This is a genomic window from Candidatus Pantoea persica (assembly GCF_013753875.1).
Classification (GTDB): domain Bacteria; phylum Pseudomonadota; class Gammaproteobacteria; order Enterobacterales; family Enterobacteriaceae; genus Pantoea; species Pantoea persica.
Genome location: NZ_SMDS01000019.1, coordinates 115,344 through 322,869, shown reverse-complemented (window position 1 = coordinate 322,869; position 207,526 = coordinate 115,344). Strand labels below are relative to the sequence as shown.

General features: G+C 58.9%; 138 protein-coding genes, 4 tRNA genes and 95 pseudogenes (1 of these 237 running past the window's edge). 99 read left to right on the top strand and 138 right to left on the bottom strand.

Annotated elements, in window-relative coordinates:
- Window positions 1-254: 254 nt before the first annotated feature.
- Window positions 255-1,370, bottom strand: a complete 1,116-nt coding sequence (locus EIO60_RS12390; RefSeq protein ID WP_258576952.1) for an ABC transporter substrate-binding protein — start codon at window positions 1,368-1,370, stop codon at window positions 255-257.
- Window positions 1,371-1,496: 126 nt separating this feature from the next.
- Here EIO60_RS12390 and EIO60_RS12385 point away from each other — a divergent pair.
- Window positions 1,497-1,827: pseudogene (locus tag EIO60_RS12385) on the top strand (DNA replication terminus site-binding protein); the annotation flags it as partial.
- Between the two features lie 46 nt (window positions 1,828-1,873).
- On the opposite strand, the gene fumC reads toward EIO60_RS12385, so the two are convergent.
- Entirely contained in the window at window positions 1,874-3,271 is a 1,398-nt protein-coding gene (gene fumC, locus EIO60_RS12380) for a class II fumarate hydratase (protein WP_258576951.1), read from the bottom strand.
- 199 nt (window positions 3,272-3,470) lie between these two features.
- On the opposite strand from fumC, the pseudogene EIO60_RS12375 reads away from it, so the two are divergent.
- Both EIO60_RS12375 and EIO60_RS12370 read left to right on the top strand, forming a co-directional pair.
- Window positions 3,471-3,734, top strand: a pseudogene (locus EIO60_RS12375) (mannose-6-phosphate isomerase); the annotation flags it as partial.
- Between the two features lie 138 nt (window positions 3,735-3,872).
- A complete protein-coding gene (locus EIO60_RS12370) occupies window positions 3,873-5,354 on the top strand; it encodes a YdgA family protein (RefSeq protein WP_258576950.1) in 1,482 nt (493 codons plus the stop codon).
- Between the two features lie 14 nt (window positions 5,355-5,368).
- On the opposite strand, the gene EIO60_RS12365 is transcribed toward EIO60_RS12370, so the two are convergent.
- Together EIO60_RS12365 and EIO60_RS12360 are read right to left on the bottom strand one after the other, a co-directional pair.
- Window positions 5,369-5,503, bottom strand: coding sequence for a hypothetical protein (locus EIO60_RS12365; RefSeq protein ID WP_258576949.1), 135 nt, complete (start codon window positions 5,501-5,503; stop codon window positions 5,369-5,371).
- 60 nt (window positions 5,504-5,563) lie between these two features.
- A pseudogene (locus EIO60_RS12360) lies at window positions 5,564-6,106 on the bottom strand (LacI family DNA-binding transcriptional regulator).
- Between EIO60_RS12360 and EIO60_RS12355 the strand changes: the two are divergent.
- Entirely contained in the window at window positions 6,039-6,203 is a 165-nt protein-coding gene (locus EIO60_RS12355) for a hypothetical protein (protein WP_258576973.1), read from the top strand. The pseudogene EIO60_RS12360 and the gene EIO60_RS12355 sit on opposite strands and share 68 nt — an antisense overlap.
- On the opposite strand, the gene EIO60_RS12350 is transcribed toward EIO60_RS12355, so the two are convergent.
- From EIO60_RS12350 to EIO60_RS12330, 5 genes and pseudogenes are all read right to left on the bottom strand, one after another.
- Entirely contained in the window at window positions 6,182-7,222 is a 1,041-nt protein-coding gene (locus EIO60_RS12350) for an oxidoreductase (protein ID WP_258576948.1), read from the bottom strand. The genes EIO60_RS12355 and EIO60_RS12350 overlap by 22 nt on opposite strands.
- Window positions 7,223-7,366: 144 nt before the next feature.
- Window positions 7,367-8,172: pseudogene (gene araC, locus EIO60_RS12345) on the bottom strand (arabinose operon transcriptional regulator AraC); the annotation flags it as partial.
- Between the two features lie 14 nt (window positions 8,173-8,186).
- Window positions 8,187-8,380, bottom strand: a pseudogene (gene araG, locus EIO60_RS12340) (L-arabinose ABC transporter ATP-binding protein AraG); the annotation flags it as partial.
- A 50-nt stretch (window positions 8,381-8,430) separates the two neighbouring features.
- Window positions 8,431-8,839, bottom strand: a pseudogene (locus EIO60_RS12335) (ABC transporter permease); the annotation flags it as partial.
- A 2-nt stretch (window positions 8,840-8,841) separates the two neighbouring features.
- Window positions 8,842-9,095: pseudogene (locus EIO60_RS12330) on the bottom strand (sugar ABC transporter substrate-binding protein); the annotation flags it as partial.
- Between EIO60_RS12330 and EIO60_RS12325 the strand changes: the two are divergent.
- The 9 genes and pseudogenes from EIO60_RS12325 to nth all read left to right on the top strand — a co-directional run bounded on the left by EIO60_RS12325 (window position 9,095) and on the right by nth (window position 16,010).
- Window positions 9,095-9,239 (top strand): annotated as a pseudogene (locus EIO60_RS12325) (HHA domain-containing protein). The pseudogenes EIO60_RS12330 and EIO60_RS12325 overlap by 1 nt on opposite strands.
- 113 nt (window positions 9,240-9,352) lie before the next feature.
- Window positions 9,353-9,783 (top strand): annotated as a pseudogene (locus EIO60_RS12320) (DUF2569 domain-containing protein).
- Between the two features lie 111 nt (window positions 9,784-9,894).
- Window positions 9,895-10,476, top strand: a complete 582-nt coding sequence (gene rsxA, locus EIO60_RS12315) for an electron transport complex subunit RsxA (protein WP_258576947.1) — start codon at window positions 9,895-9,897, stop codon at window positions 10,474-10,476.
- A complete protein-coding gene (rsxB, locus tag EIO60_RS12310) occupies window positions 10,476-11,054 on the top strand; it encodes an electron transport complex subunit RsxB (protein WP_258576946.1) in 579 nt (192 codons plus the stop codon). The genes rsxA and rsxB overlap by 1 nt, the downstream gene beginning before the upstream one ends.
- Window positions 11,047-12,993 carry an electron transport complex subunit RsxC gene (gene rsxC, locus EIO60_RS12305; RefSeq protein WP_374058187.1) on the top strand — a complete coding sequence of 649 codons (1,947 nt, stop codon included), beginning with the start codon at window positions 11,047-11,049 and terminating at the stop codon, window positions 12,991-12,993. The genes rsxB and rsxC overlap by 8 nt, the downstream gene beginning before the upstream one ends.
- A complete protein-coding gene (gene rsxD, locus EIO60_RS12300) occupies window positions 12,994-14,052 on the top strand; it encodes an electron transport complex subunit RsxD (RefSeq protein ID WP_258576945.1) in 1,059 nt (352 codons plus the stop codon). It abuts the gene before it with no gap.
- Window positions 14,053-14,055: 3 nt separating this feature from the next.
- Entirely contained in the window at window positions 14,056-14,688 is a 633-nt protein-coding gene (gene rsxG / locus EIO60_RS12295; RefSeq protein WP_258576944.1) for an electron transport complex subunit RsxG, read from the top strand.
- Window positions 14,681-15,322: pseudogene (locus EIO60_RS12290) on the top strand (electron transport complex subunit E); the annotation flags it as partial. The gene rsxG and the pseudogene EIO60_RS12290, both read left to right, overlap by 8 nt.
- Window positions 15,323-15,374: 52 nt before the next feature.
- Window positions 15,375-16,010 carry an endonuclease III gene (gene nth, locus EIO60_RS12285; protein ID WP_258576943.1) on the top strand — a complete coding sequence of 212 codons (636 nt, stop codon included), beginning with the start codon at window positions 15,375-15,377 and terminating at the stop codon, window positions 16,008-16,010.
- A 48-nt stretch (window positions 16,011-16,058) separates the two neighbouring features.
- Here the strand turns inward: nth and EIO60_RS12280 are convergent.
- Window positions 16,059-16,711: pseudogene (locus tag EIO60_RS12280) on the bottom strand (glutamine amidotransferase-related protein).
- A 679-nt stretch (window positions 16,712-17,390) separates the two neighbouring features.
- Between EIO60_RS12280 and dtpA the strand changes: the two are divergent.
- Both dtpA and EIO60_RS12270 read left to right on the top strand, forming a co-directional pair.
- Complete coding sequence (gene dtpA / locus EIO60_RS12275; RefSeq protein WP_258576942.1) at window positions 17,391-18,887, top strand: dipeptide/tripeptide permease DtpA; 1,497 nt, start codon at window positions 17,391-17,393, stop codon at window positions 18,885-18,887.
- Window positions 18,888-19,030: 143 nt separating this feature from the next.
- Window positions 19,031-19,493 (top strand): annotated as a pseudogene (locus EIO60_RS12270) (glutathione binding-like protein).
- A gap of 27 nt (window positions 19,494-19,520) precedes the next feature.
- Here EIO60_RS12270 and pdxY read toward each other — a convergent pair.
- From pdxY to EIO60_RS12245, 5 genes and pseudogenes are all read right to left on the bottom strand, one after another.
- Window positions 19,521-20,085: pseudogene (gene pdxY / locus EIO60_RS12265) on the bottom strand (pyridoxal kinase).
- Window positions 20,086-20,277: 192 nt separating this feature from the next.
- Window positions 20,278-21,561, bottom strand: a complete 1,284-nt coding sequence (tyrS, locus tag EIO60_RS12260) for a tyrosine--tRNA ligase (RefSeq protein ID WP_258576969.1) — start codon at window positions 21,559-21,561, stop codon at window positions 20,278-20,280.
- A gap of 140 nt (window positions 21,562-21,701) precedes the next feature.
- Window positions 21,702-22,358 carry a pyridoxamine 5'-phosphate oxidase gene (pdxH, locus tag EIO60_RS12255; protein ID WP_258576941.1) on the bottom strand — a complete coding sequence of 219 codons (657 nt, stop codon included), beginning with the start codon at window positions 22,356-22,358 and terminating at the stop codon, window positions 21,702-21,704.
- 5 nt (window positions 22,359-22,363) lie between these two features.
- Window positions 22,364-22,696: an MliC family protein gene (locus tag EIO60_RS12250; RefSeq protein ID WP_258576940.1), complete on the bottom strand. Its 333-nt coding sequence runs from the start codon at window positions 22,694-22,696 to the stop codon at window positions 22,364-22,366.
- A gap of 17 nt (window positions 22,697-22,713) precedes the next feature.
- Window positions 22,714-23,787, bottom strand: a pseudogene (locus tag EIO60_RS12245) (anhydro-N-acetylmuramic acid kinase).
- A gap of 282 nt (window positions 23,788-24,069) precedes the next feature.
- Between EIO60_RS12245 and EIO60_RS12240 the strand changes: the two are divergent.
- The gene (locus EIO60_RS12240; protein WP_258576939.1) at window positions 24,070-24,537 is read left to right on the top strand and encodes an outer membrane lipoprotein; all 468 of its coding nucleotides are present in this window, start codon (window positions 24,070-24,072) and stop codon (window positions 24,535-24,537) included.
- A 42-nt stretch (window positions 24,538-24,579) separates the two neighbouring features.
- Here the strand turns inward: EIO60_RS12240 and slyA are convergent, their stop codons facing one another.
- Window positions 24,580-25,017 (bottom strand): transcriptional regulator SlyA, encoded by a 438-nt coding sequence (gene slyA, locus EIO60_RS12235; RefSeq protein ID WP_258576938.1) that lies wholly within the window; start codon window positions 25,015-25,017, stop codon window positions 24,580-24,582.
- A 146-nt stretch (window positions 25,018-25,163) separates the two neighbouring features.
- On the opposite strand from slyA, the gene EIO60_RS12230 reads away from it, so the two are divergent.
- From EIO60_RS12230 to rnt, 4 genes and pseudogenes are all read left to right on the top strand, one after another.
- Window positions 25,164-25,409, top strand: a complete 246-nt coding sequence (locus EIO60_RS12230; RefSeq protein ID WP_258576937.1) for a DUF1656 domain-containing protein — start codon at window positions 25,164-25,166, stop codon at window positions 25,407-25,409.
- Window positions 25,406-26,269, top strand: a pseudogene (locus EIO60_RS12225) (efflux RND transporter periplasmic adaptor subunit). The gene EIO60_RS12230 and the pseudogene EIO60_RS12225 overlap by 4 nt, the downstream one beginning before the upstream one ends.
- Window positions 26,266-27,705: pseudogene (locus EIO60_RS12220) on the top strand (FUSC family protein); the annotation flags it as partial. The pseudogenes EIO60_RS12225 and EIO60_RS12220, both read left to right, overlap by 4 nt.
- A 157-nt stretch (window positions 27,706-27,862) precedes the next feature.
- Complete coding sequence (gene rnt / locus EIO60_RS12215) at window positions 27,863-28,531, top strand: ribonuclease T (RefSeq protein WP_258576936.1); 669 nt, start codon at window positions 27,863-27,865, stop codon at window positions 28,529-28,531.
- Window positions 28,532-28,586: 55 nt separating this feature from the next.
- Here the strand turns inward: rnt and EIO60_RS12210 are convergent, their stop codons facing one another.
- Window positions 28,587-28,922: a Grx4 family monothiol glutaredoxin gene (locus EIO60_RS12210; RefSeq protein ID WP_258576968.1), complete on the bottom strand. Its 336-nt coding sequence runs from the start codon at window positions 28,920-28,922 to the stop codon at window positions 28,587-28,589.
- A 699-nt stretch (window positions 28,923-29,621) separates the two neighbouring features.
- On the opposite strand from EIO60_RS12210, the pseudogene EIO60_RS12205 reads away from it, so the two are divergent.
- Window positions 29,622-29,771 (top strand): annotated as a pseudogene (locus EIO60_RS12205) (C40 family peptidase); the annotation flags it as partial.
- A 91-nt stretch (window positions 29,772-29,862) separates the two neighbouring features.
- Here EIO60_RS12205 and cydH read toward each other — a convergent pair.
- Window positions 29,863-29,952 carry a cytochrome bd-I oxidase subunit CydH gene (gene cydH / locus EIO60_RS12200; protein ID WP_258576935.1) on the bottom strand — a complete coding sequence of 30 codons (90 nt, stop codon included), beginning with the start codon at window positions 29,950-29,952 and terminating at the stop codon, window positions 29,863-29,865.
- A 222-nt stretch (window positions 29,953-30,174) separates the two neighbouring features.
- On the opposite strand from cydH, the pseudogene EIO60_RS12195 reads away from it, so the two are divergent.
- Window positions 30,175-30,640, top strand: a pseudogene (locus EIO60_RS12195) (substrate-binding domain-containing protein); the annotation flags it as partial.
- Here the strand turns inward: EIO60_RS12195 and punR are convergent.
- A pseudogene (gene punR, locus EIO60_RS12190) lies at window positions 30,637-31,531 on the bottom strand (DNA-binding transcriptional activator PunR). The pseudogenes EIO60_RS12195 and punR overlap by 4 nt on opposite strands.
- Window positions 31,532-31,680: 149 nt before the next feature.
- Between punR and EIO60_RS12185 the strand changes: the two are divergent.
- Window positions 31,681-32,511: pseudogene (locus tag EIO60_RS12185) on the top strand (hypothetical protein).
- A gap of 291 nt (window positions 32,512-32,802) precedes the next feature.
- Window positions 32,803-33,951 carry a cyclopropane fatty acyl phospholipid synthase gene (gene cfa / locus EIO60_RS12180; protein WP_258576934.1) on the top strand — a complete coding sequence of 383 codons (1,149 nt, stop codon included), beginning with the start codon at window positions 32,803-32,805 and terminating at the stop codon, window positions 33,949-33,951.
- A gap of 47 nt (window positions 33,952-33,998) precedes the next feature.
- Here the strand turns inward: cfa and EIO60_RS12175 are convergent, their stop codons facing one another.
- Window positions 33,999-34,649, bottom strand: a complete 651-nt coding sequence (locus EIO60_RS12175) for a riboflavin synthase subunit alpha (RefSeq protein ID WP_258576933.1) — start codon at window positions 34,647-34,649, stop codon at window positions 33,999-34,001.
- 192 nt (window positions 34,650-34,841) lie between these two features.
- On the opposite strand from EIO60_RS12175, the gene EIO60_RS12170 reads away from it, so the two are divergent.
- From EIO60_RS12170 to EIO60_RS12145, 6 genes and pseudogenes are all read left to right on the top strand, one after another.
- Window positions 34,842-36,215 (top strand): MATE family efflux transporter, encoded by a 1,374-nt coding sequence (locus EIO60_RS12170; RefSeq protein ID WP_258576932.1) that lies wholly within the window; start codon window positions 34,842-34,844, stop codon window positions 36,213-36,215.
- Window positions 36,216-36,367: 152 nt separating this feature from the next.
- Window positions 36,368-36,441, top strand: a tRNA-Val gene (locus tag EIO60_RS12165).
- Between the two features lie 3 nt (window positions 36,442-36,444).
- Window positions 36,445-36,521 (top strand) — tRNA-Val (locus tag EIO60_RS12160).
- A gap of 9 nt (window positions 36,522-36,530) precedes the next feature.
- Window positions 36,531-36,605, top strand: a tRNA-Val gene (locus tag EIO60_RS12155).
- A gap of 383 nt (window positions 36,606-36,988) precedes the next feature.
- Window positions 36,989-37,839 (top strand): annotated as a pseudogene (locus EIO60_RS12150) (pyruvate kinase).
- 301 nt (window positions 37,840-38,140) lie between these two features.
- Window positions 38,141-38,377, top strand: a complete 237-nt coding sequence (locus tag EIO60_RS12145) for a major outer membrane lipoprotein (protein ID WP_258576931.1) — start codon at window positions 38,141-38,143, stop codon at window positions 38,375-38,377.
- A gap of 72 nt (window positions 38,378-38,449) precedes the next feature.
- On the opposite strand, the pseudogene EIO60_RS12140 reads toward EIO60_RS12145, so the two are convergent.
- The 7 genes and pseudogenes from EIO60_RS12140 to sufA form a co-directional block, all read right to left on the bottom strand.
- Window positions 38,450-38,611: pseudogene (locus EIO60_RS12140) on the bottom strand (L,D-transpeptidase family protein); the annotation flags it as partial.
- A 57-nt stretch (window positions 38,612-38,668) separates the two neighbouring features.
- Window positions 38,669-39,085, bottom strand: coding sequence for a cysteine desulfuration protein SufE (gene sufE, locus EIO60_RS12135; protein WP_258576930.1), 417 nt, complete (start codon window positions 39,083-39,085; stop codon window positions 38,669-38,671).
- Between the two features lie 20 nt (window positions 39,086-39,105).
- On the bottom strand, window positions 39,106-40,329 hold the full coding sequence (gene sufS / locus EIO60_RS12130; protein ID WP_258576967.1) for a cysteine desulfurase SufS: 1,224 nt from the start codon (window positions 40,327-40,329) through the stop codon (window positions 39,106-39,108).
- Complete coding sequence (sufD, locus tag EIO60_RS12125; RefSeq protein WP_258576929.1) at window positions 40,329-41,606, bottom strand: Fe-S cluster assembly protein SufD; 1,278 nt, start codon at window positions 41,604-41,606, stop codon at window positions 40,329-40,331. Before sufD ends, sufS begins: the two co-directional genes overlap by 1 nt.
- Window positions 41,581-42,327: a Fe-S cluster assembly ATPase SufC gene (sufC, locus tag EIO60_RS12120; RefSeq protein WP_258576928.1), complete on the bottom strand. Its 747-nt coding sequence runs from the start codon at window positions 42,325-42,327 to the stop codon at window positions 41,581-41,583. Before sufC ends, sufD begins: the two co-directional genes overlap by 26 nt.
- Window positions 42,328-42,369: 42 nt before the next feature.
- On the bottom strand, window positions 42,370-43,863 hold the full coding sequence (gene sufB, locus EIO60_RS12115; protein ID WP_258576927.1) for a Fe-S cluster assembly protein SufB: 1,494 nt from the start codon (window positions 43,861-43,863) through the stop codon (window positions 42,370-42,372).
- 7 nt (window positions 43,864-43,870) lie between these two features.
- Window positions 43,871-44,245, bottom strand: coding sequence for a Fe-S cluster assembly scaffold SufA (gene sufA, locus EIO60_RS12110; RefSeq protein ID WP_258576926.1), 375 nt, complete (start codon window positions 44,243-44,245; stop codon window positions 43,871-43,873).
- 392 nt (window positions 44,246-44,637) lie between these two features.
- On the opposite strand from sufA, the pseudogene EIO60_RS12105 reads away from it, so the two are divergent.
- Window positions 44,638-45,008: pseudogene (locus EIO60_RS12105) on the top strand (hypothetical protein).
- Window positions 45,009-45,040: 32 nt separating this feature from the next.
- On the opposite strand, the gene ydiJ reads toward EIO60_RS12105, so the two are convergent.
- Window positions 45,041-48,094, bottom strand: coding sequence for a D-2-hydroxyglutarate dehydrogenase YdiJ (gene ydiJ / locus EIO60_RS12100; RefSeq protein ID WP_258576925.1), 3,054 nt, complete (start codon window positions 48,092-48,094; stop codon window positions 45,041-45,043).
- A 205-nt stretch (window positions 48,095-48,299) separates the two neighbouring features.
- Here ydiJ and ydiK point away from each other — a divergent pair, with 205 nt between their 5' ends.
- Entirely contained in the window at window positions 48,300-49,412 is a 1,113-nt protein-coding gene (gene ydiK, locus EIO60_RS12095; protein ID WP_258576966.1) for an AI-2E family transporter YdiK, read from the top strand.
- A gap of 230 nt (window positions 49,413-49,642) precedes the next feature.
- Here ydiK and EIO60_RS12090 read toward each other — a convergent pair whose 3' ends face one another.
- From EIO60_RS12090 to EIO60_RS12015, 16 genes and pseudogenes are all read right to left on the bottom strand, one after another.
- On the bottom strand, window positions 49,643-50,359 hold the full coding sequence (locus EIO60_RS12090; RefSeq protein ID WP_258576924.1) for an EAL domain-containing protein: 717 nt from the start codon (window positions 50,357-50,359) through the stop codon (window positions 49,643-49,645).
- Window positions 50,360-50,654: 295 nt separating this feature from the next.
- A pseudogene (locus EIO60_RS12085) lies at window positions 50,655-51,109 on the bottom strand (C40 family peptidase).
- 86 nt (window positions 51,110-51,195) lie between these two features.
- Window positions 51,196-51,372, bottom strand: coding sequence for a hypothetical protein (locus tag EIO60_RS12080; RefSeq protein ID WP_258576923.1), 177 nt, complete (start codon window positions 51,370-51,372; stop codon window positions 51,196-51,198).
- Window positions 51,373-51,380: 8 nt separating this feature from the next.
- Window positions 51,381-51,818, bottom strand: coding sequence for an ATP-binding cassette domain-containing protein (locus tag EIO60_RS12075; protein WP_258576922.1), 438 nt, complete (start codon window positions 51,816-51,818; stop codon window positions 51,381-51,383).
- A 35-nt stretch (window positions 51,819-51,853) separates the two neighbouring features.
- Window positions 51,854-52,373 (bottom strand): annotated as a pseudogene (locus EIO60_RS12070) (thioredoxin domain-containing protein).
- 106 nt (window positions 52,374-52,479) lie between these two features.
- Window positions 52,480-52,842, bottom strand: a pseudogene (locus EIO60_RS12065) (iron chelate uptake ABC transporter family permease subunit); the annotation flags it as partial.
- Window positions 52,843-52,954: 112 nt separating this feature from the next.
- On the bottom strand, window positions 52,955-53,098 hold the full coding sequence (locus tag EIO60_RS12060; RefSeq protein WP_258576965.1) for a hypothetical protein: 144 nt from the start codon (window positions 53,096-53,098) through the stop codon (window positions 52,955-52,957).
- A 24-nt stretch (window positions 53,099-53,122) separates the two neighbouring features.
- Window positions 53,123-53,254: a hypothetical protein gene (locus EIO60_RS12055; RefSeq protein ID WP_258576921.1), complete on the bottom strand. Its 132-nt coding sequence runs from the start codon at window positions 53,252-53,254 to the stop codon at window positions 53,123-53,125.
- Between the two features lie 206 nt (window positions 53,255-53,460).
- Window positions 53,461-53,763 carry an integration host factor subunit alpha gene (gene ihfA / locus EIO60_RS12050; RefSeq protein WP_033747517.1) on the bottom strand — a complete coding sequence of 101 codons (303 nt, stop codon included), beginning with the start codon at window positions 53,761-53,763 and terminating at the stop codon, window positions 53,461-53,463.
- Between the two features lie 4 nt (window positions 53,764-53,767).
- The gene (pheT, locus tag EIO60_RS12045) at window positions 53,768-56,155 is read right to left on the bottom strand and encodes a phenylalanine--tRNA ligase subunit beta (protein WP_258576920.1); all 2,388 of its coding nucleotides are present in this window, start codon (window positions 56,153-56,155) and stop codon (window positions 53,768-53,770) included.
- A 14-nt stretch (window positions 56,156-56,169) separates the two neighbouring features.
- Window positions 56,170-57,153, bottom strand: a complete 984-nt coding sequence (pheS, locus tag EIO60_RS12040) for a phenylalanine--tRNA ligase subunit alpha (protein WP_258576919.1) — start codon at window positions 57,151-57,153, stop codon at window positions 56,170-56,172.
- 309 nt (window positions 57,154-57,462) lie between these two features.
- Window positions 57,463-57,819 carry a 50S ribosomal protein L20 gene (gene rplT / locus EIO60_RS12035; protein ID WP_258576918.1) on the bottom strand — a complete coding sequence of 119 codons (357 nt, stop codon included), beginning with the start codon at window positions 57,817-57,819 and terminating at the stop codon, window positions 57,463-57,465.
- Between the two features lie 105 nt (window positions 57,820-57,924).
- Window positions 57,925-58,122, bottom strand: a complete 198-nt coding sequence (gene rpmI / locus EIO60_RS12030; RefSeq protein WP_258576964.1) for a 50S ribosomal protein L35 — start codon at window positions 58,120-58,122, stop codon at window positions 57,925-57,927.
- Window positions 58,123-58,219: 97 nt separating this feature from the next.
- Window positions 58,220-58,759 carry a translation initiation factor IF-3 gene (gene infC, locus EIO60_RS12025; protein WP_258576963.1) on the bottom strand — a complete coding sequence of 180 codons (540 nt, stop codon included), beginning with the start codon at window positions 58,757-58,759 and terminating at the stop codon, window positions 58,220-58,222.
- Between the two features lie 4 nt (window positions 58,760-58,763).
- Window positions 58,764-60,692: a threonine--tRNA ligase gene (gene thrS / locus EIO60_RS12020; protein ID WP_258576917.1), complete on the bottom strand. Its 1,929-nt coding sequence runs from the start codon at window positions 60,690-60,692 to the stop codon at window positions 58,764-58,766.
- A 265-nt stretch (window positions 60,693-60,957) separates the two neighbouring features.
- Window positions 60,958-61,720: pseudogene (locus EIO60_RS12015) on the bottom strand (DUF481 domain-containing protein).
- Between the two features lie 365 nt (window positions 61,721-62,085).
- Here EIO60_RS12015 and ghoS point away from each other — a divergent pair.
- The 10 genes and pseudogenes from ghoS (at window position 62,086) to EIO60_RS11965 (ending at window position 69,821) form a co-directional block, all read left to right on the top strand.
- Entirely contained in the window at window positions 62,086-62,388 is a 303-nt protein-coding gene (ghoS, locus tag EIO60_RS12010; protein ID WP_258576916.1) for a type V toxin-antitoxin system endoribonuclease antitoxin GhoS, read from the top strand.
- 131 nt (window positions 62,389-62,519) lie between these two features.
- A pseudogene (locus EIO60_RS12005) lies at window positions 62,520-63,377 on the top strand (fructosamine kinase family protein); the annotation flags it as partial.
- Window positions 63,378-63,381: 4 nt separating this feature from the next.
- Window positions 63,382-63,780, top strand: a pseudogene (gene hxpB, locus EIO60_RS12000) (hexitol phosphatase HxpB); the annotation flags it as partial.
- 125 nt (window positions 63,781-63,905) lie between these two features.
- A pseudogene (gene kduI / locus EIO60_RS11995) lies at window positions 63,906-64,765 on the top strand (5-dehydro-4-deoxy-D-glucuronate isomerase).
- 16 nt (window positions 64,766-64,781) lie between these two features.
- Window positions 64,782-65,551: pseudogene (gene kduD, locus EIO60_RS11990) on the top strand (2-dehydro-3-deoxy-D-gluconate 5-dehydrogenase KduD).
- A 98-nt stretch (window positions 65,552-65,649) separates the two neighbouring features.
- A pseudogene (locus EIO60_RS11985) lies at window positions 65,650-66,233 on the top strand (metal-dependent hydrolase).
- A 151-nt stretch (window positions 66,234-66,384) separates the two neighbouring features.
- Window positions 66,385-67,565 (top strand): annotated as a pseudogene (locus EIO60_RS11980) (cation:dicarboxylate symporter family transporter); the annotation flags it as partial.
- 6 nt (window positions 67,566-67,571) lie between these two features.
- A pseudogene (locus EIO60_RS11975) lies at window positions 67,572-67,964 on the top strand (MFS transporter); the annotation flags it as partial.
- Window positions 67,965-68,081: 117 nt separating this feature from the next.
- Window positions 68,082-68,906 (top strand): NAD(+) synthase, encoded by an 825-nt coding sequence (gene nadE / locus EIO60_RS11970; RefSeq protein ID WP_258576915.1) that lies wholly within the window; start codon window positions 68,082-68,084, stop codon window positions 68,904-68,906.
- A gap of 171 nt (window positions 68,907-69,077) precedes the next feature.
- A pseudogene (locus tag EIO60_RS11965) lies at window positions 69,078-69,821 on the top strand (endonuclease).
- A gap of 77 nt (window positions 69,822-69,898) precedes the next feature.
- Here EIO60_RS11965 and spy read toward each other — a convergent pair.
- The 8 genes and pseudogenes from spy to nirB all read right to left on the bottom strand — a co-directional run.
- Window positions 69,899-70,358: pseudogene (gene spy / locus EIO60_RS11960) on the bottom strand (ATP-independent periplasmic protein-refolding chaperone Spy).
- Between the two features lie 295 nt (window positions 70,359-70,653).
- Complete coding sequence (gene astE, locus EIO60_RS11955) at window positions 70,654-71,628, bottom strand: succinylglutamate desuccinylase (protein ID WP_258576914.1); 975 nt, start codon at window positions 71,626-71,628, stop codon at window positions 70,654-70,656.
- Between the two features lie 29 nt (window positions 71,629-71,657).
- A complete protein-coding gene (astB, locus tag EIO60_RS11950; RefSeq protein ID WP_258576913.1) occupies window positions 71,658-72,983 on the bottom strand; it encodes an N-succinylarginine dihydrolase in 1,326 nt (441 codons plus the stop codon).
- Window positions 72,980-74,449, bottom strand: coding sequence for a succinylglutamate-semialdehyde dehydrogenase (gene astD / locus EIO60_RS11945; protein ID WP_258576912.1), 1,470 nt, complete (start codon window positions 74,447-74,449; stop codon window positions 72,980-72,982). Before astD ends, astB begins: the two co-directional genes overlap by 4 nt.
- Window positions 74,446-75,477 (bottom strand): arginine N-succinyltransferase, encoded by a 1,032-nt coding sequence (gene astA, locus EIO60_RS11940; protein WP_258576911.1) that lies wholly within the window; start codon window positions 75,475-75,477, stop codon window positions 74,446-74,448. Before astA ends, astD begins: the two co-directional genes overlap by 4 nt.
- Entirely contained in the window at window positions 75,474-76,694 is a 1,221-nt protein-coding gene (locus EIO60_RS11935; protein WP_258576910.1) for an aspartate aminotransferase family protein, read from the bottom strand. The genes astA and EIO60_RS11935 overlap by 4 nt, the downstream gene beginning before the upstream one ends.
- A 567-nt stretch (window positions 76,695-77,261) precedes the next feature.
- A pseudogene (locus EIO60_RS11930) lies at window positions 77,262-78,062 on the bottom strand (bestrophin family protein).
- A 55-nt stretch (window positions 78,063-78,117) separates the two neighbouring features.
- Window positions 78,118-80,336: pseudogene (nirB, locus tag EIO60_RS11925) on the bottom strand (nitrite reductase large subunit NirB); the annotation flags it as partial.
- Window positions 80,337-80,716: 380 nt separating this feature from the next.
- On the opposite strand from nirB, the pseudogene EIO60_RS11920 reads away from it, so the two are divergent.
- The 4 genes and pseudogenes from EIO60_RS11920 to EIO60_RS11905 all read left to right on the top strand — a co-directional run.
- A pseudogene (locus EIO60_RS11920) lies at window positions 80,717-81,504 on the top strand (sodium-potassium/proton antiporter ChaA); the annotation flags it as partial.
- 480 nt (window positions 81,505-81,984) lie between these two features.
- Window positions 81,985-83,919 (top strand): PrkA family serine protein kinase, encoded by a 1,935-nt coding sequence (locus EIO60_RS11915; protein ID WP_258576909.1) that lies wholly within the window; start codon window positions 81,985-81,987, stop codon window positions 83,917-83,919.
- A gap of 89 nt (window positions 83,920-84,008) precedes the next feature.
- On the top strand, window positions 84,009-85,265 hold the full coding sequence (locus EIO60_RS11910) for a YeaH/YhbH family protein (protein ID WP_258576908.1): 1,257 nt from the start codon (window positions 84,009-84,011) through the stop codon (window positions 85,263-85,265).
- Between the two features lie 251 nt (window positions 85,266-85,516).
- Window positions 85,517-87,244 carry a potassium/proton antiporter gene (locus tag EIO60_RS11905; protein WP_258576907.1) on the top strand — a complete coding sequence of 576 codons (1,728 nt, stop codon included), beginning with the start codon at window positions 85,517-85,519 and terminating at the stop codon, window positions 87,242-87,244.
- Here EIO60_RS11905 and EIO60_RS17310 read toward each other — a convergent pair.
- Window positions 87,185-87,328, bottom strand: a pseudogene (locus EIO60_RS17310) (hypothetical protein); the annotation flags it as partial. The gene EIO60_RS11905 and the pseudogene EIO60_RS17310 sit on opposite strands and share 60 nt — an antisense overlap.
- Between EIO60_RS17310 and EIO60_RS11900 the strand changes: the two are divergent.
- From EIO60_RS11900 to EIO60_RS11890, 3 genes and pseudogenes are all read left to right on the top strand, one after another.
- Window positions 87,320-87,553, top strand: a complete 234-nt coding sequence (locus EIO60_RS11900) for a DUF1480 family protein (RefSeq protein WP_258576906.1) — start codon at window positions 87,320-87,322, stop codon at window positions 87,551-87,553. The pseudogene EIO60_RS17310 and the gene EIO60_RS11900 sit on opposite strands and share 9 nt — an antisense overlap.
- Before the next feature lie 438 nt (window positions 87,554-87,991).
- Window positions 87,992-89,305, top strand: a pseudogene (gene wbaP / locus EIO60_RS11895) (undecaprenyl-phosphate galactose phosphotransferase WbaP).
- Between the two features lie 115 nt (window positions 89,306-89,420).
- Window positions 89,421-90,357 (top strand): annotated as a pseudogene (locus EIO60_RS11890) (MFS transporter).
- Here EIO60_RS11890 and dadX read toward each other — a convergent pair.
- Both dadX and EIO60_RS11880 read right to left on the bottom strand, forming a co-directional pair.
- Window positions 90,350-91,420: a catabolic alanine racemase DadX gene (dadX, locus tag EIO60_RS11885; protein WP_258576905.1), complete on the bottom strand. Its 1,071-nt coding sequence runs from the start codon at window positions 91,418-91,420 to the stop codon at window positions 90,350-90,352. The pseudogene EIO60_RS11890 and the gene dadX overlap by 8 nt on opposite strands.
- Window positions 91,421-91,436: 16 nt before the next feature.
- On the bottom strand, window positions 91,437-92,738 hold the full coding sequence (locus EIO60_RS11880; RefSeq protein ID WP_258576904.1) for a D-amino acid dehydrogenase: 1,302 nt from the start codon (window positions 92,736-92,738) through the stop codon (window positions 91,437-91,439).
- 511 nt (window positions 92,739-93,249) lie between these two features.
- On the opposite strand from EIO60_RS11880, the gene EIO60_RS11875 reads away from it, so the two are divergent.
- A complete protein-coding gene (locus EIO60_RS11875) occupies window positions 93,250-94,785 on the top strand; it encodes a SpoVR family protein (protein WP_258576903.1) in 1,536 nt (511 codons plus the stop codon).
- 47 nt (window positions 94,786-94,832) lie between these two features.
- On the opposite strand, the gene fadR is transcribed toward EIO60_RS11875, so the two are convergent.
- Window positions 94,833-95,552: a fatty acid metabolism transcriptional regulator FadR gene (fadR, locus tag EIO60_RS11870; protein ID WP_258576902.1), complete on the bottom strand. Its 720-nt coding sequence runs from the start codon at window positions 95,550-95,552 to the stop codon at window positions 94,833-94,835.
- Window positions 95,553-95,758: 206 nt separating this feature from the next.
- Here fadR and nhaB point away from each other — a divergent pair, with 206 nt between their 5' ends.
- Window positions 95,759-97,288 (top strand): sodium/proton antiporter NhaB, encoded by a 1,530-nt coding sequence (gene nhaB / locus EIO60_RS11865; RefSeq protein ID WP_258576901.1) that lies wholly within the window; start codon window positions 95,759-95,761, stop codon window positions 97,286-97,288.
- Between the two features lie 117 nt (window positions 97,289-97,405).
- Window positions 97,406-97,936, top strand: a complete 531-nt coding sequence (gene dsbB / locus EIO60_RS11860) for a disulfide bond formation protein DsbB (RefSeq protein WP_258576900.1) — start codon at window positions 97,406-97,408, stop codon at window positions 97,934-97,936.
- Window positions 97,937-97,975: 39 nt separating this feature from the next.
- Here the strand turns inward: dsbB and ycgN are convergent, their stop codons facing one another.
- The 3 genes and pseudogenes from ycgN to EIO60_RS11845 all read right to left on the bottom strand — a co-directional run bounded on the left by ycgN (window position 97,976) and on the right by EIO60_RS11845 (window position 99,691).
- Window positions 97,976-98,422: a cysteine cluster protein YcgN gene (gene ycgN / locus EIO60_RS11855; RefSeq protein WP_258576899.1), complete on the bottom strand. Its 447-nt coding sequence runs from the start codon at window positions 98,420-98,422 to the stop codon at window positions 97,976-97,978.
- A gap of 65 nt (window positions 98,423-98,487) precedes the next feature.
- A pseudogene (locus EIO60_RS11850) lies at window positions 98,488-99,096 on the bottom strand (fumarylacetoacetate hydrolase family protein).
- Window positions 99,097-99,416: 320 nt separating this feature from the next.
- Window positions 99,417-99,691: pseudogene (locus EIO60_RS11845) on the bottom strand (YcgL domain-containing protein).
- A gap of 154 nt (window positions 99,692-99,845) precedes the next feature.
- Between EIO60_RS11845 and minC the strand changes: the two are divergent.
- Genes minC through minE form a run of 3 tightly spaced genes read left to right on the top strand, consistent with a single transcriptional unit; the run spans window position 99,846 to window position 101,657 of the window.
- Window positions 99,846-100,538, top strand: a complete 693-nt coding sequence (minC, locus tag EIO60_RS11840; RefSeq protein ID WP_258576898.1) for a septum site-determining protein MinC — start codon at window positions 99,846-99,848, stop codon at window positions 100,536-100,538.
- 33 nt (window positions 100,539-100,571) lie between these two features.
- The gene (gene minD, locus EIO60_RS11835; RefSeq protein WP_258576897.1) at window positions 100,572-101,384 is read left to right on the top strand and encodes a septum site-determining protein MinD; all 813 of its coding nucleotides are present in this window, start codon (window positions 100,572-100,574) and stop codon (window positions 101,382-101,384) included.
- Between the two features lie 3 nt (window positions 101,385-101,387).
- On the top strand, window positions 101,388-101,657 hold the full coding sequence (minE, locus tag EIO60_RS11830) for a cell division topological specificity factor MinE (protein WP_258576896.1): 270 nt from the start codon (window positions 101,388-101,390) through the stop codon (window positions 101,655-101,657).
- Window positions 101,658-101,709: 52 nt separating this feature from the next.
- On the opposite strand, the pseudogene rnd reads toward minE, so the two are convergent.
- The 5 genes and pseudogenes from rnd to EIO60_RS11805 form a co-directional block, all read right to left on the bottom strand.
- Window positions 101,710-102,677 (bottom strand): annotated as a pseudogene (gene rnd, locus EIO60_RS11825) (ribonuclease D).
- Window positions 102,678-102,796: 119 nt separating this feature from the next.
- Window positions 102,797-104,434 (bottom strand): annotated as a pseudogene (fadD, locus tag EIO60_RS11820) (long-chain-fatty-acid--CoA ligase FadD).
- 205 nt (window positions 104,435-104,639) lie between these two features.
- On the bottom strand, window positions 104,640-105,230 hold the full coding sequence (locus tag EIO60_RS11815) for a Slp family lipoprotein (RefSeq protein WP_258576895.1): 591 nt from the start codon (window positions 105,228-105,230) through the stop codon (window positions 104,640-104,642).
- 59 nt (window positions 105,231-105,289) lie between these two features.
- Window positions 105,290-105,988, bottom strand: a complete 699-nt coding sequence (gene tsaB / locus EIO60_RS11810; protein WP_258576894.1) for a tRNA (adenosine(37)-N6)-threonylcarbamoyltransferase complex dimerization subunit type 1 TsaB — start codon at window positions 105,986-105,988, stop codon at window positions 105,290-105,292.
- Between the two features lie 54 nt (window positions 105,989-106,042).
- A pseudogene (locus tag EIO60_RS11805) lies at window positions 106,043-107,111 on the bottom strand (ATP-dependent DNA helicase).
- 165 nt (window positions 107,112-107,276) lie between these two features.
- On the opposite strand from EIO60_RS11805, the gene EIO60_RS11800 reads away from it, so the two are divergent.
- On the top strand, window positions 107,277-107,615 hold the full coding sequence (locus EIO60_RS11800) for a Rid family hydrolase (RefSeq protein WP_309484711.1): 339 nt from the start codon (window positions 107,277-107,279) through the stop codon (window positions 107,613-107,615).
- Here EIO60_RS11800 and EIO60_RS11795 read toward each other — a convergent pair.
- Window positions 107,564-107,749 carry a YoaH family protein gene (locus EIO60_RS11795; protein WP_258576893.1) on the bottom strand — a complete coding sequence of 62 codons (186 nt, stop codon included), beginning with the start codon at window positions 107,747-107,749 and terminating at the stop codon, window positions 107,564-107,566. The genes EIO60_RS11800 and EIO60_RS11795 overlap by 52 nt on opposite strands.
- A 111-nt stretch (window positions 107,750-107,860) precedes the next feature.
- On the opposite strand from EIO60_RS11795, the gene pabB reads away from it, so the two are divergent.
- The 9 genes and pseudogenes from pabB to EIO60_RS16820 all read left to right on the top strand — a co-directional run bounded on the left by pabB (window position 107,861) and on the right by EIO60_RS16820 (window position 112,431).
- Complete coding sequence (gene pabB, locus EIO60_RS11790) at window positions 107,861-109,222, top strand: aminodeoxychorismate synthase component 1 (RefSeq protein ID WP_258576962.1); 1,362 nt, start codon at window positions 107,861-107,863, stop codon at window positions 109,220-109,222.
- Window positions 109,219-109,785, top strand: coding sequence for a CoA pyrophosphatase (locus EIO60_RS11785; RefSeq protein ID WP_258576892.1), 567 nt, complete (start codon window positions 109,219-109,221; stop codon window positions 109,783-109,785). The genes pabB and EIO60_RS11785 overlap by 4 nt, the downstream gene beginning before the upstream one ends.
- A 178-nt stretch (window positions 109,786-109,963) precedes the next feature.
- Window positions 109,964-110,847 (top strand): annotated as a pseudogene (locus tag EIO60_RS11780) (serine dehydratase beta chain); the annotation flags it as partial.
- 141 nt (window positions 110,848-110,988) lie between these two features.
- Window positions 110,989-111,153: a hypothetical protein gene (locus EIO60_RS16845; protein ID WP_374058185.1), complete on the top strand. Its 165-nt coding sequence runs from the start codon at window positions 110,989-110,991 to the stop codon at window positions 111,151-111,153.
- A gap of 63 nt (window positions 111,154-111,216) precedes the next feature.
- Window positions 111,217-111,390: a CSS-motif domain-containing protein gene (locus EIO60_RS16840; RefSeq protein ID WP_374058184.1), complete on the top strand. Its 174-nt coding sequence runs from the start codon at window positions 111,217-111,219 to the stop codon at window positions 111,388-111,390.
- Complete coding sequence (locus EIO60_RS16835) at window positions 111,390-111,545, top strand: hypothetical protein (protein WP_374058183.1); 156 nt, start codon at window positions 111,390-111,392, stop codon at window positions 111,543-111,545. The genes EIO60_RS16840 and EIO60_RS16835 overlap by 1 nt, the downstream gene beginning before the upstream one ends.
- 245 nt (window positions 111,546-111,790) lie before the next feature.
- On the top strand, window positions 111,791-112,123 hold the full coding sequence (locus EIO60_RS16830; protein WP_374058182.1) for an EAL domain-containing protein: 333 nt from the start codon (window positions 111,791-111,793) through the stop codon (window positions 112,121-112,123).
- A gap of 22 nt (window positions 112,124-112,145) precedes the next feature.
- Window positions 112,146-112,310 carry an EAL domain-containing protein gene (locus EIO60_RS16825; protein ID WP_374058181.1) on the top strand — a complete coding sequence of 55 codons (165 nt, stop codon included), beginning with the start codon at window positions 112,146-112,148 and terminating at the stop codon, window positions 112,308-112,310.
- Window positions 112,297-112,431, top strand: a complete 135-nt coding sequence (locus EIO60_RS16820; protein ID WP_374058180.1) for a hypothetical protein — start codon at window positions 112,297-112,299, stop codon at window positions 112,429-112,431. The genes EIO60_RS16825 and EIO60_RS16820 overlap by 14 nt, the downstream gene beginning before the upstream one ends.
- 202 nt (window positions 112,432-112,633) lie before the next feature.
- Here EIO60_RS16820 and EIO60_RS11770 read toward each other — a convergent pair whose 3' ends face one another.
- Window positions 112,634-114,202, bottom strand: a complete 1,569-nt coding sequence (locus EIO60_RS11770; RefSeq protein WP_258576961.1) for a TerC family protein — start codon at window positions 114,200-114,202, stop codon at window positions 112,634-112,636.
- Window positions 114,203-114,710: 508 nt separating this feature from the next.
- On the opposite strand from EIO60_RS11770, the pseudogene EIO60_RS16815 reads away from it, so the two are divergent.
- From EIO60_RS16815 to EIO60_RS11740, 7 genes and pseudogenes are all read left to right on the top strand, one after another.
- Window positions 114,711-115,031 (top strand): annotated as a pseudogene (locus EIO60_RS16815) (mannose/fructose/sorbose PTS transporter subunit IIA); the annotation flags it as partial.
- Between the two features lie 88 nt (window positions 115,032-115,119).
- Window positions 115,120-115,251, top strand: coding sequence for a PTS sugar transporter subunit IIB (locus EIO60_RS16810; RefSeq protein WP_374058179.1), 132 nt, complete (start codon window positions 115,120-115,122; stop codon window positions 115,249-115,251).
- The gene (locus EIO60_RS11760) at window positions 115,199-115,420 is read left to right on the top strand and encodes a PTS sugar transporter subunit IIB (protein WP_258576891.1); all 222 of its coding nucleotides are present in this window, start codon (window positions 115,199-115,201) and stop codon (window positions 115,418-115,420) included. The genes EIO60_RS16810 and EIO60_RS11760 overlap by 53 nt, the downstream gene beginning before the upstream one ends.
- A gap of 19 nt (window positions 115,421-115,439) precedes the next feature.
- Window positions 115,440-115,610 carry a PTS sugar transporter subunit IIB gene (locus EIO60_RS11755; protein ID WP_258576890.1) on the top strand — a complete coding sequence of 57 codons (171 nt, stop codon included), beginning with the start codon at window positions 115,440-115,442 and terminating at the stop codon, window positions 115,608-115,610.
- A gap of 71 nt (window positions 115,611-115,681) precedes the next feature.
- Window positions 115,682-116,452 carry a PTS mannose/fructose/sorbose transporter subunit IIC gene (locus EIO60_RS11750; protein WP_258576959.1) on the top strand — a complete coding sequence of 257 codons (771 nt, stop codon included), beginning with the start codon at window positions 115,682-115,684 and terminating at the stop codon, window positions 116,450-116,452.
- A gap of 24 nt (window positions 116,453-116,476) precedes the next feature.
- A pseudogene (locus EIO60_RS11745) lies at window positions 116,477-117,312 on the top strand (PTS mannose transporter subunit IID).
- A gap of 30 nt (window positions 117,313-117,342) precedes the next feature.
- A pseudogene (locus EIO60_RS11740) lies at window positions 117,343-117,742 on the top strand (DUF986 family protein).
- Here EIO60_RS11740 and EIO60_RS11735 read toward each other — a convergent pair.
- The 6 genes and pseudogenes from EIO60_RS11735 to EIO60_RS16805 all read right to left on the bottom strand — a co-directional run bounded on the left by EIO60_RS11735 (window position 117,739) and on the right by EIO60_RS16805 (window position 120,298).
- On the bottom strand, window positions 117,739-117,867 hold the full coding sequence (locus EIO60_RS11735; protein ID WP_258576972.1) for a hypothetical protein: 129 nt from the start codon (window positions 117,865-117,867) through the stop codon (window positions 117,739-117,741). The pseudogene EIO60_RS11740 and the gene EIO60_RS11735 sit on opposite strands and share 4 nt — an antisense overlap.
- Window positions 117,830-118,194, bottom strand: a pseudogene (locus tag EIO60_RS11730) (putative RNA methyltransferase); the annotation flags it as partial. The pseudogene EIO60_RS11730 and the gene EIO60_RS11735, both read right to left, overlap by 38 nt.
- Window positions 118,195-118,331: 137 nt before the next feature.
- Window positions 118,332-118,541: a transcription antiterminator/RNA stability regulator CspE gene (cspE, locus tag EIO60_RS11725; protein WP_003852684.1), complete on the bottom strand. Its 210-nt coding sequence runs from the start codon at window positions 118,539-118,541 to the stop codon at window positions 118,332-118,334.
- Between the two features lie 80 nt (window positions 118,542-118,621).
- Complete coding sequence (locus tag EIO60_RS11720) at window positions 118,622-118,696, bottom strand: DUF2627 domain-containing protein (protein WP_374058192.1); 75 nt, start codon at window positions 118,694-118,696, stop codon at window positions 118,622-118,624.
- A 523-nt stretch (window positions 118,697-119,219) separates the two neighbouring features.
- Window positions 119,220-120,166: pseudogene (locus tag EIO60_RS11715) on the bottom strand (MBL fold metallo-hydrolase); the annotation flags it as partial.
- 54 nt (window positions 120,167-120,220) lie between these two features.
- Window positions 120,221-120,298: a hypothetical protein gene (locus EIO60_RS16805; RefSeq protein ID WP_374058191.1), complete on the bottom strand. Its 78-nt coding sequence runs from the start codon at window positions 120,296-120,298 to the stop codon at window positions 120,221-120,223.
- A 220-nt stretch (window positions 120,299-120,518) separates the two neighbouring features.
- Here EIO60_RS16805 and EIO60_RS11705 point away from each other — a divergent pair.
- Window positions 120,519-120,654 (top strand): annotated as a pseudogene (locus EIO60_RS11705) (YobH family protein); the annotation flags it as partial.
- Here EIO60_RS11705 and kdgR read toward each other — a convergent pair.
- A pseudogene (gene kdgR, locus EIO60_RS11700) lies at window positions 120,641-121,339 on the bottom strand (DNA-binding transcriptional regulator KdgR). The pseudogenes EIO60_RS11705 and kdgR overlap by 14 nt on opposite strands.
- Before the next feature lie 204 nt (window positions 121,340-121,543).
- Between kdgR and EIO60_RS11695 the strand changes: the two are divergent.
- Window positions 121,544-122,596: pseudogene (locus tag EIO60_RS11695) on the top strand (MFS transporter); the annotation flags it as partial.
- 57 nt (window positions 122,597-122,653) lie between these two features.
- On the opposite strand, the gene htpX reads toward EIO60_RS11695, so the two are convergent.
- From htpX to msrC, 4 genes and pseudogenes are all read right to left on the bottom strand, one after another.
- Window positions 122,654-123,535 carry a protease HtpX gene (htpX, locus tag EIO60_RS11690; protein ID WP_258576889.1) on the bottom strand — a complete coding sequence of 294 codons (882 nt, stop codon included), beginning with the start codon at window positions 123,533-123,535 and terminating at the stop codon, window positions 122,654-122,656.
- A gap of 219 nt (window positions 123,536-123,754) precedes the next feature.
- Entirely contained in the window at window positions 123,755-125,791 is a 2,037-nt protein-coding gene (gene prc, locus EIO60_RS11685; RefSeq protein ID WP_258576888.1) for a carboxy terminal-processing peptidase, read from the bottom strand.
- 19 nt (window positions 125,792-125,810) lie between these two features.
- Window positions 125,811-126,470, bottom strand: coding sequence for an RNA chaperone ProQ (gene proQ, locus EIO60_RS11680; protein ID WP_258576887.1), 660 nt, complete (start codon window positions 126,468-126,470; stop codon window positions 125,811-125,813).
- Between the two features lie 96 nt (window positions 126,471-126,566).
- Window positions 126,567-127,074, bottom strand: a pseudogene (msrC, locus tag EIO60_RS11675) (free L-methionine (R)-S-oxide reductase MsrC).
- A gap of 245 nt (window positions 127,075-127,319) precedes the next feature.
- Between msrC and yebS the strand changes: the two are divergent.
- Window positions 127,320-128,596: pseudogene (gene yebS, locus EIO60_RS11670) on the top strand (membrane integrity lipid transport subunit YebS).
- A pseudogene (locus EIO60_RS11665) lies at window positions 128,500-129,422 on the top strand (MlaD family protein); the annotation flags it as partial. The pseudogenes yebS and EIO60_RS11665, both read left to right, overlap by 97 nt.
- Window positions 129,423-129,980: 558 nt before the next feature.
- Here EIO60_RS11665 and EIO60_RS11660 read toward each other — a convergent pair.
- The 4 genes and pseudogenes from EIO60_RS11660 to EIO60_RS11645 all read right to left on the bottom strand — a co-directional run bounded on the left by EIO60_RS11660 (window position 129,981) and on the right by EIO60_RS11645 (window position 132,898).
- Window positions 129,981-130,508 (bottom strand): glycosyltransferase family 17 protein, encoded by a 528-nt coding sequence (locus EIO60_RS11660; RefSeq protein ID WP_258576886.1) that lies wholly within the window; start codon window positions 130,506-130,508, stop codon window positions 129,981-129,983.
- Window positions 130,509-131,551: 1,043 nt separating this feature from the next.
- A complete protein-coding gene (locus tag EIO60_RS11655; RefSeq protein ID WP_374058190.1) occupies window positions 131,552-131,872 on the bottom strand; it encodes a YebY family protein in 321 nt (106 codons plus the stop codon).
- Between the two features lie 65 nt (window positions 131,873-131,937).
- Window positions 131,938-132,671, bottom strand: a pseudogene (locus EIO60_RS11650) (CopD family protein).
- Between the two features lie 8 nt (window positions 132,672-132,679).
- Entirely contained in the window at window positions 132,680-132,898 is a 219-nt protein-coding gene (locus tag EIO60_RS11645; protein WP_258576957.1) for a copper resistance protein CopC, read from the bottom strand.
- Window positions 132,899-133,176: 278 nt separating this feature from the next.
- Here EIO60_RS11645 and EIO60_RS11640 point away from each other — a divergent pair, with 278 nt between their 5' ends.
- Both EIO60_RS11640 and exoX read left to right on the top strand, forming a co-directional pair.
- The gene (locus EIO60_RS11640) at window positions 133,177-133,407 is read left to right on the top strand and encodes a DNA polymerase III subunit theta (RefSeq protein ID WP_258576885.1); all 231 of its coding nucleotides are present in this window, start codon (window positions 133,177-133,179) and stop codon (window positions 133,405-133,407) included.
- 3 nt (window positions 133,408-133,410) lie between these two features.
- Window positions 133,411-134,085 carry an exodeoxyribonuclease X gene (exoX, locus tag EIO60_RS11635; RefSeq protein ID WP_258576884.1) on the top strand — a complete coding sequence of 225 codons (675 nt, stop codon included), beginning with the start codon at window positions 133,411-133,413 and terminating at the stop codon, window positions 134,083-134,085.
- On the opposite strand, the pseudogene EIO60_RS11630 reads toward exoX, so the two are convergent.
- Together EIO60_RS11630 and EIO60_RS11625 are read right to left on the bottom strand one after the other, a co-directional pair.
- Window positions 134,079-136,154 (bottom strand): annotated as a pseudogene (locus EIO60_RS11630) (prolyl oligopeptidase family serine peptidase). The gene exoX and the pseudogene EIO60_RS11630 sit on opposite strands and share 7 nt — an antisense overlap.
- 99 nt (window positions 136,155-136,253) lie before the next feature.
- Window positions 136,254-136,537, bottom strand: a pseudogene (locus EIO60_RS11625) (DUF533 domain-containing protein); the annotation flags it as partial.
- A gap of 97 nt (window positions 136,538-136,634) precedes the next feature.
- Between EIO60_RS11625 and EIO60_RS11620 the strand changes: the two are divergent.
- Window positions 136,635-137,093: pseudogene (locus tag EIO60_RS11620) on the top strand (ATP-grasp domain-containing protein); the annotation flags it as partial.
- A 47-nt stretch (window positions 137,094-137,140) separates the two neighbouring features.
- Here EIO60_RS11620 and EIO60_RS11615 read toward each other — a convergent pair.
- Together EIO60_RS11615 and zwf are read right to left on the bottom strand one after the other, a co-directional pair.
- Window positions 137,141-137,720 (bottom strand): annotated as a pseudogene (locus tag EIO60_RS11615) (bifunctional 4-hydroxy-2-oxoglutarate aldolase/2-dehydro-3-deoxy-phosphogluconate aldolase).
- A 174-nt stretch (window positions 137,721-137,894) separates the two neighbouring features.
- On the bottom strand, window positions 137,895-139,370 hold the full coding sequence (zwf, locus tag EIO60_RS11610; RefSeq protein ID WP_258576883.1) for a glucose-6-phosphate dehydrogenase: 1,476 nt from the start codon (window positions 139,368-139,370) through the stop codon (window positions 137,895-137,897).
- Window positions 139,371-139,733: 363 nt separating this feature from the next.
- Between zwf and hexR the strand changes: the two are divergent.
- From hexR to EIO60_RS11595, 3 genes and pseudogenes are all read left to right on the top strand, one after another.
- Window positions 139,734-140,580 (top strand): annotated as a pseudogene (hexR, locus tag EIO60_RS11605) (transcriptional regulator HexR).
- A gap of 105 nt (window positions 140,581-140,685) precedes the next feature.
- Window positions 140,686-142,128: a pyruvate kinase gene (gene pyk / locus EIO60_RS11600; protein ID WP_258576882.1), complete on the top strand. Its 1,443-nt coding sequence runs from the start codon at window positions 140,686-140,688 to the stop codon at window positions 142,126-142,128.
- 79 nt (window positions 142,129-142,207) lie between these two features.
- Window positions 142,208-143,273 (top strand): annotated as a pseudogene (locus EIO60_RS11595) (MFS transporter); the annotation flags it as partial.
- Window positions 143,274-143,573: 300 nt separating this feature from the next.
- On the opposite strand, the gene lpxM reads toward EIO60_RS11595, so the two are convergent.
- From lpxM to znuA, 3 genes are all read right to left on the bottom strand, one after another.
- Window positions 143,574-144,545, bottom strand: coding sequence for a lauroyl-Kdo(2)-lipid IV(A) myristoyltransferase (gene lpxM, locus EIO60_RS11590; RefSeq protein ID WP_258576881.1), 972 nt, complete (start codon window positions 144,543-144,545; stop codon window positions 143,574-143,576).
- A gap of 123 nt (window positions 144,546-144,668) precedes the next feature.
- Window positions 144,669-145,964 carry a murein DD-endopeptidase MepM gene (mepM, locus tag EIO60_RS11585; protein ID WP_258576880.1) on the bottom strand — a complete coding sequence of 432 codons (1,296 nt, stop codon included), beginning with the start codon at window positions 145,962-145,964 and terminating at the stop codon, window positions 144,669-144,671.
- Between the two features lie 13 nt (window positions 145,965-145,977).
- Entirely contained in the window at window positions 145,978-146,937 is a 960-nt protein-coding gene (gene znuA, locus EIO60_RS11580; RefSeq protein WP_258576879.1) for a zinc ABC transporter substrate-binding protein ZnuA, read from the bottom strand.
- Window positions 146,938-147,014: 77 nt separating this feature from the next.
- Between znuA and znuC the strand changes: the two genes are divergently transcribed.
- Window positions 147,015-147,770 (top strand): zinc ABC transporter ATP-binding protein ZnuC, encoded by a 756-nt coding sequence (gene znuC, locus EIO60_RS11575; RefSeq protein ID WP_258576878.1) that lies wholly within the window; start codon window positions 147,015-147,017, stop codon window positions 147,768-147,770.
- The gene (gene znuB / locus EIO60_RS11570) at window positions 147,767-148,552 is read left to right on the top strand and encodes a zinc ABC transporter permease subunit ZnuB (protein ID WP_258576877.1); all 786 of its coding nucleotides are present in this window, start codon (window positions 147,767-147,769) and stop codon (window positions 148,550-148,552) included. Before znuC ends, znuB begins: the two co-directional genes overlap by 4 nt.
- Before the next feature lies 1 nt (window position 148,553).
- Here the strand turns inward: znuB and ruvB are convergent, their stop codons facing one another.
- From ruvB to aspS, 6 genes and pseudogenes are all read right to left on the bottom strand, one after another.
- Window positions 148,554-149,558, bottom strand: coding sequence for a Holliday junction branch migration DNA helicase RuvB (ruvB, locus tag EIO60_RS11565; protein ID WP_258576876.1), 1,005 nt, complete (start codon window positions 149,556-149,558; stop codon window positions 148,554-148,556).
- 8 nt (window positions 149,559-149,566) lie between these two features.
- Window positions 149,567-150,181: a Holliday junction branch migration protein RuvA gene (ruvA, locus tag EIO60_RS11560; protein WP_258576875.1), complete on the bottom strand. Its 615-nt coding sequence runs from the start codon at window positions 150,179-150,181 to the stop codon at window positions 149,567-149,569.
- Window positions 150,182-150,364: 183 nt separating this feature from the next.
- The gene (gene ruvC / locus EIO60_RS11555; RefSeq protein ID WP_258576874.1) at window positions 150,365-150,892 is read right to left on the bottom strand and encodes a crossover junction endodeoxyribonuclease RuvC; all 528 of its coding nucleotides are present in this window, start codon (window positions 150,890-150,892) and stop codon (window positions 150,365-150,367) included.
- A gap of 37 nt (window positions 150,893-150,929) precedes the next feature.
- Window positions 150,930-151,673 carry a YebC/PmpR family DNA-binding transcriptional regulator gene (locus EIO60_RS11550; protein ID WP_258576873.1) on the bottom strand — a complete coding sequence of 248 codons (744 nt, stop codon included), beginning with the start codon at window positions 151,671-151,673 and terminating at the stop codon, window positions 150,930-150,932.
- Between the two features lie 279 nt (window positions 151,674-151,952).
- Window positions 151,953-152,383: pseudogene (gene nudB, locus EIO60_RS11545) on the bottom strand (dihydroneopterin triphosphate diphosphatase).
- Window positions 152,383-154,164, bottom strand: a complete 1,782-nt coding sequence (gene aspS / locus EIO60_RS11540) for an aspartate--tRNA ligase (protein ID WP_258576872.1) — start codon at window positions 154,162-154,164, stop codon at window positions 152,383-152,385. The pseudogene nudB and the gene aspS overlap by 1 nt, the downstream one beginning before the upstream one ends.
- Before the next feature lie 246 nt (window positions 154,165-154,410).
- Here aspS and EIO60_RS11535 point away from each other — a divergent pair, with 246 nt between their 5' ends.
- The 3 genes and pseudogenes from EIO60_RS11535 to EIO60_RS11525 all read left to right on the top strand — a co-directional run.
- Window positions 154,411-155,226, top strand: coding sequence for a DUF72 domain-containing protein (locus EIO60_RS11535; RefSeq protein ID WP_258576871.1), 816 nt, complete (start codon window positions 154,411-154,413; stop codon window positions 155,224-155,226).
- 85 nt (window positions 155,227-155,311) lie between these two features.
- Window positions 155,312-156,029 (top strand): annotated as a pseudogene (cmoA, locus tag EIO60_RS11530) (carboxy-S-adenosyl-L-methionine synthase CmoA).
- A gap of 69 nt (window positions 156,030-156,098) precedes the next feature.
- Window positions 156,099-156,468 (top strand): annotated as a pseudogene (locus EIO60_RS11525) (DUF1698 domain-containing protein); the annotation flags it as partial.
- An 11-nt stretch (window positions 156,469-156,479) separates the two neighbouring features.
- Here EIO60_RS11525 and EIO60_RS11520 read toward each other — a convergent pair.
- The 3 genes and pseudogenes from EIO60_RS11520 to cutC form a co-directional block, all read right to left on the bottom strand.
- Window positions 156,480-156,960: pseudogene (locus tag EIO60_RS11520) on the bottom strand (LysE family translocator); the annotation flags it as partial.
- Window positions 156,961-156,964: 4 nt separating this feature from the next.
- Window positions 156,965-157,697, bottom strand: a pseudogene (locus tag EIO60_RS11515) (hypothetical protein); the annotation flags it as partial.
- A gap of 164 nt (window positions 157,698-157,861) precedes the next feature.
- Window positions 157,862-158,614 (bottom strand): copper homeostasis protein CutC, encoded by a 753-nt coding sequence (gene cutC, locus EIO60_RS11510; protein WP_258576870.1) that lies wholly within the window; start codon window positions 158,612-158,614, stop codon window positions 157,862-157,864.
- A gap of 84 nt (window positions 158,615-158,698) precedes the next feature.
- Here cutC and EIO60_RS11505 point away from each other — a divergent pair.
- Window positions 158,699-159,389: pseudogene (locus EIO60_RS11505) on the top strand (MalY/PatB family protein); the annotation flags it as partial.
- Here EIO60_RS11505 and EIO60_RS11500 read toward each other — a convergent pair.
- A pseudogene (locus EIO60_RS11500) lies at window positions 159,374-159,931 on the bottom strand (VOC family protein); the annotation flags it as partial. The pseudogenes EIO60_RS11505 and EIO60_RS11500 overlap by 16 nt on opposite strands.
- 308 nt (window positions 159,932-160,239) lie before the next feature.
- Here EIO60_RS11500 and EIO60_RS11495 point away from each other — a divergent pair.
- Entirely contained in the window at window positions 160,240-160,536 is a 297-nt protein-coding gene (locus tag EIO60_RS11495; RefSeq protein WP_258576869.1) for a hypothetical protein, read from the top strand.
- On the top strand, window positions 160,533-162,272 hold the full coding sequence (gene argS / locus EIO60_RS11490; protein ID WP_258576868.1) for an arginine--tRNA ligase: 1,740 nt from the start codon (window positions 160,533-160,535) through the stop codon (window positions 162,270-162,272). Before EIO60_RS11495 ends, argS begins: the two co-directional genes overlap by 4 nt.
- A gap of 163 nt (window positions 162,273-162,435) precedes the next feature.
- Here the strand turns inward: argS and EIO60_RS11485 are convergent, their stop codons facing one another.
- The 10 genes and pseudogenes from EIO60_RS11485 to EIO60_RS11435 all read right to left on the bottom strand — a co-directional run bounded on the left by EIO60_RS11485 (window position 162,436) and on the right by EIO60_RS11435 (window position 170,610).
- Window positions 162,436-162,702, bottom strand: coding sequence for a flagellar protein FlhE (locus EIO60_RS11485; RefSeq protein ID WP_258576956.1), 267 nt, complete (start codon window positions 162,700-162,702; stop codon window positions 162,436-162,438).
- A gap of 24 nt (window positions 162,703-162,726) precedes the next feature.
- Window positions 162,727-164,570, bottom strand: a pseudogene (flhA, locus tag EIO60_RS11480) (flagellar biosynthesis protein FlhA); the annotation flags it as partial.
- Window positions 164,563-165,461: pseudogene (locus EIO60_RS11475) on the bottom strand (EscU/YscU/HrcU family type III secretion system export apparatus switch protein). The pseudogenes EIO60_RS11475 and flhA, both read right to left, overlap by 8 nt.
- Before the next feature lie 214 nt (window positions 165,462-165,675).
- A pseudogene (gene cheZ / locus EIO60_RS11470) lies at window positions 165,676-166,278 on the bottom strand (protein phosphatase CheZ).
- Window positions 166,279-166,287: 9 nt separating this feature from the next.
- Window positions 166,288-166,676 (bottom strand): annotated as a pseudogene (gene cheY / locus EIO60_RS11465) (chemotaxis response regulator CheY).
- A gap of 39 nt (window positions 166,677-166,715) precedes the next feature.
- Window positions 166,716-167,485 (bottom strand): annotated as a pseudogene (gene cheB, locus EIO60_RS11460) (chemotaxis-specific protein-glutamate methyltransferase CheB); the annotation flags it as partial.
- Window positions 167,477-168,028: pseudogene (locus EIO60_RS11455) on the bottom strand (CheR family methyltransferase); the annotation flags it as partial. The pseudogenes cheB and EIO60_RS11455, both read right to left, overlap by 9 nt.
- Before the next feature lie 106 nt (window positions 168,029-168,134).
- A pseudogene (locus EIO60_RS16800) lies at window positions 168,135-169,251 on the bottom strand (methyl-accepting chemotaxis protein); the annotation flags it as partial.
- A 29-nt stretch (window positions 169,252-169,280) separates the two neighbouring features.
- A pseudogene (locus tag EIO60_RS11440) lies at window positions 169,281-169,893 on the bottom strand (chemotaxis protein CheA); the annotation flags it as partial.
- Between the two features lie 60 nt (window positions 169,894-169,953).
- A pseudogene (locus EIO60_RS11435) lies at window positions 169,954-170,610 on the bottom strand (LysR family transcriptional regulator).
- A 116-nt stretch (window positions 170,611-170,726) separates the two neighbouring features.
- Here EIO60_RS11435 and EIO60_RS11430 point away from each other — a divergent pair.
- The 4 genes and pseudogenes from EIO60_RS11430 to msrA all read left to right on the top strand — a co-directional run bounded on the left by EIO60_RS11430 (window position 170,727) and on the right by msrA (window position 173,546).
- Window positions 170,727-171,734: pseudogene (locus tag EIO60_RS11430) on the top strand (aromatic ring-hydroxylating oxygenase subunit alpha).
- 12 nt (window positions 171,735-171,746) lie between these two features.
- A pseudogene (locus EIO60_RS11425) lies at window positions 171,747-172,698 on the top strand (PDR/VanB family oxidoreductase).
- Window positions 172,679-172,895: pseudogene (locus EIO60_RS11420) on the top strand (flavin reductase family protein); the annotation flags it as partial. The pseudogenes EIO60_RS11425 and EIO60_RS11420, both read left to right, overlap by 20 nt.
- A gap of 117 nt (window positions 172,896-173,012) precedes the next feature.
- Entirely contained in the window at window positions 173,013-173,546 is a 534-nt protein-coding gene (gene msrA, locus EIO60_RS11415) for a peptide-methionine (S)-S-oxide reductase MsrA (RefSeq protein ID WP_258576867.1), read from the top strand.
- Window positions 173,547-173,595: 49 nt separating this feature from the next.
- Here the strand turns inward: msrA and EIO60_RS11410 are convergent.
- Window positions 173,596-174,254, bottom strand: a pseudogene (locus EIO60_RS11410) (alkaline phosphatase); the annotation flags it as partial.
- A gap of 530 nt (window positions 174,255-174,784) precedes the next feature.
- Here EIO60_RS11410 and EIO60_RS11405 point away from each other — a divergent pair.
- Window positions 174,785-174,872: transfer RNA gene (locus EIO60_RS11405), tRNA-Ser, on the top strand.
- 101 nt (window positions 174,873-174,973) lie between these two features.
- Here the strand turns inward: EIO60_RS11405 and phoH are convergent.
- The 5 genes and pseudogenes from phoH to putP form a co-directional block, all read right to left on the bottom strand.
- Window positions 174,974-175,743: pseudogene (gene phoH / locus EIO60_RS11400) on the bottom strand (phosphate starvation-inducible protein PhoH).
- Window positions 175,744-176,284: 541 nt separating this feature from the next.
- Window positions 176,285-177,559, bottom strand: coding sequence for an iron uptake transporter deferrochelatase/peroxidase subunit (gene efeB / locus EIO60_RS11395; RefSeq protein ID WP_258576866.1), 1,275 nt, complete (start codon window positions 177,557-177,559; stop codon window positions 176,285-176,287).
- Window position 177,560: 1 nt separating this feature from the next.
- On the bottom strand, window positions 177,561-178,679 hold the full coding sequence (gene efeO / locus EIO60_RS11390) for an iron uptake system protein EfeO (protein WP_374058177.1): 1,119 nt from the start codon (window positions 178,677-178,679) through the stop codon (window positions 177,561-177,563).
- A gap of 11 nt (window positions 178,680-178,690) precedes the next feature.
- Window positions 178,691-179,512 (bottom strand): iron uptake transporter permease EfeU, encoded by an 822-nt coding sequence (gene efeU, locus EIO60_RS11385; protein WP_258576865.1) that lies wholly within the window; start codon window positions 179,510-179,512, stop codon window positions 178,691-178,693.
- Window positions 179,513-179,694: 182 nt separating this feature from the next.
- Window positions 179,695-181,179, bottom strand: a complete 1,485-nt coding sequence (putP, locus tag EIO60_RS11380) for a sodium/proline symporter PutP (protein ID WP_258576864.1) — start codon at window positions 181,177-181,179, stop codon at window positions 179,695-179,697.
- Between the two features lie 436 nt (window positions 181,180-181,615).
- Between putP and putA the strand changes: the two genes are divergently transcribed.
- A complete protein-coding gene (gene putA / locus EIO60_RS11375; RefSeq protein ID WP_258576863.1) occupies window positions 181,616-185,563 on the top strand; it encodes a trifunctional transcriptional regulator/proline dehydrogenase/L-glutamate gamma-semialdehyde dehydrogenase in 3,948 nt (1,315 codons plus the stop codon).
- A 101-nt stretch (window positions 185,564-185,664) separates the two neighbouring features.
- Here the strand turns inward: putA and EIO60_RS11370 are convergent.
- From EIO60_RS11370 to hinT, 9 genes and pseudogenes are all read right to left on the bottom strand, one after another.
- Window positions 185,665-186,112, bottom strand: a pseudogene (locus EIO60_RS11370) (glycine zipper 2TM domain-containing protein).
- Window positions 186,113-186,406: 294 nt separating this feature from the next.
- Window positions 186,407-187,180, bottom strand: a pseudogene (locus EIO60_RS11365) (NAD(P)/FAD-dependent oxidoreductase); the annotation flags it as partial.
- A 53-nt stretch (window positions 187,181-187,233) separates the two neighbouring features.
- Window positions 187,234-187,751: pseudogene (gene ycfP, locus EIO60_RS11360) on the bottom strand (alpha/beta hydrolase YcfP); the annotation flags it as partial.
- A gap of 40 nt (window positions 187,752-187,791) precedes the next feature.
- A pseudogene (locus tag EIO60_RS11355) lies at window positions 187,792-188,622 on the bottom strand (glycoside hydrolase family 3 N-terminal domain-containing protein).
- A 35-nt stretch (window positions 188,623-188,657) separates the two neighbouring features.
- Complete coding sequence (locus tag EIO60_RS11350) at window positions 188,658-188,825, bottom strand: hypothetical protein (protein WP_258576862.1); 168 nt, start codon at window positions 188,823-188,825, stop codon at window positions 188,658-188,660.
- A 22-nt stretch (window positions 188,826-188,847) separates the two neighbouring features.
- Entirely contained in the window at window positions 188,848-189,231 is a 384-nt protein-coding gene (locus EIO60_RS11345) for a phosphotransferase (RefSeq protein WP_258576861.1), read from the bottom strand.
- Complete coding sequence (lpoB, locus tag EIO60_RS11340) at window positions 189,215-189,781, bottom strand: penicillin-binding protein activator LpoB (protein WP_258576860.1); 567 nt, start codon at window positions 189,779-189,781, stop codon at window positions 189,215-189,217. Before lpoB ends, EIO60_RS11345 begins: the two co-directional genes overlap by 17 nt.
- A gap of 10 nt (window positions 189,782-189,791) precedes the next feature.
- Window positions 189,792-190,179, bottom strand: a pseudogene (locus EIO60_RS16190) (YcfL family putative periplasmic lipoprotein).
- Window positions 190,180-190,200: 21 nt separating this feature from the next.
- A complete protein-coding gene (gene hinT / locus EIO60_RS11330) occupies window positions 190,201-190,551 on the bottom strand; it encodes a purine nucleoside phosphoramidase (RefSeq protein ID WP_258576858.1) in 351 nt (116 codons plus the stop codon).
- Window positions 190,552-190,897: 346 nt separating this feature from the next.
- Between hinT and EIO60_RS11325 the strand changes: the two are divergent.
- Both EIO60_RS11325 and bglB read left to right on the top strand, forming a co-directional pair.
- A pseudogene (locus tag EIO60_RS11325) lies at window positions 190,898-192,476 on the top strand (MFS transporter).
- A gap of 9 nt (window positions 192,477-192,485) precedes the next feature.
- Window positions 192,486-193,616, top strand: a pseudogene (gene bglB / locus EIO60_RS16795) (beta-galactosidase BglB).
- A 358-nt stretch (window positions 193,617-193,974) separates the two neighbouring features.
- On the opposite strand, the gene ptsG reads toward bglB, so the two are convergent.
- The 14 genes and pseudogenes from ptsG to EIO60_RS11245 form a co-directional block, all read right to left on the bottom strand.
- Window positions 193,975-195,408 (bottom strand): PTS glucose transporter subunit IIBC, encoded by a 1,434-nt coding sequence (gene ptsG / locus EIO60_RS11310; RefSeq protein WP_258576856.1) that lies wholly within the window; start codon window positions 195,406-195,408, stop codon window positions 193,975-193,977.
- Between the two features lie 289 nt (window positions 195,409-195,697).
- The gene (locus EIO60_RS11305; protein WP_258576855.1) at window positions 195,698-196,489 is read right to left on the bottom strand and encodes a metal-dependent hydrolase; all 792 of its coding nucleotides are present in this window, start codon (window positions 196,487-196,489) and stop codon (window positions 195,698-195,700) included.
- Window positions 196,490-196,508: 19 nt separating this feature from the next.
- The gene (holB, locus tag EIO60_RS11300; RefSeq protein WP_258576854.1) at window positions 196,509-197,498 is read right to left on the bottom strand and encodes a DNA polymerase III subunit delta'; all 990 of its coding nucleotides are present in this window, start codon (window positions 197,496-197,498) and stop codon (window positions 196,509-196,511) included.
- A complete protein-coding gene (tmk, locus tag EIO60_RS11295; RefSeq protein ID WP_258576853.1) occupies window positions 197,495-198,127 on the bottom strand; it encodes a dTMP kinase in 633 nt (210 codons plus the stop codon). The genes holB and tmk overlap by 4 nt, the downstream gene beginning before the upstream one ends.
- The gene (gene mltG / locus EIO60_RS11290; protein WP_258576852.1) at window positions 198,117-199,136 is read right to left on the bottom strand and encodes an endolytic transglycosylase MltG; all 1,020 of its coding nucleotides are present in this window, start codon (window positions 199,134-199,136) and stop codon (window positions 198,117-198,119) included. Before mltG ends, tmk begins: the two co-directional genes overlap by 11 nt.
- A complete protein-coding gene (gene pabC, locus EIO60_RS11285) occupies window positions 199,133-199,945 on the bottom strand; it encodes an aminodeoxychorismate lyase (RefSeq protein ID WP_258576851.1) in 813 nt (270 codons plus the stop codon). Before pabC ends, mltG begins: the two co-directional genes overlap by 4 nt.
- A gap of 122 nt (window positions 199,946-200,067) precedes the next feature.
- A complete protein-coding gene (fabF, locus tag EIO60_RS11280) occupies window positions 200,068-201,309 on the bottom strand; it encodes a beta-ketoacyl-ACP synthase II (protein WP_258576850.1) in 1,242 nt (413 codons plus the stop codon).
- An 88-nt stretch (window positions 201,310-201,397) separates the two neighbouring features.
- Window positions 201,398-201,634, bottom strand: coding sequence for an acyl carrier protein (gene acpP, locus EIO60_RS11275; protein ID WP_258576849.1), 237 nt, complete (start codon window positions 201,632-201,634; stop codon window positions 201,398-201,400).
- A 153-nt stretch (window positions 201,635-201,787) separates the two neighbouring features.
- A complete protein-coding gene (gene fabG / locus EIO60_RS11270; RefSeq protein WP_258576848.1) occupies window positions 201,788-202,522 on the bottom strand; it encodes a 3-oxoacyl-ACP reductase FabG in 735 nt (244 codons plus the stop codon).
- A 10-nt stretch (window positions 202,523-202,532) separates the two neighbouring features.
- Complete coding sequence (gene fabD / locus EIO60_RS11265; RefSeq protein WP_258576847.1) at window positions 202,533-203,465, bottom strand: ACP S-malonyltransferase; 933 nt, start codon at window positions 203,463-203,465, stop codon at window positions 202,533-202,535.
- Window positions 203,466-203,481: 16 nt separating this feature from the next.
- Window positions 203,482-204,435 carry a beta-ketoacyl-ACP synthase III gene (locus EIO60_RS11260; RefSeq protein WP_258576846.1) on the bottom strand — a complete coding sequence of 318 codons (954 nt, stop codon included), beginning with the start codon at window positions 204,433-204,435 and terminating at the stop codon, window positions 203,482-203,484.
- The gene (gene plsX / locus EIO60_RS11255; protein WP_258576845.1) at window positions 204,436-205,476 is read right to left on the bottom strand and encodes a phosphate acyltransferase PlsX; all 1,041 of its coding nucleotides are present in this window, start codon (window positions 205,474-205,476) and stop codon (window positions 204,436-204,438) included.
- Window positions 205,477-205,500: 24 nt separating this feature from the next.
- The gene (rpmF, locus tag EIO60_RS11250; RefSeq protein WP_258576844.1) at window positions 205,501-205,671 is read right to left on the bottom strand and encodes a 50S ribosomal protein L32; all 171 of its coding nucleotides are present in this window, start codon (window positions 205,669-205,671) and stop codon (window positions 205,501-205,503) included.
- A gap of 15 nt (window positions 205,672-205,686) precedes the next feature.
- A pseudogene (locus EIO60_RS11245) lies at window positions 205,687-205,929 on the bottom strand (YceD family protein); the annotation flags it as partial.
- A gap of 97 nt (window positions 205,930-206,026) precedes the next feature.
- On the opposite strand from EIO60_RS11245, the gene EIO60_RS11240 reads away from it, so the two are divergent.
- Complete coding sequence (locus EIO60_RS11240) at window positions 206,027-206,611, top strand: Maf family protein (protein WP_258576843.1); 585 nt, start codon at window positions 206,027-206,029, stop codon at window positions 206,609-206,611.
- A 13-nt stretch (window positions 206,612-206,624) separates the two neighbouring features.
- Here the strand turns inward: EIO60_RS11240 and rluC are convergent, their stop codons facing one another.
- A protein-coding gene (rluC, locus tag EIO60_RS11235) for a 23S rRNA pseudouridine(955/2504/2580) synthase RluC (RefSeq protein ID WP_258576842.1) crosses the window boundary here: on the bottom strand, window positions 206,625-207,526 show its 3' portion. The gene runs 55 nt beyond the window's last position; only the last 902 of its 957 coding nucleotides appear in the window; its start codon lies off the right edge, out of view; the stop codon is at window positions 206,625-206,627.

Genomic DNA, 207,526 nt, shown 5'->3' with positions numbered 1-207,526 from the left:
CGGCTAAAGTGCGCATAATGTTTATTATGTTAAATAAGTTGCACGTTTACAAACCTTGTTATCATTCTCGCGGAAAATGGCTTTAATTATGACCAGGTAACTTTATCATTCAGAGAGCCGCACGTCCTTAACCTGCCATTCCATTAGAGGTAGGCGTCTCAGCGCAATTACCGCGCTGCCGCTTGTAAAATATTAAAATATCAAGAAAATGGAAAAATTCAGAATGCGGCGACCGCCCTGTCGCCGTGGCGTCGTCAGCTGCGATCGGCGGGCAGCGTCACCCAGTAGCCAGGTTGGTAAGGCAGCGGCAGAAAATGTTGGTGGAAGACGCGGAAGGTGGCGTCTGGATCAAGATCGGCGAACAGATCGGGATGCAGCCACTTCGCCAGCGCCTGGATGGCGACGAACTGATAGGGGCTGTCGTAGAACTGGTGCCAGATGGCATGCGCGTGGCCGTTGTGCGCCACCGGCAGGGTTTTGAAGGCGTCGCGCATCATCAGCGTGCGCAGGCGCGCCTCAGCCTCTTTGACGTCGGCGCCCGGCCCGACGCCGACCCATTTGCCCACGGTGTTGTAGTTCTTCCAGTTGGCGCCGGTCACCACCACTACATCGGGAGGGCTGGCGATAATCTGCTCCGGGTTCAGCGTGCCGAAGGTGCCGGGGATCAGATCTTTAGCGATATTGCGGCCGCCGGCGATCTCCACCATCTGGCCGAAGTTCTCATTGCCGAACGACATGCAGCACTCATCAGTGTAGCCGCCCGCGCGGTCGATCATCACCTTCGGCCGCGGCCCCAGATAATCTTTCAGCCGATCGGTGACGCGCGCAATCTGCTGGCGACGAAAGTCGATAATCGCCTGCGCGCGCGCCGGCTTGTTCAGCAGCTCGCCCATAATGCGAATGCTTTTTTCCGCGTTGATCATCGGCGCCTCGCGGAAGTCGATAAACACCACTGGGATGCCCACCGCCTGCAGCTTCTCAATCAGCTTGCCCTCTTCGGTCGCCGATTTCGACTCCAGGTTCATCAGCACCAGATCGGGCTTAAGGGTCAGCGCCTGTTCGACGTTGAAGGTGCCATCTTTCGCGCCGCCGAAGGTCGGCAGCGACTTAATCTGCGGATAGCACTTTTCATACGCCTGATAGCCGTCCCAGTCCGCCTTGTGAAAATCGTCGCGCCAGCCCACCACGCGCTGAAACGGCGCATCGGTATCGAACGCCGCCAGCAGGTAGATCTGCCGCCCTTCCCCTAAAATAATGCGTTTTGACTCGACGGCCACCTCGACCTGACGGCCCGCCACGTCGGTAATGGTTTTTGCCGCCGCCGTGCCCGTGATGCACAGTAACCCCAGCGCTAACATCCATTTTTTCATCGAATTACCCCATATAAATGATAATGAGAATTACTAATATCAAGCGTCATTACTATCACGCAAAATAGGTTAAAGGAGAAGAGGCGGACGAAAATGTTTTACGGCTTATCCAGCAATCGCGCCTAGGCGCCCTCTCCGCGCGAACAGTGGGCGGAGAGGGTGCAGGATGAACTGGAGCGCGTACGCGCCCTGCCCGCCAGCGCACGGCTGAAGATCAAGCGGCCGGTAAAAGTGCAGCCGATCGCCCGCGTCTGACGCGCCGAGGAGAAAAAGCAGACCCAGCTGGCCTGTCCGTCGCCGATTATCGTGCTGTGCCGCGACCGCACTCAGGTGCCGGTGCTGGGCGAGCTGCTCAACTACAACGCCAACAATATCCAGCATCGCTATAAACCGGTGGCGGAGCCGCTTAATCTGCTGATTCCGCATCTGCACCTGTGGTGTAGACTGCCCGGTCTGACGAAAAAAGGCCAGCAGCGCTGGCCTTCTCTTTTCTTTCTGGCGAATTACGCCTTCATGCTGCCGACCATATCTTCCGGACGCACCCAGGCGTCAAACTCCTCTTCGGTCAGATAGCCGAGCTTGAGCGCAGAGCCCTTCAGCGTCAGCCCCTCTTTATGCGCTTTTTTCGCAATCTCCGTCGCCTTGTCATAGCCGATATGGGTATTCAGCGCGGTAACCAGCATCAGCGACTCTTTCAGCAGCTGCGAGATGCGGTCGCGGTTCGGCTCAATGCCGACGGCGCAGTTGTGATTGAAGCTGTCCATGCCGTCCGCCAGCAGGCGCACCGACTGCAGGAAGTTGTGGATCACCATCGGGCGGAAGACGTTCAGCTCGAAGTTGCCCGACGCGCCGCCAATATTGATCGCCACATCGTTGCCCATAACCTGGCAGCAGAGCATGGTCAAAGCTTCACACTGTGTTGGGTTGACTTTGCCTGGCATGATCGAACTGCCCGGCTCGTTTTCCGGGATGGAAATCTCGCCGATGCCGCAGCGCGGACCGGACGCCAGCCAGCGCACGTCGTTGGCGATTTTCATCAGCGAGGCCGCTAGTCCTTTCAGCGCGCCGTGGGCGTGCACCAGCGCATCGGTGGTAGCGAGCGCCTCAAACTTGTTGGGCGCGGTGACAAACGGCTGTCCGGTCAGCTCGGCCAGCGCCTTCGCCACGCGTACCGCATACTCGGGATGGGTATTCAGCCCGGTGCCGACGGCGGTGCCGCCCAGCGCCAGCTCGGCCACATGCGGAATGCTCTGCTCTATATGCTTCATGTTATGCTCCAGCATTGCCACCCAGCCGGAGATCTTCTGGCCAAGGGTGAGCGGCGTGGCGTCCTGCAGATGGGTGCGGCCGATTTTGACGATATCTTTAAAGGCGTCGGACTTCTCGCGCAGCGTCCTCTTCAGCACCTCGATCTGCGGGATCAGCTTTTCCCGCAGCGCAATCACCGCCGCCACGTGCATCGCGGTCGGGAAGACGTCGTTGGAGCTCTGGCTCTTGTTCACATCGTCATTGGGGTGTACCAGGCGGGACATGCCGCGCTCGCCGCCGAGGATTTCGCTGGCGCGGTTGGCCAGCACCTCGTTCATGTTCATATTAGTCTGGGTGCCAGAGCCGGTCTGCCAGATCGCCAGCGGAAATTCGCTGGCGTGCTGCCCCGCCAGCACCTCATCGGCGGCCTGAACGATCGCATCGGCGCGTTCGGCGGGCAGCAGGCCCAGGTAGCGGTTGACGGTTGCGGCGGCGCGCTTGGTCTGGGCCAGCGCATAGACCAGCTCGGTCGGCATTTTTTCGGTCGAGATACGGAAGTGTTCCAGCGAGCGCTGCGTCTGTGCACCCCATAACTTGTCTGCGGGTACATCAATGGGCCCCATGGAATCTTTTTCGATACGATTGGCTGCCATGTTTACGTCTCCTTTAGCACAGGTTGTGTTGAATGGTCGCCCGATCCGACAAATCCAGCGGGCGCGCAGGATTCTCACATACAATAATTTAACATCATGCGAGCCAGACGCCTTGTTTGCACTTGATATGTATTATAAACCCCATTTTCTGCTTTAATGAGCGCCATAACTTACGGTGATTAAAGGGTTAACAACGATACCGGCCGCGCAGCTGCTGACCCAGCCGCAGCGCGAGGAACGCGCGCTGAATTTCCCGATTCCGGTGGAGGACTTCGCCATTCACGATCTGGATGCGACGCAGCAGCGGCTGGCGCAGGATAGCGCGGCGATTCTGTTCTGCATCGAAGGCCAAGCGACGCTGACGCTGCAGCCGGGCGAATCCTGCTTCGTTTCCGCCAGCGACGGCGCCATCAGCGCCACCAGAAGCGGGCGTCTGGCGCGCGTTTTTAACGTGACAGGCTGAAGCGGCTGACGAATCTGCCCCTAACTGCTATTATTTCAATCTATTAGCCTGAACGTCTGCGGACGTTTTCTTTACAAGCCATCGGCCGAGCGTCGGGACAGCGGCGTAAGCGGACACAAGGATAAGGACGACTCAGCAATGAAAAAAAACAATGTTGCCGCAGGTGTGATAATCGCCCTGGGCGTAATCTGGACCGGCGCGGCATGGTTTACCGGCAAGCAGCTGGAAAGCTATATGGATGAGCTGGTGCAGAATGCCAACACTCAGCTGAACGCTTACGCGCCCAACAGCCGGCTGAAGCTCCGCTATCAGGATTATCAGCGCGGCGTTTTCAGCAGCCACGCGGAGCTGGTGCTGCAGGCAAGTTCGCAGACCGAAGATAACGCCCTGCTGAAGCCGGGCCAGAGCTTCGTGTTCAACGAAAAAATCGATCATGGTCCGTTCCCCTTCGTGCAGCTGCGCCGCTTTACGCTAATCCCGAGCATGGCGTCGGTGCACACCGAACTGGAAAATACCGACGCGCTGAAAACCCTGTTCGCTTTGACCGACAATAAGTCGCCGATCAACGCCGATACCCGCATCGGCTACAGCGGCGCGACGGACACCGCGCTGCACTTTTTGCCGCTGAACTACCTGAATGCGCAAACCGACCAGCGCGTGGCGACCAACGGCGGAACGCTTAACGTCAGCGCCGACAGCAAGGGCGACAAGGTTTCTCTCGACAGCGATATCGACAGCATCGCCATCACCAGCAAAAACGAAATGGGCCAGCCGGTGCTCTTTACCGTCAATGGGCTGAAACTCAGCGGCAACACTCACCTCACGCCGGAGGGCGTGCGCATCGACGATCAGAAGATCGTGCTGGAAAAACTCAACGCCAGCATCAACGGCAAAGATGCGCTGACCCTGCAAAAGCTCAACGGTACCTCTTCGTTTGATAACCAGGCGGGCAAAATCAGCGGCAATGTTGACTATCAGGTAGATAAGGTGCATCTGCAGGGCCACGATTTAGGCGAGGCGAAGCTGAGCATGAAGCTGGCGCGGTTCGATGCGCAGGCGGTGAAAACCTTCTCCGATAACTACAACGCACAGATGCAGGATCTGCTCAACCGGCAGGGGCTGGCGAACGATCCCATCCGCGATCAGGCCGGGGGTAACAGTATTCTGATCAACAACCTGCCGACGCTGCTGAAGGGTGCGCCATCGGTGAGCATTGCGCCGCTCAGCGGGAAGAACGACAAAGGCGAAAGCACCTTTAACCTGACCGTCAACTTCAACGATCCGGCCAGCGTCACCGGCCAGCCGCAAAATCTGGCGGGCATGGTCGATCGCGTGCTGAAAAACCTGTCGGCGAAGCTGGTCATCAGCATGCCGATGGCGACCGAGGTAATGCGCAACGTTGGACTGGCTGAAGGCTACTCTACCGATGACGCGCAGAAGCTTGCCGATCAGCAGGTCAAAGGGCTGGCGGCGATGGGACAGATGTTCCGCCTCACCCAGCAGCAGGACAACAATATCGTCACCAGCCTGCAGTACACCAACGGCCAAGTGAACATGAACGGCGACGCAATGCCGCTGGAGCAGTTTATGTCGCGCTATATGCTTGGCATGCCGCAGTAAAGCGGCATAAGCGATCAAGCGGCCTGCGCAACAGCGTAGTCGCTGGCGATAATCGCCGTCAGGGCGGGATACGACGCCATCGTCGCCGTCTGATTCTCTTCGCATTCAACCATCCACTCCGGCTTCAACGGCAGCGCGTGCTGCAGCAACGCGGCGCAGTAGCCGCCGATACGTTCGGCGCACCACTGCGAGGCGGCGCGGCCGCCTAGCTAGGCGATATGGCGATGCCCTTGCGCGATCAGCTGCTCTGTCGCCAAGTGGCCGCCCAGCCGATTGTCAGGCTGTATCAGGTCCACCTCAGGTAGCGCGCCGGCGCGCGAGGCGCAGATCACGGGCAAGCCCTGCGTCTACGCCGCCTTCGCATCGCCGCCAAGCACGATACCCTCCACACCCTGAACAATCAAAGATTCGACGCACTGCTGCCGGCGCTCGCCCGCTGCGCCGCTCTGGCTCAGCAGCAGCGTTTTTCCCGCCTCTTCCAGCGCTTCGCCCAGCGCGGCCGCCAGCACCGCATAAAAAGGGTGGCGCAGGTCGCGCACGATCAGGCCAATGACGCCACTGCCGGCACCGCGCAGCGCGGCGGCAGAAGGATTATGCCGGTATCCCAGCTGTTCCGCCGCCTCTGTCACCCGCGCAACGGTGTCGGGAGATATGCGGCCTTTTCCCGCCAGCACCTGCGAAACGGTGGTGACCGAGACGCCCGCCGCGCGGGCAACATCCCTGAGCGACGCGGAAAAAACGGCGATCCGCAATAAAATCCAGGCGAAAAAAAAGGCCGCGCATGCGGCCCTGTCACGCGAACGCCGGCTGCGCAGCCGGCCTTTTATTTACCTTAGCGACAGCGTCTGACGCTTCTCGGCCGACTGCAGCCCCAGCTCGATCAGCTCCATGACCTGAATCGCCTCTTCCGCCGTGACCGGGTTGGCGCCGCGTCCGCAGATAGCGTCGCGCACCGCCGCGTAATAGGCGGGATAGTTGCCCGGCTGGGTCATCAGCGTCTCCTCTTTAACGCCGTCCCCCTCCGCCAGCCTCAGCACGCCGTCGCGCATGTCATAGCCCCATTCTTCGCCCGGCGGAAAGTCGCCCGCCTTCAGCCGATCTTCCTGCGGGTCGAGTCCATACTTGACGTAGCTGCCGCGCGTGCCGTGCACCACGTAGCGCGGCGACTCTGCCGCCACCAGCATGCTGGCGTGCAGTACCACGCGACGCTGCGGATAGGTCAGCGTGGCGTGGAAATAGTCGGTAGTTTGCGCGCCGGGACGCATCTCCGCCATATCGACGTTGATGGCGACTGGCGCGCCAAACAGCTGCAGCGCCTGGTCAATCAGGTGCGGGCCCAGATCGTACCAGATGCCGCTGCCGGCGCCTTTCATCTCACGCCAGCGCTGGCGGACTTCCGGGCGGAAACGGTCGAAGTGGGACTCAAAGTAGCGCACCTCACCCAGCGAGCCATCCTTCAGCAGCTGCTTCAGCGTCAGGAAATCGCTGTCCCAGCGGCGGTTGTGGAACACCGACAGCAGAAGGCCTTTCGCCTTCGCCAGCGCTTCCAGCTCGCGCGCCTGTGACAATGTCACGGTAAAGGGTTTGTCCACTACCACATGCTTGCCGGCGTTCAGCGCGGCTTTGGCCAGCAGGAAATGGGTATCGTTTGGGGTCGGGATGACGATCAGTTGCAGAGACGGGTCATCTAACAGCGCCTGAGGATCGGCCACCACTTTTACCTGGGGCCAGTCGGCATGCACCTTCGCTTCGTCGCTACTGGAGACAGCCGCAAGCTCAACGTCGGGCGTGCCGGCAATCAGCGGCGCATGAAACGTTTTACTGGCGAAGCCGTACCCCATCAATCCAACACGAAGTTTGTCGCTCATTATCACTCCTCTTGTTCGCATACCCGACTGATTTAAGACCATAGCTTTGGGGATAACAAGCAGGAATTCCTCTAAATATCAGGAGATAGCACTCTGTGCCATGGGCCAGGCCGGCCCGGTCAGCAGGCTGTCCTGTGCATCCTAGTTGCGCCGCCGGAAGTCGCTGGGGCTGACGCCGACGCACTTGCGGAACACGCGGGAAAAGTAGGTGGTCATCATAGCCTACTTCACGCCCGACGCTGGCGATCGGCTCCTGGGTGGTTTGCAGCAGCAGCTTGGCGCGGATGACGCGCTGATCTTCGGCCAGCACAGCAGATTGTGCCCATCTGCTCGCGGAACAGGTGCGCGAGGCGCGACGGCGACAGGCAGACGTGACGCGCCACCTCCTCAATTTTCACCTCGCTCGCCAGATGGTTGGTGACATACTGACACGCCTCGATAATGCGCGGATCATCTTCCACGGCGCGCAGCAGCAGGCGCTCCAGCAGATTCATTGCCAGCTCTTCGGCGAAGCGGCGGCCGGAGTTGTGGGTCTGCTCAATGCTGGCGAACAGCCGATCGAACTCGCCGCGCAGCGTTTCGTTCAGGCGCAGCCGCCCTACGCCTTTGCGCACGTCCTGCCACTGCAGCCAGTCTTTCCAGTAGGCGCGCGGTCGGAAGTAAACCCAGCAGTGATGCCCGTCGGGGCTGTCTGGCGCGCGGCCATAGTAGTGCGCGGTTTTCGGCTGAAACAGCAGCATATCGCCCGGCAGGCAGTCGAAGCCGTTTTCGCCGTCGAACACCAGGCCTTTGCCTTTGATCGTGAGGTTAAGAATAAAGCCTTTCATACCGTGGGAACGGTCGATAAAAAAGTCGAGCGGCCCGTCGGCCGTAGTTGTCCCAGATACGCCCAAACTGCAGGCCGCTACGTGCTGCACCGGCGGCGTATTGGAGGTCGTGGATGAAGCCATAATATTCTCCCGTATCAGGCCACGGCGGCCGCTTGTGAGGTTTTGCGCATCGCCAGGCTCAGCGTCTGCTGCTCCGTGGCGTCGTCATGCAGCACTTCTCTCCGGCACTCGCTCCTTCGCGGTCGGCGAGACCCATCACTTCCGGCAGATCGCTGGAGGCGAACAGCACCGCAATGCCTTTGCTCGCCAGCTTGTAGATCAGGCGATAGCCGGCAACAAACACCAGCAGCGTAATCATCAGGGGAAGATGACGTTTGATCATAGAGAACGTCTCCGTTTCAGCATCGCCAGAAAGCGTGGCGACAGCAGCAGCACGCCCATCACCATCACTGCCTTCACCACCTGATTCAGCTCCGGCGGAAAACCATACAGCAGAATGCCGTGTTCATCGCCTGAATAATCAGCGCGCCGCTCAGCGACAGCTCCAGATTAAAGCGGCCGCCCATCAGCGAGACGCCGCCGATCACCACCACCAAGATCGCATCCAACTCCAGCCACAGGCCGGCGTTATTGGCGTCGGCTCAGCGAATATCCGCCGTTACGATCAGGCCGACCACCGCCGCGCACAGCCCGCTGAGCAGATAGGCGGACATCACCACCAGCCAGTCGGTCACGCCCGCGTTGCCGACACGCGCAGGTTGATGCCCACCGCCTCGATAAACAGCCCGAATTCGGCGTCAGCTCGACATTGGCGTTGGCTTCGCCCGCCAGCATCGCCCTGTAGATGTCCGTTACGCCGTCGATCGAGCCGGTAAAGATATCTTTGTCCGGCTTCAGCCCCGCCTCTTTGATCGCCTGAATCGCGCCAATGGCCATATCTTCGTTGTGCGCGTGAACTATGCAGATGTTCTTGCCGTTGTTTTCCGTTTGCGGTCTATCGCCACGCTGGCGCCGACGGTGCCCTGCAGCTCAACCACGTTGCATTACTGCGCAAGATTACCTGTTTAAATTTCGCAAAGTGAATAATCTGGAAAGCCTGGAAAAACTCTACGATCACCTCAACGACTCCCGGTCGGCTGTACGACCTGGGATGCGTGCCTAAAACCGTCTGGCGTTACGTCGTCTGACACCGCGATACAGACCTGCACGCTATGCAGCGCTGACGCGCGAGCAGGCCCTGTCTGGACATGCTATTCTCTCCCGCTCTCTCCCGCTTCTCTTTCCGCAACAGGCCCCTACCATTACTGACTCGCTCACCCCGCTGCGCCTTGGCTGCTGGCTGCTGGTGCCCCTTGCCTGGCTGATTATGACGATGCTGACCAGCGCAATGGTGCTGGCGATGTACCTCAGCCCGCGGCTCAACGCGGAATGGCGCGCGACGCTGTTTTCTCACGGCGGCATGCTGGTGACAAACTGGGCAGTTTCCCTGCTGACCGCGCTGGCCGTCTGGCTCTACAGCCTGTGGGTATGCTGGATTTTCTGTCAGCGTTCGCGCCGTCTGCCGCGTCACTACATTATCTGGCTGCTGCTGGCGCTGAAAACCTTCGCCTTTACGCCGGTGGTCGACGGTAAGGCGGCGCAGACGCTGCTGTTCCCCCTGCTCGCCGCGGCGGTGTTCGTACCCTATATCAAGCGTTCTCAGCGGGTAAAAAAACCTTTGTCCGGCCGTAACGCTGTGAGTTTCGTCAACAATTTAATTTTGCGTGCGGAACGGCGCGCGGTGGTTGAGATAGCGTCACAGATCACAGATAATAGGCCGCTTTCCGAATTAATGGCGAAAAAATGACCGATCATCTGCTGTTTTTTGTAAGCACTGTGCTGGTAAACAACTTCGTTCTGGTGAAGTTTCTCGGCCTCTGTCCCTTTATGGGCGTGTCCAAAAAGCTGGAAACGGCGATTGGCATGGGGCTGGCGACCACCTTCGTCATCACGCTGGCGTCGATTTGCGCCTGGCTGGTGAATCACCTGATCCTAGTGCCGCTCGACCTCGTCTATCTGCGCACCATAGCCTATATCCTGGTGATCGCCGTTGTGGTGCAGTTCACCGAGATGTTGGTGCGTAAAACCAGCCCGTCGATCTACCGCCTGCTCGGCATTTTTCTGCCGCTTATTGCCACCAACTGCGCCGTGCTGGGGGTGCCACTGCTGAGCGTCAACCTCAACCACACCTTTTTACAGGCGGCCCTTTACGGCTTCAGCGCCTCGCTCGGCTTCTCGCTGGTGATGGTGCTGTTCGCCGGCATGCGCGAGCGCCTGGTGCTGGCCAACGTGCCCGCACCGTTTAAAGGCTCCTCTATCGCGCTGGTGACTGCCGGCCTGATGGCGCTGGCGTTTATGGGCTTTACCGGTCTGGTGAAATTCTGATGAGCGCGATCTGGATTGCTATTCTGGTTTTAAGTGCGCTGGCGCTGGTGTTCGGCGCCCTGCTAGGCTACGCTTCGCACCGCTTCGAAGTGGAAGAAGACCCTATCGTCGAGCAGATCGACGAGCTACTGCCGCAGAGCCAGTGCGGCCAGTGCGGCTATCCCGGCTGTCGTCCCTATGCGGACGCGGTCGGCAACAACGGCGAGGCGATCAACAAATGCACGCCGGGCGGCGAGCAGACCATGCTGAAGCTGGCGGCGCTGCTTAATGTCGATCCCCAGCCCATCGACGGCGACGTCAGCGCCAAAGAGCCGGTGCGCACAGTGGCGTGGATTGATGAAGAGAACTGCATCGGCTGCACCAAGTGCATTCAGGCCTGTCCGGTAGACGCTATCGTCGGCGCGACGCGCGCCATGCATACCGTACTGAGCGGCGTCTGTACCGGCTGCGATCTCTGCGTCGCGCCCTGTCCTACCGACTGCATCGAGATGCGCCCAGTGGCGACCACCACCGCCAACTGGAAGTGGGACCTTGAAACCATTCCTGTACGGGTGATTCCGGTAAAAAGCCATGCTTAACCTGTTGAATATCTTTCGTAAAGAGAAGCTCTGGGATTTTGAGGGCGGCATTCATCCGCCTGAGATGAAAACCCAGTCGAACGGTACGCCCTTGAGCCAGCTGCCGCTGCCCGACTGTTTTATCATCCCGCTCAAGCAGCATATCGGCCATGAGGGCGAAATCTGCGTGGCGCCGAGCGACCGGGTGCTGCGCGGCCTGCCGCTGACCTTCGGCAACGGGCGCATGCTGCCGGTGCACGCGCCAACCTCCGGCACCGTCGAGGCTATCGCCCAGCATATGACAGCACACCCCTCGGGGCTGTCGGAGCTGTGCATTTTTCTCACGCCCGACGGCGAGGATCGTTGGGCGCCCCTTGAGCCGATCGCCGACTACCGCCAGCGCGACCGCGCCGATATCGTGCAGCGAATTCATAATGCCGGCGTCGCCGGTCTCGGCGGCGCGGGCTTCCCGACCGGCACCAAGCTGCGCGGCGGACTGCGCGGCGTTAAAACGCTGATTATCAACGCCGCCGAGTGCGAGCCCTATATCACCGCTGACGACCGCCTGATGCAGGACTGCGCCGCAGAGGTGCTCGAAGGCAGCCGCATTCTCGCCTGGGTTTTGCAGGCGGAGCGCGTGCTGATCGGCATTGAAGACAACATGCCAGAGGCGATTGCCGCGCTGAAGCGCGCGCTGGGTGGCGAACGCGATCTGCAGATCCGCGTGATTCCGACCAAATACCCCTCCGGCGGCGCCAAACAGCTGACAAAAATTCTCACCGGGCTAGAAGTGCCGCACGGCGGTCGCTCCACCGATATCGGTGTGCTGATGCAAAACGTCGGCACCGCCTGGGCGGTGAAACGCGCCATTATCGACGGCGAGCCGCTTACCGAGCGCGTCGTTACCCTTACCGGCGAGGCGATTTCGCAGCCGCGCAACGTCTGGAGCCGCATCGGGACGCCCATAAGCCATCTGCTGCACCAGGTCGGTTTTACCCCTTCCGCGCGGCAGATGGTGATTATGGGCGGGCCGCTGATGGGCTTTACCCTGCCGTCGCTGGACGTGCCGGTGGTGAAGATCACCAACTGCATCCTCGCCCCTTCCGCAAGCGAAATGGGCAACAATGAGGAGGAGCAGTCCTGTATTCGCTGCTCCGCCTGTGCCGACGCCTGTCCGGCCAGGCTGCTGCCGCAACAGCTCTACTGGTACAGCCAGGGCGGCGACCATGACAAAGCGCGCGCACACCATATCGACGACTGTATCGAGTGCGGCGCCTGTGCCTATGTCTGCCCGAGCAATATTCCGCTGGTTCAGTACTATCGCCTGGAGAAGGCGGAACTGCGCGCCATCGATCTGGAAGCGAAGCGCACCGCCGAGGCAAAAGCGCGCTTCGAAGCGCGTCAGGTGCGCCTGGAGCACGAAAAACTGGCGCGCGAGGCGAAGCAGGCCGCCGCTGCCGCGGTCGATCCGGCCGTGGAAGAGGCGCAGCGCCAGGCGCATCTGCGTCAGGCTGAGGCGCAGGCGCTGAGCCGTCAGACAGAGGATCCACGCAAGGCGGAGGTGGATGCCGCCATCGCCCGCGCTAAAGCGAAAAAAGCGACCGCGGCGGCAGCGCCGGACGGCGCTGCTGCATCGGACGATCCACGCAAGGCCGTGGTGGAAGCCGCCATTGCCCGCGCGAAAGCGAAAAAAGCCGCCGCCGCTGGCACCCTGACCGAAGAGGTGCTGCCGGTAGAGGATGTGCCGCCGATCGATCCACGCAGCGCCGCTGAGGAAGCCGCTGTCGCCGGCGCCAGGGCGAAAAAAGCGGCGCAAGAGTCAAAAAAGGACGTCGTGACCCTCGACGTTGCATCTCCTGAGGCGCGTTCGTCGCACGACGCACGTAAGGCAGCGGTCGCTGCCGCTATCGCCCGGGCCAAGGCGCGTAAAGCGCGGTCGCCGTCGACGTTTGAGGAATAAATGGCTTTTCGTATCACAAGTTCTCCCTATACCCATAACCGCCGTAGCACCGGTAACATCATGCTGCTGGTGGCGCTTGCGGCTATCCCTGGCTTTGCCGCACAGTGCTACTTCTTCGGCTACGGCAGCTTGTTGCAGGTGCTGCTGGCCGTGCTTACCGCTTGGCTGGCGGAGGCGGCGACTTTGCGCCTACGCAAAGCGCCCATCGCCACCAACCTGGCGGATCACTCCGCCCTGCTGACCGCCGTGCTGATCGGCATCAGCCTGCCGCCGCTCGCGCCCTGGTGGCTGGTGGTGATCGGCACGCCGTTTGCCATCATCATCGCCAAGCAGCTTTACGGCGGCCTGGGACAGAACCCCTTCAATCCGGCCATGGTCGGCTACGTGGTGCTGCTGATCTCCTTCCCGGTGCAGATGACCAGCTGGCTGCCGCCGGACGTCCTGCAGACGATCAAACCGGGGCTTCTCGACTCGCTGAGCATGATCTTTACCGGCCATACGCTGGCGGGCGACACCATGCAGCAGCTGCAGCTGGGCGTGGATGGCATCAGCCAGGCCACGCCGCTCGACAACTTCAAGACTGGCCTGCGCGCCGGCCACAGCGCAGAGCAGCTGCTGGCGCAGCCGATTTACAACGGCGTGCTGGCGGGGCTCGGCTGGCAGTGGGCGAATATCGGCTATCTGACGGGCGGCCTGTTCCTGCTGGGCAAAAATGCCATCCGCTGGCATATCCCGGCGGCGATGCTGCTATCGCTGGCGTTTTGCGCCACGCTCGGCTGGCTGATCTCGCCGGAGAGCCTGAATACGCCGCTGATTCACCTCTTCTCCGGCGCTACCATGCTCGGCGCCTTTTTCATCGCCACCGACCCGGTTACCGCCTCTACCACTAACCGCGGCCGCCTGATTTACGGCACGCTGATTGGGCTGCTGGTGTGGCTGATCCGCAGCTTCGGCGGCTATCCGGACGGTGTAGCCTTTGCGGTGCTGCTGGCCAATATCTGCGTGCCGCTTATCGACTACTACACGCAGCCGCGCGTTTACGGCCATCGCAAGGAGTGATCGATGATCGAAACCATCCGTAAAAACGCCGTCACGCTGGCACTGTTCGCCGTCTTTACCACAGGTCTGACCGCCGTGGTGAACCACGTGACCAAACCGACCATTGTGCACCAGATGGCGCTGAATCAGAAAAACCTGCTCGATCAGGTGGTTCCCACTGATCTCTACGATAATAAGATCCAGCAAGAGTGCTATCTGGTCAGCGACCCCGCACTGGGCAACAGCGCGCCGCACGCTCTCTACCTAGCGCACAAACAGGGCCAGCCGGTTGCGGTCGCGCTTGAGACCACCGCGCCGAACGGCTATTCTGGCGTCATTCAGATGCTGGTCGGCGCCGATTTTCACGGTAAAGTGCTGGGCGTGCGCGTGATTGAGCATCATGAAACGCCCGGTCTCGGCGACAAGATTGAACTGCGTATTTCAGACTGGATTAACAGCTTTATCGGCAAAGTGGTACATGGCGCCGACGATAAGGCCTTCGCGGTGAAAAAAGATGGCGGCGAGTTCGACCAGTTTACCGGCGCCACCATCACGCCGCGCGCGGTGGTCAACGCCACCAAACGCACCGCGTTACTGATAGAAACCCTCAGCGGCAGGCTCTCGTCGCTGCCTGAATGCGGAGACGCACATGAGTGAAGCGAAAAACTTGCTGATTGGCGGACTGTGGAAAAACAACTCGGCGCTGGTGCAGCTGCTGGGCCTCTGTCCGCTGCTGGCCGTGACCTCAACCGCCACCAACGCCCTCGGGCTGGGGCTGGCGACCACGCTGGTGCTGACCATCACCAACAGCGCTATCTCCGCCTCGCGCCGCTGGATGCCCTCGGAGATCCGTATTCCGATTTACGTGATGATTATCGCGTCGGTTGTGAGCTGTGTTCAGATGCTGATCAACGCCTGGGCCTATGGCCTGTATGAGTCGCTCGGCATCTTTATTCCGCTGATTGTCACCAACTGCATTGTAGTCGGCCGCGCCGAAGCCGTGGCCTCGAAAAGCAGCATTCCCCTCGCCGCGCTGGATGGCTTCGCCATTGGCATGGGCGCCACCTGCGCCATGGTAACGCTCGGCGCGATGCGCGAACTGATCGGCAGCGGTACGCTGTTCAACGGCGCCGATCAGCTGCTTGGCCCGTGGGCGAAGGCGCTGCGTATTGAGGTGGTGCATTTCGATTCGCCGATGCTGCTAGCGATGCTGCCGCCCGGCGCCTTTATCGGCCTAGGAATGCTGCTGGCGGCCAAATATCTACTCGATCAGAAAATGAAGCAGCGCGCCGCGCCGCCGAAGCGGCGGACGCTGAGCTGCTCGCGCACGCCGGGAAAGCCATGTGAATCAGACAAGGCGCATCGAAATCCTGTCGCGTCTGCGCGACAACAACCCGCACCCCACAACGGAGCTTAACTTCAGCTCGCCGTTCGAGCTGCTGATCGCCGTGCAGCTGTCGGCGCAGGCCACCGACGTCAGCGTCAACAAGGCCACCGCGAAGCTCTATCCGGTGGCGAATACGCCTGCCGCGATGCTGGCGCTGGGCGTGGATGGGGTAAAAGAGAACATCAAAACCATCGGCCTGTTCAACAGCAAAGCCGAGAACGTGATCAAAACTTGCCGCATTCTGCTGCAGCAGCACGGCGGCGAGGTGCCAGAGGATCGCGCCGCGCTGGAGGCGCTGCCGGGCGTGGGCCGTAAAACCGCCAACGTAGTGCTGAACACTGCCTTCGGCTGGCCGACCATCGCCGTCGATACCCATATTTTCCGCGTCAGCAATCGCACCCGCTTCGCGCCGGGAAAAAACGTGGAAGAGGTAGAGGCGAAGCTGCTCAAGGTGGTGCCGGCGGCGTTCAAAGTGGACTGCCACCACTGGCTAATCCTGCACGGCCGCTACACCTGCGTGGCGCGCAAGCCGCGCTGTGGAGCCTGCCTGATCGAGGATCTGTGCGAGTATCCCGACAAAACCGAGATTTAACGGGCGCCGCGTCGCCCTTTTCTTTTACTGCGCCAGCGCCGCCTGCAGCTAGGCGTTCAACAGCGGCGATGCTTTCTGCTGCAGTGCGGGCCTCTCCGACTGGAACAGAGTGGCTATAAAGAACGGATGACCGATCAGCTCCACGCCGCATCCCATGAGATGATGCGCAGGTTTTTGCCCTCCAGCGCCTCGCTAAAGGCGGGGTTGACGCCGAAGTTACAGTGGTAGCCCTCATCGCTGCTCTGCGCCCCGTACGCTTCAGCGATGCGCGGCCGGGGGCAAAGTTTGCCTCGCCGCGCTGCTCCACCAGCGAGCAGCTCAGCGACGCGATCACCATACACGTCCTTCGCTATCGGTTTCCGTATGGTTGGCATCCTGCCAGCCCCACACATTGCGCGCATACTCAATTACCGCATACTGAAAGCCGCCGCAGGAGCCGAGCAATGGCTGATGGTTTTCACGCGCCCAGCACAGCGTCTCATAAGCGCTGTCGCAGACGTACGGGCTGCCCGGCACACCCAGACGGCGTCGCTGCTTTGGACGATCTCAGACCGATCGGGCCGGTCGGTGGCCAGCCAGCGAAAGGTTACGGCAATATTCAGCGCCTGCGCCGCGCGTTCAATTGCCATCGGAATAGCCTGATGCGCCACTGCCTCTGGGCGATAATCGCCGACCAGCGCGAGAGTGAGAAAAGTTGACATCATTACATCCTGTAAGGGGAAATGGTGAGGTTACAGGATCGTTAAGTTACTGCCAAGAAGGGAAAATTTTCATTCTGGACCGCCTGTTACCAGAGAGAAAACGTAATTCGCCGACGCATTAACCGCAGAGCGTCTCCTTCTGATTTGTTGCCGTTTCGAGCCATTAATCGCCATTTTTTTCGCCTTATCGGGCGTCGCAATCGGTTTCTTCTTTTACCTATTGAATTAATTGGCAATTTTGTGCGTAAGATCAACTTTATGCGCAGCGCGGGACTGCATGCTGACACTTATGGTGATAAATCAATCTAAATACTCGAAAAAGCAGGAAAATTTAGGACAAATCACTGGATAACAACTTTCCTGCGAAGTGAATTACTACTCACCGGGTGCCAGGCAGCTTATCTGGTTATTTCACCTGCCACATATGAAAAACAAACGTTTGTCTCTCTATAATTCATATTATTGAAATTAACATCCGATTACCTGCGCCGGTTCCATGATTAAACCTTGTGTCACCCAGGCTTTGCAGCGTTCAAAAAATTCTTGCCCTGCTGCGCGTAATCAGCCACATTAGGCGCCGCTTTTCCCTGCTTATAACAATGTCGCGCATGGGATATCTGGCCATGACGCCGACTTATTTCCTGTTGTAAAACAGGGTATGAGAAAAACTGAGGTACACGTGTCAACTGCAAACAAACATACTGATGAGGCGATCAGCCTCAATGCGTTCAAACAACCCAAAGCGTTTTATCTGATTTTCTCCATCGAACTGTGGGAACGCTTTGGCTTTTACGGCCTGCAGGCCATTATGGCGGTCTATCTGGTCAAACAGCTGGGCATGTCAGAAGCGGAATCCATCACCATCTTCTCCTCTTTCAGCGCGCTGGTTTACGGCCTGGTGGCGATTGGCGGCTGGCTGGGTGATAAGGTGCTGGGCACCAAGCGCGTTATCGTGCTGGGCGTACTGGTGCTGGCGCTGGGCTACGCGCTGGTGGCGTTTTCCGGCCACAACGTCACGACCGTTTATATCGGCATGGCCACCATCGCGGTAGGCAGCGGCCTGTTCAAGGCTAACCCCTCATCGCTGCTGTCGACCTGCTATGAGAAGGACGATCCGCGTCTCGATGGCGCCTTCACCATGTTCTATATGTCCATCAACGTCGGCTCGCTGTTCTCGATGATGCTGACCCCGTGGCTGGCGGCAAAGTATGGCTGGAACGTCGCCTTTTCGCTCTCCGTGGTGGGTCTGGTAATCACCCTGCTGAACTTCCTGTTCTGCAAAGGGCTGGTGAAGAACTACGGCTCTAAGCCCGACTTCGCCCCACTTCAAGTCGGCAAGCTGCTGATGACCTTGGTCGGCGTCGTGGTGCTGATTGCCATTGCTACCTGGCTGCTGAATCACCAGACGATTGCGCGCATTACGCTGGGCGTGGTGGCGCTGGGCATTATCCTGATCTTCGCCAAAGAGGCTTTCGCGCTGCAGGGCGCCGCGCGCCGCAAAATGATCGTCGCCTTTCTGCTGATGGTCGAAGCGATTGTCTTTTTCGTGCTCTATATGCAGATGCCGACCTCGCTGAATTTCTTTGCCATCCGCAACGTGGAGCACAGCATTCTAGGCATCGCCTTTGAGCCGGAGCAGTTCCAGGCGCTGAACCCGTTCTGGATAATGCTGGCCAGCCCGCTGCTGGCAGCGGTCTATAACAAGCTGGGCGACAAGCTGCCGATGCCGTTTAAGTTCGCCATCGGTATGGTGCTCTGCTCCGCCGCCTTCCTGGTGCTGCCTTTCGGTGCGAAGTTCGCATCGGATGCCGGTATCGTCTCCGTGAACTGGCTGATCCTCAGCTATACGCTGCAGAGCGTAGGCGAGCTGATGATCTCCGGCCTGGGTCTGGCGATGGTGGCGCAGCTGGTGCCGCAGCGTCTGATGGGCTTTATAATGGGCTCCTGGTTCCTTACCACCGCCGGCGCCGCGATGATTGCGGGCAAAGTGGCGGGCCTGATGGCAGTGCCGGAGAACGTAACCGATCCGCTCGTCTCGCTCAACGTCTACAGCAGCGTCTTCCAGCAGATCGGCATCGCCACCGCGGTGATCGCTGTGCTGATGCTGATCACCGCCCCGCGGCTTAACCGCATGGCGCAGGATCCGCAGGCGGATATGAATAAAGCGGAAGCCTAATCGCCTCTCCGCTGTCAAGCCGGGCCACGCGCCCGGTTTTTTTTGTCTTTTTTCGGCCTGGCGCGAGACGCTGGCGGCGTCACTGGCAAAAAGCCGGGAAGGCATTAAGCTGCATTGATCTTGTCGCAAACTGGAGGCCCATGATGAAACTCTACTGCAAGGCGGGCGCCTGCTCGCTCTCTCCGCATATCGTACTGCGGGAGTGCGGGTTCGACTTCACCCAGGTTAACGTCGACCTAGCGCAGAAGGTGACCGAATGTCGCGAAGATTACTGGCAGATTAACCCCAAGAGTCAGGTACCGACGCTGGAGCTGGTCGGCAACCTCACCCGCTACCATACGCTTGAGTGTCTCAGTTTTATCAGCAGCGAGCTGCACAAAACCTTTACGCCGCTCTTCAAACCCGCCCCCCCGGACGATTACAAACCGCTGCTACGCGCCAGGCTGACGCAACAGTTCCGCTTTGTCGATGACGCGCTGCGGGACAAAGCAGTGGCTGATGGGGCTGCGCTTCAGCGTGGTGGACGCCTATCTCTATGTGATGGTGCGCTGGGCGAGCGCGACTGGGCTGGAGCTGGACGCGCTGACGGCGGAAGGCCTGACGTAACGCAGGGGCCAACTGGCCCCTGCATGATTACAGTCGCTCGGCGGCAAAGTGCTGCGTCGACTGGGCGATGGCGTTCTGCGCCGCCACCAGCTGCAGCTCAAACTCGCCCATGGTGTGCGTATTCAGCATCACCTCATAGACCGCGGCGGTGACGTGCTACAGAGCGCGCTGCATATCCTTGCCGTGCAGCAAGTTCGGGGCGATGATGTCGCTGGCGGGCATGGCGTATTTGCAGTGATATTCCGCGACGCTGGGCGCCACGATGCTCCCCCCCCTTTTTTTCCGGATGGCCCATCACCGGATCGCAAAAGAACCAGGCGTCCTGGTTAGCGGCTTCCTGCTCGGCGGAGCCGAGATAGCCGCTCAGCACCGCGTCGCAGGTTTTCAGCCGGTCGATATCCTGAATGCCCTCAACGATATCGGTCAGATGCGTAGCGGGCATCACGGTGCCCGTCCATTAACCATACTGGGTGTGATTGGAGAACTGCACGGTATTGAGCGGCCAGACGTTGGCCCCCATGCGGCGCATCGGAAATTCGGCGGCGGCGTGGCCGAAGACGGCGTGCGACTGGATTGCGAGGATGTTTTTCATTATTTCCTGTACTGCCTTAACCATTGCCTGTCATAAAAAAGGGCTGGAAACCGGCCCTAAAGTGCTTCCTGCCAGACGATCAGGCAGTAGTGTTTTTTGCCGCGGCGCAGCAGCGTGTTGCGAGGATGTTTTTCATTATTTCCTGTACTGCCTTAACCATTGCCTGTCATAAAAAAGGGCTGGAAACCGGCCCTAAAGTGCTTCCTGCCAGACGATCAGGCAGTAGTGTTTTTTGCCGCGGCGCAGCAGCGTGTAGCGGCCAAACAGCTTATCGTTCTCGCTGAAGCGGTATTCCACATCCGACTGCTTCTTACCGTTGAGGGTGACGGCGTTAGAGCCGATCATGGTGCGTGCCTGGCCGCGCGACGGAACCAGTTCCGCCTTGACCAGCGCCTGCTGCAGATCGTCTTCCGCGCCCAGCTGAATGGTTGGCGTGCCGTCCTGCGCCAGCTGCTCGAAGTCCGCTTCGGTCATCTCGCTCTGCGCGCCGGAGAAAAGGCTCTCCGTAATGCGCTTCGCCGCCGCAAGGCCCGCCTCGCCGTGCACCAGACGCGTCACCTGCTCGGCGAGCACGTACTGCGCGCGCGGCGCTTTGCCGCTGTTTTTATCCTCTTCTTCCAGCGCGTTGATCTCCTCAAGGCTCAGGAAGGTGAAGAACTTCAGGAAGCGGTAAACGTCGGCGTCTGCGATGTTGATCCAGAACTGGTAGAACTTGTACGGGCTGGTTTTCTTCGCATCCAGCCATACCGCGCCGCCTTCGGTTTTGCCGAACTTGGTGCCGTCCGACTTGGTGATCAGCGGCACCGTCAGGCCGAAGACCTGGTTCTGGTAGAGGCGACGCGTCAGGTCGATACCGGAGGTGATGTTGCCCCACTGATCGGAGCCGCCAATCTGCAGCGCCACGCCGTAACGGTGGTTCAGCTCGGCGAAGTCGTAGCCCTGCAGCAGGTTATAGGAGAACTCGGTAAAGGAGATGCCTTGGTCGTCGCGGTTCAGGCGCTGCTTCACCGCTTCTTTGTTGATCATCTGATTAACAGAGAAGTGTTTGCCGATGTCGCGCAAGAAGGTCAGCACGTTCATGCCGCCGAACCAGTCGTAGTTGTTAGCAGCGATTGCGCTGTTGTCGCCGCAGTCGAAGTCGAGGAACGGCGCGACCTGGCCGCGGATCTTCTCGACCCATTCGCCGACGGTTTCGCTGGTGTTGAGTTTACGTTCTGCTGCTTTAAAGCTGGGATCGCCAATCAGACCGGTGGCACCACCCACCAGAGCGACCGGCTTGTGTCCGGCATCCTGAAAGCGTTTCAGGCAGAGCAGCGGCACCAGATGGCCCAAATGCAAGCTGTCAGCGGTCGGATCGAAGCCGCAATAGAGGGCGATCGGTCCTTGCGCCAGTCGCTCCGCTAACGCTTGCTCATCCGTTACCTGGGCGATTAAGCCCCGTTCCTGCAATTGTTGTATCAGGTTACTGCTGGTCATCACTGACTCCAAATTGATCAGACTGCACCTGTGCTGGTACACAGCTCTCCACTGAGTGCGGAATAATAAAGAGGGCTATAGCATAGCATAAAGCGCTGGCGACTTCTGTGCCAGCGCTGAGAGGAAAGAAAAACGCAGTTTCAGGGGGCTAAGCGATCGATTTTCCAGCCGTTGCCGTCGCGCTGGTAGAGGAAGCGGTCGTGCAGACGGTGTTCACCTCCCTGCCAGAACTCCATGGTGTGAAATTTCACCCGGTAGCCGCCCCAGAAGCTGGGCAGCGGCACCTCGCCCTGCTGGAACTTCTGCTTCAGCTCGAGGAACTTGCCCTCCAACACGCCTCGCGCCGAAATGCGGCTCGACTGGCGCGATACCCAGGCGCCGATCTGGCTGTCGCGCGGGCGGCTGTGAAAATATGTCAGCACCTCCAGCGGCGAGAGTTTTTCCACCTCGCCCAACACCATCACCTGACGCTCAAGAAAGTGCCAAGGAAAGTGCAGCGAGATTCGCGGATTGGCCGCCAGCTGCTGCGCCTTGCGGCTGCCCAGATTGGTGTAGAACACCAAGCTGTTATCGTCGTAGTGCTTGAGCAGCACGATGCGCTGGTAAGGCTGCCCCTGGTCGTCCACCGTCGCCACGGTCATCGCGGTGGGATCAGGTAGCTGCGCGTCGCACGCCTGCCTCAGCCAGGTTTCAAACAGCGCCAGCGGCTGCTCCGGCAGGTCTTTGCGACGCAGCCCACCGCGCGTATATTCGCGGCGCAGGCTGGCGATATCTTGCAGCGTGAAATTCGTGCTCATGCGGATTACTCATCATGCGCAGACTGGCTGGCAGGCTGCAGTTCACAATCATTCACGACGATTTTGTCGTCACGTTCGATAAAGGCGGTGTCGCCTTTGCTCCAGAGTACATATTTTCCGTCGCTGTAGCGCGCGCCCGAGGCGGACACCGCCCGCTTCAGCGTCAACGGCTGGCCATCCATAATAAAGCTCACCTGCTCGCTGGCGTTGTCGAGCGTGACGGTCAGCGGCAGCGTGCCGCAGCAGTAGTGCAGCGTCTGCGGCGGCTCAGGCTGCTTGTGCAGCAGGCCACAGCCCGTCAGCAGCAGCGAGGCGGCCAGCGTTAAACCCTGTTTCATCATGATTCTCCTTGTTCTCAATAGTGCGGATTGGCCGGATAGATGGCGCCAAGCACGCTCTTTTCCCGCGCGCCGGTGACGGCGGGCAGATTGCCCGGCAGCCCGGAAAGCGTACGGCAGGCCAGCCAGGCGAACGCCAGCGCTCCATATCGTCGCCGCGAATGCCCGCCGCGTCCGTAGTGGTAACTTCGGTGCCGAGCAGCAGCGCTGCCGAGCCGCGCCATCAGCAGCGTATTGTGCGCGCCGCCGCACACCAGCTGCCGATCGCAGCCGTCGTTTAGCTGCACCTGACGGGCGATAGTGACGTCGCTTAGCTCAGCCAGCGTCGCTTGCACGTCCTGCGGCGCCAGACCCGGGAACGGCTGCAGCTGGCACTCGACCCAGCCAAGATTGAAATGCTCGCGTCCGGTGCTTTTCGGCAGCGGTAGCGCAAACCAGGGATCGCTCAGCATGCGATCCAGCAGCGCGGGCGCCCACTGCCCCTCTTGATCGTAGGATCTCCCCTGATGGCGCCAGGTTCAGGCGTCCATCAGCATATTGCCCGGTCCGGTGTCATAGCCGCGCACCGGCTGGCCCGGCAGCAGCAGCGAGAGGTTGGCGATGCCGCCGATATTGAGCACCATGCGGCGCTCCACTACATCCATCAGCAGCGCCTGATGAAAGGCGGGCACCAGCGGTGCCCCTTGTCCCCCCAGCGCCATATCGCGGCGGAGAAAATCACCTATGACCGTAATGCCGGTCGCCGCGACGATCTGGTTGTTGTCGCCGAGCTGCAGCGTATGCAGCGCGTCTCTCTGCGGCTCATGCCAGACGGTCTGTTCGTGGCAGCCTATGGCGACGACATCGGCCGGCTTCAGCGCTTCGCACCGCAGCAGGGTATTAACCGCCTCGGCAAACAGCTGGCCCAGCTCGGAGAGCGTCAGCGTCTGCCCCTGACATATCGCCAAGATTTGCTGGCGCAGCGCGCCCGGCATCGGGTGGCAGTAGCTGGCCTGCCAGGCGACTATATTTTCATCGATGGCGGCTAGCACCACGTCTATCCCATCCAGGCTGGTGCCTGACATCACGCCGATATAACGTCCTGATTTCATGCTTTCTCCTTACTCCCTGGCGGAAGTGCGATTCAGACTGCGTTCAGTCTGGCAAATTCTCCGGCTCGATTCGACGTTTACCTCGCTTTTTTGCAGGACTTTGTGCAACAAATAACGTCGCGCGACTTTTTTTTTCGCCTGATCGAATTTTTGTTGATCGCCAATAGTCTATGCTTCGTTTTACCCTGCTTTACTAGGACTAAGATTAACTTGCTGTGTGTCTTATACTGTTTGCAGGATTTCGCGAAAGACATGGCGCATTTTTAAAGAAAGGAGTTACAGATGATCAAGCGTTTCGTAGCGGTCGCACTAGCTGGCATTACGCTGGCCGGATGCTCTAATACTAGCTCTCTGTCAGGTGATACCTATAGCGCCAGCGAGGCCAAACAGGTCCAGAGCGTGTCATACGGCACGCTGGTGTCGGTACGTCCGGTAAAAATCCAGGGCGGCGATGATAACAATATGATCGGCGCCATCGGCGGCGCGGTGCTGGGCAGCTTCCTCGGCAACACTATCGGTGGCGGATCGGGACGTAGCCTGGCGACGGCGGGCGGCGCCATTGCCGGCGGCCTGGCGGGCCAGGGCGTGCAGGGCGCGGTCAACAAAACCGACGGCGTAGAGCTGGAGATTCGCAAGGATGACGGCAACACCATTATGGTGGTGCAGAAGCAGACGGCAAGCCGTTACTCGATCGGTCAGCGCGTGGCGCTGGCTTCAAACGGCAGCCAGATCACCGTTTCGCCGCGCTAAACGCGCAGGCCCAAAAAAACCGATGCTCGCGCGTCGGTTTTTTTATTTTTCCCGATGCTGCAACTCAAGAATGTTTTTTCCCAGGCGGGCAATCAGCGTCACCATCTGATTGATCTCCTCGCGGCTGATGCCAGCCAGAATGTCGTCGCGCGTGGCGTCGATAACGTTTTCCACCTGTTGGATAATGAGCTCCGCCTGCTGGGTCAGCTTGATGCGCTTGGCGCGGCGGTCGTTGGCGCAGGTGGCGCGGGTAATCAGCCCTTTCTCCTTCAGCTGATCCAGGGTGCGCACCAGCGAAAACTGCTCGATGCCTATCTCCTTCGCCAGCTGGATTTGCGACTGTTCCGGCGGGAGTTGATGAATTTTATGCAGCGTAACCCAGTGCGTCTGTGTCAGTTCAAGCGGCCTCAGTCGCTGATCGATCAACGCGCGCCAGATGCGCACCAGGCGAGACAAATCCGTTCCAAGGGGTGTATCCATTTAATCTCCTTATAATTAGCTTGCTAGCTATCAAGCCAGATTTTACTCTGCAAGTTTACAGGACAAATTATAAACCCCAGGCGAAGCCGCAGTGCGTCGTCTACGCTTTTTGAGACCCATGCTTTGGACTATCAGGAGAATACCACGTGGCTCTTTCCGCTTTTCTAGCGACTCGCCCGCTGACCGATCTGGTGTTCGGCGCGTTTATCTTCTGTCCGCCGCTGTTCAAGGCGGTGCTGCTCGGCTTCTTCTTCTGGCTGATTGTTCACCCGCTGCTGCGCGGCTGGACCTACTCTGGCGACGTCTGGCACCCCACGCTGCTCGCTCTCTCTATGTTTGTGCTGTGCGTCAGTGCCGCACTGTTGCTGCTGAGCTACGGGTATTCGCAATGAAATTCAATCCACTGAAATACTTTTCGACGCTGGTGGTGTTCACCGCCGCGCTGCTGGCGGGCTGGTGGATGTGGAACTACTACATGCAGTCGCCCTGGACGCGCGACGGCAAGGTGCGCGCCGAGCTGGTGGAGATTACCTCGTAGGTTTCCGCCTGCATTCTCGGCGTGGCGGTGAAAGACAATCAGTTTGTGCATAAAGGCCAGACGCTGGTAACGCTGGATACCGTGCCCTAGCAGATCGCGTTGGACGACGCCGAGGAGCAGCTGGCCAAAGCGCAGGCGGATCTGGCGAAGGCGCAGCATGAAGCCAAGCGGCGCGCGAGCCTACCACGCAATGTGATCTCCGCCGAAGATCGCGATGCCGCGAACCTCAACGCCGTCTCGGCGACGGCCAGCGCCAGAGCGACCGAAGCGGCACGTGATCGGGCGCGCAGGAACCTGCAACAGACGACGCTGGTCGCCCCCGTCGACGGTTGGATCAGCAACCTGACGCTGCGGCCCGGCGATTACGCCACCGCGGGCACCCCGCTTTTCGCCCTGGTGGACAGTCACTCCTGGTATGTACTCGGCTACTTCGAAGAGACCAGGCTGCGCCGTATCCAGCCCGGCGGGCCTACGCAGATCGTGCTTTACAGCAACGGCGCACGCCTGCAGGGCGAGGTGGACAGCATCAGGCGGGCGATTTATGACCAGAGCATCGACAACGACAGCAGTCTAGTGCCGGACATCAAGCCGAACATGCCCTGGGTGCGTCTGGCGCAGCGCGTGCCGGTGCGCATCGGCTGAGCGCCGAGCGCCGTGCAGGACGGCGTCCCGCTGGCAGCGGGCAGCACCTGCACCATCAGCATCCCGCCATGAATCTGCGCTGGCTCGCCTGGGATAACCTGCCGTGGGTGAAGGCGGACGCCGGCCAGTGGCGCTACGCCTTGCGCAACGCCATCGCCATGTGTCTGGCGCTGAGCATCGCCTGTGGTCTCGACCTTGACGAACCCTACTACTGGGCGATGACATCGGCGGCGCCATCAGCAAGAGCCTCGGGCGCATCTTGGGCAGCCTGCTGGGCGACGGCGCGGCGCTGCTGATTGCCGGGCACACCCTGAACGAGCCGTAGCTGTTCACCTTTTTCATTGCCGGCTGGCTGGAGTGCTGCACCGGTATCTCCAACCACTATCAGAACAACGTCGCCTACGCCTTTTCGCTGGCGGGCTACACCGTCGCCATTATCGTCTTCAGCAGCGTCAACCTCAGCGACGTCACCGACCTCTAGACCTTAACCCAAGCGCGCGTCTGCGAAGTGATCGTCGGCATTCTCTGCGCCGGGCTGATGATGATGGTGCTGCCGAGCACCTCGGACGGCGACACGCTGATCCGCTCGCTGCAGGAGATGCGTGGCCGCCTGCTGGATCATGCGCAGCTGCTGCTGCAGCCGACCGACGGCGAAGGGGGTCGCAGCGCGCATGAGACGGTTATTAGCCAGATCCTGACCATGAACCTGCTGCGTATCCAGGCGTTCTGGAGCCACTACAGCTCCAGCAGCTGCGCCTGACCAGCGCGTGCTCTCCAGTCTGCGGCGCATGCTGTTGAACTGGCCCGACGCGCTGGAGGCGCTGATGCAGGAGCTGGCGCGTGCAGCGTGACGCCCGCCGCAGACGACGACTACCGCCAGCGCGCCTTTTGCCAGAGTCTGCGCGACTTTTGCTGGATCTACCTCAACGTCAGTCGCTGGATCCGGCTGATCGAAAGCGCCGAGGCGGGCTGGAGCGCGCTGCGCACCTTCGCCGTGATCGTCACCGGCTGCGCCTTCTGGATCGCCACCCAGTGGTCGTCCGGCGCGGCGGCGCTGCCCCTCACTGCCATCGCCTGCGTGCTCAACTCCTCGGCGCCCTCGCCCAGCGGTAGCGTATCGCTGCTGCTGAAAACCCTGTTGTGGCTGTCGCTGTTCAGCTTTGTGATGAAGTTCGGCCTGATGGTGCAGATCTCACAGCTGTGGCAGTTCTTGCTGTTTCTCTTTCCGCTGCTGACCACGCTGCAGCTGTTCGAGCTGCAGCAGAAGCCGCGCGCTGCGCTGTGGGGGGCAGTTTATCGTCTTTATGGGATCCTTTATTTCGGTGACCAATCCGCCCTGCTGGGACTACGCCGATTTTCTCAACGACAACCTCGCCAAAATCTGCGACGTCATGCTGGCGTGGCTCGCTTTTCAGCTGCTGCGCTGGGGCGTAGTGCCGCTGAACTGTTCGCATATTGTCTGGCAGCTGCGCGACTACCGGCCCGCCTCGCTGGCGCAGCAACAAGATCGAACTGATTTAAAACAAGCACCGCCGGTCACAGCCTGGGCAACTAAGTTTCCCGCTTCAGTCTGCTGCGGACGGCAGGCTGAAGCCCTCCCTCCTGCTGCACCCTCACCTTTTTTTGCCATAATGCGCGCTGCTTAATTCCTGCTATGAGATGCTGATGTCTGAAACGAACTCCCTGAACGCGCTAAATCAACGTTTCCGAGGCTTTTATCCTGTGGTGATCGATATCGAAACCGTAGGCTTCAACGCGCAGACCGATGCGCTGCTAGAGATTGCCGCCACCATGCTGAAGATGGACGAGGATGGCTGGCTACTACATCACGACCAGACGCTGCATTTTCATGTGGAGCCGTTTGAGGGAGCGCTGCTCCATCCGGAAGCGCTGGCTTTTACCGGCATCGATCCCAACAATCCGCGGCGCGGCGCGGTCAGAGAGTATGAGGCACTGCATTCCATTTTCAAAATGGTGCGCAAGGGCATCAAGGATCACAGTTGCAATCGCGCCATTATGGTGGCGCATAACGCCACCTTCGACCTGAACTTTATGATGGCGGCGGCAGACCGCGCCACCCTGAAGCGCAATCCCTTTCATCCCTTTGCCACCTTCGATACCGCGGCGCTGAGCGGTCTGGTGCTAGGACAGACGGTACTGGCGAAAGCCTGTAAGGCGGCGGGCATGGACTTTGACAGCACACAGGCACACTCCGCACTGTACGATACTAAACAGACGGCGACGCTGTTTTGCGAACTGGTTAACCGCTGGAAGCGGCTCGGCGGCTGGCCATTGCCGGTCGGGGATGCGGACGACGAGGCTGCATCCCCTTGACAATAAAAAAGGTCCGACTTGCGTCGGCCTTTTTCATTAATGTGTCTTTTAGCACTTATTCAGCTTCGTTGTGCTTTTCCGCGGTCTCTTTGATCAGCGACTGCAGTTCGCCGCGCTGGAACATCTCGACGATAATATCGCAACCGCCGACCAGTTCGCCGTCGACCCACAGCTGCGGGAAGGTCGGCCAGTTTGCGTATTTCGGCAGCTCGGCGCGAATATCGGGGTTCTGCAGAATATCCACGTAAGCAAAACGCTCACCGCAGGCAGAGAGCGCCTGCACCGCCTGCGCAGAGAAACCGCAGCTCGGCAGCTTGGGCGAGCCTTTCATGTATAGCAGGATCGGGTTTTCTGCGATCTGGCGCTGAATTTTTTCTACAGTACTCATAATTGCCTTCCTTAATTCCCTACTTCGTGTTTATTTATTGTAGCGACTTCGCCCCAACACTGAAAACAGCATTTTCTCGCGCGTTAGGCGAAATCGCCATGTTTGTTAAGTTTCTGGTAAAGGATTGGCTTTTCCTGACGATAATCAATTTGTCAGCTGTTCATAACTGGTAATAATTTTGCTGCTATAAACTGCTGATATCGCTCACTTTCGAGCCAGTTGCAACCCTGTAATAGTTTAATAGAAAAATTGGTTAACTTTTGAAAAAAAACTGGCTTAAAATGGCCTTGGCGCTGATCCTAGATCAGATTTTTCTAACCTCGTTACGGCCTGTTGTCGTAACCGCTGACGCTGTAAACGGACTATGCGTTTACTGATTACGCTTTTCATGTTGGCTTTTGCGCAGCTCTTCCTGAACGTTGCGGCGGTGGCGTCGCCGCAAGCGCCGGTCAACGCCAGTTTGCACAAGGCGGAGAAAAAGAGCGCGCGCGAAGATGAGCGGCGCAAGCGTCGCCCGGTCAAAACCAGCGCCCCAAAAACTTACCTCTCAGCGGTGCAAAAGCTGAAGTTGAAAAAACAGGCGAAAGTCGAAATCGCCTCCTTTTCCCGTCCTGCCGGCAAAAAGAAAAAATCCGCTAAGGCCACGCGCACACGCTATGGCCATCAGCGCAAAACAGGCGGCGCTGATGGAAGCGCTAGTCGCTGGAGAAAGGCGACCTGGTCTTTTTCCGCATCAACGGCCGCGGCACCGCCGATCACGTTGGGGTCTATCTCGGCAACGGCAAATTTATTCAGTCGCCGCGCACCGGCAAAGATATTCAGATCAGCGCACTGTCGGAAGATTACTGGTAGCGCCACTATATTGGCGCGCGTCGCATGATGACGCCGAAAACCATACGCTGAGCAAAAAAACCGGGCTTGCCCGGTTTTTTTCATCTGCGCATCAGTGCAGAATGGCGGTGAAGCTAAAAGTCGCAATCATCAGCAATGCAGCACCGGTGGTCATCAGCGCCAGTTTCAGTTCAGTACTCATCTTCTTTCCTTATCCACATGATTTTATGCCGCAAGCCTTGCTAGAATCCCCTGCTTTGTTGCGCAACTGGCGTAACGTCGGATCCGTTTGCACGTCACAGCCTTTGTTTTTTCCTACCCAGTGAGTAAATTACCGACAAAAACTGCAGCAAATTAACAGCATTCTCCCTGTGCGGACGCAAACGTTTAACATTATGCTTATCAGCGGGTTACTGATAGCCAGCTGGAGCGCAACACCGGCGGCGGTCATCACGCTGGCTTCCTGAAGGCGCTGGAAGAGGCGGGCATCGCGCTGCGCCCGGAGAGGATCGTTCAGGGCGACTTCGAGCCGGAGTCAGGCTACCAAGCGATGCAGCAGATCCTGCAGCAGAAACAGCGCCCGACCACAGTGTTTTGCGGCGACGATATCATGGCGATGGGCGCTATCTGCGCCGCGGACGAAATGGGGCTGCGCGTGCCGCAGGATATTTCGGTGATCGGTTATGGCAACGTGCGCAACGCGCGCTATTTCACCCACGGCACTCACCACCGTGCACCAGCCCAAGGCGCAGCTGGGCGAGAAAGCGCTGGAGATGCTGCTGGATCGCATCACCAGCAAGCGCGAAGTGTCGCAACCGATTGAGGTTCACCCCACCCTGATCGAGCGCCGCTCGGTCGCCGACAGTCCGTTCCGCGACTATCGCCGCTAAGCCTCGCTCAGCCACTCCTGATTCAGGGGTTGCGCATCGCCCAGGTACTCCAGCAGCCAGCTTAGCGCCGGCGATGCGCGCGTTTCTGACCAGCTGACGCAGCAGGGGTTTTCCGGAAAAGACGCAGGCAGCGTTAGCTCCGCCAGCTCGCCCTTGTCCAGCAGGGGACGCGCCAGATGGCCCGGCATCATCTGCACGCACGCCAGCCCGGCCTGCCAGTCCTGCACTACCAGCCGGCGCTGGTTATCGAGCGTCCAGGTCATGCTGCGCGGCAGCGCGCGCGAATTATCCTCTAGCACCAGAGAGGGCCATCCGCGCAGCGCGTCGTCGTCCTGCTGCATCGCTTGGTAGCCTGACTCCGGCTCGAAGTCGCCCTGAACGATCAGGGGCTGCTGCTGCGTCAGCGGATGGCCGCGCGCCACCACGTAGCGCCAGTTGAGCGCGCCCATGTCTCGAAAGGCAAAGCGGCCGCCGACCGGGATCGCCTGCGTCACGCCGATCGCCACGTCCACGCGGCCGTCCGCCAGTGCATCCCAGACGCCGTTAAACACCTCATGGCTGATGTGCAGTTCTATATCGGGAAAGTGACGGTAGAAGTCTGTCACCAGCTGGCGGCTGCGCGGCAGTTTGACGATGCGGTCAACCGCAATGCTGAGCTGGCCGCGCCAGCCGTTCGCCAGCTGCTGGCACTGCCTGTGGGTGACGAGCATTTTTTTGATAACAATGCTCGCCAGCGGCGGCCAGCTTCACGTCGCGATGCTGGCGCTCAAACAGCAGCACCGCCAGCCAGCTCTCCAGCTGGCGCACCGTGTAGCTGATGGCAGAAGGCACGCGATGCACCTCCTGCGCGGCGGTGCTGAAGCTGCCGGTGCGCGCCACCGCGTCCACCACCTCAAGAGCATATTCAGACTACATAATTTTTTCCTTGAAAAATTTTTCATAGCAGTTGGCAAATATTAGCGTTTCACAGCGGCAGGCGCACCCTTTTACACTTTGCCGCGTTCAACCTGCCCTTACGAAAGATGAGAAAGAGTCAAACCATGCTGTTATCAAAAGGATTTATGCTCTATCTCGCGCTGCTCAGTATGCTGGGCTTTTTAGCGACCCGCCTTCGGCGCGATGCAGGTGAGCTTTTCCCCCTCGCCCGGCGTTATCAGCGGCAGGTGCTGCTGACCGGCCTAGCGCTGTTCGCCCTCGGCTGCGCCGGCATGCTGAGGGTAGAGAATGTGGCGCTGATGCTGGCACTACGCTTTATTCAGTCGATCGGCGTCTGCGCGGCAACGTGCTGATCTACGCCGCCAGCTTCTTCGCCTGGCTGACGGATTCGCCCTTTATTCTCGCCGACGCGGACCTCACGCCTGCCGATATCGGCCTGAGCTATATTCCGCAAACGCTCGCCTTCCTGCTGGGCGTATTCGGCTGTCGCGCGCTGCTCAACCGGGCGACCGGCGCGCAGCTGCTGCCTTGGCTGCTGGCGCTCTATAGCCTGAGCGTGGCGACGCTGTTCGCCGTGGCGCTGACCGGCAGCCACCAGCTTGTCGCCCTGCTGCTGCCCTTTTGCGGCATGGCGCTGGCCAACGGCGCTATCTATCCCATCGTAGTCTCCAACACGCTTCTGCCCTTTCCGCACGCCACCGGCACAGCGGCTGCGCCGCAAAATACCCTGCAGCTTGGCCTCTGCTTTAATCGCCAGCCTGGCCGTTTCCGCAGGTTTACAGCAGCCGCTGTTGATGACTACGCTGATTATGGCCGCGACCATTTTTCTCACGTTGGTGGGTTATCTCTGGCAGCGCCGCACCAGCGCACAAACGGATAAGTTTCTCGCCGATTGTCCCTGCCAGAATAATCACCAAGGCAACTTTCATGGTTAGTGGCCTAACAATAAGTCGTTGAATATTGACCTGGTTGAGAACATACTCAGTCATGTCAATATTTCTGCAATAAATCAATAATATAATAAGATTATTTTCAGGCGTAATTGTTCGCCCGGATGGTGTCTGCACGCTGCTTCCCGCACGGGTGTCAGACAAAGATTTTCAGATTCAATCCTCTGTAAAACGTCGGATATCAGGCGCACGGAGAAATCCGTGACTTTTCTCACAACCCGAGAGAAATTGACTATTCTTTTTCTCAGGTTCAAGCGGACAGGTGATGGAGAAGCTATGAGTTCATCGTCTATAGAAGAAGTGAGCTTTGAAGAAAACCACTGGTATCGCATTGTCCATGAGATGCTGGAAAAGGCGGATATTGTCATCAACGGCAGTCGTCCGTGGGATATTCAGATTAAACATCCTGACTTTTTCAAGCGCGTCATTCAGGAAGGTTCGCTTGGACTGGGCGAAGCTTACATGGATGGCTGGTGGGAGTGCGAACGGCTGGATATGTTTTTCCACCGCGTGCTTAAGCACCAACTGGATAAGCAGCTGCCAAACCATTTCAAAGATAACCTGCGCATAGCGGCGGCGCGCCTGACCAATCTGCAGTCGAAAACGCGGGCCTGGATCGTCGGCAAAGAGCACTACGATTTGGGCAACGATCTTTTCACGCTGATGCTTGACCCCTATATGCAATACTCCTGCGGCTACTGGAAAGAGGCGGAGACGCTGGCCCAGGCGCAGGAAGCCAAGCTCGATATGATCTGCCGCAAGCTGCAGCTGGAACCGGGCATGACGCTGCTGGATATCGGCTGCGGCTGGGGTGGACTCGCTGCCTATGCTGCCCGCCACTATGGCGTCAAGGTATCCGGCGTTACCATTTCGGCGGAGCAGCAGAAGCTGGCGCAGCAGCGCTGCGAGGGGCTGGACGTCATCATTCTTCTGCAGGATTACCGCGACCTGAATCAGCGGTTCGATCGCATCGTCTCGGTGGGCATGTTCGAGCATGTGGGTCCCAAAAACTATGCGACCTACTTCGACGTGGTGGATCGCAACCTCAAGCCGGACGGCCTTTTCCTGCTGCATACCATCGGTGCCATTCGCACCGATATGAACGTCGATTCCTGGATTGATAAGTACATTTTCCCTAATGGGTGCCTGCCGTCGGTACGCCATATCGCAGACGCCAGCGAGCCGCACTTCATTCTGGAGGACTGGCATAATTTCGGCGCCGACTACGACACCACGCTGATGGCCTGGTATGCGCACTTTCTCGACGCCTGGCCGCAGCTGGCCGAGAACTACGGCGAACGCTTTAAGCGCATGTTCAGTTACTACCTCAACGCCTGCGCCGGAGCATTTCGCGCGCGCGATATTCAGCTGTGGCAGGTGGTATTCAGTCGTGGCATAGAAGGCGGCCTGCGCATGGCGCGCTAAGCCAGCAAAGCAAACAAAAAAGGCGCTTCAGGCGCCTTTTTTAGAGTTTATTCTGCGTCGCTGCTGAAGGCGGACGCCGCCGCAGAGGCGTCGCGCTGCGCCAGCACGCGCTCGACGGTGTCGACAATCGCCTGCGTGTGCGGATCGATTTCGATATTAACGCTGTGCCCCAGTTTCTTCGCGCCTAGCGTGGTGTGCTCCAAGGTTTCCGGGATCAAATAGACGCAGAATTTGCTTTTTGTCACGTCGCCCACGGTCAGGCTTATGCCGTCAATACCGACAAAACCTTTGTGCAGAATATATTTCATCTGCGCCGGATCCTGAATTTTAAACCAGATTTCGCGGTTATTTTCCGACTGGATAATTTTGCAGATTTCCGCAGTGGTCATAATATGGCCAGACATCAGATGTCCGCCGATCTCATCGCTGAATTTCGCCGCGCGCTCAATATTGACCACGTCTCCCTGCTGCAGATCGCCTAAATTAGTGACGCGCAGCGTCTCCTTAATCAGGTCAAAACTGACGCGGTTGCCCTCGATAGCAGTCACGGTCAGGCAGCAGCCGTTGTGGGCCACGGAGGCGCCCAGCGCCAGCCCGGGCAGCAGTTCGTCAGGCAGCTCCGCAACATGGGTGCGAAACAGCTCTTTCTCTTCAATGGACACAATCTTTGCGGTGCCCTGCACAATTCCAGTAAACATAGTTTTGAACTCTGCGAAGTTTGCTCTAGCTTACCACAGCTTAGCGCGCGGCAATTATTTCCGCGTCGCGTCGGCTTTACAGCCTGAATATCTGACACAGCATGATAAATTTGGTGAATTGCTTTAAGCCCGCTACACTAGCCGCGCATTTATCTTACGATCTTTTCTTACTTTTCTTATACAGGTGTTAACGTGCAGAAGTATTTAACAGAAGCGCGTCAATTGCTTGCCCTTGCGATTCCCGTCATCCTTGCTCAGGTGGCGCAAACCGCAATGGGATTTGTGGATACCATTATGGCCGGCGCCGTCAGCGCCACGGATATGGCCGCCGTCGCAGTCGGCACCTCCGTCTGGCTTCCGGCCATCCTCTTTGGCCATGGTCTTCTACTTGCATTGACGCCCGCCGTTGCGCAACTCAACGGCTCAGGCCGCCGCGAACGCATTGCCGAGCAGGTGCGGCAAGCTTACTGGCTGGCGTTTTTCGTCGCTATTCTGATTATGGTAGTGCTGTGGAACGCCGGCTACGTCATCCGCGCCATACACAATATCGATGAATCGCTCGCCCAGAAGGCGGAGGGCTATCTGCACGCCCTGCTGTGGGGCGCGCCCGGCTATCTCTTCTTTCAGGTGATGCGCAATCAGTGCGAAGGGCTGTCGAAGACCAAGCCTGGCATGGTGATGGGGTTTATCGGCCTGCTGGTCAATATTCCGCTCAACTGGATCTTTATCTATGGTCACTTTGGCATGCCTGCGCTGGGCGGCATCGGCTGCGGCGTGGCGACCGGGTCGGTTTACTGGGTGATGTTGATCGTGATGCGTCTATGGGTGCGGCGCATGAGCGGCATGCGCGACATTCGCATGGATCGCCACTGGTCTGCGCCATCGCGCGCCGTGCTGCAACGCCTGATTGCCCTCGGCCTGCCGGTGGCGGTGGCGTTGTTTTTCGAAGTCACGCTGTTTGCTGTGGTGGCGCTGATGGTTTCCCCGCTCGGCATCGTTGACGTTGCCGGCCATCAGATCGCGCTTAACTTCAGCTCGCTGATGTTCGTTCTGCCGCTCTCGCTGGGCGTGGCGACGACGATACGCGTCGGCTACCGGCTGGGCCAGGGCTCGGCGGAGCAGGCGCGCGTGGCGGCCTGGACAGCGCAGGGGGTCGGCGTCTGCATGGCGGCGATCACCGCGCTGTTCACCGTGACCTTTCGTCATCAGATCGCCCTGCTCTACAACGACAATCCAGAAGTGGTGACGCTGGCGGCGCAGCTGATGCTGCTGGCGGCTATTTACCAGTTCTCCGACTCGATTCAGGTGATCGGCAGCGGCATTTTGCGCGGCTATAAGGATACGCGCTCGATTTTCTTCATTACCTTTATCGCCTACTGGCTGTTGGGGCTGCCCAGCGGCTACCTGCTGGCGATGACCGACCTGGTGGTGCCGCGCCTCGGCCCGGCGGGATTCTGGTGTGGCTTTATCATCGGCCTGACCTCGGCGGCAGTGATGATGCTGTGGCGTATTCATCGTTTGCAGCAGCTGCCCGCGCAGGTCATCCTGACACGCGCCGCGCGCTAAGTGGCTGAACGGGCCAGAAAAGGCCAGTTACGTCTAAAAAACGGCGCATAGCGCAGTTGCTGGTCTGTCAGATGGAAAAATGCGTTTTTCCGCTTGCCAGCATCGCACGCTGTCGATAATATTCGTCCCTGCTGTCGCCCTGACAGAGTGTTGTGCTCTTAGCTCAGTTAGAGCACCACCTTGACATGGTGGTGGGTCGATGGTTCGAGTCCATTAGAGCGCACCAAGTGCGTCCGTAGCTCAGTCGGTTAGAGCACCACCTTGACATGGTGGGGGTCGGTGGTTCGAGTCCACTCGGACGCACCATTTCTGAATGCGCTCTTAGCTCAGTTGGTTAGAGCACCACCTTGACATGGTGGTGGGTTGATAGTTCGAGTCTATTAGAGCGCATCTCTCTCTCTCTCTCTCTCTCTCTCTCTCTCTCTCTCTCTCTCTTCTTCCCAGCCGTTGCGCAACCTGACCTTTTCTTGATCTCCATCGCGTACCGTACCGCTTTTTAATTGGTTTTTCGCATACTTAGCGACTATACTAGCTTGCGTCGTTTCACTTGAAAGGTTTCAGCGCGGCGTGCCTATGGCGATAACTCACCCTTTTTGAGCAACACAGCATTGTCGGTTTCCTGACGTAACCGTACAACTTCCCTGCACGCTCCGCCTCCGTCACCGATTCTTATTCTGTTCCGTCCGTTTCACTTGCAATCCGAATTTTCACTTCGATGCGCCGTCATCGAATTCCAACCTTTATCATCCATCACAACTTACAGATAACCTGTCATGAAAAAGACCAAGATCATTTGTACTATCGGCCCGAAAACCGAATCTGAAGAGATGCTGACACAGCTGCTGGAAGCCGGCATGAACGTTATGCGCCTCAACTTTTCGCACGGAGATTACGCCGAGCATGGTCAGCGCATCGCTAACATGCGCGCAGTAATGCAGAAAAACGTCCATCAGGCTGCCATCCTGCTGGATACCAAAGGCCCGGAAATCCGTACCATTAAACTGGAAGGCGGCAACGACGTTTCGCTGAAGGCGGGCAGACGTTTACCTTCACCACCGATCAGAGCGTGATCGGCAACAGCGAACGCGGCGACGTGGCAAACGCCATTCTCGACGGCACCGATGCGGTGATGCTTTCCGGCGAAAGCGCCAAGGGTAAATACCCGCTGGAGTCGGTCTCTATCATGGCAACCATCTACGAGCGAACCGATCGCGTGATGAAGTCACGCATCGAGACGCTGGATGATTCACGCAAGCTGCGTATCACCGAAGCGGTCTGCCGCGGCGCCGTAGAAACCGCTGAGAAACTGGAAGCGCCGCTGATTGTGGTCGCCACCGAAGGCGGCAAGTCGGCCAAGTCGGCCAAGTCGGTGCGTAAATACTTCACGGACGTGACCATTCTGGCTCTCACCACCAATGAGACCACTGCTCGTCAGCTGATCCTGAGCAAAGGTGTGGAAACGCGCGTGGTAAATGAAATCGCCTCTACGGACGATTTCTATTGCATCGGTAAAGAGATGGCGCTGGAAAGCGGCTATGTGCAGAAAGGCGATATCGTGGTGATGGTTTCTGGCGCATTAGTACCAAGCGGTACCACAAATACGGCCTCAGTACACGTTATTTAAATACGATATCCTTTTATTTTAAAGCGCCGTTAACAGCGCTTTTTTTATTCTATCTTTAATACAAATTTAGAAAATTTCCAATCGGAATTAACTATTCAATATCCTCTGGAATTAAGGTTAATCCGATTAAACCTCTCTGTTTTCACTAACTATTTTTATCATCTGTGGCAAAGCGCTGCTTCTTTGAGCGAACGATCAAGTTTAAGCATCTTCTCATAAAAATTTTATTCTCAACTTAAAAAGCTTTGTGTAATACTTGTAACGCTACATGGAGATTAACTCAATCTAGGGGGTATAAATAATGAATCGTACTAAACTGGTACTGGGCGCGGTAATCTTGGGTTCAACTCTGCTGGCTGGTTGCTCAAGCAACGCTAAAATTGACCAGCTGTCTTCAGACGTTCAGACTCTGAACGCGAAAGTTGACCAGCTGAGCAACGACGCGAACGCAATCCGTTCTGACGTGCAGGTTGCTAAAGATGACGCAGCTCGTGCTAACCAGCGTCTGGACAACCAGGCTCACTCTTACCGTAAGTAAGAGTTCTGGTATTAAAAATGGCGCCCTTGTGGCGCCATTTTTTGCCCTGCTTTTGCCCGCTACGGCGACTCTAATCGCCTCAAGCGGCTGCTTGTCATCGGGAACGATGGTCAGCTGATTTTCGCCGATAAGACGGCTGTCGGGGGCGGGAAGCGGGTATTCCGTGTAAAAAGCCGGCGCCGCGAACCCGGTGCTCAACAGCAGCGCAGCGGCGAAACGTAAGGCTGATTTCATGCAATCTTCTCTTTCAGATAAAAAAAAACAGACGCCTGTTGGCGTCTGTTGTCTAACTCAGAGAAGATTTTGAGCGTTATGGCGAATTGACCGAATCATCGCCTCCATCCCCTGAGAGCGTGAAGGGGTCAGATGCTGGGGCAGCGCCAGCTCCTCGAACCAGTGGCGCACATCCAGCGCGACAATGTCGGCGGGCGTCAGGTTTTTGTATAGGCTAAACACTAAGGCAATCAAGCCTTTAACGATAGCGGCGTCGCTGTCGCCTTCAAAGGCGATGGTGCCGTCGGGCTGCGGCGTCATCCTGATCCACACCTGGCTCTGACAGCCAGCGATTACGTTTTCCGGCTGATGCAGGCTTTCGGATGATTCCGGAAGTTTCACGCCCAGCTCTATGATGTAAAGGTACTTCTCTTCCCAGTTGGCGCAACGGTTAAAGTTGCGCACCAGTTTTTCTTTCTCTGGCAGATTTGCCATCTTTTGCTCCTGCACGCTGCTTAACCGCCCAGCAGACGATGAATGCGGATCAACCCTGCCACCAGGCGATCGGCCTCTTCTTCGCTGTTATAGAAGGCGAAGGAGGCGCGGCACATGGCTGGCACGTCGTAGTGGCGCATCAGCGGCATGGCGCAGTGATGGCCGGTACGAATGGCGATACCGTACTGATCGAGGAAGCTGCCTACGTCGTAGGCGTGATGCTTGCCCAGATTGAAGGCGATCACGCCAACGCGATCCTGCGGACCGTAGATCACCAGATCGGGCACCGAGGCGAGTTTGTCGAGGGCATAGCGCATCAGGGCCTGCTCGCGCTGCTGAATTACCTCAAGGCCAATCTCTTCGACGTAGCGCTGCGCTGCGCCAAAACCGATGATCCCGCCGGTGTTGGGCGTGCCCGCTTCAAAGCGCCAGGGCGCTTTGTTCCAGGTGGTGCCAGTCGGCAGAGAGACCTGATCGATCATCGAACCGCCCCCTTCCCACGGCGGCATCTCGTCGAGCAGCGCCTTGCGCCCGTAGAGAATGCCGACGCCGTTAGGGCCGTAAATTTTGTGGCTGGAGAAGACGTAGAAGTCGCAGTCGATATCCTGCACGTCGACTTTGCCGTGCATCACCGCCTGCGCGCCATCCACCAGCGTCACCAGACCGGCTGCTTTCGCCTGCGCTACCAGCGCCTTCACCGGGTTAACGGTTCCGAGCACGTTGGAGACGTGCGTCACCGCCAACAGGCGCGTGCGGCTGTCAATCAGCCCGGCCAGCGCCGCGCTGTTCAGCTCGCCGTTCTCATTCAGCGGCAGAACGCGGATCTCCGCGCCGGTGCGCTGCGCCACCATCTGCCACGGCACGATATTGGCGTGGTGCTCCATCTCGGTCACGATCAGGTTGTCGCCGGCCTGCAGCTGGCTGACGCCCCAGCTGTTCGCCACCAGGTTGATGCCCTCGGTGGTGCCTTTGACGAACACGATCTCTTCCGGCAAAGAGGCGTTAAGCAAACGCGCCGCCATCAGGCGGACGCTTTCCATATCGGTGGTGGCCTGCGTGCTCAGGCTGTGAATGCCGCGATGCACGGCCGCGTAGCCGTACTGGTAGAAATGGCTTTCGGCGTTAATCACCGCCAGCGGACGCTGGGCGCTTGCCGCGCTGTCAAGGTAGGCCAGCGGATGACCGTTGACCTCACGCTTCAGGATCGGGAAGTCGGCCCTGATACGTTCGAGATTGAAGTTCATCATGAGGCATCTCCAGGGAAACGCGCCGCGATGCGCTGCAGAACGGCCTGGCGCAGCGTTTCATCTTCCAGCGCTTCGGTCAGCTCAGCTGCGAAGGCGTGGATAATCATCTGCTGAGCCGCCTCTTCTGCGATGCCGCGCGAGCGCAGGTAGAACATCTGTTCGTCGTCGATGCGGCCAATGGTTGCGCCGTGGCTGCACTTTACGTCGTCCGCGTAAATTTCCAGCTGCGGCTTGGTGTCCACTTCCGCTAGGCGACCCAGCAACAGGTTGTTGTTGGTCATCTGCCCGTCGGTTTTCAGTGCGTGCTGCGCCACTTTGATGTGGCCGTTGAACACCGCACGGCCTTTGTCGCGCGAAATGGTTTTATGCAGCTGACGGCTCAGGCAGTAGCCTTTGTTGTGCTCAAGATAGCTGCGGGTATCCGCCACTTCGCTGTTCATCGGCAGCACCAGGCTGTTCAGCGACAGCTGAGTATTTTCGCCATTGAGCTGCACGCTGGTGTTGTGACGAGAGAGGCCCGCGCCCAGCAGGAAGCTGGTGCTGCTGACCTGCGCGTCGCGATCAATCACGACGTCGTTGTGCGCAAAGTGATAGCTGCTGCTCTCTTCAAACGCCAGCTTGATATGGATCAACTGAGCGTTTTCGCCGACCGCGAAGGTAAAGCGCGCGCCGGTAAAGTGCTGCGAGCCGTCAAGCGTCACGTAGTGCTCGATCACCTGCGCTTGGGCGCTCTCTTCCAGCTCCAGGTGGTGGCGATGGTGCACGGTGTTCAGCGCATCAGCCTGGCCGCTGGTGATATGCAGCAGATAGAGCGGACGCGCCGCCGCTTTACCGCGTGCGAGGCGAATCGAGGTCACCTCTTCCGCCAGGCTTTCGGTCAGGTGCAGAAACACTTCCGGCTGAACCGGCGCCGGCAGCGGACGACGCTTGGCGGCACGGCTGTGCTGAATGGCGAACCGCTCGGTGTCGGCCGTGCTCAGCGACGGCTGAAACTGGCCGTCAACAAAAACCAGACGAATGGCGTCCAGCGGCAGCGCCAGCGCGTCAACCTGCGCCTCGCTCAACGTCTGCGTTTGCGGCAGCGCGAACTGATGGGCAAACAGGCCGTCCAGCGCGGTGTATTTCCAGTTTTCATGCTTACGCGTCGGCAGCCCGACGCGCATCAGCTGCTGCCAGTGCTGCTGCGCCTGTAGCGAACGCAGTTCGCCGCGGGATTCAAACAGGTGCTGCCACTGCTGCAGGGCGTTATCACTCTTCGTCGGTAAGCCAGCCATAGCCTTGCTCCTCCAGCTGTTCCACCAGGGTAAAGTCGCCAGATTTTACGATCTTACCTTTGTACAGCACGTGCACGAAGTCTGGCTTGATATAGTCCAGGATACGCTGGTAGTGGGTGACGATGATAAAGGCACGCTTATCGTCGCGCAGGCTGTTGACGCCTTCTGCCACGATTTTCAGCGCATCGATATCGAGACCTGAGTCGATTTCGTCAAGGATGCAAAGCTCAGGCTCCAGCGCCGCCATCTGCAGGATGTCGTTACGCTTCTTTTCACCGCCGGAAAAGCTGACGTTGACTGAACGGGTCAGCAGATCTTCCGGCATTTTCAGCAAGTGGATTTTATCTTCGATAAAGTCCTGGAAGTCGAAGCGATCCAGCTCCTCCTGGCCGCGGTATTTACGCACCGCGTTGACCGAGGTCTGCAGGAAGAATTGATTGCTGACGCCCGGGATCTCTACCGGATACTGAAACGCCATAAAGATGCCTTCGCCCGCGCGCTCTTCCGGATCCAGCTCGAGCAAATCTTTGCCCTTGAAGTTCACGGAACCGCCGGTGATTTCGTAATCTTTACGGCCGGCTAGCGTGGCAGAGAGCGTGCTTTTGCCTGAGCCGTTCGGCCCCATGATGGCGTGCACTTCGCCTGATTTCACTTCAAGGTTAAGACCACGCAGGATCTCTTTGTCTTTTACGCTAACCTGTAGATCTTTAATGCTTAACATACTCTTTCCTTCACATTGCTTCCGGCAACGCGAGTGACGGCATCAGCCCACCCTGTGCTCAAGGCTGATTGCTAGCAGTTTTTGTGCTTCCACGGCAAATTCCAGTGGCAGCTCAGAGAAAACGTCTTTACAGAAGCCGTTGACGATCATTGAGATCGCATCTTCTTCGCTGATACCGCGCTGCAGGCAGTAGAACAGCTGATCTTCGCCGATGCGCGAGGTAGTCGCCTCATGCTCCAGCTGCGCAGTGTTGTTGCACGTTTCCACACAGGGGAAAGTATGCGCGCCGCATTCCGAGCCAATCAGCATCGAGTCGCACTGAGTAAAGTTACGCGCGTTGGTCGCGGTCGGCATGATTTTCACCAAGCCGCGGTAGGTATTCTGGCTCTTGCCGGCCGAGATGCCTTTGGAAATGATGGTCGATTTGGTGTTTTTACCAATATGGATCATCTTGGTGCCCGTATCCGCCTGCTGACGGCCGCCGGTCAGCGCCACCGAGTAGAACTCGCCAATAGAGTTATCGCCGCGCAGGATGCAGCTCGGGTATTTCCAGGTGATGGCGGAACCGGTCTCGGACTGGGTCCAGGACATATTGCTGTTCTCGCCTTCACACAGCGCGCGCTTGGTAACAAAGTTCAGAATGCCGCCTTCGCCTTCGCCGCCCGGGAACCAGTTCTGTACGGTAGAGTATTTCACTTCCGCATTTTTATGGATGATCACTTCTACCACCGCCGCGTGCAGCTGATAGCTGTCGCGCACCGGCGCAGAGCAGCCCTCGATGTAGCTGACGTAGCTGTCTTCATCCGCAATCAAAATGGTACGTTCGAACTGACCGGTTTTCGCCGCATTAATGCGGAAATAGGTCGACAACTCCATCGGGCAACGCACCCCTTTCGGGATGTAAACAAAGGTGCCGTCAGAGGCGACTGCCGAGTTCAGCGCGGCAAAGAAGTTATCGTTCGCCGGTACCACGGTGCCGAGATACTGCTGCACCAGCTCTGGGTGTTCCTGAATCGCTTCGCCGAACGAGCAGAAGATAATGCCCTGCTCCGCCAGCTTGCCGCGATAGGTGGTGGCGACGGAAACAGAGTCGAAAATCGCGTCGACCGCGACTTCACGCCCTTCGCGCACCGGCACGCCGAGCTGATCGAAGGCTTTTTCAACTTCCTGCGTCAGGTAGTTGTTGGTCTCTTCCACGCCTGAAGACTGCAGCGCGCTCGGCTCAGAGGCGCAGCTGTCGTCGCAGTTTCCGCAGAAAGGCGCCGAATAGTAGCTGTAATCCTGATAGTCCAGTTTGTCGTAGTGCGCTTTCAGCCAGTGCGGCTCTTCCATTTCAAGCCAGGCGCGAAAGGCTTTCAGACGAAACTCCAGCATCCACTCTGGCTCGTTACGCTTAGCCGAGATCGCGCGCACCACATCCTTATTGATGCCGTACGCCATTTCGTCGGTTTGCAACTGGGTAAAGAAGCCCTCTTTGTAATTGAGCTTGCCTTCCCACATTTGTACATCGTCAGATGTTTCGATGTGTCGTGACATATTTAACTTACTCGACGCCAAAGCTTTCACCGCACCCGCAGGCGTGCTGAGCTTTGGGGTTATTGAATTTAAAGATCTGATTCAGGCCTTCGCGGACATAGTCCACCTCGGTGCCGTCGACAAACGGCATCGCCTGAAGCGGCACATAGAGCGTTGCGCCGTTATGAGTAAACTGCAGATCGTCGGCGGCTGGCTCTTTCACTAGATCCATGACGTAGCCGAAGCCGGCGCAGCCGGATTGTTTCACCCCGAGATGCAAACCCTTGACCGCAGGGTCTTGCGCCACCAGAGTGAGAATTTGTTTTGCGGCGGAATCAGTCAGCGTCAGACCTTTCCAGACGAAATCGTCAGGCGAGAATGTTGCTGCATTTACAGATGCCATATTGATACCTCATAAGTCCGGACCTTTTCAGGCTATCCCTCTATGGTAAGGATCTGGGCGATCACTTCAACCTCTTGTTTTGCAGGGATAATCATCTGGTGCTGTTTTCACTGCTGTTTATTTAAGCATAGCTGCTCTACAGCCCTTTGCTGCGGGGCAAATCCGCCCCCAGCAGCCAGGATAACTTTTTAAAATTACGTGAAAAATTTTTCGGCTAGTTGTTAATTAATTCTTATTGATAGGTTACGCCTTTATGCGCCGCAGGGGGGCATTGCTCTTGCCGATTTTTATTAACAGGCTAAGTAAATCATCGAATTTTTCGTGCGCCGCAATTGCAATCCGCTCTCAGTTGAATATGATAATTATTATCATTAACTATTTGAGGTGGCTTTATGACGATTTCCGTCTCAGCTTGGTTACAGCAAAAGATCGACAACTATAAATTTTCCGTGCGCGATATCACTGTCGATTTCTACCTGGCGCAGGCAAAGCTGAACCGGGCCGACTGCTCTATTTATCAGCTGCGTCAGTTTAACGACACCTGTCTGGATATGGCCGAAATCCGCCAGATCAACGGCGACGATCAGGGCTACCTGCATGCGATGGGCAAACTGCATCACCGTCTGGTGCAGGATATGGGTAACAACTGAACAGCGATCGGCTGTTCCGCATCCAAGCCGATCAGCTGGCGCTGGTCGGCAAGTGGGACAAAGCCACCGTGCTGCAGAGCGATTTCGTGCGTCACGCAGGCTGGATATTCTAATCCAGCCGTGTCGTGACGTCGCGCACAATTTTTTACATCAGCGTCAGCAGTGCCTGAAGCGGATGCTGCACGCCGTTGCCCTCCAGTCGTTTCACCTGGCTGCGGCAGGAATAGCCCGTCGCCAGACAGCGCTGGCGCGGCAGTTTCTGTAGCTGCGGATGCCACGACATCTCATAGATGCCCAGCGAATTGTCGAAGTTTTTGCTCTCATGGCCGTAGGTGCCCGCCATCCCGCAGCAGCCGACATTGATATTCTCCAGCTTTGCGCCGAAGCGCGAAAAAATATCCTGCCAGTGATCGGGCGCGCTCGGCAGCGCCGTCACCTCGGAGCAGTGAGCGAACAGATACCAGCTCTCGCCGCTGCTTTGCTGCACCGTGCGCGCGCTGACCACCTCGCGCAGCCACTCATGCACCAGCTGAACGTGAAAGGCGCCGCGGCGCTCGCCAAGCGTCTGTTGATACTCGTCGCGGTAGCACAGCACCGTCGCCGGATCGACGCCCACCATCGGCATGCCGAGCGCCGCCGCTCGATTTAAACAGTTGGCTGTCTTTGCGGCGGTGCGCGCAAAACGCTGCAAAAAGCCTTTGACGTACTGCGCCTTGCCGTTAGGCATAAACGGCAGCAGCACCGGCCGCAGGCCGAGCTTTTCAATCAGGAGAATAAAGTCGGCAATCAGGCGCGCCTCGTAGAAGCTGGTAAAGGGATCCTGCACCACCAGCACATAGTCGGCGCGCTGATCCGAGCTGAGCGCCTCCAGCTTCTCCAGCGTCATCTCCATCGCCGGATGGCCGCTCAGCTGCTGCTTCAGCGACGGCACCGAGAGCAGCGGCAGATCGACCATGCCGATATGCTTTTTGCTCAGCTCGCGCATCCACGGCTGCTGCAGGAAAAAGTTAAAGGTTTTCGGCGCCTTCGCCATCAGCGGCGCATAGCTCTCCACCTCCGCCACCAGATGGTCGCCGGCCGGACGCAAATAGCGTGTATGGTAGAGCTGCAGAAAGCGCGAGCGGAAGCTAGGCACGTCGATTTTGATCGGACACTGCGTCGAGCAGGCCTTACAGGCCAAGCAGCCCGACATCGCCTCTTTTACCTCGTGGGAGAAGTCGTACTCGCCCTTGCTGGCGTGCCAGCTGTTGCGCGCCCGGCTGATAAAGGCGCGCAGCGACAGCGTACTCTCCGGTAGCTGCTGCTCCAGTTGCAGCGGATCGACGCCCTGATCCGCCAGCAGGCGCAGCCACTCACGCGTCAGGGTGGCGCGCCCTTTCGGCGAATGGATGCGGTTGCGGGTAATTTTCATCGACGGGCACATCGGGCTGCGCACGTCGAAGTTAAAGCAGAGGCCGTTGCCGTTGCACTCCATCGCGCCGCGCCAGTCGCTGCGTACCGTCAGCGGTATCTGGCGGTCATAGCTGCCGCGCGTCATCGCATCCACCTGCATCATCGGCTCATTGCTGTCGAGAGGGGTGCAGATTTTGCCAGGGTTGAGGCGGTTATCGGGATCGAACGCCGCCTTGATGCGGCGCAGCTCGTTAAACAGCGTCTCGCCGAAGAAGGCCGGGCTGTACTGCGCGCGGAACCCCTTGCCGTGCTCGCCCCAGAGCAATCCGCCGTAGCGCGCGGTCAGCGCCACCACTTCATCAGAGAGGGTTTTCATCAGCATCTCCTGCTGCGGATCGCACATGTCGAGCGCTGGCCGCACGTGCAGCACGCCCGCATCGACGTGGCCGAACATGCCATAGCTCAGGCCGTGGCTGTCAAGCAGCGCGCGGAATTCGATAATATAGTCGGCTAGGTGCTCCGGCGGCATGGCAGTATCCTCAACAAAGGGGATCGGCTTGGCGCGCCCTTTGGCGTTGCCCAGCAGCCCGACCGCCTTTTTGCGCATATTGTAGATGCGCTCGATGCCCGCCAGATCTTCGCACAGTTGATAGCCGATGACGCCGCCCTGGCGCTGCGCCATCAGCCCGTCGAGCCGGGCGCAGAGCTCGCTGACCTGCTGTTCGATCAGCACGCCGTCGTCGCCTGCGAACTCAACAATATTCAGGCCGAGCATCTCTTTATCCGGTACGTCGGCGATCAGCTCGCGCACCGAATGCCAGACGATATCTTCCCGCGCCAGGTTCAGCACACGTGAGTCCACCGTTTCCACCGACAGCGCCTTCGCCTCGACCATAAAGGGCGCATTGCGCAGCGCGGAGTCGAAGGAGTCGTACTTGATGTTCACCAGGCGGCGCACTTTGGGGATCGGCGTAATGTCGAGCCGCGCCTCGGTAATAAAGGCCAGCGTGCCTTCGGCGCCGCACAGCAGGCGAGTAAGGTCGAATGTTTGCATATCGTCGCTAAAGACGTGGCGCAGATCGTAGCCGGTCAGGAAGCGGTTGAGCTTTGGAAACTTCTCCAGGATAAGCGCGCGCTGCTCGCGGCAGCGCGACAGCACCTGGTGGTAGATACGCCCTTCCGGCGTCGGCGTCTGCGCCAGCGTCTCCGCCAGCGCGGTCGGTATCGGTCGGGTATCGAGAATATCGCCGCCGAGCAGGACGGCGCGCAGCCCCAGCACATGGTCGGAGGTTTTGCCGTAGACCAGCGATCCCTGACCCGATGCGTCAGTGTTGATCATGCCACCGAGGGTGGCGCGGTTGCTTGTGGAGAGCTCGGGAGAGAAGAAATAGCTGTAGGGCTTGAGCCAGGCGTTGAGCTGATCTTTCACCACGCCCGCCTCGACACGCACCCAGCCCTGCTCGGGGTTGATCTCCAGAATGCGGTTCATGTGGCGAGACATATCCACCACGATGCCCTGATTGATCGACTGGCCGTTGGTGCCGGTGCCACCCCCGCGCGGCGTGAAAACCAGCTCGCTAAAGCGCGCTTCGCCCGCCAGGCGCGCGATCAGCGCGACGTCGGCCGTGGAGCGGGGAAAAAGCACCGCATCCGGCAGCAGCTGGTAAATGCTGTTGTCGGTCGACATCAGCAGGCGATCGGCGTAGCTGGTGGCGGTATCGCCGGTGAAACCCTGCGCGTGAAGCGACTCGAGGAATGTCAGCACCCGTTGAACGAGGCCGGGTGCCTGTGAAATCTGTGGGATCATTATTAGTAGACCGGATGTTGTAAACGTTTGCGTTGCTTGTTTTGTCTGAACATTTCGTTTTAACACATTTTTTTGCCGCTCGCTGTTTTTTCAGGAAAGGCGTTATCGCGCCGCTTCTGCTCTGTTTAAAGCCCGCAAAATAGCTCATCATTAAGCTGGGCTTGTTTGCCCCTTTATGAAGGATTATTTGAGGTCGTTGTTCCTTATGAAAAACCTGCACCGCACTCCGGATTTCCCGCAGATGCTCTTCACGCTGCTGTTTATCCTGCTGATGATTGTTGCCTGCGTCTGGATTGTTCAGCCTTTTATTCTCGGTTTCGCCTGGGCAAGCATGGTGGTGATCGCCACCTGGCCGCTGATGCTGCGCGTCCAGCGCCTGCTCTGGAACCGTCGCTCGCTGGCCGTGGCGGTGATGACGTTGCTATTGCTGCTACTGTTTATTATCCCTATCGCCCTGCTGGTCAACAGCCTGATCGACAACAGCGCGCCGGTGATCGCCTGGGCGACGCAGGGCCATATAGAGATGCCGTCGCTGCTGTGGCTGAATGACATCCCGGCTATCGGCGACAAGCTTTTTTCCAGCTACCACAAACTGGTGGCGGGCGGCGGATCGGCGATTATGGCGAAGCTGCAGCCCTATGTCGGCCGCACCACCGGCTTTTTCGTCGCGCAGGCGGGCCATTTCGGCCGGCTGATGATCCATCTGGGCGTAATGCTGCTCTTCAGCGCCCTGCTCTACTGGCGCGGCGAGCAGGCGGCGCAAGGCATTCGCCATTTCGCCTTCCGCATGGCGGGCCACCGCGGCGACGCGACGGTGCTGCTGGCGGGACAGGCGATTCGTGCCGTAGCGCTCGGCGTAGTGGTGACCGCGCTGGTGCAGGGCGTGCTGGGCGGCATCGGGCTGGCGTTATCCGGCATCCCCTACGCCACGCTGCTCACCGTGCTGATGATCCTCTGCTGTCTGGTGCAGATTGGGCCGCTGATTGTGCTAGTGCCCGCCATCGTCTGGCTCTACTGGAGCGGCGATACCACCTGGGGCACGGTGCTGCTGATCTGGAGCTGCGTGGTCGCCACGCTGGATAATGTGCTGCGGCCCATGCTGATCCGCATGGGCGTGCCGATGATCCTGATCCTCTCCGGCGTCATCGGCGGTCTAGTCGCCTTCGGCCTGATCGGCCTCTTTATCGGGCCGTTGGTGCTGGCGGTCTCCTACCGTCTGGTTTCCGTCTGGATGCACGAGGCGCCTACGCCGGCAGACGACCCGGCAACCGTGGTGGATATCCTCTCCGATCGAGACGAAGAGCACCTTCCCTCCTAACGCCATCAGGGCGAGAGCGCGTTAGTGGGTGGTAGCACTCCAGCAGCTCGCGCCGCCAGCTATTGTCAAACTGCATATTCTCTCCCGAGCGGCGGCCAAGTGTAGCCAGGGTCGCCATCGTTGTGGAAAACCGGATGTGGCGCGTTCCGCAGCAGAAATCAGCAGCGGAACAGAGCCAAGTATAGTGGCGGGAAGGCGATTGTAACAGGCGGGCACGCTGACGCCGTCAGCTAATCGGGCGCGCAGTGCTGGCGAGCGATCAGCCGCGCCAGCCCATCCGCCCTGACCTGCGGGAAGAGCGCGCCCTGCAGCAGCGCGTCATCATCGACGCCGCAAATTATCATCTGCTGGTGCTGGCAGTGGCTGCGGAAGTTATCAAGGATGCTTTGAATAAAGAGCGAAAATGAGGCGCGTTTTGCCAGCAACTGAATACACTGTTTATCCAGTTTGATGTAGTCAAAGAGATTATCGTAGACCGCACGCGTGGAGACGTTACCAGCGCCAAAATGAGATAAGGATAAACGGAATTGTGCATTTAATGCGGAAATAAAGGGGGCGTTAATTCCGTTTATAGGCTGCGGAAACGTTTCGCTGAGGTCCAGTATTAAAAAGGTAATTTTTCTTATTTTCCGCATCAGCAATTCGCTCGCCAGCAGCGTGCGCGCAAGATTCTCGTCGATGCACATGAATGCCGTCAGCTGGTTTTCCTCAAAAAACGCGCGCTGCTGCTCCAGCAGAACAATCTGGCTCTGCAGCAGGCGTAGCAGCAGGCGTAACTGTTGCGTTTCATCAAGTTGAAGCAACAGCAGGTCCTGCGGCAGCATAATGGGCGCCGTCCCATGCACATACTGGCTGACCAGCTCGACGGCCGCCAGCTCTCCGCTGGGCAGGTAAACGGGATAAAACCATATTTCCGACTGATAGTCGGCAGATAAATGAACTCTCATTTTTTTATAGCCAGACAAAGTGGCGACTGGCGCATCGTATATCATCGAAATCGGGCAGGCAATAGTACCAAACGGCAGAAGAGATGGACATATTTGCCGCTAAATTCCCCTTTGCCAGCGACGCCATACGCCTAAGCCAAATAAAGGCAATACCCTCCGCCTTTTCCTGAGAAAATTAAATATCAGCTTTATTGATATAATTATTTATCGGCAGCGTAAATTGCTATTTTATATAAGAGTTAATCTGCCGCCCCTCTTCTGCCGCTATTTCCGACGCACGGCGGGTTAATTTGGCTTAAATGCGGCGCGCCTGCCAGAAGGCGTGGCGCCAGTACGGATTGTCCAGCGAGGAGCGTATCACTCCCTGGCTGGTGAAGGCGTGAATAAAGGCGTTGTCGCTGTCGTAGATGCCAACGTGCAGGCCGTTTTCCCCGGCGCCGGTTTTGAAAAACACCAGGTCGCCTAGCTGCAGATTTGCTTTGCTAATGCGCGTACCGATATCGCTCTGGGCGCGAGTGCTGCGCGGCAGCTGCAGATCGAACCTGTCGCGCATGATGAATAGACAAAGCCGGAGCCGTCAACGCCGCCGCGGCTCATGCCGCCATAGCGATAGGGGGTACCGCGCCACTTGCCCAGCTGATCGTTAAGCTGCGCCACCACCATAATTGAATCTGAGAGCTGGCCGTTGACCGACGGCGCGCGATGGCTGCTGCATCCGGCCAGTACCAGTAAAATGACACCTGTTTGCATTCCTCACATCCTCTGTCAGCCACAATGACGTTGCTCTATCTTCAGGCGCGCAGGCTGGCAAACGCAGCACATTCAGGGCTGCACAGTCAACAGCGGACGATCGTCCAGCTCCCGCAGGCGAAACGGCATCCCATAGAGTTCGCTGAGGCGGTGCCCTGCGCAATCACCTTGCTCTGCGCCATTAGCCACACCTGGTCGACGTGATGCAGCGTATGGTTGAGGTCATGGCTACTGGCAATCACGCAGACGCCGGCGCGGCACAACTCGACGATCAGGCTGTGCGCCCCTTTTTGCTGGCAATATCCAGCCCGGTCATCGGCTCGTCGAGGATCAGCACTTTGCCCTGCGGATTGATCGCCGGATCGATCTGCGCGAATACTGCCGCCAGCCTGACGCGCTGCCATTCACTGCCGGAGAGCTGCGCCAGCAGGCGCGTCAGCTTATCCTGCAGCTGCAGCCGGTCAAGCAGTGCGGTCAGGCGCATCTCTGACTGCCTGTCCGCAAGGTGCAGACGCAGGTAGTGATAAACCGGCATGATGCCCGGCGGCGACTGCTGCGGTAGCCAGGCGTGCGGCCGCGCCAGCAGGCAAACGTCCCCTTCCCCTGCCAGTAGCTCCGCCATGCGCGCCAGCAAGGTACTTTTGCCAGCGCCGTTCGGCCCGACCAGTGCAGCTGCGTGCCGGCGCCAGTCGGCCGGGAACGCCGGCATTCCGCAGGCGCAGCAACATGTTACTGCGCCAGCGCCTACTCGATATGCTGGCGGATAACCTCGTCGTCAGGCGTCATATCGGGTACGAAGCGTGCCACGACCTTGCCTTCGCGATCGATCAGGAACTTTTCGAAATTGCACAGGATATCGCCCGGCGCCTTCGGAGCGCGACCTTTGCTGACCTGGCGCTCTAGGAAGCCGCTGCCAGCCGGACGAATCGCCTCCGGCTGGGCCGCTACCAGCTGCGCATAGAGCGGATTACGCGCCGGGCCGTTGACCTCGCCCTTGCTCAGCATCGGAAAGGTGACGCTGCAGAAAGTCTTGATCTCGTCATTGCTGCCCGGCTCCTGCTCGAGGAACTGGTCGCAGGGAAAGCCCAGCACGCTGAAGCCCTGCGCCTGATAGCGCTTCTGCAGCGCCTCCAGCTGCTCATACTGCGGCGTCAGTCCGCATTTTGAGGCGACGTTCACCACCAAGCAGCACCTTGCCCTGCCAGCTTGCCAGCGTGGTTTTCTCGCCGTCCAGCGTGTCGACGTCAGTTTGATAAAGGCTCATTAGAAGACTCCTGTAGAAGATGCACATAAGCCAGCCGAAGCTAGCGCGAAGATTTTATCAGCAGCGCGATAAACAGCGGCGCGCCCAGCGTGGCGGTGACCACACCAATCGGCAGTTGGGCGGCGACCAGCATCATCCAGCCGTAGCGCCAGTCGATGCCGCTGAATCCGCCCATCATCCAGTACATCAGCTGGCGCAGGTCAAGGCTGGTGCTGAAGTAGACCGCCTAAGCCATGATGGCGCTACAGATAATGCCCAGCACCACGCCGCAGACCGCCAGCGTGCGCGGCAGGTGCAGCTGCCAGACAAACAGTTGGCCGATGTCGCTCAGCCACTGCGACGGCGCTATCCAGCTGTCACCCGCGCACAGGCCGAGGATAATTAGCGCCAGCAGGAGAAGGCTCAACGCCACCAGCCAGCGTCGACTGCGGCGATCCGCCTGCAATGCTGGCTGCTCTAGCAGAGACATAGTTGAGGATCGCTGAGAAAACAGAGATTTGATTGTAAGAAATTGACGGAAAAAGAAAGCGCGCCGCGGAGAGCATTAGCTGTGGTTCTGGTGCGGCGGCAGCGAGCTGCGGTCATTCTGCTGCGCGTACGCCTAGCTGCGTGACGGCGTCTTTTTCCCGCCGGGCGGCTGGGCCCTGCCAGCCGCGGCCGCTCCAGTAGCCGTGCGGCCCCTTCAGCCCGACGTTACGGCCGTGGTGCGCCTGCCACCAGCTCAGCGTGCGCCAGTCATAACCGTCCCATTAGTAGCCGCGGTGATCGCATTCCTCAACTTGCCTGTGGACGCCCGGCGCATAGTGATGGACGGCAGGCGCGGCGCTTGCCAGCAGCGGCATCCCTAACAGGATGCTTAACAGCAGTGCAGTTTTTTTCATTGTTAACCCCTTGTTATCCTTTGCCGCTGTTATAATAAAAGCGCGGCGCAGGTCACTATCAGCGCATGCCGATTTGCAGCTCTTTTTCCAGATGCTTACACAAGCCTGACAATGTGAAGGGAACGGGGATAATGGCGAGAAAAGCGGCGCGGCGCGCGCGTGAAAAAGGCCGCCCTGTGCGGCCTTTTTGGCAACGCTGAAATCGGTCAGTCGTTATCTTTCGGAGAAGCGTTTTCGACACGGCTTTTCAGCTTCTGACCCGGGCGGAAGGTCACCACGCGGCGCGCAGTGATCGGAATATCTTCCCCCGTTTTTGGATTTCTGCCCGGACGCTGATTTTTATCGCGCAGATCAAAATTACCAAACCCAGACAGTTTTACCTGTTCACCATTTTCCAGAGCGCGGCGAACCTCTTCAAAAAACAGCTCCACCAGCTCTTTAGCGTCACGTTTGCTTAGCCCCAGCTTCTCAAACAGGTACTCTGACATTTCAGCTTTTGTAAGCGCCATAGGTTCAATCCCTCAAGGTTGCCTGGAATCGCTTTTTTAATGCCGCAACGCATTTGCCAACGGTCGCGGCAATCTCCTCTTCTTCGAGTGTCCGGCTGGTATCCTGCAAAATCAGGCTGATTGCGAGGCTCTTGAAACCCTCGTCAACGCCCTTACCGCGGTACACGTCAAACAAGTTTACGCCAACCATCTGATTTACTGCAACTTTCTTACACTCGGCAATGATATCTGCTGCAGGGACGTTTTCTGCCACCACAACGGCGATATCGCGACGGTTCGCCGGGAAGCGTGAAATCCCGCGCGCATTAGGTAGGACGCGGTCTGCGACCTTATTCCAAAGCAGTTCAAAGATTAAGGTGCGGCCGTTGAGATCCAGCTTACGTTCCAGTTCAGGATGAACCACCCCGATAAATCCGATTCGTTCGTCGTACAAATAAATTGCTGCGCTCTGGCCCGGGTGTAACGCCGGATTCGCCTCGGCGCGGAAACGAATAGCGTCCAGTTTGCCGGTCAAATCGAGCAGCGATTCTAAATCGCCTTTTAAATCATAGAAGTCAACCGCCTGACGCGCCAGATCCCAGTGCTCTTCATTACGGTTGCCGCTCAACACGCCCGCCAGCATAAGCTCCTGACGAATACCTAAATCCGCTTGGGTATCAGGCACAAAGCGCAGACCGCTCTCAAACAGGCGCACGCGGCCCTGCTGGCGGCTCTGATTGTAGACCACCGCGCTCAGCAGACCGGTCCACAGAGACAGGCGCATCGCCGACATATCGCTGGAAATGGGGCTTGGCAGGATCAGCGCCTCTTCGCCCGGGTGCAGCAGCTGCTGGACCTTGGGATCAACGAAGCTGTAGGTGATCGCTTCCTGATAGCCTTTGTCCACCAGCAGGGTTTTCACGCGCTTCAGCGACAGGTCGCTCTCGCGATGCTGGGTCATCACCAGCCCGGCCTGTACCGGCACGTCAGGAATATTGTTGTAGCCGTAGACGCGAGCGACCTCTTCGATTAGATCCTCTTCAATTGCCATATCGAAGCGCCAGCTCGGCGCTACCGCCTTCCACTCACCCGCGCCGACGCTCACTTCGCAGCCGAGGCGCGTCAGAATGTCGGTCACCTGCTCGTCGGCCACCGCGTGGCCAATCAGGCGGTCCAGCTTTTCGCGGCGCAGCGTAATGGTGGCGCGTGCCGGCAGCGACGCGTCGTGCGTCTGGTCGATCACCGGACCCGCCTGACCGCCGCAGATGGCCAGCAGCAGCGCGGTGCCGCGCTCCATCGCTTTGTACTGCAGCGCCGGATCGACGCCGCGCTCGTAGCGGTGCGAGGCGTCGGTGTGCAGGCCGTGGCGGCGCGCGCGTCCGGTGATCGCCAGCGGATCAAACCAGGCGCACTCGAGCAGAATGTTCTGCGTCGCGTCGTTAACGCCGGAGTGCTTGCCGCCGAAGATGCCGCCCATCGCCAGCGCCTTGTAGTGATCGGCGATCACCAGCGTGTCGCTGCTTAAGGTCGCTTCGCTGCCATCAAGCAGCGTCAGGGTTTCGCCCTGTTGCGCCATGCGCACCACGATGCCGCCGTCGATGCGATCCAGGTCGAAGGCGTGCATCGGCTGTCCCAGCTCCAGCAGCACATAGTTGGTGACGTCGACCACCGGATCGATAGAGCGAATGCCGCAGCGGCGCAGCTTTTCACGCATCCAGAGCGGCGTCGGCGCTCTCACGTTGATGCCTTTTACCACGCGGCCCAGGTAGCGCGGGCAGGTTTCGGTGGCGTCAACGCGGATCGGGAAGGTGTCGCCAATAGCGGCGGCTACCGGCTCGATAGCGGGCGCGGTCAGCGGCAGGCCGTTCAGCACCGCCACATCGCGCGCGATGCCGATAATACCAAGGCAGTCGGCGCGGTTCGGCGTGACGCTGATTTCGATGGTGTTGTCGTCCAGCTTCAGGTAGTCGCGGATATCGACGCCCACCGGCGCATCGGCCGGCAGCTCAATGATGCCGCTGTGATCGTCGGAAATGCCCAGCTCGGAGAATGAGCAGAGCATGCCTTCGGACGGCTCGCCGCGCAGCTTCGCCGCCTTGATTTTGAAGTCGCCCGGCAGCACCGCGCCGGCGGTCGCCACGGCGACCTTCAGTCCCTGACGACAGTTTGGCGTGCCGCAGACGATGTCCAGCAGACGATCGCCGCCGACGTTGATTTTTGTCACGCGCAGTTTATCGGCGTTGGGGTGCTGGCCACACTCTACGACTTCGCCTACTACCACGCCGTGAAACGCGCCGGCCACCGGCTCTACGCCGTCCACTTCCAAGCCGGCCATGGTGATTTGTTCAGAAAGCGCGTCGCTGTTCAGAGCTGGATTTACCCATTCGCGTAACCAGAGTTCACTGAATTTCATTGGATAACCTGCCCTTATTTAAATTGTCTGAGGAAACGTAAGTCATTTTCGAAGAAGGCGCGCAGGTCGGTCACGCCGTAGCGCAGCATGGTGAGACGCTCCATGCCCATACCGAAGGCGAAGCCGGAGTAAAATTCCGGGTCGATGCCGACGTTGCGCAGCACGTTTGGATGCACCATGCCGCAGCCCAGCACCTCCAGCCACTTGCCGTTTTTGCCCATTACGTCCACTTCCGCTGACGGTTCGGTAAAGGGGAAGTAGGAAGGACGGAAACGGATCTGCAAATCCTCTTCAAAGAAGTTGCGTAGGAAGTCGTGCAGCGTGCCTTTCAGGTTGGTGAAACTGATGTTCTTGTCGACAATCAGCCCTTCCATCTGGTGGAACATCGGGGTATGAGTCTGATCGTAATCGTTACGGTAGACGCGGCCCGGAGCGATGATGCGGATCGGCGGCTGCTGATTTTTCATGGTGCGGATCTGCACGCCAGAGGTCTGGGTGCGCAGCAGACGCGTGGCGTCGAACCAGAAGGTGTCGTGATCGGCGCGCGCCGGGTGGTGGCCCGGAATATTCAGCGCGTCGAAGTTATGGTAGTCATCCTCGATTTCCGGACCGGTCACCACCGCGAAACCCAGTTCACCGAAGAAGGTTTCGATGCGATCGATGGTGCGCGTGACCGGATTCAGGCTGCCGTTTTCCGTGCGGCGTCCAGGCAGAGAGACGTCGATAGTCTCCGCCGCCAGGCGCGCGTTCAGTGCAGCGGATTCCAGCGCCTCTTTACGCGCGTTCAGACGCTCCTGCACCTGCTTTTTCGCGTCGTTGATCACTGCGCCCGCAGCCGGGCGCTCTTCCGGCGGCAGTTCACGCAGGGTGGTCATCAGCTGCGTCAGGTGGCCTTTTTTACCGGTGTATTCGACGCGCACCGCGTCAAGGGTGGCGATATCCGTCGCCTCGTCGATAGCGGCCGTGGCGCGGGCCACCAGTTCTACGCGTTGAGACATGGTTTCCTCTTCTTCCAGCCGGGCTGGTCAGCTCTCGTTGGGACATTGCAGTCCAATATGCTTCGCCAGAAACACAAAAACCTCCCTCGTGGAGGCTTTTGGCGCGATTTTTCGTTTCTTTTCTATGCGCTAAAGCCCCGACTGTCCGGTGCTAAAGTAAAAAAGAAACGGAAAATAGCAGCATGCATGCTTGCGTTACCTTGATGTGATCCAGGGGGCACTATTGAAAAGCCCTGCGGCGAAAATGTCAATCTTTTGATTGGGTTACAGGAAATAAAAAAAGGGAGCAAGCTCCCTTTTTCATCTGACTTACGCCAGTGCTAATTTTGCTTTTTCGACCAGTGCGGTGAACGCCACTTTGTCGAATACAGCGATGTCAGCCAGGATCTTACGGTCAATTTCAATAGACGCTTTTTTCAGGCCATTGATGAAACGGCTGTAAGAGATGTTGTTCTGACGCGCTGCCGCGTTGATACGCACAATCCACAGTTGACGGAACTGACGCTTACGTTGACGACGGTCACGGTAAGCGTACTGACCAGCTTTGATAACAGCCTGGAAGGCAACGCGGTATGCACGTGAACGTGCACCGTAGTAGCCTTTAGCTTGTTTTAAGATTTTTTTGTGACGTGCACGAGCAATTACACCACGTTTTACGCGAGCCATGTAAGCTCTCCTGTATCTGTATCAATATTCTGTGGTGCCTTTATCCCCTGCCGACCAGCGGCCGTAGTGCAGGATATTTCGGGCAGATTTATAAAATAAGTTAACTTATGCGTACGGCAGGCAGGCAACAACCAGACCCAGATCGCCTTTAGACACTACGCCTTTCGGGCGCAGGTGACGTTTACGCTTCGTTGATTTTTTAGTCAGAATATGACGCAGGTTTGCGTGCTTACGCTTGAAGCCGCCAGAAGCGTTCTTCTTGAAGCGTTTAGCCACGCCACGTACAGTTTTAATCTTTGGCATTTTAAAAATATCCACTTCGTATTGTTAATAAAACGGACAGGCGAACAAAAGGCCGCACAACGCGAACGCTGCGCGGTTATTGTTACTTGAAAGCCTACTATTTCTTTTTGGGAGCGAGCACCATAATCATCTGGCGGCCTTCGATCTTCGATGGGAAGGATTCGACTACCGCCAGTTCGACCAGATCGTCTTTCACGCGGTTAAGCACTTCCATACCGATCTGTTGGTGCGCCATTTCACGACCGCGAAAACGCAGCGTGATCTTGGCTTTATCGCCTTCTTCCAGAAAACGAATCAGGCTGCGGAGTTTTACCTGATAGTCGCCTTCATCGGTACCAGGACGGAATTTAATTTCCTTAACCTGTATAACTTTTTGCTTCTTCTTCTGTTCTTTAGAAGATTTGCTTTTTTCATAAAGGAACTTGCCGTAATCTATAATACGGCACACCGGCGGTTCGGCGTTCGGGCTAATTTCTACTAAATCAACACCTGCTTCTTCAGCTTTTTCGATAGCTTCGCGAAGGCTGACAATTCCAATCTGTTCGCCATCCACGCCAGTTAAGCGTACTTCAGTGGCGCGGATTTCACCGTTGATACGATTCGGACGCGTCGGTTGTACTCGTTTTCCGCCTTTAATAACCTTATTCCTCTAATTGGTGAAGATTGCGGCTGCTAATCTCTTGTTGCAGCTTCTCAACAAACACGTCGATGTCCATCGTCCCGAGGTCTTTACCACGGCGGGTGCGAACGGCAACCAAGCCTGCTTCCACCTCTTTATCACCGCAAACCAGCATATAGGGGACGCGACGTAATGTATGCTCGCGGATTTTAAAGCCTATCTTCTCATTTCTCAAGTCTGCTTTCACACGAAAGCCAGCATTCTGCAATTTACGTGTCAACATGTCGACATATTCTGCCTGGCTATCAGTGATATTCATTACCACCGCCTGCACCGGCGCCAGCCACGTCGGAAAGAAACCGGCGAACTCTTCGGTCAGGATGCCAATAAAGCGCTCCATTGACCCGAGAAGCGCGCGGTGAATCATCACCGGCGTCTGACGATCGTTGTTTTCGCCTACATAGGTGGCATCCAGACGTTTTGGCAGGGAGAAGTCTAGCTGAACTGTGCCACACTGCCAAGCGCGATCGAGACAGTCATACAGGGTAAACTCAATTTTCGGGCCGTAAAAGGCGCCCTCGCCCGGCTGGAACTCAAATGCGATGTTGTTTTCGTTCAGCGCGGCCGCAAGGTCCTCTTCGGCGCGATCCCACATCTCATCCGTGCCGATGCGCTTCTCCGGACGAGTAGAGAGTTTCACCACGATCTTTTCAAAGCCGAAGGTGCTGTACATGTCATAAACCATGCGGATACAGCTGTTCACTTCGTCGTACACCTGATCTTCGGTACAGAAGACGTGGGCGTCATCCTGGGTAAAGCCGCGCACGCGCATCAGGCCGTGCAGCGCGCCTGACGGCTCATTGCGATGGCAGCTGCCGAACTCTGCCATACGCAGCGGCAGATCGCGATAGGACTTCAGCCCCTGATTGAAGATCTTCACGTGTCCCGGGCAGTTCATCGGCTTGATGCAGTATTCGCGGTTTTCTGACGACGTGGTGAACATCGCCTCTTTGTAGTTTTCCCAGTGACCGGTTTTTTCCCACAGAACGCGGTCCATCATAAACGGCCCCTTCACTTCCTGGTACTGATACTCTTTCAGCTTGCTGCGCACGAAGACTTCCAGCTCGCGGAAGATAGTCCAGCCGTCATTATGCCAGAACACCATGCCCGGCGCCTCTTCCTGCATATGGTAGAGGTCAAGCTGCTTGCCAATCTTACGGTGGTCGCGCTTCGCCGCCTCTTCCAGACGCTGCAGATAAGCATTGAGCTGCTTTTTGTCCGCCCAGGCCGTACCGTAGATACGCTGCAGCATTTTATTGTTGCTGTCGCCGCGCCAGTAGGCGCCCGCGATTTTCTGCAGCTTGAAGTGGTGACAGAAACGCATATTCGGCACGTGCGGACCGCGGCACATGTCGACGTACTCTTCGTGATGATAGAGGCCTGGACGATCGTTGTGGCTGATATTTTCATCCAGAATCGTGATTTTGTAGCTCTCGCCGCGCTCGGCGAACACGTCGCGCGCCTGCTGCCAGCTGACGACCTTTTTCACCACGTCGTAGTTGGTTTCGGCCAGCTGGTGCATGCGTTTTTCCAGCGCGTCGATATCTTCCTGCGTCAGGGTATGGTCGAGATCGACGTCATAGTAGAAGCCGTTATCGATGATCGGACCGATCGCCATTTGGGTATTGGGCCACAGTTGTTTGATCGCGTGTCCCAGCAAATGCGCGCAAGAGTGGCGAATGATTTCCAGACCCGCCTCATCTTTTGCAGTGATGATCGCGACAGAAGCGTCTTTGGTAACGGGATCGACCGCATCGACCAGCTGGCCGTTGACGCGGCCGGCGATACAGGCTTTCGCCAGGCCAGGCCCGATATCCAGCGAGATATCCATCACGCTCACGGCGCGATCGTAGACACGCTGGCTGCCATCAGGAAGCGTAATTACAGGCATTTCATATCCTTAATTGCAGTGGTAAGCCACACGAAAGCTTACATACAACATTGAGTAAGAGTAATTGCCCGGCGCGATGTCAGACCCATGTTGTCGGAATGACGCCGGGAATGTGGTGCGCCGCCGATGATAACAGCTTTGGTGCGGTAGCAAAAACCATTCCCCTGCCGCTAAGTCGTGGTTGTGGTTGTGGTTGTGGTTGTGGTTGTGGTTGTGGCAAAAAAACCGCAGCTAGGCTGCGGTTGGAAGTGGCATCGCGTCGCGCTTACATCGCGTAGGTCAGCATAATGCTGGTTTTGGTGTCGGTGCGATCCGGCGCGGATTCTGGCGGATTGTTGTTCCAGGTCACGTTATACGCCAGCTTCAGGGCGAAGTGATCGTTGATGCCGACCTGCAGGCCGGTTTCAGAGTTAACGGTGGTATCTTCGCCAGCTGCTCAGCACCGAGACGCCCTAAATGAACTTTGTGTTGTCGGTCAGCTGCCACTGGTAGCTCAGCGCGCCGTAGCCCAGCGCTTTGGTTTCTCTGCCACCATCATGGTAATCGTCGTAGCGCACGCCCGGACCAAATTCAGCACGCAGCGAGTGGATCGGGCCATTGAGGATCTGGCGACCATAACCTGCGGTCAGCACGTCGCGCGAATCGTAGCCATTGAAGCGATCGCTCAGCCAGCTCGCCTGACCGAACAGGTAGTCGAAGCTGTTCAGGTTGTAACGGGTACGGCCACCGATGTTATAGGTTTCCGAAAAGCGCTCATCGTTAGAAGAGGTATTCGCCGCGTTGCCCCACAGGCTGTAGGCTATAGCGCTCTGATACCACGTCATATTGGTTTGCGCGGTCAGGGAGGAGCTGGTGGTGTTACCGGTCTGCACCAGGTAACCGGCGGACGCGCTGCCGTCAAACGGCTTTTTCGCCGTTGAAGGATCGTCCATGGCAGTAAAGACATTATTATTGTCTGCTAAAGCTTGGTGGCAAAATGCGCCAGCGGAGAGCAAAAGAATTGCAGAGAGCTTATGAAGCACTTTCATTTAATTGTGACCCGTACGAAAGTTTAAAAAATGAAGAAGAGTGTGAAGAGTTTTCCGGGCCGATCAATGCAATTTACGGCAAGAATGTTTATTAACCTGCAGGGAAAGGGCCCCAGGCCCTGAGTCCCGCTTGATTATTACGACTTTTCTCATTACATTAACTTAACGGCGCGCAGTAGTATAGTGGGCAAATGACAAAAAAGCAGCCTAAATACTACAAGATTTTTCTGAAGCGGCGCGACGCGGCTTTACCCTGCTTTACTTTTTGTGATTGTCTGAAACGCTCGCTTTATCCTGTTCATTATTCGCGCATTTTTTCGCCATGGTCTACGCTGTGATCAGTCACACCCTTCCGAGGAGGCAACATGAGCGGCGATCTAAAACGTTACATTGTCACTTTTAGCTATCACGAAGCGGGCCTCGGCGACATTCAGATGCTGAACAGCGCCATGGTTTCAGCCAGCTTCAGCTCCACTCAGCACGACGACACCGGCAAAACTCACGAGCTGGGCACCAATAGCTTTGGCCTGATTAGCGCCTTGTCGCCGGAAGAGCTGCAGCAGCAGGCCGTCGCCGCAGGCGAGGCCGCAGGCGAGAGCGTACTGCATCAGAAACCAGAGGTCAGCGCAACGACGCTCGACGCTTTCTTACGCGACGCCGCGCAATAGTTCCGCGCCGGTAAGCTGTGCGCAAGCGCGGATTTTTTTCACGCGTTGCGCGCGATACAATCGCCAGCGGGTCGCGCCCTTTCCGGTCAATACCGTACCTGAAGCCTAACGGGTTAAAAGAGGAAAAAGCCATGTGGACCGCAATTAGTCGTCTGTTGAGTGAGCATTTCGGTGACGCCGAAATTACCCAGCGCCATGAGCTTCCCGGCGGCGATGTGCATCCCGCATGGCGCATCCGCTACGGGGAGCATGAGGTGTTTGTGAAATTCAACAGCCGCGATATGCTCTCGCTTTTTACCTGGGAAGCGGATCAGCTGGCGCTGCTGGCGCGCGCACAGAGCATACGCGTGCCGGCGGTTTACGGCGTAGGCCACGCACGCGACAAGAGTTTCCTGCTGCTGGAGTATATCGCGCCGCAGCCGCTGGATGCGGAGAACGCCTTTCAGCTCGGTCAGCAGCTGGCGCGTCTGCACCAGTGGAGCGAGCAGGCGCAGTTCGGCCTCGACTTCGACAACAACATCACCACCACGCCGCAGCCCAACAGCTGGCTGCGCCGCTGGTCAGTCTTTTTCGCCGAGCAGCGCATCGGCTGGCAGCTTCAGCTCGCCGAAGAGAAAGGGCTCGCGTTTGGCGATATCGAGGTGATCGTCAGCTGCGTGCAGCGCGCCCTCGCTACGCACCATCCGCAACCTTCCCTGCTGCATGGTGACCTCTGGCCGGCCAACTGCGCCGGCAGCGCCAGCGGACCGTGGATATTCGATCCCGCCTGCTACTGGGGCGACCGCGAGTGCGATCTGGCAATGCTGAGCTGGTTTTCCAATCTGCCGCGCCAGATCTACGAAGGCTATCAGTCGGTCTGGCCGCTGCCGGATGGCTTTTCCCAGCGCCAGCCAGTTTATCAGCTCTACTACCTGCTCAACCGCGCCAACGTCTTTGGCGGCAGCTGGACAGACGAAGCGCAGTTCGCCCTTGAACGACTGCGCGAGATCGCAGCGCCCGCTGCTGCCTGGGGGCAGGCAGGTGCTGCAGCTCTGTCGTCAACTGGGGCTGAAAACCGGTCTGGTTTCCGCCTCACCGCTGATGATGCAGGAGCGCGTGCTGGCGCTGTTCGACCTGCGCGACGCCTTTGACGTGCTGGTATCCGCCGAGGCGCTGTCCTACAGCAAGCCGCATCCGCAGGTTTACCTTGACGCCGCCGCCAGGCTGGAGATCGATCCGCTGAGCTGTGTGACGCTGGAAGACTCCTTTAACGGCATGATCGCTACAAAAGCGGCGCGCATGCGCTCATTGGTGGTACCTGCCGCCGCGCTGCGCGACGACGCACGCTGGTCGCTGGCAAACGTGAAGCTGGACGATTTGACGCAGCTTACCGCCGCGCATTTGCTGGGCTGATCCTGCGCGAAACAGGATAAAGCATGATCCCTCTCGCAAAAAAAACAATGTTTCATTTTATTGAATTCATTTGCCACTCCTCCTAGTCTGCCCTGCAGACGCCCTGTGGGGCACACATACCTGACATCGCCAGAGGGGATCCAAAATGGACTGTTCGTCAAAGCATAAACAGTGTGAGCATGCCAGACAGCTCGACACCGCCGCGCTGCGCCGCGAATTTCTTATCGAAAAATTTTTTGTTGCCGACAGCTATACCCTGACCTACCGCCATATCGACCGTATCATCATCGGCGGCGTGATGCCGGTCGCCACCAGCGTGACCTTCGGCAACGAGATGGGCAAACAGCCTGGCGTCAGCTACTTTATTGAGCGCCGCGAGCTGGGCCTGAGATCAATATCGGTGGCCCAGGCACCGTGGAAGTAGACGGCAAAGTGTGGGAAATCGGTACGGAAGAGGCGCTTTACATCGGCAAAGGCGCGCAGGCGTTAAGCTTTAGCAGCAGCGATGCGCAGCGTCCGGCGAAATTCTATTTTAACAGCGCGCCGGCCCACGGCCGCTTTCCCGACAAGAAAATCGGCAAAGAGGAGGCGGTACGCACTACGCTGGGCGACCTGGCCACCTCAAACCGCCGCACCATCAACAAATATCTGGTGCCCGGTGCTGCCAACCTGCCAGCTCACCATAGGCCTGACCCGACGAGAGGAAGGCCATCTGTGGAACACCATGCCCTGTCACACCCATGAGCGCCGCATGGAGGTCTACTTCTACTTCGATATGAACCCGGAAAGCGCGGTGTTTCATATTGATGGCCAGCCGCAGGAGACGCGTCATTTGCTGTTGCATAACGAACAGGCTGTTATCTCGCCAAGCTGGTCGATTCACGCCGGCGTCGGCACCGAACGTTACACATTTATCTGGGGCATGGTCGGCGAGAATCAGGTATTCGACGACATGGATCATGTCAAAATCCGCGATCTGCGCTAACCAAGGAGGCTCTCTCATGATACTCAACACATTTAATCTGGAAGGCAAAGTGGCGCTGGTCACCGGGTGTAATACCAGTCTCGGCCAGGGCATGGCGTTGGGCCTGGCGCAGACGGGTTGCGATATCGTCGGCGTTAACCGCGACGATCCCATGGAAACCGAGCAGCGGGTGAAGGAGCTGGGCCGCCGTTTCTGGTCGCTACAGGCGGATTTAATCCGTACCGAGCGTACCGAGCAGGTGCCCTGCGTGGTAGAGAAGGCGGTTGCCGACGCTGGCAAAATCGATATTCTGGTCAACAATGCAGGCATTATTCGCTGCGAAGACGCCCTTAACTTCAGCGAGCAGGACTGGGACGATGTAATGAACATCAACAGCAAGAGCGTGTTCTTCCTGTCGCAGCACGTGGCGCGCCAGTTTATCGCTCAGGGTCACGGCGGCAAGATCATCAACATCGCCTCGATGCTCTCATTCCAGGGCGTACACGCGTTCCCTCCTACACCGACTCAAAAAGCTCGGTCATGGGCCTGACTCGACTGATGGCCAACGAATGGGCGAAGCACGGCATCAACATCAACGCCATCGCACCGGGCTATATGGCGACGAACAACACCGAACAGCTGCGCAGCGATGAAAACCTCAGCGCGGAAATTCTCGGACGCATTCCGGCCGCGCGCTGGGGCGTGCCGGAAGATATGATGGGGCCGGCGGTGTTCCTGGCTTCCGCGGCGTCTGACTATGTGAACGGTTATACGCTGGCAGTAGACGGCGGCTGGCTGGTGTGTTAACAGACAAACGGCGGAGCCACGCCGCCGTTTCCGCAAAAAAATTCACATCTCGTTACGGTGTCACAACTTCTCATTTACTGGATAAATCCCTATACTGGATGCATCGACAGTTTGCAGCCAGGTTTTATCATGACGGGAAAGGCCACGTAATTTTTGTTTGCCACCGCTATTTTTGCCAAGCGCGCGGAACTGACGCCCGTGCTGGCGCAGGCTGACTGCTGGCACCTTATTTCCGCCTCGCTGCTGACCTGCCTGCTGATCGATATCTATCACCCTAAATCCCTGCTGGGCCAGCGACTGAAGTGGCTCTCCTATCCCATCGCACGCGCCTTCGGTCACCGCAGCTTCACCCACAGCCTGTTGGCGGTCGCGACCAGCCTGTGACTGTTTCAGATTAACGTGCCTGCCGACGTGCTGCAGGGCATGACGCTAGACTACCTCAGCCATATCGTGGCAGATATGCTGACGCCCGCCGGCGTGCCGCTGGCGCTTTCGCTTGCCGATTCTGCGCAGACAGAAAGGCAACCAGCTGGAGCGAGCGCTCTGCCTGGCGCTGGTCGGCTACGCGCTCTGGTTTCCTCCCGGCGCGCCCTCTTTTAGTGCGGACGGCTGCCCTTCTCAACTGTTTGATACGCTGCAAAATGGCGTTTCCAGACTGATTTCTGCACAAAAAGCGCATTAAACCGGCAAAAAACGCGATCTGGGTATAAGCCATTCTTTTTGGATAAGTGACCGCGCCGCGTAGCTGCTATCATACGCCAACTTAATTCGTAAGCCACATTATCCGGTCGTGCGGCATACTGCGCGGCCGAATGCTTTTCTCTGGAGACACTATGGATCTTCCTCTGATACTCAACCTGGCCGCTTTCGTCGCTCTGCTGCTGCTGTCGCGCCTCGGCCGCGGCAACTGGAGCCTGTCGAAAAAGGTGCTGGTCGGCCTGACCTTCGGCGTGCTGTTTGGCCTGGCGCTCCAGTCCATCTACGGCGCGCAAAGTGAGGTGCTGAAAACTTCTATCAGCTGGTTCAAACATCGTCGGCAACGGCTACGTGCATGCTGCCGATGATCGTGATGCCGCTCTGGTGTTCGCCTCTATTCTCAGCGCCGCTGCATAACACCTCGTCACTGGGTAAAATCAGCCTGGTGACCACCGCCATCTCCGCGCTGGTCGGCATGTTTGTTACCGGCCTGTTCCATCTCAGCGCCGAAGATCTGGTGCAGGGTGCGCAAGAGAGTGCGCGGCTTGCCGCGATTCAGAACAACTATGTCGGCAAGGTTGCAGACCTGACTGTCCCTCAGCTGCTGCTCTCTTTCGTACCGAAAACCCGTTTGCCGATCTCACCAGCGCCAGCCCGACCTCAATCATCAGCGTAGTAATCTTTGCCGCCTTCCTCGGCGTGGCCGCACTGCAGCTGCTGAAGGATGATGAAGTCTAAGACCAGCGCGTGCTGGTGGCGATCGACACGCTGCAGTCCTGGGTGATGAAGCTGGTGCGTCTGATCATGAAGCTGACGCCGTATGGCGTGCTGGCGCTGATGACCAAAGTGGTCGCCGGTTCGAACCTACAGGACATCATCAAGCTGGGCGGCTTTATTACTGCCTCCTACCTTTTATCTGGGTCTGGCGATTATGTTCGGTGTGCACGCGCTACTGCTGTCGGTCAACGGCATCAACCCGCTGCACTTCTTCCGCAAGGTCTGGCCGCTTATTACCTTCGCCTTTACCAGCCGCTCCGGCGCCCCCAGCATCCCGCTTAACGTGGAAACGCAGACGCGCTGCCTGGGCGTGCCGGAAGCGATCGCCAGCTTATCCGCCTCTTTCGTCGCGACGATTGGCCAGAACGGCTGTTTGGGCCTCTATCCCACCATGCTGGCGGTGATGGTTGCGCCGACCGTCGGCATCAACCCGTTCAATCCGGTCTGGATCACGACGCTGATCGGCATCGTTACGCTGAGCTCTGCCAGTGTGGCGGGCGTGGGCAGCGGCGCGACCTTTGCCGCGCTGATCGTGCGTCCGCTGTGAGGCGATTACCGCGTGCTAATAAGGAGGCCTGACGCTAGCGTTCTCGCAGCTAGCCTGCTGCTGCTGCTGCTGCTGCTGCTGCTGGCAGGCATCCACGCCGCGCCGCTGTCACTGGTGCTGGTCGCCCTTTTCTTCACCATCGCCAGCAACGGGGTAATAGCCACCACCGCCTCTTCGCTGGCGATGCAGAGCCAAGGCCATCGAGCCGGCAGCGCCTCGGCGGTGATCGGCGTCTGCATGTTCTCGCTAGGTGCCGTAGCGGTGCCGATGACCGGCCTCGGCGGCACCTCGCTGCTCAGCATGACCGGCACCATTTTCGGCTGCTTCACGCTGGCGATCCTCATGTTTATTTTCCTGGCGCAGAAACCCGCGCCGCGCAGTAAAACTGCCTGATATCGCAGCAGATAACCGGAAACAACTGGCGCTTTGGCTTGTTGTTTCCGCCGATGCGCATTAGCTTTAACAGATGGTTCGCACGGGCCAAAAGGCCGCTGACTTGAGGAGAGATTCATGTCACTGCAGCAGGAAATCATTACAGCACTTGGCGTTAACCCGGTTATCGACGCGCAGCAGGAGATTCGCCGCAGCGTCGATTTTCTCAAAAGCTACCTGACGCGTCACCCGCTCCTGAAAACCCTAGTGCTGGGCATCAGTGGCGGCCAGGATTCGACCCTGGCGGGTAAACTCTCGCAGCTGGCCATCAGCGAACTGCGCGACGAAACCGGCGACAAAGCGTACAGCTTTATCGCGGTGCGCCTGCCCTATGGTGTGCAGGCGGACGAGCAGGACTGTCAGGATGCGCTGGCCTTTATCCAGCCGGATCGCTCGCTGGTGGTCAACATCAAGGAGTCCGTGCTGGCTAGCGAGCGCGCCCTGAAAGAGGCAGGCATTGAGCTGACCGATTTCGTGCGCGGCAACGAAAAGGCGCGCGAACGTATGAAGGCGCAGTACAGCATTGCCGGCATGACGCAGGGCCTGGTGGTCGGCACCGACCACGCGGCGGAGGCGATTACCGGCTTCTTCACTAAGTATGGCGACGGCGGCACCGACATTAACCCGCTGTTCCGCCTTAACAAGCGTCAGGGCAAGCTGCTGCTGAAAACCCTCGGCTGCCCGGAGCACCTCTACCTGAAGCGCCCGACAGCGGATCTGGAAGACGATCGTCCCGGCCTGGCGGATGAGGTGGCTCTGGGCGTGACCTATGAGATGATCGACGACTATCTGGAAGGCAAAAGCGTCGCGCCGGAAACGGCGAAGATTATCGAAAACTGGTATCAGAAAACCGAGCACAAGCGTCGTCCTCCGATTACGGTATTCGAAGACTTCTGGAAATAACCCGCATTTCCCCTGCCGGCCGGCAGGGGAAACGTTACGCCGCCGCTGTTCACCCCTTAACCCGCTGGCGAAACGCTGAGCAGACTGACATCCTGTATGAATACACAGTTACAGGAGTCTGTCTTGGTTTGACGTGCTGCCACGCACCGCCTCGAGTTCGATGAGGCTGCTATCACGAATATCCCGAACATCTGCGCGAATGGCTGGAAGGCTTGCCCAACCAGCCCGGCGTCTATACCTTTCACGGCGACAGCGAGACGCTGCCGCTCTATATCGGTAAGAGCATCAATCTGCGTCGCAGATCATATCCCATTTCCGCACGCCGGAGGAGGCGCGCATGCTGCGCCAGGCGCGGCGCGTCAGCTGGATCCTGACCGCGGACGATCTCGGCGCGCTGCTGCTGAAAGCGCAGATGATCAAAACGCAGCAGCCGCTGTTCAACAAGCGGCTGCGCAAAAATCGTCAGCTCTGTTCTATTCAGATCACCGACGACCGACCGGAGGTGGTCTATTCGCGCGACGTCGATTTTTCCCACTAGTCGCCTAACCTGTTCGGCCTCTACCGCAGCCGCCACAAGGCGCTGGAGAAGCTGAGCGCCAACCGCGCCTGTTTTCGCGCTGCGCTGGCGCCTACTGTAGACGCGAACCGGTCGAGACGCATCAGGCGCGCCTGCTGGCGGCGCTGGAAGGGGTACGGGTTATGTGCTGGCCGTGGTAGGGCCCGGTCGCGCTGATAGAGGAAGGAAAGCTGATGATGCAGATCCACGTTATCGATCACTGTTTCTCTCTGGGAGCGGTCAACGAAATAGAGGAGGCGCGTCGGCTGAAGCACGCGCCGGGCGGCTTCGATCACGACGGCTATAAAATTCTCTGTCGGCCGCTGCTCTCCGGCCACTATCCCATCGAACCGCTGTAAACAAAACCGCCGACGCTGCCCAGCGCACTTGCTCAACTGGACAACGTCGGCGGTCTCAATGCCTTAGCTCAGCGCGATTATTCGCCAGCCGGCGGCGGCGCCATCTTGCCGTCGCGCGAGCCTTTCTCGGTCAGACGCTTCTCGATAGTTGGCGTTGTACTGCTCTTTCTGCTCCGGCGTCAGCACGTTGTAGAGCTTGTTCTGTTTTTCCATCCTCGCCACCGCCCGCGCTTCCACTTTGGCGCGATCGAAGGTATCAGACGCGATAATCGCATGACCAGCGCGACGCTCTTCCAGCGACGGACGTTTAAAATCTTTGTGGCTCTCTTTCAGGATGTCGTGGATCTCTTTTTTCTGCACGTCGGTCAGGTTCAGACCTTTGAACATCATGTTCATGCCGTGGTGCATCGGCGGCTTATGCGTCGGCTTTTCGCTGCCGGCCGGCGGCTGCGTCAGGTTGTCAGCCGCTGCGTGGACCGCGCTTGCCGCACCGAACGCCAGAGTAGAAGCCAGAATTAGGGAAGTCAGTTTACGCATAATAGTTGTCCTTATCATTCAGTTAATGACGACAGCAGCCTGTCGCATCTTCGAAAGCAAGATTACGCGGCTGAATGTCAAGCATCCAGAGAGTGCGTAAAGCCTTGAAAGCATAAAAGAGAGAAAACAATCATCATGAAGAAAATGCGAAGATTTCAGTGAGGAATTGCAAAAGAGTATGAATTTAAAGTGAATTTGGTAGGAATTATGGATGAGTGTAAGGGTTGCGGCAGCAAAGCGGAAGGAAAATTCGCGCCGGTTTGAGCGGCGCGCGGATACAGGTGCCTGTCAGACCTCAGCCCGCCTCCTCCACCAGCATCAGGCCGGCGCGCAGCCCCGGCGCCACGTCAGAGTTAGGGAACAGCACAAATTCGCGCGCCTGCTCCACCCGATAGCGGGTCTCGCCATCCTCCGCCAGCAGCGTGCCCTGCGGAAACGCGGTGAAGTTGCGCGTCTCCGCGTCCATATGCAGCCGAAACTGCTCGCTGAGGCGGGTAATCTGCTGCGTGACCCGATAGCGGCGCGGCGCGACAGGCGCGACGGCCAGTGGCGCACCGCTCAGCAGCGCCGCCAGCGCCTGCTGCGCGGCGGCGAACTGCGTGAGGTCGTTGGCGCCGAACGGCAGCGCCTTACCCAGCTCCAGCGTGCAGCTGGCGGCAGCGAAGCGCGCGCAGCTGAAATGAGTGAAGGTGCCGCTCGGCGCATGGTGAAACACCAGCGCCTCCAGCCCCGCTGCTCCCAGCCACTGAAGAAAATCCTCCGGCCAGGGCAGCGGATTGAGCGGCAGCACGCCGAAGCGCGTATGCCAAGAGCCGCGAATGGCGGTATGCAGATCGAAATGCCAGCGCGGCAGCCCGTCGTCGGCCTGCGGCCAGAAGCGCGTCAGCGCCTGCTCCAGACGCGCGGCGCGCTGCGCCTCGTCGCAGCTTTCGATCTGCTGCCAGCGGCCGCTGAACACGCGGTTCATATCGTAACTCAGATAGCGCTTGCCGTCGCGCAGGGCGGGCGGATTGCCGAGGATCGCCAGCACGCGCTGGCGCAGCGGCAGCGCGCCGCACAGCAGCGCGTTCAGCTGCACATTGAGTATCTCCACCGGCGCCGTCTCGTTGCCGTGAATGCCCGCCGACAGCACCAGCGCCTGCTGCGGCTCCCCTTTCGGATCCAGCTGCAAAATGCCGCGATCGTGCCACTGCCAGCGCAAGTATGGGGTTTCGCCCTGGCGCTGCGCCGGCGCCTCGCCCGACAGCGTCTGCTGTAGAAAATCGTGCATGTTCTCTCCTGTATGCAATCAAGCTGCGGCTAGCGCTGGAACGCGTAGACATTGCCCAGATCGAGCAGCCGCGTCAGCTCGTCCAGCGCGTCGCGTCCCTCGCGCAGCAGCTGCGGATCGGCAAGATCCGCCTGCGTCAGACGATCGCGATAGTGGAGATCTACCCAGTTGTTCAGCTCGGCGAACAGCCTGTCGTCCATCAGCACGGCGGGATTGAGCGCCCGCAGCTCCTCCTGCGTCAGCACCACGCGCAGCCGCAGGCAGGCCGGGCCGCCGCCGTTGTGCATGCTTTCGCGCAGATCGAAGCTGCGCAGCTCGCGCACCGGGCCGTCCTGCTCCACCAGTTCGCACAGGTAGCGCCAGGCGCCGGGATGCTGGCGCGACTCTTCCGGCAGCACTAGCAGCATGCCACCGTCCGAGCGGCTCAGCAGCTGGCTGTTGAACAGATAGGTGCTGACCGCATCCGCCACCGACACGCGCGCGTCAGGCACCTCGATAGCGGCAAAGCCCGGCACGCGACGCCTGAGCGTTGCCAGCAGCGCCGGCTGGTCGACAAACGCCCGCTGATGGCAGAACAGCGCCGCGCGGTTGCTGACCGCGATCACATCATTATGAAACACGCCCTGATCGATGACGGCGGGATTCTGCTGCACGAACAGCGTCTGGCGCTCTTCCAGCTGATGCAGCCTCGCCACCGCCTGACTTGCCTGCAGCGTCTGGCGCGCGGGATAACGCCCGGGCGCGCTGCCGCCGTTGTCGTCGCGGCCGTAAACAAACAGCTGCAGGCTGCGGTCGCCATACTCTGCGCCGAGGCGGTTATGGTTCGCCGCGCCCTCGTCGCCAAACAGCGCCACCTGCGGCAGCGCGTCATGAACGGCGAAGCGCTGCGGATCGCGAAAAATGGCGCGCAGCAGCCGGGTGGTCTGCGGCGCCTCCATCGCGCGGTGAAACTTGTTGTTCAGGTTCGCCACGGTGAAATGCACCCGGCCGTCGGCGCTGTCAGCCGAGGGAGAGACGGTGGCCGCATTGGCGACCCACATCGCCGACGCGGAGCTGGCCGCCGACAGCAGCCCGGGCGCACGCTGCGCCGCCTGCGCCAGCACCTGTGCATCGCTGCCGCTAAAGCCGAGCTGGCGCAACAGCGGCAGGTTCGGCCGCTCGTGCGGCGGGATCACTCCCTGCACAAAGCCGCTGTCCGCCAGCGCCTTCATCTTCAGCAGCCCCTGCTTTGCCGCCAGGCGCGGGTTCGACGGCTGATGCTGATGGCGCGTCGAGGCCTCATTGCCGAACGAGAGTCCGGCATAGTGGTGCGTCAGGCCCACCAGCCCGTCGAAGTTGGCTTCAGTGGCGTTCATGCTTGCCCCTCGCGCGCGGAGAAATCAAGCCCCGGCGAGAGCGCGGCGGGCAGCGTCAGGTCAGGTGTTTCCAGCGACGCCATCGGCCAGGCGCAGTAGTCCGCCGCATACCAGGCGCTGGCGCGATGGTTGCCGGAGGCGCCGATGCCGCCGAACGGCGCGCTGCTCGCCGCGCCGGTCAGCGGTTTGTTCCAGTTGACAATGCCGGCGCGTGCCTTCAGCAGCAGCTGGTCGAACTGCGCGCGCGACGGCGAGATAAGGCCGCACGACAGGCCGTAGCGCGTGTCGTTGGCGAGGCGGATCGCCTCATCGAAATGGTCATAGCGAATCACGTTAAGCAGCGGACCAAACACCTCTTCATCCGGCAGCCCGCCGACCTGGGTCACGTCGATAATGCCCGGCGTCAGCAGCGCCGTGCCGTGCTGCGGGCAGCGCATCGCCAGCAGCGGCCTGCCGCCGAGCGCGACGCGCTGCTGCCACGCCTGATAAATCTTTTCCGCCGCCTCGGCAGAGATCACGCTGCCCATAAAGGGCTGCGGTTCGGCGTTCCACGCGCCGGGCTCAAGCCGCGCACTTACCTCTGTCAGACGCTGCAGAAAGGCGTTGCCCGCCGCGCCGCGCTTCACCAGCAGACGGCGCGCGCAGGTGCACCGCTGGCCGGCGGTGATAAAAGCGGACTGAATAGCGAGGTGCGCCGCCGCGTCGATATCGGCCGGATCCTCGACGATCAGCGCGTTGTTGCCGCCCATCTCCAGCGCCAGCATCTTCTCCGGCTGACCGGCGAACTGACGATGCAGCTGGTAGCCAGTGCCGGCGCAGCCGGTAAAGAGCACGCCGTCGATCTGCGCCTCCGCCGCTAGCGCTTGGCCAGTAGCACGCGCCCCCTGCAGCAGCGCCAGCACGCCGCACGGCAGTCCCGCTTCCAGCCAGAGCCGCACGGTTTTCTCCGCCGTCAGCGGCGTCAGTTCGCTCGGCTTGAACAGCACGCAGTTGCCCGCCAGCAGCGCTGGCACGATATGGCCGTTGGGCAGATGGCCGGGAAAGTTATACGGACCAAACACCGCCAGCACGCCGTGCGGACGATGGCGCAGCGAGCTTTCGCCCTCGCGCTGCTCACCGGTGCGGGTATGAAAGGCTTTCACCGAGAGGGCGACCTTATTGATCATCGCCTGCACCTCGGTCAGCGCCTCCCAGCGCGGCTTGCCGGTCTCCACGGCGATGGTCGCCGCCAGATAGGCTTTATGGCGCTCCAGCAGCGCGGCGAAGCGTTCCGCCAGCGCCTGGCGCTCGGCGAAAGGACGCCGCGCCCAGGCGGGAAACGCCGCGCGCGCCGCGGCGGCGGCCTGCGCGATCTGCGCCGCCGTGGCGGCCGCACCCTGCCACAGCATCTCGCCGAAGACCGGATCGGTTTTGCGCAGGGCATCGCCTTGGCCCGGCAGCCATTCGCCGTTAATCATCTGCGTCATGCTTTTCTCTCCTCGGCGCTTAGGGTGACGATGCGCAGGCTGTCGCCAGGTGCTACGTGCAGCGCACTGAGCTGGGCCTCATTCAGAATGACGTCGTGCTGCTCGATATGCGCAGGCAGCAGCGCGACGCGAAAACGGTGATAGTCGAGATTTGCCACCAAGCAGAGCGGCGCGCGCTCATCCGGCTCGCCGAGGGCGGCGCTGCACACGTGGCTTTTGCGAATGGCGCGGATGTCGTCGATCTCGCACTCCAGCGTCGGCCCGCCGTCAAAGATGTCGACATAGTTGCGGTAGCGAAATCCTTCTGCCTCTAGCACCGCACGCGCCGGCGCGGTTTTGGGGTGCACTTCACCGATCACCGCGCGCGCCTCGGCGGAGAGATAGTCGATATAGAGCGGGTGCTTCGGCATCAGCTCGGCGATAAAGGCCTTCTGCCCGGTGCCGCTGAGAAAGTCCGCCTGGCGAAACGCCATCGAGAAGAAGCGGCTGCCGACACTGTCCCAGAAGGGCGAGAGGCCCTCATCATCGCTGACGCCGCGCATCTCCGCCACCACGCGCTCCATAAACAAATGGCGGAAGTTAGCCATAAACAGGAAGCGCGACTTTGACAGCAGATAGCCGTTTTTGCCGTCGCGGTAGTCGGGATCGAGAAACAGGGTGCAAAGCTCGCTGCTGCCGGTATGGTCGTTGCTAAGCGACAGCGTCGGCAGCGCCGCGTAGACATTCAGCTCTTTCGAGGCGTGCACTTGGGTGCCGACGCGGAAGTTGTACCAAGGCTCCTGTAAGCCGACCGCCACCTCAATGGCGCAGATGCCGACGGCGCGGTTATCCTCGCTGTCCGCCAGCACAAACACGTAGCCCTGTTCGGCGCGCGGTAGCGCACCCTGCCAGGTTTGCAGCGCGCGCTCAATGCGCGCCTGCAGGGTTTTGCTGTCCGCCGGCAGCGAGGTCAGTCCGCCGCCGGCTTTGCCCGCCAGATCGAGCAGCTGGGGCAGATCGTCATACTCTACGGGACGAATCACCATCATGTTGTCGATCCTCGCGCCAGATGCTCGCAGGCGACGGCAAAGCGCGCCATGCCGGTGTTAACCTCCTGCTCGCTGATATTGAGCGCCGGCGCGAAGCGCACCACATTTGTGCCGGCGATCAGCACCAGCACGCCCTGCTCCGCCGCCGCCAGGCTGAACTGCTTCGCTTTACCGGCGTAGTCCTCGTTCAGCACCGCGCCGATCAGCAGTCCCAAGCCGCGCACCTCTTTAAACAGGTGCAACCGCTGGTTGATCGCCTCCAGCGCGCTGACTATCCACTGATGACGCTTGGCGACGCCCGCCAGCAGTTCAGGATGGTTAATCAGCGCCAGCACCTGGCCCGCCACCGCGCCCGCCAGAGGGTTGCCGCCGTAGGTGGTGCCGTGGGTGCCGACGCTCATCACTTGGGCCAAATCTTCGCGCGTCAGCATCGCGCCGATGGGAAAGCCGCTGCCTAGCGCTTTAGCGGTTGTCAGCACGTCCGGGGTAACGCCGTAGTGCATATAGGCATAGAGCGATCCGGTGCGGCCGACGCCGCTCTGCACCTCGTCAAAAATCAGCAGCGCCTGATGCTTATCGCACAGCGCGCGCAGGCCGCGTAAAAAGGCGGGATCGGCAGGCAGGACGCCGCCTTCGCCCTGGATCGGCTCGACGATCACTGCGCAGGTATTGTTGTCAATCAGTCGCGCCGCCGCCTCCAGGTCGTTAAAGGGGGCGTGGCGAATATCGGGCGGCAGCGGCGCGAAATCTTTTGAGTAGGCGGGCTGGCCGCCTGCCGACACGGTAAACAGGGTGCGGCCGTGAAAGGCATTATTGAAGGCGACAATGCTGCTTTTTTGCGCGCCGTAGCGATCGTGCGCCGTTTTACGCGCCAGCTTGAGCGCGGCTTCGTTGGCCTCGGCGCCGGAGTTGCAGAAAAAGACGCGGTCGGCGAAGGTGGCATCAATCAGCTGTTTCGCCAACCGCAGAATGGGTTCGTTGGTGTAGCCGTTGCCTGTATGCCACAGGCGCGCCGCCTGCTCGGTCAGCGCCTGCTGCAGCGCGGGATGGGCGTGTCCGAGGGCGTTAACGGCGATGCCGCCCGCAAAGTCGATATACGCTTTATCATGTTGATCCCAGAGGGTCGATCCCGACGCGCGCACCGGCACAAAGTTCGCCGGCGCGTAGACCGGCACCATCCATTCATCAAAATCGTGACGCGAAACCTGCAGTGACATAACTGTTTCTCCCGCTTTCCCCGCCGGCGCGCCGGTGAGTAAAGCTAATTTTTTTAAAATGTAAAATCGGGGTAAACGCAGCCCTACTCTAAATTGCAGATTGCGTGCCAGCCAAACGAATAAAAGCATAAAAGCCACGGCAAAACGTGATATCAATACGTTACATAACGTCACTATTCACTAAAAATGCATATATAGTGAATAATTTTGTTCGCGCCGCGCCTGCGCCGCATAATGCGCAGCGGATTTATGCAGTCTCCGGAGTAAGTATTGCTTTTGTGATCGCCCCTGACTTTTCCGTTCAATTTCGGGCAGCAGCTGCACTACAAAGGGGCGAGTTGCCTTCTCAACAGGCAGAACGAGAACGGCGGTTACGCGGCGTTGCGGGAGGAATAAGCGGCAGAGTGCCTGAAAATTCGACAAGTAACAGGTAAGGCGGAGAAGGCTGGAAGCGTGAGGTTCGTATCGTCGCCGGCCTGGTTTCGCCGTTTTGACAGGGCTTATTTTTGCGCGCCCGGCCGGAATTGACCGGGCGCGCAAGGTTTTATCCGACCAGCAGAGGCGTTTTTACGTCAGCCGGTAGCGCACGTCGGGGCGCAGCGGCGTCGGCAGCGTCTCCTCTTCGCCCGCCATCTCGCGCAGGCTGATCTTGATATTGGTGCAGATGGCGTCCATCGGCAGATGGTTGTTCTGGTAGCCGAAGGGCATCTCCAGCTCTTCCGCCAGGGTATCGAGCGACAGAAAGGTATAGGCGATAAACATCGACACCAGCGGCGTCATTGTAGTGCAGGTCAGGCGCCAGCGCGAACGGCAGCAGCGTGCAGAACAGATAGACGGTGCAGTGCAGCAGCAGGCCGTAGGCGAAGGGCACCGGCATGCTGTCGCTCCGCTCGCAGCCGCCCAGCACCCATTCAGCATCGTCGCCTAGCAGCCGCGTCAGAGCCGCGCGCGGATCGCTACAGCGTAGCTGATGCTTCAGGCTGTAGAAGAAGGCGAGCAGCAGCGCCTGGATTCGCGGCGCATCGTCGGGAAACAGCGCCAGCACCTGACGCTGCAGCGTGCAGCAGGCGATCAGTAGCGCGCCTCGCTGAAACGTGCAAAGCAGACGCTGTTGCGAAAGCCGAGAAAGATGGCGATCGAGACGCCGAGCAAACCAAACGGCGCCAGCGTCTGCCGGATGCCGGATGCCGGATGCCGGATGCCGGATGCCGGATGCCGGATGCCGAGCGTCTCATACCCGTTGAGCAGGGCAAGCGCCAGCAGCGACATCAGCAGGTTGAGAAACAGACGAAAAGAAATATCGGGCAGCACTGAGCCGTGCCAGGCGAACAAACGAACGAACCTGTGACGATGGGGACGAACGATCATGATGTGCAGGTGAAAAGGGATTTTGCGGCGATTCTGCGGCTTTCCCGCGCGCCGATACCTGCTGCATCTCCGCCTCCAGCGTTGCGCCGATGCCGAGGCGATCCTCGATCACCACCTGACGCAGGTAGTCGAGGCCGCCCTCCTGGTTGACCATCCAGACGCTGGTGCGTTGCAGGCGGTCGGCGGTGTGCACGTAGAACATCAAAATGCGATCGACATAGCGGATCAGCGTTTCATCGTCGAGGTCGCTGGCGAAAAGGTCGACGTGGCGTGGCTTCATGCCGCCGTTGCCGCAGACGTAGAGATTCCACCCCTTCTCGGTGGCGATGACGCCGATATCCTTGCTCTGCGCTTCGGCGCACTCGCGGGTGCAGCCAGAGACTGCCATCTTGATTTTGTGCGGTGCGCGCAGCCCTTTGTAGCGGTGCTCCAGCGCGATGGCGAAGGCGGTGGAATCCTGCACGCCGTAGCGGCACCAGCTGGAGCCGACGCAGGATTTCACCGTGCGCAGCGACTTGCCGTAGGCGTGGCCGATTTAAAAGCCCACCGCCAGCAGCGCCTCCTAGATAGCGGGCAGATGATCGAGGCGCGTGCCAAAGAGCTCGATGCGCTAGCCGCCGGTGATCTTGGTATAGAGGTAATAGCGCTCCGCCACCTCGCCGATGGCGATCAGCCCCTGCGGGGTGATCTCGCCGCCCGGCACGCGCGGCACCATGGAATAGCTGCCGTCTTTCTGGATATTGGCAAAGTAGCGATCGTTAGTGTCCTGCAGCGGCAGGTGCGCCGGCTTCAGCAGATAGTCGTTCCCGCAGGAGGCGAGCAGCGACGCCGCCAGCGGCTTGCACACCTCGCAGCCGTGGCCGCGCCCGTGCGCCGCCAGCAGCGCCTCCCAGCTTTGCAGTTCGCCGACACGGATCAGTGATAGAGCTCCTGACGCGAGTACGCGAAATGTTCGCAGATATCCTTTTTCACATCTACGCCGAGGGTCGCCAGCTAATGCTCCATCACCTGCTTCACCAGCGCCGCGCAGCCGGTGGCGGCGCGGGTGTACTGCTTCACCGCCACGCAGATGTCGCCCTTGCTGACGTTGTGGCAGCAGCAGAACTGCGCTGCTCCGGCAGCGCCTTCGACGGCGCGCCCGCCAGCGCGGGCGGGATCAGGCTCTCCGGCGCGTCGGGCAGCGCCATCTGGTTGAGCATCATCTGCAACAGCGTGCTGTAGTCGCCGCTGTCGCCCACCAGCACGCAGCCCAGCCGGGTTTTGCCCGAACCGCACACCACGATTTTTTTGTAGATGCCTTTCGGCTTGTCGGTCCATTAGAGGCTCTGACTGCCCGGGGTGAGACCGTGGGCGTCGCCGAACGAGGCGACTTCGACGCTGAGCAGCTTGAGTTTGGTGCTCATATCGGCGCAGCTGAAGGCGCTTGCCTCGCCGGCAAGATAATCTGCCAGCACGCGCGCCATCTGATAGCCGGGTGCCACCAGGCCGAAGATCTGCTTGTTCCACAGCGCGCACTCACCGATGGAGTAAATGTCATTGTCGCTAGTCTGGCAGACAGCATTGATCTCAATGCCGCCGCGCGGGCCGAGGGTTAAGTCTGCCTCGCGCGCCAGCTCGTCGCGCGGCCGGATGCCCGTTGAGAAGAGCACCAGATCGGTGTCGAGCTGTTCGTCGTCGGCGAAGCGCAGCGTCAGGCTGTGGTCCACCGCGCGCGCGATTTCTTCCGTCTGCTTCGCGGTGTGCACCTGCACGCCGTCGTCGTCCAGCGGCACCGCCATGAGGCACGGCGAGAACTCCACCACGTGGGTTTCCAGTCCGAGCTGGTGCAGCGCGTTGGCCGCCTCCAGCCCCAACAGGCCGCCGCCAATCACCACGCCGCGCCGGCTGTGGCGCGCGCAGGACGAGAGGGCGTCGAGATCGTCCAGCGTGCGGTAGACAAAGCAGCGCGCGTCGTCGTGGCCGGGAATCGGCGGCACAAAGGCGCGCGAGCCGGTGGCGAGCACCAGCCTGTCCCACGCCAGCTCGTCGCCGCGGCTGTCGCGCAGGCTGCGACGCTGGCGGTCGATGGTGACCACCTAGCAGCCGCTGCGCAGCTCAATGCTGTGTGTCGCGAAGAAATTATCCTCCACCAGCGAGAGCTCGGCGGCGCTTTTGCCGTCGAAGTAAGATGAGAGGATCGTAGGCGGGCAGCCGCTGTTCGCCGTAGACCACAATCTGGTAGCGCTGATGAAGCGTGCGCGCCACCAGCTGCTCGAGAAGTTAGTGGCTGACCATGCCGTGACCAATCACGGCTCATACCGGTTTACTCATCGTTATGCTTCCTGCAGCCGGCGGCTGCGGTTCGGGTTCGTTATCGAAAAAGGTATGTGAGCTTGTCGCGCACTGCCGCCCAGCTCGCCTGTTTGCTCGACTGCAGCTTCAGGCCGTACTCATCTCTTTTATATCTGGTTATTTCATTGATATTGTAAGAATAAAATTCGGTAAATATGATTTATCTTTGCCCTTCCTTATTTTTATCAAAAAGTAAAATGTAGTAAATTTTTACTGCGCGCGGCGGTGAAAAGTTACACCCTCTGTATTGCGATAAAAGTCCTACGCTTTCAAAACCCCGACTGGGTTTTATCAATATGCGGTTTTCACAATGAGGAAGGTGAATGACGACACATGAAAAAACGCGCCATAAAAAGAGTTTACCCTGATACTTCCCCTCGCTGCGCTTGGCGTATTGTTTTTCTTCGGCGGGCAGCAGTCGCTTCCCGTGGTGATTGGCATTAACATGCTGGCGCTGATGGCCATTCTCATCAGCACCTTTAGCGTGGTGCGCCATGCCGACGTGCTGGCGCATCGCCTCGGCGAGCCGTATGGATCGCTGATCCTTAGTCTGTCGGTGTGAGCCTGATCTCCGCGCTGATGGCCACTGGCGACGCCGAACCCGCCCTGATGCGCGATACGCTCTACATCATGATCGTCACCGGTGGGCTTTTCGCTGCTGCTGGGCGGCGGCAAGTTTGCCACCCAGTATGTCAATCTGGCGGGGGGTGAAGCAGTATCTGATCGCCATTTTTCCGCTGGCGATTTTGGTGCTGGTGTTTCCCAAAGCACTGCCGGGCGGCAATTTCACCCCGATTCAGGCGCTACTGATTGCGGCAATTTCGGCGGCGATGTACAGCGTCTTTTTGCTGATTCACCCGCACGCACCAGAACCTGTTCGTCTATGAGCATGAGGATGAGGATGACAGCGACGATGGCGACCCGCATCACGGGCAAGCCATCGGCGCACAGCAGCGTCTAGCATATCGTCTGGCTGATCGTGCATCTGATTGCGGTGATTAGCGTGACCAAGATGAACGCCAATACGCTGGAGCACCTGCTCTCTGAATTCAACGCGCCGGCGCAGTTTACTGGTTTCCTAGTGGCGCAGCTGATCCTGTCGCCGGAAGGTTGAGGAAAAAACAACAAGGAATAATGGCGCCAAGCGCTTTAAGTTTGAATTAGTTCACAATTAATTTCTTCCATAAATATAAAAATTACCCAGAAGTTTAACGATTTTTGCTCGCCGGTTTAGCCTTTATCTGTGGTGCGCCTAAACACAGCGGTTAAAAGCGGCACATCTGCCGGATTCTTCACCCTTTTCCTGCCGATTTCCGCCTCTCTGGCTTTGCAATATTGTGACTTTGTTATTGATATATCGCTAAATAGTAAAATTATGCGGAGGAAATTTCCTGAATGCCTTCTATAGTTATAAAGTAAGGCGTGGGTGTTAATACGAGCAGATTGACACACAATAAGTGTGTATCCCGATAATAAGAGATCAGGTTGGCATAAGGGTTTCTGTACTCAAATGAGAATATCTTCCGGGAGCTTCATGAGCCTTTAATTACGCTCCTTTACCTGTGCTAAAAACGAAAGGACGGGCATCGTTATGAACATATTCGATCACTATCGTCAGCGTTATGAAGCTGCCAAGGACGAAGAGTTCACACTGCAGGAATTTCTTGCCACCTGTAAGCAGGATCGCAGTGCATACGCCAACGCCGCAGAGCGACTATTGATGGCTATCGGTGAGCCAGTCATGGTCGACACCGCCCAGGAGCCACGCCTTTCTAGAATCTTCTCCAATCGCGTGATTGGCCGTTACCCGGCCTTTGAAGAGTTTTATGGCATGGAGGAAGCCATAGAGCAGATTGTCTCCTATCTGAAGCATTCCGCTCAGGGTCTGGAAGAGAAGAAACAGATCCTCTATCTGCTAGGGCCGGTAGGCGGCGGTAAATCCTCGCTGGCGGAGCGCCTGAAAGTGCTGATGCAGCGCGTGCCTATCTATGTGCTGAGCGCCGATGGCGAGCGCAGTCCGATCAACGATCATCCACTCTGCCTGTTCAACACGCAGGAAGACGCCAATATTCTCGAAAAAGAGTACGGCGTGCCGCGTCGCTATCTCGGCACCATTATGTCGCCGTGGGCAGCCAAGCGGCTGCACGAGTTCGGCGGCGATATCACCCGTTTTAAAGTCATCAAGGTCTGGCCGTCGATTCTGGAGCAGCTAGCGATCGCCAAAACCGAACCGGGCGACGAAAACAACCAGGACATCTCCGCACTGGTGGGTAAAGTGGATATCCGCAAGCTGGAAAATTACGCGCAGAACGATCCCGACGCCTATGGCTACTCCGGCGCGCTGTGCCGCGCCAACCAGGGCATCATGGAGTTCGTGGAGATGTTCAAGGCGCCGATTAAGGTGCTGCATCCGCTGCTGACCGCCACGCAGGAAGGGAACTATAACGGCACCGAGGGGATCTCCGCGCTGCCGTTTAACGGCATTATTCTCGCGCACTCCAACGAATCAGAGTGGGTGACCTTCCGCAACAACAAAAACAACGAGGCGTTTCTTGACCGCGTCTATATCGTCAAGGTGCCCTACTGCCTGCGCGTCTCCGAAGAGATCAAAATCTACGAGAAGCTGCTTAACCACAGCGAGCTGGCCACCGCGCCCTGCGCGCCCGGCACGCTGGAAACCCTGGCACGCTTCTCTATCCTGTCGCGCCTGAAGAATCCGGAAAACTCCAGCATCTACTCGAAAATGCGTGTCTATGACGGCGAGAGCCTAAAGGATACCGATCCGAAAGCGAAATCCTGGCAGGAGTATCACGACTACGCTGGTGTGGATGAAGGCATGAACGGCCTCTCTACCCGCTTCGCGTTTAAGATCCTGTCGCGCGTGTTCAACTTCGACCATACCGAAGTGGCCGCCAACCCGGTGCATCTCTTCTATGTGCTGGAGCAGCAGATTGAGCGCGATCAGTTCCCGCAGGATCAGGAGGAGAAATATCTGGAGCACCTGAAAGGCTATCTGATCCCGAAATACGCCGAGTTTATCGGCAAAGAGATCCAGACCGCCTATCTGGAGTCCTACTCTGAATATGGTCAGAATATTTTCGACCGCTACGTGACCTACGCCGACTTCTGGATCCAGGATCAGGAGTACCGCGATACCGACACCGGCCAGCTGTTCGACCGCGGGTCGCTGAACGAGGAGCTAGAAAAAATCGAAAAACCGGCCGGGATCAGCAACCCGAAAGACTTCCGCAACGAGATTGTGAACTTTGTGCTGCGTGCCCGCGCGCAAAACAACGGCCGCAACCTGAACTGGACCAGCTATGAGAAGCTGCGCACCGTGATCGAGAAGAAAATGTTCTCGAACACCGAGGAGCTACTGCCGGTTATCTCGTTCAATACCAAAACATCCACGGACGAACAGAAAAAGCACGATGATTTTGTCGATCGCATGATGGAGAAAGGCTATACCCGCAAACAGGTACGCCTGCTGTGCGAATGGTATCTGCGCGTGTGTAAATCGTCTTAATCACGTCCCGTAAGCAGGCCGATGCCCGTCATCATCGCCGATAAGGTCGGGCCACTGCTCGACCTGCTTACAACGTTTGGGGGAATGCTATGGCCTATTTCATCGATCGGCGACTCAACGGCAAGAACAAAAGCGCAGTCAACCGACAGCGCTTTTTGCGCCGCTATAAGTCGCAAATCAAGCAGTCTATCTCTGAGGCCATCAACAAGCGCTCGGTCACCGACGTCGAGAGCGGCGAGTCCGTCTCGATTCCGGTTGACGATATCAACGAACCTGTTTTCCATCAGGGGCGCGGCGGCAGTCAACATCGCGTGCATCCCGGAAACGACCATTTTATTCAGAACGACCGCATTGAGCGGCCGCAGGGCGGAGGAGGAGGCGGCGGTCAGGATGGCGAAGGTCAGGATGAGTTCGTGTTCCAGATATCCAAAGATGAGTATCTCGACCTGCTGTTTGAGGATCTGGCGCTGCCGAACCTGCGCAAGAATCAGCATCGCCAGCTCAACGAGTACAAAACCCATCGCGCCGGCTTTACCTCGAACGGCTTGCCCGCCAACATCAGCGTGGTGCGCTCGCTGCAGAATTCGCTGGCGCGACGCACCGCCATGACCGCCGGCAAGCGCCGCATGATGCACGAACTGGAAGCGGCGCTGAGCGATATCGAAAAGGCGGAGCCGGCGCAGCTGCTGGAAGAGGAGCGTCTGCGTAAGGAGATTGCCGAACTGCGCGCACGCATCGAGCGCGTGCCCTTTATCGACACCTTCGACCTGCGCTACAAAAATTTCGAGAAGCGGCCAGAGCCCTCCAGCCAGGCGGTGATGTTCTGCCTGATGGACGTCTCCGGCTCGATGGATCAGGCGACCAAGGATATGGCGAAGCGCTTTTATATTCTGCTCTATCTATTCCTGAGTCGAACCTATAAAAACGTCGACGTGGTCTATATCCGCCACCATACCCAGGCGAAAGAGGTGGATGAACAGGAGTTCTTCTACTCGCAGGAAACGGGTGGCACAATCGTCTCCAGCGCACTGAAGCTGATGGATGAGGTGGTGAAAGAGCGCTACGATCCGGCGCAGTGGAACATCTACGTGGCGCAGGCTTCGGACGGTGATAACTGGGCGGACGATTCGCCGCTGTGTCACGAGATTCTAGCGAAGAATATTTTGCCGGTGGTACGCTACTACAGCTATATCGAAATTACCCGTCGTGCCCACCAGACGCTGTGGCGTGAATATGGACATCTGCAGGCGATGTTCGACAATTTTGCCATCCAGCATATTCGCGAGCCGGAGGATATCTATCCGGTGTTCCGCGAGCTGTTTCACAAACAGGCAGCGGAAGCCTGATGCACCAGGCCGGTCGCCGACCGGCTTTTTTTATTTGATAGCCTGAATACCTGCTAAAATACCCGCCATAAAGCCTCTTGACGAACAACGCGTTTTTTTTGCACATTATTATTGCGTCCGCAACGCAAATTCATTTCGCATAATAGGGGGTAGCGCACTGACAACCCACTGATTAAGCGTTATCTTTTTCAGATGCCCGGCTATTCCTCGCGCCAGCCTTCACATTATCGTCGTAATTGCAGGAGACCTCATTGAACAACAACATTGCCTACAGCCTGTTTATCATTGGTTCTGTGCTGGTTGCGTCAAGCATCTTACTCAGCTCGTTTTCATCCCGCCTCGGCATTCCTATTCTGGTCATCTTTCTGGCGTTAGGCATGCTGACCGGCATTGACGGCATCGGCGGCATCGCGTTTGACAATTACCCCGCCGCCTACCTGATTTCCAACCTGGCGCTGGCGGTGATCCTACTGGACGGCGGCATGCGCACCAAGGCCAGCTCGTTCAAGGTGTCGCTGGGGCCGGCGCTGTCGCTGGCGACCGTCGGCGTCATGATCACCGCCGGGTTGACCGGCGTGGTGGCCGCCTGGCTGTTCCGCCTCGATATGATGCAGGGTTTTCTGATCGGCGCCATTATTGGCTCCACCGATGCCGCGGCAGTGTTTTCGCTGCTTGGCGACAAGGGGCTGAACGAGCGCGTCAGTTCAACGCTGGAGATCGAGTCCGGCAGCAACGACCCGATGGCGGTGTTTCTCACCATCACGCTGATTGAGATGATTCAGAAGGGGGAAACCGGGCTGGACTGGATGTTCCTGGTGCATCTGTTGCAGCAGTTCGGCCTCGGCATCGTGCTGGGGCTAGGCGGCGGCTGGACGCTGCAGCAGGGCATCAACCGCATCAGCCTCGCCCCCGGGCTCTATCCGCTGCTGGCGCTGAGCGGCGGCATTCTGGTGTTTGCCCTGACCACCATGCTGGAAGGCAGCGGTATTCTGGCGGTTTACCTGTGTGGCTTCCTGCTCGGCAACAGCCCTATCCGTAACCGTCACGGGATTTTGCAGACCTTCGACGGCATGGCTTGGCTCAGCCAGATCGGCATGTTTATTGTGCTTGGCCTGCTGGTGACTCCGTCGGACCTGTGGCATATCGCTGTGCCGGCAATGATCCTGTCGCTGTGGCTGATTCTGGTGGCGCGTCCGCTATCTATCTTGGTGGGCCTGCTGCCGTTTCGCGGCTTTACCGGGCGCGAGCGCATTTTTATCAGCTGGGTCGGCCTGCGCGGCGCGGTGCCGATCATTCTCGCCGTTTTCCCGATGATGGCCGGGCTGGAGAACGCCTCGCTCTACTTTAATATCGCCTTTTTCGTGGTGCTAGTTTCGCTAATGCTGCAGGGCACCTCGCTCGGCTTCGCCGCGAAAAAAGCCAGGGTGGTGGTGCCGCCGACGGCATCGCCTGTCAGCCGCGTCGGGCTCGATATTCACCCGGAAAATCCCTGGGAGCAATTTGTCTACCAGCTGAGCGCCGACAAATGGTGCGTCGGCGCGGTGCTGCGCGACCTGCAGCTACCGCGGGAAACCCGCATCGCGGCGCTGTTTCGCGATAATGTCCTGATGCATCCCAACGACAATACGCGCCTGAAAGAGGGCGACGTAATCTGCGTGATCGGCCGCGAGCGCGACCTGCCCGCGTTGGGCAAGATGTTCAGCCAGACGCCGCCCGTGTCGCTAGATCAGCGCTTTTTCGGCGACTTTATTCTCGACGCCGACGCGCGCCTGCGCGACGTGGCGCAGATTTACGGGCTGGAGCTGGACGAAGAGACCAACGATCAGCAGTCGCTGGGCCAGCTGGTGATGAGCATGCTTGGCGGCGCGCCGGTGGTGGGCGATCAGGTGGAGTGGAACCATCTCACCTGGACGGTGGCAGAAAAAGAGGATAACCGCATCGTTAAAATTGGGGTGCGCGTGACGGAAGAGCGAGAATAATCTGACCGGATGCGGCTCGATATTCCAGCGGAAACAGCTATGCTGAGTATTTGACCTAGAAAACGGGAGAGCATTATGGCACACATTGTAAAAATTGGTCGCTACGAGATTATCGATGCCGAGCTGGACAGCGATAATCTGCAGACTGCCACCATTCCCTGCCAGACAAGTCCCACTTTAAGCTATCAGCTTGACGGTTGGGATCATGATACCCGCGTACCGGCCTGGATTGATGGCGAACCGGTAGATTTGCAAATAGCGCATTACGATAAACAGCAAGACCAGTGGGTATTAAAAAAACCTGCCTGATCCGCTTATTTCACCGCCAGCGCCAACTTCTGGCGATGATTCCGAAAAGCACTCCGAAAAAAACGCCCCCTTTTCAGCTGGCCTCCTTATTTTTTATATCTAGTTTCAAGGATATATAATAGAAAATTTTTAGGCAAAAGAAAAGATTTTCAGAGTTGTTCAGTATTAACTCTGTCAAATATCTCCTGCATAACCGTTGCTGAAGATCTTCGTGATTACTGTTACGTAAATGTTTTATCTCCGCACTGCAGCCTATATGGCTCTAACGACTGTTATGTACTGAAAACAAATTCTTTTGGTTTTCAGTTGTCCACTCCTGAGCGCGAACTTGATTCTGGTCAGGCCATTTTTTACTTGAGAAAAAAGAGAGCAGGTTTTATGGCAAGTACGTTAGTGATGAATAATGCGAACCTCTCCTAGAGCAGTACGCGAAAAAATATCCTCGCAAAGCTTGCACTGAGCTTTTCCGACCTAGTTGCGTTAAATCTGGCGCTGTTTTTATCTGCGGCAACCATCCAAGGAGTTTGGGGCGATCTTGATGCCTTTATTCCGCCCCACCAGATTGAATATCGTTTTATTGCGCAGTTTGCGCTTTCCGTATTGTGCACCGCCTATTTCTGGATGCGCATGCGGCACTACACCTACCGCAAACCCTTTTGGTTCGAACTGAAAGAGCATGGTCTGGTTCTTTAACTGGAGCTATGCGCTGCTGCCGCTGATGCGCGCGGTGGTCAAGCGCGCCGGATAGTGGCAAAAAGAGACCATCATTATTGGTTCAGGCAAAAACGCCATGGAAGCCTATGCGGTGCTGCAGAGCGAAGAGATCCTCGGCTACAACGTGCAGGCCTTTATCAGCAACGAGAGGGCGATCGTCCCGCCTCTGTCAACGGCGTGCCGGTGATCGCTCAGCAGGATATCAACTGGCAGACCATCGACCGGGAAAACGTGCAGTTCATTGTGCCCACTAAGTTTGAACAGCAGGCGGTGCGCGATAGCTGGCTGAAGTTCCTGTCGAAGCTGAACTGCCGCTCGATTTCGCTGATCCCTACCCTGCGCAGCGTGCCACTCTACGGCACCGATATGTCGTTTATCTTCAGCCATGAGGTGATGATCCTGTGCGTCAGCAACAGCTTGGCTAAACGCTCCTCGCGTCTGCTGAATTGCGGCTTTGACATTATCGTCGTCTCGCTATTGCTGCTGTTCCTCGCGCCGGTGTTCGGCCAGCTCTGCTATATGGTGAAGCGCGACGGCGGCAACGCCATCTACGGCCACGAGCGCGTAGGCCAGAACGGCAAGAAGTTCAAATGCCTGAAGTTCCGCTCGATGGTGACCAACGCCAAAGAGGTGCTGGAGCAGCTGCTGGACACCAGCGCTGAGGCGCGCACCGAATGGGATAAAGATTTCAAGCCGAAAAAGGATCCGCGCATTACCCAAATCGGCGGTTTCCTGCGCAAAACCAGCCTGGACGAGCTGCCTCAGCTGTTGAACGTTATCCGCGGCGAAATGAGCCTGGTGGGAACGCGTCCGGTGATCGAGGCAGAGCTGGAGCGCGACGCCGTCGACGTCGACTACTACCTGATGGCGAAGCCGGGCATGACGGGCCTGTGGCAGGTCAGCGGTCGCAACGATATCGACTATGATACCCGCGTCTATTTCGACTCCTGGTATGTGAAGAACTGGGCGCTGTGGACCGATATCGCCATTCTGTTCAAAACTGCCGGCGTGGTGCTGCGTCGCGACGGTGCTTACTGATAGTCTCCCCGATGCCCGCCGCGACGGCGGGCATCACAATTTCCCCTTTCCTTTTCGTTCCTGACTCATTACCCTTCCCGCTTGTTTTTAACAGGACGTTTACCCTCTGATCTTTATGCAAAAATTTACCCTGATGCTGTTAAGCCTGGTGCTGCTGGCGCCGCTGGGCATCGATCTCTATCTCCCTACCCTGCCGGACATCGCTCAGGGTCTGCATACCCCGGTCAGTTTGATTCAGACCACAATTCCGCTCTTTTTGCTGGTAATGGGGCTGGGACAGCTGGTTACCGGTCCGCTAGTGGATAACAACGGCCGCAAACTGGTGGCGCTGGCGGGGCTAGCGCTCTACGTGCTCGGCAGCGCGGTGGCCGCCACTGCCAGTAGCTGGCCGATGTTTTTCTCGGCGCGGCTGATCCAGGACTGCGCGGTCTGCTGCAGCGCCGTGGTCGCCTTTAGCAGCGTGCGCGATCGCCTGAGCGGCGATGAGGCGGCGCGCGCCGTTCTGGTTTCTGTGCGGCTACGGCGCGCTTATCGCGCTGATCGTCGCGCGCTGGCTGCCGGAGACGCGCCCGGCCGATACGCTGCGGGTAAAGGGTCTGCCGCTGGCGCAGTACGTCGCCATTCTGCGCCAGCCGCGCTTTCTCGCCTCCGCCAATGCGGGTGCGCTCGGTATGGTGCTGACCTATGTGTCGCTCGCTCCGCAGGTGCTGATGACCGAAGTGACCATGTTGCTCGGCGCCCTGCTGCTGTTGGCCGGGATGCAGCTGTTTCCTCTCGGCCTGCAAACGCACTGGGCGCTCTATATGTTGCCGGTCGCGGTTTCCGTGGCGGCTCTGGCCTTTACCGTCGGCCCCGCTACCAGCTATGCGCTGGAGCCTTACCAGCAGCAGGCGGGCGTCGCGGCGGCGCTGCAGGGCTTTATTCAGATGGAGGGTGGCGCAGCGGGTAGCCTGCTGATCGTCATGTTGCCCGTGGCGGAGAAAAGCGCGCTGGCGCTACTCGCCTGGCGCTGCAGCAGCAAGATGCACGGTTCGCTGACCGTGCTTAAATAACCTCAACCCGCACGCGCGGCGCCAGCGCGCACATCAGCTCATAGCCTACCGTGCCGGCCGCCTGCGCCACCCGATCGATTTTCACCTGCTTACCCCACAGTTCGACCTTCGAGCCGATGCCGGCCTGCGGACAGGGCGTCAAATCCACGGTGATCATGTCCATCGAAACGGCGCCGACCACCTGCGTCATCACCCCGTCGACGCACACCGGCGTGCCGTTGGGCGCATGGCGCGGATAGCCGTCGGCATAGCCGCAGGCCACCACCCCGATGCGCTGCGCCTGCGAGACGCGATAGCGGTAGCCGTAGCCGACGCCGTCGCCGGGGCTGAGCTGCTGAATGCCGATGATTTCGCTGGCGAGCGTCATTACCGGCTTTAGACCAGTGCTGGCGATATCCTGCCAGTCGCCGCTGGGCGAGGCGCCGTAGAGAATAATGCCGGGACGAACCCAGTCGTGGTGCGCTTCAGGATGCCAGAGCGTACAGGCGGAGTTAGAGAGCGAGCGCGGCAGCGACAGCCCCTCCGCCGCGCGCGCGATGCGCTGCAGCGGTTCCGTCAGCCCGTCGGGATTTTCTGCGTCGGCAAAGTGCGCCATCAGGGTGATATCGCCGACGGCGGGTAAGGTGCGCAGCTTCTGAAAGGCGGAGTGAACCTGCTCAGGTCGAAAACCGAGGCGATTCATGCCGCTGTTGATCTTCAGGTAGATATAGATCGGCGCAGCAAGCTGCGCCTCCGCCAGCGCCTTGATCTGCCAGTTGCTGTGCACGCTGATGGTCAGGCGATAGCGATCGATCAGCGCTAAATCCGCCGGCTGAAAAAAGCCCTCCAGCAGCAGAATGGGTTTTCGCCAGCCGCCATCGCGCAGCAGCATCGCCTCTTCCATGTTCAGCAGGGCGAAGCCGTCGGTCTCTGCCAGGCTTTCCCAGACGCGGGCCAGACCATGGCCGTAGGCGTTGGCTTTGACCACCGACCAAACGCGCGCATCAGGCGCCGCCCGGCGCGCAATCGCCAGATTATGCCGCAGCGCCTGCCGGTTTATGGTAGCGCAAACTGGACGTGACATTCTCTCTCCCTGAAGGTTAATGCGAGGCGTTCGCGTTGTTTAATGGTGACGAAGACGGCGTAAAGCGGGGCAGATAGCGGAACACTGACAGGTCGTCAGCGGCGATCGCCGGCGTTTTGCCGCTCATCACATCGGCCAACAGCTGGCCGGAACCGCAGGCCATGGTCCAGCCGAGGGTGCCGTGTCCGGTGTTGAGATAGAGATTGCTGAGCGGCGTCTGGCCGACAATCGGCGTTCCGTCTGGCGTCATAGGGCGCAGGCCGCTCCAGAAGCTGGCCTGTTCAATATGACCGCCTTCAGGATAGAGATTCCGCACCACCATCTCCAGCGTTTCCCGCCGTGCCGGTAAGAGTTTGTTGTTAAAACCAACAATCTCCGCCATGCCGCCGACGCGGATGCGGTTATCGAAGCGGGTCACCGCCACTTTGTAGGTTTCATCCAGAATGGTGGAGCGCGGCGCGGCGGCCGGATCCTTGACCGGAATGGTGAGCGAGTAGCCTTTCAGCGGATAGACCGGAATGTCGAGGACGTGGTTCAGCAGCGCGGTAGAGTAGGAGCCAAAGGCCACCACGTAACTGTCGCCTTTGATGATCTCTTTGCCGCAGCGCACGCCGTAGATGCGGTTGCCGTCGCGCAGCAGCTGATCCACCGGGGTATTGAAGCGAAACACCCCCCCCACCTCCTGCGCCATTTGCGCCAGCTTCTGGGTAAAAAGTTGGCAGTCGCCGGTTTCGTCATTGGGTAGACGCAGGCCGCCGGTCAGCTTGTGCTGCGTTGCCGCCAGCGCCGGCTCCACGCGCGCCAGCTCATTCGCCTGCAGCAGCTCATAGGGCACGCCCGCCTCGCGCAGCACCTCGATATCTTTACTGGAGTTGTCGAACTGCTGCTGGGTGCGAAACAGCTGCAGCGTGCCGCCCTGTCGCCCTTCATAGGCGATGCCGGTCTCTTCCCGCAGCGCCTTCAGGCAGTCGCGGCTGTATTCCGCAATGCGCACCATGCGGCTTTTGTTCTGCTGATAGTGCTGCATGTCGCAGTTGCGCAGCATGTTCCACATCCATTCCAGCTGAAAGCGGCTGCCGTCCAGCCGGATGGCCAGCGGCGCATGGCGCTGGAACATCCACTTGATCGCCTTGAGCGGCACGCCCGGCGCCGCCCAGGGCGCCGCATAGCCGGGTGAAATCTGTCCGGCATTGCCGGCGCTGGTTTCCAGCGCCGCGCCAGGCTGGCGATCGATCACCGTTACCTGATGGCCGGCGCGCGCCAGATACCAGGCGCTCGCCACGCCTGCTACTCCACTTCCCAGAATCACTATGTGCATATTGCCCTCACTCACCATATCATCAGCATAAACCACTACACTAAAGGGTAAGTCCAGCGTATTAACACCTGCCAGCAAACGCCCTTATACAGTTAACATATTTCACATGTTTTCCTCATTTACGGGCACTAGAATCCTCTGCCAGAATAAAATCAGTAACTTATCGCTTTTTTCCGTTTATAGCAGTTAATCATAGCGCAACCGCCAATTTTCATTTGTTTCGGCAGAATACGCCGACGCCATGCAACCTACTTATAAACGCTATTTTGTACTGCCTTTTTGCCTATCAGCCCGTTTTCACGCTGCCAGACTGTTAAAGGGCGCTTTCAGGATGATTTTGTGCGGAATAATTCCATTGTGTTCCGTCAACGGATGGGCGACTGTAGGCTATCATTGAAGTGTTCACTCCGTTTTTGGGGTTCTCTTTCTTAGGTTCTTAGGGATGAGTCTTGAAATTACCGGAACCGGCGGCCCCGCTCGGGCTGGCCTGTTTGCAAAACAGAGGTGCGCTATGACGACAATCTTTGACGATCCGATTAAGGACAGCAAACGACTCAGCGATGGACCGGACTGGACATTTGAACTACTGGATATCTACCTTGCGGAAATTGACCGCGTAGCCAAACTCTACCGACTCGATACCTATCCCCACCAGATTGAAGTCATTACCTCTGAGCAGATGATGGACGCCTACTCCAGCGTCGGCATGCCCATCAACTACGCCCACTGGTCGTTCGGCAAGAAGTTTATCGAAACCGAGCAGCACTATAAGCATGGTCAGCAAGGGCTGGCCTATGAGATTGTCATCAACTCTAACCCCTGTATCGCCTACCTGATGGAAGAGAACACCATGACCATGCAGGCGCTGGTGATGGCACACGCCGGTTACGGCCACAACTCTTTCTTTAAAAATAACTGTCTGTTCCGCAGCTGGACCGACGCCAGCTCCATCGTCGACTACCTGCTGTTCGCGAAGAAGTATATTTCCGACTGCGAGGAGCGGTACGGCGTGGAAGAGGTCGAGCGACTGCTGGACTCCTGTCACGCGCTGATGAACTACGGCGTCGATCGCTACAAGCGGCCGCAAAAGATTTCGCTGCAGGAAGAGAAAGCGCGGCAAAAGAGCCGCGAAGAGTATCTGCATAGCCAGGTGAACACGCTGTGGCGTACCCTGCCGCGCCGCGAAAAAGAGGCGGTGCACGTCGAGGCGGCGCGCTATCCGTCGGAGCCGCAGGAAAATTTGCTCTATTTTATGGAGAAGAACGCGCCGCTGCTGGAGCCGTGGCAGCGCGAGATCCTTCGTATCGTGCGAAAGGTGAGCCAGTATTTCTATCCGCAGAAGCAGACGCAGGTGATGAACGAAGGCTGGGCGACCTTCTGGCACTACACCATCCTCAATCATCTTTACGACGAGGGGAAGGTGTCGGAGCGCTTTATGATGGAGTTCCTTCACAGCCATACCAATGTGGTGTTTCAGCCGGCCTATAACAGCCCGTGGTATAACGGCATCAACCCCTATGCGCTAGGTTTTGCCATGTTCCAGGATATCAAGCGCATCTGTCAGTCGCCTACAGAAGAGGATCGCTACTGGTTCCCGGATATCGCCGGCTCCGACTGGCTGGAGACGATGCATTTCGCGATGCGCGAATTCAAGGATGAGAGCTTTATCAGCCAGTTCCTGTCGCCCAAGGTGATGCGCGATTTCCGCCTGTTCACCGTGCTTGACGACGATCGCAATAACTATCTGGAGATCGCCGCCATTCACGACGAGGCGGGCTACCGCGCGATACGTCAGCAGCTCTCCGCACAGTACAATCTGAGCAATCTGGAGCCGAATATCCAAGTGTACAACGTCGATTTACGCGGCGATCGATCGCTAACGCTGCGCTATGTGCCGCAGACGCGCACGCCGCTCGACAAGAGCCGCCGCGAAGTGCTGAAGCACGTGCATCGGCTATGGGGTTTTGATGTCAATCTGGAGCAGCAGAGCGAGGATAGCAGCGTCGAGCTGCTGGACCGCTGTCAAACACGCGGCAATGGGCTGTAAAGGATAACCGGTGCGGGAAAAACCGAACGCTGTCCGGTTTTCTGCTTTTAGCGTTTGCTGCCTAAATCATCCGGCATGCTCTTCTGCATCCCGTGCCAGATTTCGCCGCTGCGTCGACCGTAGTCGCGCACCACATCGACAATCTGCTCCTGCGACAGCTGGCTGTCACACAACGTTTCCAGCTGCGCGTAGAAATTGCGCGCCAGCTTGCGGGCCTCATGGCTGGAGAAGTAGTGGCGGCCGACCCGGGTATAGAGCCCCTTCAGGCCGTTGAGGATCAGGCCGTAAATCGGGTTGCCTGAGGCGAGCGCCAGGCCGCGGAAAACGCGGTAGTCCAGTTCAGCACAGGCTTCAGCCTGATCTTCTAGGAGGGTCGCGCTCTCCAGCACGGCGCGCGCCTTGTCTGGATAATGGCGCAGCGCGCGGCTGATGAAAATCGAGGCGATATTGGTGCGCACCGACAGCAGGTTATCGATCAACACCGGCATGCTGTCGTGATCCAGCCACGCCAGCGTCTCAAGAATATTGAGCCCGGAGGTTTCCCAGAAATCATTAACGCGGGTTGGCTTGCCGTGCTGAATCGTCAGCCAGCCGTCGCGAGCCAGGCGCTGCAACACTTCACGCAGCGTAGTGCGCGTGACGCCGATAAGTTCAGAAAGCTCACGCTCAGCAGGAAGGATTGACCCGGGAGGAAAGCGGCTGTTCCAGATGCTTTCAATAATATACTCTTCAGCAAATCCCGCAGGGCTCTGCGCCTTAATGACCATAGCGATGTTTTCTCGTTGCTTTCTTTGTCGAAATGGCACTCATCATACCAGACGCCCTGGGTGTGTTATAGACTGCGCAGGGATTAAAAGCGCGCGCTGGCGCAAAAATCAGCAGCCGCACGCAATCCTGTACGGCGATATTGCGCCCCAGCGATTCGCTCATTACCCTTTAAGCACTTTCTTTCCCTCTGTAAGGATTTTTCGCCATGGAGATGACCTGGGGCCGGGCGCTACAGCGCAATTTTCTCGGACAGTCGCCCGACTGGTACAAAGCGCTGCTGCTGGCGTTTCTGCTGATCAATCCGCTGATCTTTTTCTTTGTCAGCCCTTTCCTCGCGGGATGGCTGCTGATGGCGGAGTTTGTTTTCACGCTCGGCATGGCGCTCAAGTGCCATCCTCTGCTGCCCGGTGGCCAGCTGATGCTGGAGGCGATCGCCATCGGCATGGCCAGTGCCGAACAGGTAAAACAGGAGCTGGCAGACAACCTTGAGGTGCTGCTGCTGCTGATCTTTATGGTGGCAGGCATCTACTTTATGAAACAGCTGCTGCTGTTTATGTTTACCCGGCTGCTGCTGACGGTGCGCTCTAAGGTGCTGCTCAGCCTGACCTTCTGCCTAGCGGCCGCCTTTCTTTCCGCCTTTCTCGACGCGCTGACCGTGGTCGCGGTGGTGATCAGCGTCGCCACCGGCTTCTACCAGATTTATCATCGCGTCTCCTCCGATCCTGGCTACGCGGCGGCGGATCACCGCCAGCGCGACACCCTAGAGCAGTTTCGCGCCTTTCTTCGCAGCCTGATGATGCAGGCAGGCGTCGGCACGGCGCTGGGCGGCGTAATGACGATGGTGGGCGAACCGCAAAACCTGATTATCGCCCATGCGGCCGGCTGGGATTTTGCCGGCTTCTTTCTGCGCATGGCGCCGATGACGATGCCGGTGCTACTGTGCGGCATTCTGACCAGTATGTTGGTGGAGCGTTTTCGCCTCTTCGGCTACGGCGCCACGCTGCCCGAAGAGGTGCGCGCCATTCTGCTGCAGAGCGAGCGCGAGTCGGCGGCGCAGCGCACGCGCCAAGATCGCATTAAGCTGTTTATCCAGGCCCTGATCGGCGTCTGGCTGATCGCCGCGTTGGCGCTGCATCTGGCGGAAGTGGGCCTGATCGGTCTGTCGGTTATCATCCTCGCCACCTCACTGTGCGGCATCACGGATGAACATACGTTGGGACAGGCGTTTACGGAGGCGCTGCCCTTTACCGCCCTGCTGACGGTTTTCTTCGCCGTGGTGGCGGTGATTATCGAGCAGCAGCTCTTCGCCCCGCTGATCGCCTTTGTGTTGCAGGCGGAGCCGGATGCGCAGCTCGGTTGGTACTACGTTTTCAATGGGCTGCTCTCGTCGATATCCGACAACGTATTCGTCGGCTCGGTGTTTATTAACGAAGCGCGGCACGCCTTTACCTACGGCGCGATCGATCTGCGGCAGTATGAGCTGCTGGCCATCGCCACCAATACCGGCACCAACCTGCCCTCTGTCGCTACGCCGAATGGACAGGCGGCTTTTCTGTTTCTGCTTACCTCGGCGCTGGCGCCGCTGATTCGGCTCTCCTATGGCCGCATGGTGTGGATGGCGCTGCCCTTTACGGTGGTGATGTCGCTGGTGGGCTATTCCGCGCTGCACTGGCTGCTGATGCCGGCCACCGAGATGCTGCAGCAGTGGGGCTGGCTCATCGCGCCGCCGCTGTAAAATCACTGCCCTGGATCAGGTTAAGCCCAAAATGACCAAGATTTTAGCCAGCTCACGCTGGCACCGACGCGCTTTTGGTTTACACTGCGTGGCATTACCGTTTACAGGGATAGCAAGATGTTGCGATATCTGAATCAATCTTCTTGCGGACGCGCCGCCTGGCTGCTACTGGCGCTGACGGCGCTGGCACTGGAGCTAGTCGCGCTCTGGTTCCAGCACGTTATAGGGCTGAAGCCGTGCATGATGTGCATCTACGAGCGCTGCGCGCTGTTCGGCGTCATGGACGCCGGCCTCGTCGGCGCCATCGCGCCTAAGTCGCTGCTGCGCTGGGCCGCGCTCGCCATCTGGATCTACAGCGCCGTCGAGGGATTGCGTCTCTCTTGGCAGCACACCATGCTGCAGCTGCATCCCAACCCTTTCACCACTTGCGACTTTGCCGCGCGCTTTCCGAGCTGGCTGCCGCTCGACAAGTGGCTGCCCTCCATCTTTGTCGCCAGCGGCGACTGCGCCGAGCGTAGCTGGACCTTCCTGAAGCTGAGCATGCCGCAGTGGATGGTGGGCATTTTCGCCGCTTACCTGCTGGTGGCGCTGCTGGTGCTGATCGCCCAGCCGTTTAAACCGAAGCGTCACGAACTCTTTAGCCGCTAAAAACAATTCGGGCCGCCCGAAGGCAGCCTGCTGATATCGTTACCCGTTGCGATCGGGCCTGTCGATAATGTGATCTTCCCAGTCGCGCACTTCGCTTTCCCGCACCGCGATGTAGCGCACCGAGATGCGCTGCGCATGCATCGCCGCCTTTGAGCCGCTCAGCAGCGGATGCCACGCCGGTAGATCTTTCCCCTCACCCAGCAGACGATAGGCGCAGGTGCGCGGCAGCCAGTCGAAGCGCGTCAGGTTTTCGCGCGTCAGCTTGATGCAATCCTCTTCATAGTCGAAGCGGCGTTCATAGTTGCGGCACTGGCAGGTTTTTATGTTGAGCTGATTGCAGGCGACGTTGGTGAAATAGATCTCATCCGTGTCGGCATCCTGCAGCTTATTGAGGCAGCACTGGCCACAGCCGTCGCACAAGGACTCCCACTCGTCGTCGTTCATCTGATCGAGGCGTTTGGTCTGCCAGAAAAGAAGTTCACTCATGTCGGCTGCATCCGGTTAGTCACAAAACCGCACCTTATATCGGGTCAGGCGCGGCGTTGCAAGTTTTACAGCACGCGCGTGCTGATGCCGTGACCCGCCAGCGACACTTCCAGCGTGTCGCCGGCGCACAGCGTAAGGTACTGACTCATATGGAAGATTAGCGGTAGGGTTTTATGGAGCATCTCTGAGGTGCGGCCGTGCTGGCGCACCTGGCCGTTGATCGTCAGCTTCAGCTCGGTATCCTACGGGTCGCCGGGAAATTCCGCCGAGGGAATAAAGCCAGAGATCGGACAAGAATTATCGAACGCCTTGGATTTCTCCCAGAGCTGACCCGCTTTCTTGAAGCCCGCCGGCAGATCGCGCAGCGTCAAATCCAGTGCGACGCCGTAGCCAGCGATCGCCTGCGCCACGAGATCCTTGTTGGCCTGCTTCAGGGTGGCGCTAATCAGCACCGCCAGCTCAACCTCGTGATGCACTTCGCCGAAAGCAGCAGGCAGGGAAAGCGGCTGGCGCAGATCGCAGATGGCGGTCTCCGGCTTGAGAAAGACCAACGGCTCAGTTGGCGTGGCGCTGCCCATCTCCTTAATGTGTTTCGCATATTTGCTGCCGACGCAGACCACCTTATTGACTGGAAAATCTAACAAGGTGCCCTGCCAGTTACGATGCTGATACATGCTAATCCCCTGCTCTGGTTTGATGTTGTGCCGGCGAGGCCGGTACGTGGATGTTTGCGCTTCAGCGGTTCTCGGGTCCGCCGTAACGGCAATAATTAAGACGCTTTGGAAAAGATTAGTGTGCGTAAATTGTCAAAAAAGCGTGAATATATGCTGTCGAGGCGGTAAATTTATCGCCAGCGGCGGCGGCAGAAGCGCTCAATAAAGAATAATGACCAGTAAAAGGCGCGATAATCGCGCCATTATTATGCTGTAAATCGTTATATATAATTAAGCTGTAAAAGCGAGAAGCACTGATTATATTTACAGATGAATCTGAATTAATCTTTTTTGGCCGAATCAAGGTGAACTTTTAGCAAACTTTCAACCGGCGGCGGCATTTGCAAATAATAGACCTGCTCGCTAAGTACCTGTTTCACTTTATTGATGTCGGCACTCGCCAGCCTATCGCGCTTGTCAAGGTCAACGACCATTGTCAGCTATGGCTTGCCGAAGCCGCGCAGCAGCTCGTCAGGTACGCAGGAGAAATCGTCTTTTTTTCAACATAAAGATAAGTCTGGTCACGGGGCGGGCTTCTGTAAATCACACAAAACAGATTTTTTACTCGAATAAACCTGAATGGTGGCTTGCCTGCTAATAACAGTAACTATAACATGCTTGCAGAACTTCGAATATTCACCGGACGGACGGAAATGCTGATTTTATCGATGCTTGTTCTCCGGGCGAGAAAACAGGACAGAGTGGGACAGATGTCGCAAACGCCAATCGAATTCAAAGGTAGCAGTTTTACCCTGTCTGTTGTTCATCTGCATCATCCCGAACCTGAGGTTATCCGCAAGGCGCTTCAGAACAAAATTGATCAGGCGCCAAATTTTTTGAAAAACGCGCCGGTGGTTCTTAACGTTGCCGCGCTGAACGGCAACGTTAACTGGAAACAGCTGCAGCAGGCGGTGGCCGCAACTGGATTACACATCGTCGGCGTCAGCGGCTGCAAAGACGAGGCGCTTAAGCGCATGATCGCCCGCGCGGGTCTGCCGGTGCTGGCCGAGGGCAAAGAGAGTAAAAAGCTCGAAGCGCCCGCGCCGGAAATTCAGCCCGTCGAGCCGCAGGCCAGCAAAACGCGCATTATCAATACCCCAGTGCGTTCGGGCCAGCAGATCTACGCGCGCAACGCCGACCTTATCGTCACCAACAGCGTCAGCGCCGGTGCCGAACTGTTCGCCGACGGCAACATTCATATTTACGGCATGATACGAGGACGCGCGCTGGCTGGTGCTAGCGGCGATCGCAACAGCCAGATTTTCAGCACCAACCTGGCAGCAGAGTTGGTCTCCATCGCCGGCGAATACTGGATCATGGATCAAATCCCGACGGAATTTTTTGGTAAAGCGGCGCGCCTCAGCCTTGAAGATGGCACGCTGACTATCCAGACACTTAATTAGGCCCCTTTTCTTCTGTTAAGGAAATCAATATTTATGGCACGCATTATTGTAGTGACATCCGGTAAAGGGGGCGTTGGTAAAACCACGTCAAGCGCGGCCATCGCCACCGGTTTAGCGCAAAAAGGAAAGAAAACGGTTGTCATCGACTTCGACATTGGCCTGCGTAACCTGGACCTGATTATGGGTTGCGAGCGCCGCGTCGTGTATGACTTCGTGAACGTCATCCAGGGCGATGCCACGCTGAACCAAGCACTGATCAAAGACAAGCGCACCGAGATGCTCTATATCCTACCCGCTTCTCAGACGCGCGACAAAGATGCGGTGACGCGCGAAGGCGTAGAAAAGGTGCTTAACGATCTGACCGCGATGGATTTCGAGTTCTTGGTCTGCGACTCCCCGGCGGGCATTGAAACCGGCGCACTGATGGCGCTCTACTTTGCCGACGAAGCTATTATCACCACCAACCCGGAAGTCTCTTCCGTGCGCGACTCTGACCGCATCCTCGGCATTATCGCCTCGAAATCGCGGCGCGCGGAAAACGGCGACGAGCCGGTTAAAGAGCATCTGCTGCTGACCCGTTATAACCCTGGCCGTGTAAACCGTGGCGATATGCTGAGCATGGAAGATGTGCTGGAGATCCTGCGTATTCCGCTGGTGGGCGTAATCCCGGAAGACCAGTCGGTGCTGCGCGCCTCTAACCAGGGCGAGCCAGTGATCCTCGACACGAATTCCGATGCCGGCAAGGCTTATGCTGATACCGTAGATCGGTTACTTGGTGAAGAACGTCCCTTCCGCTTTATTGAAGAAGAGAAGAAGGGTTTCCTGAAACGCCTGTTCGGGGGATAAACCATGACATTACTCGATTTCTTTTTATCCCGGAAGAAGAACACTGCCAATATAGCCAAGGAAAGGCTACAAATTATCGTGGCAGAACGCAGGAGGAGCGACAGTGAGCCCCGCTATCTTCCGCAGCTCAAGCGCGACATTCTGGAAGTGATTTGCAAGTACGTAAAAATCGATCCGGATATGGTCACCGTTCAGCTCGACCAGAAAGGCGATGATATCTCTATCCTGGAGCTGAACGTAACCCTGCCGGAGACGGAAGACGCGACCAAATGATTCTCCCCGTATCCAGATATTCCCCTGCTGAAACGCAGGGGAATGTTATGGCTCAGTGCTGAGCGAGAATGGCCTCAATGCGGGTCTTAAACAGATCGCCGCGCCAGCCAGAAGTTCCGGCACGCGCGCTGCGGGGCTTCAATCCCCAGTGCTAGCTTAACACCTGATTGATCTGACGACGCTACAGCCAGCAGTTCTTGACTGTAACCGGTCTTCTCGCTCACCTCCTGTACCAGCGCCAGCAGGGTTTTACCGTGGAAGCGAATTTCGTGACCCAACAGGCCGAGGTGATCCAGCTCTCCCATTGAGCCAGGCAGGAAGCACGCCACTTTCCACAGATGCTCTTCGCGCACCACGAAGTTCACCGCAATATATTTTTCGCGCGCCACCTTCAGGCGCCAGGCGTTGGTGATGTCGCGCCAGGCCTCCTGCGGCTGTAGCACGTCGAGGCGACGCTGACAAAGCTTGCTCGCACTTGCTAGCGCCGCTGCCATATTGCCCGCCGCATAGGTCATCACCATCAGATGATGGGCGATCGGCAGCAGATAGTGCACGTCCGCAGCCGCATAGTCGCACTGACGCTGCGTCAGCGGACGCGCCAGCCAGTCGGTGCACGCTTCGCTCTTGTCGAGCGTGGTCTGGGTAAAGTGCGCCACCATCGCGACGAAGCCCCACGACAGCGGCTGGCCGCTGAACGCCGCCAGAATCTGGGTATCGATCATCTGCTGCGGCAGCACGCCAAAGCGGTGCAGAAACACCTCCAGATCCTCGCCGCCCGCATGCAGAAACTTTTTCACCCGGCTGTCGCTCAGCAGCGTGATAAAGGGCGACCAGTCGCTGATGGTCAGCGGATCGATCAGCACCAGCTGCTCGCCATCAAACAGCTGAATCAGCTCCAGCTGCGGATAGTAGGTTCGCGTGCGGACAAATTCAGTATCCAGCGCCACCGCGGCATGCTGGCGAGCCTGCTGGCACACCGCCGGCCAGTTGCTCATTTTGGTCGATCAGGGAATAGTTCACGTCTTGTTTTCACCTCGACACACTGCGCGCGGCGCTCCATATCATGTCAATAAAAACGCCGGACTCTGCCGGCGTTCAACCAGAATAGGTGCCAAAGCTCAGCGTGCGGCGGGCCTGGCCTAATCGCGCAATTCGCGCCGTAAAATTTTGCCAACGTTGCTTTTCGGCAGCTCATCGCGGAACTCGATGATTTTTGGGACTTTGTAGCCGGTCAGCTGGCGTCGGCAGTGATCCAGCAGCTCCTCTTTTTCACCACGCAGACCTTTACCGCCTCGCCTGACAAATCGCTCGGCACGCCGATCACCGCCGCTTCCCGCACTTTTGGATGCTGCATCAGCACATCCTCTATCTCATTGAGATAGACGTTAAAGCCCGAGACCAGGATCATATCGTTCTTGCGGTCGACAATGCGAATAAAGCCCTGCGGATCAACGGTAACAATATCGCCGCTGAGGAGCCAGCCATTTTTCAGCACCTCCTCCGTGGCGTCCGGCCGCTGCCAGTAGCCTGCTATCACCTGCGGACCGCGGATACAGAGTTCGCCCGGCATGCCGGGCAGCACGATCATTGCCCTGATCGTCAATCACGCGCACGTCGGTAGAGGGCACCGGCAGGCCGATGCTACCGGTGTGCTCGGTGATGTTTGTAGGAGTTGACCGACACCAGCGGCGAACACTCGGTCAGGCCATAGCCCTCCAGCAGATTGTGCCCGGTCAGTTTCTCCCAGCGCTCCGCCACCGCCTTTTGAACCGCTATACCGCCGCCCGCCGGCAGGCGCAGCATGGAAAAGTCGAGCTTGTGGAACTGTGGAGCGTTCAGCAACGTATTGAACAGCATGTTGACGCCGGTGACGCGGTACAGGGAAACTTTGCCAGCGCCTTGATAAAGCTAGGGATATCGCGCAGATTGGTGATCAGCAGTTTCTGGCCGCCCAGCTCCAGAAACAGCAGGCAGTTCACGGTCAGCGCAAAGATATGGTAGAGCGGCAGCGCGGTTACCACATGCTCTTTGCAGTCGCGCAGCAGCTTGCCGTAGGTGGCTTTGGTCTGCTCGAGATTGGCCTGCATATTGCGATGGGTAAGTATCGCCCCTTTGGCAACGCCGGTGGTGCCGCCGGTATACTGTAGGAACGCCAGATCGTCGTTGGTGACCAAGGGCCGCTGATAGGCCATCTGCTCACCCTGCTGCAGCGCAGCGCGGAAAGAGACGGCGCCCGGCAGATGATATTTCGGCACTATCTTCTTGATGTATTTCATGACGAAATTGACCAACGTCGCTTTTACCGGCGCCAGCTGATCGCCCAGCCGCGTCAGAATCACATGCCTGACCGCGGTTTCCGCCACCACTTTTTCCAGCGTATGGGCAAATTTGGAGACCAGCACGATGGCGCTCGCCTCGCTGTCGTTCAGATGATGCTTCAGCTCGCGCGGCGTATAAAGCGGATTGACATTGACCACCACTATGCCCGCGCGCAGCACACCGAACAGCGCCACCGGATACTGCAGCAGGTTCGGCATCATCAGCGCCACGCGGTCGCCTTTTTTCAGCCCCAGGCCGTTCTGCAGCCAGGCGGCGAAAGCGCGGCTTTTCTGTTCAAGCTGACGGTAGCTAATGGGCTGCCCCATGTTCACGAAGGCGGGTTGATCGGCGTAACGCTGTGCGGCCTGTTCAAATAAATCAACCAAAGAGGTATAACGATCCGCATAGATCTCGACGGGGACATCAGCCGGATAGCGTTTCAGCCAGACCTTGTTCAAGGGGTCACCTCGATACTCATGTTGTTTTTCCATTGCTGCCTCACCACTAAGCCTGTTAACAATATTTTAACTCATTGTACCAGTTTGCCCGATTTGGCATGCTGAGGTTACGAAGCGTATCACTAATTTTTGTCCCGCTTATCCGCGGCAATAAAAAGCCCAGTCGCGGCAGCCACGACTGGGCCAGAACCTGTTACGCGTGGCCCTATTCGGTCAGAATGGTTTCCACCTGTGCCGGGCCGCTGTTCATGCCCCAGTCGGGGTTAGGTTCCCAGTAGCCGGGATGGCGGCGCGTCGGGCCGTACCAGATCCAGGGGGCGATCGGCTGCGGTGGCGTCATCACCTGCTGCATAATATGCCAGCGCTGGTAGCCGCGCACGTCTACCACCACGAAGTCATAGCTAGCAGCACCGATGGTGCCCTTTTCGCTGCCTTTAATGGGGCCGAGCACCGTGACGTACTGATTGTTGACATCCACCGGATCGACGAAGTTGTTGATATCGGCATAGATGCGCCCTACCGAGTCGGCGCCAAGGCGCGGACGTGCGCTGTCGTCCAGCGGCTGTGTGGCGATCTCCAGCCGGGTTTTACCGTTGAGGTTGGTGACCTTGACCACTTTGCCGCCAAAGCGCGCCTCCTGACCGACATAGAGCGACGGCTCATTCATCACGCGCACCAGATCCTGCTGCGGAGGCGCCGAGCCGCCTTTGATGGCGTCCGGCACCGACACGCAGCCGCCGAGCAGTAGCGCGCAGGCTAACGACACGCCGGACAACCCTTTTTGATATACTGACATAGACATTCTCCTAAAAGGTGTTTGTTAGACTGGCACGGCGGCAATAAGTTGCGCGGGCCTCAGCGGCCGGGCAATATTTTCCAGGCCACTTCGTTACGCAGATAAGTAGGTTCAGCATGCTCCGGCGGCACGGTGTCGCCGCGCAGCCACGCCTGCTGCGCCAGCGGCAGCATATCCTCTGCGGTGGGCAGTTCGACGCCGCTGTCGCGCAGAGTTAAGGCATGACCCTGGCGCAGCTGCGGCCAGGCCTGCCAGCCGGTGCCGGCGATATGCCACTCACCTTCCAGCGCCTGCATGCTCGTCAACGCCGCGTCCGGAGAGAGCACGCTTTCGCTCGCTTTGCCCTGCCAGACGCCGTGCGCGTCGCGCTGGTACTCGGCCCAGTAGACTTCGCCCATGCGCGCGTCAATCGCGGCCAGCACGCGCGTCGCGCCCTGCGCGCGATAAGCGCCCTGCGCCAGGGTGGCGAGTGTCGAGATGCCGATCATCGGCAGCATGGCGCCCAGCGCCAGCCCCTGCGCGATGCCAATGCCAATACGCACGCCGGTAAAGCTGCCGGGGCCGCAGCCGAAAGCCAACGCATCGAGGGCGGTCAGCTCCAGCTGCTGCGCCTGCAGCAGCGCCTCGACCAGTGGCAGAATGCGCTGCGTGTGGTCGCGCGGCGCGATTTCAAAACGGGCATCGATCTGCTGCTGGTTAAGCAGTGCGGCTGAACAGGCTTCTGTCGCAGTGTCCAGCGCCAGGATTCGGGAAGACATAACAAACCTCAGATGATCTAAAACGACGCACATATTAGCACAGCCAAAGGAAAATTACTGCTTCGCTTGCCGGGAAAAGGCGAAGGCGATGGCACGCGTCAGATCGCGGGTGCGCGGCGTCCCGCGGCAGGCTGTTGAGAAACAGCGCGCCGTAGGGACGCGACACCAACCGCTGATCGAAAATCACCAGCACGCCGCAATCGTCGGTATCGCGGATCAGACGGCCCACGCCCTGCTTCAAGGTGATGACCGCATCCGGCAGTTGAACGTCGCTGAAGGGATCGCCGCCGCGCAGGCGGCAATCTTCCATGCGCGCCTTGAGCAGCGGATCTTCCGGCGAGGTAAAGGGCAGCTTGTCGATAATCACTAGCGACAGCGCGTCGCCGCGCACGTCTACCCCCTCCCAGAAGCTGCTGGTGGCCACCAGCAGCGCGTTGCCCGCCTCGATAAACTGCTTCAGCAGCTGGCCCTTGCTGGTTTCGCCCTACACCAGCACCGGCACCGGCAGCGTCATGCCGGTGCGAAACTCAGCCGCCAGCTCGCGCATAATCAGGTGCGAGGTACAGAGCAGAGAAAGAAGCAGAGCCCGTTGTTGGCGCCGATCAGCGGCTTCATCATGCGCGCCAGCTGACGCGCGCCGCCGGGGCGGTTCGGCTCCGGCAGGTTGCGCGGCACGCAAAGCAGCGCCTAGCGCTGATAGTCGAAGGGCTGTTGAGGATCAGGGTTTTCGCCGCACGCACGCCCAGCCGATCGGCGAGGTGGTGCATCTATTCGTTCACCGCCAGCGTGGCGGAGGTAAAAATCCACGCCGCTTTGTGCGCGTCCATCACTTCGCGGAAGCCGCTCCAGGCAGAGATAGTTGGAGCGCCCTTTCAGCAGGGCGGTTTTTCCAGTGAAATTGAGCGCTCCGGCAATAGTCGCGGCCGTAGAGCTGATCCTGCAGCGCTTTCGAACCGGTTGAGACAATCACTTTCTTTCCGGCGCGCAGCGCAGGCGCCAGACAGGCGTAAGCCTTGCCCGTTCCGGTTCCCGCTTCCACCACCAGTTCACCGCCCGTCTGCACGGCCTCTTCTACCGCCTGCGCTATTTCACGCTGAGCTTCGCGCGGCTTAAAGCCGCTAATCGACTACGCCAGCGCGCCATCTACTGCAAAATCGTCCGCCACACATCCTCATCCGTTTCGGCAAAAACACTGTAATTATGTCAGTATTCCGCCGGCCGCTCCACAACTGATGACAGCCCGCCCCTGCCTGTGCCAGGCTATCGGCCGTAAAAATAAGGAGAAACCATGACCATTACCCGTATCGATCCGGAACACCGCATGTCGGAAGCAGTGATTCATAAGGATCTCGTCTACTACACCAGCGTGCCAGAGAACCTCGACGCCGACGCCGAAGCGCAGACCGCCAACGCGCTGGCAGTGATTGACGCCCTGCTGACGCGCGTCGGGTCGGACAAGAGCAAGATCCTCGACGCAACGATTTTTCTTGTGGAGAAAGCGGACTTCGCGGCGATAAACCGCGCCAGGGACGCTTGGGTGTCGCCCGGCAACGCGCCGGTGCGCCGAGCCGGGCATCAGGCTTCATCCTCATCCTCTTCGAAGCGCGCCCGGATTTGCTCGCCCTGATGCGACTGGCGGATCTCCTGCGCGACCTGCGCAATCGCCTGCCCGCTGGACATGCCGCCCGCCATTAACGCCTGAATGCGCTCAACCGCCTGCTGCTGTTGCTCGTGGGAAAGGGCTGGTAAACCTGTAAACATAATTCACTCCTGGTTGCGAGACGACCATTATCTCATGCAGAACAAAGAGGTGCCAGCCGGGGGAAAATATGCCAGACTAACGTCCTTATTGATGTCTGATTCTTTTGCCGAATAATGGTCTCAACGCTCAGTTTACCCTATACACAGGATGCGCTCAGCGCGCATTTCGCGCCGCTTTCCCACCTGCCCTGGGCGATGCTGCTCACCTCCGGCAGCGCCGATCATGCGGATAACCGCTTCGATATTCTCACCGCCGATCCGCGCGCCACGCTGGTGATGCAGGGCGAGATCACCCGGGTTCAGGGCGCTGACGGCACCTTTACCTCCGTCGAGGATCCGCTGCGGCTGGTGCAGCAGCAGTGCGACGCGTTGGCCCTCGCCCCGGCGAGCCGTGACGATTTGCCGTTTCAGGGCGGCGCGCTCGGCCTGTTTGGCTACGACCTCGGCCGCCGCTTCGAAACGCTGCCGCAGCAGGTGGCGCGCGATCTGACCACGCCAGATATGGCGGTCGGTATCTACGACTGGGCGCTGATCGCCGATCACGATTTGCAGCGCCTGACGCTGCTGTCGCTGGGTGATATTCAGGCGCGGCTGCGCTGGCTGCGGCAGTGGCCGGCACGCGACGCCGCGCCCTTCTCGCTCACCAGCGACTGGCAATCCAACCTGAGCTACAGCGACTATGCCGCGCGTTTTCATGCGGTGCAGGCCTATATCCAGGCGGGCGACTGCTATCAGGTCAACCTGGCGCAGCGCTTCGAAGTGCGCTATCAGGGCGACGAGTGGCAGGCGTTCTGCCGCCTTAACGCGGCGAATCGCGCGCCGTTCAGCGCCTTCTTGCGCCTGCCCGACAGCGCCATTCTCAGTTTGTCGCCGGAACGCTTCCTCGCGCTGAACAACCACGAAATTGAAACCCGGCCGATCAAGGGCACACGCCCGCGCGCCGCCGCCCCCGAAGCGGATCGGCTGGCCGCCGAGGCGCTGGCGACTTCCGAAAAAGATCGCGCGGAGAACCTGATGATCGTCGATCTGCTGCGCAACGATATCGGCCGCGTCGCCGAACCGGGTTCGGTCAGCGTGCCGGCGCTGTTCGTGGTGGAGCCGTTTCCGGCGGTGCACCATCTGGTCAGCACGGTTCGCGCCCGCCTGCCCGCCTCGCTGCGCGCTAGCGACCTGCTGCGCGCCTGCTTTCCCGGCGGTTCAATCACCGGCGCGCCGAAAATCCGCGCCATGGAAATCATCGACGAGCTGGAGCCGCATCGCCGCAACGCCTGGTGCGGCAGCGTCTGCTATCTCAGCCTGTGCGGTCGCATGGACAGCAGCATCACCATTCGCACCCTGATCGCTGAAAACCAGCGGCTCTACTGCGCGGCGGGCAGCGGCGTAGTTGCCGACAGCGAACTCGATGCCGAATATCAGGAAACGCTGCACAAGGTGAGCCGCATTCTGCCTGCGCTGTCGGGAGAGTCTGAATGAATAGTCTGACGCTGGACGATTTCATGACTCGCTTTACCCTGCTGCAGCCGGAAACGTCGTCGCGGCCGCCCGATGGCCGCCAGTCGGCAGTGCTGGTGCCAATTGTGGCCCGCCCGACGCCGGGCCTGATGCTGACGCGCCGCTCGCGTGAGCTGCGCAAGCACGCCGGACAGGTCGCCTTCCCCGGCGGCATGCAGGATGAGAGCGACGCCTCGCTGATCGCCACCGCGCTGCGCGAGGCGCAGGAAGAGGTTGGCATCGACGCCCGCGAGGTCAGAGTCCTTGGCCAGCTTGCGCCGGTGACCAGCAGCACCGGCTTTCGCGTGACGCCGGTAGTCGGCATCATCTCCCCGGAGATATCGTTGCAGATCAATCCTGACGAGGTGGAGAGCGCTTTCGAGATGCCGCTGGAAGAGGCGCTGCGCCTCAACCGCTACGCCTCGCTGGATATCGAGCGCGCCGGCCTGCGCCATGCGGTCTGGCTGTCGGTCTATCAGGATTATCTGGTCTGGGGCATGACCGCCGGCATCATTTGCTCGCTCAGCCAGCAAATCGCCCTCTGACACCCGCTTTTCTTCCCTTTATCCCGTTGCACATCCCCTGCGCAGCATAACTATTTCTCGCCTGAAGGATTAGTTAATTTCATGCGAAAAGGCGCTTTTCCCCCCGGGGCGTCGATCACTATTAGCGCCATAAACGGCCTTAGCAGTAAGAAAAATATTTTTTTGAGGAGTGTCGCCTGTGATTCGCGTTTTTGACATGTTCAAAGTGGGCATCGGCCCGTCGAGTTCCCATACCGTGGGACCGATGAAAGCAGGCAAGGAGTTTGTCGACCTGCTGACTGAACAGGGAAAACTTCAGGACGAACCCCGCATCACTGTGGATGTCTACGGCTCGCTTTCGCTGACCGGCAAAGGTCACCATACCGATATCGCCATTATTATGGAGCTGGAGAGCGCCTCGCCCGTCACCGTGGATATCGACGCCATTCCGGCGTTTATCAAAGACGTCGAGCAGAGCGAACGACTGCTGCTGGCGTTCGCCGGCGACCTCTTGATCCTCAGCAAAACCTACTAATCCGTCGGCGGCGGCTTTATCGTCGACGAGCACTTAGGCCAGTCTACGCTGGACGAAGTGAACGTGCCCTGGCCGTTCCACTCCGCCAAAGAACTGCTGGCGCACTGCCGCGCAACCGGCCTATCGCTCTCTGGACTGGTGATGAAAAATGAACTGGCACTGCACTCGCGCGACGAGATCCGCGACTATTTCACCGACGTCTGGCAGACCATGCAGGCTTGCATCGACCACGGACTGAATACCGAAGGCGTGCTGCATGGCCCGCTGCGTCGCCTGCTGACCTCCTCCTCTAAAAACACCAACGATCCGATGAACGTGATCGACTGGGTGAATATGTTCGCGCTGGCGGTCAACGAAGAGAACGCTGCGGGCGGCCGCGTGGTCACCGCGCCGACCAACGGCGCCTGCGGGGCATCGTGCCCGCGGTGCTCGCCTATTACGATCACTTTATCGAACCCGTCACGCCGGACATCTTTACCCGCTATTTCCTCGCCTCTGGCGCCATCGGCATTCTCTATAAGATGAACGCCTCCATCTCCGGGGCGGAGTAACCCCTCGCGCGACCTCTTCAGGTCGCGCAGCTTTTTCAGTAATGCTTTTTTCAGAAGCATGGCTAAACCTTATAGTTGCCATGCCGATAACAGCCCCGTTATCCTGGCCTTAATGGAGTGTGTGGAAGGTGGTTACTGATGCTTCTGGCCCATCAATACGTTGGACAGTTTCGCCGTAAGCGCCTGCTTATCGCGTTGGTGATCGCCGCTGTGGTTTTGATTTTAACGCTGGCTTTCCGCTTTATCGAAGAGAAATCGCGCATCGAACAGCAGTCGCTCGATTTTGCCGACAATGCCATCTAGCGCTTCGACCGTATTTTTCCCCCGCGGGACGTCTCGGCAAACAACACCCTTTGACTGGTCGGCGTGCCCTGTGACGCGGTGCGCTTTCCGCTAATTGAAAAAATTTCGGCGCTGCAAACCGTACACGCCATACTGCTGGTGGAACACGATCGCATCTACTGCTCCAGCATTTACGGCCCGCGCGCCATCCCCTTAGCCAGACCTATCCCGAACTGGCGATCAATAACCAGCGCATAATGCTGGCGACCGACAACTTCCTGCTCAAGGGGTCGCCGATCCTGCTGCTGTGGACGCCAAAGTCGCTGGATAACCGTTCCGGCACCTTGCAGGTCATCAATATCGAGCTGATGAGCAGCTCAGCTACCTGCTGGAACCTCAGCTGCCTTGGGTAGAGCGCGCCATCTTTAACGTCGGCGGCGAGAGACTGGAGTATGGCAATCCGCTGATCGAGTCGACCATACCATCGGAAGAGGAGGTCAGCTACGACCAGGCGTCGCTGCGCTCCCCCTTCAGCATCACCCTTTACGGCCCCTCGCCGTCGCGCCTCGCCCTGGCGACGTAGCCCTCGCAGCTGCCGCTGGCGCTGCTGCTGAGCCTGCTGATCGTCTATATCGTCTGGCTGGCGACGGCGAACCGCATGAGCCTAAGCTGGCAAATCAGCTACGGCATTACCGCCAATGAATTCATGGTCTACTGCCAGCCGCTGATTAATGCGAAAAGCGGCGAGTGCGACGGCATTGAGCTGCTGCTGCGCTGGCACAACGCGCGCCAAGGCTGGATCCCGCCGGACGTATTTATTCCGCTGGCCGAACGGCAGAACCTTATCGCGCCCCTGACGCGCTTCGTGATTGATAAAACCGTGGCGCAGCGGCCTAACCTGCCGCGCTGTTCCTCGTTCCATATCACCATCAAAGTGGCCGCCAGCCACTTCCGCGATCGCGCTATCGTTGAGGATCTGCAACAGCTGTGATGGCCAGCGAATCCGCTACCAAATGTTGGTGGTGGAGCTGACGAAGCTCGACGCGCTGCCGGTGGTAGATCAGAAGGTTATCGCGCAGCTGCACAGCATCGGCGTGCGGCTGGCGATTGACGATTTTGGCACCGGCGACAGCTCGCTCTCCTACCTGAAGGATTTGCAGCCCGATGAAGATCGATAAGATTTTTACCGTCGCCATTGGCACCGACGCCATCAACTCTACGGTAACGGATATGGTGATATCGCTGGCGCAGCGTCTGAATATCAGCCTGGTGGCCGAAGGCATGGAGACGGCCGAATAGGCCGCCTATCTACGCGAGCGCGGGGTGGATCTGCTGCAGGGCTATTTATATGCGCGTCTGATGCCGATTAAATATTCCCCCGCTTGGCTGATGCAGCACCAGGCCAGCTGACCACGTGACGTTCAGGCGTTGACACCCGGCGCTGTGCGCTAAGTCCCTTACATCAGTAAAGACAAAACGGCGCCTTAGCGCCGTTTTGTCTTTACTGCCCCTCTTCCTTATCCTCGTGCGGCTTATCTTTGATCACGCGCACCAAGTCGGCGCGGTCATCGGTCGCCTGCAGGATAGTAAAGTGCAGCGGCGGCAGGTCGATGACCTCGCCCGGCTGCGGCAGCTGACCCTTCTGGGCGATCAGCAAGCCCGCCAGCGAGGCGTGATCCTCATCCGGCTTCACCAGATCGTTGACGTCGAACAGCTGCTGCAACGAATGCAGGTCAGTGCCACCCTTCACGATCCAACCGTCGCCGTCGACGACAATATCGGGGGTTTCATCCTCATCCGGGAACTCGCCAGCGATCGCTTCCAGCACGTCGAGCGGGGTTATCAATCCCTGCACCACGCCGAATTCGTTGGTAACGATGACGACGCTGCCCTTGGCGCGGCGCAGCACGCCGAGCAGGTTGATGAGATCGAGCGTTTCCGGCACCACGATAGCGGGCGAACTGGCGGCAAAGGTCGCCACGTCCATGCCGAGCTCAATCGCCACCAGCAGCTCTTTGGCGCGCACCACGCCGATAATCTCGTCCAGCTCGCCGCGACAGACCGGGAACATGCTGTGCGGCGTATCCAGCAGCTGAATGCGAATTGCATCCAGCGGGCGCTCGGCGTCCACCCAAGAGATGTCGCCGCGCGGCGTCATAATGCTGCGAATCGCGCGCGACGCCAGCGTCAGCACGCCCTTGATCATATAGCGCTCTTCATCCTTAAACGCCTCCTGCGGTATAGCCTCAGTCAGCGGCGACTCCTCGCTGCTGGTTGTCGGCGCGGAACGCTGGCGGCCGCCCATCAGGCGCAGTATCGCCTTAGCAGTACGCTCGCGCATCGGCCGATGCGCCTGATGACGCATAAAGTTGCGGCGCGCAATCTGGTTGAACAGCTCGATCAAAATCGAGAAGCCGATCGCCGCGTAGAGATAGCCTTTAGGAATATAGAAGCCGAAGCCTTCCGCCATCAGCGACAGGCCGATCATCAGCAGGAAGCTGAGGCAGAGAACGACCACGGTCGGGTGCGCGTTGACAAAGTTAGTCAGCGGCTTCGACGCCAGCAGCATAATGCCTATCGCAATCACCACCGCGGTCATCATCACCGGCAGATGGTTGACCATGCCGACCGCCATGATCACCGCATCGAGCGAAAAGACCGCGTCCAGCACCACAATCTGCATCACCACCGCCCAGAAGCTGGCGTAGCTGCGATTCCCCTGCTGATCGTGCTGACGGTTCTCCAGCCGCTCATGCAGCTCCATCGTCGCCTTGAACAGCAGGAAAAGTCCACCCACCAGCAAGATCAGATCGCGCCCCGAGAAGCTGAATGCGCCGATGCTGAACAGCGGACGCGTCAGCGTCACCATCCAGGAGATCAGCGACAGCAGGCCCAGACGCATCACCAGCGCCAGCGACAGGCTGATCAGACGCGCCTTGTCGCGCTGCTTCGGCGGCAGCTTGTCAGCCAGGATAGCGATAAACACCAAGTTGTCGATACCCAGCACGATGTCCAACACGATAAGGGTTAATAACCCCGCCCAGATTGAGGGGGCGAAGAGAAATTCCATCATTGACTCCTGAATGCGGAAGAGAGTAAAGCGTATCGTGCCAGCGTACGGGAACCTGGCTGGCATAAAGAAGCTCGGGGTGAAAACAGATACGCCGTCAGGCGTTAGTGGCAGCGCAGAGGCACGCAACAAAGGGATTAAGCGATGTCGGTGACGATCCATAATCCATAAAGGTGGGTTGAAACCCGGAACTCCTGATTGATAAACAGAAGGGCTAATGTAGCAGGCCGGTAAATTACGTCAAAAAATTTTCTTTCATTTACAAATGATTCAACCTGGCGGGCGACCTAATAATCGTGGTCAGGCGACTGACAGGTTCGATTACTGACCACCGTCACATAATTTATTTTTTCGCTCACTCAAATAATTCGCGACTGACCGCTTCAATTTAAATGTCAGGAGAATAACGTCTCGTCCGGGGATTTTTGCTGCGCGCTTGCCAGCAAAACCGATAAGGGCGCGTCGATTCCCGACAACTTTCTTTAGCGAACGGAGGTAGCAAGTTACCATTGCAATTGGTACACAAGGCTGGGCAGCGGAACAACTGCTAAAAACTGCAGAGATGCTGTTGGGCGAGCAGGGGAACGTGGGATGGTTCGACTTCGTGCCCGGCGAAAATGCAGAAACGCTTATTGAAAAATATCAGGCGCAGCTGGCAAAGCTGGATACCCTCGAAAGGGGTGCTGTTTTTAGTGGATACTGGGGCGGCAGCCCATTCAACGCCGCCAACCGCGTGGTGCTAGACAAAGAAAATTATGACGTTACCGCCGGGGTCAATATTCCCATGCTGGTGGAGACGCTGATGGCGCGCGACGACGATCTCGGCTTCGCCGAGCTGGTCGGCATCGCGGTGGAAACCGGCCGGGAGGGCGTCAAGGCGCAGAAAACCCCCGTTGCCGCTGGCACCCGGCGAACATATGAAAATTGGCCTGGCGCGCATCGACGACCGCCTGATCCATGGCCAGGTGGCGACGTGCTGGAACCAAGGAGACCAACATGTCACGCATTATCGTGGTGAGCGACGAGGTGGCGAAAGATCAGGTGCATAAAACCCTGCTGACGCAGGTCGCGCCGCCCGGCGTGACCGCGCACGTGGTCGATGTCGACAAAATGGTGCGCGTCTGGAAAAACCCCAAATATGGCCGCGATCGCGTGATGCTGCTGTTTACCAATCCCACCGACGTGCTGCGCGTGGTGGAAACAGGGCGTCGACATTAAAACGGTCAATATCGGCAGCATGGCATTTCGTCAGGGGAAAACCCAAGTCAACAACGCCGTCTCGGTGGATGAGAAGGATATCGCCGCCTTCCGCAAGCTCAACGAGCGCCATATCGAGCTGGAGGTGTGTAAGGTCTCCAGCGATCCAAAACTGAAAATGATGGACCTGATTGCGAAGGTCAACGCGTAACACGCCGTCCGCTGCGCCTGCGGGCCAGTTAACGCTATCCTCCTGAGGAGAAGGGGTATGATGCGCTACAAATCATCCTGATCTTTATTGCCGCCTTTATCGCCGGCATGGAATCGATTCTGGATGAGTTTCAGTTTCACCGGCCGCTGGTGGCCTGTACCCTGATCGGCGCCATGCTCGGCGATATGAAGACCGGCATTATCATCGGCGGCACGCTGGATATTATCGCCCTGGGCTGGATGAACATCGGCGCCGCGGTGGCATCCGATGCGGCGCTTGCCTCAATCATCTCCACCATTCTGGTTATCGCCGGCGGACAGAGCGTCGGTTCCGGTATTGCGCTGGCTATTCCGCTGGCCGCCGCCGAGCAGGTGCTGACGATTATCGTGCGTACCCTCACCGTCGGCTTTCAGCACGCGGCCGATAAGGCGGCGGAGAAAGACAATCTGACGGCGATCTCCTGGATCCACGTCTCCGCGCTGGTGCTGCAGGCGATGCGTATCGCCATCCCGGTGCTGATCGTCGCCGTCTCCGTCGGTACCAGCGCCGTGCATTCGCTGCTCAGCTCTATCCCAGAAGTGGTCACCAACGGCCTGAATATCGCCAGCGGCATGATTGTCGTGGTGGGTTACGCGATGGTCATCAATATAATGCTCGCCGGCGATCTGATGCCCTTCTTTTACCTGGGCTTCGTTACCACCGCCTTCACCAGCCTCAACCTGGTGGCGCTGGGCGTCATCGGCGTAGTCATGGCAGTGCTCTATATCCAGCTGGCGCCGAAATATAACCGCGTGGCGGGCGCGCCTGCCGCTGGCCCGGCGAATAACGACCTCGATAACTAACTCGACTAAGGAACAGGTGACAACATGGTTGATACAACAACAGCACAGAAAAAACTGACCCCGGGCGACGTGCGCAGCGTGTTTTTACGGTCGAACCTGTTCCAGGGTTTATGGAACTTCGAGCGTATGCAGGCGCTAGGCTTCTGCTCCTCTATGGTGCCGGTGATCCGCCGCCTCTATCCTGAGAAACAACAAGGCGCGCAGGCAGGCGATTAAACGCCATCTGGAATTCTTCAACACCTATCCCTACGTGGCCGCGCCGGTGCTGGGCGTCACCATGGCGATGGAGGAGCAGCGCGCGAACGGCGCGCCGATCGACGATGGCGCCATCAACGGCATCAAAGTCGGCCTGATGGGTCCGCTGGCGGGCGTCGGCGTGGGGCACGGTGCGGCCGGTATTCGCCGCCCTCGGCGCCCGCATCGCCATGAGCGGCAGCCTGCTCGGCCCGCTGCTGTTCTTTATTTTGTTTAACCTGGCACGTCTGGCGACCCGCTATTACGGCGTCGCCTACGGCTACCGTAAAGGTATCAACATCGTCAGCGATATGGGCGGCGGCTTTTTGCAAAAGCTCACGGAGGGGGCGTCGATTCTCGGCCTGTTTGTCATGGGCGCGCTGGTCAACAAGTGGACGTACGTCAATATCCCGCTGGTGGTGTCGCGCATTACTGACCAGACCGGGAAAACCACGGTGACCACGGTGCAGAACATTCTCAATCAGCTGATGCCGGGCATCGTGCCGCTGCTGCTGACCTTCGCCTGTATGTGGCTGCTGCGCCGCAAGGTGAACGCGCTGTGGATTATTGTCGGCTTCTTTGTGATTGGTATTTTGGGTTACTGGATCGGCCTGCTTGGCCTCTAGCCCCGCTGTCGGGCGTTCGCGCCCGAAAAGATGACTTTGACGGACGGCCTGATGGCGATCTGCATCGGCGTGCTGCTGCTTTTTTCGCTTTACGACGAGCTAATTCTGCCGCGCCGTAAAGGGCCGACGCGTCTGCGCGGGCGCTGCGCCGTCGGCACAAGATCGACAGCCTGATTTTTATCAGGCTGTTGGCCATTTTGCTGTGGAATAACCTGTCGCATCAGGGCCCGCACAGTTCACCACTACCCTGATGAAGCGCGACGGGTTTTTCTATGGCGGCGTCTGGATAGACTATGGGCGCATTCAGAGCATGAACCTCTCTGAAGACGGCATTCTGGTGATGCAGCTGGAGCAGCATCGCCTGCTAATCGCCGTGCAGCAGCTCGACGATCTGGAACGCATCTATCACACCCCGGTGGAGGCGCGTTAGTCGCGCCGCCACACCATCAGCTGGAAATCGGCGTCGCACGCAAAGATTTTCGCCGCCTGCAGCTCGCTCCAGACTGAGGGCTTCGCGCGCCAGGCGAAAGGCGTTTTTGGCGATATCGAGGCCATAAACCTGCTCTCCCAACGCGCTCAGCGCCTAGGTGTAGTAGCCCTTGCCACAGCCGATATCCAGCAGCACCGACGCGGAAGGCAGCCATCACGCAGCAGCGCCACCACGCACTTGCGCAGCGGCTGGTAGTGGCCCGCCTCGAGAAATGTCCGTCGCGCCTGCATCATCTCTGCGTTGTCGCCCGGCTCGCGCGAGCCTTTATGCTGAACTGGCAGCAGATTGATATAGCCCTCTTTCGCCTGATCGAACTGGTGGCGGTTTTCACAGCACCAGCTGCGGTTGTCTGCGGTGAGAGGGATATGGCTGAGGGGACAAATCAGCGACATAAAGACTCCATTATCTGAACATGCCGCAGTGTACCCCGTTCGTCGCCGCGCCGAAAGCGCAAAGAAAAAGCCCCGGTCAACTGACCGGGGCTTTGTGATTCGTTTGCAGTGGTGCATGGCACCGAGCTGTGACGAAATCAGATAGCGGTTACGTTGACAGCAGCCGGGCCTTTCTGGCCGTCCTGAATTTCGAACTCAACGCTTTGGCCTTCAGCCAAGGTTTTAAAACCATTGCCCTGGATAGCGGAGAAATGTACGAACACATCTTTGCTACCGTCAGCAGGAGTGATAAAACCAAAACCTTTAGACTCGTTGAACCACTTAACCTGACCTTTAATCTTTGCCATTTGCAAATTCCTTAGAGTGTTTATTTTGCCCGGAGGCAGACCTACAGATAAACCAGAGACGTTACTGAATGAGGCACTAATTAAGGTTCGGCAAGGAAGCGGTATCCAGCGTCAACGTTTTTACTCGTAACTTCTTTACTGAAAATGCCATACATAAACAGAATTGTACCTCGTTTAACCCACGAATTATTATCACATATCCGCAAAATAATGGCAAGGCTTTTTTAAAGGGCGAACGATACGCCGCACAAAATTTACAAAGCAGCATCACACTTTTTGTCCATTCCGATACGGAGTATGACCACGTCCTAGCCTAAAAACCAATATTCATCAACTCGCTGGCGATGCTGATAACACGAATAGATAACCGCGTTCCCGTCCAACCTTGTTCGACGTAACGAATTATTTTAAAGATAAATTATTGCATTTATATAGCATATGATTTCTGGTAAGCGCAGCCCAAAGTTGAGGATACCCGTTGTTTTTCTTGACCTTGCCCACAATGTCATATGGTAGCGCAGGACTCAATATTCTTTTGCACCCCAAAAAGGAAAGTAAAATTCGCTTTGCCCCAATTAAAAGCCAAGCGACATATAAACATATTACGATTTATTCTTTGATACGGAATAAAAGATCTTAAAAAAAAAAACCTAAAGAACTGGCGATTATTACAGCGCTTTAGGATTTTTCCTGGGTTAAATTCGCCAGACTGCGCCCCTCGCCTATTTTCCACGGCGCAAAGCGTCCATTATCTGCGCCGCTCTGCTGCAGCACACGGTTTAATTCCGCGGGCGGCTCATCCAGCGACTCATCCGCCAGCTCAAAGACGCCCCAGTGCATGGGAATGGTCAGCGGGCAATTGATCAGCCGCCAGAGTACCACCGCGTGGTCAGGATCCATATGGCTGCTCGCCATGAACCATTTCGGTGCATAGGCGCCGATAGGCAACGCTGTCAAGTTGAACGGCCCTAGCCTGCGCGGGATCTCCGCCAGATTGTAGGAGTAGCCGCTATCGCCAGAGAACCAGAAATTGAGCGCGGCGCTGCGAATAACCCAGCCGCACCACAGCGAGCGGTTGCGGTTGTAGAGCGAGCGCATGCTCCAGTGGCGGGCCGGCACGGCCTTTATCTGTAGCGCGTCATGCTGCCACGTCAGCCACCAGTCCAGCTGGACGATGTGACACGCGTCGCGTCGGGCGAACCAGGTTTGCAGCCCCAGCGGCACGATAAAGGTAGCCTGCGGGAAACGGCGCATGATGCGTTTGACGGTAGCTAAGTCGAGATGATCGTAGTGGTTATGGGAAATCAGCACGTAGTCGAGGCGCGGCAGCTGCTGAATGCTTAACGGCGAGGGGGATTTGCGTTCTGGTCCGGCGAACAGCAGCAGCGACGAGCACTGCGAGAGCGCCGGATCGATAAGCAGATAGCGCTGGCCGATGCGCAGCAGCATCGCCGCATGGCACGCCACCAGACCCGATCCTTCTCCCCCGCCAGATCGGCGGGCTGCCACCAGCGCGCCGTAAAATCGGCGTAGCCCGCCTGCGGTGGAAAGGGCAATCCCTGTGCCTTGCGCGCTTTACTGGGATCGAACCCGGGGTTTTGCCAGGCCACTACGCCTCCTTGCTGAGGTAAGACTTAACGTTCCGGGATCAGGCGAATAAAATAGCGCTTCTCTTCGGGCTACTGCTCTGCCTGCGTTTTGGTATGAGCGTCAATCAGTCGGCGCAGCAGCGCATTTTGCTTTTTTTGCTCCTTCAGCAGCTGGATTTGCTCGCTGGCCCGGTTGACAAAAACCAGGTGACGAAAGCGATAAGAATAATCAACACCAGCACGCCATAGCAGAATAGCGGACCAGAGATTGTGGCTAACTCATTCATAACTGCCTCAAAAAAACGAAAGGGTATTAACCCTGTCGATTCTACCTGCCGCGCGCGCCGCTGACGAGACTGGACGCAGGAAAGCCGACATTCCTGAAATCGCACGCTTTGGCCTGCAGTGCAGCTACCTCACCGCCGCGGCCTGATCACCGCCCAGGATCTGCACAGTGACAGCGGCATTATCGGCGTCACGGCGTGTCCCGTGCTGAAAAAAGCGGCGACGTTATCGACAATTGAACAATGGCGGGCGGGCAGGCGCCCGCGTTGCTTCCTCTGAGAAGCGAATGGTGGGGAAAGAGATACTGAGACCGGCGATCGCCACGCCGAACCGGTCGAACACAGGCACGGCGATGCAGCACAGCCCCTCTTCCTGCTCTTCGTTATCCTCGCCGAATCCCTGCACCTTGACCTGATCCGGCGCCGCGATCAGCGCTTCGCGCGTGACGATGTTATTGGCGGTGCTGCGCTTGAACTCAACCTCCTGGAGAATATCATTCACCTCTGCCCGGTCGCGCCAGGCGAGCAGCACCTTGCCGATGGCCGTGGTGTGCAGCGGGTTGCGGCAGCCGATACGCGAATACATGCGCAGGTAGCGAGTCGATTTTATGGATATAGACGATACTGTCCTCTTCCAGCGCGCCGAGATGTATCGTCTCTTTGGTTAGCGGGAGAGCTCGCGCATCTGTACGTCGGCGATGCGGATCAGATCGACGTTTTGCAGCGCTTTCGCGCCCAGCTCAAACAGCTTGAGCGTCAGGGAGTATTTCTCGCTCTCCCCTTCCTGGGTAACGTAGCCTAGCGCTTTCATAGTCTGTAAAAAGCGGTAGACCGTACTTTTGGACATCATTACGCGCTGCGCTAGCTCGGTAATGCCGTGGTCGCGCTCTTCGCCCAGCGCCTGCAAGATGCCGAACACCTTCATTATAGAGGAAAAGGCATCAGGTTATTTGTCGTTATCACTGGCGGCCATCGCGCACCCTTTTTTTTTTAATTGTTTTAATAAAATCGGAACAGATGACCAATATAGCGCGTCCTTGCGCATCGTACCATTCTCCTTTGCGCGGCGCTGGCGCTAAGTAATATTTTTGCCGTAAAGACGGTGCGTTTTGCGGCTGATTTCATTAGCATGCGTGATATTCACCCGCTAGATATATCTTCTCTGTCACCCACACCTGTTCAAGACGGGCTAACCGCGCCACAGCGCTATAGCGCCATTTTTACCATTGCGTTAGACATTATGATGGCGGTGCTGGATGGGGCTATCACCAATGTGGCGCTGCCTACCATTGCCCGCGAGCTGCAGGCAAGCCCGGCACAGTCGGTCTGGATCGTTAACGCCTATCAGATTGCCATTGTAGCCTCGCTGCTCTCTCTGTCGTTTATCGGCGTTCGCTACCGCCGCGTGTATCAGGCGGGCCTCGGGCTGTTTATTCTGACCTCGGTGTTCTGCGCCCTCTTCTCTTCTCTTCGCTGCCGATGCTGACGCTGGCGCGCGTGCTGCAGAGCTTTGGCGGCGCCGCGCTGATGAGCGTCAATACCGCGCTGATCCGCATTATCTATCCGCAGCGCCATCTGGGATGCGGCATGGCGATTAACTCGCTGGTGGTCGCGGTGTCCAGTGCCGCCGGCCCGACGGTGGCGGCGGAGATCCTCTCTGTCGCCAGCTGGAAATGATTGTTTCTGATCAATGTGCCGCTGGGCATTATCGCGCTCTGGCTGGCGCTGCGCTTTCTGCCGGAAAACAGCCAGAAGGTAAAAACGCAGAAGTTCGATCTGCCGAGCACCCTGATGAACGAGCTGTTTTTCGGCCTGCTGATCTATGCGCTGACGGGCTTCTCGCAGGGGCAAAGCCCTGCGCTGGTGCTGGCGGTAACGGGCTGGTTCTTTGTACGGCGCCAGCAGCATATGACGGTGCCGCTGCTGCCGATCGATCTGCTCGTTCTGCGCGCAGATGCTGGCAATGGTTTCGCTGCCCTTTTTCTTACAAAACATGCTGGGGCGCGACGAGGTCGCCACCGGCCTACTGCTGACACCCTGGCCGCTGGCGACGATGGTGCTTGCGCCGATTGCCGGTAGCCTGATTGAGCATATCCATGCCGGACTGCTCGGCGGCATCGGCCTGGTGCTGTTTGCTGCCAGATTGTTTCTGCTGGCGCTACTGCCGGTGCAGCCGCACGACGCGAATACGCCCCCATAAAAAAGGCGACTCCAAGGAGTCGCCTTTTTTTTACAGCGCTTATTTCAGATACTGACCGCTGCGCAGCGCTTTTATACGTTTATCCAGCGGCGGGTGAGACATAAACAGCTCGCTCAGCGATTTGTTTTTGCCGTTGATACAGAAGGCCATCATGCTGCTCGGCTCCTGCGGCTCGTAGCTGGTTTTCAGACGCTGCAGCGCGGCGATCATCTTCTCGCGGCCTACCAGTTTCGCAGAGCCCGCATCGGCATGGAACTCGCGATGGCGCGAGAACCACATGGTGATCATGCTGGCCAAGATACCGAACACCAGCTCCAGCACCGTCGCCATGGCAAAGTAGACCAGCGGGTTGCCGTTGCTGCTCTCTTCACCGTCGCGGTTACCGGACAGGAAGCTAGAAACCACCTGCGCGATAATGCGCGAGATAAAGATGACAAAGGTGTTCACGATCCCCTGAATCAGCGTCATAGTCACCATGTCGCCGTTGGCGATGTGGGCGATTTCATGCGCCAGCACCGCTTCCGCCTCGTCGCGGCTCATGTTCTGCAGCAAGCCGGTCGACACCGCGACCAGCGAGGCGTCGCGGCGTGCGCCGGTGGCGAAAGCGTTGATGTCGGGCGCATGATAGATAGCGACCTGCGGCATCGCGATGCCCGCCTGCTGCGCCTGAAGACCAACGGTCTGCATCAGCCAGCGCTCAGTTTCGTTACGGGGCTGCTCAATCACCTCACCGCCAACCGAACGCAGCGCCATCCACTTCGACATCAGCAGTGAAACAAACGCACCGCCAAAGCCAAACAGGCCTGCCATGAACATCAGGCCCTGAACACTGCTTGACTGGACCCCTGTGAGGCTAAGGATCAGCCCAAAGACCAACATCACAGCCAGGTTGGTCACCAGGAAAAGAGCAATACGCATCATAAAAGTTCATTATCCTCGGTTGTTCATGCGCTCTCTGCGCGGATCCCTATCCTAGGGTCATTGCGGCGCATTTCAAGCAGCCTTAACTTTTAAGTTTTTAAAAAGACATAACTTTACATTTAGCCATGCTTTTCTTCGCCAAACGGATTTTCGCGCGCTGGTGGCGGCGCGAGGCGCAAACAAAGCACCGCGCTGCGGTGCTTTTTTCCTTCCTTGCGCTTATTGCGCGGCAGGCTGCGCTCTGCTCAGCTGCGCCAAGTCATTGGCGATGCGCACCGTTTCATCAAGATAGGGATCCGGCTCTTTGTAATCCTTCGGCAGCTCGTCCAGATTCTTCAGCGGTTTTTTGCCCTCTGCCTGATAGCGCGCGTTGACGCGCTCCAGACGCAGCGCGTCATCGTCGTGGTTCTCTTTCTCACGCTGGGCGAGATTGAGCGACACGATGTTGCGCTTCTCCTTCATCGCGTTGAAGCGGGCGATATCCTTCATAATGTACTGGAACTCGCGATCCTCGGCGATGCGCGTCTCGTACTGTTTGGTCAGCTGCGCCAACAGCGGCTTGACGTCACCGGTTTTGCTATAGGTGGCGGCGTTGATGCTGTCCCAGGGCAGCGCGTTGTCTTCGAACTTCTCGCCGGTTTCCGCCGCTTCCACGCCGGTCGGCATCAGCAGGTCCGGCGTGACGCCTTTAAGCTGAGTGCTGCCGCCGTTGATGCGGTAGAACTTCTGGATGGTGTACTGCACGGAGCCCAGCGCCGGCCATTCCGGACGCAGCATCTGATCGTAGATGCGGTTCAGCGAGCGGTACTGCTGCACGGTGCCCTTGCCGAAGGTCGGTTCACCGACGATCAGCGCGCGGCCATAGTCCTGCATCGCGGCGGCGAAAATCTCCGACGCCGAGGCGCTGAAGCGATCTACCAGCACCACCAGCGGGCCTTTGTAGTAAACGACGCCGTCGTTGTCGCCGTCTTCACGCACGTGCCCGTTGTTGTCGCGCACCTGCACCACCGGTCCGCTGGGAATAAACAGCCCAGAGAACGACACCGCTTCGGTCAGCGCGCCGCCACCGTTGGTGCGCAGATCGATGACAACGCTGTCGACGTTCTGCTTCTGCAGTTTTTGTCGTTGCACCTTCACGTCGTCGGTGAGTCCAACGTAGAAGCTCGGAATATCAAGCACGCCGACTTTCTGTTTGCCGAAGTTATGCACGCTCATTTTCACCGCGCGATCTTCCAGACGGATCTTTTCGCGGGTCAGGGTCACGGTGCGGGTTTTGGTGCCTTTGCCGGCCGGCAGCACTTCGAGGCGAACCTTGCTGCCCTTCGGCCCTTTGATTTTGGCCACGACGTCGTCGAGGCGCCAGCCGATGACATCTTCCATCGGTTTACCCGGCTGCCCTACGCCGACGATGCGGTCGCCGACGCTGATGGACTTGCTTTTCGCCGCCGGACCGCCCGCCACTATGGAGTTGATCACGGTATAGTCATCATCCATCTGCAGCACCGCGCCGATGCCTTCCAGCGACAGGCTCATCTCGGTATTGAACTGTTCGGTGTTGCGCGGCGACAGATAGTTTGTGTGCGGATCGATTTCGTGGGCGAAGGCGTTCATCGCCAGCTGGAACACATCTTCGCTGTTGCTCTGCGCCAGGCGGCGAATAGCTAAGTTGTAGCGCTTGGTGAGCACGTCGCGAATTTCGCTGTAGCTTTTGCCGATCAGCTTCAGGCTGAGCTGGTCATACTTGACTTTGACGTCCCACAGCGCGTTCAGCTCCGCCACATCTTTCGGCCAAGGCGCCTTGGCGCGGTCGGTATCGATAGTGTCGTTGCCGCTAAAGTTCATCGGGCGGCTCAGCACGTTGAGCGCATACTGGTAGCGCTCGAAACGGCGTTTTTGCGCCAGATTGTAGAGATCGTAAAACACCACCAGCTTGCCGCTGCGTAGCTCGTCGCCGAGCGTGCTCTTTTTATCCGCGAACTGCGCCATGTCCGATGCCAGAAACACGTTGTGGTTGTAGTCGAGCATGTTGAGATAGCGGTCGAAGATTTTCGCCGAGAAGTCCTGATCGAGATCGAACTGGCGATAGTGAGAGCGGGTAAAGCGGGAGGTCACCCGTTCGCTGACGGTGGGATCCTGCGGACCTTCATGCAGCTGGGGGATTTGGTCGGCGCGGGTGATACTCTCCGCGCCAAAGCCAAAGAAAGGGCCTGCCAGCAGCAGGCCCGTAATCATACCGATTTTTAACAGGGTGTTCATGCCGGGGTCAGCCTCCGTTTCAGAACTGCAAGTGTTCCGCGCGCACAATCATTGCCATGCCGGAAGCGAGCTGTACCCGAACGCCGTCTTTTGAGACTTCAAGAACAGTCGCTTCCATCGCACTTTTGCCTGCTTTGACTTTGATATTCTGGCCGGGTTGCAAAGTTGAGGTATCGGTGATCGGTTTCGCCTGTGCTGCCGGACGCGGAGCCGGTTTGCGATCCTGAGCGGCCGCGCGCGGCGCCTGAGAACGCGGCTTGCGTGCGGCGGGACGGCGTGGACGACGCGGTTCAGTGCCCTCTTCACCCGCTTCGCGCTTCGCGGCTTTCTGCTGCTCGCGCTGCGCCTGAGCGCGCGCTTTCGCCTCTTCCAGCTGCTGACGCGCATGCTGTACGTGCTGCTCGTCCAGCACGCCGCACGGGTTGCCGTCGAGGTCGACGCGCGTCGCGCCCGCCTTGATGCCGTAGAGATAACGCCAGCTGGAGGTATAGAGGCGCAGCGCCGAACGCAGCTGCGTCTTGCTCAGGCCCATCTCGCCCTGAACGCGCTCTACCAGATCCTGAAAGATACCGATTTTGAGCGGACGCGCCTCACCTTCGGCGCTAAAGCAGCTTGGAAAACGTTCCGCCAGAAAGGCGATCACTTCTTTACTGCTATTCAACTTAGGTTGATTTTCCATGAAATTTCCTGATTACAACGGGTTTGCCGACCAGAGCAGGCATGAACAGGCGACATTATAATGACAACCTTGTCAAATGCCATGCAATCCAGTCGATTAGCTGTGCGTCAGCTGCAGAAATTTATCGATGTTGCTGTCCACCAGTACTTCACAAAGCCCATCAGTCAGTGCAACCAGCCCAGACTCGTCCTCGCTGTCGAAGCGATTGAACACCGTGCTGTCGATGTCCAGCGTGCCGACGACCGCGTCCTTTACTTTCAGAGGAATCACGATCTCGGCGTTTCTGGCGGCGTCGCAGGCGATACGGCCGGGGAAAGCGTGCACGTCGTCTACGCGCTGCACTTTATCTTCATCTTCGGCGATCGCTGTGCCGCATACCCCTTTGCCGACCGGAATGCAGACGCAGGCGATTTTGCCCTGGAAAGGTCCGAGCACCAAGGTGTTGGCTTCCGTCAGCAGGTAGATAAACCCGCCCAGTTCACGCCCTCGAGGCGTTCGTAAGCAGCGCGCTGAAGTTGCCCAGCGCGGCGAGAAACGACGTTTCGCCTTCAAGCAGAGCGCGCATATCGCGATTCAAATCGGCGTAAAAGGCAGTTTTGTTCATTGTTTAACCATTACCATTAACAAAGAGCGGTCTTTGTAACCGCCCGTTAACATAAGCACTAAATATCCGCTGCTACAACAAGGTGAATCATAGCGTTAGTTGCTGTAATCTTGGATTTTTGTGGATCGAAAGCGTGGGTTCTTGCGGGCGTGCCTGAAACGTGACAACGTTCTTTGTTCTTTCCCTACGACACAGCCGGTCACAGTAACAACCATCCGGGCGAAAACAGCATCACCCTATGAAAAATTCACGCCATCAGCCAGCCATTGCCCCACGCACGTTATCAGCGTTGCCCGCAATGCGATACCCTTTTCCCTTACCGGATGTGAAATCGCACCAGTCTGCCTATTGCCCGCGCTGCCATGCGCAAATTATCAGCGGGCGCGACTGGTCGATGACGCGCCTGATGGCCATGGCGGCCACCCTTCTGGTGCTGACGCCCTTTGCCTTTACCCTGCCGCTGGTGGATATTCGCCTGCTCGGCATGCGCATTAACGCCAGCATGCTGGGCGGCGTGATCCAGATGGCGGAACAGGGCAACGTGCTGACCGCCTAGATGGTGGCGTTCTGCACCATCGGCGCGCCGGCCGCGCTGGTGGCGGGCATCGGCCACCGGCTCGGCATGAATTTGCGGCCAGTGCTGCTGATGCTGGAAAAGGTCAAAGAGTGGGTGATGCTCGATATCTACCTGGTCGGCATCGCCGTGGCCTCAATCAAGGTGTAAGATTACGCCTCGCTGGAGATCGGCTACGGGCTGGTCGCCTACCTGACGCTGACGGTGCTGAGCCTGCTGACGCTATCCACCTTAATGTTGAGCAGCCGTGGGAGCATTTCTATCCGCAGAAGCAGTACGGCGCCCCCCGTGCGCAGCTGCAGGTCTGCCTTAACTGTCCAACACCGGCCTGCCGGATGCACGCGGCCGCTGCCCGCGCTGCCATACGCCCCGCTCGACTATCGCCGCCGCCACAGCCTGCAAAAATCCTGAGCGGCGCTGATCGCCCCGATTGTGCTGCTGATCCCCGCCAATCTGCTGCCCATCTCGGTGGTCTACCTCAACGGCTTCCGGCGCGAGGACACAATTTGCCCCGGCATTCTCAGCCTCGCCTCCGGCAATATTCCGGTGGCGGCGGTGGTGTTTATTGCCAGCATTCTGGTGCCCTTCACCAAAGTGCTGGTGATGCTGACCCTACTGCTGAGCATTCACTTCCGCTGCGAGCAGGGGCTGAAAACCCGAATCCGCCTGCTGCGGGTGGTGACCTAGGTTGGCTGCTGGTCAATGCTCGATCTCTTTGTTATTTCATTAACCATGTCGCTGGTCAATCGCGATCAGCTGCTGGCTTTTACCATGAGACCCGCCGCCTTCTACTTTGGCGCGATGGTGATCCTGACCATCATGGCCGTTGAGTGGCTCGACAGCCGCCTGCTTTGGGATGCACATGCAACAAGGAAACGCCGACTACATCGACTAACGCGACGCTGCGCAACAAGCGAAAGGTTTCTCCATTCTGGCTACTGCCGGTGATCGCCATGCTGATCGCCGGCTGGCTGCTCTAGAACAACTACGAAGAGCGCGGCACGGTGATCACCATCAACTTCCTATCGGCGGACGGCATCGTGCCGGGACGCACGCCGATCCTCTATCAGGGGGTGGAGGTCGGCACCGTGCAGGGCATCAATCTGAGCGACGACTAGCGCACAATTCAGATCAAGGCCAGCATCAAGAGCGACATGAAAGAGGCGCTGCGCGAGAACACCCAGTTCTGGCTGGTGACGTCGAAGACGTCGCTGGCGGCGGTGTCGGGACTCGATACGCTGGTGGGCGGATAACTATATCGGCATGATGCCGGGTAGCGGCAAGCCGCGCGAAAGCTTCGTGCCGCAGGACAACCTAGCCGAAGTACCGCGTTATTGAGATGTGCAGCCCGAAAGTGAGCCTGACCGACACAAACCTCAGCAGCCTGCTCACCGGCAATACGCTGGAGCTGGTGCCAAGCGACGGCGAGCCGCAGGATCACTTCGTGGTGCTGCCCGCCAGAGAGTAGCTGCTGCAGAAGCCTAACGTGCTGACGGTGAAGCTCACCGCGCCGGAGAGCTACGGCATTGACGCCGACCAGCCGGTGATGCTGCACGGCATGCAAATCGGTCAGATCATCTCGCACGAGCTAACGGAAAGCGGCATTGTTTTCGTCACGGCGATCGAGCCGGGCTACCGCAATCTGGTGCACGACGACAGCAAGTTTATCGTCAACAGCCGCCTCGACGTGAAGTTCGGTCTCGACGGCATGAAGGTGCTGGGCGCCAGCACGCGCGAATGGGTCGATGGCGTCATCCGCCTGGAGTCGGGCGACCAGGGCGCGGCGAAAGCGCGCTATCCGCTCTACGCCGACGCGGAAAAGGCGGAGGAAGGCATTATCGGCGATCGCCCTTCCACCACCCTGACGCTGACGGCTAACACTCGGTGGTGCTGTTATGAGGTGGGCGAAATCGTCGACGTAACGCCGCGCGCCAACGCGTTCGATATCGCCGTGCACATCAAACCGGCCTACCGCAAGCTGCTGACCAGCGAGAGCGTATTCTGGGCGGAAGGCGGCGCGCGCGGTCGGCAGCCAGATTATCCTGCACACCTTTTTTGACGCCAGCAAGCTGTCTGCGGGCATGCCGATCCACCATTTTACGCGGGCGGTTCCAGATATCGACGTTATGCTCTACGCAGCGCCGGATATGATCCGGATTGTTGAACGTCGGCAGATTGTGTTCGGTATGAGAAATCGTCGCCATCTTTTCGCTGATGCGCTCATCGTCCATCACCCAGGAGAAATGCCAGCCGGCATCGTTTACGATGCGCATGCGCAGCTTCAGCAACTTCCAGCGCCACCAGCTATCGCGTATCGGCGTGCCTTTGCGCTTCACGTTGCGCAGCAGCTCAGGCTGCCCCTGAAAAAAGCCTTTAGATGCCTGAAGGTGTTCGTTTTGGGCAGCTTGCACAACCGCGCCGAACCATCTTCATTCAACACCTGCACTTTGAATTTGAAGTTATAGAAATTCTGGTAAAGCGCGGTGCACAGATGGCGCGCGCGGAACTGCTTAAGGACCTCAGGACGCGGGATCTCGTCGACATCGGAGACGATAATAATGTCGTTGTCTCGCGCCTCGGTTAATCCCCGCATAATGGCGTTATGGGCAACGGTTTCGTTCTCCCAGGGATCGGATTCGCCCGCCTTTACCAGCGAACTGTTCGACTGGAATTCATGCTGATGAATTCTGGGCACGGCGTCGTTGACCACATAGATAATTTTGTCGCGAAAGCGGCCGAATGTTTCGATATCGAAACAGAGTTTGTCGCGGCGTTTGCCGGTAAAGGTATACAGCGATTCAACGATGACAAACTTATCGACATGGTCATAAAGCGTGTCAATACACAGTTCAAGAAGCATGTCTTCGTCATAATATAAAAAACACTCATAAATCATGGGTTTTGCTGCCTGCGCTACGTTGTGACCGCCTTACGTTAGCAGATCGGCGGCAGCACAAAAACAAAAAAGTAGCAAAATCTTACAGGCCATTAGCGCAACGCTGACAGAGACGATAAAGGTTAATGCCATCCGGCCTAGCAGACAGGCGAATAACCTCTTATAACAGACTCAGGGCCAGCGAATATTGCTGGCGCAAAGCTATTTTTATCAGGCGTTTCCTAATAACGGACACCTCCGTCAGGCTTAACGGTGGCCGCCGTGGCGGCGCCGGATCAAAGCTGAAACTGGGTCGGGCTAAAAAATGAAAAGCGCCCTGCGTCATCGGAAATAGCCGGGCCTGCTGCTGCGTCAGTTTAATTTTCACTGAACAGACGGGCGTGGTGATTGATAACAGCCTCGCTACACAACGGTCATAGAAAATTAACAGCTAAAGATGGCAGTAATATATTATCCCGCCCTTCACCGCGGTAAATTTGCGTTGCTTTGAGTCTTATTATGCGCCACGGCGCGGTATAAGCCGGCATTAAATAACTAGCCATGCCCGACGGATTTAACCCCGCGATGGGATAAAGCAGGCGCGGAAAAGCACTGCGTTTCGACTGGGTGAGGCGGGTTTTACGCTGGCGGATGCTCGCTGCCCATTATCAGCAGGAGTTACGGAGACTGCTTTCCATTTTATCTATTGGCTAAAAGCGCAAACTTCTGCGGCATAGCGTGGTTCGACAGGATAAGGCGCCGCTGATCTCTCGCGCCGCCGCTGTTAATCCGCAGTGCAAAAAAGGACCGAACACGATTCCTGTATTCGGTTCAGGGAAATGGCTCTTGTAGAGCCGTGCGCTAAAGGTTGGCATTTAATGAAGGCGATGTCGCCTTACAACTTAAGGTTAGTCCACATTGGTGGAAAAGCCAGCGAACGGCCCCGAGCAGGAGATTATTAGGATCAGTTTGTGATCCTGACGGCAGAATCATCGACGAAAAGGAGCAAGCGCAGCACGAAATAAGCGCTATTTGCCGCATAGCGCCTGGGTTCGCTCGATAATCGGCTGCAGGCTCATCATCTGTCCCGGATGCGCCTTATCCTCTGCCTGAATTACCGAGATAGGATGGGCGTTAACCTGGCCCGACTTAACCCGCGCTTCGGCTTTGTCATTAAGGGAATACTGTATCAGCGTGCTGGGGTTGATGGCGAACAGCGAGCCATCCTTTTCGCAGATCAGCATCACTTCTTCACAGCTGAACGGCCAAACCGCCTTGCCGACTTCGAAACGGCTAACGGTGATAATCTGCGCCGCCATTGCCTGGCCGCCGAGCGATAACAACAGCATTGCGGGGATCACTTTCTTCAGCAAAATAGCCTACCTTTTTTTTACTCAGTCAAAACGGGTCAAACTCAGGCCGGCGACAGAGTGTCGAAGACGCTGACCAAGCCAACCACTCCACACACCAGCAGCAGCTCAAGCTGCGTCATGCGGATAAAATAGTGCTGCGCGCCCTTGCCCGCCAGGCGAAAGCGCGGCACCAGCACGTAGCGATTAAACAGCGCGACGCTGACCATCAGCACCACCAGCGCCACCTTGGCTGCCAGCAACACAGCATACAGGTTCAGGCGACACTGAGCGGGCCAGCCGGCGATCAGCAGCATATTGATCAGGCCGGTGAGCAGCGTCAATGCCACGGCCAGATGACCGTAGCGGGAAAAACGCATCATGCTACGGATAGTGTCGCTGCGCCACACGATGCGCCGCGCCTCGCGCATCAGCAGCGGCAGCCCGCCAGCCCAAAAGGCGGCGCCCGTCAGATGCAGCAACTGATTAAGCTGCTGCAGCGCGCCCGCGGCGCCGTCGCGCATCGCGGCGTGTCCGGTCAGCGCCATGGTGCCGAGCTGCAGCAGCACGCCGAGCAGCAGTGCCAGCCACATCTCGCCGTCGTCGAGGTTACGTCAGCCGCCACCGGTACGCTACCGTGCTGCGTTGTCAGCATCAGAAGCGCGCTGAGCGGCACCAGCCAGAGGGCGGCGCTCATCATGCTCTTTAGCCGCTGCGCCAGCGCAGCACGGTAGCGTACCGGCGCTAGCAGCGCGGTGTAGAAGGCGCAGCCCGCCAGCAGGATCCACAGCGTCTCCACCGCTTACTTCACGCTAAAGCGATAGCTGCGGGCTTATGGCCATCCACGGAGAGCACATGCCACCTGACATAGTAATCGCCCGGGCGCAGCGGCGCCTGCAGGGGCACGGTCAGACGATTAGGCTGCCCGGTGTCGCGCTGCGACTTGCCGCTGGCAACCGTCTTCTGCTGGCCGTCAAGCAGCATGACGCCGCTGAAGGCTAGCTCAATATCTTCCGTAAAGGTCAGCGTCAGCGCCTGCGGCGCAACGGCGACCGCCTTGTCGGCCGGTTCAGACGCGCGAGATAGGCATGCGCCAGCGCCAAGGTGCTAACGGACCACCGCAGCGCCAGCCAACATGGTTTTTATCTGCACAGGATCATCCTCTTAGCTGCAGCCAAAGCGGCAAACGTGGCGCAAGGATACGCCGAGGCGTATAAGGTGTCGAGGGCCAGCAATGCTATCCTTTGCCCTTGATCCCGGCAGGGATAAGCATTATTTTTGCCCCCTGTCTTCAGGAGATCCCCATGAGTCAAAACCTCGCCCTGCTTTCTCAGGAAGAGAAAGATAAAGTTAACGTTGAACTGGCCGCGGCGGGCGTGGCGTTCAAAGAGCGCTACAACATGCCGGTCGTGGCTGAGATGGTTGAGAAAGAACAGCCGGCCGCGCTGCGCGACTGGTTTCGCCAGCGCCTGATGCACTATCGCCAGGCGTCGCTCTCTTTCTCGCGCCTGCCCTACGAACCGAAACAGAAGTAAGCCATGCTACGAGTAATCGATACTGAAACCTGCTGTCTGCAGGGCGGTGTGGTGGAGGTGGCGTCGGTCGACGTGATCGACGGACAGATCGTCAATCCAATGAGCGATCTTATTCTGCCGGATCGCCCTATCAGCCGTCAGGCGATGGCGGTTCACCGCATCACCGAAGCGATGGTGGTCGGCAAACCGACCATTGAAGAGGCTATCGGCCGCTATCACGGCAGCGCCTTCTATGTCGCTCACAACGCCAGCTTCGACCGACGCATGCTGCCGGAAATGCACGGCAGCTGGATCTGCACCATGATGCTGTCGCGCCAGCTCTGGCCGGGCATTAAGTACGGCAACCAGGCGCTGCGCCACAGCCTGAAGCTGGAGGTGACGCCGCCTGCCGATCTGCATGCCCACCGCGCCCTCTACGACTGCTACGTCACCGCCGCGCTGCTGATCCGCATCATGGAGACCTCCGGCTGGGATGCGGCGCAGATGGCGCTGCGCTGCCAGCCCGCTGCGAGCGCCGTCGTCGGCGACGTGCTGCCGTTCGGCAAATACTGCGGCCAGACCGTGGCGGCCATCGCGCGCAAGGACCCGCGCTATCTGCGCTGGGTGCTGGAGAACGTGCGCGACCTACGCCCCCCGCTGCGGCAGGCGCTGCGCAAGTACCTCAGCGACGATCAGTAGTCACGCTGCGGCAGCAGGCTGCCCTGCGCCAGCACGATCAGAAAGGTCAGCTCCATGGCAATCCCTTCGTAGGATTTTTAGCGTCCCGATTTGCTGCCGTGCCCGGCTTCCATATCCGTGCAGAGCATCAGCAAGTTGTTGTCGGTCTTCATCGCCCGCAGCTTCGCCACCCACTTCACTGGTTCCCAGTACTGCACCTGGGAATAGTGCAGGCCGGTGGTCACCAGCATGGGCGGGCAGGCCTTCGCTTTGACGTTATCGTAAGGGCTATACTGGCGCATATAGCCGTAATAGTCGGCGTCGTTGGGGTTGCCTCACTCGTCATACTCGCCGGTGGTCAGCGGAATAGACTCATCCAGCATCGTAGTGAGCACGTCGACAAACGGCACCTGTGCCACCACGCTGTGGTAAAGCGTCGGCGCCATATTGATTGACCACCGCGCCCATCAGCAGGCCGCCCGCGCTGCCGCCCATGGCATAGAAACGATCGGGCTGGCCAAAGCCTTTTTTCACCAGCGCCTGGGTCACGTCGATAAAGTCGGTAAAGCTGTTCATCTTGTTAAACAGCCGACCGCCGTCATACCAGCGCTGCCCCAGCTCGCCGCCGCCGCGCACGTTGACAAGCGCATAGATAAAGCCGCGTTCCAGCAGGCTCAGGCGGCTGACGCTAAAATCCTCCTCCATATTGCTGCCGTAGGCGCCTAGCCGTAAACCAGCATAGGATTTTTGTCGGGCTGATAGTGCTGGCGGTGATAGACTAACGACACCGGCACCTCGGTGCCGTCGCGCACCGTTATCCAGTGGTGTTCGCTTTTGTAGTCGTCCGGATCAAAATCGCCGACCGCGCTCTGCTTCAGGATGCGCCGCTCGCCTGTGTCCATATCAAGCTCGAACAGCGTAGTCGGCGTGGTCATGGAGCCATAGCCTTAGCGCAGCTTGCTGGTCTCCGGCGTAGGATTGAACGCCAGCCAGGTGACATAGGTGGGATCGTCGAAGGCGATACCAGTATCTTCGCCGGTTTGCCAGTGAATTTGCCGCAGGCTGGTAAGGCCGCGCTGGCGCTCCTCGACCACCAGTCTGTCGCGAAACAGCTGAAAAACCTCTATCACCACATGGTCGAGCGGCGCAATTAGCGTCTCCCAGCGTGACTCGTCCAGCCAGCGCGTGCGGTAGAGGCCGAAGTTTTTCCCCTCGCGGTTGGAGCGGATATAAAACTGGTGCTGATAGTGATCTAGGCTGTATTCATGATCTTTCCGGCGCGGCAGGAAAACCTGCGGCTGCGCGTCGGGGATACCGGCGTCGATCAGCTAGATTTCGCTGCTGTTGGTGCTGAACAGCGCGATGAGAATAAAGTGATCGGACGTGGTTTTGTGCACGCTAAGGTGATAGGTGTCATCCTTTTCTTCATACACCAGCTGGTCGTCGCTTCGCGGCGTGCCCAGCTCGTGGCGCCACACCTGATAGAGCAGCAGCGTCTGCTCACGCTTGCGCACGTAGTAGAGCGTGCGCGAGTCATTGGCCCAGTCGATGCTCGACGAGGCGTTGTTCTACACCTCTGGATACCAGCTTCCCTGCACCCGGCAGCGGAAGCGGATGCCGTACTGCCGCCGCGACAGAAAATCTTCCGCCAGCGCCATTACCTTGTTGTCGGGGCTGATATTCAGCGAGCCCATGGTATAGAACTCGCTGTGCGACGCGCGTTGGTTAGCGTCGAACAGCAGCATCCACTCGTCGGTTACGGCGCAGTCGGCCGGCTGGCGATAGTAGGCGGCATACTTATTGCCACTCTCATAGCGGCTCTGGTAGTGATAGCCGTTGTGCACATAGGGCACTGAGTGATCCTGCGGCGGCAGGCGACCAACTATGTCTTTTAACAGCTGGTTCTGCAGCGGCTGCTGCGTCGCCATGATCTGCTTGCCGTAGTTATTTTCGTCGCGCAGATAGTCCAGCACATCATTTTCGCGCTTATCGTCGCGCAGCCAGTAATAATTGTCTACCCGCGTGTCGCCGTGAAGGGGCATGTGCCGCGGATTTTTTTCGCGATGGGGGCCTGCATGCTGTGTCTCCATGTTATCTGTTTACTTAAGGGTGGCATCAGGTCGCGGGGAAGCCAAATTTTTGTGCGTGACGCCTTGTTATTGCGGCCGCGCGCGGCGGCCGCAGAGGCGCTAGTCAGCGGGAAGCTGCGCTTTTTGCGCGCGCAGGTCGCCGTCGATGCCGTCGCGCACGTCCTGCGGGATCTTCAGCGCGTTAAGGTAGCTGCGCTTCATAAAGTGATCGACATCCACCGCGGCGCAGCTAAGAAGAATTGAGCTCTAGGGCCTCCTCCTTATTTTTCACGTCCGCCGCCAGCTAGCCGGGATCGAGCGGACGGTTCATCGCCTTCGGGATCAGCGCCTCCGCCTGCTTGGCCGTAGCCCGCTTCATGAATGCTGCGCTCAATGGCGGCGCGTATACTGCGCGCGTTTTGACTCACAGGTGAAATTATGACGACTCTTGGAACTGCGCTGTGTCCGGCCGCGACGCGCGTCATGCTGTTAGGCTCGGGCGAGCTGGCGCTGCAGCGCGCGCAGGCGATTGCCGGCGAGGTGGTGAAAGCGCTGGGCGGCTACGGCCTGTTCGGCGTCGGGCTGTTTGTCTACGGCGATGAGGTGATCTTCAGCGAAGTGTCGCCACGCCCGCACGACACCGGCATGGTCACGCTGATTTCCTAGGATCTCTCAGAGTTCGCGCTGCACGTGCGCGCCTTTCTCGGCCTGCCTGTCGGCGCCATTCGTCAGTACGGGCCGTCGGCCTCGGCGGTGATTTTGCCGCAGCTGCACAGTCAGAACGTGCAGTTCTTCAACGTGGAAGCGGCGCTGGGCGCGGGCCTGCAGCTGCGCCTGTTCGGCAAGCCGGAAATCGCCGGTTCGCGTCGCCTCAGCGTCTCGCTGGCGAACGGTGAAAGCGTTGAGGACGCGTTCGCGCGCGCTATCGCCAGCGCCGCCGCGGTACAGGTCGAAGGCTAAGACAATACGCGGTGAGCACCCTGCTCACCGCCACGGATTACAGCATGTTACTTCGCCCCTTCACCGCTTCGCGCCAGACGCGTGATGCGATCCCAGTCGCCTGACTCCAGCGCTTCGTTCGGCACCAGCTAGGAGCCGCCAATGCACAGTATGCTTTTCAGCGCCAGATAGTCGCGGTAGTTAGCGGGCGAAATGCCGCCGGTCGGACAGAAACGTACCTGCGGGAACGGCCCGCCGATCGCCTGCAGAGCTTTGACGCCGCCGTTGGCCTCTGCCGGGAAAAATTTAAATTCGCGCAGGCCGTAGTCCATGCCGGTCATCAGCTCGGAGACGGTGCTGATGCCGGGAATAAGCGGCACCGGTCCCTCTGTGGCCGCCTTGAGCAGCGATTAAGTGACGCCCGGGCTAATTACAAACTGCGCGCCCGCCTCGGTCACTTCCTGTAGCTGCTGGGTATTGATCACCGTGCCCGCGCCGACGATGGCGTCCGGCACCTCTTTGATCACCAAGCGCAGCGCGTCCATTTGCCACCGGCGTGCGCAGCGTCACTTCCAGCATGCGAACGCCGCCCGGCACCACCGGTCCAGTGGTCAGAATTTTTTCCGCACTCGTTTTCCACTTCTTCATCAGTTCCCCTTGCTTATCCATACCGGCAACGTCAATCCGGCGCGCCAACAATGCGTCACTACCATACAGGAGCGACTTTGGCATCGTCTACGCGCCTGCGATTTTTTTGAAGCCCCGGTTCATTTTTTAAAATGCAGACACAAAAAAGCCCGCGCGCGGCGGGCTTAATTGCGGTTATTCGAACTCGTTCCAGGAGCGGCCGTCGCGCGTGATCATCGCCACGGAAGCCACCGGTCCCCAGGTTCCCGCCTGATAAGGCTTGGAGGAGTCGCCATCGGCGGCCCAGGCGTCGATAATGGAATCGACGTAGGACCATGCCGCTTCTACCTCGTCGCGGCGCACAAACAGCGCTTGAATGCCGCGCATGGTTTCCAGCAGCAGGCGCTCGTAGGCGTCGGCCAGATGCGACTGGTTAAAGGTCTCTGAGTAGCTCAGATCGAGTTTGGTGGTCTGCAGCTTGTGCTTGTGATCCAGACCCGGCACCTTATTGAGGATCTCAATATCCACCCCTTCGTCCGGCTGCAGACGAATGGTGAGCTTGTTCTGCGGCAGTTCGGAATAGGAATCCTTGAACAGGTTCATCTCCGGGTTCTTGAAATAAACCACTACTTCGGAGCATTTGGTCGGCAGACGCTTGCCGGTGCGCAGGTAGAACGGCACGCACGCCCAGCGCCAGTTGTCGATATCGACGCGAATGGCGACGAAGGTTTCCGTCGCGCTGGACTTGTTTGAGCCTTCTTCTTCCAGGTAGCCCGGCACTTTTTTGCCCTGCACAAAGCCGGCGGTGTACTGGCCGCGCACCGTTTTCTCGCGCACATTGGTCTGGTCGATACGGCGTAGCGAGCGCAGTACCTTCACCTTCTCGTCGCGAATGGCGTCGGCGCTGAGATCGGACGGCGGCGACATGGCGATCATGGTCAGGATCTGCAGCAGGTGGTTCTGGATCATATCGCGCATCTGACCCGCCTGGTCGAAGTAACCCCAACGGCCTTCGATGCCCACTTCCTCCGCCACGGTGATCTGCACATGGTCGATGGTGCGATTATCCCAGTTGTTAACGAAGATGGAGTTGGCGAAGCGCAGCGCCAGCAGGTTCAGCACCGTTTCCTTACCGAGATAGTGGTCGATACGGAACACCTGGCTCTCTTCGAAGAATTCACCCACCGCGTCGTTGATCTCTTTTGAGGTTTCCAGCGAAGTGCCGAGCGGCTTCTCCATCACCACGCACGCCGGTTTGGCGTTCAGCTTCACAGAGCCGAGGCCTTTGCAGATAGCGCCGAAAGTGCTGGGCGGCATCGCGAAGTAGTTGATGGTGGTGCGTTTCGTCTGGTCAAGCATCTTGCCCAGCTTCGGGAAATGGGACGTGTCGTTAACGTCGAGGTTGCAGAAGTCGAGACGGTTGCTGAGTTCGTCCCACAGCGCTTCATCAATCTTTTCCTTCATAAAGGTTTCCAGCGCCTCACGCACCACTTTGGTGTAGGCCGCTTTATCCCACTCAGCGCGGCCTACGCCGATAATGCGGGTTTCTTCATGGATCTGACCCGCTTTTTCCAGCTGATACAGTGAAGGCAACAGTTTCCGGCGTGCAAGATCGCCTTTGGCACCGAATATCACCAGATCGCATGCCTGGGCTGTTTGTGTTACCGCCATTTTCCTCTCCTCGTTGCAGGATGTTCCCGTTGGGCGAGCGTCCTCAGCCAGCAGGTCCGCGTTGTAATTTTCTTTCAGCACAATGTACTTATTTCAGGGGGTCAGGTAAACCGACTCCGCGCGGGTTCGCAGAGATAAGGCTCTACCCATTCCGGCGCTGCCACATGTTGCTGCGGGCGCTTTTGTTGCGGCGGGTGTCTGACAAAATCGAATCCGGGTCAAATTATGACAAAATTTCTCTGCGCCGGATTGTCATCTCTTGCGCGTGATCACGGCTTACGCGGTATATTCACGCTTTTATTCCCCCCTCAGCCAGCCATCGCTGGCATCGATAAAAGCGATAACGATCATCAGGTTACGAATATGCTGGACAAAATTAAGGCGCAGCTGGCGGCGCTGAGCAAAGCGGAACTTAAAGTGGCCGAGCAGATCCTGCGGCGCCGCAGGAGGCCATGCACGCCAGCATAGCCCGGCTGGCGCACGCGGCCGAGGTGAGCGAACCGACTGTTAATCGCTTCTGCCGCCGGCTCGGCACTCGCGGATTCCCCGACTTTAAGCTGCAGCTGGCGCAGAGCCTGGCGACTCGGCCCAGTTGGGTAAGCCGCGACATCGCGGAAAATGACGATACCGAGCGCTACAGCCAGAAGATTTTCGACTCCGCCCTCGACGGCCTGCAGCGCGTACGCGAACGCCTCGATCTCGACGCGCTGCGTCAGGCGGTCACGCTGCTGTCGCAGGCGCACAAGGTCGCCTTTTTCGGCCTGGGCGCGTCGGCGGTGGTGGCGCACAGCGCCTTTAAAAAATTTCTGCGTTTTAGTCTGCCTGTCATCTGGTCAGAGGATATTGTGATCCAGCGCATGAGTTGTATAAATAGTCGTCCCGACGACGTTTTGTTTTAATTTCACATACTGGCCGCACAAAAAATATGGTAGAACTGGCTCGCTTGGCGGGTGTAAACGGTTCCACCGTGATAGCCGTCACCTCACCCGCTTCGCCGCTGACTGACGTTGCCACGCTGGCCCTGACGCTTGATGTTCCGGAAGATACCGATATTTATCTGCCTATGGTTTCCCGCCTGGCGCAACTCACAGTTATTCTCGATCGCGGCAGTGCGTTCCAGGAAAACTTGAAGCGGGTAAAAGAGACCTTAAAGGCGTCGCGTTTTGACAAGCTCGTCGCCAGGGAAAACAAAGAAAAGCATAAAAATTAACATCACATTCACAATGTGATGTCGTATCACAGCTTGTTCATCAGTTACTATAGTGTCTATACCCTGTCCATTTGGGGATACGCAAATTTGTCAATGGAGTCCTTCATGTCAAGACGTCTCAGAAGAACCAAGATCGTGACAACCCTCGGCCCGGCTACAGACCGCGATAATAACCTGGAAAAAATCATTGCCGCTGGCGCGAACGTTGTACGACTCAACTTCTCCCACGGCACGCCGGAAGATCATCGGCTGCGTGCCAACAAAGTGCGTGAAATCGCTGCCAAGCTGGGCCGCCACGTCGCGATTCTGGGCGACCTTCAGGGGCCGAAGATTCGCGTCTCGACCTTTAAAGAGGGCAAGGTTTTCCTCAACGTCGGCGACCGTTTCCTGCTCGACGCCAGCCTGAGCAAAGGCGAAGGCGATAAAGAGAAAGTCGGCATCGACTATAAAGGTCTGCCGGAGGATGTGGTACCCGGAGACATTCTGCTGCTCGATGATGGCCGCGTTCAGCTGAAGGTGCTGGAAGTCCAGGGTATGAAGGTGTTCACCGAGGTCACCGTCGGCGGCCCGCTCTCTAACAACAAAGGCATCAATAAGCTCGGCGGCGGCCTGTCGGCCGAGGCGCTGACGGAGAAAGACAAAGCGGACATCATCACCGCCGCGAAGATCGGCGTCGACTATCTGGCGGTCTCCTTTCCGCGCAACGGCGAAGATATGAACTGCGCGCGTCGCCTGGCGCGCGAAGCAGGCTGCGAAGCGAAGCTGGTGGCGAAGGTAGAGCGTGCTGAAGCGGTGGCGACGCAGGAAGCGATGGATGACATTATCCTCGCCTCCGACGTGGTGATGGTCGCGCGCGGCGATTTAGGCGTCGAGATCGGCGATCCGGAACTGGTGGGCATTCAGAAGGCGCTGATCCGCCGTGCGCGCCAGCTGAACCGAACCATTATTACCGCGACGCAGATGATGGAGTCGATGATCACCAACCCGATGCCGACGCGCGCCGAGGTGATGGACGTTGCCAACGCCGTGCTGGACGGCACCGATGCGGTGATGCTGTCGGCGGAAACCGCGGCCGGCCAGTATCCGGCCGAGACCGTCTCCGCCATGGCCAAGGTCTGCCTCGGCGCGGAGAAGATCCCGAGCGTCAACGTCTCCAAGCACCGTCTGGAGGTCACCTTCGACAATGTAGAAGAGGCGATCGCCATGTCGGCGATGTATGCGGCGAACCATCTGCAGGGCGTGACCGCGATTATCACCATGACCGAATCGGGCCGCACGCCGCTGATGACCTCGCGCATCACCTCCGGGCTGCCAATATTCGCCATGTCGCGCCATGAGAGCACCCTCAACCTGACCGCGCTGTATCGCGGCGTCACGCCGGTGTTCTTCAACAGCGACAATGAGGGCGTGGTGGCTGCGCACGACGCGGTGAACCTGCTGCGCGACAAGGGCTTCCTCGTCTCTGGCGATCTGGTGATCGTGACGCAGGGCGACGTGATGGGCGCCACCGGCACCACCAATACAAGCCGGGTGCTGCGCGTCGACTGATCCCGCGCCCGACTGTCGTAATGCTGCACACAACGCGACTGCCTGGCGGTCGCGTTTTTATTTTTCTCAAGGAGTCTGGATGCCCCGCTATCAACCCGTCAGCAAGCTTACAGCGAGTCTGCTGCTGTTTCCGCTGGCGCTGGTGCTGTTTGAATTCGCCACCTATATTTCCCACGACATGATCCAGCCCGGCATGCTGCTGGTCACGCAGGAATTCGGTTTCGGGCCGGAATGGGTTTCCACCTCGCTGACCGCCTATCTGCTGGGCGGCGTGGTGCCTGTAGGGCTGCTGGGGCCGCTCTCCGATAAATATGGCCTCCGTCCGGTGATGCTGGCGGGCATTCTGTTTTGTTATACTCGCCTGCGTGCTGACGACCTAGGTCAGCTCAATCCGGGAGTTTCTCGCGCTGCGCTTTGTTCAGGGCATCAGCCTCTGCTTTATCGGCGGAGTGAGCTATGCCGCCGTTCAGGAGGCGTTCGACGAGGCGCTGGCGCAGCATGTTCTGGCTCTTCGCCCTGCTGAGCGTTATTGCCTTTTTGATCCTCTGGCGCGTGATGCCGGAAACCGCCGGCGACCGCAGCCACTCCATCGCGTTGCCGCAGCTGGCGCGCACCTACCGCCAGCTGATGCGGGACAAAATGGTGATGTATGGCTCGTTCGCCATCGGTCTGGTGTTTATTCTCATCCTGACCTGGGTCGCGCTGTCGCCGGTGATCCTGATGCACCAGGAGGGGCTGTCGCGGATGCACTATGCGCTGCTACAGCTGCCGGTATTTCTGGCGATGATTGTGGGCAATATCACCCTCGGCAAGCTGGCGGGGCGCGTGCCGATCGAGCAGCCGGTGAAATTCGCCGCCTGGCCGATTCTGGCGGGTCTCAGCATCGCACTGGCGGCGAACCTGCTGAACAGCCACAGCTACTTGCTGTTGACTGCCGGCCTCAGCCTTTACGCCTTCGGCGCAGGCATGGTGAATGCCGGGCTGTATCGCCTGAAGATCTACGCCAGCGATGCGGGCAAAGGCAACGTGGCGTCGATGCTGGGGATGATCAGCATTCTGACGCTGGCGATCGGCATTGCACTGGCGAAAAGCGGCTACTTCAGCGGCGGCCCCCCTGGTTCAGCCTGATCAATTTCGCCAGCGGCGCGCGCAGGTGACGGCGCTGCCCTGAGCATTAAGGTCGTACTCATAGAATGCTGCGGAAGTGGATACGTAGGGGCGGTTTGGCACGAAAAGCAAAGCGTCCCGCGACAAGGAAAAAACGCCGGGAGCGTTTTTGAACAACGCCGCGCGTTGGCCCGGTACGGGCGCACCTCAGGGAGGAGAGGCGTAATCTCGCGGGCCGAGCGCGAATAGATGTCTTTAGTGGCGTTGCGATCGGGCCATACCGCCCCCACGTCAGCACGTTTTCAGTATAAAGAAGGGCCGCCATTGCGGCCCTTCTGCTATCGTGGGTAAAGCTCTTTGCGCTTATAGGGCTCGATGTCGCCCTCTTTGCGCGTCTTCAGCAGCTTGAGGCTCCAGGTGTACTGCTCGGGATGGGGGCGCACGAATACTTCCACCTCTTCGTTCATGCGGCGCGCCAAGGTAGGGTAGTCCGCCTCCAGCAGGTCGTCCATAGGCGGACGCACGTAGATCTCCAGTTTATGCGTCTCGCTGTTGTAGACCGGGAACAGCGGCACCACGCGCGCGCGGCACACCTTCATCAGGCGGCCAACCGCCGGCAGCGTCGCCTTATAAGTGGCGAAGAAATCGACAAACTCGCTGTGCTCGGCGCCGTAGTCCTGATCGGGCAGATAGTAGCCCCAGTATCCCTGGCGCACGGAGCCGATAAACGGCTTAATGCCGTCGTCGCGCGCGTGCATGCGGCCGCCGAAGCGGCGGCGCGCGCGGTTCCAGACATAGTCCAGCAGAGGATCGCTCTGGTGATGGAACATCGCCGCCATCTTCTGTCCTTCCGCAGCCAGAAGCATAGCGGGAATATCCACCACCCAGCCATGAGGCACGAGCAGGATCACATTCTCTTTCTCGGCTCGCAGCTGGTCGATAATGTCGCGCCCGTGCCACTCGACGCGCTCGCGGACGCGCGCCGGATGGCGCATCCCCAGCTCCGCCATCATTGCCATCGCCTGCGTCGCAGTGGCGAACATGTGATCGACGATGGCGCTGCGTTCCGCTTCGCTCAGCTCGGGTAAACAATAGTACAGATTGATCAGCGCGCGCCGACGGGCATCCTTAGCCAGTTTTCCCGCCATCTTTCCCAGCCCGCCCAGCAGCGGATCGCGCGCCTTCGCCGGCAGCATCGCCATACCCGCCAGCGCGCCGATGGCCAGCCAGTTGCACCAGTATTTGGGTTTCAGGAAAGATTTTTTAAAAACGGGAATGAATTCACTACTCTTTTTTTTCGGGGTTTCCATGCACTCGCCTCAATCAATGACGCGCTAATGATAGTGGCGACAGGTAAATTTGCAATCCCCGATGCAACGCGCAAAAAAACCGACGTGTTGCGCGTCGGTGTGGTGTGGCATTTTGCGGCGGCGTTACTTCAGGCTTAGCTGCGGCAGACTGGACTTCACCATCGCCAGGTAATTGCTGCGCTCTTTGCCGGTCAGCCCTTCCATGCGCGGCAGCTTCGCCGTCAGCGGATTGACCGCCTGGTTATTGATCCAGATTTCAAAGTGCAGGTGCGGCCCGGTGGAGCGGCCGGTATTGCCCGACAGGGCGATGCGATCGCCGCGCTTCACTTTCTCGCCCGGCTTCACCAGCACCTTTTTCAGGTGCATATAGCGCGTCATATACTGACGGCCGTGGCGAATGGCGACATAGTTGCCCGCCGCGCCGCCGTTTTTCGCTACCACCACTTCGCCGTCGCCGACCGCCAGCACCGGCGTTCCAGTGGGTAGCGCGAAATCGACGCCCTTATGCGGCACGATGCGCCCCGTTACCGGGTTAAGACGACGCGGGTTGAAGTTAGAGGAGACGCGATATTGCTTCACGGTGGGGAAACGCATAAAGCCGCGCGCCCGCCCGGAGCCGTTGCGATCGTAGAACTTGCCGTCTTCCGCGCGGAAGGCATAATAATCTTTGCCGCCGGAGCGCAGGCGCACGCCCAGCAGCTGGCTCTGCGCGCTTTTGCCGTCGAGCATTTCGCGCGACATCAGCACGCTGAAATCGTCACCGGCGCGTAGCTTGCGGAAATCCATCTGCCACTGCAGCGCCTTAATCACCGCGCTGGCGGCGAAGCTACCGCGCACCTCGCCCTTCAGCACACTGTTCTGCCATTCACCCTTTTGCATTTCAGACTGCATGGTGAAGGCGCCATTGTCGCCGCGCTGATAGATGCGGGTTTCGCGACGGCTGATCTCCCAGGTCAGCGACTGCAGGCCACCATCCTCGCTCAGAGTCCAGCTCAACTGCTGGCCGACCTGCAGATTGCGCAGCGCCTTGTCGCTGCTCACCAGCGCGTTGATGTCGCCCAGCTCGATGCCATACTGATTCAGGGCGCTGCTCAGCGTATCGCCGGAGGAGATGGTGTATTTGTGCGTGTCGGTCACGTCCGGCACGTCTCTGTCGATATCGTCCGCTGGCAGCTCTTCTTCCGGTTCCGACGAGGTTTGATCGATCGGTTCGCTGGCCTCTGGTAGCAGCGTACGCAGCTGATTCTTATCCAGCTTGATGGTTTTGACGATGGGCATCGCCTCATCGGCTGGATGGTAGACGTAAGGCCGCCAGACGGCGACGGCCAGAGTGACAACGGTTAAAGACCCCAGAATCACGCGGTGGGAGCGCGGCAAATGATTAAATGCGAGGGCGACAGAGCGGGCTATCTGCTGCACTTTTACCTATTCCTCATGCTCCATTCAAGCAGCTCGCATACTGGCCTGACAGCTGCGAAAGAAACTTCACGTAGCGGTCCTGACTAAGGCTGATATTCGTCCCCAGCGGATCCAGCGTGCCTTTACGCACGGTGGTTCCGCGGGCAACCGCATCGATAACGGCTGGCCTGAATTGTGGCTCAGCGAAGACACAAACGGCCTTTTGCTCAACCAACTGTGTTCGTATTTGATGTAGACGCTGGGCGCCCGGCTGAATCTCAGGGTTTACAGTAAAATGCCCGCTGGGCGAAAGGCCGTATTGTTTTTCAAAATAGGTGTAAGCGTCATGAAAAACGAAATATCCCTTTTCTCTGACCGGCGCGAGCTGAGCGCTAATGTGCTTGTCGGTATCCGCTAGTTCGCGTTCGAACTGCTGCAGATTAGCGTCAAGTTTAGCTTTGCTTCGGGGCATAAGTTCCAATAATTTTTCGTGGATTGCAACCGCCGCTAGCCTGGATATCAGTGGGGACAACCACAGATGCATATTGTATTCGCCATGATGGTGGTGATGACCCTTATCCTCGTCGGCGTCAGCAACTGAGTGCACCTGGCCTTCATCATGATGATCCTCTTCTTTAGCTCCCTTCAGCAGCAGCGGCTTCACGGCGGCCATGTTGGCGATTTCGAGATTTTTTTGCGCGGCTAATTCACCAGCCGGCTTGGTCATGAACGCCTCCATCTCTGGGCCGACCCAGACGACTAAGTCCGCATTTTTAATACGTTTTACGTCAGAAGGACGCAGCGAATAGTCATGTTCAGAGGTACCATCGGGCAGCAGCACATCCACCGGCGTTACGCCGTCGGCAATGGCGGCGGCGATAAAACCCAGCGGCTTTATCGAAGCGACGACATTTGCCTGAGCGGGAAGCGTGAACGAGGCGGCCAGCGCCAGCGCAGAAAGGGTGAAAATGGTACTCTTTTTAATGTGTAACATAATGCGTCATTCCATCGTGACCTGTGGATGGGGCGTGATATTATAACATTCGAAATTCTGTGCAACCTATAAATAACATGCCACAACTTGTCACGCTAGAAAACATTACCGTGCAGTTCGCGCGGCGGCCGGTGCTTTCGAGCATCAGCCTGAAACTGATGCCCGGACGCATCCTTACCCTGCTCGGCCCTAACGGCGCGGGAAAATCGACGCTGGTTCGCGTAGTGCTCGGCCTGCTGGCGCCCGCTTCGGGCCAAGTGCAGCGCAGCGCGGGACTGTGCATCGGCTATGTGCCGCAGAAGCTGCACATCGATCCGACGCTGCCGGTCACCGTCGAGCGCTTTATGCTGTTGACCCGCGGGGCGAAGCGCGCCGATGTGCTGCCGGCGCTGAAGCGTGTGCAGGCTGGCCACCTGCTGAAAGCGCCGCTGCAGAAGCTGTCGGGCGGCGAGACGCAGCGCGCGCTGCTGGCGCGCGCCCTGCTCAACCAGCCGCAGCTGCTGGTACTTGACGAGCCGACGCAGGGCGTTGACGTCAACGGCCAGGTGGCGCTGTACGATCTTATCGACCAGCTGCGCCACGAGCTGAACTGCGGCGTGCTGATGGTCTCTCACGATCTGCATATGGTGATGGCGAAAACCGACGAGGTGCTCTGCCTGAATCACTATATCTGCTGCTCCGGCACGCCGGAGGCGGTGTCGCAGCACCCGGAATTTATAGCTATGTTCGGCCCGCGCGGCGCGCAGCAGCTGGCGATCTATCGCCATGACCACAACCATCGTCACGACCTTCAGGGACGTATCGTATTACGCAGAGGACAAGGTCCATCATGATTGAGTTGTTATTACCGGGCTGGCTGGGTGGCGTAATGCTAGCGCTGGCGTCCGGTCCGCTAGGAGCTTTTGTAGTCTGGCGCAAGATGTCCTATTTCGGCGACACCCTGGCGCACGCCTCGCTGCTGGGCGTGGCGTTCGGGCTGCTGCTGAACGTCAATCCCTGGTACGCCGTGATCCTAGTGACCCTCTGCCTGGCGCTGGGCTTGGTGTTTCTGGAGCGCCGCCCGCATCTGGCGATCGATACACTGCTGGGCATTATGGCGCACAGCGCGCTGTCGCTCGGTCTGGTGGTGGTAAGCCTGATGTCGAACGTGCGCGTCGACCTGATGGCCTATCTGTTCGGCGATCTGCTGGCGGTGACGCCTGCGGATTTATGGCTGATGGGCGCAGGGGTGATTGTGGTGCTGGCGGTGATAGCGTGGCAGTGGCGTTCGCTGCTGTCGATGACTATCAGCCCGGAGCTGGCGCAGGTGGACGGCGTTAATATTCACCGCACGCGGCTGATTCTGATGCTGGTGACGGCGCTAACCATCGGCGTGGCGATGAGGTTCGTCGGCGCGCTGATAATTACCTCGCTGCTGATCATCCCCGCCGCCACGGCGCGCCGCTTTTCGCTTTCGCCGGAGCAGATGGCCGGTCTGGCGGTGATTGTCGGTATTCTTGCGGTGTCCGGCGGCCTCACCTTCTCCGCCTTTTACGATACGCCCGCCGGTCCGTCGGTGGTGCTGTGCGCCGCGCTGCTGTTTATTGTCAGCATGGCGCGTAGGCCCGCGGTCTGAGCTACTCGTCGCGCGTCAGACAGAAGTGGCGATAGGCATGCTGCGTGGCCATACGGCCGCGCGGCGTGCGCTGAATAAAGCCCTGCTGGATCAGGAAGGGTTCAATCACATCTTCGATGGTTTCCCGCTCTTCGCCAATTGCGGCGGCAAGGTTATCCAGTCCCACCGGACCGCCGGTGAACTTGTCGATGATCGCCAGCAGCAGCTTGCGATCCATATAGTCAAAGCCTTCGCTGTCGACGTTCAGCATATCCAGCGCGCTGGCCGCCACGCTGCCGCTCATCTCACCCCTGGCGCGCACCTCTGCGAAGTCGCGCACGCGGCGCAACAGACGGTTGGCGATGCGCGGCGTGCCGCGCGAGCGCTGCGCCACTTCCTGCGCCCCTTCGGCGCTCAGCGGCAGGCCGAGGCAGGCGGCGCTGCGGCTGACGATATGCTGCAGATCCGCCACGTTATAGAACTCTAGCCGCTGAACGATGCCGAAACGGTCGCGCAGCGGCGAGGTCAGCGAGCCAGCGCTCGTGGTGGCGCCGATCAGGGTAAACGGCGGCAGATCGAGTTTGATTGAGCGGGCGGCCGGGCCTTCGCCGATCATGATATCCAGCTGATAGTCTTCCATCGCCGGATAAAGTACCTCTTCCACCACCGGCGACAGGCGATGGATTTCGTCGATAAACAGCACGTCGTGCGGCTCGAGGTTGGTGAGCATCGCCGCCAGATCGCCCGCCTTCTCCAGTACCGGACCTGAGGTGGTGCGCAGGTTGACGCCCATTTCGTTGGCGACGATATTGGCCAGCGTGGTTTTGCCCAGCCCGGGCGGGCCGAAAATCAGCAGATGATCCAGCGCGTCGCCGCGCAGTTTTGCCGCCTGGATAAAAATTTCCATCTGCTCGCGCACCTGCGGCTGGCCGACATATTCGGCGAGCAGCTTAGGACGAATGGCGCGGTCGAGATTTTCTTCTTCGTTGTAGCTGGCGGCGGAGACCAGACGGTCGGCTTGAATCATCACTTACCTCAAATTGCGGCGCGCAGTGCTTCACGGATCAGGGTTTCGCAGTCTGCGTCAGGCTTGCCAACTTTGCTGATCATGCGGCTGGCTTCCTGCGGTTTATAACCCAGCGCCACCAGCGCCGCAACCGCTTCCGCCTCGGCGTCGTTGCCTTCCGGCACGGCATCGGGGGCGGTCAGGGTAAAGGCGCTCTCGCCGGATAAAAAGTCGCCATGCAGCCCTTTAAAGCGATCTTTCATCTCTACCACCAGGCGTTCGGCGGTTTTCTTGCCGACGCCAGGCAGTTTCACCAGCGCGGCGATCTCCTCTTTCTCCACCACGGTGACGAACTGCTGCGCCGACATGCCAGAGAGGATCGTCAGTGCCAGCTTGGGACCGACGCCGTTGGTTTTAATCAGCTCGCGGAACAGCGCGCGCTCCTGCTTGTTGTTAAAGCCGAACAGCAGCTGCGCATCTTCGCGCACCACGAAATGGGTGAAAATCACCGCTTCCTGGTTGAGTTCAGGCAGTTCATAAAAACAGGTCATCGGCATATGCACTTCATATCCCACGCCGTGCGCTTCGATCAGCACCAGCGGCGGCTGCTTTTCCAGAATATTGCCCCGTAAACGACCTATCACCTGAACGCTTCCTTAATTAACAAGTGTGGCGGGATTTATAACATAAAAAGAGCTGGATGAATATCCAGCCTGAATTTATTGATAATAAGGGTTGTGCGCGAGAAGCGCGGCGCATTTTGGCCGATGCGGCGGCGTTGCGCCCTGCCGTCTCGCGCGGGCCTGACAGCCGGTTGCGAGAGCGCGTCAGCCGAAGCGCAGACGACCGCGCGTCAACAGCAGCTTGCTGTCGCTGACGCGCGCCGCGTTCTGACTGACGTGACAGTGCGTGATGGCAATCGCCAGCGCGTCGGCGGCGTCCGCCTGCGGATTGGCGGGCAGCTTGAGCAGCGTGCGCACCATGTGCTGCACCTGGCTCTTTTCGGCGCCGCCGGTGCCGGTGACCGTCTGCTTCACTTGCCGCGCGGCATATTCGAACACCGGCAGATCCATATTGACCGCCGCGACAATCGCCGCGCCGCGCGCCTGACCCAGCTTCAGTGCCGAATCGGCGTTTTTCGCCATAAACACCTGCTCAATGGCGAAGTAGTCCGGCGAAAACTGGGTGATGATTTCGCTCACGCCGGCATAGATCAGCTTGAGGCGCGCCGGTAGCTCCGTAGTATTAGTGCGAATACAGCCGCTGCCCAGATAGATCAGCTGGCGTCCGGTCTGACGTATCACGCCGTAGCCGGTGATGCGCGAACCAGGGTCAATGCCCAGAATTATCGCCATGCCGCCTCTCCGCTGCGCGCGAGAAGGGAAAACGCCATTACAGCGTTTCCGCCACCTCATCGGAAATCTCGCCGTTGTGGTAGACCTCCTGCACGTCGTCGCAGTCTTCCAGCATGTCGATCAGGCGCAGCAGCTTCGGCGCCGTCTCGGCGTCCATCTCCGCTTTGGTGGAGGGGAGCATCGACACTTCTACGCTGTCCGCTTTCAGTCCGGCCGCTTCCAGCGCGTCACGTACCGCGCCCAGCTCTTCCCAGGCGGTAAAGACGTCGATGGCGCCATCTTCGTAGCTCATGACATCTTCCGTGCCCGCTTCCAGCACCGCTTCCATCACGCTGTCCTCATCCTGGCCCGGCGTGAAGGAGATAACGCCTTTCTTGCTGAACAGGTAGGAGACGGAGCCGTCGGTGCCGAGGTTACCGCCGGTTTTGGTGAAGGCGTGACGCACTTCGCCGACGGTGCAGTTGCAGTTATCGCTCAGGCATTCCACCATCACGGCGGAGCCGCCAGGACTGTAGCCTTCATAGATGATCGTTTCCATATTGGAATCATCTTCGCCGCCGACGCCGCGCGCGATGGCGCGGTTCGTGGTGTCGCGCGTCAGGTTGTTGGACAGGGCTTTGTCCATAGCGGCGCGCAGACGCGGGTTGGAGCCCGGATCGCCGTCGCCGAGTTTGGCCGCGGTAACCAGCTCGCGAATTATTTTGGTGAAAATTTTACCACGTTTGGCATCCTGCGCCGCTTTGCTGTACTTAGTGTTTGCCCATTTACTATGACCAGCCATTAGATCTTTTCTCCAGTTTAGGCATCGTACAGGCTATCTTGCTTGAGATCTTGTTCCCCGGTAGTGCTCGCACAAGTTGTTTACAACTTGAACACCCTGAAGGGGCGAGCTTCGCGAGTCATCCTCACGTATAGAAGTATGCTCCGGTTGCTGCGCGCTGGCGGTAAACAACAACCTCGCGGCGCCTATAACGCCTGACCGTTTAAGTCTTTGGTGCGTTCGGTAGGAACGCACCCATTTTTACGCTTCAGACGGCCGCAGGAAGAGACGCGGCGGCAGCTAGATAAATTCGTCAATCGCCCGGCGATTGCTCCAAGACCTGGTGATGGCAGCGGCGGCGGCAGGGTCGAGCCAGCGCGCCGCGAGATGCTCAGAGAGCACTGGCGCGCGCTCGGCGGGCAGCGCCAGCCGGAACCAGCGTTCGCGGTTGTGCATCACGCCCGGCGCGTAACGGTGGCGATAGTGCGGAAAGATTTCGAACTCGATCTCTTTGCCGCAGTCGTCTAGCGTCAGCCCTTCTCCCGAAACGTCGATGGCCAGCTCCTCCAGCACTTCGCGCCGCGCCTCCTGCAACGGGGTTTCCCCCGCCTCCAGGCTGCCGCTGGACGACTGCCAGAAGCTCTCGTCGTCGCGCCGCTGCAGCATCAACACCCGGCCGTATCCTGCGCGTAGATCACGACCAGAACCGAAACCGGATGCTTATAACCCATTATTTATTCTCTGACTTGTCTTTCTTCGGCGCGATCTGAATGCCCAGATCCGCCAGCGCCGCCGGGTTGGCTTCGCTTGGCGCTTCGGTCATCAGGCAGGCCGCCGCGTTGGTTTTCGGGAAGGCGATCACGTCGCGGATGTTCTCAGTGCCGGTCAGCAGCATGGTGAGACGATCCAGACCGAAGGCCAGGCCAGCGTGCGGCGGCGTGCCATATTTCAGCGCATCGAGCAGGAAGCCGAACTTCTCACGCTGCCCGTGCTCGTCAATGCCCAGAATGGTGAACACCGCCTGCTGCATGTTACCGCAGTGGATACGCACGGAACCGCCGCCCACTTCGTAACCGTTGATCACCATATCGTAGGCGTTGGCCACCGCGCTCAGCGGATCCGCAGCCATCTCCTCGGCCGACATATCTTTCGGTGAGGTGAATGGATGGTGCATCGCCGCCAGGCCGCCCTCGTCATCTTCCGCAAACATCGGGAAGTCGATAACCCACAGCGGCGCCCAGGCGCTTTCGTTGGTGATCAGCAGATCGCGGCCCACCTTCAGGCGCAGCGCGCCCATCGCGTCCGCCACCACTTTGGCGCGGTTGGCGCCGAAGAAGATCAGGTCGCCGTCGGCAGCGCCGGTGCGGCTCAGGATGCCTTCCACGATTTCCGCATTCAGGAACTTGGCTACCGGGCTCTGTACGCCCCCAAGCCCCTCTGCTCGCGCGTTGACCTTCATCCACGCCAGCCCTTTCGCGCCGTAAATTTCCACGAATTTTGCATACTCGTCAATCTGCTTGCGGCTCAGCTGTGCGCCACCCGGCACGCGCAGCGCGGCGACACGACCTTTCGGATCGTTGGCCGGACCAGCAAATACCTGGAACTCAACGCTTTTCAGCAGGTCAGCAACGTCCACCAGCTCCATCGGGTTACGCAGATCCGGCTTGTCGGAGCCGTAGTGACGCATCGCGTCGGCAAAGGTCATCTGCGGGAACTCGCCGAGATCGACGCCCTTCACCTCCAACCACAGCTGACGGATCATGCGCTCATTGATCTCACGCACCTGCGGCGCAGTCAGAAACGAGGTTTCGATATCGATCTGGGTAAACTCCGGCTGGCGGTCGGCACGCAGATCTTCGTCGCGGAAACACTTCACGATCTGATAGTAGCGGTCAAAGCCGGACATCATCAGCAGCTGCTTGAACAGCTGCGGCGACTGCGGCAGCGCATAGAATTTGCCTTTGTGCATGCGGCTCGGCACCAGATAGTCGCGCGCCCCTTCCGGCGTCGCTTTGGTCAGCATCGGGGTTTCGATATCGAGGAACCCTTCGTTGTCCATAAAGCGGCGCACAAAGCTGGAGATCTTCGCGCGGGTCTTCAGGCGCTGCGCCATCTCCGGGCGACGCAGATCCAGATAGCGGTACTTCAGACGCGCTTCTTCGCTGTTGACCTGGTTGGAGTCGAGCGGCAGCGGCTCGGCGCGGTTGATAATGGTCAGCGCCTCGGCGAACACTTCCACTTCGCCGGTTGCCATCTCAGCGTTTTTATTTTTTTCGTCGCGCGCACGCACGGTGCCGGTGATCTGGATGCAGAATTCGTTGCGCAGCTCAGACGCCAGCTGGAAAGCCTCCTGACGATCGGGATCGAAGAAGATCTGCACGATGCCTTCGCGGTCGCGCATGTCGATAAAAATCAGTCTTCCTAAATCGCGACGGCGGTTGACCCAGCCGCAAAGAGTGACTTGCTGACCCAGATGAGACAGATTGAGCTGTCCGCAATATTCTGTACGCATATAACGTATCCTTTTAACTTCGCCGCTGCTGCCTAGCAGCATCAGGCCGCGTAACCAATTGAGATATTGAGATGCTGCCGCAAAAAGGGGTTATTATAGTGGAAAAAGGCCCAGAGAATAAGAATAAGAATAAGTAGAGGCGCTGCCTGAGCGGCGATATACTTCGCGCGCGACACGGCGTTCCGTCTGCGCTGCAAAACAGGCTACCATAAGGGTATTTCGCCGCCGAAGGAGAGCAGAAAGAGAATGCGAATTGGCTTACCGCAGTGGCAGCATCCGCACTGGAAGCGGCTCGGGCTTGAGACGCTGGCGGACTACGCGCGCTGGTTCAACTGCGTCGAGGGCAACACCACGCTCTATTCGGTGCCAAAAATGGAGACGGTGCTGCGCTGGCGGACGATGACCGACGACAGCTTCCGCTTCTGCTTTAAGTTTCCCGCCACCATCAGCCATCAGTCGGGTCTGGTGCAGACCGGCGATCTGCTGGCGGACTTTCTGCGCACCCTCGATCCGCTGGCGGATCGCATTGCGCAGTACTGGCTGCAGCTGCCTGCCACTTTCGCGCCGCACCATCTGCCGGCGCTGTGGCGCTTTCTTGACGCCCTGCCGCGCCGCTTCCGCTACGGCGTCGAGGTGCGCCACAGCGCCTTTTTCGCCAAGGGCGAGGCGGAAAAGAGCCTGAATCAGGGCCTGGCCGCGCGCGGCGTCAATCGCGTGATGCTCGACAGCCGACCGGTACACACCTCGACCTCGCAGTCGCCGGCCGCCATCGATGCGCGGGCGAAAAAGCCGCGCGTGCCGCCCCACGCAATCCGCACCGGCAGACAGCCGATGGTGCGCTTTATCGGCAGCGACAGCGTCGAGGAGAGCGTGCCGCTGTTTCAGCCGTGGCTGGCGAAGCTGGCGGCCTGGCAGCAGGAGAGCGAGCCGCTGCTGTTTATCCATACGCCTGACATGGGGCAGGTGTTTTCGCTGCTTAACGCGCTCTGGCCACAGCTGCAGCCGCTGGCGCCCACGCTACCTGCGCCTCCCGCCTGGCCGCAGCAGGAAGCGCTGTTCTAGCGCAGGCGTCAAGCAGGCAGCGCCGCGGCGGCCGCTTTCTGCGAGAAATAGCCCCTTTACCGCCGTCTTTATATTCAGGTTTTCTATGTCTGACCGCGCGTTATTTTCTGCGCCCATAGCCAAACTGGGCGACTGGACATTTGATGGGCGCGTGGCTGAAGTCTTTTCCGACATGATTCAGCGCTCGGTGCCGGGCTATTACAACATCATCTCCATGATTGGAATGCTGGCAGAACGTTTTGTGCAGCCCAACAGCCAAGTTTACGACCTTGGCTGCTCGCTTGGCGCCGCCACGCTTTCTATCCGCCGTAATATTCAGGCGGAAGGCTGCACCATTAATCGCCGTCGATAACTCCCCGGCGATGGTGGAGCGCTTCCTACGCCATATTGACGCCTTCCGCGCCGCGACGCCGGTGGACGTTATCGAGACGGATATCCGCGATATACCGATCGAAAACGCCTCGCTGATGGTGCTGAATTTCACCTTGCAATTCCTCGCCCCGGAGGCGCTACTGAGCAAAATCTGGCAGGGACTGAAGCCCGGCGGCGCGCTGGTGCTGTCGGAAAAGTTCAGCTTTGAGGACGCCGACGTCGGCGAGCTGCCGTTCAACATGCATCACGATTTCAAGCGTGCCAACGGCTACAGCGAGCTGGAGATCAGCCAGAAGTGCAGCATGCTGGAGAACGTGATGCTGGCCGACAGCATCGAGACGCACAAGGCGCGCCTGAAACAGGCGGGCTTCTCTCACACGGAACTTTGGTTCCAGTGCTTTAACTTCGGTTCGCTGGTGGCGTTGAAATGATTGAGTTTGGCCATTTTTATCAGCAAATCGCCACGGGTCCGCTTGCTAGCTGGCTCGAAGTGCTGCCGGCGCAGATCGCCGCTCGACCATCTGCTGCAGCTGAAAAACCAGCTGGTGAGCGGCGGCGAGCTGTTGCTGGAGACGCTGGTGATTAAGGGAGACTAGCGCGACGTGCTGGTGCCGGGCGAACGCTACACGCAGATACGTAACGTCTACTTTATTCCTTCCGTGCCGGCGCTGAAAAACTGGCTAGAGAAGTGCGGCTTCGTTGACGTGAAGATTGTTGATTACGCCGTGACCTCTACCGACGAGCAGCGCCGCACCAGCTGGATGACCAGCGAATCGCTGGCTGACTTCCTCGATCCGCACGATCCCAGCAAAATGGTGGAAGACTATCCCGGCGCCGCTGCGCGCGGTGCTGGTCGCCACTAAACCCTGAGCCCCTGAGCCTTAGTGGCGAGAGAGCGCCAGCTTCGCCGCAAAGCCGATAAACATCATGCCTGTCAGGCGGTCCATAACTTTCATTACCGCCGGACGGCGCAGGTACGCAGCGAGGCAAAAAGTAGTGGCTGCCGCCGATCAGCTACGGAGTTCTACAGCAGCCCGATGGCAATATGCATCAGCGCCAGCAGGCGGCACCGACGCGCCGGCCGGAATAAACTGCGGCAGAACGGTGAGGTAAAACACGCCTATCTTGGGATTAAGCAGATTGCCCAACAGTCCGTGGTTAAAGCAGCTGAAACAGCTCTGCTGCGCCGTTTCGCCTGCCGTGTCTTCCTACGCCTCGCGGCGCGGATTGAGCAGCAGCCTGACGCCGAGGTAAAGCAGATAAGCCGCGCCGACCCATTTTAGCAGGTTGTAGGCCATTTCCGACGCCAGCAGCAGCGCTCCCAAGCCGAATCCCACCGCCGCCCCAGATTAGACAGCCAAGGTTAAACTTCAGTTTCATGCAGATAGCTCAGCGTACAGTTGCCTACCTCGTCCCACAGCTGGCATTCGTCAACCGAACGCAGCGTGGTGGCGGTGCCGTGCAGCTGCTATTCGCGGAAGTTTTTATCGTAGGTGTAGAGATCTTTGCTGCGTGCGGTGATGGCGCTGACGACCTATCCCTGCGAGTCTCAGCGCCAGCGGCTTTCGCCGCTGGAGAGCGCGTCGTTGCCGCGCGAGACGCTTTTTATCAGCCGCAGCTGCGCGTCGTAGCGATCGGTGGTGTCGGTGAAGCCCAATTTTCCCATGCTGGTGTACTTGTCGGAGGCGGTGATGATATTGCCGTGCCGCCCGGTCAGCCAGCTGATGGTGCCCTGACGGTTATCCACCACCTGCTCCTGGCCCGCTTTCAACACCTTGACCATATAGGCGTGCTCCGCCACCCAGCCGCCCTGCACGCGCGCGATATGCTGCTCCATGCTTAAGGAGACATTGCGCTCTTTTTTATCAAAGGTGACTCGGCGATCTGGAGCATGCCGCAGGAATCGAACTGCCCAAGTATCCGCTTCTGCGAGTCTATATCCTTGCGATCACCTAACGCACCGCGCCTTTGGCGCCCAGCATAATCCAGCTGTTACTGCTGGCAACCGCCTGGCTGTGCGGCCCGCAGGCGGCGGCCCACAGCGCGGGAAAGGCGCACAGCGAACCGAGCACAAGCGCTGCAGTCAGAGCGCGTTTCATGATGTAACTTCCAGAGATCTCAATCACCTGAGTGTAACGCTATTTGCGTCATCCGGCGCGGCCCGCTGAATAAAGGACAAAAAATACCCCAGCAAGGTGGCTGGGGTTTGGTACTTGCAAACATCACGTTTTGAGGCGTGCTGTGCGGCAAAATCTTGGGTGATTCAGGCGACCCGGACGCTGTTAAGCTGCATCACGCTTTTCATGGCTTCCACCATGTCACTGTCGACGCAGTAACGTCTGAATTCGTCTATTTCAGCATCGGAACACATGGACACGCCGGCTTTACGGTAGCGCATCGGCGACGTAACGAGGCGGCTGGCGGAGCTGTGAACCTCTCTGAGGCCGCTGTCGAAAAACTTTTGCAGGTTGCTAACTCGCACCCCTGCGCCGGCCATAATAATTGGACCTTCGCTCTGTTCATTAAGTTCCTTTAATAACGCAATTCCGTTTTCAGCGCTCTGCTGCTGGCCGGAAGTAAGGATGCGCGCCACGCCCAGCGCGGTCAGCTCCTCCAGCGCGCGGTTCGGGCTGTGGCACAGATCGAAAGCGCGGTGAAAGGTCACCTGCACACCGTCGCACAGCGCCATGATCTGCCGCATGCGGGCGCGATCGATATGCGCCTCCTCATCCAGCATGCCGATGACCAGCCCGGGAAAGCCCATCTCGCGGATTCTCGCCACGTCCGATTTCATGATGTCGAACTCGCGCGCGGTATAGCAGAAATCGCCGCCGCGCGGCCGAACGATGGGATGGACCGGAATGGCGATTTCGCGCATTGCAGCCTCCAGCGCGCCCGCGGAGGGGGTCAGGCCGCCTTCACGCGGCGCCGTGCACAGCTCTACGCGATCGGCGCCGGCCTGCTGTGCGGTCAATGCGCAATCCACGCCGTAGCAGCAAATTTCCAGTGTGGACATTTCTCCTCCTTTCATGACATCCGGCTCGACACAGGGCTATCAGTTAGTCTGACGCTAAAGACCAGTTTACGTGGAAAACAGAACATGGCATTTAATTTTGACCAACGGATAGACCGGCGTCACAGCGATAGTCTCAAATGGAACAAATATGGTGACCGAGATGTGCTTCCGCTGTGGGTGGCGGACACCGATTTTCGCTCGCCGGAGTGCGTGATTGAGGCCGTTAAACGCTGCGCCTAACATAGCGTTTTCGGCTATGGCGCGGGTCCGGGCGGGTTGATCGAGGCGGCCATCGCGCGCTTCGAACAGCGCTACCAGTGGAAAGTAGAGCCGGAGTGGATAGTGGTGCTGCCTAGCGTGGTCAGTGGGCTGAACCTGACGATACGCGCGTTCATCCGTTTTGACGAGCGCTCAATCTGCCCCTCGCCCATCTATCCGCCCTTTCGCGGCGCGGCGACGCTGGATGCTCGACCTCAGCGGGGCCGAGGCGCAGCTCAACGGCAAAGAGCGGCGGCTGCTGCTGCTGTGCAACCCGCAAAAATCCGGCGGCATGGTCTACCGCCGCGACGAGCTGGAGGCGCAGCTGACGTTCGCCCGCCGCCACGATCTGATTGTCTGCTCAGATGAAATCCACTGCGATCTGCTGCTGGAGCCGGGCGTCAGGCATATCCCCTTCGCCAGCCTGAGCGAGGATGCGGCGCAGCGCAGCATTACGCTGATCTCCCCCTCCAAAAGCTTCAATATCGCCGGTCTGGGCGCCTCGCTGGCGACGATCTCCTCCAACCGCCAGGGGTAAAATTTAATGGTGGTCTGGCCGTCGGTCACCGCCAGGGTGGGATTGGGCAGGCGCTCATTTTCACCTTGCGGCGAACTGGTCTTAAAAGAGATGCCCTGCTGGGTCAGCGCCTCGTCGCCATTCAGCGCCATCGCACGCATTCCCAGCGTTTCATGGTCGCCGCGCAGCACGATTTCCACGTGCTCGAATCACTCATGCTGATAGCGCTTTTCTCCGGGCCAGGGCAGCTCAACGACATCCAGCTGCCAGCCGTTCACGCTTAAAGGCTGACGCAGTTTGAACAGGCAAACAGGCCGACCATTGATCATCGCTTCGGAGAACTGGGTGCCTATTTTCAGCAGCCCCTGCTGCCAGCGCTCGGCGGTGCTGTTCTGGTCACAGCGCAGCGTGATATGGTCAGCCTCCAGTTCCGCTAAGTTTAATCCGAGCCGATCGGCAAATTATTGCAGTGACAGGCTAAAGCGCGCCAGATCCGCCTCTAAATCGTGCAATTCCAGTGGAAAATTTGAGTTTGAAGCCATAAAATCCCTCTATTTTGTTTAGGTTTTTTATCAGTAAAAAGTCGCGCCAGCTCTGTATTCGGCGCGACAAAATTACAGGAATCATCCGATTTTCCCGCTATTTTGCCGAAAAAGCATTTAACAGACTCTTTTAATTCGGACTTATCCTCTCTTCAGGTCCAGCCATTACTGGATGAAAGTGCCTTAAACTCCTGATTAAATTAAAGTTAATTAATACAATGAGATAACTCTTATTTGACAGCCAAACAATTGCAGCCCCTCCGCCTTTCTTATAAATTTGACCTAACACCTCTACAAGGAATGGCTTTATGTTCATGCTCATTGTTGTCGCTGTCCTGATCGCCTTGATGGGATTTGCCATTTCACGCCACTGGAAAGTGCGTGAAGACAAAAGCGTTAAAAATCCCCGCCGTCATCTGCGCCGTCGCTGCTCGCTGTTTCCCCGCTTTGCCTGTGCGGCGACTGCTGACGCAGCGCGACATATCACGTATACTTCCCCTCCTCTTTTTTCCATTCTGCACGCTCTCCAGGCACGTTGGCAGAATGAAGACTACGGCTCGCTGTGTGGCAGACGAGCCTTTCTGCGGATGAAGGTAACGCGGTGAATATTCAAGCTCTTCTTTCCGAAAAAGTCAGTCAGGCGATGATTCTAGCCGGTGCGCCGGCCGACTGTGAACCCCAGGTTCGTCAGTCCGCCAAAGCGCAGTTTGGCGATTACCAGGCGAACGGCATCATGGCCGTGGCGAAAAAACTGGGTCAGGCGCCGCGCCAGCTGGCCGACATCGTCATCCAGCATCTTGACCTGAACGGCATCGCCAGCAAAGTGGAGATCGCCGGACCGGGCTTTATCAATATTTTTCTCGACCGCAGCTGGCTCGCCGACCAGGCAAAGCAGGCGCTGACGCAGCCGCGCCTGAGCGTAGCCGCCGTTGAGCCGCAAACCATCGTTGTCGACTACTCGGCGCCGAACGTCGCCAAAGAGATGCACGTCGGCCACGTGCGCTCCGCCATCATCGGTGACGCGGCCGTGCGCACGCTGGAGTTTCTCGGCCACAACGTGATCCGCGCCAATCACGTCGGCGACTGGGGCACGCAGTTCGGCATGCTGATCGCCTATCTGGAAAAGCAGCAAAACGAGCATCACGAAGAGATTGTGCTGGCCGATCTGGAAGCCTTCTATCGCGAAGCCAAACGCACCTACGATGAGGACGAAGCCTTCGCCGAGCGCGCGCGCGCCTACGTGGTGAAGCTGCAGGGCGGCGACGAATACTGCCGCGCCATGTGGAAGAAGCTGGTGGACATCACCATGAGCCAGAACCAGCTGATCTATGACCGTCTCAACGTGACGCTGACGCGCAAGGACGTGATGGGCGAGAGCCTCTATAATGACATGCTGCCAGGCATTGTCGCCGATCTGCGCGCCAAAGGGCTGGCGGTCACCAGCGAAGGCGCGACCGTGGTGTTCCTCGACGAGTTCCAGAACAAAGAAGGCGAGCCGATGGGCGTCATCATCCAGAAAAAGGATGGCGGCTACCTCTACACCACCACCGATATCGCCTGCGCCAAATACCGCTACGAAACGCTACATGCTGACCGCGTGCTCTACTACATCGATTCACGCCAGCATCAGCATCTGCAGCAGGCGTGGCTCATTGTACGTAAGGCGGGCTACGTGCCGGAATCGGTGCCGCTGGAGCACCACGCCTTTGGCATGATGCTGGGTAAAGATGGCCGTCCGTTCAAAACCCGCAGCGGCGGCACCATCAAGCTGGCCGACCTGCTGGAAGAGGCGCACGATCGCGCGCTGACGCTGGTGCGCGAAAAGACCCCGGAGATGAGTGAAGCGGAGCTGCAGCAGCTGGCGGAAGTGGTCGGCATCGGCGCGGTGAAATATGCCGACCTGTCGAAAAGCCGCACCACCGACTATATCTTCGACTGGGACAATATGCTGGCGTTCGAGGGCAACACCGCGCCCTATATGCAGTATGCCTACACGCGTGTGCTGTCGGTGTTTCGCAAATCGGGCGTTGCGATCGACGCGCTGGATGCGCTGGATGCGCCGCTGACCATCGCCGAGGATCGCGAAGCGCAGCTGGCGACGCGCCTGCTGCAGTTTGAGGAGACCATCACACAGGTGGCGCGCGACGGTACGCCGCACGTGATGTGCGCCTATCTCTACGACCTGGCGGGCCTCTTCTCCGGCTTCTACGAACACTGCCCGATTCTCAGCGCGGACGATGAGGCAACGCGCCAGAGCCGCCTGCAGCTGGCGGCGCTGACGGCGAAAACCCTGAAGCAGGGTCTGGATACGCTGGGTATCAAAACCGTCGAGCGTATGTAACAAACAAAACTCCGCCGAGGCTTGAAGTGCACGCAAATGTTAACTGTGCGGGTAGTCTGGTCCGATCGCAAAGTCGCTCAAGGCATCCCTGCGCGCTCGTCCCGCGGCGTCCCTGACGCGGGACGCTTTGCTCTTCGGCCCAGACTACCCGCACCTGATCAAATCAAAAACCCCGCGGCGGCGGGGTTTTTAAATTCTGGTAGTTCACCATCACGTCGCTGCTCAGCACCCGCAGACCCGGTGGCAATGCCCCCCTGCCCGCCACGCCAAACACCATATAGAGCATTTCGCCCGCGTCGAGATGTGCCAGCGCGTGCGTAGTTCCGCTGCCGCCCTCCAGCTCAGCGCAGCGCTGGGCGCCGCACAGCTTCACCTGCAAACCGGACAGATCCGTGCCGGTCAGCTGGTAATGCCAGTTAATCAGCGTCACCGCGCCGGTGACGCCCGGCGGCGCGCGCAGCGGATAGTTGACCAGCAGTACCGGCGGCAGCGCCTGCAGCAGCAGACACTCCAGCGTGGTATCGAGGCCGATAACCTGAACTTCGCCGTTGCCGGGGAACCACTGCTGCGCGATGGCGCGGCCCAAGGCCACGCGCACTACGCTGGTCAACTCCTGCGGATCGCTCTGCACCTGCGCATGCTCCACCAGCGTTTCGATAATGGTGCGCATATCGCGAATCGAGACGCGCTCGGTCAGCAGGTTCTGCAGCACCTTGTGCAGCATGGTCAGGGTAATGACGCCCGGCACCAGATCTTCCGTCAGCTTCGGCATCTCCTGGCTGACGCGATCCAGCAGCTGCTGCGCCTCCTGACGACCGAACAGCTCGCTGGCGTACTGGCCGATTAGGTGGTTAAGGTGGGTCGCCACCACGGTAAAGCCCTGGATCTGCGCCTGCTCTTTCGGCGCGCTGTCGATCCAGATTGCCGCCAGTCCGAAGGACGGATTGATGGTCGCCTCGCTCGGCAGCGTGCCCGCCGCCGTGCCGGGATTAATCGCCATCCAGCGCCCTGGATAGGCGTCACCGTTGCCGATCTCCACCCCTTTCATCAGGATGCGGTAGCGCGCGGGCGGCAGCTCCATGTTGTCGCGGATATGCACCACCGGCGGCAGAAAGCCGACATCCTGCGCCACCTTTTTACGGATGCTGCGGATGCGCCCCAGCAGCTCGCCGTTCTGGGTATTGTCCACCATCGGAATCAAGCGATAGCCTACCTCCATACCGAGCGTGTCCTCCAGGTGGACGTCGGTCCAGGAGGCGTCGGCGGGTCGGGCGATGGTGCCGCTGGCGGCCTCCGGCTTTTTCTTCGCCTCCATTTTGCGGCCGCGCATCCACCAAGCGAGCCCCAGCAACGCGCCGGTAAACATCAGAAACACGAAGTTTGGCATGCCGGGCACCAGGGCGAGCACGCCAGCGCTCAGCAGCATCACGCGCGGTTTTTTAAACAGCTGGCCCATCATCTGCTCGCCGACGTCCTGATCGGTACCGACGCGCGTAACGATCACGCCCGCCGCGGTGGAGATCACCAGCGCCGGGATCTGCGCCACCAGCCTGTCGCCGATGGTCAGCAGCGTATAGGTCTTGCCTGCGTGGCCGATATCCATGCCGTGCTGCACCACGCCCACCAGCAGGCCACCGATCACGTTGATCACCATAATCAGGATGCCAGCGATGGCGTCGCTGCGCATGAACTTACTGGCGCCGTCCATCGAGCCGTAGAAGTCCGCCTCTTGCGTCACTTCGGTACGACGCTTTTCGCCTACTCTTCGCCGATCAGCCCGGCGTTGAGGTCGGCGTCGATCGCCATCTGCTTGCCGGGCATGCCGTCGAGCACGAAGCGCGCGCCGACTTCGGCGATACGCCCGGCGCCCTTAGTGATCACCATAAAGTTGATCACTACGAGGATCACGAACACCACGATGCCGATAGCGAAGTTGACCCCGACGAGGAAGTGGCCGAACGCCTCAACCACCCGTCCAACCGTGCCGGAGCCGGTATGCCCCTCCATCAGGATAATACGCGTCGAGGCGACGTTCAGCGCCAGCCGCAGCAACGTAGAGAAGAGCAGGATGGTGGGAAAGGCGGCGAACTCCAGCGTGCGCTGGGTGAACATCGCCACCAGCAGCACCATGATCGATAGCGCGATATTAAAGGTGAACAGCAGATCGAGGATGAAGGCGGGCAGCGGCAGCACCATCATCGACAGGATTATCATGATCAACACCGGACCGGCAAGCACCTGCCACTGTGTCTCTTTCAGATTGTTCGGTAACCGCAGTTTTGCGGCCAGGTTAGCCATCGTTTAGCTTCTCTCCTGCAAAGTCCATATCGGCCGGAACCGGCAGATTTTTCGGTTTGTTCGGGATTAGGCCGCCTTTGCGCTTCCAGCGCCGCAGCTGCCAGACCCATGCCAGCACTTCCGCCACCGCCGCGTAGAGCGCGCCGGGGATCTGCTGGCCGATTTCGGTGTGCCGACAGAGGGCGCGCGTCAGCGGCGGCGCCTCCAACAGCGGAATGCGGTGTTCGGCGGCGATTTCATGGATCTTCAGCGCCACCTCGCCCGACCCTTTCGCCACCACTTTCGGCGCGCTCATCTTTTTCTCGTTGTACTGCAGCGCCACCGAGTAGTGCGTCGGGTTAGTGACGATCACGTCGGCTTTGGGAATGTCAGCCATCATGCGGCGGCGCGCATCGCCTGGCGGATGCGCCTCTTCACGTGCGGGTCTCCCTCCTGCTGTTTGAATTCGTCGCGGATCTCCTGGCGCGACATACGCAGCTTTTTGTAGTAGCTGTAGAGCTACCAGAAGACATCGTAGCCCACCATTGGGATCAGGCCGAGCACCACCAACGCACAGCAGGCGGCGATCATCTCCAGCCCGTGCATCAGGGCGCTGGCGGGCGACTAGCTGATCAGCCGCAGCATCTCCGGCGAGTGCGACCAGATGTACCAGCCGCCAACGCTGCCCACCAGCACCGCCTTCAGGATGCCTTTGAACAGCTCGGTCCAGGCCTGCGCGGCGAAGCGGCGCGCCATCAGTGAGCCGCCCAGCCACAGGATCATCAGCCCCGCCAGCAGCATCAGCACCGAGGTCAGCTCGCGCGATCGCGGGATCTGCCCCTCCTCACGCGCCTTTTCTAGTCGGTGGGGTGTGGGCAATTCTGTTTTGTCCTCGTCGCTCTCTTCAGCCACGACAAACCTCTGTGGGTAGGAATTCTGAGCATAATTTGGCTTTGGTTAAAGCGAAGATAAGACGGGGAAAACAGGCGTTCTTTGACGGATGAGAGGAAAAATGCAGAGAGGCCCCGCTGGCTGGCGGTGCCGCTTATATGACATTGCCGCCAGCCTGCAGGCTAGAGGCGCAGGGTTAAAACCCTAAGCTATCCAGCAGGTCATCCACCTGATCCTAGTTCGCCACCACGCCCGGTACATCGGCGTGGATCTACGGACCATTCAGCAGGCTGGTGCCCTCCTGACGCTTCTCGGCGCTGACTTCTGGCATGTTCTCCAGCAGCACCATCAGCAGCTGAAGTTCAATCTCCTGGATCACGTCCATCATGCGCTTGATGACCTGACCGGTCAGGTTCTGAAAATCCTGCGCCATCATGATTTCAAGCAGCTGCTTGTTGGTGAAGGCGGTATGCTCAGGCACGTTGGCGAGGAATTCACGCGTATCTGTCACCAACTCCCGCGCATCGGCCAGTTCAATTGGTTTTTCAAACCACTGCTCCCAACGCCCTTTCAGCTGGGTTGCCCCGGCTTCCATTTTATCCTGATGCGGCTGCGCCGCTTCGACGCAGTTCAGCGCATGGTCGGCAGCCTGGGCCGTCATCTGTACCACATAATCCAGACGGTCGCGGGCATCGGGAATGGCTTCAGCCGCATCGGCAATGGCCTTATCTAGCCCCAGCTCGCGCAGGCTATCGCGCACTATGCGCGTCAGCGAGCCGATGCGAGCAATGATGTCGTGTGCCGAGGCATCCTCAGTTGGTTTCGGAAGGTCGCTCATCACATCTCCTTACATACCCAATTTTTCGAAGATCTTGCCTAATTTTTCTTCCAGCGTGGCAGCGGTGAACGGTTTCACCACATAGCCGCTGGCGCCGGCCTGCGCCGCCGCGATGATGTTATCTTTCTTCGCTTCCGCGGTCACCATCAGCACCGGCAGCTCGCTCAGTGTGCCGTCGGCGCGGATGGTCTGCAGCAGTTGCAGGCCGTCCATGTTCAGCATATTCCAGTCGGAGATAACGAAGTCGAACCCGCCCGCTTTCAGCTTGGCGAGGGCGTCCACGCCATCTTCCGCCTCTTCGACGTTATTGAAGCCCAGCTATTTCAGCAGGTTACGCACGATGCGACGCATCGTGTTGAAGTCGTCCACCACCAAAAAGCGCATGTTTTATCAGCCATAATTACTCCTGTGTTATCTCGCCCGGCAGGACGGGCCTGTTAAATTCGCAGTGCCTGTCCGGCGCTAATTTTTACCAGCATATGCTGGCTGATGTTGCCTAAATCCACGACTTCGCTCACCCCGCTGCTGGTGATGGCTTCGCGTGGCATACCAATTACAACACAGGACGCTTCGCTCTGGGTGATGGTCCAGGCGCCGGCGCGGTGTATCTCCAGCATGCCCGCCGCACCGTCGTTGCCCATGCCGGTGAGGATCACTCCGACGGCATTACGCCTGGCATTGATCGCCACCGATCGGAACAGCACATCGACCGAAGGTTTATGACGGTTCACCAGCGACCCTTCGTTGAGCTTCACCACGTAGTTGGCGCCGCTGCGTCCCAGCTCCATATGCATCGCGCCCGGCGCGATATAGGCGTGTCCCGGCAGAATGCGCTCGCCGTCTTCCCCCTCTTTCACCGTGATCTGACAGAGCTTGTTAAGACGCTCGGCGAACGATTTGGTAAAGCCCGGCGGCATATGCTGAGTGATCATCAGCGCCGGGCTGGTGGGCGGCAGCGGCTGCAGCACGTGGCGGATCTCCTCGGTACCGCCGGTGGAGGAGCCGATGGCGATCAGCTTCTCGCTGCTGAGCAGCGGACCCGCTTTCAGGGTCACCGGCACCGGCATCGTCGGACGGGCGTGCAGTCGGGCGAGCGCCGCGGCGCGAATCTTGTCGGCGATGGTCTGGCTGTAGGCCAGCATGCCTTCGCGAATGCCGAGCTACAGCTTGGTGAGAAGTCTACCGCCCCCAGCTCCAGCGCGCGCACCATGCCGGCGTGCAGGCCAGTGCCGCGCGGAAAGAAGCGCTGCAGCAGCTGCTGCTGCGACAGCGTGCGCAGCTCCTCCTCGCGATAGACGCCGGCGACCGCTTTTTCCAGCACCTGCATGTCGATATCGCTGGCGTGCGCCTGAAACTTCCCCGGCCCGGCGCCGAGCGTCTCCGCCAGCGTCATGGCGATAGAGTACGGCTCCTCGCCGATCGAGGCCGCCGCGCACCAGAAGTTAAAGCTGCCGGCGCGCTTGCGCGCATGTTCCGCCAGCACCGGAAAATGGTGCGCCTCGCGGAAAAAGGCGGTCAAGTTGGTGGTCAGCGCATTAATAAACGCCTGCCACTCCGCGCTGTTAGCGTAGTTCTCCAGCAGCGCGAGGTAGCGGCCGAAGTCGTAAATGTTCAGCGTGTGCAGGCGCCGCACCAGGCGGTTGTAGACCATTTCACGTTTGTTGTCGGCCAGCACGATGCCGGCACGCTGATAGATCAGCTGGCTGATACGACGAAAGTGTGCATCCGAGAGCGGCAGGCGCTGCACCATCTGCGGCAGCAGCGTGGTCGCCTCGTTTTAATCCAGTAACGTCGATTTCTTCATTTCAGGCACCTGTGCGCACCTCGCTCGCTACAACGGCGAAGCCGCGTCCCTATTCGCCGGCGCGCGCCGCTTCCACCGCCGCGTTGAGCGCCAGAATGTTGGTCTGGAAGGCGATGCCGTCAATCACGCTGGTGATGTCAGCGATCTTCTTCGAGCTGCCGGCGATGTCGCTCATGGTTTTCACCACGCCGTCCACCACGTTGCCGCCCTTCTGCGCGGTCTCCGACACGCTGAGCGCCAGCTGCGACGCCTAGCAGGCGTTCTCAGCGTTCTGCTTCACCGTGGCGGTAAGTTGCTCCATGCTGGCGGCGGTCTGCTCCAGCGACGCCGCCGGCTCTTCGGTGCGCGCGGAGGGGTCGTTATTGCCCGCCGAGATTTCGCTGGCGCCGGTATGATGGCATCCGCGCCGTCGCGCACGTCGCCGACGGTGCGCACCAGCGACTGCTGCATCTCATGCAGGCTGGCGGCCAGCTAGCTCATCTCGTTACGTCCTTCGACGCGGATTGGCTGGGTGAGATCGCCATGCGCAATGCGCTGAATACGGCCGATGTTGGCGTTGAGCGGGTTAATCAGCACGCGACGCAGGCCGAACCAGCACAGCACGATCGCCAGCACCAGCGTCATGATTGCACCGAGGATCCACAGCATGCGCGCATAGGCGCTGGCATTTTTCGCCACGCCCAGTTCCGCGAGCTGCGCCTGATTAGCGCGCCAGTCGGTGTAGATATTCAGGAAGGCGCTCTGGCTCGGCGCCACCGGCACCTTGCCCGCCTCGGAGAGATTATTGGCCTGCGGCGCCGTTTGTATCTGCGCCAGCGCCGTAGCATAGGCGCCATACGTGTCCATCAGTCGATTGTTTCGCGCCATGTCCTGCCCCGGCGTATCCGGCGTCGCTTTAAACAGTTCAACGTTCGTCACCGCCGTTTGCTGGAAGTGCTGGCTGTCGGTAAACAACGACGCAATATCCGGCGCTTTGCCATCCAGCTTACTGTTCACGATTCGCAGTTGAATACGCGTCAGCACCACACGGCTTTGGTTGAGGTTCATATAAGCGTCGTTAAGCGCCTGAAGATTCTTACTGGCAAGCTGCGACACGCTGAAGCTGGTTTTACATCGTTTAATGCAGAGAAAAACACTGCTCCTGAGAAAGCCTGGAATAGGCCAAACATCAGTAAAACAAGCAGTAAACTGGTGACAACACGAAGATGCAGATGTTGCCGCCCTGATGCTCCGCCGACAGGGTCAGGTTGCCGGTGGCCACCTTGCCCGCTGCTAGGCGTTTTTCCGGCGACTCGATGCCGTGGTCAAGGCTGTTGCGCACCAAGTGCGTCAGGGGATCTATCATGCGTTCGATCAGGCTCTTGTCGAGTTCGAGCGAGCTTCCGAGCAGCGTCAGCACCACCTCTTTGCCGAGCTTGCTCGCCAGATCGCGCACCAGACCAGACGCGGGAAGCGGCTAAAGACGTACTCCATCGGCATCATACGAATCGACATCTCCGACTCCTGCAGGTCGCGCGCGTTGCGCTCCAGCTGGCCCATGCTGTTCAGCAGATCGCCGTGCGCCACCGGATCGAATTCACCGGAGCGCTGCGCCAACATCGACTGGGTGATCACCGGCTCGGCGGCGGATGAGGCTTCCGCGCCCGCTTCCGGGAAGCGGATTTACGCCTCTTCGATCACGAAGCAGAGCACCGCCACGAAGTCGGCGCCCTTCACAACGTTGCTCAGGCTGCCAAGGTTGCCCAGCTCTTCTAGTAGCAGATCCACCTATTTCTCTCTTTCAGGTTGATCATCTGCACGCGCAAACCTGCCTCGCGCGATCTTTACGATAATTTACAAAAAGCAGTGCCTTCTGGCGACCAGCCTTAATTTTAAGGTAAATTTTCGCGCGGCGCCCACAGCGACTCGATAACTGAGATCAGATGCTGAATCACCTGCTGGGCAGCATGCGAGAGCTGGCGCGCCGGGGCGCAGCGGCACGAACTGCAGCGCCCCGCTTTCCACCTCTTTCATCACGTCGAGCAAGCTGAGAATGCTGACGCCGCTGCCCTGCACGATCAGCGATTTAACCAGGCGGATGGCGGATATCGTTGCAGGTGATGACGTTTTTCGGCTGCAGATTATGCCGCCGATAGAGCATCTCGACCCGCTCGTTGCGCGCTGTCGTGCATGCTGAGATCGAGCCGCAGCCAGGGGGGCATCTGGGCGATCTGCGACAGCGCATCGGCCAGCGCGCCGTCGTTCAGCGCCTGGATCAGACCGAAACTGACGTGGCCGCGCCGCAGCCCCTGAATCTCATCGAAACGCTGGCGGGTGTGCTGATATTCGCGCTGCCAGCGCCGCAGATCGTCGCAGAGCAGCTCACCCACGCTGGTGAGGCGCATGCCCAGCTCCTCCTCCGCCTGCAGAATCTGACAGTTGATAGCCGAGGCGGAGACGTGCAGCTGTTCCGCCGCCTTTCGCAGGCTGCCGCTGCGCGCGACTTCGAGAAAATAGTGGGAAAATCGGGAACGGGAAAAAGGAAGCATGGGTCACCTGTACACATTTATGCAACACGCGGCTGAAAAAACGATGATGGCTTGTTGCACCCTGCTCTGTCCACAATGTTTGTCATCCTATTGTGCAACTGTGACAGGTCTCCGCCATGAACCTATTAACGCCTCCCGCAAACTGCACCTTTGAACCTGACGACTGGCTGCGGCTGGCGCGCTGCTGGCAGCGCCTGTGCGACGTCGGTCCTGCGCCGATGAAAGCGGTGCTGCTTGATGAACAGCTAGTGATCTACCGCATCAACCAGCAGATCGTCGTGGCGAAAGATGTCTGCCCCTATCGCGGCGTGCCGCTGACGCTGGGCTTCCATGACGAGCACGGCATTATCTGCCCCTACCACGGTCTGCGCTTCGGCGAGGATGGCCGCTGCAACCGCATCCCCTCCAGCCCGGATCAGCCGGTGCCCGCCAAGCTCAATCTGATTAGCTTTCCGGTAGAGCTGGTCTGGGTCTGCCTGGCGCCCGACGTGGACGATCCCGCCGAGCTGCCAGCGATGCCGCACTGGGTAGATGACGGCTTTCAACAGATCACCTGTCCGCCCTTTGATGTAGCCGGCTTAGCCGGTCGTCAGGTCGAGGGCTTTCTCGACGTGGCGCACTTCGCCTGGGTACACAGTAAAACCTTCGCCGACGCCAGCAACCAGCAGGTGCCGCCCTACAACCCGGTGGAAACCCCTAATGGCTTCGCCGTGGACTACTAAAGCTCCGTCTCTAACGATACGGCGGGTTCCGGCCAGCAGGCACCGGAGGGCTTTCAGTGGCTGCGCCATTTCGAAATGCATTTGCCCTTTACCGCAACGCTGACGGTGCATTTTCCCGACGCAGCGCGGCTGGTGATTATGACCGCCGCCTCGCCGGTTTCCGCGCGCAAAACGCGCATGTTCCCCCCTATCGCGCGCAACTTCGACCTGCATATTCCGGTTGAGGAGGTGCACGCCTTTAATCACCGCGTGTTTGAAGAGAATCGGCTGATGGTGGAAACGCAGCGGCCGGAGAGCCTGCCCCTCGACCTGACGCTGGAGGCGCATATTCCGGCCGACCGCAGCTCTATCGCCTATCGCCGCGGCCTGAAAAAAGGGCTATGGCGAATTTTCCTGGTATAGCGAGGAGAGAAGATGACCACTTTTTCAGTAGTCGTGGACGGGCTCTCCCATCAGGGACGCCACGCCGTCGCGCTGAGCCTGGTGCGCGGCGATGGCGCCCCGCTGCCGCGCTGGGAGGCGGGCGCGCATATCGATCTGCAGCTCGGCAACGGGCTGACGCGACAATACTCCCTGACAGGATCGCCCGCGCGTCAGGATCGCTATCTGATTTGCGTCGGGCTGACCGCCGATTCGCACGGCGGCTCGCGCTATATCCATCAGCAGCTGCGCCTCGACCAGCGTCTGACCATCTCCGCGCCACGCAACCTGTTTCCGCTGGTGGCGGCGCAGCGGGTAGTGCTGATCGCCGCCGGCATCGGTCTGACGCCGCTGCTGGCGATGGCGGAACAGCTCGAGCGCGACAGCGTGACCTTCTCGCTGCACTACTACGTTAAGCAGCGACAGGATGCCGCTTTCGCGCGCCGCCTGATGCAGCCCTTTCAGCACGGCCATTGCGACATCCTGTGCAGCGCCGACGGCCACAGCCCGCGTCACTGCGCGCGCCGCAAAACGGCAGCCACCTCTATCTCTGCGGACCGGCGGGCTTTATGACACACCTGCAGCAGCAGGCGCTGGCCGCGGGCTGGCAGCCGTCGCAGCTGCATCTCGAGGCCTTCGCCGCCGCCGCGCCGACGCCGCAGCCGCAGCCGGATGAGGCGCCAGCTGGCCGGTGCCGCCGGAGAAAACCATCGCCCGCGTGCTGCTGGACAACGGCGTCGACGTGCCACTGTCGTGCAAAATGGGGCTGTGCGGCCCCTGTCTGACGCCGGTGCTAGCGGGCGAGCCGGATCACCGCGACACGGTGCAGACCGAGGCTGAAAAGTCTGCGCCGCTTCAACAAATCGCGCTGGTGATCGACCTAGAGCTTCTACACTTACAGTATCGTCCCACAGAGGAGAGATGCGATGAGTCAACGACTGCATAAAACCGCCTTCCCGTTCAGCAAGGCGCGCAAATATCTAGAGCCTGGCCCGGTGCTGCTGCTCAGCTCGCAGTTTGAAGAGGAGCACTACATCATGACGCTCGGCTTGGCACACCGTGCTGGAGTTTTCGCCCTCGCTGGTCGGCTGCATGATTTCCAGCATGAACCACATCCATGTGCTGATCCGCAGCAGCGGCCAGTTTAAACCTGAGGTGCTGATTTAGCGTCTGGCGGCGGATTCTCGTCAGCTGCGGGTTGAAAAGGCGTCTGCCTGTCCCTACTCTCTTTCCTCTCGACCTCAACAGGAGTTAAGCATTATGGCAATCGAATACGCAGTGATCGCAGGCGGCTGTTTCTGGTGTACCGCAGCGGTTTTTAAAGATGTGATCGGCGTGGAGTCGGTTGAAAGCGGCTATACCGGGGGTGCACGCCCTAACCCGACCTATGAGCAGGTGTGCAGCGGCGAAACCGGTCATGCGGAAGCGATCCGCTTAGGATTCGATCCGGAGAAAGTCAGCTATGGCGATCTGCTGGATATCAACTTCGCCACGCACGATCCTACCCAGCTGAACCGCCAGGGCAACGATATCGGTACCCAGTATCGTTCAGCCATCTTCCCGGCCACGCCGGAGCAGGAAGCGGAGGCAGTCGCCGCTATCGCGCGCGCGCAGCAAGATCATCAGGATCCGGTAGTGACCACCATCGAACCGCTGAAGAAGTGGTATCCCGCCGAGGCCTATCATCAGGATTACTGGGACGGTGTGGGCCAGCGCGACGGCTACTGCGTAGCGGTGATCCCGCAGAAGCTGCAGAAGCTGCGTAAAAGCTTCGCCAACCGCGTGAAAAGCTAATCCCCTCAGACAATCGGCTTATCCTGTCTCGCGGGAGAAGCCGTTTCCCTTACTTCAGCCCCATCGCATCACGCAGCGTAAAGAAGAGATCGGTCTGATCGGTTAGCCCCACCACGTTGGCGGCGTGCGGACCGTAGGCCGCGATGCGCAGCTGCGTGCAGGTATGCCCCTGAGAATCGGTGTCGGAGTTGCCGTAGCTGATGGTCATCACCGCGCCGTCTTTGGTGTTCAGCGCTTGGGTCAGGCCCGGCGCCTTGCTGCCGTTGGCGATGATCTGGCTGCTGTGGGCGTGTCCGCAGTGACCAGCACCAGCGTGTTGCCCTCTTTGCGCGCAAAGGCCAGCGCCTGCTGCACCGCCTCGTCGAGATCCACGGTTTCGCCGATCTGTCCGCACAGGTTCGCCGCGTGATCCTCTTTATCGATTGAGACGCCCTCAACCTGCAGGAAAAAGCCGTTCGGGTTGGTTTTCAGCAGATCGATCGCTTTGCTGGTCCTCTGCGCCAGCGTCGGGGTGGCGACCAGGCGCTCTTTATTCACCTCGCAAGTCACCGCCGCTTGATTGATGTTGCCATGATGGCTCGCCTTCGGCCCTTTCCAGCGCACCGGCATATTGCCGTCGGCGAACAAGTCGAGCAACGGCTTATCGTTGTTCGCCGCAGTCATCGCGTTCAGCCTCTGCCAGTCGCTCACCAGTTGATAGCCGCGCGCCCGTCCCTTTCGCCAGGTTACGCGCCGCGATAATTTCGGAGTCGTCCATGCCATCGCCAATCAGCAGGATGACGTTTTTTGCCGTGGTGTTGCGTAGCAAAGCCTTAAGCGCCTCTGTTTGATCGCCGGTCAGGCGACGCGCGCCGCCGTGCTGAGTAATGCCGCCGGTCGCGGCGCGTGAATAGCTTGCATCGCCCAGCGCGCCGGCGGTTTCGGCGTGAACGGAAAGCGTGACCAGCGAGGCCAGCCGTGAATGAAAAGGTAAAGAGGCGCATCGGTTTCATCTTGTGTTCCCTTATTAGCAATAATTTACCAGAGGTTTCAGGCGTTAAGTCTGTGATGCTTCGATGGCGTTTTTGTAACGGCGGAATGGCTTTTTGATGACAATCCGACCAGAGTGCGCAGGGATAAAACGATTCGCGCAGAGCTTAAGCGAATAGAAAAAAAGAGAAAAATTGTGCTTGACCCTTTTCGGCCGGCTCCCTATAGTAGCGCCCCGTTGACCCGGCAAGGTCAGCAAGCAAAAATGTGGTGAGGTGTCCGAGTGGCTGAAGGAGCACGCCTGGAAAGCGTGTATACGGTAACGTATCGGGGGTTCGAATCCCCCCCTCACCGCCATCATTATTTAGAGAAGAGCCTGAACGAAAGTTCAGGCTTTTTTCGTTTAGCCATAAAAAAACCGGCTTGCGCCGGGTTTGCTTACTACACCACCGACTCAATCAACCATACGCATGCAACGTTCGCTGGCACAGCACTGACCTCACGCAATCCTCTTTGCAAAACGTACGATACCCACCATCTCGTCCTCTTCGAAACGCGCCAGCGCGTCCGCAAGACCGGAGAGTACCCCAGCGGACAAATCGCACTGGGTAATATCGCCTTTAACAATCACCGTGACGTTTTCGCCAAGGCGCGTCAGGAACATTTTCATCTGGGCCGCTGTTACGTTTTGTGCCTCATAGAGGATCACCACCGCATTTTCAAAGGTACGGCCGCGCATATAGGCGAGATGTCCACCTTGCCAATTTCGGGTCGCAAACAGTACTGCATAAAGGAAGCGCCAAGACGTTTAACCAGAACGTCGTAAACCGGCCGGAACCGGAAATAGGGGGCGAACTTCTCTGAGATATCCCCTGGCAGGAATCCCAGATCTTCGTCAGCCTGCAGCACCCGACGTGTGACGATGATCCTGTCTATATCCTTATGAATCAGGGCTTCTGCCGCTTTCGAAGCGCTGATCCAGATTTTACTACACCCGGCTTCGCCGGTAGCGAAGATCAGCTGTTTCGATTCTATGGCACTGGAGATAGTGCGCCTGAGCGTCGTTTCTGGCGGCAATCGGCGAAAGGTCGCGCATGTCGCGCGCCATGCCAATCGCATCCAGCCCAACCATCTGCACCAGCGAAGTGACCGATTCTTCTTCGCGCTGACGATGACTGCGTGAGTCACTCCGAAGCACACTTCTCGCTTCACTACGCGCTTTGATCACTGCTTTCTATCTTCCCATAGTCGCACCTTACAGTTTGTTTCATTTCCCGCGTGGGGCCGCTTCCCGCCACGATTAACTGAACGCTTTAGAGGTTTGATTGGCTTCCTTTTGAGCCTTAACGTGCATTGATAGAGATGCGCCGCAGCGCCCGAAGCGCAGAGACACACCGGTAAAAACGGGGCTGAAAGCGAATAAATAAACGAATAACAAAGAGAAGGCTGTCTAGGGCGCTGTCGTCCTCGCCGAAAAATGTGAAATGTGCGGTGAAACGTTCTGCCCTGTGCAGGATCTTCCTATGCGCGACTCCCGTCTGCGATACACACGCTTATCCATTAAACTGCACTAATTTTAACAGAGTTGGCAACTTAATTTTTACACGCAGTCCGGGAAAGCGAGAGAAAGAGCAGGCAGAATCGCTGAAGCTGTGCTTTTTCCCTTGCTTTTCAAAGCGCTTTCTCTTCGGCTGAAAAGTGAAAAAGTTGTCGGGCGCGGCGTAGTTCCTTTACGCCGCGCTGGCCCGTGCGATTAAAAATCAACCACTTCAGGCTTCCAGCAGCGGCTGCGCTAGGTAACCGCTGGCGTCGGGCACGCCAGGCAAAACAAAGAAGTAGCCGCCGCCGATTGGTCGCACATACTCTTCCAGAGCCTCGCCGTTCAGGCGTTTCTGTACGGCGATAAATCCCTTCTCTAGATCGTGCTGATAGCAGACAAACAGCAGCCCCATGTCGAGCTGGCCGGCGGCGGTGGTGCATGCCGAGTAACTGTAGCCGCGCCGCAGCATCAGGCTGCTTGCCGTCTCCGGCGTGCGGGGATTGGCCAGGCGGATATGCGCGTCGAGAGGAATAACGTCGCCGTCTGGATCCCGTGCGTAATCGGGCAGATCGTGCTCGTTTTGCATGCCCAGCGGTGCGCCGCTCAACTTTTCCCGACCAAAAATAGCCTGCTGTTCGCCGAGCGGCGTGCGGTCCCACATCTCCACACGGAAGCGGATGATGCGCACTGCCTGATAGCAGCCGTTACGCGCCCAGGCGGGCTCATCCTGATCGGCGGTCACCCAGAGCAGCTTGTCCATCAGCGGCAAATCCTGGGTATCGGGATTTGCCGTGCCGTCCTTAAAGCCCAGCAGGTTAATCGGCGTCTCTTTGCCCTGGCTGCACGCGGCGTGGTCGGCGATAAAGCCTTCGCGCCGCCAGCGCACGCCCAGTAGATCGGGCGTGTGCTTGACGATATCGCGCAGCGCATGGATCACCGTATCCTGGGTATTGGCGCAGATTTGCAGCAGCAGATCGCCGTGGCACTGGGCGGCGTCCAGCGAATCGTTGGGAAAGCGCGTCATGCTCTGTAGCTTTTTCGGTTTCAGCCCCTGCAGGCCGAAACGCGCATCGAACAGCATCTCCCCTGCCGAAACGGTAATGGTGAGATTATCCGGGGCGACAGTGGCGCCGAGAATGCCGGAATCGAGCGGCGGCAGCTGCGGATTGTCCAGCTGCGGCACCGGACCGCCGCGCGTTAGAAAGGCGATACGCGCGGTCAGCAGCTGAAACAGCCGCACCAGCTCGGCCTTGTTGCCTGCAAGCACGTCAAACGCCACCAGCATCATCGATGCCTGCTGCGGCGTAACGATGCCCGCCTGGTGCAGCCCGTAGCAGGGCTGCGTCTGCTGGCGCGCATCGGGCGCTACCGTACCCGGCGAAAAGCTGTCGGCCGCAGCGTGTAACGGACAGCCGCCGCTTATCGCTGCCGCGCCCCCCAGCATGCCGAGTCCTTTTAACAGGCGCCGCCGGGCGGGCTGCGCCTCATCTTTCTGATGCGCCATATTAGTCGAGCCCCAGGGTGCCGCGTAACAAGGAAAGATCTTCCGCCAGTGCGGTGATCGGGCCCTTCAGCGCGTTGCGATCCGCACTGGTCAGCTTTTCATAGGAGGCGAAGCCCTTACCGACGCGGTATTTGCGCAAGATGACATCGACCTTGCTGAAGTTGCTATCCACCTTCGCCAGCAGCTCCGGGTTGGCCTGCTGCAGCTGCGGACGCAGCAGATCCACTATCTTTTGCGCACCGTTGACGTTTGCCTGGAAATCCCACAGGTCGGTACGGCTGTAGCGATCCTCTTCGCCGGAAATTTTGCTGGAGGCGACCTCTTCAATCAGTCCCGCCGCGCCGCCTACCACTTTCACCGGCGAGAACGCCAGCTCGCTGATACGACTCTGCAACGCCTGCACATCACGGTTGAGCTGGGTGGCATAGCCCTCCATGCCGCGGGTGCTGTTGTCGCTGAACAACGCTTTCTCCAGCCGGTGGAAGCCGGTGAATTTGGGATCCTCCGCCTTCTTCTCGTAATCTTCCTCGCGCGCATCTATGCTGTCGTCCAGATCGGAGAAGAGTTCGGCAATCGGTTCGATGCGTTCGTAGTGCTGGCGCGTCGGCGCGTAAAGCGCGCGCGCTTTTTCCAGATCGCCCGCCTTCACCGCCTGAGTGAATGCGGATGTACCGGTTGCAAGCTGCGCCACCTCCTGAATTACCCAGGCCTTATAGGCGGTAATCGGACCGGCCAGCGACAGCAGGTTCAGCTTGTTGTCTGGCGCTGTCGGCGCCGCCTCGCCCTGCACGATAAGCTTGCCTTTCGGGTTGCTCAGCAGGCCGCAGGTCATTTCATATTCTCCCGCCTCGAGATTGGCGGTCAGCTTCTGGCTGAAGCCTGGCGCGATATTCTCCCGCTCCTCTACCACCAGCACCCCTTTGAGAATTTCCCATTCCAGCGCTTTCTGGCTGTTGTTCTTAATCAGAAACTGGGTTTTGCCTGCTTTGACGGTGAGCTGCATCGGTTCACACTGCGTATCGGTGACGCTGACCTTTACCTGCGCCGTCTCGGCGGCGGCGCTGCCCAAAAGCAGCAGCAGCGAGGTGAGCAGCGTTTTGCGGCGAGAGCGAATCATCATAATGTATCCTGTTAATGAGAGAGTTGGCGCGCCGGTCGCGCAGGCTGTAAAAACAGCAGCAGCGCCGGAACAAGATAGAGGAAATAGACAGCCACTTCGCTGACGCTTGGCGACTCCTGGTAGCCAAGCACCCCTTTCAGCAGCGTGCCCGCCAGCGAATGGGTCGAGAGTACGTTGCTCAGGTCAAAGGCGAGCGTTTGAAAGTGGTTCCAGAGGCCCGCCTCGTGAAAGGCGCGAACCGCGCCAGCAGCCAGCCCGGCGGCGACAAACAGAATGAACAGGCTAGTCCAGCGGAAAAAGCGCCGCATATTCAGGCGGATGCCGCCCCAGTAGAGCAACATGCCCAGCGCCACCGCCGTCGCCAGCCCGAGCAGCGCGCCCGCCGGCGGCGCGTAGCCGATATCCTGAGTAAAGGCGGCCAGCAGGAAAAACACCGACTCCAGCCCTTCGCGCGCCACGGCGAGAAACACCATCAGCACCAGCGCCACGCCGCCGCCGCGCTGGCCCAGCGCCTGATCCACCGCTTGCTCCAGCTCGACGCGAATGTTGCGCGCCACCTTACGCATCCAGAACACCATCGAGGTGAGGATCGCCACGGCGATTAGCGCCACGATGCCTTCAAACAGCTCCTGCTCTTTTTGCGGAAACTCGCCGCTGGTCTGATTGATGAGGATGCCGAGCGCCAGACAGAGCGTGATGGCGACGGCGACGCCGGCCCACAGCGCCGGAAACCAGCGGGCGCGCCCGGTGCGCTTCAGGTAGCTGGCAATCAGGCTGACGATCAGCGCCGCTTCCAGCCCTTCGCGCAGCATGATAAGAAAGGAAACAAACATCGCCGACCTCATGAATGTTAAGCAGCGTCAACCGCAGGTAAAGTTTGGCAAAACACGAACGATACTTATTATCGTTATCGCCGACCAAAAAACAAGTAATCTTGCGCGACTATTGCATAACGAAACGCAAAAAAGGCCCGCTTCCGGTAATAAAGGAAGCGGGCCTGTTGGCAACCGAGGCGTTATTTAGCGAAGTACTCCGCCTCCGCGGCGGCAAAGCGCTGCTGCGCAGCGACCGACGGCGCGCGGCCCAGCACGCTGAACAGCACAATCGCGATGCTGGCGAAAACGAAGCCGGGGATAATCTCATAGAGATCGAGCCAGCCGTACTGCTTCCAGATCAGCACGGTCGCCGCGCCGATCACCATGCCTGCCAGCGCGCCGTTGCGCGTCATGCGCTTCCAGCAGACGCCGAACAGCACCACCGGTCCGAAAGCGGCGCCGAAGCCGGCCCAGGCGTAGCTGACCAGCCCCAGCACACGGTTTTCCGGGTTGGCGGCCAGCGCAATAGAGACCAGCGCCACCACCAGCACCATGGCACGGCCAAACCATACCAGCTCTTTCTGGCTGGCGTTTTTACGCAGAAAGCCCTTGTAGAGATCTTCGGTCAGCGCGCTGGAGCAGACCAGCAGCTGGCAACTCAGGGTGGACATCACCGCCGCCAGAATCGCGGAGAGCAGGATACCGGCGATCCACGGGTTGAACAGGATGCGCGCCAGCTCGATAAAGACGCGCTCGCCGTTGCCGCTGACCCCGGCCGCCTGCTCCGGATGGTTCTGGAAATAGGCGATGCCGAAGAAGCCGACGGCAACCGCGCCGCCTAGGCAGAGCACCATCCACGCCATGCCGATGCGGCGCGCGGTGTGAATCGAGCGGTGCGAATCTGCCGCCATAAAGCGCGCCAGGATATGCGGCTGGCCGAAATAGCCCAGGCCCCAGCCCAGCAGCGAAATCACGGCGACGAAATTGAGCCCTTTCAGTATGTCGAGGTTTTCAAGGCTTTTCGCCCGGATCACCGCCAGCGAGTCGTCCAGCCCGCCCACTGCGATAATCACGATGATCGGCGTCAGGATCAGGGCAAAAATCATCAGGCTGGCCTGAACGGTGTCGGTCCAGCTTACCGCGAGGAAACCGCCCACCAGTGTATAGAGAATGGTCGCCGCCGCCCCTGCCCAGAGCGCCGTTTCGTAGCTCATGCCGAAGGTGCTCTCAAACAGGCGCGCGCCCGCCACTACACCGGAAGCGCAGTAGATGGTGAAGAAGATCAGGATAACCAGCGCCGAGATAACGCGCAGAATTTTGCTGTTGTCTTCGAAGCGGCTGGTAAAGAAGTCCGGCAGCGTCAGGGCATTGTTGTGGTGCTCGGTTTGCACGCGCAGGCGGCCCGCGACAATTTTCCAGTTGAGCCAGGCGCCGATGATCAGGCCGATGGCGATCCAGCTTTCAGAAATGCCGGAGAGGAAGATGGCACCGGGCAGGCCCATCAGCAGCCAGCCGCTCATATCTGACGCCCCAGCCGACAGCGCGGTCACTAAGCTGCCCAGACTGCGTCCGCCGAGGATATAATCGTCAAAGTTTTTGGTGGAGCGGTAAGCGATAAAGCCTATCAGTACCATTCCAAGAATATAAATAAAAAAGGTCACCAGTATTGGTGTGCTTACACTCATTATTCGTCTCTCCACTTTATAGTTGATTTCCCGAGAAAAACCGCACGCTGCCGCGCTGCCGGAACGGGGTGGCGCAGCAGGTTTTCGTCCACAATCAGGCGCTCGACTTTTCCTGAGGCGCGGTATCCTGCCGGAAAGGTGCAAAGCGCACAATGGATTTAACACAGACATCACAGCGATTTCACCTGTTAATGCAGTAATTTTGCTCACAGTTCCTCAGTTGCACCCAAGCAACCCCTTACAAATGCAGTGAGTTGGTGCCGCGCAGTGTTGGCGAGAATTTTGCAGCAAGTTCCATGCCGCCTTGTCAGGTATTAACAAATTAATCGTTAAAAAGGCTGCTACGCAGGTCACACTTTACACGGTTGCACAAAGTTGCAACGTCAGTGATAGTGCTGACCACGCAGTAAGATACTTAAACAGGAGCAGAGACGTCATGGGCATGATTACCATGGGGGTGAAGCTGGATGAAGCCACTCGTGAGCGCATCAAACTGGCGGCGCAGAATATTGACCGCACCCCACATTGGCTGATTAAGCAGGCTATTTTCAACTATCTCGGCCAGCTGGAGAGCGGAAACGCCCTGACGGAGATCCCGCTGGCGAGCAGCACCCAGGCGGACGCGGAAGAGAGCGCGCCAGAAGAGTCGCATAAGCCCTTTCTCGACTTCGCTGAACATATTCTGCCGCAGTCGGTAACGCGCGCCACTATCACCGCTGCCTGGCGCCGTCCCGAGACCGATGCGGTGCCGATGCTGCTGGAGCAGGCACGCCTGCCCGCAGCGCTGGCGGAGAAAACCCATCAGCTCGCCTACAGCCTGGCGGACAAGCTTCGGCACCAGAAAGGGGCAACCGGACGCGCCGGCATGGTGCAAAGCCTGCTGCAGGAGTTCTCGCTCTCGTCTCAGGAAGGCGTAGCGCTGATGTGTCTGGCGGAAGCGCTGCTGCGCATTCCCGACAAGCCGACACGCGACGCGCTGATCCGCGACAAGATCAGCAACGGCAACTGGCAGTCGCACCTCGGCCGCAGCCCTTCCCTGTTCGTCAACGCCGTCACCTGGGGGCTGACGTTTACCGGCCGCCTGGTCTCAACCCATAACGAGGCGAACCTGTCGCGATCGCTGAACCGCATTATCGGCAAGAGCGGCAAGCCGCTGATCCGTAAAGGGGTCGATATGGCGATGCGCCTGATGGGCGAGCAGTTCGTCAGCGGCGAAACCATCGCCGAGGCGCTGGCCAACGCGCGCAAGCTGGAGGAGAAAGGCTTCCGCTACTCCTACGATATGCTGGGCGAAGCGGCGCTGACCGCCAGCGATGCCAAAGCTTATCTGCTTTCCTACCAGCAGGCAATCCACGCCATCGGCAAAGCCTCTAACGGCCACGGCATTTATGAAGGACCGGGCATCTCGATCAAACTGTCGGCGCTGCATCCGCGCTACAGCCGCGCTCAGTACGACCGCGTGATGCAAGAGCTCTACCCGATCCTTAAATCCCTGACGCTGCTGGCGCGCTCCTACGATATCGGCATCAATATCGACGCCGAAGAGGCGGACCGCCTTGAGCTGTCGCTCGATCTGCTGGAGAAGCTCTGCTTCGAGCCGGAGCTGGAAGGCTGGAACGGCATCGGCTTCGTGATTCAGGCCTATATGAAGCGCTGCCCGTTCGTGATCGATTCGCTGATCGATCTGGCGAAGCGCAGCCGCCGCCGTTTGATGATCCGTCTGGTGAAAGGCGCCTACTGGGACAGCGAAATCAAGCGCGCCCAGGTGGAGGGCCTTGAGGGCTATCCGGTATATACGCGCAAAATCTACACCGATATCTCCTATCTCGCCTGCGCGCGCAAGCTGCTGGCGGTGCCGAACCTGATTTACCCGCAGTTTGCAACCCACAATGCCCATACGCTGGCGGCCATTTATCAGCTGGCCGGCAACAACTACTATCCGGGGCAGTATGAGTTCCAGTGCCTGCACGGCATGGGCGAGCCGCTCTACGAACAGGTGGTGGGCAAAGTGGCGGACGGTAAGTTGAACCGTCCCTGCCGCATCTATGCGCCGGTCGGCACCCATGAGACGCTGCTCGCCTATCTGGTGCGCCGCCTGCTGGAGAATGGCGCCAACACCTCCTTCGTTAACCGCATCGCCGACACCTCGCTGCCGATTGACGAGCTGGTGGCCGATCCGGTGGCCGAAGTGGAAAAGCTCGGCGCCAGCGAAGGCGCTGTTGGCCTGCCACACCCGAAAATTCCGCTGCCGCGCGACCTTTACGGCGCCGGACGCAGCAACTCCGCCGGTATAGACATGGCCAACGAGCATCGCCTGGCGTCGCTCTCCAGCGCGCTGCTGAGCAGCGCCGCCCATCCCTGGCTGGCGCAGCCGATAGTTGACGGCGAAATCGGCGAAGGCGAAAGCCTGCCGGTGATCAATCCGGCCGCGCCGAACGATATCGTCGGCCAAGTGCGCGAAGCGAGCGAAGCGGAAGTCTCACTGGCGCTGGACGCCGCGGTGAACGCCGGACAGATCTGGTTCGCGACGCCGTCAAATGAGCGAGCGGCGATCCTCGATCGCGCCGCGCAGCATATGGAAGACGGCATGCAGCGGCTGATCGGCATTCTGGTGCGTGAGGCGGGCAAGACCTACAACAACGCCATCGCCGAAGTGCGCGAGGCGGTAGACTTCCTGCGCTACTACGCCGGCATAGTGCGCGACGATTTCGATAACGAAACGCACCGCCCGCTAGGTCCGGTGGTCTGTATCAGCCCGTGGAACTTCCCGCTGGCGATCTTCACCGGCCAGATCGCCGCCGCGCTGGCGGCGGGCAACAGCGTGCTGGCCAAACCGGCGGAGCAGACGCCGCTGATCGCCGCCCAGGCGGTTCAGATCCTGCTGGATGCCGGCGTGCCGGCCAGCGTGCTGCAGCTGCTGCCCGGCAAGGGCGAAACCGTTGGCGCGCAGCTGACGCGCGATGCGCGCGTGCGCGGCGTGATGTTTACCGGCTCTACCGCCGTGGCGACGCTGCTGCAGCGCAACCTCGCTGGCCGCCTCGATCCGCAGGGGCGTCCGACGCCGCTGATCGCGGAAACCGGTGGGTTGAACGCAATGATCGTCGACTCCTCCGCGCTGACTGAACAGGTGGTGGTGGATATTCTCGCCTCGGCGTTCGACAGCGCCGGCCAGCGCTGCTCAGCGCTGCGCCTGCTCTGCGTTCAGGAAGACGTGGCGGATCACACCCTGAAAATGCTGCGCGGCGCCATGGCGGAGTGCCGCATGGGCAACCCGGAGCGCCTCTCTACCGATATCGGCCCGGTGATCGACACCAAGGCGAAGGCCAATATCGAGCGTCATATTCAGGCGATGCGCAATAAAGGCAACGCCGTTTATCAGGCGGTGCTGGAGAATCCGCAGGACAGCGCCGAGTGGCAGAGCGGCACCTTTATCAAGCCGACACTGATTGAACTAAGCCAGGTAAGCGACCTCGACAAGGAGATTTTCGGTCCGGTGCTGCACGTGGTGCGCTTCGCACGCAGTACGCTGCCGCAGCTGATTGAACAGATCAACGCCGGCGGCTACGGCCTGACGCTGGGCGTGCATACCCGCATCGACGAGACCATCGCCCAGGTGACGGCTAACGCCAAAGTAGGCAACCTCTACGTCAACCGAAATATGGTGGGCGCGGTGGTCGGCGTGCAGCCGTTCGGCGGCGAAGGGTTTTCCGGCACCGGTCCGAAAGCGGGCGGCCCGCTCTACCTCTACCGCCTGCTGGCCAGTCGTCCGGAAACCGCGCTGAGCACCACCTTTAACCGGCAGGACGCCGAGCGCCCGGCGGACGGTTCGCTGCGCGAGGCGCTGTTGATGCCGCATAACGCGCTGAGCGCCTGGGCGAAGGAAAAGCCTGAGCTGGCTGCGCTCTGCCAGCGCTACGCCGAGCTAACGCAGGCGGGCACGGTGCGCCTGCTTACCGGGCCGACCGGCGAAAGCAACACTTTCTCGCTGCTGCCGCGCGAGCGCGTGCTCTGCCTGGCGGATAATGAGCAGGATGCGCTGGTGCAGCTGGCGGCGGTGACCAGCGTCGGCAGCCAGGCGCTGTGGCCAGATGACGAGCTGCACCGCAAGCTGCGCAACGCTCTGCCGCACGCGGTGCAGGCGCGCATCGAGCTGGGGCGCGACGTGCTCGCCGCGCACTTCGACTCGGTGATCTACCACGGCGACGCCGCTCAGCTGCGCACGCTGTGCGAGCAGATCGCCGCGCGCGACGGCGCGATTGTCTCGGTACAGGGCTTCGCTCGCGGTGAAACCCATCTGCAGCTGGAGCGTCTGCTGATTGAGCGTTCGCTGAGCGTCAATACCGCCGCGGCGGGCGGCAACACCAGCCTGGTGACCATCGGCTAACCCGGCGGGCCGCAGCGCCCACCTTTGCGCCATAAAAAAAGCACATCGCAGGATGTGCCTTTTTCATTAGGGTTGCAGTGGGGATCTTTGCCCGATTAAGCCTAATTGTTATTCAGGATCAGCTGGCCGTTACGGTCCAGCGGGATGCGGGTGCCAAGGTCGTTTTCCATGCGGATTTTGCCCTGCTTATAGGTCACGTCATAACCACCCATCATCTTTTCTTGTTTATCGAATACCGTTTTGCAGCGCTGCTCCGAGGTGGTGTAGGTGTCACGGCTCTGCATGCTGCCCTGCACCTGATTGCCGGCGTAGCCGCCCGCCACGGCGCCCAGCACCGAACCGGTGATGCGATCCTCATTCGGCACCGGACGACGATGGATCAGCGTCACGTTGCGACACCCCTGTCGCGGCTGCTTGATGCTCTCTTTGATTGGCGTCGCTGAAAGCACCTGCGCATATTGCGGACCATGGTCAAACACGTCCATGCTGGCGACGGCTGCAACGCCCAGAGCGGCCGCTACCGATACCCGCTAACATTGATTTATTCACAGGATTGTCCTCCTGAAGTTGTTACCGTGCATTCCTGCCGCGACGTAATCCTCTATCGTTGAGGCACTTAACAGCGTGCACGACCCGCCGTGTTCGTTAAGAAAAGTTTTGCAGATGGCCCGAAATTGCAACATCAGATTAATGGAGGAAAACGGGGCGCGGGCCGATCAGGACCACCTTTTCGGAGAGTTCAGAGGCGCAGCGAACGGTGAGAATAAATTAATTTGTGTTATGGGTCAGCGGGTAAACAACGCGAAGAAACGGGAAACGGCGGCTTGTGCCGCCGGGTAACCATTAGGGCAGCTTGAGGCGCGGACGAATTATGCGGTTCAGGCTGCCCACCAGCATCATCAGGCCAGTCTTGAAGTAGCCGTGGAGCGCAATCTGATGCATACAATACAAGGAAATGTAGACAAAACGCGCGATGCGCCCTTCCACCATAATCGACCCGCGCATCAGGCTGCCAACGGTACTGAAACGCGACAGCGACACTAGCGAGCCGTGATCCTTATAGACATAGGCTTTCAGCGGCTTACCGCTGCGCTGGGCGAGAATATTCTCCATGGCGCGCAACGCCATCTAGTGCACCGACTGGGCGCGAGGCGGCACGAATCCGTCAGACGGCAGCGCGCAAGAGGCGCAGTCGCCCGATGGCGTAGATATTCTCATCGCGCGTGGTTTGCAGCGTCTCTTTCACCACCAGCTGGTTGATGCGGTTGGTTTCCAGTCCGCCGATCTCTTTCAGGAAGTCGGGCGCCTTGATGCCCGCTGCCTAGACCATCAGGTCTGCTTCGATAAACTCGCCGCCCTTGATGTGCAGCCCCTGCTTATCGGCGCTGGTCACCATGCTTTGCGTCAGCACGCGCACGCCCAGCCTGGTCAGTTTGCTGTGCGCGGCGGCAGCGCGGGCAGGATCCGCTCGCCCGCCTCTACCAGCGTAACGTTGAGCGCCTCACTTCTCAGGCCTTTGTATCCGTAGCTGTACAGCTGCTTGACCGCGTAGTGCAGCTCGGCGGAGAGCTCGACACCGGTCGCCCCGCCGCCGACAATAGCGATATTGACGTTCTCCTGCTGCCCCTCGCCGGCGGAAATGTCGTCGCGCATCTCCGCCAGCTCGATAGAATACGCTGAAGGTGGGGAGCGATGCTGCTGAACTTGTGCGTGGCAATGTCGTCCCAGACGATCTCGTAAAACGGGTGCAGCGTGGCGGCGCTGCGTGCGCTGTCCAGCGCTTCGTCGCACCGCGACAGAAAGACGAGGCAGCGGTCGCGATTGCGCCCGCGAAAATCACTGACGCACTTGGTGGCGATATCGGGATACTCTTCCGGCCGGTCAATTTTTCCCTCCATATTTTCGAAGGGGAAGAGATTGGATTGAAGATCGCCTGACGGATGCCGTAGAGAAAGCCGATGCGTTCCGCCCAGTAGCCGCCCAGCCCGACGCCGCAAATCAGCGGCTGCGCACTGCTGTTCTGCGACAGCATTTTATCAGTCTCTTTCAGCAGAAACTGCATGTCGTGTCTGGGGTGGCGGGTGCTGTAGCCGATCAGCCTGACGTCGGGATCGATAAACTGTAGCTGCAGCACCTTTTCGTGATTGCCGGGACTGGTGGAATCAAAACAGTGCAGATAGATAATCATGGATCCTCTCAGCGACGTGCGTGTCAGGAGAGCGATGGCCTCACTTTCCAGACGCTTTGTGTTCCAGCCAGCGCGCCTGCAGGTTGCTCTGTTGCTGCGCGTTCTGCTTCCAGCGTGCGCTCTGCTGCAGGCTCTGGCGGGTGATGGTTCCCCGATGGTACAGGTGCGGCACACGCTCAGCCCCGATCGCGATCAAATTATCCAGCACGCTGATTGCCCCTGCGCGATGGTTGCAGACCAGAATCATATCGCAGCCCGCCGAGAGCTACTGCTGCGCGCGTTCCGCATAGCTGCCCATTACGGCGGCGCCCTCCATCGACAGGTCGTCCGAGAAGATAACGTCGTCGAAGCCCAGCTCCTGACGCAGTACATGCTTCAGCCAGTAAGGGGACCCGCTGGCGGGCAGCGGGCTAGTCGAACAGCGCCTAGAAGATGCGCATATCGTGCTGGTGCAGGGTGGCAAGATCGCGCGGCGTCTCTATGCAAATCCGCGCTGATATGGCCCAGATCCAGCACCGGCGCGAAGCTAATGTCGATATCCATGGCGATCATCTCCGCCGCCATCTGCCAGCTCGCCGCCGGTTTCCGCATCCTCGAGCGCCGCGAAAGACTGCATCGCCGGCAGCGTAGTAAAGCCGTCGCGGAAACGCTGCACGCGACCGCCTTCCTGATCGACCGCGACCACCAGCCGCATACGCGACGCCGTGCGGATCTGGCGCACCAGCTCGGCAAGTTGCGCCGGATCGTGATAGTTGCGCGCGAAAAGGATAACCCCGCCCACGGTGGAATGCTGCAGCAGCTCGCGCTCTTCGCCGTCGAGTTCGAAGCCTTCGACATCCAGCATCAGCGGGCCCGGAATTTGTGTCGTCATAGCTCGTTCCTGACGCGGCGCTATCGCCGCGCAAATTAAAAGTGTTGCCAGCTCTGTGGCGCGCCAGCTAACGCAGCCCGGTGTCGCCGCGGCTCTGCGCGCAGCTGATAACAGCTCGCCATCAGCAGCCGCAGCCAGAGCTGCCAGCGTGTAACTTGTTGCGTCAGCGCCGGCAGAGAGAGAGAGACGCGTGGCCTGCGCATACTCCGCCAGCCAGCGCTCCGCCTACTCAGGCATAGCGGTGCAGAGCGTAGCCAGTTCCAGCGCCACATCGCCGTCTGCCGCATATTCCCAGTCGATCAGATGCAGCCCCTGCCCGGCTGCGATCAGGTTGTCGACGTGCACATCCATATGCAGCGGCACCAGCCGTAGCGACCGCGGCGTCAGGCCTCTGGGTGCCAGCTTGTGCAGCAGGAGCGCTTCCCGCTGGCGATCTAATAGGGGTATCGGCGGCTGCGACGCCAGGCGCAGCAGAAACCGGCCCTGCGCGCTTTCCAGCCTGCTGCTCTGCCCGGTCAACCCGGGCAGCGGCGTGAGGTCGTTTGCGCTTACGCCCGGCAGCCGCTGGGCGATGCGCGCCAACAGCCGGGGATCAATTCTGAGCGACACCCTTGCCGGACCAGATAATCTCGCCGGTCTGTACCAGCATCAGCTGCATCTGCAGCGTCGGGGTTTTGACATCGCCCTGCGCCGTGCTGTAGAGCACATACTGCGCGTTCAGCGTGCGCGCCAAGCCGATCGCCTTGCTGCGCGAGTTGAGGCTGTCGTCCGGCGACAGGCCCAGAGTCAGCTTGGCCTGCGCCAGCTGATCGTTGGTCACCAGGGGAAATTTGCCGTTGTTGGCCAGCGCGTTATGAATGGCGTCGGTGGCCTTTTCGCTCTGCAATACGCCGTTGGTGCTGTTTTTAATGCGGTCGACCATTAGCACGCTGCCCGGCGTGGCGCTGTTGGCCGAACGCAGCATTTGCGCCACCAGCGGCTGCACACTGGCGTCCCAGTTAATGGTTTTCAGCTTCGGCGGCTGTGGCACCGGCTGCGGTTGGGTTGGTTCAGTCGGTTGCGTCGGTTCGACAGGTGCGGGTTGCTGCTGCTGGATCACGCAGCCAGAAAGAATGAGCGCCATTAATAACGCTCCGGAACGAGGGAGTCGGCGAATCACGTAGCAGTCCTCAGAGATAGAGATAGAGATAGAGATAGAGATAGAGACGAACCTTGCTGGCCGTCAGCTTGCCCATTTAGGGAAGCGGCGACAAGGCTGCCGCGCGCCGGCACGGTGACCGTTTTCGCCGGCTCGCGCGAGGTGATTTCCAGTCGTTTGTCGTCATACCAGTAATAACGATAGGTGGATGACCACCGAGGTTTCGCGCTGATTATAGAGCATGCTGCGCGCGCTGCTGCCCCCTCCTACTCATCCACCAACGGTTCGTCAGTGATAATGCCAGCGGAAAGCACCGACGACTCCATCACCAGCGACTGGGAGGTATCAATCATCGGTTTATCGCTGCTGCACCCTGCCAGAGTCAGCAGGAGCGGCATGCACATCAGCCATGGGCGCATAGCTCGCTTCCGTGTGAAAAGTCAGTCGGCCAGCATCGGCCCCAGTGGACGTCCGCCGAGCAAATGCATGTGAATGTGGTACACCTCCTGACCGCCGTGACGGTTGCAGTTGACGATGAGGCGGTAGCCATCATGGTCAATGCCCTCGGCGCGGGCGATTTTCGCCGCGACGGTGAAGAGACGGCCAAGCGCCTGCTCATGGGCGGGCAGCGCGTCGTTGGCGGTGGGAATCAACACGTTGGGCACAATCAAAATATGGGTCGGCGCTTTAGGATAGATATCGCGAAACGCAGTGACCAGTTCGTCTTGATACACCACGTCTGCGGGGATTTCGCGACGGATGATTTTACTGAAAATAGTTTCTTCAGCCATGGAGCCATTCCTTGAATGATTAACAGTCGATCAGTATGCGCGAGAAATTTGATTTCTTTCAAGCTCAGCGCCACTTTTCGCTGTTTAACTGGCTGCCTTTGCGCCATTTACGCGCCCTGCTTTTCAGGCTGCGCCATTTTCCGCTTTGCTTAACATAAAAATGAAGCGCCGTTTTATAAATCAGGAGCGGGCCGCCCCTTTCTTTGTATTTTTGCCAGTCAGACGCAAGACCCTGTCGGAATGAACGAAGATTTGCCCTGCGCTGCGGCTCTACTTTCTATCCATTCCGAATCTGTCGTCCGGATCATAAAAGATTAAATGACACTGTCTAGAAAGGAGCATCTGAATTGGTATCGGCCACTATCTGGCTTACGGCTCCGGAGATTTTTTCGGCGCTGGCACCACGGCTCTGACTGCGGCCTGGCTGCTCTATTTTTACACCACCTTCTGCGGCCTGACGCCACTTCAGGCCACCTTTATTTTTGCCGCCGCACGCGTGCTAGACGCGGTAGTCAGCCCGCTGATGGGCTTTTTAACCGATAATTTTGGCTCGACCTGGCTGGGCAAACGCTTCGGCCGGCGGAAATTCTTTATTCAGCTCGGCATTCCCTGGTCTTCAGCTACAGCTTGATGTGGCTGAGCGATATGGGCTTCTGGTGGTATCTCGCCACCTATCTGCTGTTTGACGTAGTCTACACCATGATTCTGGTGCCCTATGAGACGCTGGTACCGGAGATGACCGACGACTTCAAGCAAAAAATCCGCTTTTCCGGTGCCCGCATCGCGCTGGCGCAGCTCTCCGCCATCCTGGCTGCCTTCCTACCGGGCATTCTTATCGGGGCGCTCGGCGAAGATAATCCGCTCTCCTTTTTCTACGCCAGCCTGGTCTTCTCGGTGATCTGCGCGCTGTTGCTGACGCTGGTGTGGCTCTTTATCTGGGAGCGCGACGCGGAGGACTTTTGAGAAGAGTCGCGGCGCGCCGAGGAAGAAAAGCGCCAGCTGACGCTGCTGCAAAGTCTGAAGCGCCACTATGTAGAGCTCGCCTCAACGCTGCGCATCCGCATCTTTCACCAGCATCTCGGCATGTATCTGGGCGGCTATATCGCGCAGGATGTCTTTAACGCGGTGTTTACCTGGTATGTGGTGTTCGTACTAATGCAAAGCGCGCAAATCGCCCCAAACCTGATGGGCATCATGGCGGTACTGCAGTTCATCTCCGTGATGGGCATGATTCCGCTCTGTATCCGCATCGGACCAGCGCCCGCCTACCGTCTGTGGTACTGCTTTTCGGTCTGGCGGCAATCTCCTTGCGCGGGCCTCTGGTATGCGGGCATGAACGACAACATGTCGCTGTTGCTGGTGATTTCTGCTCTGGCCGATCTGAGCCGCGGCGGCATCAAATACGTTCCGTGGAACACCTATACCTATATCATCGCCGACGTGGATGAGGTGATCGCCGGTCAGCGCCGCGAAGGCATCTTCGCCGGCATCATGACGCTGACGCGCAAAGCATCGCAGGTGGGTGCAGTGATGCTGGTAGGTATCGTGCTGCAGCTGTCCGGCTTCGTCTCCGCTTAGGCGACGCAGGCGCCAGGCGTAGGCCACACCATTTTAGGCATTCTCAGCATCGGCACGCTGTGCGTGCTGGCGTGCGGCTTCCTGATCTCGCTGCGCTTCGAACTCAATCTCCAGACTCACACCGTGCTGCGCAAAGAGACGCTGAAGATGCGCGAAGCCGACCAAGTGCTGCCTAAAGCATTACGCCAGAGGCGCGCAACATCGTCGAAACGCTGGCCGGCATGCCCTATGAAAACCTGTGGGGCAATAACAATATCGGCTTTCTTAACCGGCATAAACCGGCCGCGCCGCCGCTCAAGCATGCGCGACTGGCCACTGCGCCACTTACCACGACCTTAAAACGATAGGAACGAACCATGACTGTATTTCCTGTGAAACAGAGTGCTCTTTTGCGCCAACAGGAATTTTTGCTGCCGCGCCAGGAGCTATTGCAACTGATTCACAAGCTGACGCAAAACCTGGTGAATATTACCGATGAAACGGGAGAGTTCCTGCTGCGTCTGGATGACGGGCGCGTGATCGATACCAAAGGCTGGGCGGGCTGGGAGTGGATGCACGGCATCGGCCTCTACGGTATGCTGCACTACTATCAGCAGACCGGCGACAAGCAAACGCTGAGCATTATCGATGATTGGTTCGCCGCGCATCTTGCCGAGGGCACGCCGACGAAAAACGTCAACAACGTGGCCCCTTCCTGACGCTGGCCTACCGCTATGAAGAGAGCGGCAATGCGGCGTGGCGCCCGGTGCTGGAGCGCTGGGCGGAATGGGTCATGTATGAAATGCCGCGTACCGAACAGGGCGGCCTGCATCATCGTCTACAACAACGAAAACCATCAGCAGCTGTGGGACGATGCGCTGATGATGAGCGTGATGGCGCTGGCTAAGATTGGCCAGCTGCTCGATCGGCCGGAGTTTATTAAGGAGGCAAGCTATCAGTTCCTGTTGCACACCCAGTATCTGATGGATCGTCAGACCGGGCTCTGGTTCCACGGCTGGAGCTTTGAGGGTCGCCATAACTTCGCCAATGCACGCTGGGCGAGCGGCAATAGCTGGCTGACGATCGTTATTCCCGATTTCCTTGAGTGATGAACTGACCGGAACACCATGCGACGCGCCGCTTTCTGCAGCAGGTGCTGGAGAGCCAGGTCAAAGCCCTGCGCGACTGTCAGCATCCGAGCGGCCTGTGGCATACCCTGCTCGACGATCCCGACAGCTATCTGGAAGCCCCCGCAACCGCCGGCTTCGCCTACGGCATCAAAGCGGTGCGCAAGCGCTATCTGAGCCCCGACTACCTGCCTACCGGACTTGCCGCGCTGCGCGGCGTGATTGCCAATATCGACGAGGATTCCGAGCTGACAGGTGTCTTTCGGTACCGCCATGGGCAGCGACCTCGACTACTATCGCTACGTTCCGCTCACATCAATGCCCTATGGTCAGGCGATGGCACTGCTGTGCCTGACGGATTACCTGCGGGTTTATCTGTAACTGCCGAGTAAAAACAAAAAGCCCCGCAAGGGGCTTTTTTTATGTCTAGCTGCAAAAGCCCGTCAGCAAATGAGATGGCGTGAAGAGCAAAGCGTTCTCTGACAGGGGCAAAACGCCGAGGCGTTTGAACAACGCATTGCGTTGGCCGGTTTACGGGCGCACCTCAGGGATGAGGCGCGTATTCGCGTGGTCCGGGCTGGCAGGGTGCCGCTTTTGCGACTTGCCTGCCGAGCGGCTGAGCGGCTGAGCGGCTGAGCGGCTGAGCGGCTGAGCGGCTGAGTGATTAAACCCTCTCATTCGCGCTAGCGCATTGCCCAAACAAAAAAAGCCCCTTGCGGGGCTTTTTTTATATGACGCATTACATGTTACGGATGTAGTCGTCCATATCGGTTTTCAGGTTATCGGACTTGGTGCCGAAAATGGCCTGTACGCCGGAGCCTGCCACTATCACGCCGCGCGCGCCAAGGGCTTTCAGCTCATTCTGGTCAACCTTGCTGACATCCGCCACGCTGACACGCAGGCGGGTAATGCAGGCGTCCAGATTGGTGATGTTCTCTTTGCCTCCGAAGGCGGTAACCAGCTTGCCCGCCATCTCGGTGCCGGTAGCCGAGCTTGATTCGCTGGCCGTCTCTTCACGGCCCGGCGTTTTCAGGTTCAGCTTCGCAATCAGCACGCGGAACACCGTGTAGTAAATCAGGCCGTAGATGATCCCGATAATCGGGAAGAGCCAGATTTTGCTGCTGTTGCCGCTCAGGACGATAAAGTCAATCAGACCGTGCGAGAAACTGGTGCCGTCACGCATGCCTAGTAGAATACAGATCGGGAACGCCAGACCCGCCAGGATGGCATGAATCACATACAGGATCGGCGCCACAAACATAAAGGAGAACTCGATCGGCTCGGTGATACCGGTCAGGAACGAGGTCAGCGCGGCCGAGATCATGATGCCGCCCACTTTAGCGCGGTTTTCCGGCTTAGCATAGTGCCAGATAGCGATAGCCGCCGCCGGCAGGCCATACATTTTTAACAGGAAGCCGCCAGAGAGTTTGCCTGCGGTCGGGTCGCCCGCCATATAGCGCGGAATATCGCCGTGGAACACCTGGCCCGCCGCGTTGGTGAACTCGCCAATCTGCATCTGGAAAGGCACGTTCCAGATGTGGTGCAGACCAAAGGGCACCAGCGAACGCTCAACCACGCCATAGATACCGAAGGCGACGACCGGGTTCTGGTAGGCCGCCCAATGCGAAAACTCCTGAATGGCGGCGCCCACCGGTGGCCAGATAAAGGAGAGCAGCACGCCCAGCACGATCGCCGTCAGGCCGGAGATAATCGGCACAAAGCGTTTGCCGGCGAAGAAGCCGAGATACTCTGGAAGCTTGATGCGATGGAAGCGGTTGAACATATAGGCCGCTATCGAACCAGCGATAATGCCGCCCAGCACGCCCGTATCAGCCAGATGCTTGGCCTCAATTTCCGCCGCCGGCAGATGCAGAACCAGCGGTGCGACTACCGCCATGGTTTTCACCATAATGCCGTAGTCCACAACCGCCGCCAGCGCGGATACGCCGTCGTTGTTGGTAAAGCCGAGCGCCACGCCGATGGCGAAGATCAGCGGCATGTTGGCAAACACCGAACCGCCCGCTTCCGCCATCACGTGGGAAACGACCGCGGGCAGCCAGCTGAAGTTGGCTGAACCAATGCCTAACAAAATGCCGGCAATCGGCAGAACCGATACCGGCAGCATGAGCGATTTACCGACCTTTTGCAGGTTCGCAAATGCGTTCTTGAACATAGCCTGAAGCTCCTGAGTATGAGTGCGATTTTGCGAAGTACGCTGGGTCACGGAGGAGGATCTGCAACCTATATGGCGGTGACCGCCTTTTAATTATTATGAATGGTAAAATAAATAAGCAAATCGTACTTTGATGGCTATCACGTTTCCTAAATTACTCAGAAACGATATTAAGTAGGTTCTTAACTGACATAGCGAGATTTTACCCCATAAAAAAGCAGCCCTGCTGTGAAAAACAGGGCTATTTTTATCGGTAAGACAGAATTATTACGGACTTTAAAATAAAGCCTTAGCTGCCAAGACGGCTCATCGGCACCTTAAAAAGGGCGGAGAAGTTTTGTGTGGTGGCAGCCGCCAGCGTCTCGATATCGACCCCTTTCAGCACAGCCATATAGTCGGCCACGTCACGGGTATAGGCGGGCTGATTCTCTTTGCCGCGGTAAGGCACTGGCGCCAGATAGGGGGAATCGGTCTCCACCAGCATGCGATCTAGCGGCACATAGCGCGCGGCATCGCGCAGCTGCTCGGCGTTGCGGAAAGTGACAATGCCGGAGAAAGAGATGTAGAAGCCCATATCCAGCAGCTTCGCCGCGGTTGCCTGATCTTCCGTAAAGCAGTGCAGGACGCCACCGCAGCGCTCGACCTGCTCTTCGCGTAAGATTGCCAGCGTATCGTCACGCGCGTCACGGGTGTGCACGATAATCGGCTTGTTCAACACAATGCCAGTGCGAATATGCTCGCGGAACGACGCCTGCTGCTGCGCCTTGTTTTCCTGCTGATAGTAGTAGTCAAGGCCCGTTTCGCCCAGCGCGACCACGCGCGGATCGGCAGCCAGACGGCGAAACTCCTCTACGTCGTACGGCGCCTCCTGATTCAGCGGATGGACGCCGACCGAAAGCGCAATGTTCTCCCGCTCGCCGACCAGCGCCTTCAGCGTGTGGAAGCCTAGCAGCGTCGTAGCAATCGCCAGCATAAACTTCACGTCGCGTGCGGCGGCCTTGGCCAGCACATCGTTGAGATCGCGGTGATTTTTCTCATAGTCCAGGCCATCGAGATGGCAGTGGGAATCCACAATAAACATAGCTTGTCCTATAATAGCGTTAAGCGACCACGTCGGGCTTGCGCCTGCAGGCCCAGCTCAGCAGTCGGTCAGTTAACAAAAGTTCACGGTTGACGGCCGCCACGTGGAGCAGCTGTTCACGACACTGCATCCAGTCGCGCGCGCTCTCGTCCAGCGCACGGGTGGAAAAAGTTTGCGCCAGCAGCGCCACTACATCCTGTCGATCGGGGTTGCTCAGCCAGTGGCCCGCCCGCAGCTGCCATTTGATCGCGTCTATCAGCAGCGAGATCAGCCAGCTGATACGTTCGGCCACATCCTCGCCGTTCAGCGTCGGCAGCAGCTGCAGGATGTCCTGTCGTAGCGCGGCCGGCAGCGTATCGCACAGCGTCTGGCGCGTCTGCCAGCGTGCCGTTTCCAGCAGCCGCAGCGCGGCGGCTGGCGCGCCGGCGCTGAGGCGCAGCGCGGTTCGCAGCGCCGCGTTATCCTGCGGCAGCTGGCGGCTCAGCCACTGCAGGCTTTGCGCCTCATCCGGCGGAGAGAGCACCAGCGTCATACAGCGGCTACGCAGCGTGGCCAGCAGGCGCGACGGCTCGCGGCTGCTGAGAAAAAACCAGCAGTTGGCCAGCGGCTCTTCCAGCGTTTTCAACAGGGCGTTTGCCGCCGATTCGCTCAGCTGAGCGGCGTCCGGCAGCCAGACGATCTTCGCCCCGCCCTGTTGGGCGTAGTGGTAGAGCTTTTCCGTGACCTGACGCACGGCGTCGATGCCCAGCGTGCTTTTGCCTTTCTCCGCCTCAAGACGATACCAGTCGGGATGCGTCTGCGCCTGCATCAGCTGGCAGCCGTGGCAGGCGCCACAGCTCTTCAGGCCCGCTGGCTGTTGGCACATCAGCCAGCGGCTGATGCCCCACACAAGCGCGTCGTCGCGCATGCCGTCGAGCGCCTGAAGCAGCAGCGCGTGGTGCGCGCGGCCAGCCTGGTGCTGGCTGATAATGTGTCGGTAAGGCTGATTCAACCACGGATACCAGTTCATGCCTGCTGTTCCAGCCAGCGCGCCAGCGTGGCGCGGATCGCCTGCGTCACGCTGGCCAGCGGCTGCGTGGCGTCGACGGTGAGGATAGAGGCATCCGCCGCCGCCAGCGCCAGATAGCGCTCGCGGGTGCGCTCAAAGAAGCGCAGCGACTCCTGCTCAATGCGATCCAGCGCGCCGCGGGCGCGGGCGCGCTGAAGGCCAATCTCCAGCGTGACGTCGAGATAGAGGGTCAGATCGGGGCGGAAATCGCCCAGCACCGCCTCGCGCAGGATGCGCATCAGCTCGCTGTCCAGCCCGCGGCCGCCACCCTGGTAGGCCTGCGAAGAGAGATCGTGCCGATCGCCAATCACCCAGGCACCTCGCGCCAGCGCAGGCTTGATGACCGTTTCCACCAGCTGCACGCGGGCGGCATAGAGCATCAGCAGCTCCGCTTTGTCGGTGACCTGCTCTCCTTCGATGCCCTGCTTCACCAGTACGCGCAGCTGTTCAGCCAGCGGCGTACCGCCCGGCTCGCGGGTAAACACGATATCTTCTACGCCCTGCTCGCGCAGCATGGCGACGATCGCCTCGCGCGCGGTGGTTTTTCCGGCGCCTTCCAGGCCCTCAATGACGATAAACTTACTTTTCATCTTTTTCCTTCAGCGTTTGCCGGTAAACCTGCACGGCCCGGTTGTGGCTGGCGAGGTTGGTGGTAAAAGTGTGACCGCCTTTGCCATCGGCAACAAAATAGAGATAGTTGGTTTTCTCCGGGTGCGCGGCCGCTTCCAGCGAGGCGCGGCTCGGCGCGGCGATGGGGCCAGGCGGCAGACCGCTTATGGTGTAGGTATTGTACGCCGTCGGCGTCTCGAGATCTTTGCGCGTCAGCGTTCCGCTGTAGCTGTCGCCCATGCCGTAAATCACCGTGGGGTCGGTTTGCAGCTTCATGCCGGTGCGCAGCCGGTTGATAAACACCGAGGCGACGCGCGCGCGCTCCGTGCTGACAGCGGTCTCTTTTTCGATAACCGATGCCATGGTCAACAGCTCTTGAGAATTTTTATAGGGCAGATCCGCCATGCGATTTTTCCAGACCTGATCCACCAACGTGCTCATGCGGGCATGGGCGCGCTGCAGCAGCGCCACGTCGCTGGTGTTGGCGGTATAGAGATAGGTGTCCGGATAGAAGCTGCCTTCCAGCGTCTGCGGCTCGACGGCGAGCGCTTTCGCCAGGATCGCGAACTGGTCATCTTGCAGCCTGTGTTTCACATAGGGCGCGGCGCGTAGTACCGCGAGCCACTCACTGAGGCGCTGCCCTTCCACCAGCCGCAGCGAAAACTGCGCCTCTTTGCCGCTGGCCAGAAGCGCCAGCAGCCCCCGTACCGTCATGCCTTTTTCCAGCCGATAGGTGCCCGCTTTGAACTGGGCCAGCTGCGGCTCCAGCTTCAGCAGCGGGCCAAACCAGATGCTTTTCGGGATCAGGTACTGGCTCTCCAGCTGCGCCTCCAGCGCGATCCGCCCGGTGCCAGCTGGCAGCGTGTACAGGGTTTCCTGCTCAATCGTCAGCGGAGCGGCGGCGAAGCGCTGGATCTGCCAGTAGCTATAAGCAGCCGCTAGGGCGAGGATCACCGCGGCGACGGCGACGAATTTTTTTAGTCGACTCATTTTGCTTCCATTGAATAACAGCTTTCCTGCAGCTGGCGGTACAGTGTTCGCTCGCTGAACGTCTTGTGATCGATCTGCCGCACCGGCAGGACCGGCATCAGCGCATTGCAGATAACAACCTCATCCGCCTCGAGCAGCTGCGCCGGCCGACAGCGCACCACCTGACAAGGCTGGCCTGCGCTGGCCATTTGCGCCATCAGATAGCGCCGCATTATGCCGTCCACGCCCGCCTGCATCAGATCGGGCGTGAAAAACGCGCTACCTTGCCGCCAGAATAAATTGGCCGCACAGCATTCCACCACGTAGCCCACTGTGTCAAGCACCAGCGCCTCGTCGCTGTCGCTGCGATCGAGATGCGCGCGGATCAGCACCTGTTCCAGACGATTGAGGTGCTTGACGCCCGCCAGCTGCGGCTGTTGCGCCAGCCGTATCGGGCTGGTTTCCAGCCTAACGCCCTGCGTCTGCAGCCGCTGATAGTGGTGAGGCCAGGGTGAGAGAGATATAAGCCGCGTCGCGTCGCCGGTTCCCTGGCGGCTGTAGCCACGTCCGCCCGCGCCGGCGCTGATAATTACCTTTAACACCGCCTGCGTTTGCGACTGCGCGGCGGCGCGCATCTCCGCCTCCAGCTTTTCCCAGTCCACCGTCGGCAGCATCAGCCGCTCGCAGCCCTGTCGCAGACGCTGCAGGTGCGCCGGCAGCAGCTGAATTTCACCGTGATATACCGCGGCGGTGGTAAAGCAGCCGTCGCCAAACTGAACGGCGCGATCGCTGGCGGGCAGCAGGGATTGCTGGTTACCATTTATCCACATGGCCTGTCCTCATGGGCTAAAAAAGGGGTAAAGTACCGCTTTGTTGCGTGAAAATTCGTTCCAGTCCTTTTCAGAATAAAAAAAGGCCCGCATGTGCGGGCCTTCTGGCATATCGTGAAGCCTCAGATCTTGCGGAAGATCAGCGAGCCGTTGGTGCCGCCGAAGCCGAAGGAGTTACACAGCGTATACTCCAGTCCGCTGACCTGACGCGCCGTATGCGGCACGAAGTCGAGGTCGCACCCTTCATCTGGATTGTCCAGATTTATTGTGGGCGGAATGGCCTGGTCGCGCAGCGCCAGAATTGAGTAGATAGACTCTACCGCGCCCGCCGCGCCCAGCAGATGGCCGATCATCGACTTGGTGGAGGTGACCATCACTGTTTTCGCCGCCGCGCCGAAAATGGTTTTCACCGCCTGCGCTTCCGCTTTGTCACCGGCCGGCGTCGAGGTGCCGTGCGCGTTGACGTAGCCGATCTGCTCTGGCGACAGCTGCGCGTCACGCAGCGCATTTTCCATCGCCTGTGCCGCGCCTGCGCCGTTTTCCGGCGGCGAGGTCATATGGTAGGCGTCGCTGCTCATGCCGAAGCCGACGATTTCCGCATAGATTTTCGCGCCGCGCTTTTTCGCATGCTCGAACTCTTCCAGTACGATAATGCCTGCGCCGTCGCCCAGCACGAAGCCGTCGCGATCTTTATCCCACGGGCGGCTGGCCGCCTGCGGGTTATCATTTCGCGTCGACAGCGCGCGCGCCGCGCCGAAACCGCCCACACCCAGCGGCGTACTGGCTTTTTCTGCGCCGCCCGCCAGCATCACGTCAGCATCGTTATAGACGATAATGCGCGCCGCATGGCCGATGTTGTGCACGCCGGAAGTACAGGCCGTCGCGATAGAGATACTGGGCCCTTTCATTCCGTACATAATCGTCAGATGGCCAGCGATCATGTTCACAATGGTCGACGGGACAAAGAACGGACTGATTTTGCGCGGACCGCCGTTAACCAGCGAAGTGTGGTTCTCTTCGATCAGACCCAGTCCGCCAATGCCGGAACCGATTGCCGCGCCGATGCGGGCAGCGTTCTCGTCAGTGACAACCAGACCTGAATCCTGCATGGCCTGCACGCCGGCAACAATGCCGTATTGGATGAAGTAATCCATCTTGCGCTGATCTTTGCGCGAGATGATTTTATCACAATTAAAATCTCTTATGATGCCAGCAAAACGGGTTGCATAGGCACTCGTATCAAAATGGTCGATCAGGTTAATGCCGCTCTGACCGGCAAGGAGAGCACTCCAGGTAGACTCTACGGTTTTGCCGACAGGAGACAACATGCCAAGACCGGTCACAACTACACGACGCTTAGACACGTTCGTCCTCCAGGGAGGGGAAATAGATACGCTGTGGGGCTAGCTAGAATAAAACTCAGGCGGTCGAGTAACCGCCCGAAGGTATTCATTAGCCTTGATGGCTATTGATGTAGTCGATCGCTGCCTGAACGGTAGTGATTTTCTCAGCTTCTTCATCTGGAATTTCAGTATCAAACTCTTCTTCCAGAGCCATTACCAGCTCAACGGTGTCAAGAGAATCAGCACCCAAGTCTTCAACGAAAGATGCAGAGTTAGTTACTTCCTCCTCTTTCACACCCAGCTGCTCAGCAATGATTTTCTTAACGCGTTGTTCGATATCGCTCATACTATTTAATTTCCTATCAAAACTCGCTTTCGCGATGGTTTTCGTAGTGTATAAAATGTCGAAAAAGATGCAACAAAATCTCGGCTGGCCGAACCACGATTTTAGGCTATTTTGCGGTTTTTGCCGCAAACATTGCAACTGATTTCGTGATTATCAGACCATGTACATGCCGCCGTTGACGTGCAGCGTCTCACCCGTGATGTAGGCTGCTTCGTCAGAGGCTAAGAATGCAACAACATTGGCGATTTCCTGCGCGTCGCCTAAACGACCAGCCGGAACCTCCGCCAAAATGCCGGAACGTTGATCTTCGCTCATTGCTCGCGTCATATCCGTTTCAATAAAGCCCGGAGCCACGACGTTTATAGTAATGCCACGTGACGCCACTTCACGCGCCAGTGATTTGCTAAAGCCAATCAAACCCGCCTTAGCTGCAGCGTAGTTTGCCTGACCCGCGTTGCCCATGGTGCCGACAACGGAACCGATAGTGATAATACGGCCATTACGTTTTTTCATCATGGCGCGCATTACCGCCTTGGAGAGGCGGAAGACGGACGTTAGGTTGGTATCGAGGATATCCGCCCACTCGTCGTCTTTCATGCGCATCAGCAGATTATCACGCGTAATGCCTGCATTATTAACCAAAACGTCTACTTCGCCAAATTCTGCGCGCACCTTCTCCAGCACGCTGTCGATCGATGCGGGATCGGTCACATTCAGCAGCAGACCTTTGCCGTTATCGCCGAGGTAAGCGCTGATCGCCTCTGCGCCGCTTTTGCTGGTCGCCGTGCCGATCACTTTTGCGCCGCGTGCGACCAGCGTTTCCGCAATGGCGCGTCCGATACCGCGGCTCGCGCCCGTAACCAGCGCAACTTTACCTTCAAAGCTCATGTTTTTCCTCTTATTCCTGTTCAAGGGCGGCAGAAAGCGACATCGGATCGTTGACTGCCGCAGCCGTCAGGCTATCTACAATACGTTTGGTCAGGCCCGTCAGCACTTTGCCCGGCCCTATTTCCAGCAGTTGGGTCATGCCCTGCGACGCCATAAACTCCACGCTCTCGGTCCAGCGGACCGGGCTGTAGAGCTGGCGCACCAGCGCGCAGCGAATCGCCACCGCGTCGCTTTCGCATTTTACGTCAACGTTACTGACCACTGGAACCGATGGCGCGTTAAAAGCGATGTTTTCCAGCGCAACCGCCAGCTTGTCCGCCGCCGGTTTCATCAGCGCGCAGTGCGACGGCACGCTTACCGGCAGTGGCAGCGCGCGTTTTGCGCCTGCGGCTTTGCAGGCAGCACCTGCGCGTTCAACCGCTTCTTTGTTGCCGGCGATTACCACCTGGCCCGGTGAGTTGAAGTTCACCGGCGACACCACCTGACCCTGAGCGCTCTCTTCGCAGGCTTTGCGAATCGCCGCGTCATCCAGACCGATAATCGCCTGCATGGCGCCACTGCCTTCAGGCACCGCTTCCTGCATCAGCTTGCCGCGCAGTTCCACCAGCTTGATGGCGTCGGCGAAGTCAAGCACGCCCGCGCAAACCAGCGCGGAGTATTCGCCAAGACTGTGACCGGCGATCAGCGACGGCTGCTTGCCGCCCTGCTGCTGCCAGACGCGATAGATCGCGACAGAGGCGGCCAGCAACGCCGGCTGCGTCTGCCAGGTTTTATTCAGCTCTTCAGCCGGACCCGCGCAGACCAGCTGCCAGAGATCGTATCCCAGCACGTCAGACGCTTCGCGGAAAGTCTCTTCCACCAGCGTATAGACGGCGGCCAGCTCTGCCAGCATGCCAACGGTCTGTGAGCCCTGACCGGGAAAAACAAATGCAAATTGCGTCATCTTCAGTTCCTGTGAATCAAAAGCGAACCAGTGCGGAGCCCCAGGTGAACCCGCCACCAAAGGCTTCCAGCAGAATCAGTTGTCCGGGTTTGATACGGCAATCGCGCACGGCTTCGTCTAGCGCGCAAGGTACCGAGGCGGCCGAGGTATTGCCGTGGCGATCGAGCGTCACCACCACTTTATCCATGCCCATCCCCAGTTTTTTCGCCGTTGCGCTGATGATGCGCAGGTTGGCCTGATGCGGTACCAGCCAGTCGAGCATTTCGCGGTCGAGATTATTCGCCTGCAGGGTTTCGTCGACGATGTGCGCCAGTTCAGTCACGGCGACCTTGAAGACTTCGTTGCCAGCCATGGTGAGATAGGCCGGCTCATCCTGCTGCGCGCGGTTCTGATAGGGCAGCGTCAGCAGCTGACCGTAACGGCCGTCGGCGTGCAGATGAGTAGAGATGATGCCCTGCTCTTCGCTTGCGCCCAGTACCACAGCGCCCGCGCCATCGCCAAACAGAATGATGGTACCGCGATCGTTCGGATCGAGGGTGCGCGCCAGCACGTCAGAGCCAATCACCAGCGCCTGTTTAACCGCGCCGTTTTTAATGTACTGGTCAGCGACGCTCAGGGCGTAGGTAAAACCCGCGCAGGCGGCCGCGAGATCGAACGCGGCGCAGTCTTTAACGCCCAGCATCTGCTGGATCATGCAGGCTGAACTGGGGAAGGCGTGGCTGGATGAGGTCGTGGCGACGATAATCAGCCCAATGTCATTCGCGTCGACGCCCGCCATCTCCAGCGCGCGCTGCGCGGCGGCGAAGCCCATGCTGGCAACGGTTTCTTCCGGCGCGGCAATACGGCGCTCGCGAATGCCGGTACGGGTGGCAATCCACTCGTCCGTAGTTTCCACCATTTTTTCCAGATCCGCATTGGTGCGCACCTGCTCAGGCAAATAGCTGCCCGTACCGATAATTTTGGTAAACATCTAGGCTTTGTCACTCCTGGCTAATACAGCATCAAGGCGCGCGGCGATTCGTTCGGGAACCAGCCGTCGCGCCGCCTGCTCTGCCTGCTCTATCGCCACGGCAAAGGCGCGTTGATTCGCCGCGCCGTGGCTTTTGATCACTGTTCCGCGCAATCCTAACAGACAAGCGCCATTGTACTGGTCGGGGTTGAGGTGTCCAAAGCGCTGCGCCAGTCGTTTCTGTATCCAGCGCCCCAGCAGCATCAGCCACCATGACCGTTTTTTACCTTCCCCTGACGACTTCAGCAGAGAAAGAAACATTCTTACCACGCCTTCCATGGTTTTCAGCGTGACGTTACCGACGAATCCGTCACATACCAGCACGTCGGTTTTGCCAGTCAGCAAGTCGTTGCCTTCCATATAACCGATAAAGTTAATCTCCTCGGCTGCTTTCAGCACGCTGGCCGCCGCGCGTATGCTCTCTAGCCCCTTGGTCTCTTCCTGACCAATATTGAGCAGCGCGACGCGCGGACGATCGGTGCCCAGCACCTCTTCCGCCATCACCGCGCCCATCACGGCGAACTGCACCAGCATGTCGCTGTCCGAGTCGACGTTGGCGCCCAAATCCAGCACTACCGTTTTGCCGCGCTGCTGATGCGGCAGCACGGTCATCAACGCCGGGCGTTCAATGCCGTCCAGCGGTTTAATCAGCAGCTTCGCCAGCCCCATCAGCGCCCCGGTGTTACCGGCGCTGACGCAGGCCTGCGCGCGTCCCTCTTTTACCAGTTCCAGCGCGATGCGCATCGAACTGCCGCGGCTGTTGCGGATCGCCTGCGAGGTGCGAACATCACTTGCAATAACCGATTCCGCAGGAATAACCTGCAAACGTCCCACTAAGAAGGGATCCGCTTTGGCAAGCAATGGAGTGATAGTGTCGGGAATTCCGACCAGAAGAAGATCGAGATGCGAATGAGAAGCCAGTGCCTGCAATGCTGAAGGCACTGTCACGCGGGGACCGAAGTCCCCGCCCATGGCATCAACTGCCAGGGTCAAACGTGTCAAGGTATCGCCTTGCTAAGCGCAGTCTTATTTGATGATAACCTTGCGACCGCGGTAGTAGCCATCCGCGGTGATGTAGTGACGCAGATGCGTTTCGCCAGAAACTTTATCTACAGACAGAGTTACAGTGGTCAGCGCATCATGCGAACGACGCATACCACGCTTAGAACGGGTGGGTTTATTCTGTTGTACGGCCATGGACCTTACTCCTAATTACTTACGCTTTAAACTGGCTAATACGGCAAATGGGTTTGGTTTTTCTGCCTCTGCAGGCAATTTGCCAAAGACCATGTCCGCCTCGGACACTTCACAGTGTTCAGAATCATGCACCGGAACGACCGGCAGGGCGAGGAGAATGAGCTCATCCTCGATCACCGCCAGCATATCGATTTCGCCAAAATCGACCGGCTCGTAGGCTTCCGGCAGTGCCTCAGCCTGCTCATCGCTTGAGACAGGAAGGCCATTGAACAGCATCTTTCGCCCGCTATTCGCATCCAGTGCGGCACACAGTTTAAAATGAGTGTCACCAATTCGCTATTACTATTGTGAAAAAATGCCTGACTCTCTTGTTTTAGCCTCAACCTCACCCTTCCGCCAAGCGTTATTAAGTAAATTAGGCCTGCCTTTTATTACCGCCGCGCCTGACGCAGATGAAACGCCCCGCGCGCAAGAGGCAGCCGACACGCTGGTGACGCGCCTCGCGGTGGCGAAAGCGCAGTCGCTGGCCGCAGCCTATCCCGACAGCTGGATTATCGGCTCCGATCAGGTCTGCGTGCTGGACGGCGCGATTACCGGCAAGCCGCATACGCCGGCGCGCGCCTTTGCACAGCTGCGCCAGGCGAGCGGCAACGCCATCACCTGCTATACCGGTCTGGCGCTTTACCATCCGCGCAGCCAGCGGCTGATGCAGTGCTGCGAGCCGTTTGTGGTGCATTTCCGCGATCTCAGCGACGAAGAGATTCGCAGCTATATAGAGAAGGAGCAGCCTTTGCAGTGCGCCGGGAGTTTTAAAAGCGAAGGGCTGGGGATCTGCCTGTTTGAACGGCTGGAGGGACGCGATCCCAATACGCTGGTGGGACTGCCGCTGATTGCGCTCGGTGCGATGTTGCGGTCGGTCGGCATCAACCCGCTGGGGTAATGCCGACCGGCGATCAGGCCTTCTGCTGGCGCAGCGCCTGCAGACAATGCTTAAGTGCCTCGTCGAGCTGCGCTTCCAGCCGCAGGATTTCGCCGCTGCCGGGATGGGTGAAGGTCAAGGCGGCGGCGTGCAGGAACAGACGGCGCAGGCCGGTGGCGGCCAGCTGACTGTCAAACTCGCGCTCGCCGTAGCGATCGTCAAAGGCGATTGGATGACCGGCGTGCAGCGTGTGCACGCGGATCTGGTGCGTGCGGCCGGTCACCGGACTCGCCTTCACCAGCGTGGCGAAGGCGAAACGCTCTTCAACCTTGAAGCGCGTCTCCGAAGGCTTGCCCTCACTGCTGACGCGCACCAAGCGCTCGTCGCTTTGCAGAATGTTTTTCAGCAGTGGCGCCTGCACCACTTTCAGGTGCGACGGCCAGCTGCCACGCACCAGCGCCAGGTAATCTTTCTGCATCCCTTTCTCGCGTAGCTGCTCGTGCAGCGCGCGCAGCGCCGAGCGCTTCTTGGCCACCAGCAGCAGTCCAGAGGTGTCGCGGTCGAGGCGATGCACCAGCTCAAGGAAGCGCGCCTCCGGACGCAACGCGCGCAGCCCTTCGATCACGCCGAAGCTCAGACCGCTGCCGCCGTGCACCGCGGTGCCGGACGGCTTGTTCAGTACCAGAATATGGTCATCTTCATAAACGATCGCTTCCGCCAGCGCGGCGACCTTTTCCAGCTTCGGCGAAACGGCCTGCTCTTCGCGTTCCGCGACGCGCACCGGCGGAATGCGCACCTCGTCGCCCGCCTCCAGCTTATATTCTGGCTTGATGCGCTTTTTATTCACCCGCACCTCACCTTTACGCAGGATGCGATAAATCATACTTTTCGGCACACCCTTCAGCTGGGTGCGCAAAAAGTTATTGATGCGTTGTC

Excerpts from the sequence above, each read along its gene's own strand:
- EIO60_RS12390 (WP_258576952.1), bottom strand. The coding sequence starts at position 1,370 with ATGAAAAAATGGATGTTAGCGCTGGGGTTACTGTGCATCACGGGCACG.
- fumC (WP_258576951.1), bottom strand. The coding sequence starts at position 3,271 with ATGGCAGCCAATCGTATCGAAAAAGATTCCATGGGGCCCATTGATGTA.
- EIO60_RS12370 (WP_258576950.1), top strand. The coding sequence starts at position 3,873 with ATGAAAAAAAACAATGTTGCCGCAGGTGTGATAATCGCCCTGGGCGTA.
- EIO60_RS12350 (WP_258576948.1), bottom strand. The coding sequence starts at position 7,222 with ATGAGCGACAAACTTCGTGTTGGATTGATGGGGTACGGCTTCGCCAGT.
- rsxA (WP_258576947.1), top strand. The coding sequence starts at position 9,895 with ATGACCGATCATCTGCTGTTTTTTGTAAGCACTGTGCTGGTAAACAAC.
- rsxB (WP_258576946.1), top strand. The coding sequence starts at position 10,476 with ATGAGCGCGATCTGGATTGCTATTCTGGTTTTAAGTGCGCTGGCGCTG.
- rsxC (WP_374058187.1), top strand. The coding sequence starts at position 11,047 with ATGCTTAACCTGTTGAATATCTTTCGTAAAGAGAAGCTCTGGGATTTT.
- rsxD (WP_258576945.1), top strand. The coding sequence starts at position 12,994 with ATGGCTTTTCGTATCACAAGTTCTCCCTATACCCATAACCGCCGTAGC.
- rsxG (WP_258576944.1), top strand. The coding sequence starts at position 14,056 with ATGATCGAAACCATCCGTAAAAACGCCGTCACGCTGGCACTGTTCGCC.
- tyrS (WP_258576969.1), bottom strand. The coding sequence starts at position 21,561 with ATGACCAGCAGTAACCTGATACAACAATTGCAGGAACGGGGCTTAATC.
- pdxH (WP_258576941.1), bottom strand. The coding sequence starts at position 22,358 with ATGAGCACGAATTTCACGCTGCAAGATATCGCCAGCCTGCGCCGCGAA.
- EIO60_RS12250 (WP_258576940.1), bottom strand. The coding sequence starts at position 22,696 with ATGAAACAGGGTTTAACGCTGGCCGCCTCGCTGCTGCTGACGGGCTGT.
- EIO60_RS12240 (WP_258576939.1), top strand. The coding sequence starts at position 24,070 with ATGATCAAGCGTTTCGTAGCGGTCGCACTAGCTGGCATTACGCTGGCC.
- slyA (WP_258576938.1), bottom strand. The coding sequence starts at position 25,017 with ATGGATACACCCCTTGGAACGGATTTGTCTCGCCTGGTGCGCATCTGG.
- rnt (WP_258576936.1), top strand. The coding sequence starts at position 27,863 with ATGTCTGAAACGAACTCCCTGAACGCGCTAAATCAACGTTTCCGAGGC.
- cydH (WP_258576935.1), bottom strand. The coding sequence starts at position 29,952 with ATGAGTACTGAACTGAAACTGGCGCTGATGACCACCGGTGCTGCATTG.
- cfa (WP_258576934.1), top strand. The coding sequence starts at position 32,803 with ATGAGTTCATCGTCTATAGAAGAAGTGAGCTTTGAAGAAAACCACTGG.
- EIO60_RS12175 (WP_258576933.1), bottom strand. The coding sequence starts at position 34,649 with ATGTTTACTGGAATTGTGCAGGGCACCGCAAAGATTGTGTCCATTGAA.
- EIO60_RS12145 (WP_258576931.1), top strand. The coding sequence starts at position 38,141 with ATGAATCGTACTAAACTGGTACTGGGCGCGGTAATCTTGGGTTCAACT.
- sufE (WP_258576930.1), bottom strand. The coding sequence starts at position 39,085 with ATGGCAAATCTGCCAGAGAAAGAAAAACTGGTGCGCAACTTTAACCGT.
- sufS (WP_258576967.1), bottom strand. The coding sequence starts at position 40,329 with ATGAACTTCAATCTCGAACGTATCAGGGCCGACTTCCCGATCCTGAAG.
- sufD (WP_258576929.1), bottom strand. The coding sequence starts at position 41,606 with ATGGCTGGCTTACCGACGAAGAGTGATAACGCCCTGCAGCAGTGGCAG.
- sufC (WP_258576928.1), bottom strand. The coding sequence starts at position 42,327 with ATGTTAAGCATTAAAGATCTACAGGTTAGCGTAAAAGACAAAGAGATC.
- sufB (WP_258576927.1), bottom strand. The coding sequence starts at position 43,863 with ATGTCACGACACATCGAAACATCTGACGATGTACAAATGTGGGAAGGC.
- sufA (WP_258576926.1), bottom strand. The coding sequence starts at position 44,245 with ATGGCATCTGTAAATGCAGCAACATTCTCGCCTGACGATTTCGTCTGG.
- ydiJ (WP_258576925.1), bottom strand. The coding sequence starts at position 48,094 with ATGATCCCACAGATTTCACAGGCACCCGGCCTCGTTCAACGGGTGCTG.
- ydiK (WP_258576966.1), top strand. The coding sequence starts at position 48,300 with ATGAAAAACCTGCACCGCACTCCGGATTTCCCGCAGATGCTCTTCACG.
- EIO60_RS12090 (WP_258576924.1), bottom strand. The coding sequence starts at position 50,359 with ATGAGAGTTCATTTATCTGCCGACTATCAGTCGGAAATATGGTTTTAT.
- EIO60_RS12075 (WP_258576922.1), bottom strand. The coding sequence starts at position 51,818 with ATGCCGGCGTTCCCGGCCGACTGGCGCCGGCACGCAGCTGCACTGGTC.
- EIO60_RS12055 (WP_258576921.1), bottom strand. The coding sequence starts at position 53,254 with ATGAAAAAAACTGCACTGCTGTTAAGCATCCTGTTAGGGATGCCGCTG.
- ihfA (WP_033747517.1), bottom strand. The coding sequence starts at position 53,763 with ATGGCGCTTACAAAAGCTGAAATGTCAGAGTACCTGTTTGAGAAGCTG.
- pheT (WP_258576920.1), bottom strand. The coding sequence starts at position 56,155 with ATGAAATTCAGTGAACTCTGGTTACGCGAATGGGTAAATCCAGCTCTG.
- pheS (WP_258576919.1), bottom strand. The coding sequence starts at position 57,153 with ATGTCTCAACGCGTAGAACTGGTGGCCCGCGCCACGGCCGCTATCGAC.
- rplT (WP_258576918.1), bottom strand. The coding sequence starts at position 57,819 with ATGGCTCGCGTAAAACGTGGTGTAATTGCTCGTGCACGTCACAAAAAA.
- rpmI (WP_258576964.1), bottom strand. The coding sequence starts at position 58,122 with ATGCCAAAGATTAAAACTGTACGTGGCGTGGCTAAACGCTTCAAGAAG.
- thrS (WP_258576917.1), bottom strand. The coding sequence starts at position 60,692 with ATGCCTGTAATTACGCTTCCTGATGGCAGCCAGCGTGTCTACGATCGC.
- ghoS (WP_258576916.1), top strand. The coding sequence starts at position 62,086 with ATGAGCGGCGATCTAAAACGTTACATTGTCACTTTTAGCTATCACGAA.
- nadE (WP_258576915.1), top strand. The coding sequence starts at position 68,082 with ATGTCACTGCAGCAGGAAATCATTACAGCACTTGGCGTTAACCCGGTT.
- astE (WP_258576914.1), bottom strand. The coding sequence starts at position 71,628 with ATGCACGATTTTCTACAGCAGACGCTGTCGGGCGAGGCGCCGGCGCAG.
- astB (WP_258576913.1), bottom strand. The coding sequence starts at position 72,983 with ATGAACGCCACTGAAGCCAACTTCGACGGGCTGGTGGGCCTGACGCAC.
- astD (WP_258576912.1), bottom strand. The coding sequence starts at position 74,449 with ATGACGCAGATGATTAACGGCGAATGGCTGCCGGGCCAAGGCGATGCC.
- astA (WP_258576911.1), bottom strand. The coding sequence starts at position 75,477 with ATGATGGTGATTCGTCCCGTAGAGTATGACGATCTGCCCCAGCTGCTC.
- EIO60_RS11935 (WP_258576910.1), bottom strand. The coding sequence starts at position 76,694 with ATGTCACTGCAGGTTTCGCGTCACGATTTTGATGAATGGATGGTGCCG.
- EIO60_RS11915 (WP_258576909.1), top strand. The coding sequence starts at position 81,985 with ATGAACATATTCGATCACTATCGTCAGCGTTATGAAGCTGCCAAGGAC.
- EIO60_RS11910 (WP_258576908.1), top strand. The coding sequence starts at position 84,009 with ATGGCCTATTTCATCGATCGGCGACTCAACGGCAAGAACAAAAGCGCA.
- EIO60_RS11900 (WP_258576906.1), top strand. The coding sequence starts at position 87,320 with ATGGCACACATTGTAAAAATTGGTCGCTACGAGATTATCGATGCCGAG.
- dadX (WP_258576905.1), bottom strand. The coding sequence starts at position 91,420 with ATGTCACGTCCAGTTTGCGCTACCATAAACCGGCAGGCGCTGCGGCAT.
- EIO60_RS11880 (WP_258576904.1), bottom strand. The coding sequence starts at position 92,738 with ATGCACATAGTGATTCTGGGAAGTGGAGTAGCAGGCGTGGCGAGCGCC.
- EIO60_RS11875 (WP_258576903.1), top strand. The coding sequence starts at position 93,250 with ATGACGACAATCTTTGACGATCCGATTAAGGACAGCAAACGACTCAGC.
- fadR (WP_258576902.1), bottom strand. The coding sequence starts at position 95,552 with ATGGTCATTAAGGCGCAGAGCCCTGCGGGATTTGCTGAAGAGTATATT.
- nhaB (WP_258576901.1), top strand. The coding sequence starts at position 95,759 with ATGGAGATGACCTGGGGCCGGGCGCTACAGCGCAATTTTCTCGGACAG.
- dsbB (WP_258576900.1), top strand. The coding sequence starts at position 97,406 with ATGTTGCGATATCTGAATCAATCTTCTTGCGGACGCGCCGCCTGGCTG.
- ycgN (WP_258576899.1), bottom strand. The coding sequence starts at position 98,422 with ATGAGTGAACTTCTTTTCTGGCAGACCAAACGCCTCGATCAGATGAAC.
- minC (WP_258576898.1), top strand. The coding sequence starts at position 99,846 with ATGTCGCAAACGCCAATCGAATTCAAAGGTAGCAGTTTTACCCTGTCT.
- minD (WP_258576897.1), top strand. The coding sequence starts at position 100,572 with ATGGCACGCATTATTGTAGTGACATCCGGTAAAGGGGGCGTTGGTAAA.
- minE (WP_258576896.1), top strand. The coding sequence starts at position 101,388 with ATGACATTACTCGATTTCTTTTTATCCCGGAAGAAGAACACTGCCAAT.
- EIO60_RS11815 (WP_258576895.1), bottom strand. The coding sequence starts at position 105,230 with ATGTCAGTATATCAAAAAGGGTTGTCCGGCGTGTCGTTAGCCTGCGCG.
- tsaB (WP_258576894.1), bottom strand. The coding sequence starts at position 105,988 with ATGTCTTCCCGAATCCTGGCGCTGGACACTGCGACAGAAGCCTGTTCA.
- EIO60_RS11800 (WP_309484711.1), top strand. The coding sequence starts at position 107,277 with ATGACCATTACCCGTATCGATCCGGAACACCGCATGTCGGAAGCAGTG.
- EIO60_RS11795 (WP_258576893.1), bottom strand. The coding sequence starts at position 107,749 with ATGTTTACAGGTTTACCAGCCCTTTCCCACGAGCAACAGCAGCAGGCG.
- EIO60_RS11785 (WP_258576892.1), top strand. The coding sequence starts at position 109,219 with ATGAATAGTCTGACGCTGGACGATTTCATGACTCGCTTTACCCTGCTG.
- EIO60_RS16845 (WP_374058185.1), top strand. The coding sequence starts at position 110,989 with ATGCTTCTGGCCCATCAATACGTTGGACAGTTTCGCCGTAAGCGCCTG.
- EIO60_RS16835 (WP_374058183.1), top strand. The coding sequence starts at position 111,390 with ATGCTGGCGACCGACAACTTCCTGCTCAAGGGGTCGCCGATCCTGCTG.
- EIO60_RS16830 (WP_374058182.1), top strand. The coding sequence starts at position 111,791 with ATGAGCCTAAGCTGGCAAATCAGCTACGGCATTACCGCCAATGAATTC.
- EIO60_RS16825 (WP_374058181.1), top strand. The coding sequence starts at position 112,146 with ATGTTGGTGGTGGAGCTGACGAAGCTCGACGCGCTGCCGGTGGTAGAT.
- EIO60_RS16820 (WP_374058180.1), top strand. The coding sequence starts at position 112,297 with ATGAAGATCGATAAGATTTTTACCGTCGCCATTGGCACCGACGCCATC.
- EIO60_RS11770 (WP_258576961.1), bottom strand. The coding sequence starts at position 114,202 with ATGGAATTTCTCTTCGCCCCCTCAATCTGGGCGGGGTTATTAACCCTT.
- EIO60_RS16810 (WP_374058179.1), top strand. The coding sequence starts at position 115,120 with ATGAAAATTGGCCTGGCGCGCATCGACGACCGCCTGATCCATGGCCAG.
- EIO60_RS11760 (WP_258576891.1), top strand. The coding sequence starts at position 115,199 with ATGTCACGCATTATCGTGGTGAGCGACGAGGTGGCGAAAGATCAGGTG.
- EIO60_RS11755 (WP_258576890.1), top strand. The coding sequence starts at position 115,440 with ATGGCATTTCGTCAGGGGAAAACCCAAGTCAACAACGCCGTCTCGGTG.
- EIO60_RS11735 (WP_258576972.1), bottom strand. The coding sequence starts at position 117,867 with ATGGCCTCGATATCGCCAAAAACGCCTTTCGCCTGGCGCGCGAAGCCC.
- cspE (WP_003852684.1), bottom strand. The coding sequence starts at position 118,541 with ATGGCAAAGATTAAAGGTCAGGTTAAGTGGTTCAACGAGTCTAAAGGT.
- htpX (WP_258576889.1), bottom strand. The coding sequence starts at position 123,535 with ATGATGCGTATTGCTCTTTTCCTGGTGACCAACCTGGCTGTGATGTTG.
- prc (WP_258576888.1), bottom strand. The coding sequence starts at position 125,791 with ATGAACACCCTGTTAAAAATCGGTATGATTACGGGCCTGCTGCTGGCA.
- proQ (WP_258576887.1), bottom strand. The coding sequence starts at position 126,470 with ATGGAAAATCAACCTAAGTTGAATAGCAGTAAAGAAGTGATCGCCTTT.
- EIO60_RS11660 (WP_258576886.1), bottom strand. The coding sequence starts at position 130,508 with ATGCTTCTTGAACTGTGTATTGACACGCTTTATGACCATGTCGATAAG.
- EIO60_RS11655 (WP_374058190.1), bottom strand. The coding sequence starts at position 131,872 with ATGCTGTTGTTATCGCTCGGCGGCCAGGCAATGGCGGCGCAGATTATC.
- EIO60_RS11640 (WP_258576885.1), top strand. The coding sequence starts at position 133,177 with ATGAGTCAAAACCTCGCCCTGCTTTCTCAGGAAGAGAAAGATAAAGTT.
- exoX (WP_258576884.1), top strand. The coding sequence starts at position 133,411 with ATGCTACGAGTAATCGATACTGAAACCTGCTGTCTGCAGGGCGGTGTG.
- zwf (WP_258576883.1), bottom strand. The coding sequence starts at position 139,370 with ATGGCGGTAACACAAACAGCCCAGGCATGCGATCTGGTGATATTCGGT.
- pyk (WP_258576882.1), top strand. The coding sequence starts at position 140,686 with ATGTCAAGACGTCTCAGAAGAACCAAGATCGTGACAACCCTCGGCCCG.
- lpxM (WP_258576881.1), bottom strand. The coding sequence starts at position 144,545 with ATGGAAACCCCGAAAAAAAAGAGTAGTGAATTCATTCCCGTTTTTAAA.
- znuA (WP_258576879.1), bottom strand. The coding sequence starts at position 146,937 with ATGTTACACATTAAAAAGAGTACCATTTTCACCCTTTCTGCGCTGGCG.
- znuC (WP_258576878.1), top strand. The coding sequence starts at position 147,015 with ATGCCACAACTTGTCACGCTAGAAAACATTACCGTGCAGTTCGCGCGG.
- znuB (WP_258576877.1), top strand. The coding sequence starts at position 147,767 with ATGATTGAGTTGTTATTACCGGGCTGGCTGGGTGGCGTAATGCTAGCG.
- ruvB (WP_258576876.1), bottom strand. The coding sequence starts at position 149,558 with ATGATTCAAGCCGACCGTCTGGTCTCCGCCGCCAGCTACAACGAAGAA.
- ruvC (WP_258576874.1), bottom strand. The coding sequence starts at position 150,892 with ATGGCGATAATTCTGGGCATTGACCCTGGTTCGCGCATCACCGGCTAC.
- EIO60_RS11550 (WP_258576873.1), bottom strand. The coding sequence starts at position 151,673 with ATGGCTGGTCATAGTAAATGGGCAAACACTAAGTACAGCAAAGCGGCG.
- aspS (WP_258576872.1), bottom strand. The coding sequence starts at position 154,164 with ATGCGTACAGAATATTGCGGACAGCTCAATCTGTCTCATCTGGGTCAG.
- EIO60_RS11535 (WP_258576871.1), top strand. The coding sequence starts at position 154,411 with ATGCGAATTGGCTTACCGCAGTGGCAGCATCCGCACTGGAAGCGGCTC.
- cutC (WP_258576870.1), bottom strand. The coding sequence starts at position 158,614 with ATGTCCACACTGGAAATTTGCTGCTACGGCGTGGATTGCGCATTGACC.
- EIO60_RS11495 (WP_258576869.1), top strand. The coding sequence starts at position 160,240 with ATGTTCATGCTCATTGTTGTCGCTGTCCTGATCGCCTTGATGGGATTT.
- msrA (WP_258576867.1), top strand. The coding sequence starts at position 173,013 with ATGGCAATCGAATACGCAGTGATCGCAGGCGGCTGTTTCTGGTGTACC.
- efeB (WP_258576866.1), bottom strand. The coding sequence starts at position 177,559 with ATGGCGCATCAGAAAGATGAGGCGCAGCCCGCCCGGCGGCGCCTGTTA.
- efeO (WP_374058177.1), bottom strand. The coding sequence starts at position 178,679 with ATGATGATTCGCTCTCGCCGCAAAACGCTGCTCACCTCGCTGCTGCTG.
- efeU (WP_258576865.1), bottom strand. The coding sequence starts at position 179,512 with ATGTTTGTTTCCTTTCTTATCATGCTGCGCGAAGGGCTGGAAGCGGCG.
- putP (WP_258576864.1), bottom strand. The coding sequence starts at position 181,179 with ATGAGTGTAAGCACACCAATACTGGTGACCTTTTTTATTTATATTCTT.
- putA (WP_258576863.1), top strand. The coding sequence starts at position 181,616 with ATGGGCATGATTACCATGGGGGTGAAGCTGGATGAAGCCACTCGTGAG.
- EIO60_RS11350 (WP_258576862.1), bottom strand. The coding sequence starts at position 188,825 with ATGCGCAGGCCACGCGTCTCTCTCTCTCTGCCGGCGCTGACGCAACAA.
- hinT (WP_258576858.1), bottom strand. The coding sequence starts at position 190,551 with ATGGCTGAAGAAACTATTTTCAGTAAAATCATCCGTCGCGAAATCCCC.
- ptsG (WP_258576856.1), bottom strand. The coding sequence starts at position 195,408 with ATGTTCAAGAACGCATTTGCGAACCTGCAAAAGGTCGGTAAATCGCTC.
- EIO60_RS11305 (WP_258576855.1), bottom strand. The coding sequence starts at position 196,489 with ATGTTTATTGTGGATTCCCACTGCCATCTCGATGGCCTGGACTATGAG.
- holB (WP_258576854.1), bottom strand. The coding sequence starts at position 197,498 with ATGAACTGGTATCCGTGGTTGAATCAGCCTTACCGACACATTATCAGC.
- tmk (WP_258576853.1), bottom strand. The coding sequence starts at position 198,127 with ATGAAAAGTAAGTTTATCGTCATTGAGGGCCTGGAAGGCGCCGGAAAA.
- mltG (WP_258576852.1), bottom strand. The coding sequence starts at position 199,136 with ATGAGTCGACTAAAAAAATTCGTCGCCGTCGCCGCGGTGATCCTCGCC.
- pabC (WP_258576851.1), bottom strand. The coding sequence starts at position 199,945 with ATGTGGATAAATGGTAACCAGCAATCCCTGCTGCCCGCCAGCGATCGC.
- acpP (WP_258576849.1), bottom strand. The coding sequence starts at position 201,634 with ATGAGCGATATCGAACAACGCGTTAAGAAAATCATTGCTGAGCAGCTG.
- fabG (WP_258576848.1), bottom strand. The coding sequence starts at position 202,522 with ATGAGCTTTGAAGGTAAAGTTGCGCTGGTTACGGGCGCGAGCCGCGGT.
- fabD (WP_258576847.1), bottom strand. The coding sequence starts at position 203,465 with ATGACGCAATTTGCATTTGTTTTTCCCGGTCAGGGCTCACAGACCGTT.
- EIO60_RS11260 (WP_258576846.1), bottom strand. The coding sequence starts at position 204,435 with ATGTTTACCAAAATTATCGGTACGGGCAGCTATTTGCCTGAGCAGGTG.
- rpmF (WP_258576844.1), bottom strand. The coding sequence starts at position 205,671 with ATGGCCGTACAACAGAATAAACCCACCCGTTCTAAGCGTGGTATGCGT.
- EIO60_RS11240 (WP_258576843.1), top strand. The coding sequence starts at position 206,027 with ATGCCTGACTCTCTTGTTTTAGCCTCAACCTCACCCTTCCGCCAAGCG.